Origin of the sequence: Daejeonella sp. H1SJ63 (genome assembly GCF_029360775.1) — a bacterium.
Lineage (GTDB): Bacteria > Bacteroidota > Bacteroidia > Sphingobacteriales > Sphingobacteriaceae > Daejeonella.
In genome coordinates, this window is sequence record NZ_JARKMZ010000002.1 from 1 (window position 1) to 208,627 (window position 208,627).

The 208,627-nt window shown below is 39.9% G+C and carries 179 protein-coding genes and 2 tRNA genes; 118 read left to right on the plus strand and 63 right to left on the minus strand.

Going from position 1 to position 208,627, the window contains the following annotated elements:
• Positions 1–105 precede the first annotated feature (105 nt).
• Positions 106–1,656, plus strand: coding sequence for a family 10 glycosylhydrolase (locus P2W72_RS00880; protein WP_276358967.1), 1,551 nt, complete (start codon positions 106–108; stop codon positions 1,654–1,656).
• Between the two features lie 74 nt (positions 1,657–1,730).
• Here the strand turns inward: P2W72_RS00880 and P2W72_RS00885 are convergent, their stop codons facing one another.
• Both P2W72_RS00885 and P2W72_RS00890 read right to left on the minus strand, forming a co-directional pair.
• Positions 1,731–2,474, minus strand: a complete 744-nt coding sequence (locus P2W72_RS00885; RefSeq protein ID WP_276359151.1) for a DeoR/GlpR family DNA-binding transcription regulator — start codon at positions 2,472–2,474, stop codon at positions 1,731–1,733.
• Positions 2,475–2,639: 165 nt separating this feature from the next.
• Entirely contained in the window at positions 2,640–3,245 is a 606-nt protein-coding gene (locus P2W72_RS00890) for a porin family protein (protein ID WP_276358968.1), read from the minus strand.
• A 129-nt stretch (positions 3,246–3,374) separates the two neighbouring features.
• On the opposite strand from P2W72_RS00890, the gene P2W72_RS00895 reads away from it, so the two are divergent.
• On the plus strand, positions 3,375–3,590 hold the full coding sequence (locus P2W72_RS00895) for a hypothetical protein (RefSeq protein ID WP_276358969.1): 216 nt from the start codon (positions 3,375–3,377) through the stop codon (positions 3,588–3,590).
• Between the two features lie 94 nt (positions 3,591–3,684).
• The gene (locus tag P2W72_RS00900; RefSeq protein ID WP_276358970.1) at positions 3,685–5,418 is read left to right on the plus strand and encodes a S41 family peptidase; all 1,734 of its coding nucleotides are present in this window, start codon (positions 3,685–3,687) and stop codon (positions 5,416–5,418) included.
• Positions 5,419–5,465: 47 nt separating this feature from the next.
• Here P2W72_RS00900 and P2W72_RS00905 read toward each other — a convergent pair whose 3' ends face one another.
• Entirely contained in the window at positions 5,466–7,511 is a 2,046-nt protein-coding gene (locus tag P2W72_RS00905) for a prolyl oligopeptidase family serine peptidase (RefSeq protein ID WP_276358971.1), read from the minus strand.
• A 226-nt stretch (positions 7,512–7,737) separates the two neighbouring features.
• Here P2W72_RS00905 and P2W72_RS00910 point away from each other — a divergent pair, with 226 nt between their 5' ends.
• From P2W72_RS00910 to P2W72_RS00925, 4 genes are all read left to right on the plus strand, one after another.
• Positions 7,738–8,490, plus strand: coding sequence for a UDP-2,3-diacylglucosamine diphosphatase (locus tag P2W72_RS00910; protein WP_276358972.1), 753 nt, complete (start codon positions 7,738–7,740; stop codon positions 8,488–8,490).
• 130 nt (positions 8,491–8,620) lie between these two features.
• Complete coding sequence (prfA, locus tag P2W72_RS00915; RefSeq protein WP_276358973.1) at positions 8,621–9,694, plus strand: peptide chain release factor 1; 1,074 nt, start codon at positions 8,621–8,623, stop codon at positions 9,692–9,694.
• A gap of 176 nt (positions 9,695–9,870) precedes the next feature.
• A tRNA-Lys gene (locus P2W72_RS00920) sits at positions 9,871–9,943 on the plus strand.
• A 154-nt stretch (positions 9,944–10,097) separates the two neighbouring features.
• Positions 10,098–10,171 (plus strand) — tRNA-Asp (locus P2W72_RS00925).
• A 488-nt stretch (positions 10,172–10,659) separates the two neighbouring features.
• Here the strand turns inward: P2W72_RS00925 and P2W72_RS00930 are convergent.
• Positions 10,660–13,368, minus strand: a complete 2,709-nt coding sequence (locus P2W72_RS00930) for a bifunctional YncE family protein/alkaline phosphatase family protein (RefSeq protein WP_276358974.1) — start codon at positions 13,366–13,368, stop codon at positions 10,660–10,662.
• Between the two features lie 277 nt (positions 13,369–13,645).
• Here P2W72_RS00930 and P2W72_RS00935 point away from each other — a divergent pair, with 277 nt between their 5' ends.
• The 10 genes from P2W72_RS00935 (at position 13,646) to P2W72_RS00980 (ending at position 26,965) form a co-directional block, all read left to right on the plus strand.
• On the plus strand, positions 13,646–16,858 hold the full coding sequence (locus tag P2W72_RS00935; RefSeq protein ID WP_276358975.1) for a SusC/RagA family TonB-linked outer membrane protein: 3,213 nt from the start codon (positions 13,646–13,648) through the stop codon (positions 16,856–16,858).
• 20 nt (positions 16,859–16,878) lie between these two features.
• Entirely contained in the window at positions 16,879–18,465 is a 1,587-nt protein-coding gene (locus P2W72_RS00940) for a SusD/RagB family nutrient-binding outer membrane lipoprotein (RefSeq protein WP_276358976.1), read from the plus strand.
• A 206-nt stretch (positions 18,466–18,671) separates the two neighbouring features.
• Positions 18,672–19,727, plus strand: a complete 1,056-nt coding sequence (locus tag P2W72_RS00945; RefSeq protein WP_276358977.1) for an alcohol dehydrogenase catalytic domain-containing protein — start codon at positions 18,672–18,674, stop codon at positions 19,725–19,727.
• A 45-nt stretch (positions 19,728–19,772) separates the two neighbouring features.
• Positions 19,773–21,053: a DUF5690 family protein gene (locus P2W72_RS00950; RefSeq protein WP_276358978.1), complete on the plus strand. Its 1,281-nt coding sequence runs from the start codon at positions 19,773–19,775 to the stop codon at positions 21,051–21,053.
• A complete protein-coding gene (locus P2W72_RS00955; protein WP_276358979.1) occupies positions 21,050–22,177 on the plus strand; it encodes a TIGR03364 family FAD-dependent oxidoreductase in 1,128 nt (375 codons plus the stop codon). The genes P2W72_RS00950 and P2W72_RS00955 overlap by 4 nt, the downstream gene beginning before the upstream one ends.
• A gap of 4 nt (positions 22,178–22,181) precedes the next feature.
• On the plus strand, positions 22,182–22,733 hold the full coding sequence (locus P2W72_RS00960) for a phosphonate degradation HD-domain oxygenase (protein WP_276358980.1): 552 nt from the start codon (positions 22,182–22,184) through the stop codon (positions 22,731–22,733).
• A 1-nt stretch (position 22,734) separates the two neighbouring features.
• Positions 22,735–23,427 carry a phosphonatase-like hydrolase gene (locus P2W72_RS00965; RefSeq protein ID WP_276358981.1) on the plus strand — a complete coding sequence of 231 codons (693 nt, stop codon included), beginning with the start codon at positions 22,735–22,737 and terminating at the stop codon, positions 23,425–23,427.
• Between the two features lie 252 nt (positions 23,428–23,679).
• On the plus strand, positions 23,680–24,537 hold the full coding sequence (locus P2W72_RS00970) for a UDP-2,3-diacylglucosamine diphosphatase (protein ID WP_276358982.1): 858 nt from the start codon (positions 23,680–23,682) through the stop codon (positions 24,535–24,537).
• On the plus strand, positions 24,534–25,628 hold the full coding sequence (locus P2W72_RS00975; protein WP_276358983.1) for a glycosyltransferase family protein: 1,095 nt from the start codon (positions 24,534–24,536) through the stop codon (positions 25,626–25,628). The genes P2W72_RS00970 and P2W72_RS00975 overlap by 4 nt, the downstream gene beginning before the upstream one ends.
• Positions 25,628–26,965 carry a GH1 family beta-glucosidase gene (locus P2W72_RS00980; protein WP_276358984.1) on the plus strand — a complete coding sequence of 446 codons (1,338 nt, stop codon included), beginning with the start codon at positions 25,628–25,630 and terminating at the stop codon, positions 26,963–26,965. The genes P2W72_RS00975 and P2W72_RS00980 overlap by 1 nt, the downstream gene beginning before the upstream one ends.
• Positions 26,966–27,264: 299 nt before the next feature.
• Here the strand turns inward: P2W72_RS00980 and P2W72_RS00985 are convergent, their stop codons facing one another.
• On the minus strand, positions 27,265–27,774 hold the full coding sequence (locus tag P2W72_RS00985; protein ID WP_276358985.1) for a thermonuclease family protein: 510 nt from the start codon (positions 27,772–27,774) through the stop codon (positions 27,265–27,267).
• A gap of 165 nt (positions 27,775–27,939) precedes the next feature.
• Here P2W72_RS00985 and P2W72_RS00990 point away from each other — a divergent pair, with 165 nt between their 5' ends.
• Positions 27,940–28,827, plus strand: a complete 888-nt coding sequence (locus tag P2W72_RS00990; protein WP_276358986.1) for an alkaline phosphatase — start codon at positions 27,940–27,942, stop codon at positions 28,825–28,827.
• A gap of 7 nt (positions 28,828–28,834) precedes the next feature.
• On the opposite strand, the gene P2W72_RS00995 is transcribed toward P2W72_RS00990, so the two are convergent.
• Entirely contained in the window at positions 28,835–29,233 is a 399-nt protein-coding gene (locus tag P2W72_RS00995) for a Dabb family protein (RefSeq protein WP_276358987.1), read from the minus strand.
• Positions 29,234–29,366: 133 nt separating this feature from the next.
• Here P2W72_RS00995 and P2W72_RS01000 point away from each other — a divergent pair, with 133 nt between their 5' ends.
• From P2W72_RS01000 to P2W72_RS01135, 28 genes are all read left to right on the plus strand, one after another.
• Positions 29,367–31,703, plus strand: a complete 2,337-nt coding sequence (locus tag P2W72_RS01000) for a glycoside hydrolase family 95 protein (protein WP_276358988.1) — start codon at positions 29,367–29,369, stop codon at positions 31,701–31,703.
• 44 nt (positions 31,704–31,747) lie between these two features.
• Positions 31,748–32,725, plus strand: a complete 978-nt coding sequence (locus P2W72_RS01005) for an acetamidase/formamidase family protein (RefSeq protein WP_276358989.1) — start codon at positions 31,748–31,750, stop codon at positions 32,723–32,725.
• Positions 32,722–33,822, plus strand: a complete 1,101-nt coding sequence (locus tag P2W72_RS01010) for a VIT1/CCC1 transporter family protein (protein ID WP_276358990.1) — start codon at positions 32,722–32,724, stop codon at positions 33,820–33,822. The genes P2W72_RS01005 and P2W72_RS01010 overlap by 4 nt, the downstream gene beginning before the upstream one ends.
• A 121-nt stretch (positions 33,823–33,943) precedes the next feature.
• The gene (locus P2W72_RS01015; RefSeq protein WP_276358991.1) at positions 33,944–34,765 is read left to right on the plus strand and encodes a sulfite exporter TauE/SafE family protein; all 822 of its coding nucleotides are present in this window, start codon (positions 33,944–33,946) and stop codon (positions 34,763–34,765) included.
• 1 nt (position 34,766) lies between these two features.
• Entirely contained in the window at positions 34,767–35,393 is a 627-nt protein-coding gene (locus tag P2W72_RS01020; RefSeq protein ID WP_276358992.1) for a methyltransferase domain-containing protein, read from the plus strand.
• A gap of 136 nt (positions 35,394–35,529) precedes the next feature.
• Positions 35,530–36,927: an MBL fold metallo-hydrolase gene (locus P2W72_RS01025; RefSeq protein WP_276358993.1), complete on the plus strand. Its 1,398-nt coding sequence runs from the start codon at positions 35,530–35,532 to the stop codon at positions 36,925–36,927.
• A gap of 118 nt (positions 36,928–37,045) precedes the next feature.
• Positions 37,046–38,461, plus strand: a complete 1,416-nt coding sequence (locus P2W72_RS01030; RefSeq protein WP_276358994.1) for an MBL fold metallo-hydrolase — start codon at positions 37,046–37,048, stop codon at positions 38,459–38,461.
• Between the two features lie 36 nt (positions 38,462–38,497).
• On the plus strand, positions 38,498–39,730 hold the full coding sequence (locus P2W72_RS01035; RefSeq protein ID WP_276358995.1) for an MFS transporter: 1,233 nt from the start codon (positions 38,498–38,500) through the stop codon (positions 39,728–39,730).
• A gap of 11 nt (positions 39,731–39,741) precedes the next feature.
• A complete protein-coding gene (locus P2W72_RS01040) occupies positions 39,742–40,050 on the plus strand; it encodes a DUF202 domain-containing protein (RefSeq protein WP_276358996.1) in 309 nt (102 codons plus the stop codon).
• 121 nt (positions 40,051–40,171) lie between these two features.
• Positions 40,172–40,405, plus strand: coding sequence for a hypothetical protein (locus tag P2W72_RS01045; protein ID WP_276358997.1), 234 nt, complete (start codon positions 40,172–40,174; stop codon positions 40,403–40,405).
• 29 nt (positions 40,406–40,434) lie between these two features.
• Positions 40,435–40,731 carry a thioredoxin gene (trxA, locus tag P2W72_RS01050; protein ID WP_276358999.1) on the plus strand — a complete coding sequence of 99 codons (297 nt, stop codon included), beginning with the start codon at positions 40,435–40,437 and terminating at the stop codon, positions 40,729–40,731.
• Positions 40,732–40,733: 2 nt separating this feature from the next.
• Positions 40,734–41,048: a rhodanese-like domain-containing protein gene (locus P2W72_RS01055; protein ID WP_276359000.1), complete on the plus strand. Its 315-nt coding sequence runs from the start codon at positions 40,734–40,736 to the stop codon at positions 41,046–41,048.
• 80 nt (positions 41,049–41,128) lie between these two features.
• Positions 41,129–41,374, plus strand: coding sequence for a rhodanese-like domain-containing protein (locus P2W72_RS01060; RefSeq protein WP_276359001.1), 246 nt, complete (start codon positions 41,129–41,131; stop codon positions 41,372–41,374).
• Between the two features lie 16 nt (positions 41,375–41,390).
• Positions 41,391–42,230 carry a universal stress protein gene (locus P2W72_RS01065; RefSeq protein ID WP_276359002.1) on the plus strand — a complete coding sequence of 280 codons (840 nt, stop codon included), beginning with the start codon at positions 41,391–41,393 and terminating at the stop codon, positions 42,228–42,230.
• 8 nt (positions 42,231–42,238) lie between these two features.
• Complete coding sequence (locus P2W72_RS01070) at positions 42,239–42,793, plus strand: YeeE/YedE thiosulfate transporter family protein (RefSeq protein ID WP_276359003.1); 555 nt, start codon at positions 42,239–42,241, stop codon at positions 42,791–42,793.
• Between the two features lie 3 nt (positions 42,794–42,796).
• Complete coding sequence (locus P2W72_RS01075; protein WP_276359004.1) at positions 42,797–43,210, plus strand: DUF6691 family protein; 414 nt, start codon at positions 42,797–42,799, stop codon at positions 43,208–43,210.
• A gap of 11 nt (positions 43,211–43,221) precedes the next feature.
• A complete protein-coding gene (locus P2W72_RS01080; protein WP_276359005.1) occupies positions 43,222–44,292 on the plus strand; it encodes a c-type cytochrome in 1,071 nt (356 codons plus the stop codon).
• A gap of 28 nt (positions 44,293–44,320) precedes the next feature.
• A complete protein-coding gene (locus P2W72_RS01085; protein WP_276359006.1) occupies positions 44,321–46,009 on the plus strand; it encodes a bifunctional metallophosphatase/5'-nucleotidase in 1,689 nt (562 codons plus the stop codon).
• A 14-nt stretch (positions 46,010–46,023) separates the two neighbouring features.
• The gene (locus P2W72_RS01090) at positions 46,024–46,470 is read left to right on the plus strand and encodes a DsrE family protein (RefSeq protein ID WP_276359007.1); all 447 of its coding nucleotides are present in this window, start codon (positions 46,024–46,026) and stop codon (positions 46,468–46,470) included.
• A gap of 35 nt (positions 46,471–46,505) precedes the next feature.
• The gene (locus tag P2W72_RS01095; protein WP_276359008.1) at positions 46,506–47,936 is read left to right on the plus strand and encodes an OprD family outer membrane porin; all 1,431 of its coding nucleotides are present in this window, start codon (positions 46,506–46,508) and stop codon (positions 47,934–47,936) included.
• Positions 47,936–48,571 (plus strand): Crp/Fnr family transcriptional regulator, encoded by a 636-nt coding sequence (locus P2W72_RS01100; protein WP_276359009.1) that lies wholly within the window; start codon positions 47,936–47,938, stop codon positions 48,569–48,571. The genes P2W72_RS01095 and P2W72_RS01100 overlap by 1 nt, the downstream gene beginning before the upstream one ends.
• 153 nt (positions 48,572–48,724) lie before the next feature.
• A complete protein-coding gene (gene uxaC / locus P2W72_RS01105) occupies positions 48,725–50,128 on the plus strand; it encodes a glucuronate isomerase (protein ID WP_276359010.1) in 1,404 nt (467 codons plus the stop codon).
• A 138-nt stretch (positions 50,129–50,266) separates the two neighbouring features.
• On the plus strand, positions 50,267–50,434 hold the full coding sequence (locus P2W72_RS01110) for a hypothetical protein (RefSeq protein ID WP_276359011.1): 168 nt from the start codon (positions 50,267–50,269) through the stop codon (positions 50,432–50,434).
• Between the two features lie 288 nt (positions 50,435–50,722).
• Complete coding sequence (locus P2W72_RS01115) at positions 50,723–51,754, plus strand: Gfo/Idh/MocA family oxidoreductase (protein ID WP_276359012.1); 1,032 nt, start codon at positions 50,723–50,725, stop codon at positions 51,752–51,754.
• 145 nt (positions 51,755–51,899) lie between these two features.
• Positions 51,900–53,108: a Gfo/Idh/MocA family oxidoreductase gene (locus tag P2W72_RS01120; protein WP_276359013.1), complete on the plus strand. Its 1,209-nt coding sequence runs from the start codon at positions 51,900–51,902 to the stop codon at positions 53,106–53,108.
• Positions 53,109–53,161: 53 nt separating this feature from the next.
• On the plus strand, positions 53,162–54,511 hold the full coding sequence (locus P2W72_RS01125) for a Gfo/Idh/MocA family oxidoreductase (RefSeq protein ID WP_276359014.1): 1,350 nt from the start codon (positions 53,162–53,164) through the stop codon (positions 54,509–54,511).
• A gap of 164 nt (positions 54,512–54,675) precedes the next feature.
• On the plus strand, positions 54,676–55,950 hold the full coding sequence (locus P2W72_RS01130) for an MFS transporter (protein WP_276359015.1): 1,275 nt from the start codon (positions 54,676–54,678) through the stop codon (positions 55,948–55,950).
• An 85-nt stretch (positions 55,951–56,035) separates the two neighbouring features.
• Positions 56,036–57,385 (plus strand): putative oxidoreductase C-terminal domain-containing protein, encoded by a 1,350-nt coding sequence (locus tag P2W72_RS01135; RefSeq protein WP_276359016.1) that lies wholly within the window; start codon positions 56,036–56,038, stop codon positions 57,383–57,385.
• A gap of 4 nt (positions 57,386–57,389) precedes the next feature.
• On the opposite strand, the gene P2W72_RS01140 is transcribed toward P2W72_RS01135, so the two are convergent.
• Positions 57,390–58,496: a DUF3810 domain-containing protein gene (locus tag P2W72_RS01140; protein WP_276359017.1), complete on the minus strand. Its 1,107-nt coding sequence runs from the start codon at positions 58,494–58,496 to the stop codon at positions 57,390–57,392.
• Positions 58,497–58,613: 117 nt separating this feature from the next.
• Between P2W72_RS01140 and P2W72_RS01145 the strand changes: the two genes are divergently transcribed.
• Together P2W72_RS01145 and P2W72_RS01150 are read left to right on the plus strand one after the other, a co-directional pair.
• Positions 58,614–59,075 (plus strand): MaoC family dehydratase, encoded by a 462-nt coding sequence (locus P2W72_RS01145; protein ID WP_276359018.1) that lies wholly within the window; start codon positions 58,614–58,616, stop codon positions 59,073–59,075.
• Positions 59,076–59,121: 46 nt separating this feature from the next.
• The gene (locus P2W72_RS01150; protein ID WP_276359019.1) at positions 59,122–60,399 is read left to right on the plus strand and encodes a TCR/Tet family MFS transporter; all 1,278 of its coding nucleotides are present in this window, start codon (positions 59,122–59,124) and stop codon (positions 60,397–60,399) included.
• Here P2W72_RS01150 and P2W72_RS01155 read toward each other — a convergent pair.
• Together P2W72_RS01155 and P2W72_RS01160 are read right to left on the minus strand one after the other, a co-directional pair.
• The gene (locus P2W72_RS01155) at positions 60,396–60,989 is read right to left on the minus strand and encodes a hypothetical protein (RefSeq protein ID WP_276359020.1); all 594 of its coding nucleotides are present in this window, start codon (positions 60,987–60,989) and stop codon (positions 60,396–60,398) included. The two genes, P2W72_RS01150 and P2W72_RS01155, sit on opposite strands and share 4 nt — an antisense overlap.
• A gap of 77 nt (positions 60,990–61,066) precedes the next feature.
• Positions 61,067–61,909, minus strand: coding sequence for a S1-like domain-containing RNA-binding protein (locus P2W72_RS01160; RefSeq protein WP_276359021.1), 843 nt, complete (start codon positions 61,907–61,909; stop codon positions 61,067–61,069).
• 150 nt (positions 61,910–62,059) lie between these two features.
• Here P2W72_RS01160 and P2W72_RS01165 point away from each other — a divergent pair, with 150 nt between their 5' ends.
• Positions 62,060–62,821 carry a DUF2490 domain-containing protein gene (locus tag P2W72_RS01165; RefSeq protein WP_276359022.1) on the plus strand — a complete coding sequence of 254 codons (762 nt, stop codon included), beginning with the start codon at positions 62,060–62,062 and terminating at the stop codon, positions 62,819–62,821.
• A gap of 37 nt (positions 62,822–62,858) precedes the next feature.
• Positions 62,859–65,054, plus strand: a complete 2,196-nt coding sequence (locus P2W72_RS01170) for a radical SAM protein (RefSeq protein ID WP_276359023.1) — start codon at positions 62,859–62,861, stop codon at positions 65,052–65,054.
• A gap of 123 nt (positions 65,055–65,177) precedes the next feature.
• On the opposite strand, the gene P2W72_RS01175 is transcribed toward P2W72_RS01170, so the two are convergent.
• The gene (locus tag P2W72_RS01175; RefSeq protein WP_276359024.1) at positions 65,178–66,731 is read right to left on the minus strand and encodes a M20/M25/M40 family metallo-hydrolase; all 1,554 of its coding nucleotides are present in this window, start codon (positions 66,729–66,731) and stop codon (positions 65,178–65,180) included.
• 170 nt (positions 66,732–66,901) lie between these two features.
• Between P2W72_RS01175 and P2W72_RS01180 the strand changes: the two genes are divergently transcribed.
• The gene (locus tag P2W72_RS01180; protein ID WP_276359025.1) at positions 66,902–68,026 is read left to right on the plus strand and encodes a carbohydrate-binding family 9-like protein; all 1,125 of its coding nucleotides are present in this window, start codon (positions 66,902–66,904) and stop codon (positions 68,024–68,026) included.
• Between the two features lie 9 nt (positions 68,027–68,035).
• Here P2W72_RS01180 and P2W72_RS01185 read toward each other — a convergent pair whose 3' ends face one another.
• Positions 68,036–68,791 carry an ElyC/SanA/YdcF family protein gene (locus P2W72_RS01185; RefSeq protein WP_276359026.1) on the minus strand — a complete coding sequence of 252 codons (756 nt, stop codon included), beginning with the start codon at positions 68,789–68,791 and terminating at the stop codon, positions 68,036–68,038.
• Between the two features lie 227 nt (positions 68,792–69,018).
• Between P2W72_RS01185 and P2W72_RS01190 the strand changes: the two genes are divergently transcribed.
• Positions 69,019–69,957, plus strand: a complete 939-nt coding sequence (locus tag P2W72_RS01190; RefSeq protein ID WP_276359027.1) for a type IX secretion system membrane protein PorP/SprF — start codon at positions 69,019–69,021, stop codon at positions 69,955–69,957.
• Between the two features lie 6 nt (positions 69,958–69,963).
• On the opposite strand, the gene P2W72_RS01195 is transcribed toward P2W72_RS01190, so the two are convergent.
• From P2W72_RS01195 to dcd, 6 genes are all read right to left on the minus strand, one after another.
• Positions 69,964–70,245, minus strand: a complete 282-nt coding sequence (locus tag P2W72_RS01195) for an ATP-dependent Clp protease adaptor ClpS (RefSeq protein ID WP_276359028.1) — start codon at positions 70,243–70,245, stop codon at positions 69,964–69,966.
• A 42-nt stretch (positions 70,246–70,287) separates the two neighbouring features.
• The gene (locus P2W72_RS01200; protein WP_276359029.1) at positions 70,288–70,686 is read right to left on the minus strand and encodes a RidA family protein; all 399 of its coding nucleotides are present in this window, start codon (positions 70,684–70,686) and stop codon (positions 70,288–70,290) included.
• Positions 70,687–70,702: 16 nt separating this feature from the next.
• Complete coding sequence (locus tag P2W72_RS01205; RefSeq protein ID WP_276359030.1) at positions 70,703–71,599, minus strand: SDR family oxidoreductase; 897 nt, start codon at positions 71,597–71,599, stop codon at positions 70,703–70,705.
• A 1-nt stretch (position 71,600) separates the two neighbouring features.
• Positions 71,601–72,374: an enoyl-CoA hydratase/isomerase family protein gene (locus tag P2W72_RS01210; RefSeq protein WP_276359031.1), complete on the minus strand. Its 774-nt coding sequence runs from the start codon at positions 72,372–72,374 to the stop codon at positions 71,601–71,603.
• Between the two features lie 3 nt (positions 72,375–72,377).
• Positions 72,378–75,086, minus strand: a complete 2,709-nt coding sequence (locus tag P2W72_RS01215; RefSeq protein ID WP_276359032.1) for a TonB-dependent receptor plug domain-containing protein — start codon at positions 75,084–75,086, stop codon at positions 72,378–72,380.
• A gap of 145 nt (positions 75,087–75,231) precedes the next feature.
• Positions 75,232–75,768, minus strand: a complete 537-nt coding sequence (gene dcd, locus P2W72_RS01220) for a dCTP deaminase (protein WP_276359033.1) — start codon at positions 75,766–75,768, stop codon at positions 75,232–75,234.
• A 70-nt stretch (positions 75,769–75,838) separates the two neighbouring features.
• Between dcd and P2W72_RS01225 the strand changes: the two genes are divergently transcribed.
• On the plus strand, positions 75,839–76,492 hold the full coding sequence (locus P2W72_RS01225) for a 4'-phosphopantetheinyl transferase superfamily protein (RefSeq protein WP_276359034.1): 654 nt from the start codon (positions 75,839–75,841) through the stop codon (positions 76,490–76,492).
• Complete coding sequence (gene lipB / locus P2W72_RS01230) at positions 76,482–77,180, plus strand: lipoyl(octanoyl) transferase LipB (RefSeq protein WP_276359035.1); 699 nt, start codon at positions 76,482–76,484, stop codon at positions 77,178–77,180. Before P2W72_RS01225 ends, lipB begins: the two co-directional genes overlap by 11 nt.
• A 101-nt stretch (positions 77,181–77,281) precedes the next feature.
• Here the strand turns inward: lipB and groL are convergent, their stop codons facing one another.
• The 7 genes from groL to miaB form a co-directional block, all read right to left on the minus strand.
• The gene (gene groL, locus P2W72_RS01235; protein WP_276359036.1) at positions 77,282–78,919 is read right to left on the minus strand and encodes a chaperonin GroEL; all 1,638 of its coding nucleotides are present in this window, start codon (positions 78,917–78,919) and stop codon (positions 77,282–77,284) included.
• Positions 78,920–79,028: 109 nt separating this feature from the next.
• Positions 79,029–79,322 carry a co-chaperone GroES gene (locus P2W72_RS01240; protein WP_276359038.1) on the minus strand — a complete coding sequence of 98 codons (294 nt, stop codon included), beginning with the start codon at positions 79,320–79,322 and terminating at the stop codon, positions 79,029–79,031.
• A 218-nt stretch (positions 79,323–79,540) separates the two neighbouring features.
• Positions 79,541–79,882: a preprotein translocase subunit SecG gene (gene secG, locus P2W72_RS01245; RefSeq protein WP_276359039.1), complete on the minus strand. Its 342-nt coding sequence runs from the start codon at positions 79,880–79,882 to the stop codon at positions 79,541–79,543.
• Positions 79,883–79,887: 5 nt separating this feature from the next.
• Positions 79,888–81,213 carry a hypothetical protein gene (locus P2W72_RS01250; protein ID WP_276359040.1) on the minus strand — a complete coding sequence of 442 codons (1,326 nt, stop codon included), beginning with the start codon at positions 81,211–81,213 and terminating at the stop codon, positions 79,888–79,890.
• A gap of 33 nt (positions 81,214–81,246) precedes the next feature.
• A complete protein-coding gene (locus tag P2W72_RS01255; protein ID WP_346429760.1) occupies positions 81,247–81,657 on the minus strand; it encodes an LptE family protein in 411 nt (136 codons plus the stop codon).
• 121 nt (positions 81,658–81,778) lie between these two features.
• Positions 81,779–83,017, minus strand: coding sequence for a sigma 54-interacting transcriptional regulator (locus P2W72_RS01260; protein WP_276359152.1), 1,239 nt, complete (start codon positions 83,015–83,017; stop codon positions 81,779–81,781).
• A 51-nt stretch (positions 83,018–83,068) separates the two neighbouring features.
• Complete coding sequence (miaB, locus tag P2W72_RS01265) at positions 83,069–84,514, minus strand: tRNA (N6-isopentenyl adenosine(37)-C2)-methylthiotransferase MiaB (RefSeq protein WP_276359042.1); 1,446 nt, start codon at positions 84,512–84,514, stop codon at positions 83,069–83,071.
• A 168-nt stretch (positions 84,515–84,682) separates the two neighbouring features.
• Between miaB and P2W72_RS01270 the strand changes: the two genes are divergently transcribed.
• Entirely contained in the window at positions 84,683–86,491 is a 1,809-nt protein-coding gene (locus P2W72_RS01270; protein ID WP_276359043.1) for a hypothetical protein, read from the plus strand.
• A 69-nt stretch (positions 86,492–86,560) separates the two neighbouring features.
• On the opposite strand, the gene P2W72_RS01275 is transcribed toward P2W72_RS01270, so the two are convergent.
• The 3 genes from P2W72_RS01275 to P2W72_RS01285 all read right to left on the minus strand — a co-directional run bounded on the left by P2W72_RS01275 (position 86,561) and on the right by P2W72_RS01285 (position 90,035).
• Complete coding sequence (locus P2W72_RS01275; RefSeq protein WP_276359044.1) at positions 86,561–87,631, minus strand: branched-chain amino acid aminotransferase; 1,071 nt, start codon at positions 87,629–87,631, stop codon at positions 86,561–86,563.
• 129 nt (positions 87,632–87,760) lie between these two features.
• The gene (locus P2W72_RS01280; RefSeq protein WP_276359045.1) at positions 87,761–89,053 is read right to left on the minus strand and encodes an HAD-IB family phosphatase; all 1,293 of its coding nucleotides are present in this window, start codon (positions 89,051–89,053) and stop codon (positions 87,761–87,763) included.
• A 10-nt stretch (positions 89,054–89,063) separates the two neighbouring features.
• On the minus strand, positions 89,064–90,035 hold the full coding sequence (locus tag P2W72_RS01285; RefSeq protein WP_276359046.1) for an NAD-dependent epimerase/dehydratase family protein: 972 nt from the start codon (positions 90,033–90,035) through the stop codon (positions 89,064–89,066).
• Positions 90,036–90,193: 158 nt separating this feature from the next.
• Between P2W72_RS01285 and P2W72_RS01290 the strand changes: the two genes are divergently transcribed.
• Together P2W72_RS01290 and P2W72_RS01295 are read left to right on the plus strand one after the other, a co-directional pair.
• Positions 90,194–91,375, plus strand: coding sequence for a formimidoylglutamase (locus tag P2W72_RS01290; RefSeq protein ID WP_276359047.1), 1,182 nt, complete (start codon positions 90,194–90,196; stop codon positions 91,373–91,375).
• 148 nt (positions 91,376–91,523) lie between these two features.
• Complete coding sequence (locus tag P2W72_RS01295; RefSeq protein ID WP_276359048.1) at positions 91,524–92,996, plus strand: FGGY family carbohydrate kinase; 1,473 nt, start codon at positions 91,524–91,526, stop codon at positions 92,994–92,996.
• A gap of 10 nt (positions 92,997–93,006) precedes the next feature.
• Here the strand turns inward: P2W72_RS01295 and P2W72_RS01300 are convergent, their stop codons facing one another.
• Positions 93,007–94,203 carry a prolyl oligopeptidase family serine peptidase gene (locus P2W72_RS01300; protein ID WP_276359050.1) on the minus strand — a complete coding sequence of 399 codons (1,197 nt, stop codon included), beginning with the start codon at positions 94,201–94,203 and terminating at the stop codon, positions 93,007–93,009.
• Positions 94,204–94,289: 86 nt separating this feature from the next.
• Between P2W72_RS01300 and xylA the strand changes: the two genes are divergently transcribed.
• From xylA to P2W72_RS01320, 4 genes are all read left to right on the plus strand, one after another.
• Complete coding sequence (gene xylA / locus P2W72_RS01305; protein ID WP_276359051.1) at positions 94,290–95,621, plus strand: xylose isomerase; 1,332 nt, start codon at positions 94,290–94,292, stop codon at positions 95,619–95,621.
• A gap of 62 nt (positions 95,622–95,683) precedes the next feature.
• A complete protein-coding gene (locus P2W72_RS01310; protein WP_276359052.1) occupies positions 95,684–95,992 on the plus strand; it encodes a helix-turn-helix transcriptional regulator in 309 nt (102 codons plus the stop codon).
• Between the two features lie 10 nt (positions 95,993–96,002).
• Complete coding sequence (locus P2W72_RS01315) at positions 96,003–96,185, plus strand: hypothetical protein (protein ID WP_276359053.1); 183 nt, start codon at positions 96,003–96,005, stop codon at positions 96,183–96,185.
• The gene (locus P2W72_RS01320; protein ID WP_276359054.1) at positions 96,182–97,099 is read left to right on the plus strand and encodes a cysteine synthase family protein; all 918 of its coding nucleotides are present in this window, start codon (positions 96,182–96,184) and stop codon (positions 97,097–97,099) included. The genes P2W72_RS01315 and P2W72_RS01320 overlap by 4 nt, the downstream gene beginning before the upstream one ends.
• Before the next feature lie 204 nt (positions 97,100–97,303).
• Here the strand turns inward: P2W72_RS01320 and galK are convergent, their stop codons facing one another.
• Positions 97,304–98,500: a galactokinase gene (gene galK / locus P2W72_RS01325; protein ID WP_276359055.1), complete on the minus strand. Its 1,197-nt coding sequence runs from the start codon at positions 98,498–98,500 to the stop codon at positions 97,304–97,306.
• 132 nt (positions 98,501–98,632) lie between these two features.
• On the opposite strand from galK, the gene P2W72_RS01330 reads away from it, so the two are divergent.
• Complete coding sequence (locus tag P2W72_RS01330; protein ID WP_276359056.1) at positions 98,633–99,769, plus strand: AhpC/TSA family protein; 1,137 nt, start codon at positions 98,633–98,635, stop codon at positions 99,767–99,769.
• Between the two features lie 7 nt (positions 99,770–99,776).
• On the opposite strand, the gene purD is transcribed toward P2W72_RS01330, so the two are convergent.
• Positions 99,777–101,069 carry a phosphoribosylamine--glycine ligase gene (purD, locus tag P2W72_RS01335; protein WP_276359057.1) on the minus strand — a complete coding sequence of 431 codons (1,293 nt, stop codon included), beginning with the start codon at positions 101,067–101,069 and terminating at the stop codon, positions 99,777–99,779.
• 303 nt (positions 101,070–101,372) lie between these two features.
• Here purD and secA point away from each other — a divergent pair, with 303 nt between their 5' ends.
• The 7 genes from secA (at position 101,373) to P2W72_RS01370 (ending at position 110,708) form a co-directional block, all read left to right on the plus strand.
• Positions 101,373–104,675 (plus strand): preprotein translocase subunit SecA, encoded by a 3,303-nt coding sequence (gene secA / locus P2W72_RS01340; protein WP_276359058.1) that lies wholly within the window; start codon positions 101,373–101,375, stop codon positions 104,673–104,675.
• 2 nt (positions 104,676–104,677) lie between these two features.
• Positions 104,678–105,085 (plus strand): SPOR domain-containing protein, encoded by a 408-nt coding sequence (locus P2W72_RS01345; protein ID WP_276359059.1) that lies wholly within the window; start codon positions 104,678–104,680, stop codon positions 105,083–105,085.
• Positions 105,085–106,269, plus strand: a complete 1,185-nt coding sequence (locus P2W72_RS01350) for a M20 family metallopeptidase (RefSeq protein ID WP_276359060.1) — start codon at positions 105,085–105,087, stop codon at positions 106,267–106,269. The genes P2W72_RS01345 and P2W72_RS01350 overlap by 1 nt, the downstream gene beginning before the upstream one ends.
• Positions 106,270–106,297: 28 nt before the next feature.
• A complete protein-coding gene (locus P2W72_RS01355) occupies positions 106,298–107,233 on the plus strand; it encodes a hypothetical protein (RefSeq protein ID WP_276359153.1) in 936 nt (311 codons plus the stop codon).
• A 113-nt stretch (positions 107,234–107,346) separates the two neighbouring features.
• Positions 107,347–109,269, plus strand: coding sequence for a DNA primase (gene dnaG / locus P2W72_RS01360; RefSeq protein ID WP_276359061.1), 1,923 nt, complete (start codon positions 107,347–107,349; stop codon positions 109,267–109,269).
• Positions 109,269–109,628 (plus strand): YraN family protein, encoded by a 360-nt coding sequence (locus P2W72_RS01365; protein ID WP_276359062.1) that lies wholly within the window; start codon positions 109,269–109,271, stop codon positions 109,626–109,628. The genes dnaG and P2W72_RS01365 overlap by 1 nt, the downstream gene beginning before the upstream one ends.
• Positions 109,629–109,643: 15 nt before the next feature.
• Complete coding sequence (locus P2W72_RS01370; protein WP_276359064.1) at positions 109,644–110,708, plus strand: glutaminyl-peptide cyclotransferase; 1,065 nt, start codon at positions 109,644–109,646, stop codon at positions 110,706–110,708.
• A gap of 73 nt (positions 110,709–110,781) precedes the next feature.
• Here P2W72_RS01370 and pgi read toward each other — a convergent pair whose 3' ends face one another.
• Positions 110,782–112,437, minus strand: a complete 1,656-nt coding sequence (pgi, locus tag P2W72_RS01375; protein WP_276359065.1) for a glucose-6-phosphate isomerase — start codon at positions 112,435–112,437, stop codon at positions 110,782–110,784.
• Between the two features lie 525 nt (positions 112,438–112,962).
• Between pgi and prfB the strand changes: the two genes are divergently transcribed.
• Positions 112,963–114,040 (plus strand): peptide chain release factor 2 gene (gene prfB / locus P2W72_RS01380; RefSeq protein ID WP_276359066.1). Its coding sequence is split into 2 segments (ribosomal slippage): positions 112,963–113,022 and positions 113,024–114,040, totalling 1,077 coding nucleotides; the frame shifts between segments, so codons are not numbered across the junction.
• A gap of 114 nt (positions 114,041–114,154) precedes the next feature.
• Here the strand turns inward: prfB and P2W72_RS01385 are convergent.
• Positions 114,155–115,030 carry a transglutaminase-like domain-containing protein gene (locus tag P2W72_RS01385; protein WP_276359067.1) on the minus strand — a complete coding sequence of 292 codons (876 nt, stop codon included), beginning with the start codon at positions 115,028–115,030 and terminating at the stop codon, positions 114,155–114,157.
• Between the two features lie 117 nt (positions 115,031–115,147).
• Here P2W72_RS01385 and P2W72_RS01390 point away from each other — a divergent pair, with 117 nt between their 5' ends.
• Complete coding sequence (locus tag P2W72_RS01390; protein ID WP_276359068.1) at positions 115,148–115,930, plus strand: class I SAM-dependent methyltransferase; 783 nt, start codon at positions 115,148–115,150, stop codon at positions 115,928–115,930.
• A 51-nt stretch (positions 115,931–115,981) separates the two neighbouring features.
• Here P2W72_RS01390 and P2W72_RS01395 read toward each other — a convergent pair whose 3' ends face one another.
• From P2W72_RS01395 to P2W72_RS01415, 5 genes are all read right to left on the minus strand, one after another.
• Positions 115,982–117,565, minus strand: coding sequence for a D-aminoacylase (locus tag P2W72_RS01395; RefSeq protein WP_276359069.1), 1,584 nt, complete (start codon positions 117,563–117,565; stop codon positions 115,982–115,984).
• A 29-nt stretch (positions 117,566–117,594) separates the two neighbouring features.
• Positions 117,595–118,866 carry a serine hydrolase gene (locus P2W72_RS01400; protein WP_276359070.1) on the minus strand — a complete coding sequence of 424 codons (1,272 nt, stop codon included), beginning with the start codon at positions 118,864–118,866 and terminating at the stop codon, positions 117,595–117,597.
• A gap of 133 nt (positions 118,867–118,999) precedes the next feature.
• Positions 119,000–120,499 (minus strand): serine hydrolase, encoded by a 1,500-nt coding sequence (locus P2W72_RS01405; RefSeq protein ID WP_276359071.1) that lies wholly within the window; start codon positions 120,497–120,499, stop codon positions 119,000–119,002.
• A gap of 96 nt (positions 120,500–120,595) precedes the next feature.
• Positions 120,596–121,741, minus strand: a complete 1,146-nt coding sequence (locus P2W72_RS01410; RefSeq protein WP_276359072.1) for a BamA/TamA family outer membrane protein — start codon at positions 121,739–121,741, stop codon at positions 120,596–120,598.
• Between the two features lie 234 nt (positions 121,742–121,975).
• A complete protein-coding gene (locus P2W72_RS01415) occupies positions 121,976–123,631 on the minus strand; it encodes a M28 family metallopeptidase (protein WP_276359073.1) in 1,656 nt (551 codons plus the stop codon).
• A gap of 302 nt (positions 123,632–123,933) precedes the next feature.
• Between P2W72_RS01415 and P2W72_RS01420 the strand changes: the two genes are divergently transcribed.
• The 23 genes from P2W72_RS01420 (at position 123,934) to P2W72_RS01530 (ending at position 150,382) form a co-directional block, all read left to right on the plus strand.
• Positions 123,934–126,213: an AAA family ATPase gene (locus tag P2W72_RS01420; RefSeq protein ID WP_276359075.1), complete on the plus strand. Its 2,280-nt coding sequence runs from the start codon at positions 123,934–123,936 to the stop codon at positions 126,211–126,213.
• A gap of 214 nt (positions 126,214–126,427) precedes the next feature.
• Entirely contained in the window at positions 126,428–126,919 is a 492-nt protein-coding gene (locus P2W72_RS01425) for a hypothetical protein (RefSeq protein WP_276359076.1), read from the plus strand.
• Positions 126,920–127,251: 332 nt separating this feature from the next.
• Complete coding sequence (locus P2W72_RS01430; protein ID WP_276359078.1) at positions 127,252–128,019, plus strand: creatininase family protein; 768 nt, start codon at positions 127,252–127,254, stop codon at positions 128,017–128,019.
• Between the two features lie 423 nt (positions 128,020–128,442).
• Complete coding sequence (locus P2W72_RS01435; protein ID WP_276359079.1) at positions 128,443–130,806, plus strand: acetylxylan esterase; 2,364 nt, start codon at positions 128,443–128,445, stop codon at positions 130,804–130,806.
• 311 nt (positions 130,807–131,117) lie between these two features.
• Positions 131,118–132,098: a deoxyhypusine synthase family protein gene (locus P2W72_RS01440; protein WP_276359080.1), complete on the plus strand. Its 981-nt coding sequence runs from the start codon at positions 131,118–131,120 to the stop codon at positions 132,096–132,098.
• Between the two features lie 247 nt (positions 132,099–132,345).
• Positions 132,346–133,623 carry a cytochrome c3 family protein gene (locus P2W72_RS01445; protein ID WP_276359081.1) on the plus strand — a complete coding sequence of 426 codons (1,278 nt, stop codon included), beginning with the start codon at positions 132,346–132,348 and terminating at the stop codon, positions 133,621–133,623.
• Between the two features lie 46 nt (positions 133,624–133,669).
• Positions 133,670–136,690, plus strand: coding sequence for a TAT-variant-translocated molybdopterin oxidoreductase (locus tag P2W72_RS01450; RefSeq protein WP_276359082.1), 3,021 nt, complete (start codon positions 133,670–133,672; stop codon positions 136,688–136,690).
• 21 nt (positions 136,691–136,711) lie between these two features.
• Entirely contained in the window at positions 136,712–138,190 is a 1,479-nt protein-coding gene (nrfD, locus tag P2W72_RS01455; RefSeq protein WP_276359083.1) for an NrfD/PsrC family molybdoenzyme membrane anchor subunit, read from the plus strand.
• 2 nt (positions 138,191–138,192) lie between these two features.
• Positions 138,193–138,729, plus strand: coding sequence for a DUF3341 domain-containing protein (locus P2W72_RS01460; protein WP_276359084.1), 537 nt, complete (start codon positions 138,193–138,195; stop codon positions 138,727–138,729).
• On the plus strand, positions 138,713–139,306 hold the full coding sequence (locus tag P2W72_RS01465; protein WP_276359085.1) for a cytochrome c: 594 nt from the start codon (positions 138,713–138,715) through the stop codon (positions 139,304–139,306). Before P2W72_RS01460 ends, P2W72_RS01465 begins: the two co-directional genes overlap by 17 nt.
• Positions 139,307–139,323: 17 nt before the next feature.
• Positions 139,324–140,544, plus strand: a complete 1,221-nt coding sequence (locus tag P2W72_RS01470; RefSeq protein ID WP_276359086.1) for a quinol:cytochrome C oxidoreductase — start codon at positions 139,324–139,326, stop codon at positions 140,542–140,544.
• Between the two features lie 40 nt (positions 140,545–140,584).
• The gene (locus tag P2W72_RS01475; protein WP_276359087.1) at positions 140,585–141,913 is read left to right on the plus strand and encodes a cytochrome c oxidase subunit II; all 1,329 of its coding nucleotides are present in this window, start codon (positions 140,585–140,587) and stop codon (positions 141,911–141,913) included.
• A gap of 2 nt (positions 141,914–141,915) precedes the next feature.
• The gene (locus P2W72_RS01480) at positions 141,916–143,820 is read left to right on the plus strand and encodes a cbb3-type cytochrome c oxidase subunit I (protein WP_276359088.1); all 1,905 of its coding nucleotides are present in this window, start codon (positions 141,916–141,918) and stop codon (positions 143,818–143,820) included.
• A gap of 423 nt (positions 143,821–144,243) precedes the next feature.
• Positions 144,244–145,128 carry a heme o synthase gene (cyoE, locus tag P2W72_RS01485; protein WP_276359089.1) on the plus strand — a complete coding sequence of 295 codons (885 nt, stop codon included), beginning with the start codon at positions 144,244–144,246 and terminating at the stop codon, positions 145,126–145,128.
• Between the two features lie 9 nt (positions 145,129–145,137).
• On the plus strand, positions 145,138–145,719 hold the full coding sequence (locus tag P2W72_RS01490; protein ID WP_276359090.1) for a cytochrome c oxidase subunit 3: 582 nt from the start codon (positions 145,138–145,140) through the stop codon (positions 145,717–145,719).
• Positions 145,720–145,742: 23 nt separating this feature from the next.
• On the plus strand, positions 145,743–146,432 hold the full coding sequence (locus P2W72_RS01495) for a cytochrome c oxidase subunit 3 (RefSeq protein WP_276359091.1): 690 nt from the start codon (positions 145,743–145,745) through the stop codon (positions 146,430–146,432).
• A 20-nt stretch (positions 146,433–146,452) separates the two neighbouring features.
• Positions 146,453–146,794 carry a cytochrome C oxidase subunit IV family protein gene (locus P2W72_RS01500; RefSeq protein ID WP_276359092.1) on the plus strand — a complete coding sequence of 114 codons (342 nt, stop codon included), beginning with the start codon at positions 146,453–146,455 and terminating at the stop codon, positions 146,792–146,794.
• Complete coding sequence (locus P2W72_RS01505; RefSeq protein ID WP_276359093.1) at positions 146,794–147,501, plus strand: SCO family protein; 708 nt, start codon at positions 146,794–146,796, stop codon at positions 147,499–147,501. The genes P2W72_RS01500 and P2W72_RS01505 overlap by 1 nt, the downstream gene beginning before the upstream one ends.
• 34 nt (positions 147,502–147,535) lie before the next feature.
• Positions 147,536–148,075 carry a DUF420 domain-containing protein gene (locus P2W72_RS01510; protein WP_276359094.1) on the plus strand — a complete coding sequence of 180 codons (540 nt, stop codon included), beginning with the start codon at positions 147,536–147,538 and terminating at the stop codon, positions 148,073–148,075.
• Positions 148,076–148,163: 88 nt separating this feature from the next.
• Positions 148,164–148,439, plus strand: coding sequence for a hypothetical protein (locus tag P2W72_RS01515; RefSeq protein ID WP_276359095.1), 276 nt, complete (start codon positions 148,164–148,166; stop codon positions 148,437–148,439).
• A 48-nt stretch (positions 148,440–148,487) separates the two neighbouring features.
• Positions 148,488–148,895 carry a DUF983 domain-containing protein gene (locus P2W72_RS01520; protein WP_276359096.1) on the plus strand — a complete coding sequence of 136 codons (408 nt, stop codon included), beginning with the start codon at positions 148,488–148,490 and terminating at the stop codon, positions 148,893–148,895.
• Positions 148,873–149,535 (plus strand): DUF2461 domain-containing protein, encoded by a 663-nt coding sequence (locus tag P2W72_RS01525; RefSeq protein ID WP_276359097.1) that lies wholly within the window; start codon positions 148,873–148,875, stop codon positions 149,533–149,535. The genes P2W72_RS01520 and P2W72_RS01525 overlap by 23 nt, the downstream gene beginning before the upstream one ends.
• A 10-nt stretch (positions 149,536–149,545) precedes the next feature.
• Positions 149,546–150,382 (plus strand): OmpA family protein, encoded by an 837-nt coding sequence (locus P2W72_RS01530; protein ID WP_276359098.1) that lies wholly within the window; start codon positions 149,546–149,548, stop codon positions 150,380–150,382.
• An 8-nt stretch (positions 150,383–150,390) separates the two neighbouring features.
• Here the strand turns inward: P2W72_RS01530 and rfbC are convergent, their stop codons facing one another.
• The 3 genes from rfbC to P2W72_RS01545 are packed head-to-tail and all read right to left on the minus strand — an operon-like array spanning position 150,391 to position 153,089.
• Complete coding sequence (gene rfbC / locus P2W72_RS01535; protein ID WP_276359099.1) at positions 150,391–150,942, minus strand: dTDP-4-dehydrorhamnose 3,5-epimerase; 552 nt, start codon at positions 150,940–150,942, stop codon at positions 150,391–150,393.
• Complete coding sequence (locus tag P2W72_RS01540; RefSeq protein WP_276359100.1) at positions 150,939–151,247, minus strand: DUF4286 family protein; 309 nt, start codon at positions 151,245–151,247, stop codon at positions 150,939–150,941. The genes rfbC and P2W72_RS01540 overlap by 4 nt, the downstream gene beginning before the upstream one ends.
• A gap of 36 nt (positions 151,248–151,283) precedes the next feature.
• Positions 151,284–153,089: a tetratricopeptide repeat protein gene (locus tag P2W72_RS01545; RefSeq protein WP_276359101.1), complete on the minus strand. Its 1,806-nt coding sequence runs from the start codon at positions 153,087–153,089 to the stop codon at positions 151,284–151,286.
• 295 nt (positions 153,090–153,384) lie between these two features.
• Between P2W72_RS01545 and P2W72_RS01550 the strand changes: the two genes are divergently transcribed.
• From P2W72_RS01550 to P2W72_RS01560, 3 genes are read left to right on the plus strand one after another with little or no spacing between them, the layout of a single operon-like run.
• Positions 153,385–155,268: a S9 family peptidase gene (locus P2W72_RS01550; RefSeq protein ID WP_276359102.1), complete on the plus strand. Its 1,884-nt coding sequence runs from the start codon at positions 153,385–153,387 to the stop codon at positions 155,266–155,268.
• A gap of 6 nt (positions 155,269–155,274) precedes the next feature.
• Positions 155,275–156,948 (plus strand): HAMP domain-containing sensor histidine kinase, encoded by a 1,674-nt coding sequence (locus tag P2W72_RS01555; protein ID WP_276359103.1) that lies wholly within the window; start codon positions 155,275–155,277, stop codon positions 156,946–156,948.
• A gap of 2 nt (positions 156,949–156,950) precedes the next feature.
• Complete coding sequence (locus P2W72_RS01560) at positions 156,951–157,637, plus strand: response regulator transcription factor (RefSeq protein ID WP_276359104.1); 687 nt, start codon at positions 156,951–156,953, stop codon at positions 157,635–157,637.
• Between the two features lie 32 nt (positions 157,638–157,669).
• Here P2W72_RS01560 and P2W72_RS01565 read toward each other — a convergent pair whose 3' ends face one another.
• The 8 genes from P2W72_RS01565 to P2W72_RS01600 form a co-directional block, all read right to left on the minus strand.
• Positions 157,670–158,329, minus strand: a complete 660-nt coding sequence (locus P2W72_RS01565; RefSeq protein ID WP_276359105.1) for an MOSC domain-containing protein — start codon at positions 158,327–158,329, stop codon at positions 157,670–157,672.
• Positions 158,326–159,204: a hypothetical protein gene (locus P2W72_RS01570; RefSeq protein WP_276359106.1), complete on the minus strand. Its 879-nt coding sequence runs from the start codon at positions 159,202–159,204 to the stop codon at positions 158,326–158,328. Before P2W72_RS01570 ends, P2W72_RS01565 begins: the two co-directional genes overlap by 4 nt.
• A gap of 18 nt (positions 159,205–159,222) precedes the next feature.
• Entirely contained in the window at positions 159,223–160,488 is a 1,266-nt protein-coding gene (locus tag P2W72_RS01575; protein WP_276359107.1) for a metallophosphoesterase, read from the minus strand.
• A 32-nt stretch (positions 160,489–160,520) separates the two neighbouring features.
• The gene (locus P2W72_RS01580; RefSeq protein ID WP_276359108.1) at positions 160,521–162,029 is read right to left on the minus strand and encodes a sigma 54-interacting transcriptional regulator; all 1,509 of its coding nucleotides are present in this window, start codon (positions 162,027–162,029) and stop codon (positions 160,521–160,523) included.
• A gap of 11 nt (positions 162,030–162,040) precedes the next feature.
• Positions 162,041–163,141 carry a VWA domain-containing protein gene (locus tag P2W72_RS01585; RefSeq protein ID WP_276359154.1) on the minus strand — a complete coding sequence of 367 codons (1,101 nt, stop codon included), beginning with the start codon at positions 163,139–163,141 and terminating at the stop codon, positions 162,041–162,043.
• Between the two features lie 420 nt (positions 163,142–163,561).
• Positions 163,562–164,695: a radical SAM family heme chaperone HemW gene (hemW, locus tag P2W72_RS01590; protein WP_276359109.1), complete on the minus strand. Its 1,134-nt coding sequence runs from the start codon at positions 164,693–164,695 to the stop codon at positions 163,562–163,564.
• A gap of 51 nt (positions 164,696–164,746) precedes the next feature.
• On the minus strand, positions 164,747–165,703 hold the full coding sequence (locus P2W72_RS01595) for an EamA family transporter (RefSeq protein WP_276359110.1): 957 nt from the start codon (positions 165,701–165,703) through the stop codon (positions 164,747–164,749).
• Position 165,704: 1 nt separating this feature from the next.
• A complete protein-coding gene (locus P2W72_RS01600; RefSeq protein ID WP_276359111.1) occupies positions 165,705–166,181 on the minus strand; it encodes an Lrp/AsnC family transcriptional regulator in 477 nt (158 codons plus the stop codon).
• A gap of 242 nt (positions 166,182–166,423) precedes the next feature.
• Between P2W72_RS01600 and P2W72_RS01605 the strand changes: the two genes are divergently transcribed.
• From P2W72_RS01605 to gldN, 6 genes are all read left to right on the plus strand, one after another.
• Positions 166,424–167,410 (plus strand): DUF4271 domain-containing protein, encoded by a 987-nt coding sequence (locus P2W72_RS01605; RefSeq protein WP_276359112.1) that lies wholly within the window; start codon positions 166,424–166,426, stop codon positions 167,408–167,410.
• 15 nt (positions 167,411–167,425) lie between these two features.
• On the plus strand, positions 167,426–168,196 hold the full coding sequence (locus P2W72_RS01610; RefSeq protein ID WP_276359113.1) for a uroporphyrinogen-III synthase: 771 nt from the start codon (positions 167,426–167,428) through the stop codon (positions 168,194–168,196).
• Positions 168,197–168,475: 279 nt separating this feature from the next.
• Positions 168,476–169,795, plus strand: a complete 1,320-nt coding sequence (locus tag P2W72_RS01615) for an SUMF1/EgtB/PvdO family nonheme iron enzyme (protein ID WP_276359114.1) — start codon at positions 168,476–168,478, stop codon at positions 169,793–169,795.
• 44 nt (positions 169,796–169,839) lie between these two features.
• Positions 169,840–170,634: a gliding motility protein GldL gene (gldL, locus tag P2W72_RS01620; protein ID WP_276359115.1), complete on the plus strand. Its 795-nt coding sequence runs from the start codon at positions 169,840–169,842 to the stop codon at positions 170,632–170,634.
• Between the two features lie 45 nt (positions 170,635–170,679).
• Entirely contained in the window at positions 170,680–172,212 is a 1,533-nt protein-coding gene (gene gldM, locus P2W72_RS01625) for a gliding motility protein GldM (RefSeq protein WP_276359116.1), read from the plus strand.
• Positions 172,213–172,217: 5 nt separating this feature from the next.
• The gene (gene gldN / locus P2W72_RS01630) at positions 172,218–173,084 is read left to right on the plus strand and encodes a gliding motility protein GldN (RefSeq protein WP_276359117.1); all 867 of its coding nucleotides are present in this window, start codon (positions 172,218–172,220) and stop codon (positions 173,082–173,084) included.
• 60 nt (positions 173,085–173,144) lie between these two features.
• On the opposite strand, the gene uvrC is transcribed toward gldN, so the two are convergent.
• From uvrC to P2W72_RS01645, 3 genes are read right to left on the minus strand one after another with little or no spacing between them, the layout of a single operon-like run.
• Positions 173,145–174,944, minus strand: a complete 1,800-nt coding sequence (uvrC, locus tag P2W72_RS01635) for an excinuclease ABC subunit UvrC (protein ID WP_276359118.1) — start codon at positions 174,942–174,944, stop codon at positions 173,145–173,147.
• 48 nt (positions 174,945–174,992) lie between these two features.
• A complete protein-coding gene (locus P2W72_RS01640; protein ID WP_276359119.1) occupies positions 174,993–177,230 on the minus strand; it encodes a transglycosylase domain-containing protein in 2,238 nt (745 codons plus the stop codon).
• Between the two features lie 12 nt (positions 177,231–177,242).
• Positions 177,243–179,933 carry a tetratricopeptide repeat protein gene (locus P2W72_RS01645; RefSeq protein WP_276359120.1) on the minus strand — a complete coding sequence of 897 codons (2,691 nt, stop codon included), beginning with the start codon at positions 179,931–179,933 and terminating at the stop codon, positions 177,243–177,245.
• A gap of 261 nt (positions 179,934–180,194) precedes the next feature.
• Between P2W72_RS01645 and P2W72_RS01650 the strand changes: the two genes are divergently transcribed.
• The 10 genes from P2W72_RS01650 (at position 180,195) to P2W72_RS01695 (ending at position 188,745) form a co-directional block, all read left to right on the plus strand.
• Entirely contained in the window at positions 180,195–180,440 is a 246-nt protein-coding gene (locus tag P2W72_RS01650; RefSeq protein ID WP_276359121.1) for an AtpZ/AtpI family protein, read from the plus strand.
• Positions 180,441–180,912: 472 nt separating this feature from the next.
• The gene (atpB, locus tag P2W72_RS01655; protein WP_346429761.1) at positions 180,913–181,986 is read left to right on the plus strand and encodes a F0F1 ATP synthase subunit A; all 1,074 of its coding nucleotides are present in this window, start codon (positions 180,913–180,915) and stop codon (positions 181,984–181,986) included.
• A 43-nt stretch (positions 181,987–182,029) separates the two neighbouring features.
• Entirely contained in the window at positions 182,030–182,251 is a 222-nt protein-coding gene (gene atpE, locus P2W72_RS01660) for an ATP synthase F0 subunit C (protein ID WP_276359124.1), read from the plus strand.
• Between the two features lie 79 nt (positions 182,252–182,330).
• Positions 182,331–182,843: a F0F1 ATP synthase subunit B gene (locus P2W72_RS01665; RefSeq protein ID WP_276359125.1), complete on the plus strand. Its 513-nt coding sequence runs from the start codon at positions 182,331–182,333 to the stop codon at positions 182,841–182,843.
• A 79-nt stretch (positions 182,844–182,922) separates the two neighbouring features.
• Positions 182,923–183,462, plus strand: a complete 540-nt coding sequence (atpH, locus tag P2W72_RS01670; RefSeq protein WP_276359127.1) for an ATP synthase F1 subunit delta — start codon at positions 182,923–182,925, stop codon at positions 183,460–183,462.
• A gap of 90 nt (positions 183,463–183,552) precedes the next feature.
• Entirely contained in the window at positions 183,553–185,127 is a 1,575-nt protein-coding gene (gene atpA, locus P2W72_RS01675; protein ID WP_276359128.1) for a F0F1 ATP synthase subunit alpha, read from the plus strand.
• A gap of 81 nt (positions 185,128–185,208) precedes the next feature.
• The gene (gene atpG, locus P2W72_RS01680) at positions 185,209–186,090 is read left to right on the plus strand and encodes an ATP synthase F1 subunit gamma (RefSeq protein WP_276359129.1); all 882 of its coding nucleotides are present in this window, start codon (positions 185,209–185,211) and stop codon (positions 186,088–186,090) included.
• Positions 186,091–186,157: 67 nt separating this feature from the next.
• The gene (locus tag P2W72_RS01685) at positions 186,158–186,364 is read left to right on the plus strand and encodes a hypothetical protein (RefSeq protein ID WP_276359130.1); all 207 of its coding nucleotides are present in this window, start codon (positions 186,158–186,160) and stop codon (positions 186,362–186,364) included.
• 483 nt (positions 186,365–186,847) lie between these two features.
• Positions 186,848–188,308: a T6SS effector amidase Tae4 family protein gene (locus P2W72_RS01690; protein WP_276359131.1), complete on the plus strand. Its 1,461-nt coding sequence runs from the start codon at positions 186,848–186,850 to the stop codon at positions 188,306–188,308.
• A gap of 5 nt (positions 188,309–188,313) precedes the next feature.
• Entirely contained in the window at positions 188,314–188,745 is a 432-nt protein-coding gene (locus P2W72_RS01695) for a hypothetical protein (protein WP_276359132.1), read from the plus strand.
• Positions 188,746–188,946: 201 nt separating this feature from the next.
• Here P2W72_RS01695 and P2W72_RS01700 read toward each other — a convergent pair whose 3' ends face one another.
• Positions 188,947–189,489 carry a patatin-like phospholipase family protein gene (locus tag P2W72_RS01700; RefSeq protein WP_276359133.1) on the minus strand — a complete coding sequence of 181 codons (543 nt, stop codon included), beginning with the start codon at positions 189,487–189,489 and terminating at the stop codon, positions 188,947–188,949.
• A 13-nt stretch (positions 189,490–189,502) separates the two neighbouring features.
• On the minus strand, positions 189,503–190,531 hold the full coding sequence (gene gldB, locus P2W72_RS01705; RefSeq protein WP_276359134.1) for a gliding motility lipoprotein GldB: 1,029 nt from the start codon (positions 190,529–190,531) through the stop codon (positions 189,503–189,505).
• Positions 190,532–190,605: 74 nt separating this feature from the next.
• On the opposite strand from gldB, the gene P2W72_RS01710 reads away from it, so the two are divergent.
• Entirely contained in the window at positions 190,606–192,246 is a 1,641-nt protein-coding gene (locus tag P2W72_RS01710; protein ID WP_276359135.1) for an NAD+ synthase, read from the plus strand.
• Between the two features lie 94 nt (positions 192,247–192,340).
• Here the strand turns inward: P2W72_RS01710 and P2W72_RS01715 are convergent, their stop codons facing one another.
• The 4 genes from P2W72_RS01715 to rsmI all read right to left on the minus strand — a co-directional run bounded on the left by P2W72_RS01715 (position 192,341) and on the right by rsmI (position 196,538).
• Positions 192,341–193,306, minus strand: coding sequence for a sugar phosphate isomerase/epimerase family protein (locus P2W72_RS01715; RefSeq protein ID WP_276359136.1), 966 nt, complete (start codon positions 193,304–193,306; stop codon positions 192,341–192,343).
• Positions 193,307–193,608: 302 nt separating this feature from the next.
• Positions 193,609–195,228, minus strand: coding sequence for an apolipoprotein N-acyltransferase (gene lnt / locus P2W72_RS01720; protein WP_276359137.1), 1,620 nt, complete (start codon positions 195,226–195,228; stop codon positions 193,609–193,611).
• On the minus strand, positions 195,229–195,846 hold the full coding sequence (locus P2W72_RS01725) for a PH domain-containing protein (RefSeq protein ID WP_276359138.1): 618 nt from the start codon (positions 195,844–195,846) through the stop codon (positions 195,229–195,231). It lies immediately after the preceding gene.
• A 20-nt stretch (positions 195,847–195,866) separates the two neighbouring features.
• A complete protein-coding gene (gene rsmI / locus P2W72_RS01730) occupies positions 195,867–196,538 on the minus strand; it encodes a 16S rRNA (cytidine(1402)-2'-O)-methyltransferase (protein ID WP_276359139.1) in 672 nt (223 codons plus the stop codon).
• Between the two features lie 102 nt (positions 196,539–196,640).
• On the opposite strand from rsmI, the gene serS reads away from it, so the two are divergent.
• Positions 196,641–197,912, plus strand: a complete 1,272-nt coding sequence (serS, locus tag P2W72_RS01735) for a serine--tRNA ligase (protein ID WP_276359141.1) — start codon at positions 196,641–196,643, stop codon at positions 197,910–197,912.
• A 13-nt stretch (positions 197,913–197,925) separates the two neighbouring features.
• On the opposite strand, the gene P2W72_RS01740 is transcribed toward serS, so the two are convergent.
• The 5 genes from P2W72_RS01740 to ileS all read right to left on the minus strand — a co-directional run bounded on the left by P2W72_RS01740 (position 197,926) and on the right by ileS (position 204,508).
• Positions 197,926–198,987, minus strand: coding sequence for a hypothetical protein (locus P2W72_RS01740; protein ID WP_276359142.1), 1,062 nt, complete (start codon positions 198,985–198,987; stop codon positions 197,926–197,928).
• 61 nt (positions 198,988–199,048) lie between these two features.
• Positions 199,049–199,759 carry an SIMPL domain-containing protein gene (locus tag P2W72_RS01745; protein ID WP_276359143.1) on the minus strand — a complete coding sequence of 237 codons (711 nt, stop codon included), beginning with the start codon at positions 199,757–199,759 and terminating at the stop codon, positions 199,049–199,051.
• 304 nt (positions 199,760–200,063) lie between these two features.
• Positions 200,064–200,714, minus strand: coding sequence for a lipoprotein signal peptidase (locus P2W72_RS01750; RefSeq protein WP_276359144.1), 651 nt, complete (start codon positions 200,712–200,714; stop codon positions 200,064–200,066).
• Positions 200,715–201,098, minus strand: coding sequence for a TraR/DksA C4-type zinc finger protein (locus P2W72_RS01755; protein ID WP_276359145.1), 384 nt, complete (start codon positions 201,096–201,098; stop codon positions 200,715–200,717).
• Between the two features lie 2 nt (positions 201,099–201,100).
• On the minus strand, positions 201,101–204,508 hold the full coding sequence (gene ileS, locus P2W72_RS01760) for an isoleucine--tRNA ligase (protein ID WP_276359146.1): 3,408 nt from the start codon (positions 204,506–204,508) through the stop codon (positions 201,101–201,103).
• Between the two features lie 144 nt (positions 204,509–204,652).
• Here ileS and P2W72_RS01765 point away from each other — a divergent pair, with 144 nt between their 5' ends.
• Positions 204,653–204,883, plus strand: coding sequence for a signal peptidase (locus tag P2W72_RS01765; RefSeq protein WP_276359147.1), 231 nt, complete (start codon positions 204,653–204,655; stop codon positions 204,881–204,883).
• A 121-nt stretch (positions 204,884–205,004) separates the two neighbouring features.
• On the opposite strand, the gene P2W72_RS01770 is transcribed toward P2W72_RS01765, so the two are convergent.
• Positions 205,005–207,341: an MMPL family transporter gene (locus P2W72_RS01770; RefSeq protein WP_276359148.1), complete on the minus strand. Its 2,337-nt coding sequence runs from the start codon at positions 207,339–207,341 to the stop codon at positions 205,005–205,007.
• Positions 207,342–207,464: 123 nt separating this feature from the next.
• Here P2W72_RS01770 and P2W72_RS01775 point away from each other — a divergent pair, with 123 nt between their 5' ends.
• Positions 207,465–207,821, plus strand: coding sequence for a diacylglycerol kinase family protein (locus tag P2W72_RS01775; protein WP_276359149.1), 357 nt, complete (start codon positions 207,465–207,467; stop codon positions 207,819–207,821).
• Entirely contained in the window at positions 207,811–208,533 is a 723-nt protein-coding gene (gene recO / locus P2W72_RS01780; RefSeq protein ID WP_276359150.1) for a DNA repair protein RecO, read from the plus strand. The genes P2W72_RS01775 and recO overlap by 11 nt, the downstream gene beginning before the upstream one ends.
• Positions 208,534–208,627: the final 94 nt, after the last annotated feature.

Sequence of the window (208,627 nt, forward strand, 5' to 3'; positions counted from 1 at the left end):
TCCCTAAACATCGTTTTTGAAAAAGATGATAAACAACTACTTTTAGCTGCTTAAACCGAACTCACGTTATATTAATAATTTTTAACCTTAATTAATCAGACATTTATGTTTAGGCAATCACAAACATTTCTCGCAGGTCTTAGTCTCCTTCTGATATTTAATGCCTGCATTTCACAAAAGCCGCGTAGTTCTGTATCAGATTCCGGCCCTAAGGCACCTGCAGAATTTCGTGCAGCATGGGTAGCAACGGTCGCTAATATTGATTGGCCCAGTAAACCCGGACTCAGCACAGAGAAACAGAAAGAAGAAGCAATTGCATTGCTGGATTTTTTGAAATTAAATAATTTCAATGCGGTGGTTTTCCAGGTGCGCCCGCAGGCAGATGCTATGTATAAAAGTGATCTTGAACCGTGGTCTTATTATTTGAATGCAGAGGTTGGAAAAGCGCCATCTCCATATTATGACCCCCTCGAATTTTGGGTAGAGGCTGCTCATGAACGGGGTTTAGAGTTGCATGTATGGCTTAACCCATATAGATCACATCACAAAAGTGCCGGGCCGGTCAGCGAAAAGTCATTAGTCAAAACCAATCCGGGACTATCAGTTTATCTGAAAGAGGGATACTGGTGGATGGATCCTGCGAAAAAGGAAACTCAGGATCATACTACTGCTGTGGTAATGGATATTGTCAAGCGTTATGATATTGATGGAGTTCATTTTGACGATTACTTTTATCCTTATCCGTCTTATAATCACAATGAAGATTTTCCTGATGATGAAAGCTGGAAAGCTTATCAGGTAAAGGGAGGTAAACTTTCACGCAGTGACTGGAGAAGAGAGAGTGTTAATAATTTGATTCAAAGACTGTACAAAGAGATTAAGGCAGAGAAGAAATATGTTAAGTTCGGACTTAGTCCCTTTGGGATCTGGCGACCAGGGTTTCCTGAATCTATTGCGGGCTTTGATCAGCATGAACAGCTTTACGCAGATGCACGTCTTTGGCTGAATAAAGGTTGGATAGATTATTTTGCACCTCAACTGTACTGGGAAATCAATAAAATTCCGCAGAGCTTTCCGGTATTACTGGGATGGTGGGCTGGTGAAAATCTGAAAGAACGTCATCTATGGCCGGGTATTAGTGTTAATAAAGGCGGGGGTGATAAAAATAATGATGAGATCGTAAATGAAATAATGATCTCACGTGGAATACTTCCGAAGAGCAAGGGTATTATTCACTGGAACATTTCACAGTTAGTTAAGAATCCGGGGCTTACAGGTGCAATTCTGAATGGTCCATACAAAAAACCTGCTCTTGTTCCTGCCAGTCCATGGCTTGATAATGTAGCACCTGAATCTCCGTTGGTCAGCATTCAGAATGATGCAGACAGGATAAAGCTGCTCCGGAATCCTGCTTCTGAGAGAGATATATTTCGCTGGGTAGTATATTACCAGTATGCAGACAGATGGGATTACCAGATTTTGAACAGCAAGGATAGTTCATTCGAATTGGCTCTTCATTTGGAAGAGCCAATAACTACCGGTCAGCAGCCGGCTGGAACTGTACAGAAAACAGTACAATTAAAGCGGGTTCTGGTTTCAGGGGTAGATCGTACCGGGAATGAAAGTGCGAAAAAAGAGGTATACCCGATGAAATAAAAGCCGGAATTTGCTGATAAAAAAAATCCGCAGAGCAGTCTGTGGATTTTTTTTATGGAATTTTCAGATATGTTTTAAATTACTTTAGTGCGTTTTTGATAGGCCTGCACTCTTGTATCATTGGGTTTAATATCAGTAATTAAATAATCAATGGAGTTGAGTCCGCAGACTTTCATTTTTTGAACAGAATTAAGTTTTTCACTGATGCACATAATTGCAGATATTGAGGAGCATTTGATCATTGCTTTTTTAACCTGAACAACTTCCCAGTCAGAATCGCTGATACCTTCTTTTACATTTATACCATTTGCACCTAGGAAGCAAATATCTACACGTAATTCAGACAGTTCGCTTATTGCTTTAGAACCCATGCTGACCTGAGAACCCTTATTTAATTCACCTCCGATAAGAATTACAGTTAATAATTTCTTTTCAGCTAATTCAAGGGCTACCAGTGGGCTTATTGTAAAAAATGTTGCTTCCAGTGTATCAGGAATTAATCGTGCCATTTCAAGCATCGTGGTTCCGCCTCCTGTAAGAACTATCATGCCCTCTGATATCAGGCTTATAGCTTTTTTGGCTATTTCTCTTTTTGATTCCTGAGCATAAATCTCAATTTCTTTAAATGGAGAATGGAATGATTTTGATAAAGCCCCGCCATGTACCTTCAGGATTTTTCCATTTTCAGCTAATTCATTCAGGTCCCGTCTTATGGTATCTTCAGAAACTTTCAACTGGAAACTGAGATCGGAAGATAGAACCTTGTTGTGTAAATTCAGTTGCTTTATTATGTATGCATGACGTTCTTTTTTTAACATCCCGCCAACAATTACATCCTTCATTCTAATTTATTACTTATGCCTGTTTTAAAGCATTAATATAGGTTTTAAATCTTAATTTAATGAAATATGAATTCATTTAAAGTAAAAAATCTTTGCGTTCTGCAAAGATTTTTTACTTTAAACAGATTATTGTGCCGGATATTAAAACAGCTTAAATCCTACACTTAAGTGAAACAGGTTTTGTTTCTGGTTGTATTTCTCACTTTCGCTGATATTACTCATGCCTGCTTCATAGCGAAGATCCACGGTTAAATTGCCCAGATCTACTCCTCCACCGGCCTGAATACCCAGAGCCTGATTTTTATAATTGCCAAAATCAGATACCTGGCTGTATGCAGAAGGAAAGGTTGTTTTATCATCTATCTTAAATGAAATAACAGGTCCGGCCATAAAGCGAAGGTTTAATTTATCTACACCGATCTTTGTTCCAAGAAGCAGAGGAAGATCAAGCGTGGTAAATTTTACCTTGGCTTTTTGTTCAACAGTTTCAGCGGTAGTTTGAATCATTGTGTATTCAGTGCCCTTGGTTCCAAGATACAATTCGGGTTGAAAATAGATGCCGGTAGCGCCTGCACGTGCAAAAATTCCGGCCTGATAGCCCATAATATTGTTTTCATCAGTGAGGTTGTCTTTGGTTTTCAAAGAAGAATAGTTAACGCCTCCCTTAATTCCTAATGAAAATTTTTGTGCATATGCCGACAAACCTGTGATTAGCAGCAGGCATCCGGCCATTAATAATTTTTTCATGATCTTATGGTTTTGTGTAAATCTCAGTTTTATTAAGCAATTTTTATTCCAAAATCCTTGAATTATTCATTAATACGAAATAGCTTGAAATTTGTCGGGATAAAATTTAATTTTGTGCAAATTTGAACCATGGCAGAGATCAGCATTAGCAATTCAGAGTGGGATCGTTTGAAGGTAAAAGTAAAACGTAAGTATAATCATCTTAATGATGAAGATCTTGCTTATCAGCAGGGTCAGGAGGAGGAGTTGATTACCCGTTTGATGGCAAGATTGAAGCGTAAAAGAGAGTATGTGGTTTTTACCCTGAAAAAGGGGATGCTTCATCTCGAAACTAACCGTCTCTGATTTAGCTGTTGTCTTTCATTAGACAGGCAGATTTTCATTTCTTCTTCATTAAAGCATAGCTTTTTCGTACTTTTAATTATCATAATTTTAAAGTATGAATAATCCTTCCGGTTTAAAGCCCGTCAAGACTAAAATCAGAAAGGGAATTATAGTCGGGGCGGTACTGATTTCGATATTCTCTTTTTCATTTGTTGAAGACCTTTTTCAGGTTTCAAAGAACCTTGCAATATTCTCTGCAGTTTATAAGCAGCTTAGTATCAATTATGTAGATGAGGTGAACCCCTCTGAGGTGATGAAGACAGGTATAGATGCGATGCTGGAAGAACTCGATCCCTATACCGAATACATTCCCGAATCTGATATTGAAGATTATAAGCTAAAGTATGTAAGCACTCAATACGGAGGGATTGGAGCCACAATTTCAAACAGAGGTGGTAAAGTTATTGTAGCTGAGCCTTATGAAGGCTTTTCTGCTCAAAAGGCAGATCTTCGCGCGGGAGATGAATTGCTCGCAATAAATGGCATTGAACTTAAAGGCAAAAATAATGAACAGGTAAGCTCAATGCTTAAAGGCTCGAAGGGCACTGCCGTTAAACTGCTGATTCAAAGACCCGGGATTGCCAAACCAAAAGAAATCAATATTATCCGTGAAGAGATAAGGCAGGCTAATGTGCCATATTATGGTATGCTCGACAATAATGTAGGGTATATCAAGCTGGATAAGTTTCTGGAAAATTCTGCAAAAGAAGTTAAGGATGCACTTTTTGAACTTAGAAAAAATAATCTTAACGGACTGGTCCTCGACCTTCGTTTTAATGGCGGGGGCATTTTGCAGGAAGCTGTAAAGATTGTAAATCTTTTTGTCGACAAAGACGTTACTGTGGTGATTCAAAAAGGCAGAAATAATGAAAAGACCCTTAGCTATAAAACCTTTAATAGTCCTGAAGAGCCTGATCTTCCCCTTGTAGTATTGGTTAATAATCGTTCAGCTTCAGCTTCTGAGATTGTTGCCGGTTCACTTCAGGATCTGGACAGAGCCGTAGTAATCGGACAACGAAGCTTCGGTAAGGGTTTGGTTCAGCAAACATTTAATTTGCCTTATAACAGTCTGGTAAAGGTTACTGTTGCAAAGTATTACACGCCATCAGGCCGCTGTATTCAGGCATTGGATTATACACATCGTGATTCAGACGGAATTGTTTTGAAAGTAGCTGATTCATTGATCACCGAATACAAAACCAAAACAGGAAGATCTGTATATGATGGTAGCGGAATTTACCCGGATATTTTTGTCAAACCCTTAAAATACAGTCTCATTACTCAGACGCTGGCATCCCAATATCACATATTTGATTTTGCTACTCAATACCGTATTGAACATGCAAGCATTCCTGATCCTAAAAACTTTAAGCTTTCTGATGCCGATTACGATAAGTTTATTGCCTTTCTTTCTAAACGCGATTATAATTACAATACCCGGACTGAACGCCTGTTGAATGATTTACGTGATGAGGCCGATAAGGAAAATAAGTATACAGATATTAAGCAGGAGTTTGATGCCCTGAAGGCAAAAGTAACTTACAGTAAAAAGAATGATCTTATTTTGTTTAAAGAAGAAATCAGTAAGGTTCTTGAAGGTGAGATCGTTTCACGTTATTATTTCGGGAAAGGGAGGCTAAAGCAAAATTTCAAATATGATAATGAGCTGAGTGAATCACTGAAAGTTATTTCCAATAAATCTGTTCTCGCATCTATCCTTAGCGGAGAAGGAACTTATAAATCTATAGGTAAACCTGGTGAGGATTATTCAGCCAGTGTCGGAAAATAATATCTGCTACCGGTTGCCAGTTAACAGATAACAGACAACAGATACCGCTACTGCCTGGAAGTCAGTCCCATATTATAAAGCATAAATGCCCATTTATCTGCCTGTTCCTCAATGATTTTAGCTGTAGGTTTTCCTGCACCATGGCCCGCATTAGTTTCAATTCTGATCAATGCCGGACTACTGCCCGTATGATATTCCTGTAATCTTGCTGCAAATTTGAAAGAATGTGCGGGAACCACACGATCATCATGGTCTGCAGTAGTGATCATTGTTGCAGGATAAGATACTCCGGGTTTTAATGCGTGATAAGGGGAGTATTTAAGCAGGTATTCGAACATCTCTTTCGACTCTTCTGCCGTTCCGTAATCAAAGGCCCATCCTGCTCCGGCTGTAAATTTATTGTATCTGAGCATGTCCAGAACACCAACTGCCGGAAGTGCCACTTTAAAAAGTTCCGGTCTCTGGCTCATTACCGCAGCAACCAGTAGCCCTCCGTTTGATCCTCCTGAAATGGCCAGATAGTCTTTGGAGGTATATTTATTGCTGATCAGATATTCGGCAGCAGCAATGAAATCGTCAAATACATTTTGCTTATTCATTTTTGTCCCTGCAATATGCCATTTCTCACCGTATTCTCCTCCGCCACGCAGGTTGGGTACAGCATAAATTCCGCCCTGCTCCAGTAATACTATGTTTGATGTGCTGAATACAGGACTAAGGCTGACACTGAATCCGCCATAGCCATATAAAAGCGTCGGATTTTTGCCGTTCAGCTCTATACCTTTTTTATAAGTGATGATCATAGGTACTTTGGTTCCGTCTTTTGAGGTATAGAAAATCTGCTTTGACTCAAACCGTGACGGATCAAATTCAACACCTGCTTTTTTGTACTCTACAGACTGACCACTTGCAATAATGTATCTGTAAATTGTTGGAGGGTAGATATATGAAGTAAAAGTATAGTATAATTCTTTTTCAGTCTTTTTTGCATTAAATCCACTTGCCGAGCCAATACCCGGCAGAGTAACAGTTCGCTCAAGATTCCCTTCCATATCATATTGCATCACCATGGAAGTTGCATCTTTCAGATAATCAGCAAATATTCTGCCCCCTCCGGTGCCTGCAGTAAGTACGTTTTCAGTTTCCGGAATCAGATCTTTCCAGTTTTCGGGTGCCGGGTTTGAGGCATCAACCGTAACTATCTTATAATTTGGGGCATTCAGATTGGTATGGATATAAAGTTTATTGTCTTCACTGGCAATTACGGTGTGATCAGCCTTAAAATTGTTTACTACTTTTACAATTGGGCTTCCAGTTTTGGAAAGATCCTGAATATAAAGTTCATTTCCGGTGGTTGATTCTGCCGCAGTAATAACCAGAAATCGCTGATCTTCTGTTAAATCTGCACCAATGTATCTTCGTTTGTTTTCCTCGCCGCCAAAGATCAGTTTATCGTCTTTTTGTTGGGTTCCGATCTTGTGGAAGTATAATTTATGATGCTGGGTAAGACCGGAAAGCTGACTGCCCTCTTTTGGTTTATCATAACTGCTGTAATAAAAGCCTTCATTTCCTTTCCAGGCTAATCCCGAAAATTTAACATCAATAAGTGTATCGCCTACGATTGAACGATCGGCGGTTTTAATTACGAGCACTTTTCTCCAATCAGAACCACCCTCAGATATCTGATAGGCAGCCATACTTCCATCTTTCGTAAATTCAATCCCTGCAAGAGAGGTGGTGCCATCCTTCGAAAAGGTATTCGGGTTAAGAAACATCTCCGTTTTGCCTTTATCTTTTTGCCTGTAGAGTACATACTGATTTTGCAATCCGTCATTTTTATAGAAATAGGTATAGGCTCCCTCTTTAAAAGGCGCAGTATATTTCTCGTAGTTCCATAATTTTTCCAGCCGGGTTTTTATTGCTGTTCTGAATGGTATTCCAGACAGAAAATTCTGAGTGACTTTATTTTCAGCTTCTACCCATGCTTTTGTTTCAGATGAACGATCGTCTTCAAGCCAGCGATAAGGATCTTTAACAGTAGTTCCAAAATAGATGTCGGCAACTTCAATTTTATTGGTTTTGGGGTATCTCATCGAATTTGTGTTTGGGCTTGTATGTTGGGCTATTCCGAAAAAAGGACATGCCAACAGGCTTGCTGCAATGATAAGTTTTTGAATCGGATACATAATATTGGGGGTAGCTTGGGTGCAAAAATAAAAGAAGAAGATTTATTTTCTATCAGATACAAGTCAATTGTTTTTTAGTTTACAGGCTGAATGACCGCCGGCCTGAATCTAAAATTTATGTACTTTTGAGACCATGTCAGCAGGTAAAATATTTTTTGCTTCCGATTTTCATTTCGGAGTTCCAGATTATCAATCCAGCCGTGAGCGTGAAGACCGGGTAGTGAGATGGTTGGATCAGATTAAATCTGAAGCTGCTGAGATCTACTTTTTAGGTGATGTGTTTGATTTCTGGTTTGAGTATGGGGCGGTAATCCCCAAAGGGTTTATCCGCTTTCAGGGAAAACTTGCAGAGCTGGTGGATTCAGGAATTAAGATCACTTTTTTCAAGGGCAACCATGATATGTGGATGTTCGATTATTTCAAAAAGGAATTGGGCATTGAAATAATTTCTGATGAACTGATTCTGGAGAGGGGAGGCAAGAAATTTTATCTGCATCATGGCGATGGATTAGGTCCGGGAGATTCTAAATATAAACTACTGAAGAAAATATTTCGCAGCGACTTTTGTCAATGGCTTTTTGCACGTATTCATCCCAATCTGGGTATAGGTATCGCTAGTAAATGGTCAATGAGCAGCAGGCTTCAGAATAATAAAAAGGAAGAGTTTAGGGATATCTCTGATGAGTGGCTGGTCAGTTATTCAGAAGATTTGCTGCAAAGGGAGTATTATGATTATTTAATATTCGGTCACAGACATCTTCCGCTTGATATTCAGCTGGGACGAAGCCGCTACATTAATCTTGGAGAGTGGATCAATTTCAATTCTTATGCGGTGTTTGATGGCGTGAATATGGAGTTGAAGTATTTTGAAAACTCTCAGCATTAATAACTGGCTAATGTTATTCTCTTAGGCATTAGCTCATTCCATAATTATTATCCAAAAAAGGCGTATTTTTGCATCCTTGATTTTAAAATCCTTTTTCAGAGGCTTTTAATCGAGGTTTTGAAAGAAAATTATGTTAGACAAATTAGAATTAATAAAAGAGCGCTGGCAGGAAGTTGAGCGGGAGCTGAGTAATCCGGCTACCATGAGTGATATGAAGCGTTTTGCCCAGTTAAACAAAGAATACAAAGACCTTACAAAGATTGTAGATGAATACAAGATCTACAGCAATGTAATCAGTAATATTGAAGCGAATAAGGAAATTCTTGCCAATGAGAAGGATGATGAGCTGCGTGAAATGGCGAAGATGGACCTGGATGAATTGCTTCCACGTCAGCAGGAGCTTGAAGAAAAGATCAGAATAATGCTGATTCCGCAGGATCCGGATGACAGTAAGAACGCAATTGTTGAGATCCGTGGTGGAACCGGTGGAGACGAGGCTGCACTTTTTGCCGGAGATTTATACCGTATGTATACCCGTTTCTGTGAGCGTAAAGGCTGGAAGATGGAGGTTGTAGATGTAACTGAAGGTACTGCGGGTGGATATAAAGAAGTTATTTTCAATGTAAATGGTGAAGATGCTTATGGTCAGTTGAAATATGAATCGGGTGTTCACCGTGTACAGCGTGTTCCTGATACCGAAACTGCCGGCAGGGTACATACTTCTGCGGCTTCTGTGGTGGTTTTGCCGGAGGCGGATGAGTTTGATGTACAGGTCAATATGAATGATGTAAGAAAGGATCTGTTTTGTTCTTCAGGGCCGGGCGGGCAGTCGGTAAATACAACGTATTCAGCAGTTCGTTTAACGCATATACCTACCGGAATTGTAGCGCAATGCCAGGATCAGAAGTCACAGTTAAAGAACTTTGATAAGGCTTTTGCGGTTTTGCGTAGCAGGATTTATGAGATGGAGCATGCTAAAATGCTGGAGGAGACTTCTAAAAAGCGTAAAACAATGGTTGCAACCGGCGACCGATCGGCTAAGATCCGGACCTATAATTATCCGCAGGGAAGGGTAACTGAGCACCGTATCGGACTGACAATTTACAATCTTCCGAATGTTATGAATGGAGATATTCAGGAAATTATTGATCAGTTACAGCTTGCAGAGAACGCTGAAAAGATGAAAGAGGGTTCATTTGCCTGATAGATTCTGGTGTAATCGGGTCTTAATTTCAATCAGATTTGAATGTTTTTTATTGAAAATAAGCAACTTACACTAATATTGAAAATTAAGAATTTTATTATTTGCACTATATAGGTTATTGCCGTATATTTGCCTCACTTTTAAGAAAAACGGTTAGCCGTTGATTAAAAAAGGATGATTCCGTAGCTCAGCTGGTAGAGCATTACACTTTTAATGTAGTGGTCCTGGGTTCGAATCCCAGCGGGATCACATAGTAACGTGCGTAGCACGAGTAAAATAATTTCTCTGGGATGAGAAGTTTATCCTGATGAAAATCAGGGAATCCCAGCGGGATCACAAAAAAATTGTATCTTTCCTGAGAAATCAGGAAATAGCCCTGAAAGCAGATATGATAAAGAAAAACGGACCGGTAGTTCAGCTGGTTAGAATGCCGCCCTGTCACGGCGGAGGTCGCGGGTTCGAGTCCCGTCCGGTCCGCTCAATAAATGCCTTAAAACCGTCAGAAATGGCGGTTTTTTGCGTTTTAGAAAAACCGGACAAAAACCGGACAAAACGGATCTGACGCAAAAAGTGTGGACTAAGCATATATTTTAGTTAGTCTGAAGAGAGAGAAAAACCCGACTCGTTGCGGAATCGGATTAGTTCTGGTTTTTGTGATCATTTACCAAACCCATTTCAAAAATTGGCACTTTCGATTAGCCCCAATTTTTTCTTGTGTAGGGTTTTTAGTAATATAATTAATCACAAAAAAATTATCCTGATTTACAATCCTTCCAACATGTCCAATTATTTAAATATTATGGACATGTTGGAATAATGTGTTCATATTTATTTGTTGAGTAGCCGGCGCAAAACTTCACGACTTTCGTTCCTTGTCCGGTACTAAAATACGCCCCCCAAAACCTTATAGGTTTTTAATTAATGTGGATTAGATATTCCGGGCAGAATGTCCTTTTAAACTGCGATTAATTTCCTTTATAATGTTTTTCCCTTAGGTCATTTTCATTATCCATCGCCGGACCCTGAATTATTTTTCTCCAATCTATCTTATAATTATATTTTTTCATTGCTTTATCCCAGTCAAAAATTAGCTTGTCAGGGAATTCAAATTCATAGGGGCTTAAATCTGGTTTTGAGGTAAAAAAATCGTCTAATAAGCTTGCGGTTACATCATATTGATTGACATACGGAACCCCTAAAACATTATAAATCACTTTCAGGATGGATCCGAAATTGGCATGCGTTTTTGAAACAAAATTTCTCTTTACATACGGACCGGCCATCATTAAAATACTTCTATGTGCATCCAGATGATCAACACCGCCCTGTGGGTCATCTTCAGTAACAATTACAAGCATATTTTTCCAATAAGGTGTTTTGCTTAAAAAATTTAAAGTCCTGCCGAGGGCTAAATCATTATCGGCCATAAATGATTGAGGGTATGGATATCCATCTTCCGGCCTGATGCCTGCACCATGATCATTGGGTAACATCATAGTAATGAGTTGAGGTAAGGTATCTTTCCCATTTAGCCACAGTTTAGCGAATTCTTCCTCAAATTGCTTAACCCTGTATTGATCCGGAATATTGGTATTATATCCGGCAAAATTATGAGATGTCTTTCTCCATAATGCTTTTTGCATAGGAACCATTACAATATGTGCCGCTCCTGTTAAAGTATCCGTCCACGCTTCCCGAACGTGGGCAGTTTCATTTGCCTGTCCGAAGTTATAATAGGATATATTTTTTCTTTCCAGGGCCTCCCATAAACCACCTGTTTCTGCATAATCTTCGGGATCCATACTTCCTGTAGATCCGGGAAATCTTCTTCCTGGTGCGGAAGAAAATAGTTTTGCTGTTTTGCTTACGCTTGAGTTACTTTCTACCCATTCATTCGGAATAACCCCCAACATCCAATGATGGCCATGGATTGATGCATCACTGTCGCAATAAAAATTATCACTTACGGCAAACTGAGTTGCAATTTTAATGTGATTTGGACTGATGCTAACACGTTTGGTATTTGCACTATCGAGCTTAACCAAAACATTATTCCCGTATCTGGCCAGACTAGTGTCTCCTCTCACATTTTTAACCTGACTTAAAACTTCATCAAAAGTTCTGTTTTCTTTGGTGATATATACAATATGCTTAATGGGTGATGTTGAACTTCCGGGTGTTGTTGGTAACACGCCTGTACTTGTGTTTTTTAGCTTGATATAGGTATTGCCGATAACCTCTCTGGTGTAAATTTCCAGTTCTTTTTCGTTCGGATTCTTTACTTTTTGAAAGGTCCCTAATTGAATGTCTCCGATATAAGTACCCTGTGGAGGCTTAATAAAATTCTTTCCTCCATTCGGACCGGCACCATAACCTCTGCAGGAAATGATATATATATCTGATTCTGTGGCAGAAAGTTCCACTCTTGTTGGTCCCCAGCCTGTTGGAATTAGTCCTCTGGTAGCCCCAGAGTGGGTATCGATAACAGCCACTGCATTGAACCCCAATAATGAAACATACAGTGTTCTCTGATCCTTGCTTAGCGTTAAGCCAAAGGGTACCAAACCGCGGTATTTATTAAGGTTTGTATCAACTTTTATGGCTATATGTTTTATTATTTCACCACTTTTATAATCAATAACTGAGATATTATCATTGCTTGCATTACTTACATAGGCATATTTATTTCCAACTGCAATAGAGTTTGGACTTGATCCTCCCACAACCTCCGCATCCTCAATCCATTCTCCTAACAAATAACCCGTTTTAAGCTTTTTGATAGTTTTGTTCTTTATTAAATCAATAACGAATACACTCATTGCTTCTTCCGAATTCGGATCTCCCAAACCGGGAATTTTCTTTCCGTCAATTACTGTTCCTTCGATTGATTCTTTGGTATTATTAGGGAAAGGATGCCAATTGATCATTTGCCGATTAATATTTTCCGGAGTTGTTCCATCAACTAAAGGATAGGAATACATACCCACATTGGCTACCAATGCCGTTTTAAAATCAGGCGAAAGTGCTAATCCAAATGGCTGTCTCCCGGTTGGAATAGACGCTGTAATTGCTTTCTTTTTTAAATTAATTCTGACTAATCTGAAATTGCCTCTGTCTAATACTAATAATTCTTCCTTTCCGGGATTGTAAACTAAATCGCTGGTAAAACTATCCTCATAAGAAGTATTTCCAAATGTTCCATTCAAATTAATTTTATCCAGAACTTTGAAATTTTTATAATCATAAACTATAACAGTTCCTTCATCACCTCCGCTCAGATATACGATGTTTGAGTTGGGATGAAAAGCTAAACCCAAAAAGGAGCCCTTTTTTAAAGCGGGGTCATATTTATTTTCATAATCAGGAATACGTGTTGAATGCATGTCTGATAATGAAATAATACTTATTACCCCATTGTGTAAAGCGATTGCAGTTTTCCCATCCGGAGAAATTCGAAGGCCAAAAGGATCATGAGTAATTTGGATTGTTTGGCCAGCCGGACTTACATACCTGCCACTGGGTAGTACTGATTTTCCATCAGGTTTAATTGATGCATACTCTTTAAGACCCGGAACCGAAAGGTAATAATTTTCTTGTTCCTGCGATTTTAACCCTGAAATACTACAGAAATAAAACAATAAAGTAAATACAAGGCCAGATTGATATGTTTTCATTTGTTAAGTTTTAGCATAGGTAGTAAACAAAATCAAAGTGGATATTTCCGACCTGTTAAGTAATTATGAACATTTCGGGTACAATTTTTTTCACTGTTTTATTAATGAATTCATGATTAGGAAACTATTATGATTTTATTAAAATAGAGTGTAAAAGAAGTGTAAAAAAAAATTAATGAGGCCTTTTAGTCATAAAAATAAAATGATTAGTTAATCAAAAGGTTATACTGTCGGGCAAACTTTGTTCTTAAATAATCCAAACTAATACACGATGAAAATGAAACAGAACTCAATGATTTTTTTAAAAAAATTCATTCTTCTGGTATTAATTTTAGCTTTTTGTGCCCAATCTGATGTTTTTGCACAAAACCAGCTAAAAGGAATTGTCAGAGATTCAAATAAACTGGGTCTTCCGGGAGTAAGTGTGAAAATTAAAGGGACCTCCACTGGTGTCGTTACCGATGCTGAGGGTTCTTTTACAATCAGGTCTGAAGTAAAGCAGGGAACATTGCTTTTTTCTTACATAGGGTTTTTGACACAAGAGGTTTCAATTGACGGAAGGTCAAATTATGAAATCACGTTAATGGAAGATGCTACTGCCCTGAATGAGGTAGTAGTTACAGCATTAGGTATTAAGAAAGATATCCGGCGTTTGGGCGTTGCCATCCAAACCGTGGATGGAGCTGCCTTAGTTAAGGCAAGAGAGCCTAATGCTGTAAATGCTTTGGTAGGAAAGGTAGCAGGTTTAACAATTGGAACACAGCCTGAATTACTAAGAAGACCCAATATCTCTCTGAGAGGTAACAGGGATGTATTGTTTGTTGTAGACGGGGTGCCAATTAATTCCGATACCTGGAATGTTAGTGCAGATGATATCGAAAGTTATTCTGTATTAAAAGGTGCTTCAGCTGTTGCACTTTATGGTTCAAGAGGAAAAAGCGGAGCGATTTTAATTACAACCAAACGTGGCTCAAAAGATAAACGAGGATTCCAGGTAGATTTTAATTCATCAAATATGATGGATAATGGATTCTATGCAATTCCGGAAACTCAGGATGAGTATGGCCCCGGTGATCATGGGAAATACGCCTTTGGTGATGGCCGTGGCGGGGGCTTAAATGACGGTGACTATGATGGTGGTTGGGGTCCAAGATTTGAAGGACAGTTAATTCCTCAATATGACTCACCGGTAGATCCTGTAACCGGAATCAGACAGGGAACACCATGGATTGCACGAGGTAAAGACAATCTTAAAAGATTTTTAGATCCGGGTATTCTTTCAACGAATAATATCTCTGTTTCTTCAAGCGGAGAGAAATATAATCTGAGATTTTCTGGTTCTCATATTTACCAGAAAGGTATTGTTCCAAATACTAAACTGAATATGACAAATTTTAACATTACATCTGATTATCAATTTTCAGATAAATTAAAATTTGAAAGTAGTTTACAATACAATCGTCAGTATACTCCGAATATTCCGGATGTCAATTATGGTCCAAACTCTATTATCTATAACATGACTTTATGGGCCGGAGCTGACTGGAATGTTGACGACATGAGAAATTACTGGCAGAAAGGTAAGGAAGGAATTCAGCAGATCTATGCTGAATATCAACGCTATAATAATCCTTACTTTATGAGCTATGAATGGTTAAGAGGGCATAATAAATCAGATGTGATTGGCCAGGCCTCAATGACCTATAAGTTTACTCCATTTTTAGATTTATTATTACGTACTCAGGTAACAACATGGGATTTAATGAGAAATGAGAAAATGCCTTATAGTGCGGGAGCCTATGGTAGGGATGAAAGAAGAGGAGATTACCGGGAGGATAGACGTAGTTTATTCGAAAACAATACAGATCTTCTGGTTCGTTTTGATAAGGATCTGGTTAAGGATTTGAATGCGAAAATATGGACCGGAGCCAATATCAGGACGTTTAATTATAACTCTCAGTTTGGAACCACTGATTATCTAAATGTTCCGGGATTGTACAATTTTTCTAACTCAGCAAATCCGGTAAAAGTCTACAATTTTAACTCAAATATGCGAGTGGTATCTGCCTATTACTCAGCAGATTTTACTTATAAGGATTGGTTAACGGTTTCCACTACAGGTAGAGTTGACAAATTGTCGACATTGCCACAAGGCAATAATACATTCTTCTATCCCTCTGTAGCGTTATCTACCGTAGTTTCTGACTATTTAAAATTGCCTTCTTTTATTTCATTTTTTAAGCTGAGAGGATCTTTGGCGAACGTTAAAGACGGGTTAACCCAATCAACAATTGGAACCACTCCGGCAGATAGTTATCCTTTGGGTTATGGCGATCAGTATTACTCGCCTTATGATGGCCCTACTTACCAAAACTCTGCTTATTATAGTACTCCGTTTACCTATAATAACCAACCTTCTGCAAGATATACCAATGTGTTAAATAATCCGGAGTTGCAACCAAGCAGTACTTCGCAGTTTGAATTTGGGGGTGATTTAAGAGTTCTGAAAAACAGGATCGGTTTAGATTTTAGTTATTTCAAATCGGATGAAGGGCCTAGAATTTTCAATCTCCCAATTTCTACAACAACTGGTTATTCATCTGCACTTGTAAATGGTATTAAAACTCAGAAAAATGGATTTGAAATTGCATTAAATGCATCTCCGTTCAAAAATCCAAATGGCTTGTCGTGGGATGTAACTGCTAACTATTCTACTTTCAAAGAAACCCTGAAAGAAATCTATCCGGGTGTAAGCAACTTAAATACCTTCTTTAAGGTGGGCGATCGATTAGATAAATTTTATGGAAGAGCATTTGTAAGGAATCCGGATGGAGAAATTGTTAATGACGCATCCGGACGTCCTATTTATAATCCTGTAAACCAATTTTTAGGATATATCAACCCTGATTTTGTTTTAGGGGTAAATAACAGGTTTTCCTACAAAAATGTCTCAATGAGCTTTCAGTTTGATGGAAGATTCGGAGGTGTTATATCCAATTATATCCAGAGACAAACTTACAGGGGCGGTCGTCATATAGGTACTGTAACAGGTGAAATGGGTGCGGCCAGATATCAGGATTATCTTGGTGTAAAAGCATGGGTTGGAGAAGGAGTTCAAATTGCTAATGGCGCAGCTATTAAGTATGATGCTGATGGCCGGGTGACTAATTTTTCTGAACTGACCTATAAGAAAAATGATACCAAACAGTTTGTACAGGATTATGTAAGCCGTTATTATAATTCTGATGAAGGCAACCTCATGAACAGAACATTTGGAATGTTAAGAGAAGTGGTAGTTGGATATAACTTCCCGGCAAAATGGTTCAATCATAAAGTTCAGGCTTTTAGTGTATCTCTTGTTGGAAGAAATCTTCTGTATTTCGCTGAGAAGAAAGATATCGATTTGAACCAATACATAGGTGATGGGGGTTCAGGTTTACAGACACCATCAACAAGAAGATATGGCGTGAATCTTAACATCACATTCTAATTTTTTTTAAAAAATATATCATGAAAAGTTTAAAATATAGCTTAATCCTAATGCTAATGATCACCTTCATGGGTTGTGAAAAATCTTTTGAAGAATTAGAAGTGGATTCTAACCGACCGGTAAGCGTTCCGGCTTCACTGGTGCTTCAGTCGGTTCAGTACGACATGTATAATAATACCGGACGTGCCTTTAGTGCAGAAATGCGTTGGAATCAATTTTATTGTTCCAATTACAATTATTATGCAACAAATGAATATCAGTGGTCAGAAATGCCTAATCATTTCTTTAGCCTGAAGAATGTGATTAAAATGGAAGAGGAGGCGAGAAAAGCAGGTTTGGAGGCTGTTAATCCATATTCTGCAGTAGCTAAATTTTATAAAGCTTTCCTTTATGATCAGATGACCAAACGTGTTGGAGATCTGCCTTTATCTGAAGGTTTGCAGGGTATAACTGTGCTTAACCCTAAATATGATACCCAGAAACAGGTTTATATTCAGATTTTGAAATGGCTAGAAGAGTCTAATGCAGATTTAAGTTCATTAATAACAAAGGGCAACCAAACACTAACAGGCGATATTTATTACGGAGGCGATTTGAAAAAATGGCAAAAGGCTGTAAATGTTTTTCATTTACGAATGCTTATTCAGTTGAGTAAAAAAGAAGCTGATGCAGATTTAGCTGTTAAATCGAAGTTTGCCGCAATTATTTCAAATCCCGTAAAATATCCATTAATTTCAAGCTTAGGGGAGAGTCTTCAGTTCATTTCAAATCAATATAATAAGTTTCCATCTAACCCTGATAATTTCGGGTTTGATGCAACCAGACAAAATATGTCGAGGGCTTATATAGAAAGATTAACAGAGCGTAATGACCCCAGAGTAATGGTAACCTGCGAACCGGCAGGATCTCAACTTAAAGCAGGGAAACTACCTTCAGATTTTTCAAGTTATGTTGGTGCAAGTTCGGGAGAAGATTTAGCAGATATGTCTTCTAAGGCAGGAACATCAAATGGTGCTGATTTTGCTCCGGGACAATATTCATTTCAAAACAGAAAAAGATATTATACAAATTATGTTGGAGAACCTACTTTTTTAGTTGGTTATCCTGAAATGTGCTTCAATATTGCAGAAGGCCTTCATAGAAACTGGGCAAGTGGTAGTGCCTCTCAATGGTATGAAAATGGTATAAAAGCATCTATGGATTTTTATGGCATTAAGAATGGCTCCAATACAATGACCTATTCAAGAAACGGTAGTAAAGAAGCTTCAGATGCAAGAACGTTTAACATTGATTTTAATCTGAATGATTATTTAGCTCAGGCAAATGTTAAATACGAGGCCGGGAATGCAGGTCTGGAGAAAATCTTAACTCAGAAATACCTTGCTTTCTTTATGAATTCAGGTATGGAGGCTTATTTTAACTGGAGAAGAACCGGTTATCCTACATTCTATACAGGTGTAGGTACAGGAAATTCAGGCAGAATCGCCTTAAGGTGGATATACCCGCTTTCAGAACGTACCACTAACTCAGCAAATTATAAAACTGCAATAGATGCTCAATTCGCTGGTAAGGATGACATCAATGATCTGATTTGGCTGCTGAAATAGTAAGCCTTTGCTAAGATAAAAAAGACGGGATATCATATTCCGTCTTTTTTGTTTATATGACCCTAATAATGGCTTAATATGCCTTTTGTTTCTTCGCTCTGTAAACAGGTTTATTTTGAGTTCTGTCTTGAGTTATACAGCCTGATAAATTAAAGTTTCATTTGATCTTAAAGTCATTTAGTATTTAATGCTAAACATATCTCTGAATGAATAAATCTACTTATGCCAGGTTTGAAGGTTCCGGAAATAAATTGGAATTAATGCAGGATGAATTACCTGAATTAAAAGAGGGCGAGATTTTAGTAAAAAATACTTTTACAACACTTTGCAGAAGTGATCTGTATACCTATCAGGGGATCAGAAAAGAAAAGACTCCTACAATTCTTGGGCATGAAATAACAGGATATATTGTAGCCTTTGGCCCCGATTGTCCAAAGTTCGACAACAGAGGTGAAAAGCTGAAGCCAGGAGACCGGATCACATGGGCAATCTATGCCAGCGATCCTGAAGACCCAAATTCAAGAAAGGGCTTTCCTCAAAAGGCAAAAAATATTTTTAAATACGGACACGAACAGATAACCGGAGAAAGTAATTTTCATGGCGGCTTATCTCAGTTTACTATAATCAGGAAGCATACCCCAATTGTAATCTTAAAAAAAATAGTTTCAGATCAGGTTGCAGCCTTAATTAATTGCTCTGTTGCTACCATGGCTGCAACAGTCCGCTTAGCCGGCGATTTGAGAGATAAGCATGTTTTAATTTGTGGCGCGGGAATGTTAGGGATTATTGGTAGCGCAATGGCATCTACATCTTCAGCAAAGACTGTTTCCTCACTTGACATCGATAATAACAGGCTAAAGATTTCAAAATTATTCGGTTCAAAGTATACAGGGAATAATGTTAATGAGTTTAAAAGAAAGTTTGACATTATTATAGAAACAAGCGGTGTTCCCGAAGTGATGACTGATACGCTTCAGCAGCTTGAAATTGGAGGGGTGGCAGTTTGGGTTGGAGCAGTTTTTCCGCAAAATGATCTTAAAATAAATGCTGAGTTTATCGTCAGAAATCTGATTACCATAAAAGGTCTGCACAATTACAATGATTTTGATTTAATATCAGCAGTTGATTTTATTGAAAAAAATATTGATGTTTTTGATTTCAGAAAGCTTATAACTGCCGACTTCGATTTACAAAACGTCAATCAGGCTTTTGATTTTGCCGTCAATCAAAAGCCATATCGGGTAGGTGTTTTTATACCCTGAAATTTCTGATTTGATCACATTCCCCCCATTAGATTTAGAGAATTTATGAAAGTATTGCAGAATAAGATTAGCAGGGAGGATTTTAATTTTTTAGTAACAGCATCTTTCGCAGCATTTATTACCTATTTGAGTATGTATGCTTTCAGAAAGCCGTTCACGGCAGCCACTTTTGATCAATTGTCCCTCTGGGGAGTTAATTATAAAATTTTGTTAATTATCTCCCAGCTGGTAGGATATACCTTATCAAAATATATTGGGATTAAAATAATTGCTGAATTAAAGCAGGAAAACAGGACAAAGACATTAATTTATCTGATGTTATTTGCCTGGATTTCTTTGTTCCTGTTTGCTATAATACCATATCCATTTAATTTCCCCTTTATGTTTTTAAACGGACTGCCATTGGGGATGATCTGGGGAGTAGTCTTTAGCTATCTTGAGGGAAGAAGATTTACCGAACTGTTGGGTGCTGTAATGGCTTCGAGTTTTATTGTTGCTTCAGGATTGGTTAAAGGCGTCGGAAGATTTTTGATAGATCAATGGGCTGTGTCTGAATTGTGGATGCCATTTTTTACCGGCCTGATTTTTTTACCGGCACTTATATTCGGGGCTAAACTTTTACACAGATTGCCCCCTCCAGGTAAGGAGGATATCATATTGCGCACCGAAAGAGTACCAATGAATTATACCGACAGGAAACTGTTCTTTCAACGTTTTATGCCCGGTATCATTTTCTCAGTATTGATTTATGTGGGGCTCACTATTTTCAGAGATCTGAGGGATAATTTTGCTATTGAGTTCTGGACCGGATATGGATATTCAAATACGCCGGCTTTATTGATTTTTTCTGAAATTCCGATTGCAATTGTTGTATTGATAATAATTGCATTAATGATTTTTATCAAAGACAATAAATATGCCTTCTTCATAAACCTTACTGTCAACCTGTTCAGCGGCATATTTTTATTGGTAATTACGGTATTGTTAATGCTCAATAAATTTGATCCCGTATACTGGATGATTCTGGCAGGATTTGCAATGTATTTACCCTATATTATTTTTCATACTGTTTATTTTGAACGTTGGATAGCTTATTTTAAAATCAAAAGTAATATTGGTTTTCTGATGTATATTTCTGATGCGGCAGGCTATTTAGGAAGTACTTTGATTTTATTGTTTAAAAATTTTAATCCGTATCAGATCAGCTGGATAGATTTCTTTAAAATAAGCGGATTAATTACTTCTCTTCTGATAATCATATTGTCGTTACTAACCTTTTTCTATTTTAAAAAACAACATCTCAAATTTTATAATAATGTATTATGAACAACAGATCAGCAATTATAGTTGGAGCCGGAATTTTAGGTATGGCAACTGCAAGAGCTCTGGCTTTAAAAGGGTTTAAGGTTAAGGTAATTGAAAGGTCTCAATTCTCAATTGGAGCATCCATTAGAAATTTTGGAATGCTCTGGCCAATTGGTCAACCTGATGGCCAACTCTATGAAAGGGCAATCAGATCCAGAGAAATCTGGAAGGAATATTTAAATGCTGTTTCCATTCCATTTAATTCATGCGGAAGTTTGCACTTAGCTTACTCTAAGGAGGAATGGGATGTTTTAGAAGAGCTGTCTGATATTTTCAGGGAAAGCGGAAGACCGGTCAACCTTATCAGTCCTGAGCAGATTGGCGATAAATTTGATGGGATAAATCAGACTGATCTAAAAGGAGGTTTATTTAGTAATGATGAAGTTATTGTCGATCCCAGAGAAGGTATCCGTAATCTGCCCCTGTATTTGTCTCAGAATTATGGAGTTGAATTTATCTGGGGTACCGCAATTTCAAGAGTGGATTCAGGATCTGTTTATTCAGGATCAAAAAGATTTGATGCAGATCTGATTTTTATTTGTTCAGGAGCAGATTTTGAAGTGCTTTATCCGGAAGTTTTTAAACAACAGCAAATTACAAAATGCAAATTGCAGATGATGCGCTTTGTTTCAGATAAGCCCAATTATAAATTAGGAACTTCAATCTGCGGCGGCTTATCTCTGTTGCATTATAAAAGTTTCACAGCATCAAAAGCACTTGATAAGTTAAAGGTTAAGCTACATGACGAATTACCTGAATACATAAAATGGGGTATTCATGTAATGGTCTCGCAAAATATGCAGGGAGAGTTAACGGTAGGCGACTCTCACGAATATGGATTAGATTTTGATCCGTTCGACAAACATTATATAAATCAATTGATTATGGACTATTTAAAGAACTTAATAAAAATTGATCAGTGGAAATTAATTGAAACCTGGAATGGTATTTATCCAAAAATGACCAATGGTAAAACAGAGCTGCATCTTGAAGCAGATAAGGGCGTTCATATTGTAAATGGAATTGGAGGAAACGGAATGACTTTATCCTTTGGTTTTGCAGAAGAAATTATAAATAAAATTTAAAATTATGGTACATCCGGCAATACAGCAGATTATTCAATTGTTTGAGAGCAAAGGCGATTCTATGTATGGAGGTGAAGCTGTAACTCAATTAGAGCATGCACTTCAGGCGGCTTATCTGGCAAAATTAGAGCATGCGAATGATAGCCTTATAGCGGCCTCTTTATTACATGATATCGGGCATTTGCTGCATGATTTACCAGAAATGGCAAGTGAAGATGGAATAGATGACATTCATGAGGAATTAGCTGCAAATTTTTTGACCAGATATTTTACCGATGAGGTAGTTGAGCCCGTAAAGTTACATGTACAGGCAAAGCGATATTTATGTGCAACTGAAGAGGGTTATTATGAGCGTTTGTCACAACCCTCAAAAACCAGCCTTGAATTTCAGGGAGGCATTATGAACGCCGCAGAAGTAGAGAGGTTTACTGCTAACCCTTATTTCAGCGATGCAATAGCTTTGAGAAAATGGGACGACTTAGCAAAAGACCCTGATTTTATTACCCCTGATTTATCTGATTTTATATCCTCTTTAGAATTAACTTTAAAAAAATAGTATGAGCGTATTAATGGTTGTATTTGATATGGCTGGAACCACTGTCGACGAAGACAATGTGGTGTATAAAACATTGCAGGACGCAATCGTACATTATTCTTTCCCTGTAACCTTAGCCCAGGTATTGGAATTCGGGGCCGGTAAAGAAAAGTTACAGGCCATTATTGATATTTTGGAAAATACCGGTTATGCAGTCAATTCTGAAAATATCGATTTGATTTTTGCTTATTTCAATGAAAGACTGGCTAAAAATTATGAAACCCTGAATGTTAAACCTCTCCCTGATGTTGAACGTACATTTAAAGAGTTGAAGGAAAGAAATGTAAAAGTTGTTCTGAATACCGGGTATAATCGTAAAACTGCAGAATCGTTAATCGTAAAACTTGGCTGGAAAATGTTTGATCAATTTGATCTTTTAATTACTGCCTCCGATGTTAAGAATAACAGACCCCAGCCCGATATGATTCTTTTAGCTATGTCAAAGTTGAGCATTTCTGACCCTAAAAAAGTCATTAAAATTGGCGACTCTACGGTTGATATCCGGGAAGGGCAAAATGCAGAATGTTTATTAAGTGTAGGAATTACTACAGGTGCGCATACCCATGAGCAATTAAGTGAGGCTCATCCTGATTATATTATTGATAATATCTATGAGCTGATCGGAATTATTGATTCGCGAGGCCTGATCGGATAACTGTTCAGGAAAGCTGAGCCATTTTGCTGATCAAGTATCAGGACTTTATTCTCTGCTGATCTGAGAAGATATCATTCCATGACTGCCTGATTTATAACAATTTGCTGTTATTAAGTTAATAATCGGATAACATGTACTCTGTACTTTAGATTGTACTAATTTGATAAAAATTGAATCAACTTAATTCATTATTATCCGATCTGCTGTTCAGCATATTCTTTGTTCGTTTTTCCTCAATCTTCAGGCATTAGAATGATAAAAGAGAAGAGGCAGGTAGATTTGATCGTAATCTCAGATGTACATCTTGGCACCTATGGCTGCAGGGCAAAAGAGCTCTTACACTATTTAAAGTCGGTAAAACCCAAAACAATTGTATTGAATGGTGATATCATAGATATATGGCAGTTCAGTAAAAATTACTGGCCAAAATCTCACATGAAAGTCATCAAGTATTTAATGAACTGCCTGAGTAAGGGTGTTAAAGTTTATTACATAACCGGCAATCATGATGAAATGCTGAGAAAGTTTGAAGGGTTTAAAATGGGCTCATTTCAGATTGTAAATAAGGTTGTTTTTGAACTTGAGAATAATGAAAAAGCCTGGATCTTTCACGGAGATGTTTTTGATGTAACCATGCAGCATTCTAAGTGGCTGGCTAAAATGGGAGCAATTGGCTATGATTCACTGATTGTAATTAATAGTATTGCGAACTGGGTTTCGGAGAAAGTGTTCAATAAGGGCAAAATGTCATTTTCCAAAAAAATCAAGAACAGTGTGAAGGGTGCTGTCAAATTCATTAATAACTTTGAAGAGACAGCTGCAGATATTGGTATCAGCAATCAATATCAGTATGTTGTTTGCGGACATATCCATCATCCCGAAATGCGCAGAATTGAACAGGAACATGGTAGTATTATGTATTTAAACTCCGGCGACTGGATTGAAAATCTTTCTGCGCTCGAATATCATAAAGGTGCATGGAGTCTGTTTCGATTCAGTGATCTTGAGAGAGCTGCAATGTTGAATGTGCCTGAAGATGAAACTGATGAAATGAATATCAGGCAATTGTTTAATCAAATGCTTGCCGAGTTCAATCTAAGAAGTTCATGAAGATATTATATGCCATTCAGGGGACGGGAAATGGGCACGTAACCCGTGCAAGGGAGATAGTGCCTTTACTAAAGAAAGATCATGAGGTGGATATTCTGATCAGCGGTATTCAGGCTGATGTTGAATTACCATTTGAAGTTAATTATCGTTTTCATGGGTTAAGCTTCATTTTTGGAAAGAAGGGTAATGTTGATATCCCTGAAACCTATAAAAAATCCCGTTTAAGACAATTGGTGAGGGACATAAAATCGCTTCCTGTTAACAAGTATGATCTTGTGATCAATGATTTTGAGCCGGTATCTGCCTGGGCATGTTATTTTGCCGGAAAATCATGTGTTTCAGTAAGTCATCAGGCTGCGGTAATAAATAAGAAATCTCCAAAATCTCCTAAAATTGACCCTCTTGGGAAAGCCATTTTGCGTTCTTATGCACCGGCAATAAGTCAGTATGGATTTCATTTTCAGCAATACGATAAAAATATATTCACGCCGGTAATACGAAAAGAGGTAAGACGTAAAAAACCGGTTAATAAGGGACATTATACAGTTTATTTGCCTTCATACGATGATGGACGGATTGTTAAGGTATTGTCTATGATCCCAAATGTTGAATGGCAGGTATTTTCTAAGCATAATAAAGAACCTTTCCGGAAGGATAACATCTGGATCAGGCCAATCAATAATGATGAATTTATTGAAAGTATGGTTACTGCCGATGGTGTTTTTTGTGGTGCCGGTTTTGAGACTCCTGCAGAGGCACTATTTCTGAAGAAGAAATTAATGGTAATTCCAATGAAAGGTCAGTATGAACAGCAATGTAATGCTGCTGCATTAAAGGATCTGGGGGTGCCAGTCATAAAGAGCTTAAAGAAAAAGCATATCTCAAAAATATCAGAATGGGTATCAGATGGTAAAATTATTCCCGTAAATTACCCTGATAAAACAGCTGAAATTTTAGCTGATATTATTGAAAAGGAATCGGCAATGGAATTTCACAAAAGCCTGTTGGGCATAAAGAAAATAGACTTCCGCCCAATTCGAAACAATTATTTTTTTAAAAAAATTGAGAGGGTAACTTCGCGAATGTTCTGATGGTCAGACGTGCAGATTTTGATGAGAACTTTGTTTGGGGAGTGGCTGCATCTGCCTTTCAAACTGAAGGTTCGCCCATTGCCGATGGTAAAGGTTTGTCGATATGGGATGATTTTTCCAGGAAGAAGGGTAAAATATTTAAGGGTCATGCTGCCGATATCAGCAGCGACTTTTATAACCTGTATACCCGGGATATCGCATTGATGAAGTCAATGCATATTGATAACTTTCGATTTTCCCTGTCATGGTCAAGAATTTTCCCGCAAGGAAACGGACTTCTTAATCCCAAAGGTGCCGATTTTTATGATCGTGTAATTGATCTTTGTCTTGAGATGGGCATCCGGCCATGGGTAACCCTGTATCACTGGGATTTGCCTTTGGCTCTGGAACATAAAAAAGGCTGGGTAAACCGGGATATAGTTGATCATTTTTCTGATTATACAGCCTATTGTATAAACCGCTATGGCGACCGGGTAAAGCACTGGATGATACTTAATGAACCCATGGTTTATACCGGAGCCGGCTATTTTTTGGGTATACATGCCCCCGGAAAGCGCGGAATGGATAATTTTTTACCGGCAATTCATCATTCTGCATTATCGCAGGCAAAAGGAATTAAAATTTCCAAAGAGTTGAGGAGCGACCTGGAGGTTGGAACTACTTTTTCATGTTCTGCTATTCATCCGCATACAAGCAGTGAGAAAGACATTAAAGCTGCCGCAAGAGTAAATGCTTTGGTTAACCGCATGTTTGTTGAGCCGCTTAACGGTTTAGGTTATCCGGTTGAAAGCCTTCCTTTTTTAAAGCGTATCGAAAAGTTCATGCTTCAGCATGATGAAAATGACTTATTTGCCCAGCCTGATTTTATAGGTATTCAGAATTATACAAGGGAGGTTGTCAAACATTCTTATTTTACTCCCTATATCAATTCTACTTTGGTTCATGCAAAAAAAAGGGTGCCGGAAGTAACTGAGATGGATTGGGAAATTTACCCTCAGGCCATGCATGAAATGCTGCATGCTTTTTCGAGATATAATTTCAAGAAAATTTATGTGACTGAAAATGGCGCTGCCTTCCCTGATACTATTCATGAAGGAAAGATCTATGATGTAAAGCGGAAGAATTACCTGCAGTCGAATATCGCCGAAATCTTAAAAGCCAAAAATGAGGGGGTAAATGTTCAGGGATATTTTGTGTGGAGCCTGACTGATAATTTTGAGTGGGCAGAGGGATATCGTCCCCGGTTTGGACTTGTGCATGTAAATTACGAAACGCAGAAAAGGACCATTAAAGAATCAGGTCATTGGTACAGTGATTTTTTGAAGCACAGGGTTTAATAATTATCCTTATCTCTCCACAGATTTTTGAGAACAGGCAATTTGAGGAAGGTCAAACCTAAGGGGGCCGAAGATTAACTCAATTTTAAGACGGTAGTACTTTTATAATAAGTTTTAAGCCTGTTTGCAGTTAAGATTGACATCATCTTTGCATAAATATTAAAAATAGCTCTTAACCTCTTGGTTGGAGCCATTTTTTTCTACCCGGTTCTTTTTTTCTACAGTTTTAGTGCAGTACCTCTATGGATTTTCAAATAATGAGGAGTCTCCTGCTCATTGCTTAATTATTTATCAAATGGTTAGTTTAGAGTAAAAGCATGAGCTGCAGGTTTGCGCTGCCGGATCATTTTCCTGAACTCCCATGGTGCTATTGGGTTTTTTCCTTTCCAAAGTCCGGTTTTAATTGCTCTGGCCTGTTTTTCAAGTAAGTCAAATTCCCTCGATTTATCGTACTGTTTATAATGCCAGGCCATTCCGGCTTTCAAAAGTTCATGATTGAGATTCTTTCCATTAGGAAGCATCACAATTGCGATGGATCTTTTATAGCGATCTTGTTTGAGCACTTTAGCCTGTACGGTTTTTCCGAAAACCTGTGCCGAGGTATATTGCTTAGCAACATTTCCGAAATCCTGCTTTTTCTCTGGACAATCAATTCCGTGAAGTCTGATTTTAACCTGTGTATTGCCTCCGGTCAGCATGGTAAAAGTATCGCCATCGGCAACAGCAATAACCTTACCGCTAAGAATGTGTTGGCTGTATGCCGAAAAACTTAAAAGAAAAGATATCAGATAAATAATCACACTCTTCATAACACATCGGGGCTTTATTTTGCAGGACAGCAGAGCTGAAACTTTATACTGTTGACTCTGTTGCGGCTAAATATAGCTTAAGTTTTGCTGAGCATTGTAATTATATTAAAGAGAGTAACTAACAAATCGCTTTTTGTTTATTTTAGCTTTTGCTATCCTGATTCCATGAAAAAGATCCTGAAATTTCTCCTGCTTTTCAATTTGCTTTCATTGTTTTCTGTTGTGGTTTACCCTCAAAAAGTAAAGCATGTAATTCTGATCGGCTCAGATGGCTTTGGTGCCTATGCTTTTGAAAAGGCAAAAATTCCAAATCTGCGGGCCATGATGCAGGAAGGTTCCTGGTCATTGCAGGCAAGAACAGTTTTACCATCCTCGAGTGCTGCAAACTGGGCTTCGATGGTAATGGGTGCAGGGCCTGAGCTGCATGGCTATACCACCTGGGGCAGTAAAAAGCCGGATATGCCGGCAAGGGTTCTGGATGAATATGGAATGTTTCCGAGTGTATATGCACAGCTCCGTAAAGAAAAACCTGACAGCGAAATTGGTGTAATCTATGAATGGGAAGGCATTGGTTATCTTTTCCCGAAAGCTGCAGTCAATCATGATCAGAATGCAGATGGTGATATTGCCATTGCCAGTGCGGCTTCAAAATACATTAAAGAAAAGAAGCCGAATTTTTTGTTTGTTCATCTGCATGATGTGGATAGTGCAGGACATAAAATTGGTCATGGTACTCCTGAATATTTTGCAGCAATTGAACGTACGGATGCTCATATCGGAACAATCCTGAACAGCATCAAAGAAGCCGGTATAGAGAAAAATACGGTAGTTTTATTTACCGCAGATCATGGGGGTGTGAACAAGGGGCATGGCCTGATATCCATGAATGAAATGCAGATTCCCTGGATAATCAGAGGTCCCGGTATACATCAAAACCGGGAGATCTCTGAAAGTATTATGACTTTTGATACAGCAGCAACAATTGCAGAGCTTTTAAAGCTTAGCAGACCTCAGGTTTGGACAGGCCGGCCTGTCCAAAGCGCAATGAAATAATACAGTTTTAAATTAGTGCTGAATCAAATACCATTACCTTTGACCAAAGATGGCTGTAATTTTTTACAAAATCCTGATGCAGGGGGTGTACCTGATAAACTGCTTGTCCGGCAAGATCATCAAAATAGATCAGCTCTGATACACTCCAGGTAGCGTCTATCACACTTCGCTTTTCTGTTGCGGCAACTATACCAATATGCATTTCCCTGACGGTTTCAATCTTTTTTAAAGAGTTGATACCTTCTATCAGCTTTTTTCTGTCTTCTTCAGAATCAGGTCGTTTTAACCAGAAATAAACCTGATGTGCGATGCCTGGTTTGTTAGCGGAACCTTCCAATGGCATTCCGGATACAGCAGTTCCTGCTGTCAGGGCTGCTGCAGTACTTAAAAATTTTCTTCTGCTCATTATTCTTATTCTTTTGCTTGTATTCTGATCTAAACCTAAAGATTATTATTTGAGAAATCAATTATTCGGTCTCAATTGAACATTTAAACTCTTGCCTGATTATTCTATATTTATACATCTTAACCATTCCCTGATGAAGAGATACCTGCTAATCTGTTTGATCATACTTAACCTGAGTCATACAGCAATTGCCCAGAAATCTGTACTCTGGTACAATGCCCCTGCCGGCATTTGGGAAGATGCAATTCCTCTGGGTAATGGCCGTTTGGGTGCCATGGTGTTTGGTATTCCCGGAAAGGAAAGGATACAACTCAACGAGGATTCATTATGGCCCGGAATGGAGGATGAATGGGGCCTTGCTGAAGGCAAACCCGAAGATCTGAAACAGATCAGGGAATACCTGAAAAATGGAGATAACCATAAAGCAGATTCCCTGTACGTTTTGAAATTCTCCAGAAAGGGCATTGTTCGTTCGCATCAGACTCTTGGCGACCTATGGCTGGATTTTCAGTGGAAGGATGTGAAGAATTACAAGCGTAGCCTGGATCTGGAGACAGCCCTTGCAAGCACTGCTTTTATGACAGAAGGTCATCAGGTAATACAGGAAGTAATAGCCTCAGCGGCTGACGATGTTTTGCTGATCCGTTTAAAAACTACGCATCCGCAGGGTTTTCGTGGAAAAATCATGCTTTCGAGGCCTGAGGATGAAGGCTTTCCTACTGTAGAGGTTAAAGCCTTGAATAATCGTACCCTGGATATGTCGGGAATGGTCACTCAGCGTAAAGGGAAAATTGATTCCAAACCTTACCCTTTATTACATGGAGTAAAATTCAGAACATTACTTTCAGCTGAAAGTAATGATGATCAGATCAAAGTAAGCGGATCTGAACTACAGGTGAACGGTGCCAAAGAAATTGTGCTGAAATTGATTACCACAACATCTTATTACCATAAAGATTACCAGTTTAAAGCCGATCAGCAGCTGAATCAGATCACGGCAAAGAAATGGGATCAGTTATACGCTTCTCACTACAAAGAATATTCTTCGTGGTATGACCGTATGAAGCTGGATCTTAATACCGGAGAACCGGATAATATTCCAACAGATCAACGTATAAAAGCGGTTAAGGAAGGCAAAACCGATCTCCATCTTGAGAAACTATTATTTGATTTCGGCCGTTATTTGCTCATATCTTCCAGCAGACCGGGTGCAAATCCGGCGAATTTGCAGGGTTTATGGAATCAGCATATTACCGCTCCATGGAATGCAGATTATCATATCAATATCAATATGCAGATGAATTACTGGCCTGCCGAAGTATGTAATTTGTCTGAATTGCATCTGCCTTTTTTTGATTTTACTGATAAATTAATTGCAAAAGGGAAGGAAGCTGCGAGCAAGAATTTTGGAATGTCAGGTTCTGCATTGCCCCATTCAACGGATCTCTGGATGTCTGCTTATCTTCAGGCTGAAACCGCATACTGGGGTGGATGGATAGGATCCGGAGGCTGGATTGCACGTCATTACTGGGAACATTACCTGTTTAGCGGTGATGAGAACTTCTTAAGATCACGTGCCCTTCCCGCTATCCGCGAAATTGCAGCTTTTTATTCCGACTGGCTGATCACAGATCAAAAGGATGGTAAGCTGGTTTCATCACCATCTACTTCACCCGAAAATCAGTTTATCACTGCCAAAGGAATTAAGGCTGCCAGCACGATGGGTGCTGCCATGGATCAGCAGATCATCGGGGATGCTTTTGAAATTTTTGTTGCAGCAAGCGAGGTTCTGAAAGATAATTCGCCGCTGCTCTCCAAAGTTAAAATGCAGCTTCAGAGATTAAGACCGGGAGTAATATTGGGAGAGGATGGCCGTATTCTGGAATGGGACCGACCTTACGAAGAAACTGAAAAAGGGCACCGTCACATGTCGCATTTGTATGCGTTTCATCCCGGGGCATCAATCAGCAGAACCAAAACCCCCGAATTCTTTGAAGCAGTTAGAAAAACTCTGGATTATCGTCTTGCAAATGGCGGAGCAGGTACAGGCTGGTCAAGAGCCTGGCTGATTAATTTTTCTGCCCGTCTCCTGGATGGAGAAATGGCCCATGATCACATCCGGAAGCTTCTTTCACAATCACTGTATAGCAATCTTTTTGATGCACATCCGCCATTTCAGATCGATGGTAATTTTGGGTATACTGCCGGAGTGGCTGAAATGCTTTTACAATCGCACGAAGATGGTATCATTCGTTTGCTGCCGGCATTACCAAAAGCCTGGGCTAAGGGAAGTATTAGTGGAATTCGGGCCAGAGGAGGTCATAGCCTGAATTTTAACTGGGATAATGGAAAGATAAAGACATTAAATATCATATCCGGACAAGATGTTAATACTGTTTTGCATGTGAATGGGCGGGAATTACCACTCAAACTGAGTAAAGGAGAATCCAAAATCCTGAATTTTGAATAGATTTAACTCTACGGGATATACTGAATGCAATTGATAAATCTGCCATGAAGAAGATACTCAGAGAACAGGCGAGGAAGTTTGCCTTTAATTTTATGGATGAACCTCAGCTCTGGGTAAAGCCGGGCGAGTTATTTGAAATTGAAACCTGGGATGCTGCCAGTGGGTTCTTTAAAACAGAAGAGGATAAAGCTATTCCAGCAAATCGTCCGGGGTTTGACCGCTATCCTCCATTGGCAAATCCTATCGCCGGACCGGTCTTCATTGAAGGGCTTGAGCGGGGAGATACCCTGGTTGTAAACATTCAGGAGATAGAGGTTGCACAAACTTCCTGGATTGCAGTAGGGCCAAACCGCGGGCCGCTTGGTGATTCTTATCGCTGGTCAGACATTGCAGGCGAATACAGCACTAAAATATTTAAGCATAGTCCGGGTCCGGGAGGTACCACTATGGACGGCACCCTGCATTTCAATGATCAGATTTCCTGGCCAATCACTCCTTTTGTCGGTACCCTTGGTGTAGCTCCCGACAGGGATGTGTGTAATAGTCTGGAAGGTCAGGGTGATTGGGGCGGTAATCTGGATGTTCGTGATTTTAAGCCCGGGAATAAGATTTTTTTACCGGTATATCATGAAGGCGGATTGTTCTATCTTGGAGATGTTCATGCCAGTCAGGGAGATACTGAATATACCGGTACCGCCGCCGAGACACAGGCAAGGGTAAGAATCTCATTTGAGATTATAAAAGGTAAACGCCCCCAGGGGATTAGAATTGAAACACCAGATTCAATCATTACCCTTCATGCTTACCGTCCTTTGGAAGAAGCGGTGCATCAGGCTACTGTTTTTATGATGGACTGGCTGGTAAGTACTTATGGCTTCAGTCAGGTAGATGCGTATTGTTTTGTAAGTACCTGTCCTGATTTCAGAATCAATGTGTATCAGATGTGTAAGATAGGTAAGCTCAATTATGTTGCAGGGGCTGAAGTTCTGAAGAAGTATTTGCCAAATATCCGAACTATATGATAACCTTAAAAAATATTCAGACAGAGGTTGATACAGGGTATCTGTATAAAGTGCTGGCAGCCCATGAAGCTGATCCTCATGTAGCGAAGGTATTTAATGACATGAGCGGGATCGAGTATAGCCATGCATTGGCTTTCATGAAAAAGCACGGTCTTCCTGAATCTCAGATGCCGAAGCCATCAGGAAGGGCTAAAGCACTCGAATTCATAGGTAAAATTATTGGTTACGAGTATGTTTTAGGGGTATTACTGGATACTGAAAAGAGTATTTCAACCGCAATTGCTGGTGCCAGAAAGAAGACCGGTACAGAGTCTTCTGTTTCAGATACGGCTCATGTTCAGATTCTGCGCAATATTCTGAATAATCATAAAGAGATCTCAGGTTCTGCCCTGGCAAGGTTTGAGAAGAGGCATCGCTCTGTAGGTGGAAATGCTTTGCGTGCGGCTGTGTTGGGAGGGAATGACGGACTGGTTTCAAATTTCAGTCTGGTAATGGGTATTGCCGGAGCCAGCAGCGGGCAAAGTGAGGTACTTCTCACTGGATTAGCGGGCTTACTTGCCGGAGCACTTTCTATGGCTCTGGGTGAATGGATATCGGTTAAAAGTTCACAGGAACTTTACGAAAATCAAATGCAGCTGGAGCTGGAAGAGCTTGAAACTAATCCGGAGGGGGAAGAAAAAGAGCTGGCTTTGATCTATATTTCGAAAGGAATTCCGGAAGTTCAGGCCAGACAAATGGCTGCAGAGATTATAGGAGATAAAGAGAGGGCACATGAAATGCTGGTCAAAGAGGAGCTGGGAATAAATGCTGAAGATCTGGAAGGTTCGGCAATGGAAGCTGCAATAACCTCATTTTTGCTTTTTGCACTTGGAGCAATCATTCCGGTTATTCCGTTTTTCTTTTTAAGTGGCATCAATGCTGTATTAGTAAGCGCCGGTTTTAGTGCAGCAGGTTTATTTATTATCGGTGCTGCCATCACACTGTTTACCGGTAAAAGTGTTTGGTTTTCCGGATTAAGACAGGTATTCTTCGGTTTGGCTGCTGCCGCTGTAACTTATGGAATCGGCAGTCTGATCGGAGTTTCTCTTGGAGGATAACCCAAAGATGATCAAATTCCCAAACCTGCAGAACTTAAAGACCATTAATATTGAATTGTAACTTTTGTAACCTTATTTCCTTTTTGCTAATGAGACCTTTGTATGCAAATAAAAAGACATTATGGAAATATTAGGTTATATACTTGCTGTACTTGTAGGAGTTTCTTTGGGGTTGATTGGTAGCGGTGGCTCAATTCTAACTGTACCGATACTGGTTTATATTATGGGAGTTAATCCTATTCTGGCAACAGCCTACTCGTTATTTATAGTCGGTTCAACGGCTCTTGTCGGAGGTGTTCAAAGTGCACTTCAGAAAAAAGCTGATTTTAAAACTGTTCTGATTTTTGGAATTCCATCCATCGCAGCAGTTTATCTTACCAGAATGTGGCTGGTTCCATTGATCCCGTCTGAGTTATTTTCTATCGGATCATTAGTTATTACCAAGTCTATTGGTATTATGGTGCTTTTTGCAATCGTAATGATTCTGGCATCTATCAGTATGATCAGACCATGTAAGGATTGTGAAGACGGAAACGAAGACAAGCCCATGCAATATAACTATCCGATGATTCTTCTCGAAGGAGCCCTTGTTGGTTTATTGACGGGTCTGGTAGGTGCAGGTGGTGGATTTTTGATCATTCCTGCATTGGTTCTTCTGGCTCGCATGCCAATGAAACTGGCAGTAGGAACTTCTCTGTTTATCATTGCCGCAAAATCATTAATTGGTTTTATCGGAGATATTCAGGGTGGTCAGCTGATCGACTGGACATTACTCGGAACATTCACCGGTCTGGCAGTAGTGGGGATATTTATTGGAATTTACCTGGCTAAGAAGATCAGTGGCGAAAAGCTTAAAAAATCTTTCGGTTGGTTCGTTCTGGTTATGGGTATATACATTTTCGTAAAAGAATTATTTTTCCCATCCGCAGGAGGAGGTCATTAAGATGGAAAACAATCAGATTCATAACTCTGCTCAAATGAATCCTGACCTGAAACTTGATGAAAATTTCTGGAATGAGCGCTATAAAGCAAATGAAACCGGATGGGACCTGGGTCAGGTTTCTCCACCCCTGAAGGCATATATCGATCAGCTGGAGAATAAAGATCTGAGAATTCTGATACCCGGATGCGGTAATTCTTATGAAGCTGAATATTTGCTGGAGAAGGGTTTTAAAAACATTACAGTGATAGATATTGCTCCGGAGCCTGTAAACAGACTGAGAACTAAATTTCAATCTGATCCCAATATCAAAATCCTGTTGGGAGATTTTTTTACTCATAAAGCTGAATACGACCTGATTCTGGAACAAACTTTTTTTTGTGCCCTTGATCCTAAACTGCGTGAAAATTATGTGGAGGCCATGAAAAGCCTTCTTGTTAAAGGCGGTAAACTTGTTGGTGTCTTATTTAATAAGCAGTTCGGGCTGCAGAGACCTCCATTTGGAGGAACAGATGCAGAGTACAGGCTACTTTTTGGAGAAGGGTTTGAGTTCAAAACTTTTGAGCCATGTTATAATTCTTTTCCAAAGCGTGCAGAGTCAGAAGTATTTATAATTCTGGGAAAAAAATAAGTCTGATTATCTCTTTTTGATTGTAACCAATGTTACCAACTGTGGTAAGATTAGTGTCGACATTTGTATAAGTAATTCGGAGAAAAATAAATAAAAAATATAGATCCAATTAATTCAAATCTTAAAATTTAAAAATATGTTTTTTCAACACATTTATGATAAGAGCCTTGCACAGGCAAGTTATTTCATTGGCTGTCAAAGAGCCGGGGTAGCTGCAGTGATTGATCCGAAGCGCGATGTAGATACTTACCTCGAAATAGCTAAGGCCAATAACATGCAAATTACCCATATTTTCGAAACACATATTCATGCTGATTTCCTCTCAGGTTCACGCGAACTGGCAAAGCTAACAGGTGCTGATATGTACCTCTCAGATGAAGGTGGTGAGGGTTGGGAATATGAATTTGATCATATTGGATTAAAAGATGGCCAGATTGTAAAACTGGGTAACCTGATATTTGAAGTGATGCATACTCCGGGACACACTCCTGAAAGTATCAGCTTCCTTCTGACTGATACTCCGGCATCTAAAGAACCGGTAATGTTATTTACAGGAGATTTTGTTTTTGTAGGTGATATCGGCCGTCCTGATTTACTTGAAAAAGCGGCCGGCATGACCGGAACGATGGATGCAGGTGCAAAGCAAATGTATAAGTCGATCAATAAGTTCTCAGCACTGCCTGATTTTATTCAGGTATGGCCCGGACATGGTGCAGGCTCTGCTTGTGGTAAAGCATTGGGAGCAGTTCCAAGTACAACTGTTGGATATGAGAAAGTAAGAAACTGGGCATTGCAGTATGATAATGATGAGAAAGGATTCGTTCAGTACTTATTAGCAGATCAGCCTGAGCCACCAAAGTATTTTGCAATGATGAAGAAACTTAATAAAGTTGATCGTCCATTGTTAACTGAAGTACCCGCATTAAAGAAACTATCTTCTGCCGAATTGAAAGATGCAATGGGAAAAGGCATCAAAGTACTTGATACAAGAGATAAAGTTGAGTTTGCCGCAGGATTCATCCCGGGAACTTTAAATGTCCAGGGAAATAATTCCTTTGCTACATGGGCAGGCTGGTTCCTTAAATATGATGAGCAGTTTATCATTCTGGCTGATGAGTCAAAGCTTGATGACCTGACCAGAAAACTAATGCGTATTGGTTTGGATAATATCTACGGATATGTTCCATCAACCTCAACCTGGACTGAAGCAGGAGGCACACTTGAAAAAGCTAATGTGATCTCTCTGGAAGAGGCTAAAAAATTGATGCAGGAAGATGTACAGGTTGTGGATCTGAGAGGTGTTGCTGAATATAATTCAGGCCATATCGCTAATGCTGATAATGTATTTGTTGGAACATTGCCTCAAAATCTGGATAAGATCAGTAAAGATAAAAAGGTTCTGATTCACTGTCAGGGTGGAGACAGGGCAGCCATTGCTTACTCAATTCTTGCTAAGGATGGCTTTGATAATATTTCAAATTACTCAGGTGGTATTAATGAGTGGGTGAATAAAGGAGAACCACTGGTTTCATAATCCGGTCGGGTTTTTTTAAGGGAAACTGCCGGATAAATTCCGGCAGTTTTTTTTTGCAACAAATGTTACCATTGTGTTACAGAATATTAGCGATTTTTGTTATATCAAATTTAATATGATGAATGTAGAGCAAATTTACACCGGATGTTTAGCACAAGGTGCATATTACATCACCAGTAATGGCGAAGCTGCCATAATAGATCCTCTTCGTGAAGTGGAGCCGTATTTAAGCAGGCTTAGCAAAGATGGGGTTAAGTTGAAGTACATTTTTGAAACTCATTTTCATGCCGACTTTGTTAGCGGGCATGTGGATCTGAGTAAAAAGACCGGTGCTCCTATAGTTTACGGACCAAATGCAGCTTGCGAATTTGACTGTATCTCGGCAAAGGATGGTGAAGAGTTTAAAGTTGGCGCTGTGACCATTAAGGTATTACATACTCCGGGGCACACATTGGAGAGTACAACCTTTCTAATGAAGGATGAAAGTGGTAAGGACTATTGTATTTTCAGCGGTGATACACTTTTCCTTGGCGATGTTGGTCGCCCGGACCTTGCTCAGAAAGCAGCACATATGACTCAGGAAGAGCTGGCCGGCTTATTATATGAGAGTTTGAACAATAAAATAATGCCGTTGGCAGACGATGTGATTGTATACCCTGCTCACGGCGCCGGCAGTGCTTGTGGTAAAAATATGATGAAGGAAACCGTAGATACTCTTGGTAATCAGAAAAGAGTAAATTATGCCCTGAATCAACCTGATAAAGAGTCGTTTATCAAGGCAGTTACTGACGGGCTGCTTCCTCCTCCTGCATATTTCGGATATAATGTAGCAATGAATAAGAAAGGATATGAAGACTTTGATACTGTTTTAAATAATGGAATGAAAGCATTAAGTCCAGATGAATTCGAAGCTGTTGCAGAATCTACAGATGCACTGATACTTGATACAAGAGATAATACGATATTCTACAAAGGATTTATTCCCCAATCAGTGAACATTGGTCTTGGAGGCGATTTTGCACCATGGGTAGGAGCCTTGATAGTAGATGTTAAACAGACGATATTACTGGTAACTGAAGAAGGAAAAGAGGAAGAAGCCGTTACCAGATTAAGCCGTGTGGGTTTTGATAATATTCTCGGACATCTGAAGGGTGGTTTTAAAGCCTGGTTAATTTCCGGTAAACAGGCTGATGTTGTAGACAGAATTACAGCAGAGCAGTTTGCCAGGGAATTCAGACCGGGACAGGATAAGGTTGTTGATGTAAGGAGAGAAAGTGAATATGCTGCAGAGCATGTTGAAGATGCATATAACAGACCTTTGGCATATATCAACGATTGGATTAAGGATGTTGATCCTAAACAGCATTTTTTCCTGCATTGTGCCGGTGGTTACCGTAGTATGATGGCTGCTTCAATATTGCAGGCAAGAGGATACAGAAATTTTACTGAAATAGCCGGCGGTTTCGGATCGATAAGTGGTACGAATGTGCCAAAGACAGACTTCGTTTGCCAGAGTAAGGTAATGCCTGCCTGATTTTAATTAGCAGCTCACCAATTTAATTAACAAATTATGCAGGGTTTAAATAAAAACAGGTATCAATTTGCCTTACTGGTTCTGGTCAACGCTTTTGTAGGAGCGATGGTGGGTCTGGAGCGTTCCATTATGCCAAATTTTGGTAAAGTTGAATTTGGGATCAATGCCAATACTGCTTTAATGTCTTTCATTATTGCGTTTGGCCTGAGTAAATCTTTAAGCAATTATGCCGTTGCTGAGCTTTCTAAAAAATTTAGCCGTAAAACAATATTAATTACTGGCTGGATAGCAGCGCTTCCGGTACCTTTTTTATTAATGTATGCACCAAACTGGAACTGGGTAATTGCAGCAAATATTTTGCTGGGAATAAACCAGGGTCTTGCATGGAGTTCTACCGTGATCATGAAAATTGATCTGGTTGGCTCAAAAGATCGCGGGCTTGCTATGGGTATTAATGAGTTTGCCGGATACCTGTCTGTTGGACTTGCTGCCTGGCTTGCCAGTTCAATTGCAATGGATTATGGTTATGCTTATTTTCCCTTCATTCCGGGAATTATCTTTTCTGTAATCGGTTTATTAACGACCATCTTTCTTGTAAAAGATACCTCCCATTTTGTTCATGCAGAAAGCCTTACAAGTAAAGTCCCAATGCTGAGTAATATCTGGAAAGAAACTACATGGAAGCATAGGAACCTGGGTTCGGTATCATTAAACGGATTAGTAAATAACCTGAACGACGGAGTAGTATGGGGTCTTATGCCTGTATTACTTATGCAGAAGGGCTTCGGTATCGCACAGATTGGAATAATTGCCGGTATTTACCCTGCCGTTTGGGGTATTTCACAATTGATTACCGGTAAGCTGGGGGATAGTTATTGTAAGAAACAGATTATTACTTCCGGCATGCTGCTGCAGGCTTTGGCAATTATTGTAATGGCTATTGCCGGGTCAATGTCTTTACTCATTCTGGCATCGGTTTTACTTGGCTTGGGTACTGCATTGGTTTATCCAAATTTCCTGTCGGTTATTGCCGAATGGACCCATCCGGCACAAAGGGCTGAAAGTCTGAGTATCTTCAGGTTATGGAGAGATAGCGGCTATGTTTTCGGAGCTGTACTCAGTGGGATTCTTGCTGATCTGTTTGGTATTACAAACGCCCTGTTCATTGTGGCATTGATAACAGCAGTTGCTGGTATGATTGCAAACAAGAGGATGTGCTGTTCAAATAAAATATTCTGGAAGAGCGAGTCTTGTGTACCCGCATACTAATAAATTGTATCGTGAAAACAGATTCATTAATAAACAGAGATCTGATTCTGCGCGAGAATCTGGCTATTGAAAGAACTGACATGGCAATTGACAGAACATTACTGTCTTTTGTCAGAACAGCCTTGTATTTCGCAATTGCCGGTATGACGATTAACAGCTTACTAAAGTTAAGGTATGGCTTGTATATCGAGCTTGCATTCTGGATAACTGCTTTGTTTATTTTATCAATCGGATTCTATAAATATTATCATCAAAAGAGAAAACTTCGGAATAGCAGAAGGCATATCGGCAGCTATAAAATGACTCCGGAACAGAAATAAGTTTCAGAGAATTCATCTTACAGAACTTCAGAGGTAATAATTTTCAATTGTAACCTTTGTTACTCAGGTAGCCTGGTACTTACTTTACATTTGTTTTATAAAATTGCCTTAATTGTATAGTATGAAAGATATAATTTTTAAGAACTGGAACATTATCAGATTTCTTCGTTTGGGAATAGGAATGGCAATTGTTGTTCAGGCGATAATGGCTTCAGATGTTATGATAGCACTTGCCGGGTTGTTGTTTACCGGAATGGCCGTGTTTAATGCAGGTTGTTGCGGAACCTCGGGATGTGCCACCCCGGTAAGTAAAGTAAATACTGCCAAAGACATTACCTATGAGGAGGTTAAATAATTAATCTTTTAACATTAAAACCTACAGAAATGACATTTAATGAATTAATACAATCTGAAAAACCGGTTCTGGTCGATTTTTTCGCAGAATGGTGCGGCCCATGTAAAGTAATGGCGCCAATATTAAAGGATGTTAAGCAGGAGATTGGTGATTCAGCCAGTATTCTGAAAGTAGATGTGGATAAAAATCCTCAGGCTGCAGCAGCTTATCAGGTTCAGGGTGTTCCTACCTTGATTCTGTTTAAAGAAGGCAAAGTACTTTGGAGGCAAAGTGGTGTTGTTCCAAAGAGTGGATTGGTTGGAGTTATAAAGAAATTTACGGTATAAATATGTTTAACTTGTTAAAGAAGATATTTGGTTCTGCGCCTAAGCAGGATCTTAGCTTACTGATCAAAGAGGGAGCTTTTTTGGTGGATGTAAGATCTGCGATGGAATTTGCAGGTGGCCATGCTAAAGGCTCAGTAAATATTCCTTTGGATACGATACCCTCACAACTGGCAAAGTTTAAAGGTAAAAAGAATATTATCGTTTTTTGCCGTAGCGGTAACCGCAGCTCACAAGCTAAAATGTACCTTGATCAACAGGGATTTACTAATGTTGTGAATGGTGGTACATGGCAGGATGTGAAGAGTTTTGTGGGTTAATTAAAATATCTAACATAAATCAGGATCTGTATATCAATTTTACAGATCTGTATATTGAAAGATCAATAAAAAACTAAAAAATGAAAACAATAATTGTTGATGTCAGAACTGAAGATGAATTTAATTTTGACGGACATGCAGAATGTAGTGTAAATTATCCTTTAGATAAGATTGAAAGCTACGTGGATAACTTACGTCAATTTGAAAAGATCGTGTTGGTTTGCAGAAGTGGCAACAGAGCTAATATTGCCAGAAGCATTCTTCTGCAATCAGGTATTTCAAATATTGAGAATCTGGGTGCCTGGCAGAATGTTTCATGTAATTAATTCCTAAAATATTGATATGGAAAATTTGAAAATTTTAATTCCTACTGATTTTTCTGTTCAGGCAGAATATGCTTATCTGATGGTGAAGCGTTTGCAGGAGAAAACTGCAATTGACATTCACTTTTTGCATGTTCTGAATGTTCCGGATACAGTTACCATGGCTTCGGATGGTACTATTCAAACCTGTGGTGAGATCGATGTGAATTTCGTTAATCAGCAAAAAGATATAGCTGACCGAAAACTTGCAAACCTTAAGGTATTATATGGCGACCATATTCAGACACATCTGGTGCTTGGTAAAACCACAGATGCTATTCTTTCTTTCACAGGATCAAATCATTTTGATTTGATAGTGATGGGTACCAAAGGTGCAAGTGGTTTGAAGGAGAAACTTTCGGGTTCAGAAACTCAGATCATTGCCCGCAAATCAAAAACTCCTTTACTATCCCTGATGTGCGACCGTTCAGATCTTCAGATTCAGAACATTCTACTTGTGCATAATTTCAGTAATCCTCTTCAGGAGAATCTTGTATTGATGAAAAAATTGATTAATGCATTTGATCCAAAGATTCATATGCTTCAGATCACTTCCGGAAAAGTGGAGTTTGAGAAAGCAAAAGTTGAAGCTGATATGACCCGCTTTGCTGAATTAAACGGGATAAGCAATTTCGATTGTCATTTGATTAATGATAAGGATGTAGAGAATGGGGTAGTGCATTTTAATCAAATGATTAATATGGATATTGTGTGCATTGGTACACATGGTAAAAAGGGTGGATTTTTCCATCAAAGTGCAACAGAGAAATTGATTAATCATCTCTTCAAGCCGATTATTTCTTTTCACTTAAACAACTAAAAAAGATAATGGAATTTATATTACAACCATGGTCCTGGTGGTTCTCTGGGACAATGATAGCGGCTATCATGTTTTTCCTTTTGTTTTTCGGGCAATCATTTGGATTCTCTTCGAACTTAAGAACTATATGTGCAGCTGCCGGTCTTGGTAAATCGGCTAAATTTTTCGATTTCAACTGGAAAGCACAGACCTGGAATCTGGTATTTCTTGTAGGAGCAATTTTAGGTGGTTTTATTGCCAGAGAATTTCTGTCTACAGATGCTCCGGTGCTGATCTCTGAGGCAACCATAGAGGATTTATCCAAATTAGGTTTCTCAGCACCCGAATCTTTACAGCCTGCTGAACTTTTTGGCCTTGATGCGGTCTTGTCCTTAAAAGGATTTTTAGTGCTTGCATTTGGTGGTTTAATGGTTGGCTTTGGTTCACGCTATGCCGGTGGATGTACTTCCGGTCATGCTATCAGTGGTTTGTCAGATTTGCAAATTCCATCTTTGATTGCCGTAATGGGCTTTTTTATAGGCGGTTTAGTGATGACCTATTTAATTCTTCCTCTAATATTTTAAGATATGAAGTTTATAAAGTTTTTATTACTGGGTATTTTCTTCGGCATTGTGATGACGAAATCTGAGGCCGTTTCGTGGTTTAGAATTCAGGAGATGTTTCGTTTTCAGGCATTTCATATGTACGGCATTATTGGTACAGCAGTTACCCTTGGTGTAACAGGAGTAGCTTTGATCAAAAAATTTAATATCAGAGATTATCATGGGAATCCGATTGTATTTAACCCTAAAGACAAGTCAGTAGCGCGCTATCTTATTGGTGGGTCAATTTTTGGATTGGGCTGGGCATTAAGCGGTGCATGCCCGGGTCCGATGGTAGTGAATATCGGTTATGGTTACTGGGCAATGGCTATCGTATTTTTCTTTGCCATAGTTGGAACATATTTCTACGGGTTGATTAAGGATAAATTACCTCATTAAAATTAATTCAAATGTCTGAGAAGCAAGATGTATTGAAGGAGCTTTTTTCAGTTATTAATAAACTGATTCTGGCGATGGCTTTGTTGATTTTAATCATAATTGCCATTCCTGTAGGCTATTATATTGGTAAAATGCCTAAAAGGCCTGTTGTGAAACTGGAGGATGCTCCGGTAATTGTTTCCGAACTTAAGAAAGCTGTTGTTGAATATTGGATTGCTCCGGATGTGAGTACAATTGCTGATGCAGTGCAAAAGGAAGAGGTTGAGTATGGCAAGGAACTGATTGCCCATACTTCCAGATATCTTGGTCCGCAGGGTTCAGTTATGCAGATCAGTAATGGTATGAATTGCCAGAATTGTCATCTTCAGGCAGGAACTGCAGTATTTGGCAACAACTATGGATCCGTAGCTTCTCAGTATCCTAAGTTCAGAGCCAGAAGCGGAACAAAAGAAAGCATTGAAAAACGAGTTAACGATTGCTTTGAAAGAAGTTTGAATGGGAAAGCACTGGCTCCTGAAAGCAAAGAGATGAAAGCAATTGTTGCTTATATCAATTTCCTTGGGACAAATGTGCCTAAAGGGGAAAAGGCTGCGGGGTCCGGATTTAAGGATCTGGCTTATCTCGACAGGGCAGCAGACCCGGTTCTTGGAAAAGCAGTTTATACCGGTAAATGTCAGAGCTGTCATCAGCCTGATGGATCCGGAGTACTGAATCCTGATAAATCAGAATATACCTTTCCTCCTTTATGGGGAAAGAACAGCTATAATGATGGAGCGGGTTTATACCGTGTTTCAAACTTTGCCAAATATGTGAAAAACAATATGCCAATGGGGGTAACTCATGAAAGTACGGTTCTCACTGACGAGGAAGCATGGGATGTAGCTGCCTATATCAATTCTCAGCCGCGCCCGCATATTAATGTTCCGAAAGACTGGCCTGATAAATCAAAAAAGCCTGTCGATCATCCTTTTGGGCCTTATTCAGATAAGTTTACTGAAAAGCAGCATAAGTTTGGGCCGTTCAAACCAATTGTAGAAGAGCAGAAGAAAAAATCTGAGGCTGCCGGCAATTCAAAAGTATAAGATCAAAGAGATTTAACGACAATAATAAATGGAAAACAACCGGAGAGATTTTATAAAGAAGGTAAGCACTATGGGTGCAGGGGCTGCTCTGGTTTCTGCCAGTCCATTGATTTCATTTGCAGAAGAAGCAGAGTCAGACCAATCAAATTTGTCTGAAAATAAAGAGTTTACCATATCAATTCTGCAAACTACTGATGTACATTGTCAGGTTCATCCCCATGATGAACTGTTCTGGGAAAACGAAAAGGCTGTTTTTCGCAAAACCGGTGGTTATGCACACCTTGCTTCTTATTTGAAGAAGGAAAAAAAGAAGAACCCCAATACTTTTATAGTAGATACCGGTGATATGTTTCAGGGAAGCGAGCTATCGGTTAAAACTACCGGCAAAGCGATGGTTCCTGTTTTGAATAAGTTGGGCTATGATCTTTATCTTCCCGGCAACTGGGAGGTAATCTATTATAAAAAAGCGATGCAGACTCTTCTGGGATCTTTAACTGCTCCAAAGGTTTGTGCTAATATGTATCATGATCTTGGTAATGGTAAAAAGGGGGAGTTAATTTTTCAGCCCTACCATATCTGGACAGTTGGAGGTGTAAAGATTGGATTTTTGGGCTATACCGATCCTTTAGTTCCTTTAAGACAATCGCCAAATTATAGTAAGGGGATCATTTATACCAGGCCTGAGGATAATCTGGCTCACTATGTGGATGTTTTGCGTAATCAGGAGCAGTGTGCATACGTATTATTGCTTTCGCATCTGGGACTTTCGCAGCAGATTCATCTGGCAAACCTTCCTGAATGTGAGGGAGTTGATTATATACTTGGCGGAGACACTCATGAGCGTGTAAGAAAGCCTGTTCAGTGCAAATATTCGAAGGTTGTAGAGCCCGGGGCATTTGGTTCATTTGTTGGTAAACTTGATCTGACCATTAAAGGTGGTCAGGTGATAAAGGATACTTATTCACTCGTGGAAATAGGTGTTGATCAGCATAAAGCAGATAAAGAAGTTTCTGAACTGATCAAAAACTCCGAACTGCCTTTTGAAGAAGATATCAACAAGATTGCAGGATACAGCACCCTGCCGCTCTACAGATACTTCGTTATCGAAAATACCATTGATACCATGATTCTTGATGCTCTGAAATGGAAAGTTTCTGAAGCGGATATTGTGCTTTCAAATGGTTTCAGATTTTGCCCTCCCAAGGCTACTCCTGATTCAACCGGTAACATTCCGATCACAAATGGCTATATTTTCGACATGCTTCCTGTAGATAGTACGGTCAGAACAGGTTCTGTTACCGGAAAACAAATTTTCGAATGGCTTGAAAAAGAGTTGAATAATGTTTTTGCAAAAGATGCATCTCAAAGATTTGGTGGATGGGTGATTAAGTTCAAGGGGATGAACATCAGTTTTAACGCTTATGGTGAAAATGGCAAAAGGGTACAAAGTGCCGAAGTGAATGGAAAGGCGCTTGATCCTGAAAAAATGTACAGGATATGTGCCTGTGAACGCGATGGAGACCCTGCAGATATGTTATGCCGTATGCGTGGAGTAAAAGATGCCCGTAACACGCCATTTACGCTACACTCTGTTTTAAAAGAATATTTAAGTGTATATTCACCTGTAACTCCAACACCACCGGTGTCAGCAAAAGTATTGGATGCTCCGCAGTCATTACTGACTCAGGTTACAGGGGTGGATTATCAGTTTACCTAAAACTTGCTTTAATTATGAAAAGAATTATCTTTTTTGTGATATTATCAGTATTCGCAGTTAATATCCAGGCGCAAAGTGTACAAAGTCAGAACACTCCTGATCCCCGTGCCGCAGCATATAAATCATTAAAAATAGTTTTTCAGCTTACATCTGCAGATACGGTGATTCACCAAACATTAATGTCTCAGCTAAAAAATTACTTCAGTGTTACCCCTGATCTTAAGGTAGAAGTAGTTTGTCATGGTGGTGGACTGAATATGCTGTTGAAAAATAGTTCAGTAGTTCAAAAAGAGATCAAAGCTTATGCAGACAAAGGTGTAGATTTCGTGGCCTGTGAATTTGCAATGAAAAAGCGTAATGTAGGTAAAGATCAACTCATTGATGGTGCCGGAACGGTAATTTCAGGAGTACTTGAAATTGCTAAAAAACAGCAGGATGGCTGGAGCTACATCAAGCTCTAAAACCCTAAAACCAAATCTTAATATCGATTTTGAATATGAAAAACTTCATATATGGGATTCTATTATCCTTAATTTTTGCACTTCCAGGGATGGTAATGGCCCAACATCAGGACATATCTGAACGCCCGGAAATGTATAAGGGCAAGGAACCGGTTGATGCAGATAGTACTACTGTCCTTGGGGCTTTCAAAGGTGGAACAGTACAGGGACACTTCAGATATTTCAATATGTATACAGATAATCAGAAAGATTTGACTGATTATTATGCCAATGCTGCAGGCGGTGGTTTACGCTTTGAAACAGCACAGTTTCATAATTTTCAGTTTGCGATCAGTGGTTTTTACATATTTAATATCGGATCATCAGATTTGACTAAGCCCGATCCTCAAAGCGGACAGCTCAACAGGTATGAGATCGGATTATTTGATATTGAAAACGCTTCCAATAAAAAGGATATTGACCGGCTTGAGGAGTTTTACCTGAAATATAATTATAAAAAATCTTCAATCAAACTCGGACGCCAGTTACTGAATACCCCCTTTATTAACCTTCAGGATGGCCGTATGCGTCCAACAGGAGTTGGGGGCCTGTGGACTGAGATCCGCGAAGTTAAGAATGTCAGGATTGAAGGAGGATGGTTGTATTACATTTCTCCGAGAAGTACTACCAAATGGTTTAATATCGGAGAGACTATGGGCATTTATCCTTCCGGCCTTAATCCGGATGGAACTCCGTCAGATTATGCAGAGCATATTGACAGCAAGGGTATTGCACTGGCTGGTGTTCATTATAATCTGAGCAGGGATTTTAAGCTTCAGGTCTGGAATATGTATACCGAAAATGTTTTCAACTCGGCAATGCTTCAGGCCGATCTGAGTCTGCCACTAAAAAATAATTCTAAACTATTGTTTGCAGCTCAGCTTATCAGGCAGGATGCAATAAATCAGGGAGGTAATCATGATCAGCAGCATACCTATTTCCAGGAAGGAACAGGTTCACTAAGTTTTGGGGCGAAGCTGGCCTTGAAAAAAAAGGACTGGGAAACTTCACTGAATTATACCCGGATCACAGCCGGGGGGCGTTATCTGATCCCACGGGAATGGGGCAGAGATCCCTTCTTTACATTCCTCCCACGGGAAAGGAATGAGGGATTTGGGGATGTGCATGCCATTATGGCGAAGATTGATTATAAAATTCCGGCATCAAGACTGAAGACATCTCTGGCTGCCGGATATTATGATTTGCCGGATGTAAAAAATTACAAATTGAATAAATATGGTATGCCTGCATACACACAGATAAATACAGATTTTAGATATACCTTTGCTAAAGGGCTTAAGGGACTTGAAGCTCAGTTATTGCTGATTGCCAAACTGAAAAATGGCGAAACCTATGGTAATAACAGGATGCTGATCAACAAAGTAAACATGTGGCAATCTAATCTTGTATTAAATTTTCATTTCTGATGACAACAAATCTTGACAGGCTAAAAACGATTTTTGAACCTCAATTAATTCAGGAAATTCAACAGTTTGGGATCTTTCAGACCTTTAATGATGGTGATCTGATTATGGATTACGGTAAATATGTCCGTATGATGCCTATTGTGCTGAAAGGTACAGTAAAAGTTTACCGTTTGGATGAGAAGCAGAATGAGATCCTGCTATATTACCTGTCAGATAGTGAAAGTTGCTCAATGGCTTACAGTTGTTGTCTCGAAGCAAAAAAGAGTGAAGTGAAAGCGGTTGCAGAAGATCAGGTTGAACTTATTGCAATCCCTCATGTTAAGCTTGATGATTGGCTCTGTACCTATCCTAGCTGGAAGAATTATATTATGCGCAGTTTCAATGAGCGTTTTATTGAATTGCTTAAATCAATAGAAAGTATTGCTTTCCATAAACTTGATGAGCGCCTGATCTCTTATTTGAAAGAGAAACAACGTCATACCGGCTCAAGTGTAATCAAGGCATCCCATGGGCTTATAGCGGATGAATTGGCCACTTCGAGAGTGGTTATATCCCGTTTACTGAAACAGCTGGAGAATGATAAGAAGATTATTCTTTACAGAAACGAGATAAAATTACTGGCCTCCTTCTCTTAATAATTATTGTTTTCAGATCATAAACAATAATCTCACCTTACTGAAGACAGACTGAATTATAACTATTCTAATTGTGGAGCTAAATAGTTCTATTTAAAAAATTTGCGATATTGCTTTTCGAACCTGTAATAATCCGGGAATCGATTTACAGCAATGAAGAAATTTTTAGACGAGAACTTTTTACTTGAGACTGTTACAGCTCAGACCCTTTATCATGAATATGCCGCAGGCTTACCGATTGTAGATTATCACTGTCATTTGCCTCCTGATCAGATTGCTATGGATTCTAATTTTCAGAATCTAACTCAAATCTGGCTGTATGGTGATCATTATAAATGGCGTGCCATGCGTGCAAATGGCATATCCGAAAAGTATATTACGGGAGATGCCAGTGATTGGGAAAAGTTTGAAAAATGGGCTGAAACTGTTCCTTATACCTTCAGAAATCCACTCTACCACTGGACTCATCTTGAACTTCAGCGTTATTTTGATATTCATGAGATTCTTTCTCCGGCAACAGCCAGAAAGATTTATGATGAATGTTCTGAAAAACTGAGAACCCCTGAGTATTCAGTAAGGAATCTGATAAAAAAGATGAATGTACACAGTATAGGAACTACTGACGATCCCCTGGATGATCTTTCTCATCATCATAAAATCAGTTCAGATGGCTTTTCAGTAAAAGTTTTGCCTTCTTTCCGTCCGGATAAGGCTATGAATGCGGATAATATTGCTGAATTAAACAAATATATCCTTCAGCTGGCAGGCATTAGTGGTCAGCAGATTTCAACATTCAGAGAATACCTTTCAGCCTTAAAAAGCAGGCACGATCATTTTGCTGCAAGAGGTTGTATCGTTTCAGATCATGGTTTAGAGCAGATTTATTGTGAGGAATATACAAATGCTGAAATTGATCAGATCTTCTCCAAAATACTCGCTCAACAGGATTTGACTTATGCAGAACGACTGAAGTTCAAGTCATGTATGTTGTTTACCCTGGCACTTTGGGATCATGAGAAAGGCTGGGTACAGCAGTATCACCTTGGTGCTTTAAGAAATAATAATTCAAGACTGCTTTCTGAGCTTGGCCCTGATACGGGTTTCGATTCGATCGGAGATTTTTCGCAGGCTGCAAGCCTTTCCCGCTTCCTTAATAAGCTGGACTCAGGAAATCAGCTGGCAAAGACAATTATCTATAATCTGAACCCCGCAGATAATGAAATGATTGCAGCCATGTGCGGCAATTTTCAGGATGGAACAGTTGCCGGAAAGGTACAGTTTGGGTCTGCATGGTGGTTTCTTGATCAGAAACAGGGAATGATCGATCAGATGAATGCTTTATCAAGTATGGGTTTATTAAGTCAGTTTGTAGGCATGCTTACTGATTCGAGAAGTTTTATGTCTTATCCGCGACATGAATATTTCAGGAGAATTCTATGCAACCTGATCGGAAATGATGTTGAGAAGGGTGAATTACCAAATGATATCGAATGGTTAGGTAATATGGTTGCAAATATTTCTTACCATAACGCTAAAAAGTATTTCAATCTTGGCTGAGAAGATTGTTTTTGGCTATGCAGTTTCGCTTATTTTGGAGTATAGCGACAATTTTACACGCATTTGTTAAGACCACTTTGGGATAGTCGGGGCATTCCCTTGCATTACTGATCTTCACCTTGATGCGGATCTTTTTCAATGGGCCGGATCATTACAGGAATTGGAAGGTCTGCTTATCAGGTATGGCAGGCAAACATTTTGACTGCGGTTTCTGATATGTTCCCTGAAATTTCAACCTGGGAGGTGATCTGTACCGGAGGAATGTGCGGTGGTTTGGGTAACATTACAGTTGCAAAAACTGTCTGAACATTGCTTGTTATAATAAGGTATCAGGCCATGTTTAAACAGGCTATTATTTGTTTTTCATGTTCTGCGACGCAGCATACCTGATTGCCTGGTTCTAAATGTTCAGGATTTTGGTCCCAAAAATGACACTGATTCAGGCTGAAATTAAATAGGCTGTTTAGTCGGGCTCAATTACTGTTGCGTAATATTTGCATAATTGACAGCTTTATCCTACTTTTCAATATGCAGATTCTAAGGCATGATTTAGTCCGAAGAGTTTGATAAAGTCATGTATAAATTATCTAAAATATGAAATCAGAACAAAATCGCAGATCATTCATTAAGGCTACAGCACTTACAGCTGCTGGAATAGGAATAGGAGCGGAAAGCTTTGCGAAAATCTTTAATTCACCGGCTAATCTCGCCGGAAACAGAATAGGTATCATCGGATTGGATACCTCACATAGTATTGCATTTACAAAGGCATTAAACGGCCCGAACCCAAACCCTGAGTTTGGAGGATATAAAGTAGTTGCAGCCTATCCTTATGGTACTAAAACCATAAAAAGCAGTACAGACCGTATTCCGGGATACATTGAAGATGTAAAGAAACTGGGAGTTGAGATTACTGACTCAATTGCTGATCTTTTAAGTAAAGTAGATTTTGTTCTTCTTGAAACAAATGACGGCCGCCTTCATCGCGAGCAGGCTATGCAGGTAATTAAGGCAGGTAAGAGATTCTTTATTGATAAACCAATCGCTGCTTCGCTGGCAGATGCTTCTGCGATTTTTGATGCTGCTAAAAAGGCCAATGTTGGTGTTTTCTCTGCTTCATCCCTGAGGTATTCAGTAGGTGCGCAGGAGATTGCAGGAGGTAAACACGGGAAGGTTCTTGGAGCAGAAACATATAGCCCATGCCACCTTGAGAGTTCACATCCAGATCTGTTCTGGTATGGCATCCATGGTGTGGAGTCGCTTTTTACAGTAATGGGTCCCGGTTGTAAACAGGTTGTCAGAATCAGCACTCCTGATGCAGATGTTGTTGTGGGTACCTGGAATGATGGCAGGATAGGAACGTTCCGGGGTGTGCGTTCAGGTAAGCTGGGGTATGGGGGTACAGTATTCGCTGAAAAGGGAACTGTTCAGATTGGTGAATACGGAGGGTACAATCCTTTATTAAAGCAAATCACTGATTTCTTTACAAGCGGAGTTGTTCCGGTTAATTCAGTAGATACTCTTGATATCTGTGCATTTATGGAAGCTGCTGATGAAAGTAAACGCAAAGGAGGAACTCCGGTAACCCTTGCTTCTGTGTATGCTAAAGTGCCTAAAAGTAAATAACAGATTTTTTTAAAAGATGAAACCATCATGATTTTGCCAAAACCCGCCGGCAGGCCTGCCTACCGGCAGGTAGGCCTGCTTGCCGCAGGCAGGCCTGTCTACCGACAGGTAGATTCATCACCTTTAAAAAACAAAAAATAAACGGATGAAAAATACAGATCAATCAAGGAGAAAGTTCTTAAGCACAGGAGCGATGGTTCTAAGCGGGCTTACAGCTTTTGGATATCAGGGTCTTGGCATAGATAATTTATCTTTTAATCAGGATAAGATTCGGATTGGCCTGATCGGCTCGGGAAGTCGTGGTCAGGGTTTAGCAAGTCTGATATCAAAGATTCCCGGATTGGAACTTGTTGCCTGTTGCGATATTATTCCTGAAAATCTTCAGGGTGGATTAAAGCTGGCAGTGAAAGGGGCAAGGGGATATACTGATTATAAAAAACTATTGAGTGACAAAGAGGTGCAGGCGGTAGTTATCGCTACTCCGCTTTATCTGCATCATCCAATGGCTGTTGATTCGTTAGCCGCCGGTAAGCATATCTACATGGAAAAAACCATGGCTTACAATATCCCGCAGGCACTTGATCTGGTAAAGAAGGTTGAAAAGTCCAATCTGGTGTTTCAGGTAGGTCATCAATACCGGTATTATTCCATGTATATGAAAGTAAAAGAGATACTTTCTAAAGGATGGATAGGTCAGGTTACTCATTACGAATGTCAGTATAACCGTAATTCCAACTGGCGTAAGCCGGTGAGCGATCCTAAAATGGAACGGGCAATTAACTGGAGAATGTATAAAGAGTATTGCGGGGGTGTATTGTCTGAATTAAGTGCTCATGAAATTGATATTGTGAACTGGATGACAGACAGCCATCCACTAAAGGTTGCCGGGTTCGGCGGGATAGATTACTGGAAAGATGGCAGGGAGACATTTGATAATATCCGTTTGGTTTATGAGTATCCGAATGGTGTAAAAGCAAGTGTTACCTCAATATTATCCAATGAGTATAAAGGATATTCCATGCGTATCCTCGGATCTAAAGGAACAATTGAGATACTCAGGGATCAGGCATATATTTATCCTGAAGCAGCTAAGAAAACTTTGGGAACTGTTGACGGTGTGACCGGTGCAACAGTTGAGGTTCTTCCGGGTGGAAAAGGTAAACCTATTGAATTTGAGAAGCAGCAGGAACCTACAACTTTTGCTCTTATTGATTTTGCTGAATGTATCCGTACCGGGAAAAAACCCGCCTCCAGCGTAAAAACCGGAAGAGATGTGGCAATTGCTGTGCATATGGGAAATGCTGCAGCTGAAACAGAAAAAACCCAATACTGGAAAGAAGAGTACTCCATTTAATCATTAAACCATAAAAGAAATAATTAGGACTATTTGTCCGCAAATTCAGACGTATGAAAAAATCAGATTCCCGCAGGGATTTTATTAAAAAGACAGTTACCGGTGCCGCTGCACTTTCTATTGGAGGTGTTTTACCGGGGTTCAGCGCAAAAAGCTATGGACGTATTCTGGGAGCCAATGAGCGTGTTCAGGTTGCAATGATGGGCGTAAACAGCCGCGGATTTGCACTCGCATCTAATTTTGCAGCTCAGAAGAATTGCGAAGTTCGTTTTATCTGCGATGTAGATAAAAGAGCTGCAGATAAATGTATCAGTGAGGTAAGCAAAATTCAGAATAAGGAACCAATGGCTCAGCCTGACTTCAGGAAGGCTTTGGAAGTAAAAGATCTCGATGCCCTTGTGATTGCTGCTCCTGACCATTGGCATGCTCCTGCAGCTTTACTTGCTTCAGCCGCCGGCAAGCATGTTTATCTTGAAAAGCCATGCAGTCATAACCCGAACGAAGGTGAATTGCTTCTTGCAGCAGCTAAAAAGTATAAAAATGTAATTCAGATGGGTAATCAGCGTCGTTCATGGCCAAATGTTGCTGCTGGTATTGCTGAATTGCATGGAGGGATTATTGGCCGTCCGTATTTTGCAAAAACATGGTATACCAATAATCGCGCTGCGATTGGCGTTGGGAAGAAAATTGCTGTTCCTGAATGGCTTGATTATGACCTTTGGCAGGGACCAGCTCCGCGCCGTGATTTGAAAGATAACCTGATTCATTATAACTGGCACTGGTTCTGGCACTGGGGTACCGGAGAAGCTTTAAATAATGGTACGCACATGATCGATCTTGCCCGTTGGGGACTACAGGTAGACTACCCAACAAAAGTAACTTCAGCAGGTGGCAGATACAGATATCAGGACGATTGGGAAACTCCTGATACTCAGAATATCAGTATCGAATTTGCCAATAAATCAACTATATCCTGGGAAGGCAGAAGCTGTAATCCATTCCCTATTGAAGGAAGTACTGTAGGAGTTATTTTCTATGGCGAGAATGGTACCCTGGTAATCGGTGGTGGAAATGCTTATAAAGCTTTTGATTTAAAAAACAATCTTATCAAAGAAGCTAAGAATGAGGTTAAAGTTGATACAGGTAGTTTGACCAGTCCTTCACAGGCTTTGGATGCTTTCCATTTGCAGAACTTCTTTAGTGCAATAAAGAACGGAACAGCTTTGGCTTCAGACATTGATGGAGGACATAAGAGTACTCTTCTTTGTCAGCTTGGAAATATTGCTCAGCGTACCGGAAGAACATTGAATATTGACCCTGCGAATGGTCATATCAAAAATGATCCGGGTGCTATGAAACTTTGGTCCAGAGAATATCAAAAAGGTTGGGAACCTAAAGTTTAAGTGATAAATAAGAACCTTGCCGATTTGGTAAGGTTCTTATTTTTTAACATCTGTCTGAAATTGCAGGTCTTATTTCCTCATTTTAATTGACGAAGCATGATTTTTTTAGAATATCTGCCTCTATTAAGGCAATTATAATGATCTATGAATTAAACTGAGGATAAATGATCAAAACTCCAACCGGATCACCCGGCTTTTATCGCTGGAAAATTTGTGCAATGCTTTTTATGGCAACGACAATTAACTTCGTCGATCGCCAGGTACTGGGAATTCTTGCCCCGCAGCTTCAAAAAGAATTTAGCTGGACCGATTCAGAATACGGATTTATCGTTTCATCCTTCCAGGCAGCTTATGCCATCGGTTTCCTTTTTATGGGACATCTGCTTGATAAGATAGGTACCCGTATGGGTTCAATGATTGCTATAGGCTTCTGGAGTATTGCTACCATGCTGCATGCAATTGTGGGCTCTTTGTTTGGTTTTGCAGCTGTACGCTTCCTTTTGGGATTGGGTGAGGCAGGGAATTTTCCTTCCGCTTTGAAAGCCGTATCAGAATGGTTTCCAAGAAAGGAAAGAGCTTTGGCAACAGGCATTTTTGTGTCGGGAGCAAGTGTAGGAGCAATTGTTGCACCTCTGACTGTTCCATTTATTGCTATTCATTATGGATGGCAGGTGACTTTTGTTATAACCGGAGCAATTGGTTTTGTCTGGATTGCATTCTGGATGTGGATGTACAGATCTCCGCAGGAACATCCCCGCCTGTCAGCCACAGAATTGGAATACATTAGCAGTGATCCTCCTGAGCCTAAGATTAAAATTCCATGGATTCAGCTCCTGAAGTACCGCCAAACCTGGGCATTTGCTTTCGGTGCATTTATGACCCATCCCATATTTTCGTTCTTCCTGTTTTTTCTTCCTAAATTTTTTTACTCCAATTATGGTGTGGGTATAGATAAAATTGGTCCGATCCTTATTGTTGTATACCTGATGTCTGATTTTGGAAGTATTATTGGAGGATGGGCCTCATCAGCACTGATCAAACGCGGCTGGACAATCAACAAGAGTCGTAAAACGACGATGCTGGCATCAGCTTTATGCGTAGTTCCTGTTTATTTTGCTGCACAAACAACAGAATTATGGGTTTCTGTCGGATTAATCGGTCTGGCCTTAGCTGCGCATTCTGCATGGTCTGCTAATTTGTTCACGCTTACAACTGATATGTTTCCAAGGCAGGTGGTAGCTTCAGTGGTAGGTATTGGCAGTATGCTGGGGGCCATTGGAGGAATGTTCGGTGCCACCATTGGGGGATTTTTGCTTCAAACAACCGGTAGTTATGTTTCATTGTTCATATTTGCCGGCTGTGCCTATCTTATTGCCTTCACGGGTGTTCAGTTGTTGGCTCCAAAATTAAAGTCAATAACTTTAGAGAAAATAATATAATTTGTACTTCCATTTAAATTAAAGCAGAATCGGGTTGAACATTATGATAATCAAAAATTTCAAACAATTATTATTAGCAAACTGCATGGTCATTATTGCGGCAACGTCCTGTAACAGTAGTAAGGAAAAAGTTCAGGAAAAGGATAACAGAATAAAGTTAATCACCCTGGATCCGGGCCATTTTCATTCAGCCCTGATTCAGAAATCCATGTATGATGAGATTGATCCGGTAGTACATGTTTATGCACCCGAAGGTCAGGAGTTGACTTCTCATCTGAATCTGGTTGAGAGTTATAATACACGTGCAGAAAATCCTACTTCATGGAAGGAGAATGTTTATACCGGTACCGACTATCTGGATAAAATGATCCAGGATAAAGCCGGAAATGTAGTTGTCATTGCCGGAAACAATAAACTGAAAACTGATTATATCAGCCGTTCGGTTGAAGCCGGCCTGAATGTTCTGGCAGATAAACCTATGGCAATAGATACAGAGGGATTTCAGAAACTGGTGAAAGCTTTTGAAACTGCAGAAAAGAATAAGGTGCTTTTATATGATGTAATGACTGAGCGCTTTGAGATTAATAGCATTCTTCAAAAAGAGTTTGCACATCTTCCGGCATTTGGTGAGCTTGAAAAGGGTACACCTGAAAACCCTTCTGTAACCAAGGTAAGTGTACACCACTTCTTTAAGAATGTTTCTGGTAAACCTCTGGTCAGACCGGCATGGTTTTTTGATGTGAAGCAGCAGGGTGAAGGTATTACAGATATTACAACCCATCTTGTTGATCTGGTTCAGTGGGAAGTATTTCCGGATCAGATTCTGGACTATAAAAAAGATGTTGAGATTGTTTCAGCAAAGCGCTGGCCAACAACTATAACTGCAGAGCAATTCGGGAAGGTTACTCTTAAAAAGGAATATCCTGATTATTTAAAGGCTGATGTAAAAGATGGAATTCTCAGTACTTATTCGAATGGGGAAATCAACTATCGTTTAAAAGGTATACATGCAAAGATCTCGGTTACATGGGATTTTCAGGCACCTGAAGGAACCGGTGACACTCATTTTTCTGTGATGCGTGGTACCCGATCAAGCGTAGTTATTAAGCAGGGTAAGGAGCAAAGTTTTAAACCGGTATTGTATATTGAACCTGTCAAAGGCACAGATCTTGCTGCTTATGAAAAAGATCTTCTGGCAGATTTGAAACAGATTAATGCGAAATATCCGGGAGTTGAGCTAAAGAAAAATGAAACAGGCTGGGAAGTGATTATTCCCGAAAAGTATAAAGTAGGCCACGAGGATCATTTCGCGCAGGTAACTCAAAAATATCTTCAGTGTCTGAAAGATGGGAAGCTTCCGGATTGGGAGGTTCCGAATATGATTGCTAAATATTATACTACAACCAAAGCCCGGGAAGTGGCCTTAGGAAAATAATTGATCAGGGGGTCTTTAAAAGCCCCCTTTTTTTGTAATAAGCCATCGTCAGAATAATCATACGGTTATAGCTTTGAAGTCCCTCAGGCTGCTTGTTTGCTTTGAGATAATTGTCATAGAATATATTGCTGAAATTTCTTAAAGTACCCCGGTATTGTTCCCAAAAAGCCTGTTCATGTTTAAGGTCAGCCATAAATGGTGCAGAAATTTTGCTTTTGAGCTTTTTAAACATGATGGTATCCAGTCTTGCGGTCTCTTGCATAAACTCCTGAGCAGCAAGATAATAAGCAGAATATCTTACAAATTGGTTTTGTGATTTACTGGCACTGATAAATCCGATAAAGTTGGCTTCATCCTCTCTGCCATAACCTATGGCATGAGCCATTTCATGACAGGCTACGAAAGGCTTAAGATAAACGGGGATTTCTGAATTCACCTGTGCCTCACCGGTGAAAGGGTTGAAATATCCTGCAGTTCCAAAATAATTTATCAGCCAGCTGAAAGCTGATGATTTAATCTCAGGTACAGATTGATTATCCGGATTGTAAATCTCAGGAAGTGCTCTGATTGATCTGGCAGATTCCGCATAAATTTTATCACGGCCTTGCTCCCATTGTGCCGGTTTAATTTCTGCACGTAAAGTATTGGCAGAATCGATGAAGGCTGAGGTAAGCTGAAATAATTCTGTATTTGAGTAATTAAAACGTGATAACCCCAGCCTTTCTGAAGCAGGTATTCTGAAATAGTTTAAAGCCCAGAATAGATAGAAAAGCACTAAAGCTATTTCAAAGCTCAGTATCATATTTATGATAATTTTTCTTCGTATGCCTTTGCGGGCCACTTTAAGGAAACTGGGCTTTAAAAGCTCATAAATCAGGACCATTATAGCCAGAATTGCAAGGATATAGAATATATCGCCGGCACTGAATGGTATTTTGTTAAATATGAATTGAAGTCCATTGCGTATAGTGGGATAAATGCTTCCCGAATAATATAATTCAACAAGATCAGGGTGGTTTTTAGCTCTGAAAATCAGCAGGATCAGACAGCATAGTGCAAAGATTAATACCAACTTTAACTTTGAACTATTATCCCGGATTTTCCGTATCATGTGAAATATTTAGGTTTAGTTTTCGGATGTAATAGCAGGTATCATTTATGAATTAAACCCCTAAATTCGCTGAATTAAATTACTAATTACTGAATTTACCTAATTACAAAAGAAATTATGCTTGTTATTAATAATTACCCTGAGTTTGAATCTTTTTTGGGGAAAGATCTTGGTGTTTCGGCCTGGCATAAAATAACTCAGGAACAGATCTCAAAATTTGCTGATGCCACATTGGATCATCAGTGGATTCATATTGATGCTGAACGTGCTGCTAAAGAAGGACCTTTTCAGGCAACTATTGCACATGGATATTTAACTTTATCACTGATTCCTTATCTCTGGAAGCAGATTGTTGATATCAGAAATTTGAAAATGGAGATCAACTATGGTATTGAAAGTCTCAAATTTGGCCAGGCGGTTGTGGTTGACAGCGAGGTAAGATTGAAAGTAAAATTAGTTTCAATTGCTAATCTTAGGGGTGTAACTAAAGCTACTCTTGGGGTTGAACTGGAGATTTCAGATCAAAGTAAACCTGCATTTAAGGGTGAAACAATATTCTTATATCATTTTAATGAGTAAGCCTTTACTTATGATTTTAGCCGCCTGAATATCTGAACAGACAAATATGGCCGGGTCGCGCAAAGCTGCAATCAGTTTTATTTTCATTACCTTATTGCTGGATGTTATCGGTATAGGATTGATTATTCCTGTATTTCCGCAATTGATTGAGGAATTAATTCATGGAAATATAAGTGAGGCATCTCAATGGAGTGGTTTGCTCACTTTTGCATATGCCATTACACAGTTTATTTGTGCGCCCATAATAGGGAATCTGAGCGATCAGTATGGCAGAAGGCCTGTTTTGCTCCTGTCCTTACTGGGTTTTGGGATAGATTATATTTTTCTTTCACTTGCTCCAACAATCTGGTGGCTTTTTGCGGGGAGGGTAATTGCAGGACTATTCGGTGCAAGTTTTACTACTGCGGCTGCTTATATTGGTGATATAAGTACCTCCGAAGACCGCTCCAAAAATTTTGGAATGATAGGTGCTGCTTTCGGTCTTGGGTTTGTTATTGGTCCGGGGCTGGGCGGTTTATTGGGTGAACTTGGTCCAAGAGTGCCCTTTGTTTTCGCGGCAGTTCTGACCTTCATTAATGTACTTTATGGTTATTTTGTTCTTCCCGAATCACTTGCAAAAGAACACCGCCGTCCATTCGAATGGAAGAGAGCAAATCCACTTGGTTCTTTAATTCAGCTAAAAAAGTATAAAGGAGTTGGTGGTCTTATCGTTTCTCTGACCTTTGTTTATATCGCAAGTCACGCGGTACACAGTACATGGACCTTCTTTAATATAGAAAAGTTTCACTGGAGTAATTCCTTAATGGGCCTGTCTTTAACAGTTATAGGCTTGCTTGTAGCTATAGTGCAGGGCGGACTGATCCGTTATACAAATCCGAAATTGGGAGATGAGAAGAGTATTTATTTTGGTCTTTCATTATATGCCATCGGCCTTATTTTATTTTCATTTGCTACCGAAAGCTGGATGATGTTTGCTTTTCTGGTTCCATATTGTCTTGGGGGGATTGCCGGTCCGGCCTTGCAGTCAATTATATCAGGAAATGTCCCAAAGAACGAACAGGGCGAACTTCAGGGTGCATTAACCAGTCTGATGAGTGCAACCTCTATTGTTGGTCCGCTTCTTATGACTAATTTATTTGCATGGTTCACCAGGCCTGAATCTGAAATAAAATTTGCCGGTGCCCCATTCTTTGCCGGAGCAATTTTAATGGGAATCAGCGCAGTTCTTGCTGCAAGAACAATGAAAAAGGAAACATTCCTGAACAGAAAGACAAACCCTCCTGATGAGTCTCCGTTACAATCTCCGGATTTAATCCGGGATTAGTTTTTCTGCGGAGGACTAATCATAATATGGGCTCTGTGCGTTCCGGGATCCATAAGCCATGGCATTCCGGGAGCATCGGGTTTGAGCGGTAATCCTGTACTCTCAGCAGTAGCATAAGGAATGTATACCACATATCTCAGATAACCATCTTTTACCGAGCCTGTCATAGGATCAAAATTCTCAGGCTTGGCCGTATAAACAAAAAGTGAAGAAGGATTTTTAGGCAGCATGAGTTTGCCACTTTTAGCTTCCTGATCACGTATTTCCATGACTTCTTTAGGAGTTTTTCCAATAGATTTCAAGTCTCTTCCTCTTTTCATGAAAGGTTCCAGATCCTTGTGATAACAAGCTACATTAAGTCCCGGAACTTTAGGATCATCGGCAAGACAAATCATTTCATTGCTTCCTTTTCTCAACTCTATCAATTCTCCTTTTTCGTTATAGCCCAGAATATGTGCTCCTTCACGCTTATCAGCGGGGGCAGAGAGTAATGCAGTTTTGATCTGGATATCAGCAGATGGAATTTTGATCTGTGCGGAAACTCCTAAACCCATACTAATGAGTAATAGGGATAAAATGCCTGTTTTCATGATATTTGCCTTTAAAGTACCTGAATTTTGTTTTATGAATATAGTTAATTCAGTTTAAAATTCAAAAAAATCGAAGATCATGATTTTGCTTTTGGCGCCAGCTTGATTTCATGGTCAGAAACTTCAATCAACCGCTCTTTATAAAGGCTTCCTGCAGCCTTTTTGAAAGCTTTTTTGCTGATTTTAAGTTGATTATAGATGTCTTCGGGAGAACTTTTATCTCCAAGTAAAATGGACCCCTTATTTTCTTCCAGCTTTGCCAGAAGAACATCTTTAAGATCCAGAATATGTCTGAATCCGATAACCTGTAAACTCAGATCTATCTTGTTGCCTTCCCTTATCTTTTTGACGAAACCTCTCCTTTTGTCGCCCGGTTTCAGGTCTTCAAACACCTCATTCCGGTAGAGCAAGCCCATGAACTGCTGATTGATGATTGCGCTGTATCCCAGATCGCTTTCCTCAGTTATCAGAAGTCTCACCTCATCCCCCTCTTCCAGATCATGAGCATCCTGATCTACAAAATCACTTAAAAGTGAGGAAGCGGTTATGCGTTCAGTTTTTTCATCATTATAAAGGTAAACTACATATTTCTGACCAATCTTCATCGGACGCTTCTGCTCGCGGCTTGGAACAAATACATCTTTGCCGATCCCCATATCCATAAAAACCCCGTTTTCATTCTCGTCAACAACTTCCAGATAGGCAAATTCATCAACCTGAGCAAGAGGTGTTTCTGTGGTAGCCATTAAACGACCATCACTGTGTATATAGACAAAAACATGTAGGTTGTCGCCAATTTCTGCACCCTCAGGAGCATATACATATGGAAGCTGAACTTCCCTCTCCCCATCAGTAAGAATGAGACCGTTTTCAGTCTTTTTAATAAACCTTAATTCATTGAATTTTCCGATCTCTATCATGTTTATGTACTCTATGTCATGCAAAGATACTAAACAGGATTCTATTGGTACCTGATCAATTTCGGGTATCCTGTTGGTAAATATTTTGTTATTATTTGAGATCCTGCTCATTTTCAATACTCTTTATTTATTTTCGTCCAATTTTTATATATGTCCCTGAGATTCGGAAGATTACTGCTTGTTTTTTTGTTTATGGGTCTGTATTCCTTCCACGCTGAGGGTCAGGATCTGACTAAAACTGTTATTAAACAGAAAATGGCTGTTGTGGGTTATTCATCAGACTTTGAATTCTCTCCCAAATTGTCATTAAGTGCCGAGATTCAGGAGCGTATCAGTTTTGATCCATACAGGCAGTCTCAAATGTTCGTAAAATCTCAGATCAGTTTTGAGGCCTTTAAGGATTTTACTTTTGCAAACGGATTTGCCTATTATCTGAATACTCCCATCGATCAGGGCTTGTCAAAATCATTTAAAGTGCCCGAAATCAGGCTTAATCATGATTTTAAATACAGCCATGATTTAAGATCTCTTGAGCTGGGGCATCGCATCAGAATGGAGGAGCGATTTATCAAAAAACGCTTGGGCGATTCACTGCTAAGCGGCACCAGGTTTGTAGAACGTATATCTTATTTGCTTTCGCTTAATTATAAATTGAGGGAGTCAAAGCATCATGATCTTTATTTTAAACTGAGTGATGGGATCTTTGTTAATGCAGGGAAGGGAATGGCACATAATACTTTTGACCAGAATCGTTTTTATGCCGGACTTAATTATCAGCTGCTAAAAAATCTGACTGTTGAAGTGGGGTATATCAATCTCTATCAGCAACGTATTTCTATTTCCCGGTTAGAATATTTAAATCGTAATATTGCAAGTTTAGCGATCAGTCATAGTGTAAAATTATATCACTAGTGCTCCCGCAATTTATTACCGGTTTAACATTCATGATTTGGCAAAGAAGGTATTTTTAATAACCCCTCCATTTACTCAGTTAAATACGCCATACCCTGCTACGGCATATTTAAAGGGCTTTCTGAATACCAGAAACATTTCAGCCTGTCAGGCAGATCTTGGTATAGAGGTCATTCTTGAGCTTTTTTCTGCAAGCGGGCTTAACAACTTGTTCGGGCAGATAGGCTGTTCCGATACTTTTTCTGAAAATGCAAAGCGGATAATTGCTTTAAAAGAGCACTATATCAATACCATAGATGCGGTAATATCTTTTTTACAAGGGCATAATCCAACTTTGTCCCACCTTATCTGTCAGGATGATTTTTTACCTGAAGCATCGCGCTTCGCGCAGCTTGAAGAGCTGGACTGGGCATTTGGAACTATGGGTACCCAGGATAAAGCGAAGCATCTGGCAACACTTTATCTGGAAGATATTTCTGACCTTATTGTGGAATGCATCGACCCTAATTTTGGCTTTAGCAGATATGCAGAGAGACTGGGACGTTCAGCATCAAGCTTTGATGAAATATATGAGGCACTGAAGCTTGATCTGACCTTTACCGACAAGCTTTTGATCAGAATACTGAAAAGTAAAATTGAGAAGATTAAGCCCGAATTGCTTTCTTTATCTGTGCCATTTCCGGGAAATTTGTACGCCGGATTTCGTATTGCTCAATGGCTGAAGAAACATTATCCGGAAATTAAAATTGTAATGGGAGGGGGCTTCCCCAATACAGAGCTGCGTTCTGTTTCAGATGCACGTGTATTTGAGTTCCTTGACTTTATATGTTTGGATGACGGGGAAGCTCCGATTGAACATCTATGCGAGTATCTGGACGGAAAGCGGAATCTGAAGGAGCTGAAACGAACATTTGCCCTGATTGAAGGGGCTGTGACTTACTGCAATGGAAGTACTTCAGCTGATTATAAACAATTCGAAACCGGAACTCCCGATTACAGCGATCTTCCGCTCGAACGGTATATCTCAGTTATTGAGGTAGCCAATCCTATGCATCGAATGTGGAGCGATGGCAGATGGAACAAACTAACCATGGCACATGGCTGCTACTGGGGGAAATGTACATTTTGCGATATTTCACTTGACTATATAAAGGTTTATGAACCTATTGCGGCCGGATTACTTTGCGACCGGATGGAGCAACTGATCGAACAAACCGGACAGCGGGGGTTCCATTTTGTTGATGAGGCGGCACCACCTGCCTTGATGCGATCTCTGGCACTCGAGATCATCAGACGAAAAATGACAGTTACCTGGTGGACCAATATCAGGTTTGAGAAGAGCTTTACGAAAGATCTCTGTATGCTGCTTAAGGCATCAGGATGTATCGCTATTTCCGGCGGACTTGAGGTTGCATCAGACCGCTTACTTGAACTGATTCAGAAAGGTGTTACTGTTGAGCAGGTTGCAAGAGTATGTCATCATTTTACAGAGGCCGGTATCATGGTTCATGCTTATCTGATGTATGGCTTCCCAACACAGACTGCTCAGGAGACTATTGATTCATTGGAGATGGTCAGGCAGATGTTTGAAGCGGGTGTACTGCAGTCGGCATTCTGGCATCAGTTTGCGATGACTGCACATAGTCCGGTTGGGATGTACCCTGAAAAGTTTAATGTCCAAAGAGCTTGCAGTACCATTGGAACTTTCGCTAATAACGATCTGGTTCATCTTGATAAAAGCGGCGCTGATCATGAATTATTCAGCTATGGACTGAAGAAATCCCTGTTTAATTACATGCATGGCATCTGTTTTGATTACCCTCTTCAGGAATGGTTTGAGCATAAAGTACCGAAGACGAAGGTTGATCCGCAATTTATTGAACGCTCACTGATGAAAGATGATTCATTCATAATCAAACCGGATGCGAAAATAGTTTGGTTAGGTACCCAGCCTGAACTCAGCAGCTTTACAAAAAACAAAAAAGGCAGACAATGGCAGGTATCGGAACTGAAGTTTTATGATAAGAAAGGAAATTTCAGTGTGCAGATGAGCGAAGAACAAGCCAATTGGCTGATAAAGGTTTTGCAGAATGCAAGTCCGGAAAATAAGGAGCTGATGACCTATCGCAGGGTCAGGGAAGATTTTGAAAACTCTTTGGGAGAGGATTTTGAGCCTTTCTGGTATGCTAAGGCTATAAATACTTTAAGGCAGAATAATTTGCTGGTACTTTAATATATACCCCGGGGGCTAAGTCTTCCTCCAAGCCATTAAACACGTTTTTCTTAAATAGTATCAAAAAAAACAGGCCGGCAGAGTGAAAATTATGCCAGCCTGTTTTCAGGGTTTGATCTGTTTTTAATTTACACCCCCTTTACGGTTTGGGCCGCGTTTTACAGGCCATGATATTGGCGATCCGGTATCCGGATTGATTGGCAAAATACTTTTTTCGCGTGATGCAGGAGTTGGATCTTCACTTGCCATATATGCCATAATTGCGGTCAGGATGGCATTTTTCTGTACATCATCAAATACGATCTTATCATAAGTATCGCGGTTGGTATGCCAGGTATACGTTCCGTAAGCCCAGTTTAATGAACTCAATGAAAATGCAGGTACTCCGGCTGCAACAAAGGATGCATAATCAGAACCTCCGTTTCCGGGAGTGCCGGGAAAATTATGTTTTATCTCTGATCTTATTTCTGCCGGCACCGGCTGTAACCATCTGTTAATATAGCTGTAGGCATGTAAAAACCCTTGTCCTGAAATGTCGATCACTCTGCCGGTTCCGTTATCCTGATTGAAAAGGGCCTGAATATTTCTTACAATTTCAGGATGATCTTCAACAAATGCTCTTGAGCCGTTTAGTCCCTGCTCTTCGTTACCCCAGTGACCAACCAGAATAGTTCTTTTTGGACTTGGGTAAACTTTTTTCAGGATCCTCATGGCTTCAAGCATAGTGATTGTTCCGGTAGCATTATCAGTAGCACCGGTTCCTCCATCCCATGAATCAAAATGTGCAGATAGCATGACATATTCTTCAGGCTTTTCAGCTCCCTTAATTTCTGCAATGGTATTGAAAGTTGGTACCATTCCCAGTTGTTTGGAATCTGCGCGAAGGCTGATCTGAGGGTTAATGCCTGATTCAGTTAGACGGTAAAGCATTCCGTAATCTTCCAGAGCAATATCAATAGTTGGAATCTTTGTAGTTTGGGCACCGAAAATTTTATTTACACCAAATCCTGCCGACCAGTTGGAAGCTATAATGCCGGCCGCTCCTGCTTCTTCAATAGCGATTGCCAGTGTTTTTGGAGTTAGTCCGGTTTTGCTGATACGCTTACGCCATGCATTTGTAGCTGCAGTACGCTCGGCCTTCATTTTCTCAAGAGATTCTTTGGTGGCAAACTCTTCCCAGTTTCTGTCATCTCTTCCTGTTGGCTGCTGCATAGAGATCATAACGAACTTACCCTTTACATTTGGTAACCAGTTCTGAAAGGCGATTGAATCGGCTGCATCAGCCAGAATGATTGTTTCAGCAGTAATTGTTTTTCCATGGGTTGATGGACTCCAGGCTAGCTGCATTCCTTCCAGCGACTCTGTACGTGGGTGCACCATATCAATATGAGTGATACCCCTTTCCCATCCGCGCCATTCTCCCCATTTTTCATTTTTAGCCGGTATACCCCAGCTTTCGTATTTTTCAACTGCCCAGTCATGAGCCTTTTTCATTTGTGGGGTACCTACAAGCCTCGGACCGATACCATCGGTAAGCTCATGTGCCAGTTTTTTTAATTGTGAGTTTTCGGTAGCCTCTTTGATGATTTTTTCAACTACAGCCTCTTTGTTTTGGCCAAATGTTAAACTTCCTGAAAACAATATGGAAGCCGATAACAGAAGTATAGATTTTCTCATTAAATTGAAATATTTGATGTATAAAAGATTTCGGGTTACGAAGATATTAAATTGATTGAAAATGAACAGTCTGAAGCTTAGTGGTTTGTCAGGAATTTTCACGTTATCTTTCAGGCTTATCATGCACCCGGATATTCTTCTTAATTTTCAAACCTGTTAAACATGATCTGATGAAAACACCCAAAAGGCTTTATTCAATATTATTTTGCAGTATAGTTTCTTTATGCGTATTGAATAATTCAAATGCTCAATCCCGATTTGCCGGTAAAGAAGAATTATTGTCAACTCCCCGGAAATATACCGCCTTTTATACCAAAGATGCCCCGCTTGTTGATGGAAAGCTGGACGATACTGTCTGGAAGAATGTTGGCTGGACAGAACATTTTAAGGATATAGAAGGGAATAAAAGGCCTGTTCCAACCTGGAATACCCGGGCAAAGATGACATGGAATGACCAGGGACTTTATATTGCTGCCGAGCTTCTTGAACCTCATATATGGGGAACATTGAAGAATTATGATGATATCGTTTTTCATGATAATGATTTCGAAGTCTTCATAGATCCGGATAATGATACGCATCGATATTATGAGTATGAAGTAAATGCATTGAATACCATGTTTGACCTTTTTATGTCAAAGCCATACCGTAATGGCAGCGGTGCAATGATTCCTTATAATGCTCCGGGCATGAAATGGGCAGTAGATATTCAGGGGACATTAAATAATCCTTCAGATACCGATAAAGGCTGGACTGTTGAAATATTCATTCCGTTCTGGGCTGTAAGCATAGCTAATTCACCGAAAGTTCCGGCTGATGGTGATTTCTGGAGAATTAATTTTTCGCGTGTGGAATGGGATACGGAAATTAAAGACGATAAGTATGTAAAAAAGAAAGGTCCCGATGGCAGGAATTTGCCTGAGCATAACTGGGTTTGGTCGCCACAGGGGGTGATAAATATGCATTTTCCTGAAAGATGGGCCTATCTTCATTTTAGCAAACAAAGCTCAGGTGATCATTTAAATTCATTTATCATTCCATACAGTGAGGAACAAAAGAAATACATTTGGCATATCTATTACCTGCAGAAGGATTATTTACAGAAGCATCAGACCTACGCATCTGATCTGAGTAAATTAGGGGTTAAAGATTTAAGCTTTAACATAAATGGTAAACAAAATAAACTATGGATGGAAGCCACCAGCAGACAGTTTATGGTTTATATCAGCAGTGATGAGCATGTTTACAGTGTGAATGACGAGGGACTTGTTCAGCATATACTGAATGGAAAGTAGTGCGTGTATTTAGTTATATCCCTTTAATTTATAGACCAATATACCGGCTATTTCATGCAATAATACTTCCCAGCGGTTGATATTTTCAGTATCAGGAATTATCGTGTTTGCCGGGTTATAGCTTTGTTCCCTGTACATCCCATCGATAGGATGTACTGCAACATTCAATCCCACTTTTTTAAAGCAGGCTTGCGCTCTTCTCATATGCCATGCAGAAGTGATCATGACCGAGCTCTTTATTCCTTCAGATTCTACAATTTTTTTACTTTCAACAGCGTTTTCGTAAGTATTTCTGGATATGCTGTCAATTAGTACTGCTGAATCCGGCACGGCACAATATCTCACCAGAAAATCCTTTGCCAGAGCAGATTCTCTGGTATCATCGATCAGACTGCCGCTTCCACCGCTAATGATAATCTTCTTGATCCGACCCTTTTTATAGAGCATCAGTCCCTCAGTCAATCTGTCTGCTCCCGTTCCAAAGCTAAGAGTGTTATAGATATCATCTTTTCCCATAAACCCGCTGAGGATGATTCCTGCATCATAGGTCTTTTGAGCCTCCGTTCGGTTTCTAATCTCCCAAATTCCATATAACTGATTGATAATAAGTGGATTGGTAAAGAATAGCAGCAGTCCCGCAAAAGCGGCAATAATTTTTTTTCGGGTTGCCTGCTTTTTTACCAGAAGAGCAGTAATTGATAATAAAAGTAGTAAAACTGTTGGCGATATCAGGAAATCCAGAAGCTTTGAAAGGATGAAAAACATATAATCTGTGTTGATCTAAAGGCATATAGTTATCCAAATTAAGTCAATTAAATTATAATAATCAGGAAGAAACCAAATTCACTATCGATGCGTAGGTATTTGAAATGAAACAAATTGAGATTAGAAGCGTAGACAGTACTTGAGTGAAGTTCTGGTCAGTTTAAATCAAAGAAAAAAGCTGCCAGGATATTTAGCCATTTCTAAATAAATGGACTGATAAGCATATCATGAAAAGCATCCTTCAGAGTTATATTTTTCTCGTTCTAGCAGGACTGCAGATAATTCTGGGATCAAACCGGTCTTTTGCCCAGCAAAAGGCAATGTTTAGTCAGTATATGTTTAACGGACTTGTGATCAACCCCGCATATTCTTCTGTTGACGATGCACTGAATATTACCGCATTAGCCAGAAAGCAATGGGTTGGATTTGAAGGAGCACCCAATACCCAAACCTTTTCTGTCCATAGTCCGATTAAGGAGTCTAATACATCTGCAGGCTTTATTTTTATGAGAGATCAGATCGGTGAGGTAATTACCGAGAACGGTGCTTCAGGTACCCTGGCTCACCGGGTTGAGGTTGGTGATAATACTTATTTCGCACTGGGCTTAAGCGGAGGTTTAAGTAAATATGTGGGGATGTATAGCCAGTCCGGAAGTGCCTCTGCCGCTCAGGATCCTGTATTTGCGGATCAGAATTCTATGAGAATGAACCTTGGTTTCGGTATGATGTTTTTTTCCAAGCAGTTTTATGCAGGGTTTTCATCTCCCTATTTTTATTACCGCGACTTAGAAAATGCGTCTTCCACTTCCGCTTCCTATAAGCCACATTATATTTTGCAGGGAGGATATCTGACAGATCTGTCTGATGATATCAAATTTAAGCCTAATGTGTTGATTAAATATGTGAACGGCTCTCCGATGCAGATTGATTTGAATGCTAATTTCCTATTTAAGGAAACTATCTGGATCGGTGCTTCTTTGCGTTCAATGGATTCGCTTGATCTGCTTGCAGAAATGCAGGTTACTCCGAACATTCAGCTGGGATATTCCTACGACTTTACTACATCAAGACTTGCTGCAGTAGAAAAAGGCTCGCACGAGATTGTATTGAACTTTCGTTTAAGTAACAGAGGAAAGTCAAGCACCCTGCCTAAATGTTATTTTTAAGTAGTTTTATTCAACGCTGACAGTCAAACCTTCCTGCTGTAGAATTTTTCGGTATACTTCAACTTCGGTGTAAGAACCTTCAAGAATAATACATTTCCCGTCGTTGTGTACAGTCCATGCAATACGTTCTGCCTGCTTCTCTGTATAATCCAGATATTTGATAAGGCAATGGATAACATGTTCGAAGGTATTGGTGTCATCATTCCATAAGATCAGACGATGATTTACTTTCAAAGCGGATAAGACTTCTTCGAGAGTGAGTGTCTCTTCCTGTACCTGTGTTCCCATCCTGCAAAAATACAGAATGGATACAGATTATGTAATGAATTATTAAATATGATTATTGCTGATGATTGCGGTGGCTTCTATTTCAATCAGTAAATCGGGATGGATCAGTTTGCTCACCTCCACCATGCTTGTTGCCGGCTTAATATCTCTGAAAAACTCAGCATGTGCTTTGCCTGCCTCTTCCCACTGACTGATATCAGTTACATACATTCTGGTTCTGACCACATCTTTGATAGATGCCCCGGCCTGATGCAGTGATCGCTCTATTTTCTGTAAGATGAACATGGTCTGTTCATAAAGATCGTTTTTGCCGATCAGGGTATCACCTTCAACGGATGTTGTTCCTGAAACTTCGACCTGTTTCCCAACCCTTACTGCACGGCTATAGCCAACCCGATCCTCCCAGACAGATCCCGAAGCGATATTAATACGTTTTTCCATGGTATTTAGAATTTAATCAGCTTCCTTTAGCTGATCTGGTCATCATTTCGAGCATGTCCCACATTTCAGGGCTGATAGCTTCCAATCCATTGAACTGTCCGGCACCCTGAAGCCACTCCCCACCATCAATAGTAATCACTTCTCCATTGATATAGGATGAGAAATCAGACATCAGAAATGCCGCAAGATTTGCCAGTTCCTGATGCTCGCCAACACGTTTTAGCGGTACGCGATTTTTGAAATCAAATTTCTTTGCCATTTCCCCCGGAAGCAATCTGTCCCATGCCCCTTTTGTAGGAAAAGGACCGGGTGCAATAGCATTATTTCTGATTCCATATTTGCCCCATTCCGCGGCGAGTGAGCGGGTCATGGCAAGTACTCCGCCTTTTGCACATGCAGATGGAACAACATATCCCGAACCTGTAAATGCGTAGGTGGTTATAATATTTAAGACTGTTCCGGCTTGTTTTTCCTTTATCCAGTGTTTCCCAACTGCCATAGTACAATTGGCACTGCCTTTCAATACAATATCAATGATGGTTGAAAATGCGTTGGCAGACAAACGTTCAGTAGGTGAGATGAAATTTCCAGCGGCATTATTCAGGAGGCCATTAACCTGACCAAATGTTTCCAGAGTTTGTTTCAGAACTTCATCTACTTCCTCAGGTTTGCGTACATCGCACTGCACAGCCAGAACTTTTGCATGATTATTTTTATCCGCAGAAAGCGCTTCAGATTCCATTTCCTGAGCCGTTTGTGTGAGCACATTGATTTTCCGGCTTGTAATTACCACATTGGCACCCAGTTTAAGAAAATAGGTACTCATGGCTCTTCCCAGTCCGGTTCCGCCACCAGTTACAATGATGGTTTTGCCCTGCAGGGCATGATCTCTTAACATGGGTTGATTATACATATCAGGCAGATTTAGATTTTTGCTGAAGGTTTTGAATAATCGTTTTTAGTATGGAGCGTGTTGAAGGCGACCACCATTGTTCAAGCATATGGTTCAGCATTTCAGTTGGGTCGGCGCTGACTTTTTTCAAAAGTTCATGCCGGATATTCATTTTACTCTGCTGCCAGGTGTTTTTTTCGAGTTGTATGTATGTCAGCATCTTTCGTTCTGCAGCATGTAATATGCTTTCAGGATTAACCACTTCATCTACTAATCCGAATTGAAGGGCCTCGGTTGTGCTCATTAATTTGCCTTCCAGTAAAAATCGGGAGGCATTGGCTGTTCCCAGCCAGAAAGCATATAAATGGAAAATATTTGCAGGTACGATGATGCCCACAGGAACCTCATTCAAACCAATTATGAATTTGCCTTCAGTCATGATCCGGTAATCGCAGCAAATCGCTAAAACGCACCCTCCCGCCGGGCTGTGGCCGCTGATTGCTGCAATTAACGGCTTTTTAAAGGAGGCCAGTTCGGTCACTAAAGTCAGAAAATCCAGCCAGAAAGTTCTGATCTGATCTTCATCATAATCGTATAGCTCAATCAGGTCAAGCCCGGCAGAAAAAAAACCATCCTTTCCTGTCAGGATAAGTCCGGCAATAGAATCATCATTTTCAACATTTCTGATTGTACGTGAAAGCTCTGAAATCATTTCTGAGTTTATAGCATTCGATCGGCCACGGTCTAACGAGAGCACTGCTATTTTATCCTTAATTCTGACTTTGATTGTATTCATTTCTTATTTAACACTATATCTGTAAATCTGTCTGCCTATATTTCCCTGAATATTGATGCCTTCTACCACAACTTTATAATTTCCTGTTCCATCAGCATTATAGAATTCAACATTCGCCCTGCCTGTAGAATCGCTGAGCACATTCGGATTCCAGTAAATGGTTGTGCGTAAATCCGGTATGGCAGGGTTAATCGCCTGATCTGCATAGTTCGGAGCATAGAACTCACGCCCTTTAAAAAATCCCTGCGGATTAAAGCTGACTATCCCGGGTGCAAAGCTCCTGTAATCTTTGTTTACTTCCCCGCGTTTGGTATTAATGACCAGAACACCGCCAGATCCTCTCATCCCGTAAATGCCGGTCATTGATCCGCTTTTCAGTACTTCAATGCTTTCCACATCCCTTGGATTTATAGCTGAGAGGAAAGTAGGATCCATGTATGATCCATCAATAACCAACTGCATAGGTACCGGACCCGTCAGTGAGTTCATACTGCGCATTGAATAAACCATGCCGTTCATTACGATAATACCGGGTACTCTGCCCTGTATGCAAATGGCAATGTCATAACAGTTCTCGAGCTGCGCAGAAGTAATCACGGCATCGGCTCTGCCGGCACCATTCAGGTTAGATGAATTTTTAACTTCCTGTTTTTTCTCTACTATTTTAACCTCATCCAGCATGATATTACGGCTGATCAGACCATATTTTCTGAGTTCGTCATATTGTGTACGGCTGTTTTTGAGATAGGGCAGGATAGATTTATTGACATTTACCTCCAGCATTGCTTCATTTTTGTTTTTTGTAACCAGCTGCGGGGGAATCCTGTCAAGCCGGATCTCTACATTTTTCTTGTCGCGCTCATTTCTTGCCTGTACAATGAACTTGGTACTGTCATTAAAGTAAAGGTTGTCAAATACGAATTCTCCATTTGCATTGGTAAGGGTATCGATCAGGAAAACATTACCCGACGATGAGAACAGGGTTACTTTACCGCCTGCAACCGGTTTGCCGCTTAATGCAATTACCTTACCACTGATCTGCATATTGGTTTCAGGACGATAAATCAGGGCAGGGTAAGAATCTGCCATCATATTTTTCCATTCAAAGCGCCTCCAGCCCTGTGTAAGCATCAGATGGTCGAGCTGCCTGACTTTGTTCTGATCAATATCTGTAAAATAGTAATTTGGTCTTTCAATAAAGCCTTTCAGATCAGAACTGAGCAAAAGATTTGAAATGATCGTAGTTTCCGATTCTTCATCTGAAGGAACTTTACTTTCATCAATAACAGCTACTGATAAGCTTCCTGTTGTTGCTATTCCTTCAGGGCTGCCGACATTAAATTCAAGCTTTGTTTTTTCACGTTTTTTATACTCTGCTTTATCACTTGCAATACCGATCTGCAGAAAATCTGAGTGGTTTATAAAAACCAGGCGTTCAGCAACAGGCTCATTTTGAGGAGAAAATAAGGTAAGCTGAAGAATGCCGGTTGGGAATCGGGATTTTGGGATACTTGCATTGAAGGTTTTGGATACAAGTTTATTTCTGGAAACAAAATGCACCTGTCCGTTGGTTTGAGCTACCAGTGTAAGTTCATCCTCTTCTCTGGCAGATACAGAAGTGGAAACTCTGATCTTAAGTTCAGCAGGGTTGGAGTTATCGGCACTTAAAACATAACCCTGTGATTTAATTCGCGGTAATTTAAAAGTTTTTTCAGATCCATCTTCAAAGCGAACGGTTGCAGTGTAGATGTCATTCCCGTTCGGACGCAGATTGAAAGCCCCCATACCCGCGTGCTCTGACTTGAATTCAGCCAGGCGTTCATTATTCTGATTGCTGATGTATCCGCTAATGGCAATACCCAGACCATCTGATCTTACAGCTTTGAAGGCAACTTGCGTACTAATTCCGTTGACAAGATCACCGCTTTCAGGAAAAAACTGAATATCTGATTCGCTGGAGGTCGATTTTACAGGGAAGTTTTTGCTGAGGACTTTTTTCTCATCCAGACGGATAGTGGTCATGATCCTGCCAGATTTCAAAACAAATGGCTGATTATTTACGAAAGTGATCTGCAGATTTCCTTTTGCATCGGTAAGCCCTTTTCCCTTCAGGATGCTTCTGAAATCAAGTTCAATCTGATAGTTTACCTCTTTTCCGGCCAATGGTTCTCCGGCCATATCGGTATAATTTATCACCGCAGTAACCTTCTGGCCCCTTGGTTCTTTACTGTAGGAATAATCAACCTGTGTGAGTACTGTGTTAGATATGGAATTGCCAATGCTGATTGTCTTGTCGAAGAAATATTCTTCACCAAAATTTCTCATCCAGGTAGTATAGGCTCTGATTCGGTAATTGCCTTCACGAAGGGAATCTGTCAGGTTAAAATCGCCAGAGCACAAACCCATATTGAGCGGTATTTTAAGCGATTTTTTGACGGAGTCTTTATCATTGATCAGCTCAACGTAAAGAACTTTACTCAGGTTGGATAATTCATTTTTCTCAGCATTAACTACATAAGCTTTAAACCAGATATTATCTCCGATTGCATAGTAGGGCTTGTCGAGATGAAGATGAACTTTTTCCTGAGGATATCCCAGTCTGTATTTTTCAATCTGCCGAAGGATCTTTTTCAGGGGTTCATCATCTCTGATGAATCCGGTTACCAGCATCGAAGCAAAGACAAACAATATAAATAAAAAACTCTTTTTCATGGTTAGTTAATAAGAGCAGTGCTTGAGAGGGATCTATAGCTTTACCCCTGATCTTCTCACTCAGCCAGTACAAAATACTAAGCCTCAATTTAAAGAAATTGAGGCTTAGTTATGTATAATATACGATTTATTTAGTGCTTTAGTCTCAGAAGGAATTCTTCCACATCATACTTTCCACAGGCCGGGTTGTTTTATTATTGTATTTAGCATTGCTTTTGGTGTTGTACATGGTATTTACTTCACCATCAACCACAAAATAGATCAATTGTCCGATTGGCATTCCTGCATAAATTTTTACAGGCTGTGCACATGAAATTTCAAGTGTCCATGTATTGCAGAACCCTACATCTCCTTTTCCTGCCGTCGCATGGATGTCGATACCCAGACGACCGGTGCTTGATTTTCCTTCAAGAAAGGGAACATGCCTGTGAGTTTCTGTATACTCGAGGGTTACTCCCAGATACAGGGTATTGGGTTGCAGAACAAAACCATCTTTAGGGATCTCGAAATGATCAATCTCATTATGAGCTTTTGCATCAAGCACTCTGTTTCTGTATGTTGCCAGATATTTTCCCAGATGTACATCATAGGAATTGGTACCCAAACACTCCTTTTTGAAGGGCTCAATAATAATATTCCCTTTTTCTATTTCTTCCAGTATGAGTTTATCAGAAAGTATCATAAATAAGCATAAGATTTGGTCTAAAATATGATTAATTTGAGATAGTTTTGCAGGTATTTTATTTTTAAAAATGGCTCTGGCTTATCACAAGGAAATTGACCAATATACCTCTTTTGCAATCTGGAAGATAGAAGAAACAGCTGAGGATTTAATCAAACAGTTACAGTTAAAGGAACACGAACGTGCTTACCTTGAAACCCTGAGTAATGGTAAAAGAAATATTCACTGGCTGAGTACAAGAGTTCTTCTGAGAAGAATGATGGATACAGATGATTATATTGATTGCAGAGTTGATTCCAATGGTAAACCATATCTGAGCAATTTTCCCCATTTTATCTCCCTGAGTCATTCTTATGACTATGCCGCGGTAATGGTGAGTAAGAATAAGGCAGTTGGAATCGATATAGAACTGATTAAGGATAAAATTGAGCGGATTGCCGGGAAGTTCATGAGCCGGGAAGAGCTTGATTTTATAGGCAGCAAAGATCGTATTGAACATTTATATGCATGCTGGTGTGCCAAGGAGGCTATCTATAAGCTTCATGGAAAGAAGAATGTCAGTTTTCTGGATAATATTAAACTAAAGCCATTTCAATATGAAGGCAGAGGTTTATTTGATGGAATACTTGATCTTGGTGCCAGGCAAAAGGAGTTCAGGGTGCACTATGAGAAATTTGATGGTTATATGATTGGATATGTAGCGGATTTTGGAAATGAAAAATAAGAAAGTAATTTTTCAGGACTGGGGTTTGCTTGATTATCAGCAGGCCTGGGACAGGCAGGAAGCGGTCTTTGCGGAAACTCTGGCTGAAAAATCACTCAACCGGACAAATGGGACAGATAATCCTGTTACAAATTATCTGATTTTTGTGGAACATCCTCATGTGTATACTTTGGGTAAGAGCGGAAAGCCTGAAAATCTGCTCCTTGATGAGGAGGGTTTGAAAGCGAAGGAGGCAGCTTATTATAAGATTAATCGTGGAGGGGATATTACTTACCATGGCCCGGGACAAATTGTTGGCTACCCTATCCTTGATCTGGATAATTTCTTCACTGACATACACCTGTATTTGCGTACTCTTGAAGAGGCTGTTATTCTTACGCTGGCCGATTATGGTATAAAAAGCGGCCGTTATGAAGGTTATACAGGGGTATGGCTGGATGCAGATAATGATAAAGCCAGAAAGATATGCGCAATGGGAGTGAGATGCAGTCGCTGGGTAACCATGCATGGGTTTGCCTTTAATGTGAACACCGATCTGAACTATTTTAAAAATATTGTTCCCTGCGGAATTGACGACAAAGACGTTACATCATTGGAGCGTGAACTTGGGTATAAACCTGACATTGAAGAAGTTAGACAGAAACTTAAGAAGCATATTTCAAATCTGTTTGAGATGGAACTTTGCTGAGATCCGGGCAACCGGGGTATTCAGCGCTTCCTCTATGAGGGCAATAAAAAAGGCTTCTCTGATAATCAGAGAAGCCTTTTTTATGTAAGGAGAGAATGTTATTACATCATTCCGCCCATGCCACCGCCACCCATCGGAGGCATAGCAGCACCTTTTTCATCTTCAGGATCATCAGCTAATACTACCTCAGTAGTTAAAAGCATAGCTGCGATAGAAGCCGCATTTTCCAATGCTATACGGCTAACTTTAGTAGGATCAATAACCCCAGCACCAATCATGTTTTCAAACACATCAGTACGTGCATTATATCCGAAATCAGCTTTACCTTCTTTCACCTTCTGAACAATGATCGAACCTTCGATACCTGCATTCTGGCAGATCTGACGAAGAGGCTCTTCGATAGCACGTCTGATGATCTGGATACCTGTATTTTCGTCTTCGTTTGATCCTTTAAGGTTAGCTAAAGCTTCAATAGAGCGAATGAAAGCAACACCACCACCGGCAACGATACCTTCTTCAACAGCCGCACGGGTTGCATGTAAAGCATCATCAACGCGGTCTTTCTTTTCTTTCATCTCAACTTCAGTAGCTGCACCAACATAAAGTACTGCAACACCACCTGAAAGCTTAGCTAAACGTTCCTGTAATTTTTCTTTATCATAATCAGATGTAGTAGTCTCGATTTGAGATTTGATCTGGTTTACACGTGCTTTGATATCGTCTGATTTACCAGCGCCATTGATTACGATAGTATTATCTTTATCAACAACAACTTTCTCTGCCTGACCTAAGTAAGTAAGGTCTGCATTTTCCAGTTTGTAACCTCTTTCTTCAGAGATAACAGTACCACCTGTCAGGATCGCAATATCTTCAAGCATTGCTTTACGGCGATCGCCGAATCCGGGAGCCTTAACTGCTGCAACTTTCAGAGAACCGCGAATCTTGTTAACTACCAAAGTAGCTAATGCTTCACCGTCAAGATCTTCGGCAATGATCAATAATGGCTTTCCGGTTTGAACCTGCTTCTCAAGAACCGGAAGTAATTCTTTCATTGAAGAAATCTTCTTGTCATAGATCAGGATGTAAGGATTATCCAGCTCAACTTCCATTTTATCAGCATTGGTTACGAAGTATGGAGATAAATATCCACGATCAAACTGCATACCTTCCACTGTTTTCATTTCAGTTTCAGTACCTTTTGCTTCTTCAACAGTGATTACCCCATCTTTTCCAACTTTAGCCATAGCATCAGCGATCAATGTACCGATCACTTCATCATTGTTGGCAGAGATAGAAGCTACCTGTTTGATTTTATTATTGTCTTCGCCAACAGACTGCGACTGAGTTTTTAAGTTAGCAACAACAGCAGAAACTGCCTTGTCGATACCACGCTTAAGATCCATTGGGTTTGCACCCGCTGCCACATTCTTAATACCTGCAGTAACGATAGCCTGCGCTAAAACCGTTGCAGTTGTAGTACCGTCTCCGGCCTGATCAGCTGTTTTTGATGCAACTTCCTTAACCATTTGAGCACCCATGTTCTCAAGGGCGTCTTTTAATTCAATTTCTTTGGCAACCGTAACACCGTCTTTAGTGATTGCAGGTGAACCAAATTTCTTATCAATAATTACGTTACGTCCTTTTGGTCCAAGAGTTACTTTTACTGCATTGGCAAGAATATCCACGCCTCTTTTCAGAGCATCACGTGCTTCAACATTGTATTTAACTTGTTTTGACATTTTTTAAGATTTTAGATGCTGGAGTTAATTCAAACTGATGTTTGTGTCAAACTCCCGGGTTTAAATTTAATTTCGGAATTTGATGTCTGAGATCTGACATCCGTCTTCATTATAATGTTGCAAAAATATCTGACTCACGCATGATCAGATACTCTTTACCTTCATGAGTGATTTCAGTACCGGCATACTTGCCGTATAATACTACATCTCCTACCTTATAGGCCATAGGGATTAAAGTTCCGGTTTGCTCTGCATATTTGCCCGGCCCTACAGCTACAACAGTGCCTTTTTGAGGTTTTTCTTTTGCCGTATCAGGAATATAAAGTCCTGAAGCTGTTTTTTCTTCAGCCGGAGCAGCTTCTATAACTACCCGGTCTGCGCTAGGTTTGATATTTAATGCCATATTATTATGTATTTAATTAATTGAATTTTTCGTGTATTTATCGTCATGAATTATGCCAAATGTCTTTTGCTATCTTTTCTTGTCAAATTTTCATTTACATGAACTTGTGTACTGCAATTTTATACATAATCCGGTGTCAAGCTGTCAGTTAAATGTCAGCAGGTATTCAAAAAAAAAGGCCACCTCTCAGAGGTAGCCTGTACTCATTTTATCTTTAATTACTTTTTAGTTGTATCTGCAACAGGTGTTGAAAGTCCTGAAGGTGCAGCAACAGGAGCTGCAGCAGGCTTATTAATCTGGTTCTGGATATCATTTTGTTCCTGATTAACTACTCCGCCTCTCGGGATAACAACATTTATCATCAGGGCTAAAACCATCAGGGAAACAGCAAGAACCCATGTGCCCTTTTCAAGAAAATCCCCTGTTCTCTGAACACCCATAATATTGTTGGATCCGGCAAAACCTGAAGATAAACCACCACCCTTAGGATTTTGGATCAAAATGATCAGTACTAACAATACACAAACAAGGATTGCCAGAATAACAACTGTATATAACATATCTTTTAATTTACTTTCTTTTCTAATTCACGAATTTGGACGGCAAAGTAAGTGCTTTTTTCCGGAAATTTCAAACTTAATTTTTTGTATGTATCAATTGCTTTTTGAAAGAGCATCTGATCGGTATATATCTGAGCCAGAGTTTCAGAGACCAGATCGTTCGGATCCTCGGCACTCTTCCGGGCTTTGTTTTCTGTGTCTAATTTATGCGAATCGGGCGGTTTGATCTGCGGCTCTTCTTTGATGAATTTTTCCAGAATGGAGTCTTCCTTGTGTCTGACCTGAAATGGTACTGTCCTTGGTGCATTCTCCAAATCATCCAATGGGGATTGAAGATGGAAAATATTTTCAATGATCTGGCTGCTTAACTGATCAACTGACGCTTTCTTTATCTTCTGACTGGTGTCAAGTTTGAATTCAACATATGGCTGGTAAGTATCAGAATGCTCTTTACGGGTTTTGTTTAACCACCACAGGAATGAATAAGGCATTTTATCGTCGTCATATTTTGATACTTTTTGATCAGTTCCTGCAGGTTGAATCGCCTCTTCGGCAGCAGGTTTGAGCTGTTCGGTGGCAGCAGCTGCCGGCCCTGCTTTTTGTACAGAAATTTCAATTGCAGGTGCATTCTCAATCCCTGCTTCCGGTGCTTTTGGCCTTTCGTCTTTCTGAACTTTTTCTGCCGCTTTGTTTTCTTCTGCTTTTGGTACCTCAGCTGTCCTGACTACAGGTTCAGGATCTTCAGGCGGAGGTATTGCTCCGATAATCTGATTGAAAATATTTTCGATGAGATCTTCACGGCTTTCAGCAGGTTTCTTCTGAACAGTTTCTTCTTTTTTCTCTTCCCTGATCTCTTCAACAGGCTCCTCAGCTTTTTGGGCATCCCAGCTATGCTCAGAATCCTGTTCCTGTATTTGTTCCTCCGGCTCTTCTTCATCTGAGGTTTCAACCTCTATAAGCTCCGGTTCTTCTTCAACAGTATATTCTTCTATATTGCTTTCAGGGTCAGTGCTTTCTGACTCTGCATATATTTCCTGATTTACAGTTTCTGTAATGGCTGTTTCAGGTAATTCACCGGTCTTTTCGGAAATTTTGAGAATGGCAGCAAGTTTTGATCTTTCCGGAATGAAGAGGGCAGCTTTTTCTAACTGCTTTTTGTAGCCGGCATCTCCTGCTGCCCATAAATTATGAGTATAGAAAAGATGTAAAAGCTGGCAATAGGGAAATTGATCAAGGAGCATTTTTAGTTCTGCCGGATCGCAGGAACCTGCCTGCGCCGGATCTGCAACATAATTAGAGAACAACTGAACCCCTGAATTTACCTCTTTCACTATAAACTCCTTTTTTGAAAACTAAAAAAAATTTTACCAATTGGCAAAAGCCTTATTGAAAATTAGCTCAGTGAGCTGTTTGTTAATTAATTCGATTAATTTCTGTTCCTGTGATTGTATCGAGCTCTGGCTCAAACTAAATTCCTGAAATGCCTGAAATGCTTGTTCAAAATTTAATTCGGGATTCAGGGTATTAGAATATTTAACATTTACAGTAATTGTGAGCCTGTTTAAGCCTGCCCGTTCGTTCCCCTGGATGGCAACCGGCCTTATGCTGTAATCAGTGATCCTCCCTTCAAAATTAGCATCTGCATCACTTCTTACAATACTTAAACGCGACTGATTTCGAACCCGTTCTTTTAAAGCTTCGGTAAACTGCTGACTTAAATAAGGCACTACCAGTTGTGAATTATTTTCGAAGAACTGTATCGATACGGTTTTCATCTCCGGTGGAATGGATGCACCTGAAAAAGAATAAGTCCCGCACGATTGCAATAGCAACATCATAGCAGGGATTACCAAAATTTTAATCTTTGAAAGAGGCTTAAACATAGCAGGTCATATCTTATAATTCAAGTTCTTTGATTTTGCGGTAAAGTGTACGTTCAGAAATCCCCAATTCCTGAGCGGCAAGCTTTCGTTTACCCTTATGTTTTTTAAGCGCTTTTTTGATCAGGTCTGACTCCTTATCTACCAGCGAAAGGGATTCTTCAACCTCCTCAGCTTCATCCATCATGGAAAAGGATTTATCCGAACCCGGCTGATGAATAATAATCTGATGCGGATCGGCCTGTGTAATGGTATTCCCTCCCGGAATCTCAATATCGCGGTAAAGCTGATTAATTATATTGGGATTTGCCTGAATATTTGCGGTATTGCCTCCATTCTGAATGATCTCGGCAACCAGTTTCTTCAGATCTGTCATATCCTTCTTCATGTCGAAGAGCACTTTGTAAAGGATATCCCTTTCAGAAAAATCTTCTTTACTCTGATTCTGAACCCTCATTGGCAGAGTGCTTCCGGCTTCGGCAGGAATATAGTTCAAAAGATGTTCGGCGGATAAATTCCTGTCTTTTTCCAGAACCGCAATCTGCTCGGCAATATTTTTAAGCTGGCGTACATTACCCGGCCAGCTGTAGTTCATCAGTACCTGCTGTGCACTCTGGTCAAGCTGTACAGACGGGCTTCTGTATTTATCTGTAAAGTCGGCAATGAATTTTCTGAAGAGGAGATTGATATCTTCTTTACGCTCTCTTAATGCCGGTATCTTCAAAGGCACTGTATTCAAACGATAGTATAAATCCTCTCTGAATTTTCCGGCACTTACTGCATCAAAAACATCCTTATTGGTTGCAGCCACTACACGGACATTGGTTTTCTGTACCTTGGATGAGCCAACACGGATGTACTCTCCGGTTTCAAGAACCCTGAGCAGGCGTGCCTGGGTGCCAAGAGGTAATTCGGCAACTTCATCAAGGAAGATCGTTCCACCATCAACTACCTCAAAATAGCCTTTTCTGGCATCGTGGGCCCCGGTAAATGAACCTTTTTCGTGACCGAATAGTTCTGAATCTATAGTTCCCTCAGGTATTGCACCGCAATTCACGGCAATGAATGGTCCATGTTTGCGTGCACTCAGGGAATGAATAATATGTGAAAAAACCTCCTTGCCGCTCCCGCTCTCACCGGTAATCAATACTGATATATCAGTTGGAGCAACCTGACGGGCAATATCAATTGCACGGTTTAGTAACGGCGAATTGCCAATTATCCCAAAACGGTTTTTTATATCCTGAACATCCATAATCTTTTCATTCAATATACTGTCCAATACATTGACAGTATATAATTAATACTAATTAACAATCTGACCTATCAGGGTAGCAGGTGTACAGCGTTCAACTTTTACATTGACATAATCTCCGGCCTGGTATTTTTCAGAAGCAGGGAAAACAATGGTAATATTCTGTTCGCTTTTGCCTGAAAAGTCTTTGTCTGATTTTTTTGAAAATCCATCAATCAGCACTCTGTGAGTTTTACCGATATGCTGCTGAAGTCTGTTAAATGAACATTCCTGCTGTTTGGCAAGGATCTCATTAAAACGGCGGGTTTTAACTTCTTCCGGAACATCATCTTCAAAGCGTTTTGCCGCCAGTGTGCCGGGGCGCTCTGAATAGGTATACATATATGCGAAATCATACTGCACATAATCCATCATGCTTAGCGTATCCTGATGTTCTTCATCAGTTTCGGTACAGAAACCACTGATCACATCGGTTGAAATGGCACAATCGGGTAGTATTCTTCTGATCGAATCTACCCGTTCAATATACCACTCACGGGTATAAGTACGGTTCATCAGCTCGAGTACCCTGCTGTTTCCTGATTGCACAGGGAGGTGTATATGATTGCAGATATTGTCATACCTCTTCATGATATACAATACCTCGTCGGTAATATCTTTAGGATGCGAAGTTGAGAACCGAACCCTTAGTTGCGGGTTGATTAATGCAACCAGCTCAAGAAGGCGCGCAAAATTCACATTGTTTTCTGCATGATCATCACCTTCTGCATTCCATTTATAAGAATCTACGTTCTGACCAAGTAGAGTTACTTCGCGATAGCCCTGCTCAAAAAGCTCTTTCGATTCCTGAATGATGGACTGGGGGTCACGGCTTCTCTCACGGCCACGCGTAAATGGCACAACACAGAAAGAACACATGTTGTCGCAGCCACGCATGATGGAAACAAAGGCTGAAATGCCATTGCTGTTGAGGCGTACCGGACTGATATCTGCATAGGTTTCTTCGCGCGAAAGCAATACATTAACTGCGCGCATACCCTCGTCTGCTTTTGAAAGTAAATTTGGAAGATCGCGGTAAGAATCAGGCCCTACAACCAGGTCGACCAGTTTTTCTTCTTCCAGAAATTTGGATTTAAGACGTTCGGCCATACAGCCGAGTACGCCGATTGTCATTCCCGGGCGTTTATTTTTTGCTGCACTGAACTCACGCAGTCTGTTTCTTACTCTTTGTTCAGCATTATCGCGAATGGAACAGGTATTGATAAAAATCACGTCAGCCTGCTTGTACTGATCGGTTGTTTCAAAGCCCATATCGAGCATTAGTGATGCAACGATCTCACTGTCGGCAAAATTCATTGCACAGCCGTAACTCTCGATATAAAGTTTACGTCCTGTATATTGTTTTGGCCTTTCAAGTAATAAGGCTTCACCCTGACGTGATTCGTCGTGCATTTCGGTCCCTGTCGAATCCTTTGAATTAATTGGGCGCTCAAACATTTGTTAAAATAATTAGCTTACAAAAGTACGTAATTTTCTATGCAATGACAATTTGGCAGACATACTTTTTCATGTATCAGCAGAATATTTTTATTTTGTTGATTATATCCGGTAATTATTAAATACGTTTAGAACAGGTAACTTACCTGTAAAAATCTGAGACTTTATATGCCTGAACACAGGAGTAAAAACCATCGCTGGAAATTAATTGCTTCGGTAATTCTGGTTCTGTTTGTTCTGATATCGGCGGCGGCTGTATATCTGAACTATTATTGGAGGCCTATTCTTAATCAAAGAATAAAGATTGCTATTTATAATTCTACAGATAAACTATATCGTGTTGACTTTGATAATATCCGTGTAAATTTTCTTTCCGGAAAGGTTACGATCAGTAACATTCATTTTAAACCGGATACTGCAGTATATGAACTTATGAAGAGGGAAGGTACTGCACCAGGGCATATTTACAAGGTTGAGGTAGCTGAATTGATACTGAGAAGGATCCAACCGTGGAAAGTTTACTTTGATAATAAGCTTGAAATTAATTCTGTTGAAATTTCAAGACCTGTTCTGCAGGTTACTTTTTCCGATATCAAGAAAAGAGAGGCGACAAAACAGTATAAGCGTCGGACAGCTTATCAGCATCTGGTACCATATCTGAAATCTGTTAAGATAGGCAGTGTGGTTTTTAGAGATGCAGATTTTAAATATATGGATAATAGTCTTGAAGGTAACAGGACAACCTCTCTGAAGGATCTCTACATTAAAGTTTCCGATATTTTAATTGATTCTGCGTCTCAGTTTGATCATTCGAGATTGTATTATACCAGGGATATTTATGCAGAGCTGCTGGGATATAATACGATCACTTTAGACAGTAATTATGTGGTTAAACTGAACGAGTTCAGGGCATCTACTGCAGGAGGCTATGCGCGTATCAGGGGACTAAGTATTAAACCCAGATTCAGGGAGATGGAATTTTCCCGGAGGTTTAAATATCAAAAAGACCGCTATTCTATAGATTTTGAAGAAGTACAGCTGAATAAAGTTAATTATGAATTGTTAAACAGCGACAGACGTTTGGTGGCGTCTGCATTGCTCCTGAAAAAGGGGAATTTTGCGATCTTTTTAAACCGACAGAAGCCTGATTCGATTCGTAACAAGGGAAAGAATTTCCCGCAGCTGGCTCTGCAGCGTTTTAAACTGAATACCAGCATTGATACCATCCTTCTTCAGGATTCCAGGGTAGATTATTCAGAGTTTAATCCAAATTCCCTGAAAAAAGGGACGGTAACTTTCAGTAAGGTCAATGGAACAATCTCGAATGTGACCAATGATTCACTTGCTTTGAGCAATAATAAATTCTGCAATGTGAAGTTAACCAGTTTGCTGATGGACAGGGGCAGGATGGATGTGAATATGAAATTTAACCTTTCAGATCCCCGGGGAGCATTTAGCTTCAAAGGAGCTTTGGGGAAAATAGATGCAGATGTTCTCAATTCTGCAATCAGACCGCTCTCACTCATCGAAATCAAATCAGGATTTATTGAAATGATGCTTTTTGATGGTTCAGGAAGCATCAGCGGGATTAGGGGCAATATGACCTGTTACTACAATAATCTTAAAATTATGTTGCTTGAAAGAAGCGAGGAAAGCTCCTGGTTTAAGCGAAAAGGTCTTGCTTCAATTTTTGCAAATACATTGATCATAAAAGATGATAACCCATTAAACGGACAGCCGGTAAGGACTGTAGATTTTCAGTTTTTAAGACCACAGCATTCTTCTTTTTTCAATATGATATGGAAAGGATTTGCCCAGGCACTGCTTGAAACAATTGGTTTTGATTCAGAAACACAAAATGTAATTAAGGCTCGTTTAAGAAGAATGGAAGCTGAAAGGATTCAAAAAGATGATCGTCGTGATGACCGTTTGAAAAAGAGGGATCTCAGGAGAGGTAACAGGGAAGCTAACCGATAAAATAGAGTTCACAAACAAAAAAAGACTGCTCATATACAGTCTTTTTTTGTTTCGTATTTAAATTACGGATTATTTTCCTACCGGATAATTCCATCCGAATTCATCAGCAGAACGCCCGTATCTCATCTCGTTTAGCGTATATAACAGCTTATTTGAGAATTCACGCTGCGCAGGATCAGGAAGAGTATAAAGCTCTCCGTCATGTCCGATTTCTGCAATGTGTGCAATTGTAGCAGCAGTTCCTACACCAAAAGCATCAGAAACTCTGCCTTCTTTGATAGCGGTAATTACTTCTTCAACAGAAACTCTGCGTTCTTCAATCTCCACACCCCATTTTCTGGCAAGAGTAAGCACTGTATCGCGGGTTACACCCTTTAAAATGGTATCTCTGGTAGATGGTGTCAGTAGTTTTCCGCCGATCATAAACATAACATTGGCCGCACCCAGTTCCTCGATATACGCATGTTCCTTTGAATCAGTCCAGATCAGCTGATCATATCCTTCCTGAGTAGCCTTCAATGCCGGAAGCATAGAGCCGCCATAATTTCCTGCAGCTTTAGCAAAACCGAAACCACCATCACATGCTCTGGAATAGTGAGTCTCAACTTTAACTTTCAGGTTTTTTGAGAAATATGGCCCTACCGGTCCGGTAAGTACCATGTATCTGTAAGAAGATGATGGTGTTACACCCAGGTAGGGGTCGGTTGCAAACATGAATGGCCTGATGTAAAGGGTATGATTCTCTTTGGCAGGTACCCAGTCTCTGTCAATATCCACAAGCTCAGCCAGACTCTGTAAAAAGATCTCTACAGGTAGTTCCGGCATACATAAACGCTGAGCCGAAAGGTTAAAACGCTCTGCATTTTTCTCAGGACGGAAGATCGTAACCTTACCATCAGCATGCTTATAAGCTTTAATTCCTTCAAAGAATGCCTGTCCGTAATGAAGGGCAGAAATTGCCGGGCTGAATTCAATATTTCCGTAAGGGACGATCTGGAAGTTTTTCCACTCGCCTTCGCTGTAGTCGGCAATGAACATATGATCGGAAAAAGTCTTTCCGAATGGCAAATTATCGAAATCAGTTTCCGGTAAACGGGATTTAGCCGTTTTGATAATAGCAATATTTACTTTTTGAGACACCTTGGTATTTTTTAGTGAAGAGCGCAATTTAATGATTTTGTTCGAAAATCCGAAGATTACCTGCCCGTCAAATCAGTTTTTATCTGTTGTAATTATTAAGTATTAGGCTTTTAGCTTTCTGTTTTCATCTTAATAGAGTATCCTGAACTTGATGGTATGGTCGATCTGCTTCAGGGCTTTCAATACCTTTTTATCGTATTCATCACTCACATCGGTAATCACATAACCTATGCTTGGATTGGTCATCAGGTATTGCCCTACAATATTGATATGATGATCAGCGAATACTTTGTTGATCTGAGCCATAATGCCCGGCATGTTTTTATGAATATGGATCAGACGGTGAGCATCCGGTATCCGTGGCAGCTGAAGGTTAGGGAAATTAGTACTTCTGAAGGTATGACCTTTATTAATAAAATCAGCCATTCTTTTAGCTATGAGTTCCGGACCGCGAACTCCCATTTTGGGATCATCAAATAACACAATACCCATATCTGTACATAAACCTTCAGAAAGTCTGGTTTTACTGTTACCCAGATAGCCAACGGTTTTCAGTTTTACAGCTCTTTCCAGCTTTTCTCTTTCCAGTATCTCGCCGTTAGCAAGAAGCATCATGCCCACATCCGCAACATATTTCTCTTCAAAGCTTGTTTTGTGGCGTATTGAGAATCCGTCCTTTTTAAGGGCTTGAATAGCAATGGGAGGTACATCTCCTATAACCAGGCAAAGTATTCTGTTTTTAGGATATGAAATTGCCCGCGGGAGTTTGTTTACATATAAAAACTCATCGAAACTTGGAGTAACATGATCTGCTTTGGCAGCTACTGTCTTACGTTCGATATTTTCGGTAAAGGCAAAGAATTTTTTGATCATTCCGTATTCCTTTAACTGAAAATCCGAATGCCCATCGCCTATACCATAAATATCTCCCTTTAGATCGAGCTCTTTCAGTAAGGTAACTTTTCCACCCTCATTTGATAAAGGATTGCTTTCATCATAACCGATAATCTTATCATTTTTATCAAAAATGAAAGTATTGGCATAAATATTCTCCTTCGGGATATGGTAAGGAGTTACAACCGGAGTGATAAATTCTTTAAATCCACCTGAAACAATCAGTACTGAATCAGCATGTTTTTTGAAAAATGTTTTATTGCGCGAGAAGGAAGCTGATACTTTCGTCTTCAGCACACTGATCAGCTCTTTCAGATGATCGCGGTTAGCTTCAAGTAATTGTACCCTTCCGGTCAGACTTTCCCGGAATGACATTTTTCCCTCCATGGCTGCATTTGTCAGGTCTTCAATTTTCTGATAAATAGCTTCACGCTTAGGGTGATTTTTTAAAGAAATACGTGCCAGTTCGTCCAGTGCCTCGACCTGAGTAAAGGTGCTGTCGAAATCGATGATAAAAAACTGCTTCAATGCCTGAGATTTATTTAGTGTTGAGTTCGATACAAATTTCGCGGATAGAATCCGATATAGGTTTAAAGTCCAAATTTAAGGTCTTTTTAATTTTCTCGTTTGAATACTTTCGTTTTTTGAAAGCACTTATTGCTGTTTCCCGGGTAAGGTTGAATTTTTTACCGCTGAGCATCGATATCAGGCGTGTTCCCAATAAAGCGAAATGCATCATCCAGGGTTTTAATGCTACAGAAGGAGGTGTTTTCCCCAGATTTATGGCCGCTTCCGTGAAAATCTCTTTGTAAGTGCGATTTTCAGAATTAATAATGAAACGTTCATCAGTAATATCTGAATTCATTAACAGAATCATTGCCCTGGCCACATCTTCAACATCCACATATCCTGAACTTCCTCCCGGATAGTAATTAAGGCCGGTACGGATCTTCTCGAAAAGCTGTCCGCTGCCTTTCTTGCCCGCATTTTTCCCTATAATGATTGATGGGTTTACAATTACAGCATTCAGGCCTTCAGCTGCTGCCCTGAAAACTTCCATTTCACTTTCGTATTTGCTGATGGAATAATTACTGTGCTCCGGACTGAACTCCCATTGATCATTTTCTGTGATCAGTTCGCTTTTTTTACTGTTTCCCAGCGCCGCTATTGAACTTACATGCAAAAACCGGCTGATATTGTTTTCCATGGAAATGTTAAGAAGGTTAACCGTTCCCTCAACATTTATTTTATGCATTTTTTTCTTGCCGGCAGAGTCGAAAGATATCATCGCAGCGCAGTGGTATACCCGGCTTACTTTTTCCATGGCTTCTTTCAAAGAGAAATAATCAAGGATATCGGCATTGACCCATTCGATATTTTTTTCATTCTCAAGGAGAGCCGGTATCCGGGATTCTGCGCGTTTAATTGCCCTCACTTTTTCTTCGCTGAGCAATAACTGTCTGATGAGTTCAGACCCTAAAAAACCGGTTCCGCCGGTAACTAAAATCATCCGGATGAATTTTTTTAAATGCTTTCAAAAGTAACTGAATAAACTGATATTTGCTTTGTTCTGTTCCTTAATTCACATAATTTCAATTTTGTTTTAGACATAATCAGGCAGGAAGCCAACAGATGCCTATCTTACACAATTACCTGAAAAATTAAACTATGTCATTATCCGATTTCCTTAGTCCTGTTGATTTCAATGAACTGACTCCCGAAAATGGGTTTTATACCAGCCATTTAGGATCTAAAATTGAAGTCTATCATTCTGATTTTCCGGATTTGGATGAAAACAAATTTGACATTGCAATCATAGGAGTTCAGGAAGGCCGGAATTCTGAAGGCAATGAGGGTACAGCAGAAGCCGCAGATATTTTCAGGAAGCATTTTTATGCGCTGAATGAGGGGAATTATACCACCCGCATTGTGGATATGGGTAATATCAAGACCGGACACAAGGTCTCTGATACCTATGTGGCATTGAAACTTCTTACTGCCGAACTAATGAAGAAGAATATTCTTCCTGTCATTATCGGAGGAAGTCAGGATCTGACCTATCCTCAGTTCATGGCTTACGAAGAACTGGAACAGAAGGTAGATTTGCTGGTTGTGGATTCTCGTTTTGATCTGGAAGAAAATGCCGAAGGGACTATTGAAACAACATCTTCATCCTATCTGAATAAGATTTTTTTACACGAACCGAACTTTCTTTTCAATTTCAGCAATATAGGCTATCAAACCTTTTTTGTGAATCAGGAAAGTTTGAAAGTGATGGAAAAATTATATTTTGATGCTCACAGACTGGGAGATTTTGCAGAAAGTATGAATGTTTCCGAGCCGATTATCCGGAATGCGAACATGGTCAGCTTTGATATTTCAGCCATTCGCTCTTCGGATGCATGCGGAAATGCGCATGCCACTCCAAATGGATTTTATGGGGAGCAGGCTTGTCAGATTTCGCGTTATGCCGGTATGAATGATAAACTTTCATCCATCGGGTTTTATGAGTTTAATCCTGAGTTTGACAGGAACGGGCAAACTGCAATGCTTCTTTCGCAAATGGTCTGGTACTTTGTTGATGGTTTTTACAACCGCAAAAAGGAATTCCCGATGCTGCCGAAATCTCAGTACTTAACTTACCGTACAAGTTTGAAAGATGGTTCGCACGAACTGGTATTTATCAAAAGCAAGAAGTCTGACAGATGGTGGATGCAGGTTCCTTACCCTTCCGGAGGGTCTAAAAATGAAAGACACCATCTGGTTCCATGTACTTATGAGGATTATCTGTCTGCCAATAACGGAGAAATGCCTGATTTGTGGTGGAGGACTTATCAGAAACTGATTTGATGTGTTGCCTGTTACAGGTTATCTGTTTTCAGACAAAGCGAAAATGTAAATACTGATAATTTATATTTTCCATGTGTGCAAGCCTCATAACAGGTAACAGACGACTGATAATATTTTTATATCTTCACTCTAATTCAGAACTTTCCAAATGCTACTTCTCGGTATCGACCTCGGCACTTCATCTATTAAAGTTTCAGTTGCAGATTCTCAGACACAAAAGAGTCTTTGTACCGTTCAGTATCCCGAAACGGAAACAGGGATCATTGCTGAGCAGGCCGGATGGGCCGAGCAATCGCCGGAAATATGGTGGGAGCATGTTCAGAAAGCTATTTTGAAAGCAAATGCATCAGGGTTTTATGATCCTTCTGATATTGCTGCAATTGGTATTGCTTACCAGATGCACGGACTGGTACTGGTTGATAAGGATCAGAAAGTACTCAGAAATTCAATTATCTGGTGCGACAGTCGTGCTGTAGGCATTGGAAACGAGGCTTTAAATGCAATAGGAGAACAGAAATGTCTTTCACATCTGCTGAATTCTCCGGGAAATTTTACCGCTTCCAAACTGGCCTGGGTTAAGCAGAATGAGCCCGGAATTTTTGAGAGAATTGATAAAGTGACGCTTCCCGGCGATTTTATTGCTATGAAACTGACCGGTAATATTACCACCACTATATCAGCCCTGTCTGAGGGAGTGTTTTGGGATTTTCAAAAGAACGACCTTTCGGAGGATGTACTCGCTTATTTCGGGTTTAGCAGGGATATAATTCCGGAGATTAAACCGGTATTTGCAGAGCATGGTAGTTTGGGGGTAAAGCAAGCGGATAGTTTAAATTTGCGAAGTGGTATTCCGGTTACATATAAAGCCGGAGACCAGCCCAATAATGCACTTTCGCTGAATGTACTTAAGCCGGGAGAGGTTGCTGCCAATGGAGGTACTTCGGGAGTGATTTATGGAATTTCAGACCAGCTGACCTATGATCAGCAGTCCAGAATCAATAGTTTTGCTCATGTAAATTACAGCAATGAACAAAAGCGGATAGGCGTACTTTTATGTATCAACGGTACAGGAATAATGAACCGCTGGGCTAAAGATGTAATCGGCGCCGGGATCAGCTATGATACAATGAATGCTAAGGCTAAAGAGGTCAGCATCGGTAGTGCCGGGCTCAGGATCATTCCTTTTGGAAATGGTGCCGAGCGTATGCTGAATAACAGGAATGTTGGTGCTCATTTTCATCATATCGATTTGAATAAACATAGCTCCGCCCATATTTTCAGGGCAGTACAGGAGGGAATTGCCTTTGCTTTTCGCTACGGATTAGATATTATGCGTGAAAATGGGATGCATCCCGCCATTATACGTGCCGGGAAAACCAATCTGTTTTCCAGCGAGCTTTTTATGGAAACCTTTGTGAATGCCTGCGGAGTTCCGCTCGAATTATACAGTAATGAAGGAAGTATCGGTGCAGCTATCGGTGCAGGCATTGGCCTTGGAGAGCTGAGTACTGAAAATGCATACTCAAATCTGAAACCACTGAGTAAGATCGAACCTCAAAAATCAGCAGAATACGAGGCGATTTATCAGGAATGGAAAGGGATTTTGGAGGAGCACTTATAATCAAGCCACATTACTTTTTCCTGTAATAATTATCTGCAAAGCGTATAAATTGCTTCCAGTCATAAACCCTCAGGTCATGCTTCCCTTCCCGGTTATGATAAGCCAGGGGTGGTTCTGTGATGGGTGTGTTTAATCCCGGAGCTACTTCGGGCAATTTTGATTTTTTACCATACAGGCCATAAACATTTTCAGCGTTTTTCAGGGATAAGAAAGTGCCTTTGGGATCAGCCCAAAGATCTTCGGAAGCATTGGTTGCATAAACCGGCCTTGGTGCGATCAATGAAATCAGCATGTGCTGATCAACAGGAAGAAGCTCTTCATGATCATTGTATTTCTTATAATTCGTATTAAACCAATGCGGGAAAGTGGTATTGATCACTTTCACACGCTCTCCGAATTGCCTGCGGGCCAATGCTGCTCCGGTATTTCCTGAGCAATTGCTGATACACAGTGCAAAACGCTGATCATTGGCAGCAGCCCATAAGGAGGCCTTGCCACCACGTGAATGGCCGGTAATGGCAACTCTCTTTGCATCGATTTGTGGATCTGTTTCAAAATAATCCATTACCCGGCTGGCGCCCCATCCCCAGGCAGCAATCGCCCGCATGCCATTATTGGCATTCAGTTGCTCAGGGTACAACTGAAGCACCCCGTTCATAAACTCATTTTTATCATCGGGAGCCATATCGCTTACATGTATGGCTGCAATAGCATAACCACTTTCAATGAGCACCTCTGCAGGCCAGAATTCACTTTTAACTAAGCGGGTTGGATCAGTATTTTCCTTGCCCCGGTTATTGATCAGAAGAAATGCAGGAGAAGGTGATTTTGCATTATTCGGGATAAACAGGGTGAGGTTTATGGCGATGCGTTTATGATTACGGAATACCTCAATCAGCACTTCTTTGAGATGTGCCTTGCCATTCATGCTGTTCCGGTCTTCATTTTTCAGCGAAAATTTGATCTCGTCAAAATCCTTTGGTATTGGTCCGTAAATGTTTTCGGCAAAGAGCTCAAGCACTTCCGGTCTTCTTAGTTTTTCCCAGGCTTTTGCTGACTTTATTGCTTTCCCGGAACCTGTTTTAAGCACTTCCGGCAGGGTATAAACCGGAACTTTAGCTTCATCGTAATTTGTTGTGGCCGGACGCTGGGCTTTAATACTGAGGGCCGAAATAACGATGAAGAAAATGCTAAGCAATGATTTCATAGGATTTGAATATTTGATTAATAAATATAATTATGAATTAGCCATTCTCATTAAAATCTCTAAATTAGAAAATATAAAATTTCATTATGGCAAACATTATAACCGGAGAGAAAGAGTTTTTTAAGGGCATAGGACAGATCAAATTTGAGGGCCCTGAATCAGATAATCCACTGGCATTTCGCTGGTACGATGAGAACAGGCTTATTGGAGGCAAAACGATGAAAGAAATTTTGCGTTTCGCCTGTGCCTACTGGCATTCATTTGTAGGAAACGGATCTGACCCTTTCGGTGAACCAACCCATATTTTTCCGTGGGATGCGAAAAGCGATGCGGTTGACCGTGCAAAAGATAAAATGGATGCGGCCTTTGAATTCATTACTAAAATGAACCTCCCGTATTACTGTTTCCACGATGTGGATGTGGTAGATTATGGAAACGATATCACCGTGAACGAAAGAAGATTGCAGGCAATCACAGCCTATGCAAAACAAAAGCAGCAGGCCAGCGGAGTGAAATTATTATGGGGTACAGCCAACCTCTTTTCGCATCGCCGTTATATGAACGGAGCATCAACCAATCCTGATTTTCATGTGCTGACACATGCCGGAGCACAGGTAAAAGCAGCCCTGGATGCTACCATTGCCCTGAACGGTGAAAACTATGTATTCTGGGGTGGTCGTGAAGGATACATGAGTCTGCTGAATACCGATATGAAACGTGAGCAGGAGCATCTTGCAAAATTCCTGCACATGGCGAGGGATTATGCCCGTAAAAATGGATTTAAGGGTACTTTCTTTATTGAACCCAAACCCTGTGAACCAAGCAAGCATCAGTATGATTATGATGCCGCTACTGTGATCAGTTTCCTGCGTCAGTATGATTTGATGGGCGATTTTAAACTGAATATTGAAGTAAATCATGCCACGCTTGCCGGACATACTTTCCAGCATGAACTTCAGGTAAGTGCCGATGCTGGCTTACTTGGATCAATTGATGCCAACCGTGGCGATTACCAGAACGGATGGGATACTGACCAGTTTCCAAATAATATCAATGAGCTTGCAGAAGCGATGCTTGTAATTCTCGAAGCCGGAGGTTTTGACGGCGGAGGTATTAATTTTGATGCCAAGATTCGCAGAAATTCAACTGATCCCGCCGATTTATTTTATGCTCATATTGGTGGTATGGACACCTTTGCCCGTGCCCTGATTGTTGCTGATAATATTTTGAATAAATCTGATTACCGTAAGGTCAGGGAAGATCGTTATGCTTCATTTGATTCAGGGAAAGGCAAAGATTTTGAAGCGGGAAAGCTGAGCCTGGAAGATCTTAGAAACCTTGCAGTTGAAATGGGCGAGCCTGATGTTAGAAGTGGAAAGCAGGAGTACCTGGAGAATTTGGTGAACAGGTATATTTAAGAGGGGGCGGAGGTGCTAAAATGTGTCACATTCCTTTCCAAACCATCGACTGACACCCAAAAATGAGTAAGCAAAGCTTGAAAATTTTTACTCTCGAAGAAATCACTGATAAACATATCGGTCAGACCGGAACACCCAGGCGTGAAGCTTTTGAAAATGAATTGTGTCTCGACCTGCTGGGAGAAGCGATCAAACAGGCACGTTTAGACCGTAAATTAACACAGGAAGAATTGGGTAAGCTGGTTGGGGTTCAAAAGGCTAAAATCTCCAAACTTGAAAACAGCCTGACCGATGCCCGGGTAGAGACAATCCTGAAAGGTTTCAAAGCACTAAATGCGAAAATTAGCTTTAGCGTGGAAATGAACAATTAATATTGTCAAAATGAAAGATTCGCAGCCGGATAAGTTTAAAATAGGCCCAAAACCCAGGGCCGATTGGGAGAAATCATTTAAGGTTATGCATGATCGTGGTGATGACGAATTGCTGATTCAGGATGTATTTGAGGATGAAGTTTTTGAAATATGGACTGATGATAATCGGTCCAATGAGTCAAATAAACCTTGAGTACCTTAAACCTAATCCATAACACCCCATTAATCTTTCTCGATAAGATCAGCGCCGGCCTGTCCGGAAAGATCTATGCCAAGGCAGAACATATGCAGCCGGGAGGAAGTGTCAAAGACCGGGCAGCCTATCAGATTATTCTGGATGCCTATGAGAATGGGAGTTTGAAAAGAGGGCAAACGGTTGTGGAAATGACCAGCGGGAATATGGGTGCCGGCCTGGCTTTGGTATGCCGGCAGTTTGGTAATCCTTTTGTTGCCGTGATGTCGGAAGGGAACAGTCCTGAACGGTTAAAAATTCTTCAGGCATTCGGGGCAGAAGTTATACTTACTAAGCAGGTGGATGGTTTGCCGGGCATGGTTACCGGTGCAGACATTGCCTTTGCCATAGCATTTGCAAAAGATATTGCTCAGAACAGGAATGCATTCTATGCAGATCAGTTCAATAATCCATCATGTATCCGTGCACATTTTAACCATACCGGGCCTGAAATTTTGCAGGAGCTGCCGGATATTGATGTGTTTATGGCATCTGTAGGTAGTGGCGGAGCATTCCTCGGGACTTCTAAGTACCTGAAATCGATTAATCCAGGCATTAAATGCATTGCCGTAGAACCCGAAAAGGCAGCTATCCTGAAAACAGGGAAGGTGGATGAGCCAAAACATATTATTCAGGGTACGGCCTATGGCTTAATCCCTCCGCATTGGGATGAAAAACTTGCTGATGATTTTATTACAGTTAGTGATCAGGAAGTAATGGATATGAAAAAATGTTTATCAGCTGATCAGGGGCTTTACGTGGGATATTCAGCGGGAGCGAACGTTCTGGCAGCAAAGAAATTTTTGATAGAACAGGGAAAGCCATTGAACATTGTCACTGTACTTTGTGATTCGGGCTATAAATACGGTGATTAAATCACTTAATTGGCTTGTAAATTCAGATTATCTGAGTATTTGACATGCCTTTTGGAACACGTCAAACGGCTGGTATTTTCAGTGTCATTGCAAGGAGGTACGACGAAGCAATCTTAGGATAACTAGTATTAAAAGTATGGAGATTGCTTCTCCGCCCAAAGCGGATCGCAATGACATCTCCACAACTCACGACAGACGCCAGAATCACACAATCCCTGTCCCATCTTCAATCGCTACCTCATAAACAAACATTTCTGTTCCCGTTTTGGATAGGTAAGCATCCGAAACCTTTTTTATAAGGTCCTCAGCTGCTTCTGTCTTTACCAGATTGATCGTGCAGCCTCCAAAACCTCCGCCCATCATACGGGCACCGATTACCGCAGGATTATCCTTTACAAGATCAACCAGCAGATCCAGCTCATCACAGCTTACTTCATAGAGATCTTTCAAACCGGCATGCGTTTCAAACATTCGCTTGCCGAAGCTGATCAGATCATCTTTTTCCAGGTCAGCACAGCCTTTTAAGAGTCTTTGAATTTCCTGAACTACATAGGTGCATCTCCGGTAAACTATTTCGTCAACCGGCTTAACAAAAGTGTCGAGCATTTCCTGATTTGCATCGCGCAAACTTCTTACTTCGGGATAGAATTCCTGTATCAGATCTACACCCTTTTCGCATTGTTCCCGGCGTTCATTATAGGCAGAGTCGGCAAGTGAATGTTTTACCCTGGTATCAAACAGAATGACCCTAATTCCATTGGCATGAAAAGGGACATGGACATAGTTTAAATTACGGCAATCCAGACGGATCAGATGTTCCCTTTTTCCGAAAACACTGGCAAACTGATCCATAATTCCGCATTTTACCCCAACAAATTCATTTTCTGCAGCCTGTCCTATTGCAACAAGATCCATTTTTTCATAACCAAGTCTGAAGAGCTCATTCAAAGCAAAAGCTGCGGCACATTCCAGAGCTGCTGATGATGAAAGTCCGGCACCGGGAGGTATATCGCCTCCAAAAACGATATTGAATCCATTTTTTAGCTTGTGTTTCTTCTGAATCTGTTCAACTACCCCCAGAATATAATCAGGCCATAGTTTTCCGGAAGGAAAGATGTTATGCATGCCCGTCTGATAATGTGCATCATAATCCAGTGAGTAAATGCTGATTGCCTGATCGTCACGTTTCTGTATACCCAGCCAGATGGCTTTATTGATCGCTGCAGGCAGTACATAACCCATATTATAATCCAGATGTTCACCAATCAGATTAATCCTTCCCGGTGAACGGATGATCAGTGCTTCCTGACCGAAAAGTTCTTTGAATTTAGTTTTGATAGTGTTAGGGTAGTCTGCCGGTGGTATAATCATCATAGTCCAAACTTCCTGATTTATCTTCATTTTTAATAGTTTAAAGAATTATTTATGATTCATTTCTAAGTGCGGTAGAAGGAAATTTCAATATCAATCAAATAATTTTTAACAAGAAAGCATTAAATAGTAGTTTTATTCGTTTTCTACTTATTTAAACATATGCGATACTTAAGATTTTACTTTTTTACTTTCCTGGCTTTGTCTTTTTTCACAGGCTTTGCTCAGCAAAATAATTATACAATTAGCGGTACGATTGGAAATAAGAGTGTCAAAGCTCTTTATTTAACGCAAATGGCCTTTTTAGGCAATGCAAAGCCAAAAGTAGAACGCCTTTTGGTGGAAAACGGAAAATTTAGTGCAAGTGGGAGTATTGATGATCCGATGCTGGCGTTCATCTCCGATAAAGAAGATTTCAGAAATGAAACGGCAGAAAAAAAGCAATTTTTTATTGATAAAGGTAATCTTAGTATAGATATTAAAGATGCATTTGAAAGTGCAGAAGTCAGGGGTTCAAAAGCTTTCGACCAGTTTATTGATTATTCTGAGGCTCAGGCTCCGTTTATAGCTAAATTAGCTGCAATTGAAGAGGAGGCAGGGAAAAAAGTTAATAATGGACTATCTCAGGATTCAGTCTTTGCACTTTATCGCATCCCTTTCAAAAATGCATCAAAGGAAATGCAGGATTTTAGAAGAAGATATATCAATGAGCACAGGGGTATGTTTTTTTCTATGCTTCTGATTCCTTCACTTGCTGAAAGTACCGGAGATTATCTTGAGTCGGAAAGTTTGTTCAGAAATATGAGTCCTTCATTGCAGGCAAGTTCAACCGGCAAGCTGATCGAGGAGCATATAAAAAGTCAGAAGAAAACATCTTTAGGAGCTTTAGCTCCTGATTTTGCATTGGCAGATACATCAGGGAAGGCTGTTCCTCTTTCATCATTAAAAGGGAAATATGTATTGCTGGATTTCTGGGCAGCATGGTGCGGACCCTGCCGTCAGGAAAATCCTAATGTTGTTAAAGCCTTTGAAACCTTTCAGGATAAAGGATTTACTGTATTCGGTGTTTCGCTCGACAGGGATAGAAAAAGCTGGCTCAATGCAATCAGACAGGACAAACTCAACTGGCAGCATGTGTCTGATTTAAAATACTGGAACAGTGAGGCAGCCGCTCTGTATGGAATAAGCAGTATTCCCCGTAATTTCCTGCTTGATCCCGGTGGAAAAATAATTGGCAGGGATCTTCGCGGAGAGGATCTGATCGATAAACTGAATGAGCTTTTTCCGAAAAAGAACTGATCTGCTATTATAAATTCATCAGATCTGTTCCGATATCGGTACGGAAATACCTGGCATCAAAATAGATTCTGCCCGCATCTGCTGTAGCACACTGAACGGCATCAAACAGGTTATCCTGTAGTGAGGTGATGGCAATTACCCGTCCCCCGTTGCTTTTCACTACCCCATTGTCTAATTCTGTACCTGCATGAAATGCAGTTGAATGCTTCAGATTTTCGATACCTGTAATTGGTTTTCCTTTCAGATATTCTCCCGGATAACCACCCGCAACAATCATTACTGTTGCAGCAGTTTTGCCTGAGATCTTCAATTTCTTTTCAGACAAAGTCTGGTTTGCAACTCCCTCAAAAAGATCAATCAGGTCGCTTTCAATTCTCGGTATTACACTCTCGGTCTCCGGGTCGCCCATGCGTACATTATACTCGATTACATGCGGTTCTTTACCCTGCGGACTTTCAGAAGCCATCAAACCGATAAAAATAAAGCCTTTGTAGGGGATGTTATCCTTTTTTAAGCCCTCAATGGTAGGGATGATGATGCGGTCTTCCACTTTTTTCATAAATGTTGCATCAGCAAATGGAACAGGCGAGATAGAACCCATACCTCCGGTGTTTAAGCCGGTATCACCTTCACCTATACGCTTATAATCTTTCGCTTCAGGAAGGATCTTGTATGATTTTCCATCGGTTAGCACAAATACAGAAAGTTCAATTCCGGTAAGGAATTCTTCGATAACGACTGTGCTGCTCGCTTCGCCGAATTTTGCATCGGCAAGCATAGCCTTTAGTTCTTTCCTTGCATCCTCCAGTGTCTCACAGATCAGCACGCCTTTTCCGGCAGCTAAGCCATCGGCTTTAAGAACGATAGGCAGCTTTTGGGTTTCCAGGTATTTTAGCCCTTCCTCCAGTTCTGATTTGGTAAAGGAGCGGAAGGCAGCAGTTGGAATTTTGTGCCTGATCATGAACTGTTTTGAGAAATCCTTGCTTCCTTCGAGCTGGGCACCCTCTTTTTGCGGACCGATCACCGGAATATCTTTCAGATCCGGATGATTCAGAAAAAAATCATGAATTCCCTTTACCAATGGTTCCTCCGGCCCGACGATAAGCATGTTGATATCATTCTTCAGGACGAAATCAGCAATTCCCTCAAAGTCTGTTACTCTGAGGTTCACATTTTTACCGTATGCTGGAGTGCCGGCATTCCCCGGAGCAACGTATAACTGGGTTAATTTCGGACTTTGAGCCAATTTTGAGGCGAAAGCGCTTTCGCGTCCGCCTGAACCAAGTAATAGGATATTCATGCTGTAAAGATAGGGCGAATTAGCTAATCATCAAATTTGTGGCTTAGTCAATTGTTGATTTATAGGCCTATCCTGCCCGGACCTTACAGCCTGAGTCGTATGAGCTGCATAAATTAAGCATACAATCTGTCTTTACCTGTGAGATACAACGCACACCGATTTGATTATAAATACTGTTACATAGATCACTTATCTCCTGATTTCTAATAATAATCGTAATTTTGCGCCCTGATTTATGCCATTATGACTATTATTGGGCAATGGCGTAATTCTTGTTAATTTGATTCAAAATATTTCATATACATGTTAGGACTTTTAAGCAAACTTTTCGGCAGTAAATCAAATCGTGATATAAAGCAGATTCAGCCCCTGGTTGAAAAAATAAAAGAAGAGTATTCTAAATTATCTTCTATCAGTAATGACGATCTAAGACAGAAAACTCTTGATTTCAAGGCTCGTATTCAGGAATATCTGGCCGATATTGATAAAGAAACTGCAGTAGTAAGAGCAAAGGCAGAGTCAGAGGATCTTCCGATGAATGAGAAGACTGAGCTTTATGACCAGCTTGACAAACTCCTGAAAGACCGCGACAGTGAACTTGAGAAAGTATTGATGGATATTCTTCCGGAAGCTTTTGCGGTTATGAAAGAAACGGCTCGTCGTTTCACTGAGCATAAAACCATTGAAGTTACTGCTACCCAGGCCGACAGAGAGCTGGCAGCACGTAAGAAGAACGTATTGATACAGGGTGATAAAGCTATTCACCATAATACCTGGATCGCTGCCGGTACGGAAGTTACCTGGAATATGATCCATTACGATGTACAGCTGATTGGTGGTATCGTATTGCATCAGGGTAAAATTGCCGAAATGGCTACCGGAGAGGGTAAAACACTTGTTGGAACCCTGCCTGCATATCTTAATGCGTTATCCGGACAAGGAGTTCATATCGTAACTGTGAACGATTATCTTGCCCGTCGTGACTCTGAATGGAATGGCCCAATATTCGAATTCCACGGATTAACAGTTGATTGCATCGACAAGCACATGCCGAATTCTGAGGAGCGTCGTAAGGCTTATCTGGCAGACATCACTTTTGGTACCAATAATGAATTTGGTTTCGACTATCTGCGTGACAATATGACATTGAATCCGGAGAGTCTGGTTCAGCGTAAATTGCATTTCGCAATGGTTGATGAGGTTGACTCGGTACTGATTGATGATGCCAGAACCCCCCTAATTATTTCAGGGCCTATTCCCCGCGGTGATGAGCATGAATTCTATGAGTTAAAACCACGTATTGAGCGTTTGGTTACGGCTCAGAAGAATTTCATTAACGGAGTATTGAATGAGGCTAAAAAGCTGATTGCCGAGGGTCATACCGGTCCGCAGGAAGGTGGATTGGCTTTATTACGGGCATACCGAGGATTGCCAAAGAGTAAAGCGCTGATCAAATTTCTGAGTGAGCCGGGCATGAAACAGGTGCTGACCAAATCTGAGCATCACTACATGGAAAATCAGAATAAGGAAATGCCTAAGGTCGATGCCGAGCTTTTCTTTGTGATTGATGAAAAAAATAACCAGGTTGAATTAACTGAAAAGGGTATCGAACTGATCACCTCAGCTGGCGAAGATCCGCATTTCTTCGTGATGCCTGATGTGGGTACTGAGATCGCTGAACTGGAGAAATCGAGTCTCTCTACCGAAGAGAAAATAGATAAAAAGGATCAGCTCATGCGCGATTTTTCAATAAAATCGGAGCGTATCCACTCGGTTAACCAATTATTAAAAGCTTATACACTCTTCGAGATTGATGTGGAATATATCGTTGATGAGGGTAAAATTAAACTGGTAGATGAGCAAACCGGCCGTATTATGGACGGACGCCGTTATTCTGACGGATTACATCAGGCGATAGAGGCTAAAGAAAATGTGAAGGTTGAAGATGCAACTCAGACCTATGCTACCATTACTTTACAGAATTTCTTCAGAATGTACCACAAACTATGTGGTATGACCGGTACAGCGGTTACAGAAGCAGGCGAATTATGGCAGATCTATAAGCTGGATGTAGTTGAAATTCCGACAAATATCACTGCAAAGCGTAAAGATCATGAGGATATGGTTTACCGTACCGTTCGTGAAAAATATAATGCGGTAGCAGATGAAATAACAAAATTAACACAGGCGGGCCGTCCGGTACTTGTGGGTACAACATCAGTTGAGATCTCTGAATTGCTTAGCCGAATGCTGAAGTTGAGAGGTATTAAGCATAACGTACTGAATGCGAAACTGCACCAGAAAGAGGCAGATATCGTTGCTGAAGCAGGTCAGGCAGGAACGGTAACCATTGCAACCAACATGGCGGGTCGTGGTACAGATATAAAGCTTGGCCCAGGTGTTAAAGAGGCCGGAGGTTTGGCCATTGTGGGTACCGAGCGCCATGAATCACGTCGTGTCGACAGACAGCTGCGCGGTCGTGCGGGTCGTCAGGGTGATCCGGGATCAAGTCAGTTCTTTGTTTCCCTTGAGGATAACCTGATGCGTTTATTCGGATCTGAGCGGATTTCTAATATCATGCTCAGAATGGGTATTGAAGAGGGTGAGGTTATTCAGCATTCAATGATTACAAAATCCATTGAGCGTGCACAGCGTAAAGTGGAAGAAAACAACTTTGGAGTTCGTAAGCGTTTGCTTGAATATGATGACGTGATGAACTCTCAGCGCTCAGTAGTTTATGCAAAGCGTAAAAATGCATTGTTTGGTGAGCGTCTGGATGTGGATCTGAATAATACCATATTTGATGTTGTTGAAGATATCGTTTCTGAATACAAGGATCAGAGTAATTATGAAGGTTTCCAGATGGAGATCATCCGCATATTCTCTGTAGATCCGGAAATGACAGAAAAGCAATTTGCTGAAACGAATATTTATAACCTGACCGACAAGATCTTTGAAAAGATCAATGATTTTTATCACCGTAAACTTGAGGCTATTGCTCACCAGACCTTCCCGGTTCTGGAGGGTGTTTTGAGAGAGCGTGGAGATATGATCGAAAACATTGTTGTTCCCTTCTCAGATGGTATCCGTTCGGTACAGGTAGCTGCAAATCTTAAAAAAGCGGTTGAAACTAAAGGGTACGAAGTGTTTAAAGCTTTTGAAAAGACTGTGGTACTTGCCCTTATTGATGATGCCTGGAAAGAACATCTTCGTGAAATGGATGAGCTGAAACAGTCGGTACAGAATGCTGTTTACGAGCAGAAAGATCCATTGATTGTGTATAAAATGGAAGCTTTCAGCATGTTTAAGCAGATGCTGGCTACCGTAAATAAAGATATTGTAAGCTTCCTGTTCAAGGGGAATATTCCAAGTCAGGAGCCTGATGAAGTGCGTGAGGCCCGCCCTCAGCCCCGTCAGGATATGAGCAAACTCAAGATTTCAAAACCTGAACTTGCCCAGACTGCAAATGGTATGCCGGTAGATGACACGCGCGAGATTCAGAAAACACAGCCTATTCGTGCTGAGGTTAGAGTTGGCAGAAATGATCCATGTCCTTGCGGAAGTGGTAAGAAGTACAAAAACTGTCATGGTGTAGGTCTTGATTGATCATGTTCCGGAAAATTATCATAGGTCTTTTGCTTTTTGCTGCCTCATTTTTAAATGCTGCAGCTCAGGAAAAGGGCAGGGTTGTGGTAGTTAAGGATCCTAAGATCGATAGTCTGATAGCCAAAAGACTCGAATTGAATAAGAGTACCGTCCCCGGTAAAAGTATTATGGTATCCGGTTTCCGTGTTCAGGTATTTTCGGGCTTGGACCGCCAGCAGGTTTATGCTGAGCAAACTAAATTTAAATCACGGTTCCCCGGAACCGGTACTTATATCACTTATACCCAGCCCAACTACAGGTTAAGGGTTGGTGATTTTCGTACCAGACTGGAAGCCGAAAAATTTATGAATGAACTGAAAAAATACTATTCTTCGATGTTTATTTTTTCTGAACTGATAATTCTACGCTAATGTTAAAAGATAAGATCACCCAACTTGCAGAACAGATTCATGGTAATGTGGTAGAGAACCGCCGGCATTTACATGCTAACCCCGAACTTTCATTTCATGAGTATGAAACTTCGGCCTTTGTAGCTAAAAAACTGGATGAACTGGGAATCGGCTATGAAAAAATGGCAAATACGGGATTGGTCGCTTTGATTAAAGGGGCAAAGCCTTCTGATGCAGTAGTTGCTCTGCGTGCAGATATGGATGCTCTTCCGATTGTGGAAGCAAATGATGTGATTTACAAGTCTAAAAATCCGGGTGTGATGCATGCCTGCGGACATGATGTACATACTTCGTCGCTTTTAGGTACTGCAAAGATTCTTACTGAGCTAAAGGATGAGTTTGCCGGTACTGTAAAACTGATTTTCCAGCCTGCGGAAGAGAAACTCCCTGGTGGTGCCAATCTGATGATTCAGGAAGGGGTGCTTGAAAATCCCAAACCCGATGCAGTAGTTGGTCAGCATGTGATGCCATTGATTGAATCGGGCAAGGTTGGTTTCCGTGCAGGTAAGTACATGGCTTCAACAGACGAAATTTATGTAACAGTGCATGGTAAAGGAGGTCATGGTGCGCAGCCTCAGCAGAATATTGATCCGGTCCTGATTACATCGCATATTATCGTTGCCCTGCAGCAGATTGTAAGCCGTATTGCTGATCCGAAAACACCTTCAGTACTTTCATTCGGAAAAGTTATTGCCAACGGTGCCACTAATGTAATTCCTAATGAAGTATACCTTGAAGGTACCTTCAGAACAATGGATGAAGAGTGGAGGGCTAAGGCTCACGAAAAAATGAAGAAAATGGCCGAAGGTATTGCAGAAGCAATGGGCGGAAGCTGTGAGTTTAAAATCATGCGCGGATATCCTTTCCTGATCAATGAAGAAAAATTAACTGCAGATGTTCGTGCCTATGCCGAAGACTATCTGGGCAAAGAAAACGTTCTTGATCTGGATATCTGGATGGCTGCAGAAGATTTTGCCTATTATTCACAGGTGTCTGATGCCTGCTTCTACAGACTTGGAACAGGAAATGTGGCCAGAGGCATTACATCATCTGTACACACTCCTACCTTTGATGTGGATGAGGATTCACTCAGATTAAGTACCGGTTTGATGACTTATATTGCTTTAAAGCAATTGGGTAACTAAAGATTCCCTCTGGGAGTTAAAAAATATGATGAAGAGAATATACCTGCTCCTGAGCCTGATGAGTATTTGCGGATTAGGCTTTGCTCAGCAAATACCAAGATTTAATCCCGACACAGTTCTTACAGTAACTATTGACTCGGCCATCACGGTTTCATCAACGCGTTTAACGGTAGAGTCGTTTATCAATGAGATCATAAACGACACCAGTTTCTATGCTGCCTTCCGCAATATGAAGAAATACAGCTTCAATGCTGAGAACCGTATTTTCACTTATGATAAGAAGAACTCTGTAGAGGGTAAGGTTTATCGTAAGATCTATCATAATAATGAAGGTCCGTATAAAATGCAGTTCCTCGAAAAGAAGGATGAAGGCAATGTTTATAAGCGGAATGGAAAGTATTCTTTGTACACTGTAGAGATGTTTGATTACATCTTTATGAATGCCTATAATTCTGATTTTGTCCCCTCTGCACCTATAACCGGAGCCAAAGGCGAGAGCAACGAATCGTACAAGGATAAATTAAAAACCCTGATTTTTAGCCCCGGAAGGCCTATAAAAGGTGTCCCCTTTATCGGAAAGAAAACTGAAATATTTACTGCCAACATGCGGCAGTATTATGACTACTCATTCTTTCGTGGCACTTATCTTGATTCTATTCCGGTATATCGTTTTAAAGTAGTTATGAAGCCCGAGCTTTCGAACTGGACTAAAGACGGGCTGATGATCAAGGAGCTGACTACCATTTTTGATATGCGAAACTTTCAGATACTTGGCCGCTATGTAGATATGAAGTACGATAATTTCGCCTTTGATTTCGATGTGCAGATGAATATTGAGCTGGGTTACTTTGGGAATGATCAGACTCTGCTTCCAACCAAGATCACTTATCAGGGTAATTGGGATATCCCCTTTAAGCGACAGGAGAGGGCAAGTTTTCTGATTCTGCATAAAGGATATAAGTAATCTGCAGATGTACTGATAAAGGCCCGGTGGGCTTTAGAATTTCCGGGGAATTAATCTGAATTCGATTTTTCAGAACGAAAAATTCCTTATTTTTAAATCCCAGCTAAAAAAATTTGATTCCTAAAGATACCGTAGACAAGATCATTGAAACTTCCCGTATTGAGGAGGTGGTTGGAGATTTTGTATCCCTGAAAAGGCGCGGTACGAGCATGATCGGACTTTGTCCTTTCCATAATGAAAAAACCCCTTCATTTCATGTTTCTGTTGGCAAAGGCATTTATAAATGCTTTGGTTGCGGGAAGGGTGGCGACTCAGTTCGTTTTATCATGGATCATGAGAAAGCAACCTATCCTGAGGCCCTGCGGTATCTTGCAAACAAGTACGGAATTGAAATTGCGGAAGTTGAAAATACGCCTGAAGAGCAGGCTATAAATGATCGCCGTGAAAGTTTATACATTGTATCGGCCTGGGCAGCTAAATTCTTTCAGGGGCAGATGCTTGAAACCGATGAGGGGAAAAGTATTGGTCTGAGTTATTTCAAAGAGCGCGGTTTCAGGGATGACATTATCAAAAAGTTTGAACTGGGATACTCTCCGGATGTTTGGGATGCTTTGACACAGCAGGGAATAAAGGAAGGATATAATATCCAGTTTCTGGAAGAGACCGGACTAACGATCAGGAAAGACAATGAGAAATTCTATGACCGCTTCCGGGGCAGGGTTATGTTCCCAATTCATAGTTTTACAGGCCGGGTTATTGGTTTTGGTGGTCGTACCTTAAAAACAGATAAAGCGGTTCCGAAATATGTCAACTCTCCCGAAAGTGATATCTACCATAAATCGAATGTACTCTACGGCTTGTTTTTCGCGAAGAAATCCATGCGCGACGAGGATAATTGTTATCTGGTAGAAGGTTATGCAGATGTGCTCTCAGTACATCAGGCAGGTGTTGAGAATGTGGTTGCATCATCGGGAACTTCATTAACTATCGAACAGATCCGCCTGATCGGGCGGTTTACCAAAAATATAACCATTCTGTATGATGGAGATGAAGCCGGTATTAAAGCTTCGCTCAGAGGTCTGGATATGATTCTGGAAGAGGGATTGAATGTAAAAGTTGTTCTTTTTCCGGATGGTCACGACCCGGATTCCTATGTTCAGAAATTCGGTAGTTCGGCCTTTAAGACTCATATTGAGCAGAATAAAAAGGATTTTATACTTTATAAAACCAGCATACTTTTAAAGGATGCAGGTACTGATCCGATTAAACGTGCGGGAATTATCCGTGAAGTAGTAGAGAGTATTGCGAAGATTCCTGATGGTATCAAGGCTTCGGTTTTTGTACGCGAATGTAGTTCACTTCTTCAGATTGAGGAGCGGGTTCTTATTTCCGAACTGAATAAAATCAGGCTTGGCAGAGTCAAAAAGGAGTCGAACAGCTTTACTCCGCAGCCCGAACCTGAGTTTATTCCGCAGCCCGATTCTTCAGAGCTGAATGCTGTCACAGACAGTGATGATGCTCAGGAGAAAGAGATTGTCAGATTGCTGCTGAATTATGGTCATGAACTTGTTCACTGGGATGATATCACTGATACTTATATTGCGCCTTATATTATTGGAAATCTGAGCGATGTTACTTTTGATAACCCACTTTGCGTGAGAGTAATTGACGAGTATAAGAGTTTGCTGGAAGATGGAAAACTCCCGTCTGAACAGGATTTTATCAAACATTCTGATCATGAAATTGCCGATCTGGCTATTTCCATGGTTTCTTCTCCATATATTTTGAGCGAAAACTGGTATGCTAAGCGCAAAATCTATGTGAAAAATGAAAGCGAGAATCTCAAGTCGACGATTTTGGGTGGAATTTTTCATCTGAAGAAACGTAAGGTCGACGGTATTCTGAAAAAGATCAGAGAAGAAATTCAATCAGAACCTGATGCAGTTAATCAGGAAATTCTGATGCGCAGATATATGCAGGTAAAAGAAGTTGAGAAGGGGATCTCTATTTTTCTGGGTTCTGTAATTGTAAAATAATGGCCAGGCACAATGATTTCGGAGCGAATGGTGAACAAATTGCGCGAAGATATCTGGAAGAATCTGGCTATGAAATACTGGATCAAAACTGGACTTTCGGAAAGGCAGAAATTGATTTGATTGCCTACAAAGATTCGACCATAGTTTTTGCAGAGGTTAAAACCAGAAGAAATAATACTTTTGCTGAGCCTGAGGATTTTGTCAGCGATGAAAAACAAAGACTTCTGGCTTTTGCAGCTGATGAGTACATACATTTAATGGATCATCAGCATGAAGTTAGGTTTGATATTATTACAGTCCTGATCGATAGGTGCAATGAACCCGAGATCAGACATATAGAAGATGCCTTTTGGCCCTGATTTGAAATGAAAAATATGCGGTTTAAATTATTGTTCTTCTCCCTGGGAATGCTGTTCTTATTCTCAAAGTGTTCTAATGAATCTAAAGAAAGTGCTGATACTTCTGCTGCCTGGCTGAAACCCGAGGCCGGAATGTCAGTTAATCTTGGAGATACAATCAGTCTGGAACTGAATTTAAAGGATAAAGCAGATTCTGTTGTTTACTATGCCGATGGAGTTAAACTTCAAAAGTCAACAGATTTAAAGCCGGTAGGGCTTGCTACCAAAGATCTTTCTCTGGGTATGAAAGCGATCACCGCAAAGATCTATCGTGCCGGTACCGATCCGGAAGAGCTGACAACTAATATTGTTGTGAAATCCACTTTGATCCCGCAGAAGTATACTTTTACGGTACAGAATGTATTCCCGCATGATACCAGTTCTTACACTCAGGGGCTCGAATTTCATAAAGGCTTTTTGTATGAGAGTGATGGTCTGTTAGCCGAGTCGAGTATCCGAAAAACTGATTTAGCAAGCGGTAGGGTTCTTCAGGCAACAAAGATCAGGGATGATATTTTTGCTGAGGGAATTACAATAGTGGGAGATAAGATATTCATGCTTACCTATCAGAATTTTGTGAATATGGAATTTGAACTTAATTCATTGAAAATGATTCGTGAATTTCCAAGCCAGTACCGCAGAGAGGGCTGGGGCCTTTGTAATGATGGGAAGGTAATTTATAATACCGATGGTTCAAATATGATTTATATCCTGAATAAGGATACTTACATGCAGGAAAACTCCATAGAGGTTTATGACCAGAACGGACCTGTGGATTCATTAAATGAGCTGGAGTTTGTTGATGGACAGATCTATGCAAATATCTATAACTCAAACAGAATTGTTGTAATCAATCCCGCTAATGGTCAGGTTACCGCTGAAGTTGATCTTACCCGGCTTTATCCCGATGAGTCAAGATCCATGAAAGATTTTGACGGTTTTGTGTTGAATGGAATTGCCTGGGATAGTAAAGGCAAACGTTTATTTGTTACCGGAAAGAAATGGGATAAATTGTTTCAGATTAAACTGAGTCCTCAGTAATAATTCTTAAAGAGTCTCAATCTGTACAAACATGATGGTCTTTCAAAAAGATACACAGCCGCGGAATCTGTTATCATGATTTGTCTTGTCTCCAGATTTTATACTGATTAATCAGCCCATTGGTTGAAGAATCGTGCCCTTTCACTTCCTGCTCATTTTCCAGCTCCGGCAGTATTCGTCCGGCAAGTTGCTTACCTAATTCAACTCCCCATTGATCGAAACTGAAGATATTCCAGATCACACCCTGTACAAATATTTTATGCTCATAAAACGCGATGAGTGATCCCAATGTTTTGGGATCAATTTTTTTAACCAATATGGAATTGCTTGGTTTGTTGCCTTCGAAAACCTTGAAAGGGGCTAATTTTGATATTTCTTCAGCAGTTTTCCCCGCTGATTTCAGTTCATTTTCAACTTCCTCTTTGCTCTTTCCGTTCATCAATGCCTCTGTTTGGGCAAAGAAATTGGAGAGCAAAAGCTGATGATGATTCCCAATTGGATTATGACTCTGAGCCGGTGCAATGAAGTCGCAGGGAATTAATCGGGTTCCCTGATGAATTAATTGATAAAATGCGTGCTGTCCGTTAGTTCCCGGCTCTCCCCATATCACCGGGCCGGTCTGATAGTCAACCGCTTTTCCATTTCTGTCTGTCGATTTACCATTGCTTTCCATATCTCCCTGTTGAAAATATGCAGCAAAACGGTGCATGTACTGATCGTAGGGGAGTATTGCATGACTTTCAGCATCAAAGAAATTGGTATACCAGATACCCAGCAGAGCCAGAATTACCGGAATGTTTTCTCCAAATGGTGTGTTTTTAAAATGCTCATCCGCTTCATGTGCCCCCTCAAGTAATGCCCTGAAGTTTTTAAAACCAATTCCGCATGCAATGCTCAGCCCGATGCCACTCCATAAGGAATAACGTCCTCCAACCCAATCCCAGAATTCAAACATATTTGCGGTGTCAATCCCGAATTTGGATACACCCTGCCCATTGGTTGAGATGGCCACAAAATGTTTTGCAACATCTGCTTCATGAGCATCACTTTTAAGAAACCAGCTTCTTGCCGAAAATGCATTTGCCATGGTTTCCTGCGTGGTAAAAGTTTTAGAGGCAATCATGAATAGTGTAGTCTCCGGATCAAGCTTTTTCAGGGTTTCTGCAATATGAGTGCCGTCAACATTCGAAACAAAATGCAGTTTTAAATGATTGCTGTATGCTTTTAAAGCCTCAGTTACCATTACCGGACCCAAATCTGAACCACCAATTCCGATATTCACTATATCAGTGATCGCTTTTCCGGTATATCCCTTCCAGTTTCCTGAAATAAGCTGATCAGAGAATTTTCCCATTTTATCCAATACCCTGTGGATGTCAGGCAAAATATCCCTTCCCTCAAGAATGAATCCGCTTTTTGCAGGATTGCGTAAAGCGGTATGGAGTACAGCTCTGTCTTCAGTTTGGTTAATCTTCTCTCCGCTGAACATAGCATCAATAGCGTCCCTTAGCCCGCATTCCTCTGCAAGCTGAATCAATAAGCCTTTGGTTTCTGCATTAATTCTGTTTTTTGAATAATCGAGCAGAATATCCCCAAAGCGAATGGAAAATCGTTCAAATCTTTCGGAATCGCTAAAAAACTCACGGATATGCTCATTTTTAATTTCTTCAAAATGAAGATTCAGTGATTTAAATGCATTTGTAGACTTGAAGTGGCTTGCTGACAGCATATGTGCTTATTTATTAAGGATAATATCTCTGATATTGTAAAAATAGATTTAATTTGAATGTATTTCTATACTAACCAGACTAAAATTATGAAGAATTTGCTGGGCGTAAAAGAAAGCGGGTACTTTCAAATCCTGATCAAATGAAGCTGATCCCGGGCAATGTTATGAGTTCTTACCGGGACAAGCTTATTTTCCGAAATCATGTTGATGCTAATTCATTGAGCGGGAGTCTGAAAACAGTTTCGTTGATGATTAAACTCCGTAGGGCTCATGACCACAAAAGCAAAAACTAAAAACCGGGACATTGCCCTGTGTGCTTAATGATTATTTTAATCATGTTGGGTTCATTAATAATTTTCAGGCTAATGTTGATGGATTGACAATTGAAGATATCAGAAGCATTGCCGCGAAATACGGTAAAGTAACTGAGAAAGAAATAAAAGCCGACGGTTTTTAGACTTTAAGGCTGACAGGGTTTTACAACTCTGTCAACCTTATAATCTATATTTTTCCTATTTTTGTATTATGACCAAAGAAAATCTTACAGATTTAAGAGATAGAATAACGTCTCTGAGGAGGCATCTTTGACATCGACAGGAAGTTAGATGACCTCAAAAATGAACAGGATATTGCCCTGAGGCCTGATTTCTGGGATGACCCGAAGGAAGCCGAAAAAGCATTACAATCAATCAATAATAAGAAAAAATGGACAGATGAGTTTCAGGCTGCTGAAGCTTCTGTTGAAGATGCGGCAGTAATGCTTGATTTCTTTCAGTCGGGCGATGCTACTGAAGCTGAATTGAAAGAACAATACGGAATTGCTGTTAAGAAGGTTGAGGAACTCGAGTTTAAGAATATGCTCAGCTCTGAAGAAGATCAGCTTAATGCAGTTATGCAGATCACTGCCGGAGCAGGGGGTACTGAAAGTTGCGACTGGGCTTCAATGCTGCTCAGGATGTATGTGATGTGGGGCGAGAAGCATGGTTTCAAGGTTACTGAACAGGATATACAGGAAGGTGATGTGGCCGGTATTAAGACAGTTACCATTCAGTTTGAGGGTAATTTTGCGTACGGCTATCTGAAAGGCGAAAACGGGGTTCACCGTTTGGTAAGAATTTCACCTTTTGATTCAAATGCCAAGCGTCATACTTCATTCGCATCGGTATACGTATATCCATTGGTAGATGATACCATTGAGATTTATGTTAACCCTGCGGATATTGAATTTGAAACCTTCCGTTCAGGTGGTGCAGGAGGGCAGAATGTAAACAAGGTTGAAACAGCAGTACGTTTATATCACAAGCCATCCGGAATTATCATTAAGAATCAGGAATCGCGCTCTCAGCTGCAGAATAAGGATAATGCAATCCGTTTACTGAAGTCTCAGCTTTACGAAATAGAGATGCGTAAACGTCAGGAATTAACTGCCTCTATTGAAGGCAATAAGAAGAAAATAGAATGGGGATCGCAGATACGAAATTACGTTCTGCACCCTTATAAGCTGGTTAAGGATCTTCGTACTAATCACGAAACTTCAAATGCTCAGGCAGTCCTTGATGGTGATCTGGATGATTTTCTGAAAGCTTATTTGATGGAATTTTAATCAGAACAGGGAACAAAGAATATATACTCCTCCGGATTTTGTACTCCGGAGGTTTTTAATTTTAGAGCCTTTTTAATTTACCTGTAAACACTTTCAATTCTGATTTTTTGCATCTTATTTTGGTTCGGGGAAAATAGCCAGCAGCTCTTCAAGTTCTGCCACTTTGTCAAGGGCAGAGAGTTTATCATACGAGCTGATCAGATTTCTTATGACCCGCTGCACAATTTCAACGTTAGAACATGGTTCATAGAAATGATTGGCAGGCTTAAGGTTAAGCTGCTTCAGGAATGAATCAACATCTTTCCTGCCGAACAAAAATCCCTTATTAAAGGCATTGATATAAAATAAAATACCACTTCCAAAATCTGAATATCCATCTTCTGAACTTTCTTCAACATACGCCAGAATAAAATGCTGAGGTAAGTTTACTCCATAAATAGGTATGTCAAGTTTTTGTGCAATGATTGAGTAAATTACTGCCAGCAGGATCTGATTGCCCTTTCTGCTTTCCAGTACCTGACTCAGATAGGAGTTCTGCGGATCCTGGTGATTTGTTGTATTGCCGCTAAAACCATGAGTTTCGTATAAAATATGATTAATGAGTTTTACCTTTTCAACCGGGCTCATTTCATAGAGCATCTGCATCCAGATATCTCTTTTAATATCTTCCAATTGGTTGATAATCTTTTGTTCATCCAGGTCCGGATACTGATATTTGTTGATGATCAGCATGCCCTGAAGCAGATCAAATGCCCCGCTGATATACCATAGTTCCAGATCACGCTTTACATTACTGAACTGTATTTTATGAACAAGGTTTTCTATACGCTCCTGTAAGATCACATCCAGTGATTGCGACCACGCATCTTCCAGATAGCTGATCACATCATTACCGTATGACAAAAGCTTCTCCTCCACATGTTTTGAAATTTCTGCGTCAGGGTCATCCAGTAATTTTATCAGGGATTCTACTTCTTTTTCGTTCATCATCTTGTCAAATTTAATGAAAAGCTCATATTTAAAAGTACAAAGCTATTAGCAGGAAATTCTATTTTTGCTTCGACCTTTCAGCTTTCTAATGAGCCTTTCTAAGATTATCTTTACGGCATGATAAACCCGCAACTGGCGATAGATTACCTTAAACATCGCTTTAAAGCGAAGACCCGCCATGGGATCCATTCTCCCTTTGTCTATCGTTTGCTTGATAAAGTTATTTACGATTTTCGTGCCAAAAGCGTTTACCATGACATTGAAAAATTAAGGGCAGAACTTTTGTGTGATGAACGGACAATCCGTATTACAGATCCGGGAGCCGGATCACTTGTAAATAATATATCGAAGCAGGTTAAATCGCTTGCCAGAAATGCATTGAGATCCGCATCCCTGGCTCAGCTCATTTATCGTCTTGCCGAAGATCAGAAACCGGAGAATATTATTGAACTGGGAACCTGCCCCGGAATCACAACTGCCTATCTTGCAAAAGCAGTCCCGGGTGCAAAGGTAATCAGTATAGCAGGCTGCCCGGAAACAGCTGCTATAGCAGCCGAAAACCTGAAGAAGCTGAATATCCAAAACGTTGAACTGCTGGTTGGTAATTTCGATGAATTACTTCCTGAGCTCATTCGGGATATTCCCAGGCTCGATTTTGTATTTATTGGGGGTAATCACAGAAAGGAAGCCATGCTGAATTACTTTAAGTGGTGTTTGCCTAAACTTGGTGAAAATTCAGTGATGATATTTGATGATATTTATAGGAGCAAGGGTATTAAAGAAGCCTGGAACGAGATAAAGGCACACCCTGAAGTAACTGTTACCCTTGACCTTTTCTGGATCGGGTTGGTTTATGTCAGAAAAGCCCAGACAAAAGAAGATTTTAAAATCAGATTTTAATAATAGAAGAAATGGAGAGTTGATAACTTCTTTCAACTCTCCATTTTATGATCAATTGCCTTCGAATGCCGGTCCGTAAAGAGCCTTTCCGCTTCTTGTTCCCAGATGTTTTTCATTTTCCACCACGAGTTCTCCATTGACCAGAACATATTTGAATCCTTTTGAATAAGCGTGTGGTTTCTGAAAAGTTGCCATATCATTTACTTCAGCTTCACTGAAAATAACAATATCTGCAGCATAATTCGGAAGTAAAAGCCCACGGTCATTCAATCCGAATTTCTGAGCTGCCAGAGAGGTCATTCTTCGTATTGCATCTTCCATTGAAATCACCTTTTCATCGCGCACATATTTTCCCAGTACGCGGGCGTTAGTACCATAGCCCCTTGGGTGAGGCATTCCTCTGCCGGGTACCGGCACGCCGGCATCTGCTCCAAACATACTGAACGGATATTTCATGATGTTCTTTACATCTGCTTCGTTCATGCTGTTATAAACCATCTGGGCCCCGCCTTTTTCAACCATGTCCATGATCGTTTCAGCTTCGTATTTCGTTTTAGCTTTTCTGCCCATCAACTTATTGATTTCAGAAATGTTCTTTCCATTCAGTGTAGTATCTGATGGGTAGTTCGCAACTACCGCATAACTGTAATTCGGAAATTTATATCCTGCCAGCTGAGCAAGCATTTCTTTTTTAATCCTTGCTCGGGTAGCCGGATCATTCAGCCTGACTTTCATAGAATCATTTCCCCCGGCAAATGTCCAGTCGGGTAACCGAATGCCAAGATTGGTACTGCTCGCAGTGTATGGGTACTGGTCAATTGTTACATCCCAGCCCTGTTCGCGGGCTTCTTTAACCAATCCAAGCGTAATATCTGATTTGCCCCAATTCGCTTTTCCACCGATCTTAAAATGTGAAATCTGAACAGGTATATGAGCCTCTTTACCGATATTAATTGCCTCATTAACTGCATTAACAGCCTTGCTTTCTTCATTCCGGATATGGGAGGCATAAACTCCGTTATTTTTGGCTGCAGCTTTGGCAAGCCCTATAACTTCCTCTGTTTTGGCAAAGGTTCCGGGAATATAAATAAGTCCGGTTGACAGACCCACAGCACCATCTTTCATTGCCTGCTCTACAAGTCCTTCCATTTTCTGTTGCTCCTGACTGGTAGGAGTACGATTATCCCTGTTCATTACCTGCGCACGCACAGTATTATGCCCGATCAGACTCGCCACATTTATTGAGGGACGAACTTTATTGATTTCCTGAAGGAAGGACCCGATATTCTCGGCTGATCCTCCGCAATTGCCTGTAATTACGGTGGTTACACCATCAAAAATGTAGTTATTGGCAGTTGGTGTAGTTATGATCCCTCCCTCGATATGCCCGTGCACATCAATAAATCCGGGAGCAACTATAAATCCTTTTGCATCAATAACTTTCGTTGCTTTCATGTCACCGATGCGACCGGTTTTAATGATCTTACCGTCTTTAACGGCCAGATCTCCATAGTACCATGAATTTCCGGTACCGTCAATGATCTTTCCGTTCCTGATAAGCAGATCAGCATTGTTTTGCGCTTTTACTACAATTGAGCAAAGCAATATTGAAGCAAAGGATAAAATAGTTTTCATATAATTTATATTGGGTGCAATTTGCCCGTTTAATCGTTTATAGCCTGATAGGTTAATGCCCTGAATTTTTCTACAACCTCATTATGTGTTCTTACCTGTAATTGGCGATAGAATAAATAGACCATTTTTTCTTTGGGATCAACCCAGTATGAAGTGCCATACGCACCACCCCAGCCAAATGTTCCAATCTGTGCAGGAGCGCTTCCGCTATTCTTTTCTGTGGCAACCTGAAATCCCAGACCGAATGTTCCGGCTGCATAAGGCACATCCTCAATCTGATTATCAACCATCATTCTTACGGTGTTTCTGCCCAATATCCTTTTGCCATTGTAAACGCCGTCATTCAGCAGCATTTGCAGAAAAATTGCATAATCGTACAGGGTAGAACTAAGGCCTGCACCACCTGAATAATAAGTATGAGGTACTAAAGGATAGTTTGCATTGGCAATACTATTCAGCATACCGGCATTTGCCTTTATTAATTTACCATCAGGTGTTTCCTTGTAGATATTTACCAAACGGTTTGCCTTGCCTGCAGGAATGTTGAAATAAGTATCTTTCATTCCAAGTGGTTCAAATATTCTTGTTCTGAAAAACTGATCCAGACTCATTCCTGAGATCACTTCAACAAGACATCCCAAAAGATCTGTATTCATGCCATAAGTAAATTTTTCTCCCGGCTGATGCATTAAAGGTAATTTGCCCATTTCAGTCATTGCAGACAGTAAAGTTCTGTCTTTAACACCTAAGCCTGAAGTGATATTATGTTTTGCATAGATTGCATTTGCTTCTTTTGATCCGATTTGTGCATAACCAAGTCCGGAGGTATGTGTCAGCAGGTCTTTAATGGTAATTTCTCTTTTTGCCGGAACCGTAGTGTAAGTTGTATCTGCCGGATTGAAGTTAGTCATTACACTCTGGTTCCTGTAAGATGGAATGTATAATGAAACAGGATCAGTCAGCAATAATTTCCCTTCATCAAAGAGGATCATGATCGCAACACTGGTTATTGCTTTAGTTTGAGATGCAATCCTGAAAATGCCATCTTTTTGTAATGGTTCTTTCGTATCGAGGTCATTGAACCCGAAGGCTTTATGATAGGCTATTTTCCCATTTCGGATGATGAGTGCAGCGCCTCCGTTCATATATCCATTTTCCACCCATTCATTCATGGAATTGTCTAACTTCTTTAACCTTTCTGAAGAAAAACCTGCAGATTCCGGGCTGGCGTTTATGACAGTTTGTGCAAAACTCTGCAAACTTGCTGCGAAGATCAGAAGCAGGATAAGATTTTTTTTCATAATGCTGTATTGCTTATAAGTTTTTAAGTACTAAATATAATTTTTATTGACAGATTTCAGATTTGTAAATTATGAATTACAGCACATTAAACAAAGCCGGCATTTAAATCTCAAATTTTAGTGTTTAATAATTTTATTTCGCTCTGATAAATTCTGTCTGAGGATCACCAAACGGACGGGTAACGATTTTGTCAATTTCTCCCTTGTCGTTCGTTAAAAAACTGATCCGCATATCAGGGAAGCCTTTTCCATCATCCATAGTAATGAACTGATCATAATGCCAGTGATGAAGGGTTGCATTCAAACTTCTGTATTGCAGTTGCAGATTATTATTTTTAAAATCAATAAGAATATCTCCGTAAACCGGATGAGTGAATTTTCCGGTATATGCCAATGCCGGGTGCGATGGATAGGTGTTTTTTACTTGTGATGCATTAATTTCATCCACACTCTTTTTATTCCTTTCCTGAGCATCCAGATAATCTTTTCTGTACCTCGAACTCCAATCTGTTATTTCCCTGCTCTGTAATATATCTATTATGGGCAGGTTCATTACAGATCTCAGAGAACCTGCAGATACTGCATTATGAACGATAAACAAAGCAAGGCTGTCTTTTGGCAGATAGCTCAGATTGGAATAAAATCCATCGATTGAACCGGTATGACTTATGAATTTTGTCCCTTTATAGGTTTGAAGGATACGGCCCATAGCGTAAAGCGAATTCGAAAGTTCGTCATATCTCCCTCTTTTGTCGGATATGGCATTCGGAATTTTGGTCTCCTCAATAGCTGCTGCCGAAATAACCTGTTTCCCTTTGTATTTTCCTCCATTTACCTGTAGTATCAGCCATTTACTCATATCAGCCATGTTTGAATAGATATTACCGGCTGGTGCAAGTGATTCTGACTGAGCAAGGAAAGTGCGGGCCTTTAGTTTTTTGTTGTCTTCTGACTCAAAGTAGGAAAGTGAGTGGTTATCCGGCTTTGCACCTATTCCGGTAAATCCGCTGGAATTCATTTCCAAAGGATCGAAAATACGCTCCTGAATATTTTGCTCCCAGCTTTTTTGACTTACTTCTTCTATTGCAATTCCTGCGGTAGTATACATGTTATTATTATAAATGTATCCTTCCCTGAACCCGAGAGCAGGTTTCATATAGTATATTTTACTGATCAGTTCTTTCCTTTTAAAAGGTGCATTGAGCCAGATGCCATCATAAGCCGGAAGCCCGGTGCGGTGACTTAGCATATCCCGGAGGGTAACTTTAAAATTTAATTCCGGATTGCTGAAATTAATCCCGGGTAAATATTGTTTTACCGGCACATCCAGACTTAATTTGCCTTCTGCAGCAAGTTCTGCAGCTAATGTTGCCGTAAACAGTTTGGTATTGGAGGCAATCGGGAATAAAGTGCTTTCAGTAACCGGCAACTTATTTTCGAGATCTCTGTAGCCATAACCCTTTGAATAAATTACCCTGTCTTTATGAACAATAACCAGAGCAAGACCAGGAATATTCCAATCAGCAAGCAGTTGATCGACATAAAGATCTATTTTTGACGATTTATCCGCGAATTCCTTGTCTTGTGCCGATACAAAAAGAGGGAAAAGCAGCAGTAAGAGTATTTTTTTCATTTTAATGCAGATATAACTTCTGAAGCAGCGGGAATTTTCAAACTTCTTGTGGCTTAGTTATTGAGAACAACATGCAAAATAGAAAAAATTACGACCTTAAAATGCTTCACCCAAACTTAAATAAAAGCCGCTTTGTCTTTTTTCGCCCGGATTTTGCTCAGCAATGGCATAATCCATTCTTACGCTGAGCCCGCGCTCAATATCATAGAAATACCTGAATCCGCCGCCTACACTTGGTTTGAAATGAGCCAGCTTCAGGTTCCCGTTTGAATAAACATTGCCTGCAGCTGCAAAAGCAGCCATTCCGATACGGGGATGGAGTCTTAAACGGATCTCACTTTGCAGAGCCATTAAATTATAATCTCTGTACCGGCCAGAGTAATAGCCGCGCATCATTTCGTCGTTGCCCATTTGTGGCAGAAGATAGAAAGGAGTATTATTCCCTCCTATGGATTGGAAGTGTGCATTAATTCCAAAAACTGTTTTTTTGCTCAGACTGTTAAAATTACGTAAATCCAGTTTGATCAGACTTCCGCTGTAATTGCTGCCTCCCCAAAAATCAGGAGCATAGGAGTAATTCAGTTTCAGATAAGTTCCTTTGGTGGTATAGGTATTGGAATTCCGGTTATCAATAATCTGGGTAATCCCGAAGTATAAAACTTTTCCTCCATCCTTGTCATAGATACCTGGATCTGTGCTATAAATTCCTCCGGGATCTTTATCATTGAAACGATAGGATTCATAGGCCAGACTAAAGCCGCTAAAACTTATTTTTCCCAGTTTTTTTTCAATACCGGCATTGAGCTTGAATAATTTTTGTGTAATAGGGTCTTCATTCAATTCCAGTGTAGAGTTTCCGATTCCGTAAAAGTTGAAAGGGAAATTTTTATAACGTATTTCACTGGTAATGTGATATTTGTTCTGAGGTGTCCAGATATCTGATTTTAGCTGCAGATTACTTTGTCGTTTGGTTGTAAGTGTTGCTATACCAATTAGTCTTGAAGTTCTGGTTAAGGTGTCTTTGCGGTCTGTGTAAAACGAATAAAGACTTACAGCTCCCAGCTCTGCACCGGTTTCCTGTGCATATCCGATGGCCGGAAGAGGTAAAAAGCTGCTCGACCGGGTTGTATCGGCTTCATCAGAAAATAGTTTTTTGATCAGCTTCATCTGACTGAAGCCATTAGTATTGATCAGCAGGATTATGCTGAAGGTGAGAAGTCTTCTCAGCAGGTATTTATTCATACAGACTGCTAAGTTAATTATTGTTTGACAGATACTGTTTTTATTATTCGCATTATCGCAATTGCAATTGTCCGGTTAAATTCCGGACAAGACCATCTTTATAGCTATTTCAGGATGTGACACTTTAATCAGGAAGAAAAATAATTGATGCAGCCTGCAGGCGTTTGTATTCCGGGATTTATTACAAATCCCGGAATACGTTTATTCTTTATCCTGATATGCGTGATTCCGTAATTATTTCTTTTCGCGGATAGACTTAAATTCTGAACCATCTTTCCATTGAGCCATCTTTTCTTCAAAGGCTAAGCGTTTTCCAACCTGAAAAAACAGCTTCAGATCTTCTAAACCTCCTTCAAATGTCCATGTAGCGGGGTCATATTCGTCCGAAGGACGGTGGTAATGCTTTTCAGTGTATTCTGCTTCTCTTTTTTCGCCATAGGCAGGCCCCTTGCCAATCACATCAATGCCGTTTGAAGTATATAGCGCAGGTATGCCAACCTTTGCAAAATTAAAATGATCTGAACGATAATAGTATCCGGCTTCGGGATGGTTTTCAAATGCAATTACACGTCCTGCTTTTTCTGCGGCTTCTTTCAGATACTCTTCAAGTTCTGATTGTCCTTGTCCTACAATGATGATGTCTTTGGTTTTTTCAAACTGATTTAATCCATCGATATTAATGTTTGCTACGGTTTTTGCAGCGGGGTAAATGGGGTTTTGTGCGTAATATGCCGATCCCCACAGGCCTTGTTCTTCAGCCGTTACGGCTAATATGACTATGGTTCTTTCCGGCTGAACTTTCAAGCTTTTAAATGCCCTGGCCAGTTCAATCAGTCCGGCAGTGCCGCTCGCATTATCAAATGCACCATTATAAATCGAATCTGCAGTTTCATCAGGTTTGCCAATTCCAAGGTGATCCCAGTGTGAAGTGTAGATAATCACTTCATCAGGACGTTTGGTACCCGTTATTTTACCGATAACATTATGTGATTTGTTGAATATGGTCTTAACGGCGACGCTGGTACTCAGTTTCAGATCTAAAGCCAGGGGTTTGAATCCTTTTTTGTCGGCCTGTGCGAAGAAATTAGTCGAATCTTGTCCGGCAGCAGCTACTAATCTCTTGGCAGCCGGTAGCGAAAGCCATCCATTGATATCGGTATAAACATTGCTTTTTCCGCGGTCGTCAAGTCTTAGCTTGGATGCGTTCCAGTTATTCTGAACTACAGTAAAGGGGTAACTTGCCCCCTCGGTTGTATGTACAATCAGACAACCTTTTGCCCCCTGGCGTGCAGCTTCTTCAAATTTATAGGTCCAGCGACCGTAATAGGTCATGGTCTTGCCTTTAAATAAGCTGGAATCTCCGGCAGCAAAGCCCGGGTCGTTCACCATCACCATGACGATCTTTCCTTTGACATCTAATCCGGCATAATCGTTCCAGTTATACTCGGGCGCAACCACTCCGTATCCTGCAAAGATTACTTCATTGTTATCGAAGCTAACTTTATCGGCAATTTTATCCGTCCAGATTACATAATCATCAAAACCTTTGAGTTTAAAGCTTCCTTTTGATGTGCTTACCTGCATATCCGGAGCCGCTGAAGTCTGAATATTGACCATCGGGACTTCCTGAATATAACTTTCGCCATTTCCAGGCTCCAATCCGGCAGCTTTGAATTGTTTTTGCAGGTAGGCAATGGTTTTTGTTTCTCCTTCGGTAAATGGTTTACGGCCCTGAAGTGAGTCGTGTGAAAGCTCAGCTACATGCAGTTTTAAACTATCTGCATTGAAAGCAGCAAGTCCGTCTTCATCCGAAATTTTTGGTCTATTCTGATTGCAGGCAGCAAGGCAGATCAATGCAGAAAATGCGAGGAATTTAATTTTTAAGTTCATATGGTTAGTATGGTTAGGTTTTGCTAAAATACTGATAAAATTATAGGGTGTTTAAAAAATTTGATTCTTGCTTTGAAATGGGGCGCTATTTTTCTGCGGTCTATCAGAAGCATCTTTGAATAGCTTAATGCCAAAATCAATTTATAATTATTTTATTTTTTAGATTAGGGTAAATATCTGGGAATAAGCATTTTTATAAAGGGTGACAGAATACCCAAGCTACGGGGATTTGGTGAGCTTGTGGAACTTTTGTAATCCTTATATATGAGTTACCTGCAAGCGTAAAACGACACAACTGAAACATGATTGAATCACTTACCATAAAAAATATTGCTACTTACGACCCAGTAGATGGAGTTCAAGTTCCAGATTTAAAGAAGGTGAATTTTTTCTTTGGATATAATGGTTCAGGTAAATCAACAATTGTTAAATATCTATATAATCTAAGCCTTGAAGAAAATCTTAAAGCCCAGCAATACAATGACTGCTCACAAATTGGTTATGATGAGACTACTCATCAAATAATAGTTTTTGATGAGAACTTTACTGAAGTTAATTTCAATAGAAACCCTGTATTAAAGGGAGTATTCTCATTAAACCAAACGAATGCTATTATTGATGGACAAATTGCAACCGAGGAAACTTCAATAAATGAATACAATGAATTAATCCGAAAGAAATCCATCATTATTGAAAATGTAGCCACTGATAAACGGCAAAACCAAAATGCATTATTAGAACACTGCTGGAGACAAAGAAACTTATTTGCAACGTTTACAAAAATCAATCTGATTCATTCAGGAAGCAAACCAAACAACTTACAGGAAATAAAAAACAAACTGACTAATCCTCCTGCTACAGTTCCAACAATTACACAACTATCTGAACGCTATCAATTACTTTACGAAACAGAATTAAAACAAATTAATCAAAGTGTCAATTCTAATCTTTACAAAGAGTTAAGACTAATTGAAATAAAGTTACAGAAGTTACTGCAAGAAGTTATTGTCGGTAATGAAGATGTAGATATTGCCGCTTTGATTGTGAAAATAAATGCAAGAAGTTGGGTTGAAACAGGTGTTCAGTATGTAGACAAAACCGATGGTATTTGTCCATTTTGCCAACAGGATACAATAGATGATAATTTGAAGGAGCAATTCAATAAGTATTTTGATTTGACCTACAAAGAAAAAATTGGTGAATTGGTCGCATTACAAACAGATTACAAACAAAAATCAGAAGCATTTTTATCAAATATTATTAGCGTCCAGAATGAATTCAACCCTAATAATTTGGTGTCAAATATTTATCTCAATCTGCAAAGTCATTTTAATAATAACTTTATAACAGTTGCAAATAAAATTGAAAAACCTAACGAGAGGAAAAGCCTAGTTCCCCTTAATTCTTTCCAAAATGACCTTTCAAGTATTGTAAAGGAGATTAAAGAAAACAATAAAACATTTTCAGAACTAAATACTAATAGAACAAATTTGACTTCTGATATATGGCATTTTATGGCTTCAAAGTGCAAATCAGAAATTGATGAACTGGCATCAAAGGAATTAAAGTATCAGAGCATAACCAACTTGGCAAATGTTTTAATTGCAGACTACAAAGTAAAAATTAATGCATCAAAACAATCCATTGAAATACTCAGAAGCCAAACTGTAAATACGAAAGAAGCTGTAGACAACATCAACCTTATTTTAAGAAACGCTGGTTTTGACGGTTTTGAAATTGGCGAAAAAGATACAGTAAATAATATTTCACAGTATTATCTGAAACGACAAAACACTGCGGACGGCAATCCGATTTTTAAAAGTTTGAGCGAAGGAGAAAAGAATTTTATTTCGTTCTTGTATTTTTTTCAACTCTGTATTGGAACAGATGACATTCAGAACAATGGCAACAAGAAAAAAATAATAGTTATTGACGACCCTGTTTCAAGTTTAGATAGTCAGGCTTTGTTTGTTGTTTCAACTTTGATTCACAATTTGATTTTAAGAAAAGGAGATAATCCGAAAGCAGACAAAAAGCTTCTGAAAAATGATAAAATTTCGCAGGTCTTTATTTTCACTCATAACCTTTATTTCTATAAAGAGGTATCATTTGATAAAAGACCCATTTGTGCGGACTATTGGCATCTTAGAATAATTAAGATAAACAACAAAACATCAATAAAGGGCGAATACAACAAAACTATTTATGACGACTATTCATTGCTTTGGAACACGATTAAAGAATTGAAGGCAAACATTCCAACCACTACTTCTTTGAACATTGTAATTGCAAATTCAATGAGACGAGTTATTGAGAGCTATGTTAACTTTATAGGTTATGGTAAAGACTCTTGGGCTTCTCTTTTTAATTATAATCAAAATGATCCTTCCTATTATATTAAGTGTGCTTTCATTTCTACTATAAATGATGAAAGTCACAAAATTACAGCATTGGACAGTGTCTATTATCAAAAAATAATTAATGAACAGCCCCAAATTTTATTTGACGTGTTTGTAGAAATATTTAAGTCAATTGGCAAGGAACATTATGAATTAATGATGGACGAACAAATTCAGCCATAAGTGAAAAGGAAAAAGCATATAATGATTCAGAAGTCAATAACGCCAGCAGGTAACAGCAGCTACAAGAAATTGGCGGTTCAGTGGTTAAATGAAGCTTTGTGCTTCGTATCAAGTTCAGTTGTGGCAGACAGTTTTCGTCTTCGAAATCGCCAACTTCTTGTAGCTGCAAAACGTTAGTGTTTATGCTAAAAGACAAAAAACAAATGATCTACAAATGGAAAACTATTTACAAATAACTGATCATTGGGTGACAATAGTTTCCGGGACATTTACTATCATCTTGACATTAATTGCGACTTGGCTCGCGTGGAAAACATTTTATTTATCCCAAAAAGACCAACAAAAGACAATAGCCATTAATGAGCTTAGGACACAGACCAAGCATCTAGAAGATCTATTGTTATATCAAATCCAACCTCGATTTACAACAGAAATGAGATCGAGTGACTATATGGACATAGTTAATATTGGAGGGGACTGTTACAATTTACAAATTACCTCAGAAGAAGAAACATTTGGTAAACATGGAAATCCATTTGAAAAAATGGACAATTTTTTTTCTTCATCAACAAAAAGGGCAATAAATTATTCAATACATGGAGACAGAAATTTCATATTTACATTCGAGGACAAGTTTGGGAATAAAATGAGACAAACTCTCCATACATCCAAAAGAAAGTTCTCGAATCTTGAAATTTTAAAATGAAAGCACAAAACGCTAACAAGGGGTTTGCAATAACCGACACCTGAACATGGCAAAGCTAGGATCCTGGCGAAAATATCTCAAGCCCTTGGACTAAATTTGATTTGGTTGAAGCCTGTTTTTTTATCAATACGCTAACAACTAATCGGCCAATTACGAGATTGTTTATTTTAGATTACCGGAACTTTTATTTTCATGAAAACAATTATCTTGGGTGAGAGAAATTTGTCCAATTTGAGCAACAACTGATTATAGTCGCCAACAGTTACTTGCTCTACTAACTCAACCTAAATCAAAAACCTCTTAACCCCCTTCTCTCATAAATCCCAAACAAAATGATCAGACCCTACATTTTAGCAGAAACAAACTGGAAATCTGTAAAAGATTCAAATTATGACCTGGCAATCCTTCCCTGGGGGGCTACAGAAGCGCATAATTATCATTTACCCTATTCGACGGATGTGATTGAGGCAGACCATATCGCTGCTGAATCTGCCAGGATTGCCTGGGAAAGTGGTGCGAAGATCATTGTTTTGCCTACCATCCCTTTTGGAGTTAATACTGGTCAGGCGGATATAAAATTGGATTTAAATATTTATCCAAGTACCCAGCTGGCAATTTTATGTGACCTCATTGAGGTGCTTCAAAGGTCGAATATTTTTAAGCTTTTGATTTTGAATGGTCATGGGGGAAATGATTTTAGAACAATGATCAGAGAGTTGGGACTAAAATACCCAAAGATGTTTCTTAGCACCTGCAATTGGTTTCAGGCCGTAGACAAAATGGAATTCTTTGAACATGATGGAGACCATGCAGACGAAATGGAAACAAGCCTGATTTTACACCTGGCTCCGGATTTAATGCGTCCTTTAGATGAGGCAGGAGATGGGAAAGAAAAAAAGCATAAAATTAAAGAGTTTTCAGAAGGTTGGGCATGGGCAGAACGCAAATGGTCGCAGATTACGAAAGATACAGGAGTAGGAAACCCCGAATTAGCCACGAAGGAAAAAGGAGAGAAGTATTTTAAGGCGGTAACTGCAAAAATTTCGAAGTTCCTTGTCGAATTGTCGAAGGCGGATGTGAATGATCTGTATGAAGATTAGCTTGAAAAGCCGAATAAATTCTATTTAGAGGATACTATCCTCCCCCTAACCCCCTCTGAGAGGGGGACGGTATGTCGCCTATTTTCCTGCTTAATACAGATTTCATTTTTACTTCAGGTTCCTAGGCGTTATGCTGTCTCCCGCCGGCGGGAGAATCAAAGAGGGTGGATGGCGCATAATTTAGTTTTCTTACTCAACATATCTACCAGCACGTTGATTCAATTGGATCCAGCGGATTTTGGAACCTCCTTTACCTATTCTTACACCCTACCGCAAGCAACATAATCCTGCAAAGAGAACAATCCTGCCTTCAACATCATATGGATTTTATATCTTCATAACTCTAATGAACTACCGGATCTGATAATGAAAAGTCAAAAACCTATTTTTTTGAGGATATATTCATTCAAAATCATTTGTCTGATGCTACTTTTAGGTAGTACGGCAATAGCCTTTGCCGAAAGGAAAGTAAATCATAGAATCCTCAATACAACTATACAATCAGACACTGCAAAACGAAAGGCTGATCTGAACAGGATTTTGAAGGTCTTGCCGGAAGATCGTATCTCTAATGGCAGACTTTCTTTTCAGGATGAAACATTTAAAGACTGGTTAAAAAGAACCGGAGAGCTGCCACCTGATTTTGATCGGATGCCATCCATACCTTTTCTTCCGGATCCTCTTATGGAAGACGAGGGTGGCAAAAATATTCCGATTAGCTCGGCTGGACAGTGGAATAAGAAACGTCAGTGGATGAAGGAGCAGTTGGAATATTACATTACCGGAACCTATCCGAAATCTCCGGGTCCTTTTAAGGTAAAGGTTCTCAGCGAAAAAATTGAAGGATCAACAACTCTGCGTACAGTCGAGCTTTCATTCGGTCCGCAGGAACAGGCTAAACTGACTATTGAATTAATGATTCCACAGGGCAAAGGCCCTTTTCCGGTGTTTATGGCTCAGTGGAATCACAGAGGCTGGGCACAAATTGCAGTAAGAAGGGGTTATATGGCCTGTGTTTATGCAGCATCGGATGCGAAGGACGATACTGAGAAATATGCTGAAATATGGTCTGAGAAGTATGATTTCACCCGTCTGATGCGGAGGGCTTTTGGAACTTTCAGAGCTGTCGATTATTTGTACAGCCTTCCGATGGTGGACAAAGAAAAAATTGCTTTGACCGGTCATTCCAGAAACGGCAAGCTGGCGCTGATGGCTGCTGCATTTGATGAGCGTATTAAGGCGGTTATTCCCAGTAGTGGGGGTTCGGGAGCAGAAGTTCCCTGGCGATATGCCACTCAGCAATACGATGTGGAGGATATCGCCCTCTTATCTGCTGCACAACCGGCCTGGCTGCATCCACGTTTACGGTTTTTTATTGGAAGGGAAAATAAGCTTCCGGTGGATCAGAACCATTTTATGGCACTGATAGCACCCAGGGCACTGATGCTGAGTACTGCAAAGAATGAGGGAGCAAGCAATCCATGGGGCATTGAGCAGGCATACAGTTCTGCACAAAAGGTTTATAAGTTCCTTAATGCACCAAATAATCTGGCCATACGAATCCGGGAAGGAGAACATGGTACACATGCAGAAGACATTGAAGCCTATATCGATTTCTTTGATTATGTGTTTAAGCGCAGCAAGCATAAGCCGGAAAACAAACTGTTGTACAATTATTCCTTTGAACGCTGGAAGGAGCAGGTTAAGGAGCATATCAATCCATTGGATTATCCTTCTAAATTGGCGAATGTAGGGGCCTTGTTCAGTGGGAAAGATCCTTCAAAGCAAAATTTGGAGTCAGGGAAGTTGGCATTAAGAAAGCAATTGAAATGGATACTGGGTGATGAGCCTCCCGGCTTAACTAACCCCGGTCCGCAAAGTCTGGAGAACGGCGGTGCAGGGGAGGATTATTTTGGGACTGTTCTGAAACGACCGACGGTAACTCCAAGAATGGGGCGCATGGCGATTACCCCTTATAAAGAGTTTGGCGATTACCTGTATGGCTATGTGTACTATCCTAAGGATAAATCAGGAAATATAAAGTCCGGTAAACTGCCGGCTTTGATTTATCTGCATGAATATGATTATTCAAAGGGTCTTTCATCCTACCATAATCTGCAATCCTTCTTTGAGGGAATGACGGATCTGGGCTATGTCGTTTTTTCCTATGATATGATCGGTTTCGGCAATCGTATTGAAGAAGGAACACACTTTTATGAACGCTATCCGCATTGGTCGAAAATGGGAAAAATGGTGGCAGATGTCAGGGGAGCAGTGGATGCACTCACCCGAATGGATTTTGTGGATCAGACAAAGATCTTTGCGGGAGGTTATGCCTTAGGAGCCACGGTCAGTCTGTATACTGCTGCATTGGATGAAAGAATTGCCGGAGTGATTTCTGTGAACGGGTTTAGTCCACTGCGCTCCGCAAGCTTTGACAAGGGCCTGGAAGGTATAAAAGCATTTTCTCATTTGCATGGTTTGATCCCGCGACTTGGTTTCTTTGTTGGTCATGAGGACCGTATTCCTTATGATTATGATGAAATTATAGGAGCTATCGCTCCGCGACCGGTATTGCTGATTGCTCCCCAACTGGATCATACTGCTAATCTTCAGGATATCAGAACATCTGTTGCTGAAGCCGGAAAAACGTACAAATTGTCAGGAGCTTCTGATCAGCTTATACTGAATACCCCCGATGATTTTAACAGGTTCAGCACAGAGATGCAGAAAACTATTTATGATTGGGTTGCCCGTCAACATGAAATACAGCTCCGGGTAAAATAAACCTTGCCGGAGGAGGTAGCTTCCGGCTATAATTAATTTGAATCTGAACGATATTTTTTGCCGGAACTACTCCGGAGGAAAGGGCTGAACCATCCTATAGAACACAGGTATTGCTTTTCAAAAGCAAATGATTATGATTTCTGAGTATTATCTGACTATTTATAACCCTGTTAAATCAACCATAATTTAGAAATAGAGGAATACTGCATCATGCTTCAACACTCCGTTTTCTAAATAAATTTCCCTTCCCAATTCAAAGCAATTTGCTTCATACCCTAAAGAAGGGTAGTTTTGCGGCTTAATATAGAATTATGAGTATTGAAAGAGGACCGATTTCTCAATTTATTGAAAAAAATTACCTGCATTTTAATTCTGCCGCTCTGGTAGATGCAGCAAAAGGATACGAAACCCATCTGGATGAAGGGGGTAAAATGATGATCACCCTTGCAGGCGCTATGAGTACTGCTGAACTGGGCATTTCCCTGGCAGAAATGATCAGACAGGATAAAGTTTCTATCATTTCCTGTACAGGTGCAAACCTTGAGGAGGACATCATGAACCTTGTAGCTCATTCGCATTATAAGCGCGTCCCTCATTACCGCGATCTTAGTCCGCAGGATGAGTGGGATCTGCTCGAGAATCATTATAACCGTGTTACTGATACCTGCATTCCCGAAGAGGAAGCTTTCAGGAGATTGCAGAAACATATCCATAAGCTCTGGAAGGATGCCGATAATGTAGGAGAGCGTTATTTTCCTCATGAGTTTATGTATAAGATGCTTCTAAGTGGTGTACTTGAGCAGTATTATGAAATTGATCCGAAAAATTCCTGGATGCTGGCAGCTGCAGAGAAAAACCTGCCTATTGTTGTTCCGGGATGGGAAGACTCAACCATGGGTAATATTTTTGCTTCTTATGTGATGAAGCAGGAGCTGAAAGCAACTACTATGAAGAGTGGAATTGAATATATGGGCTGGCTCGCTGATTGGTATATTGCGAATTCAGGCGGTAAAGGAGTTGGCTTTTTCCAGATTGGCGGAGGTATTGCCGGAGATTTCCCTATTTGTGTTGTGCCAATGCTTTACCAGGATATGGAAATGGAAAATATTCCTTTCTGGAGCTATTTCTGTCAGATTTCAGATTCTACAACTTCCTATGGTTCTTATTCAGGAGCTGTTCCGAATGAGAAAATTACCTGGGGCAAACTGGATATTCATACACCGAAGTTTATTGTCGAATCAGATGCTACAATTGTTGCACCGCTCATCTTTGCATGGGTGTTGAAGCAATAGTAAATCTTTTGACTGATGGAAATGTCTGAATTGCCGAAAAATCAATACAAAGTGTCAAAAAGCTGAAAAGAATTCAGATACAGAGGGTTACGGCTTAATTTAGAATGATTATAAATTGATAAAATAGGTCATGTTAATGTCATGTATAATTTTATAAAGCATACTTTTGTCAACTGAAAATATTGATGGGCAGATTCTGTCAAGTTTTTAATTATACGTTTCAAATTTTAAGAATTAAATACTCAATATGAGAAGCATCTCATTGTTTTTTAGAAATGTTGCAAAATCACTGATACTGGTTTCTTTCCTGAGTTCGGCAGCTGTTTCATCGGCCAGTGCTCAGGATGCTAAAGCCGGTGCGGCGATTTTTAAGCAAAAATGTACCGCTTGCCATGCCATTGATAAAGCGGTAGTTGGTCCGGCCCTTAAAGGCGTAGACACAAAGTATGATGAAGCCTGGTTGGTCAAATGGGTCAAAAATGCTCCGTCTTTAATTGCTTCAGGCGATGCTCAGGCAGTTAAAGCAGCCGGGTTTTCTCCTGCGATGATGTCAGCTTTCCCTGAGCTTTCAGACGATGATGTAAAAAACATTATTGCTTATGTAAAGGTTGGTGATGTGAAGCCTGCGGCAGCAGCAGGTGCAGCCGGAGCTGCAGCAGAAGGAGCGGCCGCTTCAGAGCAGGGGGTTAGTAACTTCATGCTTTTTGGCTTGCTTGCTGTTATCATTATTGCTTTCATTGTAATTCTTGTTTTAAACCGTGTGATCTCAACTCTGGAGCGTGTAATGCTGCAGAAAAAAGGAATCGCTGTTGAAGATGAGGAGGCTGAAAGCGCAGATCGTTTTGCAGGATTAAAGAAGTTATCCAAGAACAAAAAGTTCATTCTGTTTATTGTACTTCTATGTATCATTTTCCTTGGCTCTGCCGGATGGAAAGGTATGTGGGAAACAGGCGTTCACACTGGCTATCAGCCGGTTCAGCCAATCAAGTTTTCGCACCAGTTACACGCAGGGGTTAACAAAATTGACTGTCAGTACTGCCATTCAGGTGCAGCTACCTCTAAGAATGCTTCAATTCCATCTTTAAATGTTTGTATGAACTGCCATAACTATGTTACGGCTTCTGAAAAATATGATGGAAAGACCTCTCCTGAGATCATGAAAATTTATTCTGCTCTTGATTACAATGAAGAAACCAAGCAGTATGGAAACAATACTAAGCCGGTAGAATGGATCAGAATCCATAATCTTCCTGATCTGGCTTATTTCAACCACTCACAGCACGTTTCAGTTGCAGGTATCGAATGTCAGAAATGTCACGGTCCGATTCAGACCATGGAAGAGGTATACCAATATTCACCACTTACCATGAAATGGTGTATTAATTGCCATAAACAAACTGAAGTTAATCATAAGGATAACCCTTACTATGACAAACTTATCGCAGCACATGATAAGCTGAAAAAGGGTGAGAAAGTTACAGCTGCCGTTTTAGGTGGTTTGGAGTGTGCGAAGTGCCACTATTAATTAGAATAATTTTAAGATAACATACGTATACAGTTATATAGCTTAAATGGAAAGCAATAAAAAATACTGGAAAGGTTTAGAAGAGCTGCAGAACACCAAAGATTTTGTTGAAAAGAACAAAAACGAGTTCGCTGAACCAATTCCAATGGAAGAAGTTCTGAATGAGGCAGGTTTAAGTACCGTAGCCCCTCGCCGCGACTTTTTAAAAGCGCTTGGTTTTGGTTTAGGTGCAGTAACTCTCGCTGCTTGTCAGAAAACCCCTGTTCACAAATCAATTCCTTACCTGATTAAACCTGAAGAAATAGTTCCGGGTATTCCTAACTATTATACTTCAACTTATAACGGTAACAGCATATTAGTTAAAACCCGCGAAGGTCGTCCGATTAAGATTGAAGGAAATCCAAACTGTATTATCAGTAAAGGAAGTATGGATGCAAAGGGTCAGGCTTCAGTCCTTGATCTTTATGATGTTTCCAAACTGAAATCACCTGTGCTGAATGATTCAGAAGTTAGCTGGGATAAGGTTGATGAATTTGTAAAAGGAGAACTACAGAAAGTTAAAGCAGGGGGAAAGGGTATCCGTATCGTATCTTCTACTATTAACAGTCCTTCTGCAAAAGCAGCTATTGCTGATTTTACTGCTCAGTATCCGTCTGCCAGACTTGTTCAGGTAGATGCTGTTTCCTATACAGGTATAATTAAAGCTAATGAAAACAGTTTCGGGAAGGCAGTACTTCCAAGATATCGTTTTGACAGAGCTGATCTGATTGTAAGTTTTGGTGCAGATTTTCTGGGTACCTGGATTTCACCACTTGAATTCAGTCGCGCTTATGTTTCGAAAAGAAATAATGCTGCTCTGGAAAGCAAGAAGATGTCGCGCCATATTCAGTTTGAGGCCGGAATGAGTGTTACCGGTACCAACGCTGATACCCGTCTTCCTTTGAAACCATCTGAAGAGGGTATTGCATTATTAAACTTATATGCGGCATTGGGTGGTGTTGTAACTGGTAATAAACCTCTTGCAAATAATCCGAATGCTGATAAAGCTATCGCAATTGCTGCAAAAGAGCTTCTTGCTGCAAAAGGACGTTCTTTAGTTGTTAGTGGTTCTAACGATGTTTCAGTTCAGATCCTTGTAAATGCCATCAACTCACTTATCGGAAGTTATGGTACTACAATTGATCTTGATAATCCTTCTTACCAATACCAGGGAAATGATGCTGACTTTGTTTCATTAATTAATGAAATGAATCGTGGCGAAGTTGATGCGGTATTCTTCCTGAATACAAATCCGGCTTACGAGTATGCTGATTCAAAAGCATTTACAGATGCGCTGGCAAAAGTGAAACTGCGTGTTTCCTTTGCTGACCGTAAGGATGAAACTTCATCATTATGTCAGGTTATTGCTCCAAATCTTCATTTTCTGGAGTCATGGGGTGATTCAAATCCTGTAGAAGGTTATTATACCATTGCACAGCCAACCATTAATCCTGTTTATAATTCACGAAGTGCAGAACAGGGATTATTAATCTGGTCTGAGAATCCGGTTACCGATTATTATCAGTATGTTCAGAATACTTGGGCAAAATCAATTTTGCCTCAGGCCGGTATCAGCTGGAAAGAATTACTTCAGAAAGGTTCAGTTACATTACCTGAGCGTTCTGCCGGAGCATATACTTTTTCCCGTGAATTAAATTCGGTAGTACAGACTATTATCGCTGAGAGCAATAATCTTGCAAAAGCTGGTGATAATGCTGTGGAACTTCATGTTTATCAGAATGTAGCTATTGGTGATGGTAAATCAGCCAATAACCCATGGTTGCAGGAGCTACCTGATCCGGTATCAAAGGTAACCTGGGATAACTTCGCTGCTATCAGTCCGAAATATGCCGAAAAACTTGGAATTTCTGAAAGAGATATGGTAGAAATTAAGGCTGATAAATACAGTGTTATTTTACCGGTATTACTTCAGCCTGGTCAGGCATTCGGAACTGTTTCTGTTGCTCTTGGATATGGCAGGACCAAGGCAGGTAAAGCAGGTTCTGAAGTAGGTAAGAATGCTTATCCATTCCTTCGTCTGGTAAATGCTACATTACAAAATACTTCTGCTGCAAGCATCAGTAAGGCCTCAGGTACTTATGAGCTTGCCCAAACTCAAACTCACCACTCAATTGAAGGCAGAAATATTGTTCGCGAAACAACTCTTAAGAACTATCTGAAGGATCCTAATTCAGGAACAGGCCATGCTCATGTTAACAAATATGATTTGTGGAATGAATATGAAAGGCCTGGTCACAATTGGGTTATGGCTATTGATCTGAATGCATGTACCGGATGTGGTGCTTGTGTGGTAGCTTGTAATGCAGAAAATAATATTCCGGTAGTAGGACGCGATGAGGTTCGCCGTCGTCGTGAAATGCACTGGATCAGAATTGACCGTTATTATTCAATCAATGATAAAGGGAACTCTGTAACCAAAGAGAAAGAAATCGAGAAGCTTGAGAATATGGATAATGTGTCTGTAATACATCAGCCAATGATGTGTCAGCACTGCGACCATGCTCCTTGTGAAACTGTTTGTCCTGTTCTGGCAACTGTTCACTCATCCGAAGGTTTAAACCAAATGGCATACAACCGTTGTATAGGAACACGTTATTGTGCAAATAACTGTCCGTATAAAGTGCGTCGCTTCAATTGGTTTAACTACTGGAATGATTCTCGTTTTGATAATTACCTGAACAACGAGTTTACTCAGCTGGTTCTAAACCCTGATGTTACAACCCGTTCAAGAGGGGTAATGGAAAAATGTTCAATGTGTGTTCAGCGGATTCAGGCTGGAAAACTCCAGGCTAAATTAGAGAAACGTACATTGAAAGACGGTGATGTTAAAGTTGCCTGTCAGCAAACATGTCCAACAAATGCTATCATCTTTGGTGATGCAAATGATCCGGAATCAGCAGTGTCTAAAGCACTGAAGAGTGAGCGTACATTCTATGTACTGGAAGAGATCAATGTAAAACCAGGTGTTGGATATCAAACAAAAGTTAGAAATACTGTAGAGGTTTAATACAAGAAATTTAATAAAGATATGTCATCTCATCACGAGTCTATACTTAGAGAACCCTTAGTAACCGGTGAAAATATTACCTACTCCAGGGTCACCGAAGAAATATTGGTTCCTGTAGAAAATAAACCAAATAAAGCCTGGTGGATAGGCTTCATTGTATCTGTACTTGGTGCGGGACTTTGGGTATTTGCTGTTAGCTGGACCTTCTGGTTCGGTATCGGTGAATGGGGATTAAATAAAACTGTTGGCTGGGCATGGGATATTACCGGTTTCGTATGGTGGGTAGGTATCGGTCATGCCGGAACTCTTATCTCAGCGGTATTATTACTGTTCAGACAAAACTGGCGGAATTCCATTAACCGTTCGGCAGAAGCAATGACCATTTTTGCCGTTATCTGTGCTGCCACTTATATTATTTCTCACATGGGTCGTCCATGGTTATTTACCTGGGCGCTTCCCCTGCCAAATCAGTTCGGGTCATTATGGGTGAACTTTAACTCACCATTGGTATGGGACGTATTCGCGATCTCAACTTATTTCTCGGTTTCTTTAGTATTCTGGTATACAGGTTTACTTCCTGATATCGCAACTATCCGCGACCGTGCAAAAGGTACCCGCCGCCGTGTTTATTCTATTTTATCTTTCGGATGGAATGGATCTGTTAAAACCTGGCAGCGTTTTGAATTGGTTTCGTTAATCCTTGCAGGTGTTTCTACCCCTCTGGTACTTTCTGTACACACGATCGTATCTATGGACTTTGCAACTTCAGTTATTCCGGGATGGCATACAACCATTTTCCCTCCATACTTTGTTGCAGGTGCGATCTTCTCAGGATTTGCAATGGTTCAGACTTTATTGCTGGTAACACGTAAAGTAATGAATTTCGAAAACTACATTACGATGTTCCATATTGAGTCGATGAATAAGATTATCATCGTTACCGGTTCTATCGTGGGTGTGGCTTACCTTACTGAGTTATTCATTGCCTGGTATTCTGGTGTTGAATACGAGCAATATGCATTCTTAAACAGGGTGAGTGGTCCGTATGCCTGGGCTTACTGGATCATGATGACCTGTAACGTGATCTCTCCCCAGTTATTCTGGTTCAAGAAGATCCGTACAAGCATTGCTATTTCATGGATATTATCTATTGTAGTAAACATCGGTATGTGGTTTGAGCGTTTCGTAATTATCGTTACCTCACTTCACCGTGATTATCTTACTTCAAGCTGGGTTATGTTCTACCCAACCTGGGTTGATGTGGCTATATTCATTGGATCAATAGGTGTATTCTTTACCTTATTCCTTCTGTTCCTGCGATTCTTACCTGCTATTGCAATGGCTGAGGTTAAATTATTGCTGAAGAGCTCAAGTGATCAGGCTAAGCAAAAACTGATCCGCGAAAAAGCAGTAGATCAAGTTCATGCTGAATATTATCTGGAATCTCTGGAAAAATATGATAGTGTTTCACCTAAAGTTGCTGAATTCCAAAAAGTTTAAAGATGAGTAATATAAAATATATTTTAGGCCATTTTGAAGATCCGGACGATCTGATGCATGGAATAGATAAGCTTCAGGAGAATAATGTAGATATTTATGATGTCTATACTCCTATGCCTATTCACGGTATTGAAGATAAATTAGGTATCAAACGTTCGCGTTTGGGTAAAGTAGCTTTTGGCTTCGGTATGACCGGTACAATAACAGCCATCTCGATGATTACCTATATGCTGGTTATAGACTGGCCTATGAATATCGGAGGAAAGCCTCATTTTGCATTCCCTGATTTTATTCCGATCATGTTCGAGTTAACTGTCCTTTTCGCTGCCTTTGGAATGGTAGGGACCTATTTCTTTGCTAACCATTTAGCTCCGGGGCGTGCTCCCAGAGTGATGGACCTGAGAGCTACAAATGACAGGTTTGTTATTGCAATTGATGCAAAGACCAATACAGCACATGACCAAATTGACAACATTTTAAAAGAAGCCGGTGCTGTTGAAGTAAAGCACAACGAAAGGAAATATGTTAGTTATGAATAAGCTCCTAATAATTTGTACCGTTTTCTTAACTGTTGCAGCTGCTTCAGTTATTTCATCCTGTTCAGATAACAGAAGTACCGGGTTAGAGTTTGCCCGTAATATGTATGATCCGATTGCTTATAACCCGGATCAGGCCAATAAAAACTTTAAAGACGGTAAAACAGCTCAAACTCCTCCTGCCGGAACTATGCCTGTAGGATTTGATAAAATTGATGCTTATCCGAATACTCCTGAAGGTTATCAGTCTGCAGGAGCATCTTTAAGCAATCCGCTTCCTGTAAGTGTTAAAACATTGGAAGAAGGTAAGTCTCTTTATTTAACAATGTGTTCTCATTGCCACGGACTTGAAGGAAAGGGTGATGGTTCTATAGTAAAACTTGGTAAGTTCCCGGCTCCTCCATCTTATGGAACAGGTAACTCTTCAAGAGGTGGATTAATGAAGGATCTTACAGATGGTAAGATTTACCATACAATCACTTATGGTGTTAACTTAATGGGTTCGCATAAATCTCAATTATCTCCTGCTCAAAGGTGGAAAATTGTTATGTACGTTCACGAATTACAAAAATTACAATAGTCAATTGCTAAAACCAGATGGGAAATCATAATCATACTCATAATTTCACTGAACAATTCGAATTTTCGGGAAAATTAAAAACCTGGACTTTAATAGCAATGGTGGTTGGAATTCTTGCTATAGCCTTCGGTTTACTTACAGGTCAGCAGGAGCGTACTTACGCCAATCTGCTTTTAATGGCTTATTATTTTACTTGTGTATGTGCAGCGGCTTTGTTCTTTATAGCACTGCAGTATGTTGCACAGGCTGGTTGGGCCATAGGTCTGATTAGAATACCTCAAGCTATGTCAAGAGTTTTGCCAATTGCAGCGCTGGTTCTTGTAATCGTTAGTGCTTCAGGTTTATTAACTCATAACTTATATCATCACTGGAATGCTGAAGGTTTGTCAGATCCCGCAAGCCCGCACTATGATAAAATCATTGCAGGCAAGTCAGGTTTTCTGAATGTTCCTTTCTTTTTAGCCAGATTGGTAATATTCCTTGGAGTTTACTCTTACTTTGCCTCCTTATTTGCAAAATACGCAGAGCGTGAAGAGATGGAAGGCGGATTGGTATTCTACGATAAGAGTTTTAAATGGTCATCTCTATTTCTGGTGATTTTTGGATTCACTACTCCAATCTGGGCTTTTGATACAATCATGTCGCTTGAGGCGCATTGGTTCTCTACCATGTTTGGATGGTATAACTTTGCTGCAATGTGGGTGAGCGGAATTTGTACAATCACACTGATCGTTATCCTTATGAAAAAAGCAGGATACCTTTCATGGGTTAATGAAAACCACCTTCACGATTTGGGAAAATTCATTTTCGCTTTCTCAATATTCTGGACTTATGTTTGGTTCTCTCAGTTTCTGTTAATTTATTATGCAAACATGCCTGAAGAAACAGTTTATTTCTACAAGCGCTGGGAGCCTGAATATCTTCCATGGTTTTGGTTGAATATCATCATCAACTTTGTTGCACCATTGCTTATTCTGATGGCAAGAGATTCAAAACGCCAGATGAACAGATTAATGGTAGTTTGTATCATTCTTCTATGTGGACACTGGCTTGATTACTATATGATGATCATGCCGGGTACAGTTGAGTCACACAGAGGTTTTGGAATAATTGAAATAGGAGTAGCGGTAGGTTTTGTAGGATTGTTTACCTACTTAACACTTAACCAGCTAAGTAAAAGATCTTTGGTGTCTAAAAATCATCCGTTCCTGGAAGAGAGTATTAACCACCAGATTTAATCACAGTTCTTAATAGCAAAAAGAAAATACTACGAATAAAATGAGGTTAAGAGAAATTTTTAATATCAGAACTGTAGCTGCACTGCTTACTATATGCACGCTGACTGCACAGGCAGGTAAATTGTTTGCCCAGACGCAGGATTCTACAGTTAGCTCTACAACAGCTGTAATTGATACAGCTATTAAAGCTTCCGAAGCCCTTGCTCCATCGTCTTCACCACTGATCAGCACTGCAGTTGATACTGTAGAGTACTATAAGAACAGACAGCCGCTTGAAGCAGTAACAACAGACTTTGCCGCTGCTTACAAATCAGGTACTTATTACCTGCTTATGTTCATTCTTATTTGCATATTCATTGCAGTTATCGGCAAGATACTGAAGGTGTATGAGTTAAGTAAGGAAATGCAGGGTAAAAAGACCGGCTCAGATGGAAGAAGAATCCATGGTGTTCTGTTTGGAATATTCCTTCTTTTTGGTCTTTACGGAGTTTACTGGTCTTACTCTGTTCAGGGCCCGATGAGTATGCACGAATCAGCATCAGTTCACGGACTTGATATTGACTTTATGTTTAAAGTTACCCTGATTCTGACAACAATTGTTTTTGTTCTAACACACATTGCCTTGTTCGGATTTACTTTCAAGTACAGAGGTTCTGAAAACAGAAAGGCATACTTCTATCCGCACAACAATGCTTTGGAAAGAATCTGGACTATTATTCCTGCTATAGCTTTAACAATTCTGGTATTGTTAGGATTCTTTACCTGGAGAGGTATTACCAATGTTTCTCCTGAGGATCAGAAGAAAGCAATCAGTGTTGAAGTAACTGCAGAGCAGTTTAAATGGACTCTGCGTTATGCCGGTGCTGATAATCAGGTTGGTAAGCGTAATTATAAATTAACTACTCCAACTAATGGTCTTGGTATTGATTTCAAAGATCAAAAAAGCTGGGATGATAAATTGGTGAGTGAGATAGTACTTCCGGTTAACAGACCGGTAAGGTTTACCATTAACTCAAAAGATGTATTGCACAGTTTCTATCTTCCTGATTTCAGGGCTCAGATGAACGCTGTTCCTGGTATGCCAACTCATTTCCAGTTTACTCCTCGTTTAACTACTGCACAGGCAAGGGAAGAACGTAATAATCCTGAATATGATTATGTACTTCTTTGTGCTAAAATTTGTGGAGCCGGACACTACAACATGCAGGTTAAAGTTACTGTAGTTTCAGAAGCTGAATATACCGCATGGTTGGCTAAACAGCCACTTTACTACAACGACGATGTAAAGAAAGAGCTTCAGCTTGCAGATAACAGCAAGACCGGAGAGAATAATACTATTGCTTTAAATTCTAATACTATCATAAAATAATTATGGCAAGCACTGCATTACACGATACAGCCGTACTTCACCACGACGATCACGGTCATGATCACGGACATCATAAAGAAACATTTTTAACTAAATATATCTTTAGCCAGGATCATAAAATGATCGCAAAGCAATTCCTGATTACAGGGATTATTATGGCTGTTGTTGCTATGATATTATCTATCCTGTTCAGGTTACAATTAGCCTGGCCGGATAAAAGTTTCCCGCTTTTAGAGACTTTTTTAGGCCCTAAATGGGCAGAAGGTGGCCGGATTAAACCTGATTTTTATCTTGCTATCGTAACAATACACGGTACAATGATGGTATTCTTTGTATTGACTGCCGGACTTAGCGGTACTTTTAGTAACCTGCTGATTCCTTTGCAGTTAGGCGCAAGGGATATGGCTTCACCATTTCTGAACATGATTTCATACTGGTTGTTCCTTACTTCCTGTGTAATTATGATGTGCTCTTTCTTTGTTGAGAGCGGACCTGCAAGTTCAGGCTGGACGGTTTATCCTCCGTTATCTGCCTTACCTAAAGCAATCAGCGGTTCAGGAACAGGTATGACATTATGGTTAATCAGTATGGTATTATTCGTTGCATCTTCTCTGATTGGTGCCCTGAACTATATTTCTACCATTCTTAATATGCGTACCAATGGAATGGACATGTGGAAAATGCCTTTAACAATCTGGGCATTCTTCTTAACAGCTATCGTGGGTGTGTTGTCATTCCCTGTACTGGTTTCTGCAGTAGTACTTCTGATCTTCGATCGTAGCTTTGGAACCAGTTTCTACTTATCAGATATTGTTGTTGCCGGACAGATTCTTCCAAATCAGGGAGGTAGCCCGGTATTATGGCAGCACTTATTCTGGTTCCTTGGTCACCCTGAGGTTTACATTGTAATTATGCCTGCTTTGGGTATTACTTCTGAAGTTATTGCTACTAATTCAAGGAAACCAATTTTCGGTTACCATGCAATGGTTTACTCGCTGATTGGTATTACAGTATTGTCATTTATCGTATGGGGACACCATATGTTTGTGACAGGAATGAATCCTTTCCTTGGTGGTGTATTTATGATCACTACCTTGATTATTGCAGTACCTTCTGCCGTAAAGACATTCAACTATCTGGCAACTATCTGGCGTGGTAATCTTCGCTTTACTCCTGCTATGTTGTTTGCAATAGGTTTAGTTTCTTTCTTCATCTCTGGAGGTCTAACAGGTTTATTCCTTGGAAATGCTGCTTTGGACATTAACCTGCATGATACATACTTTGTTGTTGCTCACTTCCACCTTGTAATGGGTTGTGCAGCTATTTTTGGGATGTTATGTGGTGTTTATCACTGGTATCCTAAGATGTTTGGACGTATGTTGGATGAGCGTTTAGGTTATCTTCACTTCTGGTTAACATTTATCGGAGCTTATCTGGTATTCTTCCCAATGCACTTTATGGGTATTGATGGTGTGCCACGTCGTTACTATGCATTCACTGAATTTGCATTTATGCAAGAGTGGTTAACAGTTAACGTATTTGTAACCTGGGCAGCTATTATTTCTGCACTTGCTCAGGTAGCATTCCTTTGGAACTTCTTTTATTCTATTTTCTACGGGAAAAAGGCTACTCAGAATCCTTGGCATTCGAACACTCTGGAATGGACAGCGCCTGTTGAGCATATTCATGGTAACTGGCCGGGAGAGATTCCTTCGGTTTATCGTTGGCCATATGATTACAGTAAGCCTGGTCATCATACAGACTTTATTCCTCAGACAACTCCGTTCTCTGAGACAATGAGTTCAAATCTCCATCATGATTTTGAAGACAATCCTGAAGCTGTTAGAATTCAGGAGGAATGGGAGAAAGCAAATCCATCCCAGACCAGAGCTTCAGAGCATGTTTAATTAAAATATAAATAACAGGCAGGCAGTATTAAAAGTACTGCCTGCTTGATTAATAGAGGTACCTGATCTCTGTAGCCGGATATAATGTTCGGAAGAACTCTTTAAATATTCTTACAGTGATCCATTCTTTTCTCTTTTGATGTTCTGGGAGTTTTGAATTGAATGGTACAATTTTAGGATTGGGAATTTTTTAGCTTAAACATTTTAATTGTTATCCTTAATATGTTTAAGGAATTGTTTATAGAATATCATTTGTGACTCAATCGCTGAGATATAAGACATTAGATACTGCTTAAAACATTTTTCATTGTAATTTTGCACCTTCTTGTGCATTTCAACTTAAGATGTTTTGCCTGAGCTAAAGAAATAAACAAAATGCTTTTGCTAAACAAGTAATCAGGCATTTATTGATATAGAATAAAGGTGAGGAATTTCATATCCGACTTCAATAAATTAATCAAGTTAAGACTAACCCTTACAGTAGTTTTTTCGGCTTCTATCTGTTTTTTAATGGGAAGCAGGATACAGGGGGATATTAACTGGATTAACTGGATTATACTTACAGTTGGAGGCTTCCTCGTAACCGGTGCTGCAAATGGTTTTAATGAGATCATTGAAAAGGATCTCGACAGATTAATGAAACGCACAATGGACAGGCCAATACCTTCAGGTAAGATGACAACCGGACAAGCCCTTGTTCTTAGTCTGATTATGGGTATTTCGGGTACAATGCTTTTAGTAAGGCTTAATTTCCCTACCGGTGTTCTGGCTGTATTCTCGATATTCTTATATGCTTTTGTATATACACCAATGAAGCGTAAATCACCTATAGCTGTCTTTATAGGGGCTTTTCCAGGTGCTTTGCCACCACTAATTGGTTATTTTGCGGCATTCAATGAGCCAAGGATTTCATGGATTCCTGTCATATTGTTTTTGATTCAGTTTGTCTGGCAGTTTCCGCATTTCTGGGCAATTGCCTGGGTATTGGATGAGGATTATAAGCGCGCAGGTTTTCGCTTGCTCCCAACAACCTTTCAGGACAAAACAAGTGCAGTTCTTACCTTTGTCTCAACCATAATTTTAATACCGGTAAGTTTGATGCCTACTTATCTGTTTAATCCTTCAGGACAAGCTTTTGGAGGAACTATTTATATGATTGTAGTATCAGGAATGGGTTTATATTTTGCTTTGCAAGCCTATAAATTATTGAAATCGCGGGATGTGCCATCAGCAAAGCGCTTAATGTATGCATCATTTTTCTACCTTCCGGTATTACAGCTAACCCTATTGTTTGATTTTATTGCATAATAAACAGCTATGGAAACTGAAAATATTCTTACTGAAGACAAACAGAATTTAAAAGCTAAAAAGTTTTTAATGTGGCTTTTTATCATTTCATCATTTATGATGTTTGCAGCATTAACCAGTGGTTTTATTGTTTATACTGAGGGGAATGTTGAACGTGGGATCAAGGTATTACTGCCCAAAGCATTTATGTACAGTACAATGCTTATTATATTAAGCAGTATCACTGTTCATCTGGCTCAGGATTCTGCCAGAAAGTTGCAATTCGATAAGCAAAAGCTGTACATACTTGTAACAATATTGTTGGCTGCGGGTTTCTTCTACAGCCAGATTACTGCATGGAAAGTTCTTTATGAGTCGGGGGCATATTTTGTAAACTATAATGCCTCACAGTCATTTATTTATGTATTTACTGGAGCCCATTTGCTACATATTTTAATGGGGGTATTTTTCCTGATTTATGCATTTTTAGGTAAACTGAGGAATATTTCTCAGGCGCGTAATCTGTTCAGGATGGAAGTTGCTTCCATTTTTTGGCATTTTATAGATATCCTATGGATTTATCTATATGTTTTCTTACTTTTGAATCAATAACAAATCATAATACTGTCATTTAAATGAGTACTACTGTATCAAAACTTGATGAAATAAAAACTGACGCCTGGAGTGGCGGAAAGTCACCTTTTGCTGTAGAATATGGAAAAATCATGATGTGGTTTTTCTTATTATCTGATGCATTCACATTCTCTGCATTTCTGATTTATTACGGAGCTCAGCGTTTCAGTAAAATCAGCTGGCCTGATCCGGATGTAGTATTCCAGTCAATCCCCGGGATTGCTGATCATGGATTCCCTCTTGTTTTTGTGGGTATCATGACCTTTATTCTGATCATGAGTTCTGTAACTATGGTACTTGCTGTTGAGGCTGGTCACCGTAATTCTAAAAAAGAAGTTGTATGGTGGATGATCGCTACGATTGTCGGAGGATTTATGTTCCTTGGTTGCCAGGCTCTTGAGTGGTCTCACCTTCATCATGAAGGATACTGGTGGGGAAGTTTCCCGGCTTCATATACCGGTGTTGATACCGTTGGTGCCTTACAGTTTTCCAACCTTTTCTTTACAATTACAGGATTTCACGGATTCCACGTATTTACGGGAGTACTGATCAATATAATCATCTTATTAATGGTTATTAGTAATGTTTTCCAGAAAAGCGGATCTTACCTGATGGTTGAAAAAGTTGGCCTTTACTGGCACTTCGTTGACCTTGTTTGGGTATTCGTTTTCACATTTTTCTATTTAGTTTAATATTCTGATTATCTCATAAAATGTCAGCAGAACACACACACGAAGAACATGCTCATGAGCATGAAGGAATGACCAAATCAAAGATCTGGCAGGTTTTCTTTTACCTTTTAGGAATTACCACTGTAGAATTTTTCATAGCTCTTTATATGATTCCGAAAGGATTGATTGGGCATGGAATTGGTAATTTTGCGTACATCATTTTAACACTTGTTAAAGCTTATTATATTGTTGCATATTTTATGCACCTGAAATTTGAAAAATATGCGTTTAAAACAGGTATAGTTTTATCTCTGATTTTCATCGTTTATTTTATCATCTTAATGTTAACTGAAGGATCTTATCAGTTCCTTCATGTAAATTAATGAGTTCAACCTCATTCAAGATAAAAAAGATCCTGGTACTGTTGATATTACTTGCAGTACCGGGAACTTTATATTACCTCCTCAAAGAAAAAGGTCAGAATCGCTACAGACCTCTCCCTATTTATGGGAATAAGCAAGTTGCTAATACTTTTCATACCCGATTTGGTAAAAAGATTCCTGATACTATTTATCATGTAATAAGGGATTTTAAATCTCTTAATCAAAATGCCGATTCGGTAAAGTTTCCTGCTGATAGTAATCAGATCACTGTTTTTAATTTCTTTTACACACGTTGTCCTTCGGCATGTACAGCAATGAACAGGGAAATGGAAAAGGTAGCGGGACAATATGCCAATAACAGGTTAATGAGATTTATTTCCATTAGTGTTGATCCTGAATACGACAATCCTGAAGTGCTGTCTAAATACAGTAAACAGTTTACTGCAATCAACAAAAAGTGGGATTTTGTTAGTGCTGATAAGGACTTAGTGTTTTCAATGGCAAGAGAAGACTTCCTGGTTGATGCTATAGCTGATACGTCTCAAAAGCTTAATATTATTCATAGCCCTATGCTTATCCTCGTTGACCCTCAAAAAAGGATAAGAGGGTATTATGATTCCAGCAGAGGGAATGAGCAAACTGCACTTCTGATTGATGAAATAAAGGTTCTTATAACAGAGGAGCTTAGGAACGTAAAAGACCGTTAAAATAAATTCTGATTTCTCTGCGTTATTATTTTTTATGAACGATAAACTTACTTCACGCATTATCACAATAATTTCAATAGTAGTATTAATTGTTGTAGTAGTATTACAATCTAAAATTCTGAATGTTTTTCCTGATAAAGGATCCATTCCATCCTGGGTATTTTCGCTTCCAAAATTGAATGCAATTCTTAATGGAACTTGCAGCGTTTTGCTTTTGCTCTCTCTCTATTTTATAAAGAAGAAGAATATTCAGGCACATAAAAAGGTAAATATTTTAACATTTATACTCTCTTCACTTTTTCTTGTATCCTATATCATTTTTCACGCTACCGGTATAAAAACTACTTATGGTGGTGAGGGTAGCATTCGTATAGTCTATTATTTCATCCTGATCACTCACATCATACTTGCAGCTATAGTGCTTCCATTAGTATTGTTCAGTTTTCAAAAAGGAATTCAGATGCAGGTTGAGAGTCATAAGAAGCTTGTACGCTGGACTTATCCGATATGGTTGTATGTTACCATTACCGGTGTGATTGTCTATGTGATGATCTCGCCCTATTATAGTTTTTGATCAGAGTTTTAAGCCGGAAGAGCAGAATGAAATTCCGATTGCCCGTTATTGATATGTTTAATTATCGTAAATAGCGTATCTTTGTGCCATGAGATCTCTTAAAGTCTTTTTTGTAAGTTTATTATTGATCTTTTTCTCTCTGAGCTACCCGGAAGTAGCTGCTCAATGTTCAATGTGTACATTAAATGCTGAAAATTCTGTTCAGAATGGCAATACTGAAGGGAATGGATTAAATAATGGTATACTTTATCTTTTGGCAGCTCCTTATCTGGCAATAGCAGGTGTTGGCTTTCTTTGGTATAAGAAGTACAGACGTAAGAATGTCAATATGAATGTCAGAGGTGGTAAGATTAATCTGAATTAGAATTTCTATTTCAGAAGTTTTTCGTTCCTGTTATTAAAAAAATTATCAATGGCTAAGACTTCCGTGCTATCCGCTGTTCTGCAATCCAAATGCCCAAGATGCAGAAGGGGCAAAATTTTTTCTGGCTCACTTTACGGGTTTAATTTCCAGAATACTAATGATAACTGCTCACATTGTAATATGAAATTTGAGATTGAGCCGGGCTATTTTTACGGAGCAATGTATGTTAGTTATGCCTTTGTAGTTGGCGAAATGCTTACTATAGGTCTTTTAACATATCTCATAACAGGTAATGATACCTCGCCATGGCTCTATATTGGAGTAATTTTGTCAGCAGTATTAATACTCAGCCCTATTAATTATCGTTATTCCAGAGTGTTGCTTCTTCATTTTCTGACACCTAAAGTGAAATATAATCCGGAATACGATACAGATGATAAAGGTAGAAACATTTGATTTTTTAAATGACCTTGCTTGTAATAATGAGCGTAACTGGTTTCATCTGAATAAAGCAAGACATGATGCTGCACGTAAAGATGTACTGAATTTTACTGCTGAGCTGATACAGCATCTTTCCCAAATAGATCCCTTAATTCCAGAGAGTCTTGATCCCGGAAACTGTGTCATGAGAATTTATCGTGATATACGCTTCAGTAAGGATAAAACGCCCTATAAAGAGAATTTTGGCGCCGGTATCAGTCCCAATGGTAAAAATTTTATTGGCCCGGGATATTACCTGCACATTCAGCCGGATAAATGTTTTATAGCCGGAGGTTGCTGGATGCCTGAGCCTGAATTACTTCGTTCAATCAGGCAGGAGATCGACTATAATGGAGCAGATCTTCATACAATTATTGATAATTCAGCTTTTAAAGGATATTATGGTGTACCCGAAAGCGATTATAAACTCAAAACAGCTCCAAAAGGATATGACGCTGATCATCCTGATGTTGAATTACTGAAACTGAAAAGTTTTACGTTCAGCCATAAGTTAAGTGATAAGATTTTGATGAGTCCGGATGCCATTAAAGAAGTTGTAAATGGCTTTCAGATATTACATCCGTTTATTGCATTTTTGAGAAATGCTGTTTCCTAAACTGATTTCTATGAAGAGCCTTTTTGCGCCTGTATTTATTGTTTTAATTACCAGTTTCAGTTCATGTGTAATTACTTCACCTAAGAAGTATAATGCCCTGCTGGCACAAAAAGATTCACTTTCACTTGGCTGGGAAGCTGCCAGAGTGAAGATAGAATCTCTGGAACAGGAAATTGCAAAACTGAAGACTGATACTTCAGTACTAAGCGCCCGAATTTCTGATCTCAGTTCCATGATAAAGAAACTGGATGACAGCTATACTTCACTGCGTTCAAACACATCATCAGAAATCACTAAATTATCTGCAGACCTGCAAAGAAGAGAAGCGCGCTTGAAAGAGGTAGAGGATATTTTGAAAAAGAGAGATGAAGCAACCAATGCACTTAAGAATAAATTGCAAAAGGCACTGCTTGGCTTTCAGCAAAGCGGACTTAGTGTGGATATCAGAAACGGGAAAGTATATGTTTCTCTGACTGATAAATTATTGTTCAGCAGTGGCAGCATTATAATTGATGATAAAGGGAAACTCGCGCTACAGGAACTTGCCAAAGTGCTTAAGACACAACCTGAAATTAATATTTCTGTTGAAGGACATACTGATAATCAGAAAGTGGTAAACCTTGGACAGATAAAGGATAACTGGGACCTGAGTGTTTTACGTGCAACCTCGGTTGTAAGATATCTTACTGAAACTGAGAAAATAGAGAACAGTCGTCTTACGGCAACGGGAAAAGGGGAGTTCCAGCCTGTTGAAGAAGGGACAAGCCCCGAAGTCAGAAGCCGTAACCGGAGGATTGAGATCGTTCTTTCTCCTAAACTTGATGAGCTTTACAATCTGATCAAATAAGAGGCCGGTCAGAAAGGACTTTTAACCTCGCTGAATAAAGGTAAAACTTTGTCTTTTTCTGATAGGATAACCTCATCAGGACTGATACCCCAGTTAATATTCAGCTCAGGATCGTTCCACATTACTCCTATCTCGGATGTTTTGTTATATAGTCCTCCGGATACCTTGTAGGTAAATATCGTATTGTCTTCAAGAGTAACGAAGCCATGTAAGAAGCCGGGAGGGACCCAAAGCATTCGATGATTTTCGCCACTTAATTCGATGGCAACATGCTCGCCGTATGTGTCAGAATCTTTTCGGAAATCAACAGCAACGTCAATAACTTTTCCGTTAATAACCCTTACAAGCTTTCCCTGCGCAAATGGTGGGGTTTGGGCATGCAATCCTCTTAAGGTTCCTTTCTGTGACAGGGATTGATTGTCCTGAACGAAGCTGGCCTGAATGCCTGCTTCGTCAAATGATCGCTTGCTGTAACTTTCATAGAAGTATCCGCGCTCATCCTTCCAGATCTTTGGTTCAACAATGTAAAGATCTTTTATTTTGGTTTCTATAAAGTTCATGGCTTGTCTATAAATTCCATGCTGGTAGCAAACAGAACAAACTTATTCAGAAATTGTTCCGGAAAATCTGATTGTATAGCATCAGCGTGTTTTTGCTGATATTCATTTATCTGTTCTAAGGTATCTGCAATGTACTGAACACAATAGGTCACTCCTTCATTTGGAGAATCAAGAACCTTAAGCAAACGGTTTGAGATAAAGTATCCGGTGTTCATCACATTGGGGATATGCTCAGATCTCATCCAGTTCAACCATTCATTATGAATACTTTCGTCCAGAATTATGGTGACATTATATAAAATCATGCTGCGAATATAGGAATAGCTTTTAATATCTGCGGTTTAGCCTAATTTGTCGCCGCGCAGTTGCCGGAATCTTTTTCTGGCCTCAATCACAAAAATGCTGCCGGGATAATCACTTATAATTTTCTGAAAAAGTTCGCGGGCCTTTTCAGGCTGCTCCAGCCGGGTCTCATAAATATCCGCAAGCATGAATATTGCATCATCTCCCCAAAGTTCAGTGCTGTAATTATCAAGAATCTCCTGAAGTTCAGCAACTGCCTTTTGCAGTTCATTATTTTTAATGAATATTCTTGCTTTGGCCATTAATACATCGTCTGCAAGAGAGTTATTAGGGAATATTATATGCAGACTATCCAGTGATTTTATTGCGGCCTCGGATTCATTTTTTAAGATGAACAGATCAGCCTTTGCATATTTTATAAGTGCTGCAGTGTCTGTTTCATTTTGCAGGTTATCAGAAATAAGCAGACTGAGATCGAGTGCATCATTTGCAATCAGTTGCGATGTTGAGCTTTTTAAGACATCCAGCTGAGCCTTCGACCATGTAAAGTCGCCCTGGAAGTAAGCAAGTTTCGCATTTTTAAAGCGAGCTTCCTGACCAAGTATGTCATTTGTAAAAGCTTTTTCAACCTGACTATACAATAAAGCGGCCTCCCACATTTCTTCGCTAATCAGGTAGATATCAGCAAGTTCTGTTTTGGCTTCGCCAATAACGAGTGGAGGGATGCCATTCAGTTCAATTAGTTTTTGGAGCTGTTCTGCTGCTTCTTTGGGCTTATTCAGATAATAAGCCTGCAGCTTTGCAAGCTGTCTGATTGCGAAGGTAGTTCCTGCATTTCGTCCAAATTCATTTAATAATGACAGATAATCGCCCTCAAGTTTTTCCAGATCGGGTTTACTTAATTTTACTGATTTAAGCTGCTGAGCTCTGACATTTAGGAGGTCAACTCTTGCAGGGATGTAGTATCTGCCCTGTTGCCCTTTAGCCTTTAGATAGTTCAGAACCTCAATGGCCTGCTCATAAGCCTGATTTGCAATCAGAAGTCTGGATAATTCATAGATTCTCCCCCCGTCTTCTTTTAATCTGCGATCAAGAGCCAGGCTTTGCCGTACAGCCATATCAAAATCTTTTTGCTGTACATATTGCCAGGTTAAAAACTCAGTCATAACCACATTCTGCGGATCTTTCTGAAGCTTTCTTAAAATAGCAGATTTCAGGATGTCATAATCATTTCTGTCTTCAAGGATGCCGCCAAGCACATTTTGAGCCTGTTGTAGCGTCTGAGGATTGATACCTAAAAGCAGAATGTACTCCTGAATCAGCATGGTTTTATCTTTCCTGAACCTGTACAGGCTCAGAAGATCGTAGATAAAGGCATTTTCATTATTAACCAGTTTTCTGCCGGTAATCAGGGTCTTTATTGAAAAATCATAGGCTTCAGCACGGTAAAAAGTAATTGCCAGATCTTTGACAGCGAATTCATTTGCAGGCAGGTTTCGAATCAAATTGTTAAACCATTCTGAAGATTTAGATTCTTCACCCTTTTCCAGATAAACCCGTCCTATATCAACACTATAGGTAAACACTTCAGGATGGCTTTTCATCTGAGTCCGGGCCAGCTTTTCGGCCTCATTGTATTGCCTTGTTTTTAGCAGGCTATTGAAGTATGGATCGTAAAAACTTAAATTTTTAGTACTGTTGAATAATTTCTCATAAATGACAGCAGCTTTTTCGAAATCACCGGTCTGATAGTACTGAACGGCCAGAGCTTCTTCTGTACTTAACTGAGCTTTTGTGCTTAGTGATGTCATAACTATGAAAAGAAATAAAAGAGTTTTTTTCATAAGTATGCGTTTATTAAAGTTGCCATATCCATAAAGTTAATGCTAATACATTGAAAACTATACAGCTGATGGATATATTGTCTGGTTTCAAAATTGTTGTTGATTTTGCCGAATGAACGTGTAGTTTAAATGTTACGATAAGATCGGTATGATTTTAAATGAATTTATTACCTTGAGTTCTTAGTATTAACCAAGGTCTCATTTTACTTCTTTTTAGGTAAGTATATGTAGTTGCAGCATCAATTAATGATGTTGATTGTAAAATTTTGGGCTTGATTTTATATAGAACCGGAGAATGTCATTTAATAAAAATTATTTTTTCTTTTTATTTATTCTGATACTGATTTCCTGCTCAGGTGAAAAGGCTGCGAAAAGAATACCAATAGAGAATTTCTTTAGCGTGCCCATTAAGAATAATTATCTGGTATCACCGGATGGAAAATTTATTTCTTATCTCAAACCTGACAATAATCGTATTCATATTTATGTAGAGACCTGGGATGGGAAAAATACAACACAGCTTACCTGCGATACCAACAGGAGTATCTCTGGTTATTTCTGGGCAAATAATCAGGAGATTGTTTATTTGAAGGATGGTTCAGAAGAAAAGGATCCCAGCCTGTTTGCAGTAAGATTTGATGGCACGAATAAAAGGGAGCTTGTTACTTTTAAAAATACTAAGATCAAGTTAATAACTACAGGTCAGGTTCACGATGATCATGTTCTGCTAGCCCTGAATAAACGTGATTCTACAGTTTTTGATGCCTACCGATTAAATATCCAAACCGGGCAACTTTCATTACTATTGAAGAATCCTGGAAATATAACCAAATGGTTCTCGGATCCGGCTGGTAAGCTGAGAATGGCAGTAGCCAGCGATGGTGTAAATGAAACGATATTATACCGGGATTCAGAGAATCAGAAATTCCGGGCGGTATTAACCAACAATTTTAAAACCAGTGTATTACCGGTTGCATTTAGCGCTGACAATAGCTGTATTTATGCATTGTCTAATCAAAACAGAGACAGAATGGCTTTGGTTGAGCTTGACTGCATTACCGGTAGTGAACACCGTATTATTTACAGTAATCCTGAGGTAGATGTTACTGATGCAACTTATTCTGTGAAAAAAGGCAAGCTTGTTTTTGCCGATTTTGAGACATGGAAAAAAGACAGACATTACCTGGATGATACTGTGAAGAACATATTTAAACAGCTCGACAAATTGCTTCCAAATACAGAAATCAGAGTCGGCAGTTCTGATTTTGATGAAAAGAAATTCATAATCCGTAGCTATACCGACCGTAATCCGGGTTCTTTCTATCTGTACACTCCGGATGATAATAAGCTGGTAAAGTTGAGTGATGTAAATGCTACTCTGGATGTGGATGAACTTGCAGAAATGAAGCCTGTAAGTTTTATTGCCAGAGATGGATTGCTGGTAAATGGATATCTGACCCTGCCTAAGGGGAGTAAAAAGAAGAAACTTCCGGTGGTAGTGATACCTCATGGCGGCCCTGATTCAAGAAACAGCTGGGGTTATAATTCGGAAGTTCAGTTTTTGGCTAACAGAGGTTATGCTGTATTTCAAGTCAACTTCAGAGGATCAAAAGGTTATGGGAAAAAATTCTGGATCGCAGGATTTAAAGAATGGGGTGGAAAAATGCAGGACGATATTACGGATGGAGTAAGATGGCTGATTTCGGAGGGGCTTGCTGATCCAAAGCGTATTGCTATTTACGGATCAGGATTTGGTGGATTTTCTGCACTGCATGGGTTATTTACAAGGCCGGATCTCTATAAATGCGGTGCTTCTTATTCAGGATTTACAAATTTGTTTGCTTACCTGAAGGATATTCCACCATATTTCAGACCATATCTTCAGATGTATTATGAAACGGTAGGTAATCCTGAAACTGATGCCGATTATTTCAGGGCCATTTCACCGGTGTTTCAAACTGACAAAATAAAGTCACCGGTACTAATTGCACAGGGTACCAGAGATCCAAGGGTGAATATGAATGAGACTAATCAGTTTGTTAAAGAATTGAGAAAGCGAAATGTACCTGTTACATATTTATTAAAGGACGGTGAGGGGCAGATCTTCAGGAATAGCGGGAATAGGCTGGAACTTTATAAGGAACTTGAAATATTTCTTGCAAAGAACCTTGGACGATAGTTTGAAATGAAAGAGTATCAGCAAAATTATCGCAAGAATTTTTCTCTGGTTATTCTTTTTTTGATCCTGATTACTACCTCAATGGGAGGTGCTTTTTTTCTTGCTTTCAATCTTACCTCAAAGTATGTTGAAAATGAATTTGTTTCACAGAAAATTGAAGTCCTCGAAGAAACAGTAAAACCTTACAATGATTTTTTTCAGAATACCATCCCTGAAATTTCTTTTTATCAGGGATATCTGGATTCTGCACAGGCAACTAAGTTCATTGATACAATATTTAACAAATTCCGGTTTGTGGATCGTGTGTTATTTTATGATGCCGGAATCAGTAATCATAATCTCCCTGATGGAATCAGAGTTGGGAACTTTACAATGGCTCCAAAATCAGTTTACCAGTTTTCCAGAAATATTCATCCTGATTCAATAGTACTTTATAAAGAGAATCAATACAATAATGCTTTCTCGACAAAAGCCGGAGATGAATTCAATAAAATGGCCTTGAAGTTCAGTGGTTTTATTACTTCAGCAGATACAACCAAAGTACTGAGCGATGCTGACCGTTTTAATGTATTTTACAGTATTAATTCGGGAAGGATCACTTTTATGAACATTCCCAGAAACGAAGAAATCAGAATATATAAAGACCTGATGGATAAAAATTCTTCATATTCTCCTGTTTATCAGTCTGATATGATGACATTTTATCTCAACCCCCTGCATTTGCACATCATTAATACAAATCCTGAGCTTTATGAGTATATCAGTATTAAGCCATTGGTATACGAATATCTGGAGAATAACCCTGATCTGATCAGTAATGATTTGCCTTTATCCGGACCATTTTCAGGCTATAAACTGTATTTCAGTTCAAGTAAGGATTATTTAAGAAAAGAGATAAATTCCAGATTCAGGCCGATTGCAGGAGGGCTGTTTCTTACTTACACCATACTGGTATTTATTGCTTATCTGATATACCGGAATTTAAATATCAACAGCAAACTGTTTAAACTTCAATATGACTTTATCAATAACCTGACCCATGAATTCAAAACCCCTGTCAGTGTAATAAAGATTGCCGGAAATAACATCAGAAGTGCAACAAAACTTACAGATCATGAACGACTTCATTACGGCAAGATTCTGGATGAAGAGGCAGAAAAACTCAATGATCTTTTGAATAAACTTTTGTCTTTTACTCAGATTGAGAACAAGGCTATTAAAATCAAACCTGAGAATATTAATCTGGAAGTGTTTTGTCAGAATCTGATAGACAGTTATCAGCTAAAATATCCGTTATTTGACATTAGTTGTAATATCAGGGATATAGATTATCTTAAATCAGATCCAGTGCTTTTAGGCAGTATCTTTCAAAATCTGATTGACAATGCTTATAAATATTCCAGACCGGATAAGAAAATATTGGTAATTGATATTTCAAAAGTAAAGAAGCAGGTCATTTTCAGATTTATTGATCAGGGAATCGGGATTCCGGAAGATGATATTGAAAATATATTTAAAAAGTTCTTCAGAGTTCAGAATGAATACAATCAGCAGGGGAGTGTTGGTCTCGGTTTGGCATTCTGTAAAGAACTGGTTAAATTTATGAACGGAACTATTACAGTTGAGAGTATTGAAGGTAAGGGATCTGAATTTAAAATTGAATTGCCACTCGAAATATAAATATGCAAAAGGAGATAAAAATAGCAGTAGTTGAGGATGATGAAAACCTGAGGTTTTTAGTTGTTCATCGTCTTAAGACAGAAGGGTATAATGTTGTTGAGGCTTCTGATGGAATAGTTGCAGAAGAACTGATTATGACAGAACAGCCCGATATAGTGTTGCTTGACTGGATGCTTCCCGGAAAGCAGGGTTCAGAAGTATGTCAGAATGCAAGGAAGCTTGGTTTCGATAATATCATCATTATGATGACAGCCAAAGCTCAGGATGTAGATAAGATTGATGCCTACAACTTTGGTGTGTCTGACTATGTTGCAAAGCCATTTAATATGGATGTTCTTGTTGCCCTTATCGAAAACAAGGTAAAATATGTAATTAATAGCGAAAAATCTGAAGTTTACAGGTTTGGTAATATGGAGCATCATCCTAATACCCATTCATTAATGCGCGACGGAAAGAAGATAGAACTTACTATTCTGGAGAACCGGATTCTGCTTTATTTTCTTAAAAATGCCAATACTGTTATAAACCGCGACGAATTAATGATGGTAGTTTGGGGATATAACTCAGATGTGAACACAAGAACCCTGGATATGCATATTGTCAGACTTCGTAAGAAAATTGAAAGTAATCCTGACAGGCCACACTTTATGCAGACTGTACGGGGAGTTGGCTATAAGTTTATTATTTAGCAGATTTCTTTGACAGAAGCAGTTCCTTAATGCTATTGCTTAATCAGCTTTTTTTCAAAGAGGGCACGCCATTCGGCAGTAAGTTCCTGCAGGTTTGCCAGACGATGCAGCCATTCTTTATTATCCGAATCATGATATCTGATATGATTAACATCCATAACAGAGATCTTTTCCGGATGGGAACAGATATGAATAAGTTTATCTGTTTTCCTGACAATACCTGGTTTTATAGTTCTCAGGTAGTAACCGGTTAAGCCGCTTTCCTGTAAATGAACAGGAAATTTTTTATAATTATATCTTATTCCAATCATATAGCAGGGACCTCTGGGCTCTGATACTTCCACAATTGCCTCGCCTAATTGATAACGATCACCTATATAAACATTACGTTCATCAGCATTTATTCCAGATAAAGTAAGATTTTCGCCAAAGGCTGCAAACTCAAGGTCAAAGCCCAGTTCATTTTTCCATTTTGGGAAATGATCTGCATTATAACAACATATTGCCTTATCGTTACCTCCGTGATGTTTGGTATCTGCTATAATATCTCCGGCGAAGCCTGTCATCCCCAGATCAATTAAATCTGTCTTAATTGGTCGTTTACAGAATGCTGTCATTCCTTTCTGATGGTCAGCTACCAATAGTTCAGGCTCACCAAGGATATTCAAAGAAAGAATGGTGATATCTTTCATAGATGTATTGTACTGAAAATGAATAAAATAAAGAACTGCAGAATCATGGTTCCGTCAAGGAACAGGAAATAATAGTATTCGTCTTTCTCCCATTCTGATTTGAAGATAAGCCAGCCTGTTATAATCGTGGATAAAGTTAAAGCGAAATAATTGGCGTCTGGTTTATCGGTAAACATGAACAGAAGAATCAGATAAGCTGCCAGCAATGACTGACAGAACATGAGCGCTTTTTTTTCTCCAAGCACTACAGGAATTGTTCTTAAATCATTGCTTTTATCCTGAAAAAGATCTCTGATATCAAATGGTACTGTTATAGCAGCGATGAACAGGAAGCGCTTTGCAATCAGTATGATGGTGTCATTCAGGGTGATTGCCGTTTCATTATTACTCTCCATTTCGAGAATTGGCAATAATACACAGCTTAATGACCAGATTGAGGCTATCAGAAATAACTTTACTCCGGGAATGTTTCGCAAACTATATCTTTTTTCCTGAAATGAGAATAATGGGAGGCTATAGCTTACAGACACCAATGCAAGTCCGGCGAGTAAGATTATAGATGAGCTACTCAGAAAAAAACTCAGAGGGATAATGGAAAGGATCGAAATTATCGTTAGTGTAATCGTCAGACGGTAATGTGAAAAGATCCATCTGACTCTCCTGAATGGTGAATTTTCAGGTTTCTGAGGCTTTGACAGGAGTATGCTGAAATTGTAAAGTGCTAAAGTTGAACAAAACAGCAAGGCCAGAATATATTTATCAGGTTTTACTTGCAGAAGCTGGTATGTAACCATACCCTGCGCAACAGCACAAAGAGCAATAAAAATATTGCTGAATAACAGAAGGTCAAGAGATTGCCTTATGTATCTATTCATAAATTATGCAATGGTTATTTATGCCATCCCACTGCGCAATTCAAATATCGTAATTTCAGGTAAAACTCCAACCCTGCCCGGATAACCCAGAAAACCATAACCAACATTAACATACAATTGTTGCTGTCCTTCCTTATAATGGCCTGCCCACTCTTTATAAACATACTGAGATGGGCTCCACTGGAATTTCTCTGTCACAATGCCAAATTGCATGCCATGGGTATGTCCGCTGAACATGGCATCTATCTGTGGGTATTCAGGAATAACCTGAGCCCTCCAGTGTGAGGGATCATGAGAAAGCAATAGTTTTACCGGAACATCATCTGTATTAATTATGGCTTTTTCCATTTGTCCGTATTTGGCAAAGCGGCCTGCTCCCCAGTTCTCAATACCAAGAACCGCAATCTCCTCTCCATCAACACTGATTCTTCTGTTCTCATTTAATAAAAGATCCCAGCCCATATTCTTGTGGGTAAGCTTTACGTCTGCAAGATTCTTTGTTTTGGCCGGTGATGAGCCTTTGCCATAAAAATAATCGCCATAGTCGTGATTACCCAGTACGGAATAAACACCAAGAGGGGCATTCAGTTTTGTAAAGATATCCTGATAATCTCTCATTTCTGATGCCACATTGTTTACAAGGTCGCCCGTAAAGAATATTATTTCCGGTTTTTCCTTTAACAACATTTCCACGCCACCGAGTACTGCTTTTCTATCGTAAAAGCTGCCTGAATGTATATCTGATATTTGCCCGATTGTTATGCCGTCAAATACTTTTGGAAGGTTCGGAAGATATAATGTTCTTCTCTTTACACGGTAATCATAAGCGCTTGATACTACACCATAAGTTAGAGAGGCCAGTGGAAGAGCTGCAACCAGTGTCCCTGCTTTAATAAGAAATTCTGATCTGGGGATAGGATTTTCAGCCCCCGAAATTTCGCCGGAAACAACAGGTTTGTTGCCTTTCAGTTTTCTTTTTATCCAGATTATCCCTCTTCGGATATCGTCTGCAAACAAGAATGGTAAAATAAATATTTTGGATACAAAGGTCAGGAAGAAGACTACCAGAATGACCGAGCGAAGCATAAATTTAATATTGAAAAATATGCTGATGAATACACCCAGAATCAGGAGGAAGGAGTAACCCCACCAGATATAGGCGAACGAAAGGTATTTGTTATCTTTCCATTTCCAACTTACAGACCGTACAGCCTTATAAATGTATATGTCAACAATTAAAAGCAGAATGCTGATAACTATCAAGCCGATTATTCTGTCAGTCATTAATTCTTTTGAGTTTATTTTTTTCTTTGTGTTTAGTAGCGGCTGTTATCATCATAATCCTCGTCTTCATCATCTTCAAATTCTGCATTAAACAAACTGTTGAACATATCTGCAAAACTGAATCCATTATCCAGAAAGGATTTGCTGATCAGCGAAAATTCAGCAAGTCCGTGAAGTAAAAACTCCATTAGTAAGAGCTGCTGGTTATTACTAAGACTCGGGTGGAACTGTTTTATTACACTTTTCAATCCCGGAATTGATTCAAGTGCACTTTTGTACTCCTCAAGAGAAAGGCTATCTTCTAAATTAATGGTATGTCCTGCACCAAACCAATTGATAATTTCAGCATAAGGATTAACGGCTTTTGCCTTTTTTAATTTTTCGGGATCAGGGAAATAGGTGATCATCAGACTTTTTATAGCTTTTCCCAATAAGATGTTTGCCACTTTTGCCGGACCTTCGAGTTCGCCTTCATAGACCAATTCGATTTTACCTGTTATTGCAGGGATCAGACCCAGAAAGTCTGAGATTCTGACAAACGTATTTTCTTCATCATTCAGAAGCATTCTTCTCTCGGCATTACTGATCAGATTTTCATATGCTGATATGGTAAGTCTGGCCGATACTCCTGATTTTTTATCAATATATTCAGACTCCCTGGCTTCAAATGCGATTTGTTCAACCAGATCCTTTACAAGTCCATCTGCTTCGATCTGTTCTCTTTGCGACTTTGTTAACCTTGCTTCCTGCTGAGTGATCTTTCTTGAAATTTCGATGCTGCGCGGGTAATGGGTCAGGATCTGACTTTCAATCCTGTCTTTCAGTGGGGTTACAATCGATCCGCGGTTCGTATAATCTTCCGGATTCGCAGTAAACACAAACTGGATATCCAGAGGTAAACGTAATTTAAATCCTCTGATCTGAATGTCTTTTTCCTGAAGTATATTGAAAAGTGCTACCTGAATTCTCGCCTGAAGGTCAGGTAATTCATTGATTACAAAAATACCTCTGTGCGCGCGGGGGATTAATCCGAAATGGATTACTCTTTCATCTGAGTACGTTAACTTCATGGTTGCAGCTTTGATCGGATCAACATCTCCGATCAGGTCGGCTACGGTAACATCAGGGGTAGCCAGTTTTTCGGTATAGCGGTCTGAACGGTGCAGCCAGGCAATGGGCGTATCTTCTCCTTTAATTTCAAGGATATGATGTCCGAACCATGAAATTGGATTCAGCGGATCTTCAAATAATTCAGATCCTTCAATATAGGGCACATACTCATCCAGTAAATTAATCATCAATCGTGCAATACGTGTTTTTGCCTGTCCGCGTAAACCAAGCAACAAAATATTATGCTGCGATAAGATAGCAGTCTGCAGATCCGGAATGACTGTATCTTCATAACCAATAATCCCTTCCATGACTGTGTTTTTGCCTTTCAATTCACGTATCAGGTTTTCGCGTAGCTCTTCTTTCACCGTACGGGATTTGTAACCGGATTCTTTTAACTCTTTCAGAGTCTTTATGTGCAGCATATCCATATATCGAATGTCTAACGTATCGTCCTTCTTCTGTTTTTAATATAATCTTCAAAAATATATTCACCCAGACCTTTGAGAGAGCTGTAGAAGGCCCTTCCTCCATTAATCTCGGTAAATTGCCTGACAAACTGCTGTAAGTATGGGTCCCGGGCAATCATAAATGTGGTGATTGGAATTCCAAGTCGTTTACATTGCGCAGCCATGTTCAGTGTTTTGTTAACCACCTTCCGGTCTAAGCCAATACTGTTCTTATAGTATTTATTACCTTCTTTAAGACAGGTGGGTTTACCGTCGGTAATCATGAAGATCTGCTTGTTGTGTGTTTTTCTTCTCCTCAGGAGGTCTACGGCGAGCTCCAGTCCGGCGTAAGTATTGGTATGATACGGGCCCACCTGCAGGTATGGGAGATCTTTCACAGAGATTGGCCAGGCATCATTTCCAAAAACTACAATATCGAGAGTGTCTTTAGGGTATTTTGTTTTTATAAGTTCTGCCAGTGCCATAGCAACTTTTTTAGCAGGCGTAATTCTGTCTTCACCATAAAGGATCATGGAATGCGATATATCAATCATCAGTACGGTGGAAGTAAGCGTTTTATAATCTTTTTCTTCTACCTCCAGATCTCGTTCGGTCATTGAAAAATCGCCAATACCATGACTGACCTGAGCATTATGAATAGATGCTGTCATGTCAATCTGATCAAGACTGTCGCCAAACTGATATTCCCTGCGGTCAGCATTTTTCTCTTCACCCAGTCCGGAAATATTCGTGTTATGGCTGCCTTTTCCTGACTTCTTTAGCTTCCCAAATATTTCATCGAGTGCCGATTTTCTGATACTTTGTTCAGTCTTGGATGTAATATTGAAACTTCCGGGTTCCCGGTCATCATCTTTCAGATACCCCTTTTTCTTAAGGTCTTCAATAAAATCACCCATCCCATACTCATCGCTGGTAAGTTTGTACTGCTTATCCAGTTCATTCATCCAGGCAATGGCTTCATCAGCATCGCCGGAGGTGTAGTTAAGTAGTTCCAGGAACAGCTTCAATAATTCTTCAAAACCACCTTTCGGGAGTTCATTGGGAATATATTTGGAAAAAGAATGTCCCCGCATACAAGCTTTTGCAGATAATTGTGTGAAACGCAAAGTTAAGGTATTAAAGAGCCAATAATGTTATTGATATGTCAAATAAGGAGAGGTCAAAATGAATAAATTGAGTGTATTCAGGTTATTATTTGAATGAATTCTGCAATTAAGGCTAATTTTAAATAATCATGTTAATCCAGCCATAGATTTTCAGTGCTGCTTCTGCAATTTCCTGAAGTGTAGCGGTCTTTTCCAGATCAAGCGAAGAACATGTACATCCAGTTGATTCTTAATGCATTTGCGCTTTACCTGATAAAGCAATTCAGTATTTCTTGAAGAAATAATCAGTCTGGCACCCATTTTATTGAGTTCATAGCATAAAGCTTCCCCAATTCCGCCCGATGCGCCGGTAAGCCATACGATCTTGTTTTTAATATCTATGGCTTTTTATTCTTCAATGATGAATAGTTCTGATGCAATATGATCTGCGAAAAGTTTTCCCTCAAGACTAAGATTAACTTTTGGGTCATTAATCTTCAGCCAGTTCTTATCTAAAAATACTTCTATTTCCTTTCGGATTGAATCGCTGTAATCAGAGCCGAATTTTTTTGCTATGAAATCAAGGTCTATGCCCTTGCTGGTACGCAGCGAAGTCATGATATACTCATTAATGCGGTTTACTTTGGTCAAAAACTCAGTTTCAGCAGGGATTTTATTTTGTTGGATTTCCTGTATGTAACGATGATTGTTTGCAATATTCCATTGCCGGCTTTCTCCATTAAAAGAGTGAGCAGAGGGGCCAATACCCAGATAGTTTATACCTTCCCAATAGTTTGAGTTATGCCTCGAATACATACCGGGCTTTGCAAAATTTGAGATTTCATAATGTTCAAACCCGGCTTCAGTTAAACGACTAATCAGGGTTAAAAACTGACCGGAGCTCTGGCTGTCATTCATTGGGAGCTCTTTCCCTTTCTTAATAAATGATGCCAGTGCTGTTTTCGGCTCTATCGTCATTGAATATGAAGAAATATGCGGGATCTGAAAATCAATCAGCTTTTGAATATTTTGCTCCCATTTTATATCGCTCAGCAGCGGAAATCCATAGATCAGATCGGCAGTAATATTTTCAAATCCTGCATCCTGAACTCTTTTAACAGAGCTTTCTGCTTCTTTTGAGCTGTGTGCCCGGTTCATCCACTTAAGATCCTCTTCAAAAAAAGACTGTATTCCGATGCTGAACCGGTTAACCGGAGTCTGGCGAAGTTCTTTCACTTTTTGTGCGTTCAAATCATCCGGATTGGCTTCCAGAGTGATTTCGGCATCGCCGGAAACTTCAAATTCTGAAGTGATATCACCAATCAGGCTGTGTATTTCATCAGCACTTAAAACAGAGGGCGTTCCACCACCAAAATAAATGGTTTCTATCTTCTCAGTGCTCAGGTATTGCTTTCTCAGTCTGATTTCATTTCGCAGCGCGTTCAGCATTTCGTTTTTGTACTGAGGCGAGGTGCTGAAGTGAAAATCGCAATAGTGGCAAGCTTTTTTACAGAAAGGGATATGCAGATATATTCCGGCCATTTTGCAAATCTACGATAAATACAGGCATGGCTGAGTGAAATCAGAAAGTGCTCAGGAATTGGTTCTCTCAGCCAGCTTCTCCCTTCGGTATTTAGCCAGGTTGATCAGCAAAACACTGCCCAGAATAATTACCAGTCCGGCAATCTGAATGGCCGAGATCTTTTCTCCTGCAAAAAATACAGCCAATAATACCGCTACCACCGGGTTTACATAAGCATAGGTGCTGACCTGCATTGCAGGGCGCACCTGCAGCAGCCAAACGTATGCACTGAATCCTGCAATCGACCCGAAAATGACCAGATATGCTACCGCTAACCATGCATCCGCAGGAACATCAGACCAGTTAAATCCGCCGAGTTCATTGCGGTAGACAATTCCGGGTATAAAAGCTATTCCGGCAGCCATCATTTGCCAGGCGCTTGTTACAGTGATGGATCCCTCGGTTGATCTGTATTTTGAATAGAGAGAGCCTCCCGACCATGAAATGGAAGCTAAAAGCAGAAGGGCCATACTTCCCATACTGACATGTGCACTTTCATTTGCTGCCAGCGCTTCTGAGAGCTGGTCACTGAATAAAAGGATTACTCCAGCCAGTCCGATCAGCATTCCTGCAATAATTGATTTACTTCTGAAATTTTCTGACCATTTTGGTTTATCCAGAAGGACGAACCATAAAGGAGCGGAAGAAACCATTATGGCAACCATTCCACTTGGTAAACTTTGTTCTACCCATATAATAATTCCATTCCCGAAAAACAGTAATAATATTCCACTGATTGCAGCGTGCTGAACACCCTTTACCCCGAAAAGTCTTTCTCCTCTTACGATGCACCATGCCATCATTATCGCACCGGCAAGAACGAATCTCAGGGCTCCTAGAATAAAGGGAGGGAATCCCTTTACAGCGATCTGAATAAAGAAATATGTGGATCCCCAGACAATATAAACTATCGCAAAGGCAAGGATAACCATAAGTGGTGAGGCAGAATTCGTTTTGCTGGCAGTCATATTACAGGGCTGGTATAACCAATTGTTGTTGTTCTTTTACGGTTTCAGGTACAATTGTTGTTTTGGTAGAAAGAACATTAGATATTTTACTGAGCTTGTTGCGCATCAGTTCCATAAACGATGCTGAGTCTGCTTTGCTGATCCTGACAAGATAACAGTTATCTCCGGCAAAACGATGGACTTCCTGAACCTCAGGAACTTTTGAAAGCTCTGAAGCCTTGCTGCTGCAGCCAGATCCGTCAGCTGATTTAATAAATACATAAGCCGGCTGATTTTGTTGCAGCGCAATTGGATTTAAGCGTGCAATATACTGCAGAATGACATTCTTTTGTTCAAGCTTTTTAATCCTTTCCAGTACCGCCGAAGGAGCCATATTAAGTTTTCTGGCTATACCGGCATTTGCGATTCTGGCATTATTCTGCATCAGACCAAGTATTTCACGGTTTATTTGGTCAGTATTGTACTCTTTTTGATGCATCGTTCTGCAAATTTATCTACAAATAGAATGAAATTTAAAAAATTAACATTTTTTAGTTTAAAATTCTGTCTTTTTAGATTTTTAATTTAACATTTCTAATGATTTAAGCATTTGTATTTCCTCAGAAAGGGCTTTAATGCAGAGGTATTTTCCAATTCCGAAAGATATTTTTAAAACAATCATAAAAAATACGGAAATTTGAGTTGCCGGAGCTTTTTCCGGATATTTGATTACTGAAAAGGATGATTGAGCGGGTATTAGGTGTAATACTGATATTATTTCTGATTAATCCACAGGCTTTCGGGCAGGTTGACTCATCACTTACAGATGCAGGAAAGCCTGGCTTTAAGCAAGCTTACTCTTATACTGACTCTGCATCATTTGTGAGATGGAAAGCTTATAAAGACTCTGTTCAGGCAGTAAGAGATTCCCTTTCGACGGCATGGATCAAAGCACCCGATCCGCAACGTCCCAATCGTTTTCTGGATAGTTTGATCAACCTTTATAAAGTTGAAAAATTAGATTTTGTTTCCTGGGCAGCCAAATTTAAAAAGAAAGATACCAGGTACGATGAGGGCAAGCCGAGGCCATATCGTGAAACCTGGGTAATGATTGTTATTCTGTTACTTGTTCTGTTTTTTGCACTTATACGTTACTTTTTTCCTGCAGAACTCTCAACTATAGTTCATGCATTTTACAGCAATCAAACCCTTAGCCGTATCAATAAGGAGGATACCCTTTTCAGCTCCTGGCCTTTTGTATTTCTGTATCTTTTGTTCGGACTGGTTATCGGTCTCTACCTTTATTTATCGGGGAAATATCTTGAACTTTCTTATAGTAATGAGGGGTTTGAGTTATTTATTTTCCTGTCTGCAACTGTAATCGGATTGTTTACAGCTAAGATTATTGTTCTTCGGGTTCTGGGATTCTTTTTTGATGTGAACCGAATGGTCAGAGAGTACGTTTCTGTGCTTTATCTGAGCTATTTTAATGCGGCAATTTTGTTTCTGCCGGTGGTGCTTGCTTTTAGCCTTACTTCCTATCGGTTTGCGGGAATTTACAGTTATATCGGTATAGCAGGATTAATTATAATCTTTATTATTCAGTTTTTGCGGGCAGGAGCAAATATTTTATCGAATTACAAGTTTCCTAAAGTTTATTTAATTATTTACCTTTGTGCCCTCGAATTTTGCCCTTTAATAATCCTTTTTAAAGCACTTGGGTATTAAACCCTTAAAAGAAATATGCAAGTACCTTCAACAGAGAAACCCAGGAAAGTAAAAAGTATTCTGGTAACCTTACCAAAGCCAGATTCGGACAAGTCACCATATTTTGATCTGGCCAAGAAGTATAACCTGAAAATTGATTTCAGATCGTTTATTCATGTGGAAGGGGTACCTGCTAAAGAGTTTAGAAAAGAGAAGGTTAACATTGCAGATTTTTCGGCGGTAATATTTACCAGTCGTAATGCTGTTGATCACTACTTCAGGATTTGTGAGGAGATGCGGTTTGACGTTCCTGCTGAAATGAAATATTTCTGTATTTCTGAAACTATTGCCCTTTATCTTCAGAAATATATCCAGTACAGAAAGAGAAAGATATTTTTTGGCAAGCAAACCGCTGCGGATCTTGCAGATATTTTGAAGAAACATGCCACTGAGAAATTCCTTTATCCCTGCTCAGATGTGGCAGCAGAAGAAACCCAGAGATTTCTGCATGAGAACGGGTATGATTTTAAGCCCGCTGTATTGTTCCACACAGTATGCAGCGATTTATCAGACCTTGCAGAAGTTTATTATGATGTGATTGCCTTCTTCAGTCCGAGCAGTATTAACTCTCTGTTTATTAATTTTCCTGACTTTAAGCAGAATTACACAAGAATTGCTGCTTTTGGAGCAAGTACCCACAAGGCGGTTCTTGAACATGATTTAGTGCTTAATATTCCAGCTCCAACACCTGCTGCACCAAGCATGACGATGGCGCTTGAACAATATATTAAGCAGGTCAATAAGTAATTTTAGCCTTAAATTGGGCTTATTTCAAATCTTTTTTTTATTTCAGCAACTTTTCTTCGTCGGGCTACGTACTAATGAAATATTTTGTGCTAAGTAAAATAGATGCGTTATTTCAGCGTTCTATTAGATGGCAAAAATTTCATTTTACAGGAGAATAGGCTTGTCGTGAAATATTGTGTTTAAACACAGGAGGAATAGTTTTGTCGTATATAATATATGTTTTTTACTATATTCGAAATTAATTTAATTGAGGTTTTTGCAAAACTCGAATCATATAAAATGAGAAAAATATACTTTATCGCTCTTGCAGCTCTTGCCATTTTGGGATCCAGCTGTGGTAAAGGTGGTACCAATGGTGAGTTGGTAGGGGTAACAACGAAGAAGTTTAAGAATACTGAAGTTCCTTACGGCATGGTTTATATTCCGGCCGGAACTTTTGTGATGGGACAGACTGATCAGGATATAACCTTTGCTCAGATCTCTCAGAATAAGCAGGTAACAGTTCAGGCATTTTATATGGATGAAACTGAGATCACCAATAGCGAGTACCGTCAGTTCGTAAACTGGGTTCGTGATTCAATAGCAATTACTACTTATTTGCAGGATGAACAATATTACCTGAAACCTAAAGGTCAGGCTGATCCAAACGATGCAGGTAAAAAATATATTAACTGGAAGAAGGTAGGTAACGGCAGTGCTATCTGGAGCAGTAAAAAAGGAGCAGCAGCGAATGCTGCTAAACTTCAGGGAATGTACTATCAGGGTGAAGACAGAGTGTTTGACCGAAATGAAATTGATGTCCGCCTGCTCAAGTACAACTTCGCGATCATGAAATTAAGGGAAGCAGCCAATAACAGAATGAATAAGAATGCAAAGCGTTCAGATTTTATTCTGAGGGATACGGTTGGGATTTATCCCGATACCCTGGTTTGGTTAGCTGACTTTGCATACGCTCAGAACGAGCCAATGGTGAAGGGGTATTTTTCACATCCTGCCTTTGCTAATTATCCGGTAGTAGGTGTTACATGGAGACAGGCCCGTGCATTTACTGTTTGGAGAACCAGGTTTAATGAGGCATACAAAGACAGCCGTCGTTTGCCGAAAAGAGCAGATTATGATTTACCCACAGAAGCCGAATTTGAATATGCAGCACGCGGCGGAAGGGTTGGAACAAGCTATCCATGGGGTGGCCCTTATATCAGAAATGCCAAAGGATGTCTGATGGCTAACTTCAAGCCGGGCAGAGGTAACTATATTGATGATGGCGGACCATTTACTGTAAATGTCAGAGCCTATTATCCTAACGATTACGGTTTGTATAATATGGCTGGAAATGTTTCAGAGTGGACTTCTTCAGCATTTGATGAGTCAGCTTCTACTTTTACACATGATATGAACCCTACTTTCAGCTATGAAGCCCGTCCTGATGATCCTGAAGTTTTGAAGCGTAAAGTTATTCGCGGGGGTTCATGGAAAGATATTGGTTTCTTCCTTCAGAACTCTGCAAGCAGTTTTGAATATCAGGATACTGCAAAGTCTTATATCGGATTCCGTTGCATCACTAAGTATCAGGGACGCGATATTAAAGACAAAATATAACTCAGCAATTTACCCCTACTTAATAATTTGTATATCACAATACTATGGCTCAAAAGAAAAAATTCAAACTTGGTCTGAATACCCTGATTTCATGGGGTGCATCTGTTGTAATTGTTGGTCTGATGTTTAAAATCCTTCACTGGAAAGGAGGTGAACTCATGATCGCTGCCGGTTTGATTACCGAAGCTCTTTTATTTTTTGTTATGGGCTTTCAGGCAGATCATAAAGATCCTGACTGGACAAGAGTGTATCCTGAACTGGATGATGATTTTAGTGGTGAACGTCCAAAGTCTTCTGCAGTTAATACCGGACAATCATCTACCCAAGCTCTTGATAAGATGTTGTCAGATGCAAAAATCGGTCCGGAGCTGATTGAAAGTCTGGGATCAGGTTTAAGAACTTTCGGTGATAAGGTTTCTGCAATTTCAGGAATTGCTGATACAGCAAGTGCAACAACTGAACTTACTGCAAAAGTGAAATCAGCTTCCGGAAGTTTTGATGCGCTTAGCTCTGCCTTTGAAAAGGCAACCGTTAATTTGAAGGAGATGGCTGATTCAAATATTGACTCCAAGTCTTACCATGATCAGGTTAATTCGCTGACCAAAAATATTGCAGCGCTTAATGCTGTTTATGATCTTGAGTTAAAGGAGTCCAGTGATCATCTGAAGTCAATGAATAAGTTTTATCAGAACCTGTCTCAAACTATGCAAAACTTTAATGAATCGATGGAGGATTCAAAACAATTCAAAGATGAGGTAGGTAAGCTTGCGAAGAATCTTTCTTCTCTGAATGCTATTTATGGCAACATGCTTTCTGCTATGAATCAGCCACGCGGCTAAGTGTTTTTATTGGTATAGATTTAAAATTTTAAACAGAAGAATTGCATGGCTGGAGGTAAAGAAACCCCAAGGCAGAAAATGATTGGAATACTGTATCTGGTTCTACTGGGTTTGGTAGCGCTTAATGTAAGTGATTCAATCCTTGAAGCCTTCAAAAATTTAACAGATAGCTTGAACGCTTCTACCCAAAATGTTCAGAGTGGGGTAGATGCAACATATGCTTCATTTGAGGCTACAAAGTTAAAGGATGAACCTGAACGGGCTCGTCCAATCTATGAAAAAGCAAAAAAAGCCAGCTCATATACTGCTGAGCTTGAAACTTACGTTGCCAGTCTGAAAAAGCTGATGGAGCAGGAAGGCGGTGGATACAATGAGTCTACCGGAGATATAAGTGCAAGAGATAATTTAGATATTTCTTCCCGTTTAATGATCAATCAGAAGCGCGCTGTAGAATTAAAGAAAAAGATCAATGAAACACGTGAAAAGCTGATTTCACTTCTTGATGAAAAGGAACGTGGCAATATTAATTTTTCACTTATTGCTGTTGATCCGCCAAACAGAGGTGGGGTAAAAAGGTCATGGGAACAATCTAATTTTGGGGATGGTATTCCTCTGACAGCTGCGATCACGGCCCTTGCAAAGATTCAGGCTGATGCAAAAAATGCAGAATCTGAGGTTGTTAAAAAAATTCTCGGAACGATGGATAGAGCGGTAGTAAACCTGGATCAGTTTTCAGCAGTGGCCGTGGCTCCAACATCTTATTTGATTGCTGGCCAGCCTTATTCTGCCGAAGTATTTCTTACTGCATCCGATTCAAAATCAAGTCCGGATATTACAGTAGGCGGGGCCAGACTGCAGATTAAAGATGGAAAAGGAACTTATACGGTGAATACAAGTAAGGAAGGAATCTTTAGCTGGACAGGAACGGTTCGGGTAAAGCAGACAGATGGTTCTGTTAAAACATATATCACTCCTGAACAGAAATATCAGGTTGCACGCCCTTCGGTTGTGGTTTCTCCTGATAAAATGAATGTATTTTATGTAGGTGTTCCTAATCCGGTTTCTGTTTCGGCTCCGGGTATTCCGAAAGAAAATTTGTCTGTTACTATCAGTGGAGGCACTATTTCCGGTTCAAATGGAAAGTATACTGTTAATGTTAGTGCTCCCGGAAGTGTAGCCAAGGTGAATGTATCAGCTAATATCAATGGGAAGGTCCAGAATATTGGTTCAAGCGATTTTCGTGTAAAACGTATTCCTGACCCTAAGGCTAAATTTGCCGGTAAGACCGGTGGAAACCTTAGTGCTGTAGTAATCAAATCACAGAGTTCTATATTTGCAATTCTGGATCAGTTTGATTTTGACGCAAAATTTGAAGTGACCAGATTCAGTCTTGTTATTGCCAGACCACGTGCTGATGTGGTTGTATTACAGGGAACGGGCAACTCATTCAGTCAGCAGATGCGTGCTGCCGTTGCAGCTGTTACTCCGGGATCCCGTGTAATTTTTGATGATATTGTTGCGGTTGGCCCTGACGGAACACAAAGACAGTTAGATCCAATGGCCTTTAAAGCAAATTAATTGGTATGAAAAAGATAGTTTTTGCCTTGATCCTTATTGCCGCCACACTTCGTTTGAGTGCTCAGGCCCCTAATTTAAATAATGGTACAAAACCGAAACCGGCTGAAAGACCATTGGATGGGTATTATCAGAAGACCAATATCCTGAGTGCTAAAGTAAGTCCTTATGCAAGTCTCAGAGAATCTGATGTCATGTTCAGAAAGCGCGTTTGGCGCGAAATTGACCTTCGCGAAAAGGTAAACATGATTTTTGCTTCTCCCAAGGCAAGATTAATTACGATTCTTACTGATGCAATTCAGGCAGGTGAATTAACTGCTTATGATGCAAGCAGTACTAAAGATGATGTTAACGGAGATGAGTTTTCGGTTGTTTTAAAACCCGAAGAGGCGATGGCTAAATTTGCAGACAGTGTACTTGTACCTATCTTTGATAAAGATGGTAACCAGACCGGAACTGTGGTTAAAGCCGGAGAGTTCAATCCCGATAGTATTGTTAAATTTCGTATTAAAGAAGACTGGATTTTTGATAAGCAGCGTTCAGTTTTTGAACCTCGTATTGTGGGCATTGCTCCAATGATTCGTATTTCAGCTGCAGGCCAGGCATTTGATGAGCAGCCTGCATTCTGGATTTATTTTCCTGAAGTACGCCATTTGCTGGTTACCAAGGCTGTTGTAAACAGAAATAACGACGCGACAGGATTGAGTTATGACGATATCTTCATGAAGCGTGTTTTTGCAAGCTATATTGTTAAGGAATCAAATCCGGAGGATTTGCGGATTAAAGATTATGCAGTTGGCATAGACAAGTTGTATGAATCCGAGAGAGTGAAGAAAGACCTGATGGACTTTGAACATGATCTCTGGTCGTTCTGACCATTCAGGATAAGCTCATATATAAAGATGCCGGCAGAATGTGATATTCTTCCGGCATTTTTATTTGAAATAACTTAGCAGGGCAGCTGCCTGACTTTTGTTTAGTACCTCCAGCAGTTCATTTTCAGTAGCTTCTTTTATTTTTTTCACTGACTTAAAATGGCGCAGCAGATTTTCTGCCGATATTCTTCCCACTCCGGGAATGTTTTCCAGTTCTGTGGCAAGAGTAGCCTTATTCCTTCTTTTTCTGTGGAAGGTAATCCCGAACCGGTGTGCTTCATCCCTTAGCTGCTGAATGACTTTCAGACTTTCAGATTTTTTATCAAGATATAATGGATACTGATCGCCCGGATAATACAGCTCTTCGAGCCTCTTTGCTATTCCTATAACAGTTACCTGTTTGTCAATTCCCAAAGTTTTCAGACTTTTTATTGCTGATGATAACTGTCCTTTACCACCGTCAATAACAATAAGCTGGGGTAAACTTTGGCCCTCATCAAGCATCCTTCTGTATCTTCTGTAAACGGCCTCTTCCATGGTAGCAAAGTCGTTGGGGCCTTCAACGGTCTTAACATTGAAATGTCTGTAATCTTTTTTGGATGGCTTTGCATCTTTAAATACAACTATTGCTGATACCGGAAACTTTCCGTGAAAGTTTGAGTTATCAAAGCATTCAATATGCCTTGGCAGCTGATTCAGGCGGAGATCTTTCATGATCTGGTTTAGCAGACGGTCAGTTTTTAGTCCGGGGTTAAGCTTTTCATATTGTTCCAGTTTTTCCCGTTTGAAAAAGAGAACATTCTTTTGAGACAGTTCCAGTAATTTTTTCTTTTCCCCGAGCTTGGGAATAGTGAATTTTATGCCCGAATCATCCGGTAGTTCGACCTCAAATGGAACAATGATTTCTTTAGCATGACTTTTAAATCTTGTTCTGAATTCTGCGATTGCTATGCTTAATAACTCTTCATCGGTTTCGTCAAGGCGCTTTTTCATTTCCAGTGTCTGGGTCTGAATTACTGTGCCGTTCATTACTTTCAGGAAATTAACAAAAGCATGTTTTTCATCAGTCGCAATACTGAAAACGTCTACATCGCTTATTGATGAGTTAACTATGGTTGATTTACTCTGGTAGCGCTCAAGAAGATCATATTTTGATTTTAAATGATGGGAAAGTTCGAAATTCAGCTCCTCTACCGATTCGTCAAGCTGTTTCTTCAGCCTCCTGATTACACCACCGGTTTTTCCATTCAGGATGTCTTTTATCTCTGCAATGCTCTGATCGTAATCTTCTTCTGATTGAAAGGCCTGGCACGGACCTTTGCAGTTCCCTATCTGATATTCGAGGCAGATTCTGAACTTCCCGGCATCGATATTTTCCTTTGTCAAAGGCAGGCTGCATGTTCTGAGCGGATAAATCTCTTTGATCATACCCAGAATGGTATGCATCATACTTACCGATGCATATGGACCAAAATAGGTTGAGCCATCGCGGATAATCTTTCTGGTCCAGAAGATGCGTGGAAATTTTTCATGCTTAATGATGATCCATGGATAAGTCTTATCATCTTTAAGCATGACATTATACCTTGGCTGATGCTTTTTGATCAGACTGTTTTCGAGCAGCCAGGCATCAATTTCAGTATCAACAATCGTAAAGGTGATTTTGCGGATCTTACTGACCAGTACCCTGGTTTTGGCATTTACCCTGTAATTGTCCTTATTGAAATAAGAGGAAACTCTGTTTTTAAGATTTTTGGCTTTGCCTATATAGATCAGTTCATCAGTGTCTGACCAGAACTGATAAACACCTGGTTTTTGCGGGAGTTTCCTTAACTCGGAGCGATAATCAAAGTCTTTCATAATATATGATATGCCCGACCCCGGGATTGTTCCTGAAGATGATCTTTTCTAGAATCCAAGTTTTTTGTCCTGTTCTGTCTGACCCGGTTGCTGCCGGGAATATGCTCCGCAATCCAGGATCGTGGTAATTCCACCTTTAGGTAAAGGGAAATCACCTTTACTGTATTTCAATGTTGGATCTGCATATACTTTTTGCATGTAAAGGCCAAATATTGGCAGGGCAGTGTTGGCCCCCTCTCCGAATGAGGTTGTACTGAAATGAATGGCTCTGTCTTCTGCTCCGGTCCATACTCCGGTTACCAGCTCAGGGGTAATACCCATGAACCAGCCGTCGGAGTTATTCTGTGTTGTGCCGGTTTTTCCTCCAATTGGATTGGTCAGATTGTATTTCCAGCCTAATCGCACTCCGGTGCCTTCTTTTACAACCGCTTTAAGCATATCGGTCATAACGTAGGCTGTTTGTTCATCCAGAACTACTTTTACTTTAGGCCGGCGTTCATAGATCACATTGCCGTTCTTATCCTCTATACGCAACAGATAAATCGGCTCTGTCCATACCCCATGATTAACAAACACAGAATATGCTCCAACCATATCATAAACTGATGCATCAAATGAACCCAGACAGATAGATGGAACGGCAGGAACATCGCTGGTAATTCCCATGTTTTTGGTAAGAGTTGCTACGGCAGTCGGACCAACCTGTTTCATCATGTAGGCAGTCACATAATTTTGCGAGTTGGCCAATGCCTTCTTAAGCGTAAGAGTTCCCGGTAACGGATTGTATGCTTTTGGCGTCCAGACCGTTCCATCTCCTGCATCTATTCCTACAGGCTCATTGGCAACAGTATAACATGGAGAGTAACCACCGTTTCCGATTGCTACAGCATAAGTAAATGGTTTGGCCGTAGAACCAACCTGCCGGGTACCCATTTTTACCTGATCGTATTTAAAATGGGTATAATTAGTGCCACCAACCCATGCACGTATGTATCCGGTTTGTGGTTCCATTGACATAACTGCATTTCTGAGCATTAATTTATAATACTTAATAGAGTCCAATGGGCGCATCAATGTGTCAATCTCACCTCTCCAGCTGAATATGCTCATACGGGCAGGTGTTTTAAAGTTTTGCAGAATCTCTTCTTCACTCTTGCCTTCAGATTTAAGCTGCTGATAACGGTCTGAACGGCGCATGCCCTGATCAATAAGTGTCTTGGCTTCCTGAAAGTTAAACGGATCTCTGCCTTTCCATGAATTATTGAACTGAACCTGCAGTATTTTAAGGTATTCCTGCTGAGATTGTTCAGCATATTTCTGCATGCGCGAATTTATAGTGGTATAGATCTTCAATCCATCTCTGTCAAGGTCGTATGGGGTTCCGTCAGCTTTGTAAATAGAATTTTCTTCCAGTGTTTGCTGGATATCTTTCTTTAAAACGGTTCTGAAATAGGGGGCAGATCCTTCATTATGATCTGATGGATTAAAGTCGAGTTTAAGCGGAATTTCTTTAAGGCGTTCCTTTTCTTCATCACTGATGTAGTTGGCCTTGTTCATATTCTCTATAACCGTATTCCGTCGCAATAATGCCCGTTCAGGGTTTCTGTATGGATTATATAATGATGGCCCTTTCAGCATGCCGATAAGGATGGCAGCCTGTTCAGGTTTGAGCTTATCGGGTGTAGTGCTGAAATAGGTTCTTGCAGCCGATTTGATTCCATAAGTATTATAGGAGCCAAAGTCTACGGTATTCAGATACATGGTAATAATCTCTTCCTTGGTATACTGGCGCTCCAGTTTGACCGCAACAATGAGTTCCTGCGATTTCTGGATCAATCGTTTCATGAAATTTCTGGAACGTCCTTCTTTCGAGAACAGGTTAAGTGCAAGCTGCTGGGTAATCGTACTTGCTCCCTGCCTGTTCCCGGCAAGGTTATAAAAAATAACAGTAAACGTACGTTTGAAGTCAATGCCCGAATGGTTATAAAAGCGAATATCTTCTGTGGCGATCAGGGCATTAATTACGTTTGGCGATATTTCATCATAACGAACATTGGAACGGTTCTGTACATAATAGGTTCCTAAAACCACATTGTCATCAGAAATAACTTCAGATGCCTGATTACTTTTTGGATTTTCTAGAGTCCGCAGATCAGGAAGTCTTCCAAATAGTCCGAGTCCGATGCTGAAAATCAGTATAGCGCCAAAAGCAATAATTCCGATGATCCATTTCCAGAAAAGGATGGTATATCGATTTAATTCTTGCTTTGTTAAAGGGGAATTCATAGCTGTTTTGTATTAGTAATGCTTCTTATAAAACTCAACATAGCGGTCAAGTGTTTCTTTATCACTTATCTTTTCCAGATTTTGCTGGCTTATATAGAACGTATCATATTTTGTTGCAGGTATTTTCATGATCTCTCCCATCATCGGACTGATCTTGTTATAATAATCATCAGCAGCTGCTTTACCGGCAACAGGACCCACAAATATCAGCTGATTTTGATCAGAGATTTGTTTTAACTGATGCTTGATCACAATTCCCGGCAAATTTACGCGGTTAAACTGTCCGATTCCAAAACGTGAGGAGCTTAAATTTACTGAAGGGTCAGAGACGTTTACGACGAAATAGAAATCACCGGATTCCGATGCTGAAAAGAATTCATTTATTGCAGGAGTCTCCATCCCTGACTGAGCGATTACAGGTCCGGTCTTTACAATAGGATCTTTCAATTCAGGTACAGGGGCGATTGCTGTTTTCTCTGCAATTGCAGATACTTCTTTAGTAGCTATAGTCTGCTCTGTCTGTGGCTCTATGATGAAACGATCTTTGTTGGGATCATGATCGATCAAAGCTGTTGTCCTTCCTGCCATTTCTGGTCTGTTAGTGTCTATAAATACCAGATGGCCTTTTACTAAAGGTACAATTAGTTTTTCATCAGGATAAGCTTTTACGATTTCTTTGAATGCGGTTTCAAGCATGTTAAGTTTTTGAGTATGTCCCAGAGCCAGAGCTCTTAAATAATCTAATTGTGCAGACGAACGCTTATCTGTACCTCCTGAAATAAATTTGTCGATTGAGTTGATTACTTCAACATATTTTCTTTCCGTATACCTGTCGTAGGTTTCATTGTAAAGCCGGTTAAATGCCAGTTGCTTCTCATCATTTTTTTGACTGTATTCCGGGTCAAGAATAGTTCTTGCAAACGGTGAAGCAGAGTATTGATTCAGCAATATGTTTTTATACTCATCTGATCTTGTTTGGTTTACATTAAGATACAGACGATAAAGGTTGTAATAAACTGCCGGTTTATTCGAATTGCCGGGGAAGCGTTTCAGGAGCTGCTCGTAGGTCTTTACTGCTTCTGCGGTATCCAGTGCCACTTCTCTGTAATAGCTGGCAACATCATACATGGCAGCAGCAATCTTTTGATCAGATATACTCTTTTTCAGGGCAGTCAGAGGAACAGACTCCATGAATGACTTTCTGAGACTGTCTGTATTGATACTTACAGGGATGCTGTTTAATTGGAGGAAAGGGTCTGCGCCTCCATTTTGTTCGGGTACAGGGATATTTGCAATATCTGCAGCCGATTTCTGACTTCTCCTCCAGTTATCCTCAAGCTTCCGGCTCCCCCAGCGTTTTTTGAAGTCGAGCATCCCTTGCTTTATTGCCATTTCATTGTTGAAATAGAATTTACTGTCGCCGGTAATTCCGCTTATCTGGTTTTGGGAAGCAGGGCTGTTGTTTCCCTGTGTAAGCTTTAGCCTTGCTTTTAATTCTTCCTGTTTTAGCAGAGATTCTATTTTTAATTCTCTTTCTGATTCTGAGAGTCCGGCAATCATCTGAAGAGTGTCCTCCCTGGCAATAATTGAAAGCCTGTCGGCAAGCAGTTCCAGGTTATCAGCCTTTTTTTTGATTAATGCGTAATCCGGATGTACTTTCGGTAATGTTGTAAGGGTACTGTCGTAATATGCCTTTGCATTCAGAAAATCTGATTGCTTTAAATAGATCTCTGCCAGCTGAAGGTAAGACAAAGCCTTCTGATTCAGGTTTTTTGTACTTTTTACGACTGATATTTTATAGTTTTCAATTGCTTTTTCAGTCTGTTGTGCATTTTTAAAGCTGTTTGCAATCTGATAATAGATCTGGTCAGCAAAGTCCTTATTCTTTTCATCTTTCAATAAGGCACTGATTAATTTTGTTCTGCCGCTTGTATCTCCGCTAAGTTCAGTCTTTAAATTGATGCGGCTCAGATATGCATTAAATGCCATTTCAAATGGGGCATTGCTCTTCAGTACTTTTGAATAATTCTGTATTGCCTCATCGTGCTGCTCACTGATTTCCTGTAATTGAGCAGTCAGATAAGTCCAGCGTATTTTGTTTTGTTTTACTTTGGTATGCTGAACAGCAAGCTTAAGTAATCTTATTGCTTCAATATCCTGTTTGGCGTAAATATGGAGTTGCGCACTAACTGCATAGATGTCGGATACTGATTTCTTTTCTGTGCGGATATATTTTAAGGCTGAATCTATTGTTGCTTCAGCTTCCTCCAATCTGTCGGATGCGATAAGTGACCGGGCCTTCCATGCCAGAGATGCCTGACGGATTTCTTTCTGAGCCGGATAATTGCTGTATACATAGTTAAAGAACTCTACAGCATTGTAGAAGTTTGATTTAAAATGATTGGCTTTGCCGATCAGGAAATAAGCATCGTCCACATATTTGCTGTGTGACTTCTCATTGGCTATGGTATTTGCTTTGAGAATCGCATCATCGAGTTTTTTTAATTCCGGCTGTGAAAGTATTTCCGATGGCTCCCTATAAACAGATATTACTCTGTCATAATTATCTATGTATGCCTGTTTAATATTCCTTTCGCTCTCATTAAGCAGCTCGCCTGCATTATACAGTATATTATAATGGGCTGTAAGATTCTGCATTCCCCGACTGGCAACATTTTCCTTTTGAGTACTGCAGGAAAACATGCAGAAGCTGATAAGCAGAAAATGGAGAGTGTAAAGACTTTTAGATCTCAAATTATTCAGAGCTTGAAATTATTATAACAGAATCTTTGCAAAGATATTTTATCATAATGTATTTGTACCGATAAATATAAACTCTTTCTGCCATAATATACTTTTTGGGTCTGGCCATTCTGATCTCATTCATGCTTCAAAGAGATGCAGGGATAATTAATTCAATAAAAGCCTTATTATTTTGATAGTTTTGCAACGAAATTTTAGTCTATGCATCAGTCAGATGAAAATTCAGACAGGAAGGACGAAGCCCGGAATGAAAATCAGCCTTTAAAGAGCTATGCCAGATATACCGGTATGGCTTTTCAAATGATGGGAATTATTGCAGTATTTGCCTTTGCCGGGTATAAGATAGACGAATGGTACGGGCATAAGGTGCAATGGGTTACTGCCCTTGCTTGTGTACTGGGCGTATGTCTTTCTATATATCAGATTATCAGACAGTTAAAAGAATGAGTTTATTGCGTTTCCTGACGTATTTTATTATATTTATGCTGGTGCTTGCCATAGGGCCTTATGTTATCTATGCGTATTACGCTGATAGTGAGCTTCTTATTCCTAAATTCTGGTCATTGTTTGCTATATTCGGAATAGTTACATTCAGCATATACATTATTGCTTACTGGAGGATGGGGATTAGTAACAAGGCTTCGGGTCAGGCACTATTGGGAAGTGTGTCTGTGAAGCTGTTAATCTGCATGGTTATTGCCTTTATTTACCTCAATGGAAACAGTGTTGAGCCTCTTAAATTTATGCTCAATTTTTTTTATCTATATTTCTTTCATACAGTGTTTGAAATATATTGTTTGTTATGTAACTTGCGCAACCAAAAATTTAAGTAAATTCCTTATAATAAATGGATTTGAGCCATATTTTCAATTCAAAAAAAATCTTCCGCATATCTTTTTATGCAGTTTTATTTTCGTTTTTGAGTTTTGCTGCTTTCTCTGAAGAGCATGCAGCAGCAGATACTTCGCATGCAGCAGCTACTGAAGTTCATGCTGAGCCGAAAGAAAAAGATGAAGATATTTCGAAGGTTATTCTTCATCACATTGCTGATTCTCATGAGTGGCATTTTTTTGGTCATGTAGCTTTGCCTTTACCGGTAATCTTGTGGACAGATAATGGTCTGGTTACTTTTATGTCAGATAAGTTTGGCCATAATGATCATGGTACTGAGCTTATCGATGCTGATGGAACCGGTTTGGTTAACTATCACGGTAAGTTTTATTATCCTGCTGAATCGAAGAGTGCAGACGGGACTTATATTTCTCATGATTCGAAGGGTGAGATTACAAATGGTAAGCCACTTGACATTTCAATCACCAAGAATGTGGTTTCTTTACTGATATCAGTTGTAATACTTCTTGTGGTATTTATTGGTATTGCCAATGCTTATAAAAAGCGCGAAGGCAAAGCACCAAAAGGAATGCAGTCAATTCTTGAGCCGATTATTCTGTTTGTTCGCGATGATATTGCCAAACCGCAGTTAGGTCATAAATACAGAGGTTTCATGCCGTATTTGTTAACTGTATTTTTCTTTGTTTGGTTAAACAACCTGATGGGATTAGTTCCATTCTTTCCGGGTGGTGCAAACTTAACCGGAAACATTGCAGTAACCATGATGCTTGCTCTTTGTACTTTTGTTTTAACTACAGTTAATGGTAATAAAAACTACTGGGGTCACGTATTTACACCTCATGTTCCATGGTGGTTATATCCATTAATGATCCCGGTTGAGATCGTTGGATTATTTGTTAAGCCTGTTGCATTAATGATTCGTTTGTTTGCGAACATTACTGCAGGACACATTCTGATTCTGAGTTTGATCTCTCTGATCTTTATTCTGAAATCTGTTTTTGTTGCAGGTATTGCCATTCCGTTTGTGCTGTTTATCAGTGTGATCGAGCTGGTAGTAGGTTTTATTCAGGCATTCATCTTTACAATTCTGTCAGCTCTGTTTATCGGAATGGCTGTTGAAGAGTCGCATGCTGAGCATTAATATGAATTTATTTTTTGTTTAATATATATTTAAAAATCAGATTATGATCGTTGGAAGTATCGCTGGTATTGGTGCAGGATTAGCTGCTATCGGAGCAGGCATTGGTATCGGAAACATTGGTGGAAAAGCTATGGAAGGTATGGCTCGTCAGCCTGAAGCAGCATCTAAAATTCAAACAGCTATGTTGATCGCAGCAGCATTCGTTGAGGCGGTAGCATTATTTGCTGTGGTTGTTGCGTTCTTGGGAACAGGACAAACAAACTAAAAAAAAATAAATAAGGCTTGTGCGATTGGCACCGGCCTTATTTTATTGTTTTGATTGATTTATTAAATAATATAACAAAATGACATTACTGGCATTAAATCCATTAGTTTCTCCGGATCCGGGTTTGTTTATCTGGTCGACAGTAACTTTTCTTATACTGTTCTTCCTTTTAAGCAAATTTGCATGGAAGCCTATTGTTAAGGCCCTTGATGAGCGTGAACGTTCGATTGAGGATGCTTTAGCTAAAGCTGAAATGGCAAAAGCTGAGATGGCGAAACTGATCAGCGAGAACGAAGATCTTTTGAAAGAAGCCCGTTTGGAGCGTGATAATATTTTAAAGGAAGCAAAGGAGATCAAAGATCAGATGATCAATGATGCGAAAGATCAGGCTAAGGCTGAAGGAGCAAAGTTGATCGATAAAGCTAAGATCGAGATCACTAATCAGAAGCTTGCTGCTATGGCAGAAATCAAGAATCAGGTTTCCAGTTTATCAATAGAAATTGCTGAGAAGGTATTGCGTAAGCAATTTGAAGATCAGGGTAAACAACAGGCTCTTGTAAATGACCTGTTAAAGGAAGTTAAACTTAATTAAGTTGACAATTGATAGTTGAGAATTGACAGTTTGAAAAACTCTGTAACTAACAACTAACAACCAACAACTAACAACCACTATGTCAGAAATACAAGTTGCATCGCGTTACGCTAAATCAATAATCGATCTTGCCTCTGAACAGAAAGTTCTGGAGGAAGTAAAGAACGATATTGTGGTGTTTGTCGAAACCTGCAGAGCTAATCATGAGTTGCAGGCTGTTCTTAAGAATCCGATCATCAGCCTCGACAAAAAAGCCAGCATTCTTGATGGCTTATTTTCCGGTAAGCTGCATAAAATGATTCTTTCATTTTTTCAGATTGTAATCAGGAAAGGCCGGTCTGAGATTTTGTATGCTACAGGAAAGGAATTTATCAGCCAGTATAATATTCTTAAGAATGTGGTTAAGGCTACTGTAACATCAGCTTCTCCATTAAGTCAGGACAATATCAGTCAGATTGAGGAGGTGGTTAAGCAGGCAACAAAAGGTGAAGTTATATTAACTGCCCAGGTTGATCCTGATCTGATCGGAGGTTTTATTCTGAAGGTTGGAGATAAGCAGTTTGATACCAGTTTATCCGGCAAGCTGAGTAAACTGAAAAAGGAATTTGAACAAAATTAATTACCCCAAACCCTTATAAGGGCTTTTTATTGCTTCCCTATAGGGGTGGGAGGCGTAAGATTTACAATATAAAACTCAAAAAATACTACTATGGTAGAGGTAAGACCAGATGAAGTTTCGGCGATTTTAAGACAACAACTGTCAGGCTTTAAGTCGGAGGCTGAACTCGAAGAGGTTGGTACCGTATTACAGGTGGGTGACGGTATTGCCCGCGTATACGGTTTAACTAAGGTTCAATCAGGAGAGCTGGTTGAATTTGATAACGGATTACAGGGTATCGTATTGAACCTTGAAGAAGACAATGTGGGTGTTGTATTACTTGGTGCTTTTGATGAGATCAAAGAGGGTGCTACAGTAAAACGTACCAACAAGATTGCTTCCATTAAGGTTGGAGAAGGAATGCTTGGCCGTGTGGTTAACACATTAGGTCAGCCACTTGACGGTAAGGGACCAATCTTAGGTGAAACTTACGAGATGCCGCTTGAGCGTAAAGCTCCGGGTGTAATTTATCGTCAGCCGGTAACTGAGCCATTACAGACAGGTATCAAAGCTATTGATGCAATGATTCCAATTGGTCGTGGTCAGCGTGAGCTTGTAATTGGTGACCGTCAAACCGGAAAGACTGCTGTTTGTATCGATACCATTATTAATCAGAAAGAATTTTACGAAGCAGGAAAGCCTGTATATTGTATTTATGTAGCTATCGGTCAGAAAAACTCAACTGTAGCGCAGATTCTTAAAGTATTGGAAGAGAATGGGGCATTGCCATATACGGTGATCGTTGCTGCATCAGCATCTGACCCTGCTCCGATGCAGTTCTATGCTCCTTTTGCAGGTGCTGCTATTGGTGAGTTCTTCCGTGATACAGGTCGTCCGGCATTGATCGTTTATGATGATCTTTCAAAGCAGGCGGTTTCTTACCGTGAGGTTTCTCTGTTGTTACGTCGTCCTCCGGGCCGTGAGGCTTATCCTGGTGACGTATTCTACCTGCACAGCCGTTTACTGGAGCGTGCAGCGAAGATTAACCAGAACGATGCAATTGCACAGTCAATGAATGACCTTCCTGAGTCTATCAGGCATATCGTTAAAGGTGGAGGTTCATTAACCGCACTTCCAATCATTGAAACTCAGGCTGGTGACGTATCTGCATACATCCCAACTAACGTAATTTCAATTACTGACGGTCAGATTTTCCTTGAGTCTAACTTATTCAATGCAGGTGTTCGTCCGGCTATTAACGTAGGTATTTCGGTATCTCGTGTGGGTGGTAACGCTCAGATCAAGTCGATGAAGAAAGTTGCAGGTACCCTTAAACTTGACCAGGCACAGTATCGTGAGCTTGAAGCGTTCTCTAAGTTCGGTTCTGACCTTGATGCTGCTACCAAATCAGTTCTTGATAAAGGTGCACGTAACGTGGAATTGCTGAAGCAGGCACAGTTCTCTCCTGAAACTGTTGAGAAGCAGGTTGCAATTCTATATGTAGGTACTAAAAACCTGATGAGAAATGTTCCGGTTGATAAAGTGAAAGCTTTTGAAGCAGAATTTATTCAGCAGCTTGAGCAGCGTCATCCTGAAGTTTTACAGGGGCTGAAAGCCGGTAAACTTGATGATACCATTACAACGGCTCTGGAAACAGTAGCTAAGGAGCTGGGGAATAAATATTAAAAGATATTAGTATTTAGTACATAGTATTTAGATCGTTTAAATCTAAATACTATGTACTAAGTACTTTGTACTTAGTAAAAAATGGCGAATTTAAAAGAAGTAAGAAATCGTATAGCATCAGTCACTTCGACTCAGCAAATCACCAAGGCCATGAAAATGGTTTCGGCAGCTAAATTGAAGAGGGCTACCAGTGCAATTGTTCAGTTGCGTCCTTATGCTAATAAGATGAGAGATATTCTGGCTAATCTTTCAGCCAGTATGGATGGATCAAACTCACCTTATACTCAGGAGCGTGAACCAAACAAGGTATTGATTATTGCTATCTCTTCTAACCGTGGTCTTGCAGGTGCTTTCAACATGAACGTAATCAAGACAACCAATAATCTGATATCTGAGAAATATTCTGAGCAATACCGTAAGGGTAATGTTCATATCGTGGCTATCGGTAAAAAGGTTCAGGATTTTTATGAGAAACGTAAATTCACTGTTATCGGGAATAACAATGAATTATTCAGCGATTTAACTTTTGAGAATACTTCGAAGATTACAGAGGAAGTGATGGCTGGTTTCGCTAAAGGGGATTACGACAGAGTAGAGCTTGTTTACAACCAGTTCAGAAATGCCGCAGTACAGATTCTTACTACTGAACAATTGCTTCCGGTTCCAAAAGCTGATAATCTTGCTCAAAGCAGTTCTCAGATTGATTATGTTCTTGAACCTTCACAGGAAGAAATTGTAGAACAGTTAATTCCTAAATCTGTCAAAACTCAGGTTTATAAAGCAGTTCTCGACTCGCATGCATCTGAGCATGGTGCACGTATGACTGCTATGGATAAAGCAACTGAGAATGCAGGGGATCTTTTGAAAGCATTAAAGCTTTCTTACAACCAGGCAAGACAGGCTGCAATTACAACTGAGTTAACTGAGATCGTGAGTGGTGCAGCAGCATTATCTAACGGATAATTAAGATTAAAATCAGTTTTATACTGTTAAATAGATTTGTAAATTTATACTTTCACAATCAAAGGAAATGGAAGACTCATTAAATAATAATTCAACTGCAGAAGCGAATAATCCTTCTCATTATACTACAATTACTTTAGGTATTATAATCGGTTTAACCGGTATATTTTTACGCTTTACCGGTGAGAGTAGTATGATTAGCATTATCTCTAACGTTCTTTGGGTCGTTGGAAGTGTAATCTGTCTGAGAGCAGTATTGAAAATCTTAAAATAAGAATATTTCCTTAACAGGAAGGGGCTCATATCCGTAAGGTTATGGGCTTTTTTATTTTCCGGGCTTTATTTTCAGTTTCAGATTTATCTGCTGATTGCCATGCATATTATCATTTTACCACCCAATGCATTTAACGCTTTAAATACACAAATGGATAATTTGTTTTTCTTATTTGTAACATGTAAATTACAATACCTGAACCAATGAAAACATGTCTAAACCTTATCAGCCATTGAGCTTTTTGCTCTGTCTTTTTCTGCTCATTTCTTTTAATTCCTGTAAAAAAGATCTTCTGACTGAAGCTAAAGATGATTCCTTATTGCCCCCCCCCCTGGTCTGACATCTATTTCTTTTGATGAATTGCAAAAAAGGATCAGGCTCTCAAAATATGGTTCATACAATTCGGTACTCGCAAACAATGAATCAAAAGAAGGTAAATTTCGGTTGAGAGAAGACCTTAATTTGTTTACGGATAAAATTACAATGATTTCCAACAAGGGCGTTACAAGCTATACCATGGCAGTAGAGCAAAATTCAAAACAAAAGGCAACCTTTCAGAATGTAACTTTTGTTGAACGGAATGGGAATATTGAAACTTACTTGTTAACCTATAGAGCATCAAAAGCCTGGGCATCCCGACTTAAGATTGATAAGAAAGCGCCATTTGAGGGTTATTTTAGCTATTCTAAATTGGAAAGCAAGAAATCAAAAACGAGTGAAAATAAGGTATCTGCAGATGGTTGTGAAACCTTTACCTATTATTATACTGTTGCACATCAATGTGAAGGCTATAATGGTGGACAGTATCATTGGCCATGGGAATCATGCCCCTGGGCGGGACAAAGTAATGGACCCGGATACTATACTTATGGGAGAAGTATCACAGTCTGCAGCGCAAGTGGGAACACCTGGGTTACCGGATTAACAGGTGACGGGTCCGGCGGCGGAAGTGGTGGTGGGACACCAACTTATCCCACATTGCCCCTTAATTATAACCCGGATTGCAATTATGGTTACTCGGGGGTCAGTTCATTAAAAAGTTCTGGCATGATTACATCGGCTGTGGGTGATGATTGTCCGTATGATGATCCCAACCCTGCAGGTTTGATTGCCAATATTAATAAGCTGACCGGTATTCTGGGATTGGATTGGGCAAAGCAGGAATTTCTGCATAATATGGATGCTTTACAAGGCAAAACGTTGACTTTGGATTTGTTAGCCTATTTGAATGTTAATGGGGTAACGGCGCAAAATATTGATTTTGGGAATTGGGCAGTAGATTATCTGATTTCAAATCCTTCGTATAATTATGAAGTTTTCAAAAATCAGTTTCTGGGCAAGTCTGAAGGTGTTGATGCACTCTCATACAATAGTGCATATTGGGATGATCCCGGTTTAACATTTCCAATCCAAAACTTACCAACATGGGCGGATTTCTCTGCTGCATTTCCAAAGGATAGCAATCCACTTTATGATACGCCACAGAAAATGTATAGTTCACTAGGAGGAGATATCGCAACTTATTATGTTGATGAAAGAACTAATACCTGTGCAATTAGACTATCAAAGGCTTTAAACTATTCAGGAGTCATTATACCACATTTACCCGGTCAAACTTTTATTGGCGCAGACAATAAATATTATTTTAAAGCTGCATATGAGTTGAATAAATGGATGAGAAAAACTTTTGGCACTAATGATGGGGACCAAACAACACCATATAATCCCAATCACATTCTCTACACAGCTACCGATGCTGGAATAAATGGAAGGAACTTACCTGGCTTACTTGTTGGTAAAAAAGGAATTTACTCTATATATTCAAACAATTTTGCGTGGGCTTCCGGCCATGCTGATATGTTAAACCCAAATTCAACTTGCGGCAATAACTGTCATTTTGCTGATGCGCCAATAGGCCGCCTTGATATATGGATTTTAAACTAAATTTTATGAAATTACTTTTTGTATTTATTTCGGTAATGATTTTCGCGTCATGTGCAAACCGTCATTATCCACGATTTGATTACAACACATCTAAAAATCCGTGGATTGTTGCGTTTAAAGACAGAACATTTTTTTTAATCTTAAAGGAAAGTTATACAAATGACAGTATTATTAAATTGATTGGAAAAGAAGATGCATTTAATCCGTACGATGCACTAAGCCCTGAAGCTTTTGCAAAGGCCAAAATTTTAAGCACAGCTTTTGTTAAAAATATGCCTCCTCCTTTAATGTGTGAAGGATGCAAGGGAAATCAAAACTACTATATGGCAAATGCCTTGCATTATTATACCAGCCGGGATCTGGATTCTATCGCCCATGCGCTCTATAAAAAATATCGGAGATCAAATAAGAAGATCTGGGGAAGGAAGTACCCATAGCTCTCATCGATACGCAGCACTAAATAGAGAGGAAAGGCATTTGAAGATATACTCATCCCGGCTGGGAAAAAAGGGATATATTCAATTGTGTCAAGTGACATAAGATGGGCTTCGGGTCATGCTGATTTATTAAAAAGTAACGTTACCTGTGGTACAAATTGTCATTTTTCAGATGCACCCATTTTACGTTTGGATATATGGTTACATATCAGGAAGATGGTTACAGGATGATCCGATAATAAATTCGCAATCTGATCTTAGCGGTTCAGCCTGAAAGTTATTTTTAATGCCTCCGTCTATATAAATTCCCCCTTCTATTTTAATCGGTTTAAAAAAGACGGGTATAGAGCTTGAGGCTAAAATGGGATTGATTAATTCACCGGAACTGAAATATTCCACTTTACATTCATTAAAATTGGTAGTAGTAATCACCATAGAAGTTTTCAGGCCTTCAAATGAATCATGGGGAATATAGTCCAGAAGAAGAGTCCTGATTTTATCCAATAACATGAGCCCCTTAGCTTTGAAAGCCGGTCTGATGTACTTATAAAGGTGGGTCTTCATGAAGGTTTTAAGAATCTCTGCAGGTTCAATACCCTGTGCGAAAAGTGAACCAACAATTGAGCCTGCACTGGTTCCGCTGATTTTATCAAATTTAATACCAGCTTCAGTCATGGCCTGAAGTACCCCCAAATGTGCTATGCCACGTATTCCTCCTCCGGATAATACCAATCCGATTTTCATCTTCCCGAGTTATTTAACCCCGTGGTTTATATTTGGAGTTGCTAAGTATTTTTTGTGCGTCCCTCTCCTGCATCAGCTGCTGCAAACTAATCTCCGGATTTTTTTCCATGTACTTTCTTACGATCTGCCAGCCTGTCCAGATTCCAAGTTTCGGTGCTGAAGATGAGTTTTCTCCGATACCAGGCGTAAAGGGAGCTTCAGCAAGAAATTTCTGTATTTTTAAATAGTCGGAATTGAAAAGTAATTCATTTTCCATGAAATAGGCCCATATACCGGCCTCATTAACCCTGCACCACTCCATTTGCTCATTGGTATATCCGATTTTCAGAGTATCATTCAACTCAGGAAGTACGGAGTCCATTAAGTACAGAATCTTTCCGTTATAGATCATCTTTGCAAGCAGGGTTTGATCACTGTCCTGTTCAGGGAACATTTCCTCGCGGATAAATGCTTCGATTACTCTTGGAGTAATGTTTTCCGGATTGAATCTCCCTGAAATATATGCAGGAATACTTTGCCGGATTGCCGGGTAGAATTTAGCACCATTGTTGCCCAGAAACATATCGAGCCCTATACCTATATAATCATTACCTATAGGTGTCTGTACAGCAAAGCCTGAGATAAAGCTGATCAGCCTGGGGAATTTTTGTTTAGGGTAATAATATTTGATGTACCTGAATGCAAGGTTTAGCTCTTTCTCTTGTTTAGTCAGATCCGGAAAGGTCTTATCTGTTGTTGATTTTAACTCCAGATAATCCTGATTTTGTAACACGGTACGTAGATTTCCATAGTAAAATGTATCTCTTGCAGAACCTGCACTAAGCATTTTTTCCATATAGTCGTCATAAAACCAGGTATACTTTTTTCTGAGTTCAGGGACTTTGCTTGCTAGTTCATAAGGATTAAGTTTGCCCATTTCCTGGTCGAACCGCTCAATGGGTATATGCAGTTTGATATTACTTATATCCGGTGTCTTTTTATTATTACAAGCCAGGGTAATGAGGCATATGAAAAAAAACAGGTAAATTTGGAACTGTCTCATGAATACGGATTATCCGCTAAATTAGAAAAATGCTCATGAAATTCTTAGTTCCTTCAGTTTAAATAAAACATAAAATGAAAATTGCTCTTGCTCAGCTTAATTATATCATTGGCGACTTTGATCTGAATACTCAAAAAATAATTGATGCCATTCGAAGTGCAAGGAAACAGGGTGCTGATCTTGTAGTTTTTGCCGAGCTTTCGGTTTGCGGATATGCCCCACGTGATTTTCTGGAATTTTCAGAGTTCATCGATCTTTGCGAAAGTGCAGTTCAGAAAATCATGAATGAATGTAAGGATATTGCCTGCATTGTTGGATTACCAACAAGAAATCCTGAGCTCAAAGGAAAGGATCTGTACAATTCGGCATATTTTATAGAAAATCAGAAGGTAAAGGCAATTGTGCATAAAGCATTGCTGCCAACCTATGATGTATTTGATGAATACCGGTATTTTGAACCTGCAGTTAATTTTAGATGTATTGATTTTAAAGGACAAAAGATAGCACTTACTATTTGTGAGGACCTGTGGAATATCAATGATAATCCAATGTACGTAATCTGTCCGATGGATGAGCTGATCAAAGAAAAGCCTGATCTGATGATCAATATTGCCGCTTCTCCATTTGCTTATAATCATGATGAAGAAAGGGTATCTGTACTTGGAGATAACGCAAGGAAATATAAACTGCCTTTGCTTTATGTAAATCAGGTAGGGGCACAGACAGAAATTATTTTTGATGGAGGATCGCTGGTTTTTGATCAGGCTGGAGGCTTGCTGGATGAACTGTCTTATTTTACTGAAAGTATCAAAATATATGAGTTTGCTGAAGGGGAAATCCAGGGCCTTAAGCCCTTTGTTCATGATGCACAGAACGATATTGAGCAAATTCATGATGCATTGATCCTTGGAATCAGGGATTATTTTTCAAAACTTGGATTTAAGAAGGCAGTACTAGGGCTTTCAGGCGGGATTGATTCTGCTGTGGTATGCGCTCTGGCCGCTGAAGCGTTGGGTGCTGAAAATGTGATGGCGGTGCTGATGCCGTCTGAATACTCGAGCGACCATTCAATTCAGGATGCACTTGATCTGGTGAAAAACCTGGGATGCAGGCATGAGATTATTCCAATAAAGGAAGCAGCAGCTGCATTTGAGAATATGATGAAACCCGCATTCAGGGATCTGCCTTTCAATGTGGCAGAAGAAAATATTCAGGCAAGGAGCAGGGCAGTTGTGGTGATGGCGATGTCAAATAAGTTTGGGTATGTTTTATTGAACACGTCCAATAAAAGTGAGTGTGCAGTAGGTTATGGTACCCTTTACGGAGATATGGCCGGAGCGATTGCAGTGATTGGGGATGTTTATAAAACCCAGGTCTATAAGCTTGCAGAGCATATCAACAGAGATCATGAGATCATTCCGCAGAACAGTATTATTAAGCCACCTTCTGCAGAGCTTAGACCCGGTCAGAAAGACTCAGATTCATTGCCTGAATACGATATTCTGGATGGTGTTTTATTTCAGTATATAGAGCTTAAAAAGAGCTCTTCAGAAATTATTGCCCTGGGTTATGAAGAGAATCTGGTAAAGAGAGTGTTACGAATGGTCAATATTGCAGAGTTTAAAAGGTTTCAGGCAGCACCAATACTGAGGGTTTCTCCCAAAGCCTTTGGAATGGGCAGGAGATTACCAATTGTTGCAAAATATTTAGGTTAAATTATACCATTGAATGTAAATCAAAAGGCTGCAATTTTGCAGCCTTTTGATTTACAGGCGAAGAATTTTCTTTAGCCCGGAAGTAAAGGAATAACTATCCGATAGTTTCTCTAACCCGTTCGAGTAAAGCTTTGGTCTTTTTAATTCCTTCATATTCGCCGAGCTTCTCTCCTTCATATTCTATACCAACATAGCCCTTGAAGCCTGAATCCTTCACTATTTTAAGCATCCGTAAATAATCTGTTTCCACACAGTTGCCGCTATCATCAAAATCTATGGATTTGGCGCTAACTGCTTTCGCATATGCAAGCATCTCATAAGTGCCCTTGTATCTATCATACTCTTCAATGCATTGATTTTTACTGTCGCGTTTCAGGCAGAAGTTGTTAAAATCAGGCAGTGTGCCCACATTCTTGTGATCAACATTTTTCATCACAGTTGTCAGCCAGCTTCCATCTGAACTGTAACCGCCATGATTTTCGACGACTACATTAATTTTTTCCTGGGCCGCATATTCACCCAGCAGACTCAGCCCTTCAACTGCCGCTTTTTGAACTTCATCGGCGGTTCCTACTCCATGGGCATTAACCCTTATGGTAGCGCATCCCAGATATTTTGCTGCTTCTACCCATTTCTTGTGATTGTCTACAGCTTTTAGTCTTTTATTACTGTCGAGATCGCCAAGATATCCTTCACCATCGCACATAATCAGATGATTTTTCACTCCATTGTCATTGCAGCGCTTCAGGAGTTCATTCAGGTAAGCAGTGTCTTTAGCTTTATCCTTAAAGAAAGCGTTAACATATTCGACAGCATTAATTCCGAATTCTTTTTTTGTGATCACAGGAAAATCCAGATTGTCTATTTTTTTGCTGAAAAGAGCCTTGTGCAAAGACCATTGGGCTAATGAAATCTCAAAAAAAGAGTTTTTCAGGTCTGCTCCGTTCGGGCCTTTATGGAACTGCATTCCACCGGCACATGAATAAAGAGATGAAGGAATTAATGCAACCCCGGCTAAGCCTGTGAGTTGATGGATGAATTTACGACGATGATTTGACATAGTATTGTTTTTAATCTGAATACTGAAATTACATGAATTAATCCTTATTCAAAAATATAACATCATTATCCGGGATAGTTTTTTAAGCAGCAGTAAACATGCTTTTAAGCAACTTTATCATGGTATCGTCAGATGCATGTAACAAAGCTATCCGAAACGAAACTTTCGGGCCTAAATTCCGTTATTTTATGTGATTGAAATGGAAAGCAGAGGCCAGGTAGAGATGGTACTTATGCAGGATTTTTCCGTTTTTAGTTTGGTTTTAGTTTTGAGATCCGCTCCAGTAAGAGCGGATCTTTTTGTTATGCTTTTTTTCTTTTGAAAAATGCGCTCAGTAAGAATACTGCAAAAATACCAGCGGCCGCCGAGCCTGCTTTTGCGATATAGTCGCCATGTTTTACGTAAAATGTAAGATCTGTATTCAGGTTAATATCCTGTTTTAGGGCAGTACTTTCCCACCATACACTTCGTTTAACAATATCGCCTTTCTGGTTTATGAATGCTGATATTCCGGTATTTGCAGAACGTGCTACCCACCTTCTGGTTTCAACAGCTCTAAGTTTGGCATATTGAAGGTGCTGATCTTTTCCTGATGTATTACCCCACCAGCCATCGTTGGTGATAATGGCAATAAACTGGGCATCCTGTTGGATGTATCTGGCAACATATTCTCCCCAGATCGACTCATAGCAAATAACAGGTGCCGATCCGATACCGCTTTGGGAATAAAAGACAGAAGGCTCATCCTGTTTGCCATAACTGCCCGATGCCCCTCCAAATGCTGCGAAAGCAGGTTTAAGAAAAGATAAAGAGTTTGAGAAGGGTGTCTGCTCTACCCCGGGAACCAGCTTTGATTTATGATAAAACTGTAATGTTCCTGAATTTTCAATTAATACCGCGGCATTAAAAACGTCAAAATAAAGACCTGTACTTTTGTCGAATCTTGCAGTTTCTGTTTGAGCGGTATCATAAAGGGCAAAACTTTCAATCCCGGTGATCAGGTTTCCGTTTTTATACCTGTTCATAAAGTCTTGTATCCTGATGAAGTTTTCATCGGCCCGGAAGCTTTTTTCTTCAGTTCCTCTTGATATTGCAGTCTCAGGCCAGATAATATATTCTGTATTGCTCTGAGCCACTGAATCCGAAAGATCAATCATCTTTTCGATCTGATCTGCGGGGGGTAATTTTCCAAATTTTTCGTAGGGGTCAATGTTGGGCTGTACAACAACTACGTTGGCCGGATTAGACTTTTCTGTATATCCGAAATAGATAATAAGTGAAATTATAACCGGAATAAGAACAAGAGTTGCTTCCGAAATATAGAGAATTGAAATTTTTCGCTTATCTGCTCCCAAATGTATGGCTCTCCAAATCTCAAACGCCAGAATATTAGACAGAAGAATCCAGAGAGTTCCTCCGTAAACACCGGTATATTCATACCACTGTATCAGATAATGCGCTTCTGCAAAGCCATTTCCCAGGTTCATCCAGGGGAAGGCAAGGTCCCAGTTCTGATGTAAATATTCGTAAGCTATCCAAAAACAAATGAGGCCTGTGTAGCTTAATAAGCGACTGCTCATTAAGCGTAGTCTGTAATACAGCCAGAAGGAAAGGGTCATAAGTAATGCTCCCAATCCGAATGGGATTAATGAGATGATTACTGCTATCCAGGATGGCATAACTGCATTTAATGAATTAAATACCCAGTAAATACTTGCTGTATTCCAGATGAAGAAACACAGAAATGCAGTTCGCCAGATCTGTTTGCCCTTCTTTGGCTCATCAGAATTAATGATGTTATCACCCGCCTGCAGGAGTGGAACGAATGCAAACAGGAGTATCCATGCCGTGAATGGAACCGGCGGCCAGGCGAACCATAATAAAAATGCACTGAGTAATGCCAGACGGTAATTTGCTTTCACTTATAATTGAGATAAAATATCTGCTTTTTTGCTTTCATATTCTTCCTGGCTAATCAGCTGTTTTTCATACAGTGTTTTCAGCTTTTGCAGTTTCAGGGTCAGCTCATCTTCATGACTTGTATCGATTGTCTGCACAGGGTTCTGCACATCACTGACTTCGATATAAGATGCATAATCATCAATCAGATTTTCATTTTGCATACTGGCGTTTGACTGGCTTCCTGTTGCTGCTCTGTATTTTTCAAGCTGCTCATTACAAAACTGGTATAATTTACGGGCCTGAACTTTAGGGATATAATCGATAACCATATTCTCTCCCTTCAGTGGCACGGTCATAAACTTTGAACCAAAAAACTCCTCTTTGAAGGATACCTCTTTCACCTCAGCCCAGGTGAAAGTAATGTAGTTCGTAGTTAAACCCAGGTTTCCCGGAATGCAGAAAACGATGCGCTTATTTGTTACAGCAATACAGTCGGGTATCAGTGTAACTGCCGGTTTTTTCTGAATAGCTAAATAAGTTACAGCTTCACCGGAGGTAAGCATATCTCTCAATTTCCCAAGAACCTTTTCTGCGGTTCTCGGATCCTGATCATCTGTTAAATATTGTTCGATCAACATGGTGTTTAATTTAATTGGTCTTATTTGCCTGCTACACAAATAACGATTTCACCCTTCAGGGTATTATTTTCAAAATATGTTTTAATCTCTTCCAGTGTTCCCCGCTTTGTTTCCTCAAACATTTTACTGAGTTCGCGCGAGACGGAGGCCTGACGGTCTGAGCCAAAGTACTGCATAAATTCTTCCAGAGTTTTCAGAAGCCGGTGAGGTGATTCATAAAAAATCATCGTTCGGGCTTCATCCGCAAGTTCTTTCATTCGTGTTTGGCGGCCTTTTTTTACCGGAAGGAAGCCTTCAAATGTAAATCTGTCAGCTGCAAGGCCTGAATTAACCAAAGCCGGTACAAAAGCAGTTGCACCCGGCAGACATTCCAATGCAATATCATTCCTGATCGCTTCACGGACCAGTAAAAAGCCGGGATCAGATATAGCAGGAGTACCTGCATCTGAGATCAGAGCTACCTGTTTCCCTTCTTTCAGGAAACGGATAACCTCAGTAACTGATTTATGTTCATTGTGCTGATGATGAGAATACAGTTTTTTGTCTATCCCGAAATGTTTAAGTAAGGGAGCGCTGGTGCGGGTATCTTCAGCAAGAATAATATCCATCTCTTTAAGAATACGGACAGCTCTGAAGCTCATGTCTTCAAGATTCCCGATAGGGGTAGGTACGAGATAGAGTTTACCGCTCATTTTTTATATCTGATATTTAATAAAGGCAATAATCCAGGAAAAACTCCAAAACCAAAGCCCAAACTCCAAACAGTTTATATCTTTGTGTATAATTTATTAAAGATGCTGCAAGTTAGTTATATCCGCGAAAATAGGGAGGAAGTTTTAAATCGTTTATCTGTCAGGAATTTTAAGCAGCCTGAGCTGGTTGATCAGATCATAAAACTGGATGATGACCGTCGTCAGACTCAAACTCAATTTGATTCTGTGTCTGCTGAAGCGAATGCTGCTGCAAAGCAGATTGGAGACCTGATGCGTCAGGGTAAGAAGGAAGAGGCTGAAGCTATCAAAGCGAAGACAGGCACGTTCAAGGAACAAATAAAATCTCTTGGAGAAAAACTTTCAGCTATTGAGATACTGCTGCAGAATGAACTTGTGCTCCTGCCTAATTTGCCGCACAGTTCAGTGCCGAAAGGCATTGGCGCTGATGATAATGTGGTGGTTCTTGAAAACGGACAGATTCCGGTGTTGATTCAGAATGCTCTGCCTCATTGGGAGCTGGCAGCAAAGTACGATATTATAGATTTTGAACTTGGGAATAAAATAGCCGGAGCAGGCTTTCCTGTATACAAAGGCAAGGGCGCCAAACTGCAGCGGGCATTGATTAATTTCTTTCTGGATCATGCCGATGCTGCCGGTTACCGGGAAATGCAGCCGCCAATTGTGGTGAATGAAGCTTCAGGCTTTGGAACCGGTCAGCTCCCTGATAAAGAAGGTCAGATGTACCATATTACTGTTGATAACCTTTATCTTATTCCGACAGCAGAAGTTCCGGTAACAAATCTTTACCGTGATGTGATCGTTAAAGAAGAAGAACTTCCAATTAAGAATTGTGCTTATACCCCATGTTTCCGCAGAGAAGCAGGATCGTACGGAGCACATGTGCGTGGATTGAACCGTTTGCATCAGTTTGATAAAGTCGAGATCGTTCAGGTTGTTCATCCCGATCATTCATATCAGGTTCTGGAGCAGATGAGCAGCTATGTTCAGTCATTGCTGCAGGCGCTGGAGCTTCCTTACCGTGTTTTGAGTTTATGCGGTGGTGATATGGGCTTCACATCTGCAAAAACCTATGATATGGAGGTGTGGTGTGCGGCACAGGCAAGATGGCTCGAAGTATCTTCAGTATCCAATTTCGAAACTTACCAGAGTAATCGTTTAAAGCTTCGTTTCAAAGGGAAAGATGGTAAAGCTCAGCTGGCACATACCCTGAATGGCAGTGCATTAGCTTTGCCACGTATCGTAGCATCTTTGCTTGAAAATAATCAGACAGAAAGCGGCATCAGAATCCCGGCAAAACTTGTTCCTTATACCGGTTTTGAATGGATCAACTGATTTTGAATCAGATTCAGACAGGCCTTTTCTCCACTACCTGGTGAAGGCATTCATAAACGAGCTGCCCCATGGTTGAGCAGTTTTTGAATGCCGGGTTCTTATGATATGATGCAAGTTCTTTAGCCAGTTGTCTGACTTTTTTATCGGGTGCAATGATATCCTTGTTCATCACTTTAAACAGATCCTGCAGACGATAATAACCGGATCTGAATCGGTTAGCGATCAGACTTCGTTCCTCCTCCTGGTATTGACGCATGGTGGTTACATCCATGTGCTGCATCCCAAGCTGTACCAGCGGTAGATTTTCTTTGAAGTAATGAGGCAAATACATTTTTAACCTTCCTTCATAAGATTGCTGATCGAAATCAATTGCCCTGAAACGATATTGATTCCCTTCAATGTCAGGAGTGATATCAACCACAAAATTATAGGAACGCATATCGCCCAGGAGTCTTACAAAACAGCGTTCATTGAATTTGACGAACTCCTTACAGATTCTGATCTGATTGAATTTTGATCCGCTGATACGACGAGCGATAAACTCATCTCCGGGTAATCCCGGAATATGCTCTTCGATCAGCGTATTGCCATCTGTCAGGTATTTGATACGGTTGGGCGAAAGGATATGCTCCAGCTCAAGTCCGTAAACACGTGAAGCATCGGCTATCTTGATATAAAAATGATCGTAATTATCATTTAATTTATTGATTATACGAACACGGAAAGGCTTTGTATTGGCAAATGTGCAGTAATCAATCCGGGCAACAGACAAATGTTCCATAACTGCCATATCCCCGTCAGTATTCATCAGGGCATAAATATAAGTGAGGTTCGGGAACAGTTCCTTCATCTCGCTTTCATCATAATAAACCGTATGCCAGAGTGTATCTTTCCCTTCTTTATCACGCAGAGGGGTGTTCAGATTAAATCGTAACAGGTCTGAATATTGTACCGGAAGTTTTACTTCGCGATCCCATTTCAAAAGGTAATCACGCAGATCATTCTTTATCGTATAAAGTATCTTCTTTTTGGAAGGTACAATGTCTGTTCTGGGTTCTTTTTGCTGAGAATGCATTCCTTTATTTGAATTTAAGCTTTGAGAATGAATCCTTCTTAAATATAACCTATCGTTTATATTATTTTATCTCAAATACCGCCTTCATCTGATAATTCAGCTTGATTTTTTTGAAATCAATATCAGGCATCGCAGCCTCCTCTGCAACACCTGAAACAGTTCCTTTCAGCATTGCGCTGCTACGGTACATGGGCTGTGGATAGTATTCATTATTAATTTCCTGAATATCCAGAGCTCCTCCCAGATTTTCGCCTATTGAGTTAACCAGGTAAGCAGCTTTTTCTTTGGCAGATATTAATGCTTTTATTTTAAGCTCCTTTCTTAACGCTTCCTTTTTAGAATAATCATAGCTTTCAATATTACTGAACTGTATTCCTTTTGGATCAACCGCACTCATAATTTCATTAAATTTGCTCAGGTCGGAAACCTTGATACGGTACTGTTTGCTGGCTAAAAAATCAGGGGTTCTTTTCTTTTCCCACCAGTTATTATATCCTGAAATATTATTGATAGTAAAGTCTTCCTGAGGGATGCCTGCCTTTAATACAGCAGCCTGCAACTGTTTTTCGAGCTCTTCTATCTCTACTTTTTTGCGGTTAGCCCCATCTCTGAAGTATTCCTTTAATGACATTCCGATATAGATAATATCCGGTGTAACTTCTGCTTCTGCAGATCCCTGAACTTCTATTTTTCTTCGGGTATCGATATTCTGAGAAAAGGAATTGAAACCTAAGAAACTTAAAATTGCCAGTACTATAATGCTCTTTTTCATCCGTTTATTTTTTGTTTTTTAAAGGGCGATCATGATTTAATAGTCATACCCCTGTGGGTTTTGGTAAAATCATGATGGTTTCATGTTAAATTCTATTTATGATTTTAGATGAAGATGAAAAAACCATCCCAAATCCATAATTGATTTGTCAGTAAACAACCGGATAGTAAATATATGGGTAAAAAATAATAAAATACCTGAATTTATAATGAATGAAGGCTCAGGGATTTGTATGATGATTATTTTAGTTCATACAGAATAAGCAGCTGGGTCTTAATACAAAAAAAAGGGCTATCGGCCCTTTTTATTCTTCTATTGTTTCGCTGTGAGGAAAATTTTCCTCTTCTTCCTCCTCCTTGAAATATCTTTTCTGATAAATCAGTATTAAAACTACTCCGATCGAGATAGCGGAGTCTGCTAAATTGAACACCGGACGGAAGAAAATAAAATCTTCACCTCCCCAAACCGGAAACCATTGCGGAAATACTCCCTCAATGACAGGCATATAGAACATATCTACTACTTTACCATGAAACAGGCTGGAATATCCTCCTTCTGCCGGAAATAGTTTGGCAGGTTCATAATAGCTGCTTTCACTGAATATCATTCCGTAGAATGTTGAATCAATAATATTACCCATGGCTCCGGCGAAAATAAGTGCCAGATTCATGATAAGGCCTCTGTGATATTTCTTTTTGATCATATAGACCAAACCATAACCAATGCCGAAAACAGCAGCAATACGGAATAAGGTCAGGGCAAGCTTGCCTGCTTCGCCGCCAAACTCCATACCGAATGCCATTCCATTATTTTCAGTGAAATGAATGATTGCCCAATTGCCGAAAATTTTATATTCCTGTCCAAGAGACATATTCAGCTTGATCCAGAATTTTAAAACCTGATCAGCAAGGAGTATTAAGAAAATTGCAAAAAATGGCTTAGTATAAGCTTTCATTTATGCCTGCTTCAGTTTAGCTTCCATACTTAGGGTAGCGTGAGGAACCGCACGTAAACGTTCTTTCTGAATCAGTTTACCTGTTTCCCTGCATATTCCATAAGTCTTATTTTCAATACGAACCAGAGCACTCTCCAGATTGTCAATAAATTTTTTCTGACGGGCCGCCAGTTGATTGATTGATTCTTTCTCCAAAGTAGCTGAACCATCCTCAAGAGTCTTATACGTTCCTGCGGTATCATCAGTGCCATTCATATTTGGATTGCTTAACGATTGGGTTAAGGCAGCTAATTCTTCTCTTGAACTACGTAGTTTTTCTAAAATGAGTTCTTTAAATTCCTGCAATTCTGTATCAGAATATCTGGTTTTCTCGTTCTTATCCATTTCTATCCTTTATAAATTAGTATCGTTAAATTATTGTCGTCAATACTCACTGTTTCTCCCTCACTTAGTTCATTTACAAGCTCTAATGAGTCGGCCAGGATTTCGGCGCAAATATATAATAAATTATTTTTCAGGGCTTCCGAAATATACGGGTGCTCTTTGATCTGCACTTTGATCTTGTCAGTAACTTCAAAACCCTGATCTTTTCTCATATTTTGTATACGATTGATCAATTCTCTTGATATTCCTTCCTGTTTTAACTCTTCAGTTATTGTAATATCAAGAGCTACTGTAAGCCTTCCAAGGCTTGCAACCTGCCAGCCCGGAACATCTTCGGCAAGAATCTCTACATCTTCAACAGGGACGATGTAAGAAGTTCCGGGAATTTCAATCCGGCCTTCTGACTCCAAACGACTGATATCTTGTTGAGACAATGAAACGAGCACTTCAGCAACCAGTTTCATATCCTTGCCAACCTTTGGCCCGAGTGCTTTAAAATTCGGCTTGATCTTTTTGCTGATGATTCCGGAAGTGTCGGTAATGTACTCAATATGTTTAACATTCGTCTCAGAAAGAATCAGATCTTTTACCTTTTCTACCTTCGCTTTGAAATTCTTGTCGAGAACAGGTATCAGCACTTTATTCAGCGGCTGCCGCACATTGATGCTCACTTTCTTTCTCAGCGAAAGGATCAGTGATGAAATATCCTGTGCAAGTGCCATGCGCTCTTCCAGATCTTTATCAACCAATGCTTTATTATATTCCGGGAAATCGGCAAGGTGTACTGAAACTAATTGCTCTTTCCCTGTAGTTTTATTCAGATCAATGAATAAACGATCGCTGAAAAATGGGGCCACCGGCGACATTAATTTAGCTATTGTGCTCAGACAGGTATAAAGCGTCTGATATGCAGAGATCTTGTCCTCAGTATATTCACCTTTCCAGAAACGGCGGCGGCATAAACGTACGTACCAGTTACTCAGATGTTCATCTACGAAAGTCTGAATGGCTCTTGTAGCACGGGTTGGCTCAAAATCAGCATAATATTTATCCACTTCCAGACTCAGTGAGTTGAGCAGGGAAATGATCCAGCGGTCGATCTCAGGGCGGTCCTTCACATCTTCTTCCTTGTAGCTGAAGCCATCGATATTGGCATAAAGAGCAAAGAAAGCATAGGTGTTGTGAAGCGTACCGAAGAACTTACGGCGTACTTCATCAATACCCTCGATGTTAAATTTGAGATTATCCCATGGTGAAGCATTGCTGATCATGTACCAGCGTGTTGGGTCGGCACCGTATTGCTCAATAGTTTCAAAAGGATCAACGGCATTACCCAGACGTTTCGACATTTTATTGCCGTTCTTGTCGAGCACCAGTCCGTTGGATACCACATTCTTAAATGCAACACTGTCATTCAGCATCACACCGATTGCATGCAGGGTAAAGAACCAGCCACGGGTTTGATCCACCCCTTCGGCAATAAAATCAGCCGGATAAATCGATCCCTCTTCGCCGTTTGCACCGGTTTTCTTGTTCCAGTAATCCAGAAAGGATTTCGGACTGATATTGCCACTTTTACCTTCTTCTGTTGGAGGTAAACCCCATTGTGCATAAGGCATTGCTCCTGAGTCGAACCATACATCAATCAGGTCGCTTTCGCGGAACATCTTTTTGCCTGAATCAGTAACAAGGATTACATCATCTACATAAGGCCGGTGCATATCATTGATCTCGAAAGCTGCATCCATGAATCCGGCAGCGACTGATTTTCTGATCTCCGATCTTAATTCTTCAATTGATCCGATACATTTTTCTTCTGAACCGTCTTCTGTACGCCAGATAGGCAGGGGAGTACCCCAATATCTTGATCTGGACAGGTTCCAGTCGACCAGGTTTTCCAGCCAGTTACCAAAACGGCCGGTTCCGGTCGATTCCGGTTTCCAGTTAATCGTTTTATTCAGTTCAACAAGGCGTTCCTTAACAGCAGTGGTTTTTACAAACCAGCTGTCGAGTGGATAGTACAATACAGGCTTGTCGGTACGCCAGCAATGCGGGTAACTGTGCTCGTATTTTTTAACATCAAAGGCCTTGTTTTCTTCTTTTAATTTGATTGCAATCAGAACGTCAGTTGGCCTGAACTCAGGATCCTTACGCTCCTCATCGGTATAGTACTCCTCTTTAACAAATTTTAAAGCGAAATCAGTAACCTCTTTAACAAAGCGGCCCTGCTTGTCAACCAGCGGAAATTCATTGCCTTTTTCATCCGTGATCATCACCGATGGAACATTATTTTCGCGGCAGGCTCTGAAGTCATCAGCTCCAAATACAGAGGCTGTATGAACGATACCTGTTCCGTCTTCCGTGGTTACGAAATCGGCAGGAATTACGCGGAAAGCATTTTTCTCCAGATTTTCATTAGTCACATAAGGCATCAGCTGATGGTAGCGCAGATCCAGAAGGTCTGAACCTTTGAACTCAGTAACAATCTGCCATGGAATCAGCTTATCGCCGGCTTTGTAATCCGCGAAAGCGATGCTTTTTGCATCCTCCTTAAAATATTTTGAAACCAGATCTTTTGCCAGCACCACACTAACAGGTGCATAGGTATAAGGATTAAATGTTTTGATTTTTACATAGGAGATCGCAGTACCAACAGCCAGGGCACAGTTAGATGGGAGTGTCCATGGGGTAGTGGTCCAGGCAAGTATTACAGTATCTTCATCGGCATTTTCAAAAAGAACATTCATCAGCGGGTGCGACTGATCTTTTTTGATGCGGAATTGCGCTACGATGGAGGTGTCTTTCAGCATTTTGTAGGTTCCGGGCTGGTTCAATTCATGCGAACTTAATCCGGTTCCTGCAGCAGGCGAGTAAGGCTGAACGGTATAACCTTTGTATAAAAGGCCTTTTTCATGAAACTGCTTCAGTATCCACCAAAGTGTTTCAATGTATTCATTTTCATAGGTGATGTACGGATTTTCAAGATCAACCCAATAACCCATTTTTTCGGTCAGGTCATTCCATACATCGGTATATTTCATTACCTCTGTACGGCAGGCTGCATTATAATCTTCAACTGTGATGCTCTTGCCGATATCATCTTTGGTGATGCCAAGCTTCTTCTCAACAGCAAGCTCAATCGGAAGCCCGTGGGTATCCCATCCGCCTTTACGTTCAACACGGTAACCTTTAAGGGTTTTATAACGGCAGAAAATATCTTTGATGGAGCGGGCCATTACGTGATGTATTCCCGGCATTCCGTTCGCAGATGGCGGACCCTCATAAAAGATATAAGGTTTAGAAGCAGGCCTGTTGGAAATACTTTTTTCAAACACCTGGTTTTTTTTCCAGTAATCTAAAATCTCTTTTCCGGTTTTTGATAGATCAAGTTGCTTATATTCTTTGTACATCAGTGCTTTAACTCCCAAAATTTAAGGATGCAAAGTTAAGAATTTTAAGGCTTATAATTCAGTTTTTTATAATGATTCATGTGGTTTGGAGGCAGGAAAAATCAAAGCCTGAATTTTGCGTATCTTTATCTGTATAATCAATTGATGAGCGGCAAATATTTATTTCGCGGAATAGGACTTTTACTTTTCGGAATTGCTCTGAATTTATTGGGCTATTACCTGATGGAAGGCGATGGTTTTGAATATGGATGGGCTATGCTGATTGGAACGATAGCATTTGGTATTGGTTTTATTCTGATTGTGTATGGTCTGATTCGTAAAATTGACAGAAAGTCTATTCTGGAAGGACGGGCGGCTGGGAATAAGAAGAGATAACCCGTCATTCGTACCTTCCGCTTGAACAACACACAACACTACGTCATTCCTGCCGGCCGGCAGGAATGACGGGGATAAGCTTGCCTGCGGCAGGCAGCAATGGCGCCAACATCTCCCCCGGTTAAATATCCCAGGTTTCGCCCTTCGCTTTAGCAATCTTCTTTCTCTTCCTCTTATCAAGCAATACAAGCAATGCCGGCAGCAGGGTCAAATTTGAAATCAGGGCAATAATCAGTGTAATGGAGAGTAACATCCCCAGAATCATCGTTCCACCGAAGGTAGATGCCGTAAATATTCCAAATCCAAAGAAAAGTACCAGAGCAATATGGGTCATACTGATACCTGTTTCACGGATGGTATCAGAAATTACTTTAGATGTGGTAAAGTTCGTTGTTGCCAGTTCCTGCTGATATCTGGTCAGGAAGTAAATGGTTTGGTCCGAAGCCAGTCCGAATGCAATAGTAAAGATCAGAATCGTAGAAGGCTTCAGCGGAATACCAAAAAATCCCATCAGTCCGGCAGTAATGATTAGTGGAATAACGTTCGGCAACAGCGATATGAACATAATTCTGAGATCCCTGAATTGTCCGAGTCTTAAAAGCGAAATCAGAACAATGGCAATAATGATACTTTCCATCAGGTTTCTGAGCATGTAATCTGTACCTTTTGAAAAGATAATACTGGAGCCTGTCAGCAATACATCGTAACGTTCAGGGTTCAGTATAGAATCTATTCTTGGCTGCAATTCTTCCAGTAATTCATTCATTCTGCCCGAACCTACATCGGCCATCTGGAAGCTTACACGGGCAACCTGTTTATTGCTGTCGACAAATCCTTTCAGCATATTATTGTTCCCGCCCGAGTTTCCCAAATAGCTCAGCACGAAGTTTTTCTCCATATCATTTGGAATACGGTAGAACTGCGGATCTCCATTATAAAAAGCCTGTGAAGCGTATTTTAAGGCCTTATTCAGAGAAACTGAACGCGAGAATTCAGGGTATCCGGAAATCATTTCTTCCATTCTGTCGACCTTTTTAATGGTTGACAAATTCAGAATGCCATTTTTCTTTTTGGTATCAATACTTACTTCCAGGGGCAGAATACCTTCAAAATTCTTTTCAAAGAATTTCAGATCCCGGTTGATGGGTGAGTTCTGCGGCAGGTCATCAACCACGTATCCGTTCACATTAATTTTTGCAACTCCTATCAATGAAATCAGAGAAATTACAATACATGCAGTATAAATCAGTTTGCTGCGATGATGAACCAGATGATCAGTTTTAACCAGTAGTTTTTGTAAAAAGCCATTGTCATGATCTTCCTGTTTTTCCAGCTTCGGCACCGGAAGATAGCTGAAAATGATAGGGATCAAACACAGACAAATGAACCAGGTAGCCATGACATTGATGGCAGCAACCACGCCAAACTCTACCAGAAGAGCACTTCCGGTAAAATAAAGTACACCAAACCCAATGGCAGCCGTCACATTGGCAATGAGGGTGGTTTCTGAAATACGAAGAATTGTAACGTGTAAAGCCTTGTCTTTATCGCCATGTTTTCTGAGCTCATTATGATATTTGTTGAGCAGCAGAATACTGTTCGGAATACCGATAATCACAATCAGCGGCGGGATCAATCCGGTAAGCATGGTGATCTCATAGCCAAACATGACCAGAGTAGCCAGACTCCAGATCACCCCCACAACAACCAGAATGATTGGAAATAATACCGGATAAATTCTGCGGAAGAAAATGAATAGTATGACGGCTGCAACCAGGATCGATAGGCCAAGGAAAAGGACAAACTCTCTGGAAACCAGCTGACTGACAGCAGTCCTGATATAAGGAAGGCCGGAAATATGAACCTTTATATTGTGTTTCTTCTCAAAAGCATCTGCCTTCTCTAAAATACTTTTAATTACCGGTCCTCTTTTGGGTGTATTGAGAATTTTATGATCAAAGTTGACTGCCATCAGGGTGGCATGTGTTTCTTTATTGTAGATCAGTCCCTCGTAAAATGGCAGCCTGTAAATGTGTTGCCTGATGCTGTCCATTTCAGCATCGCTTGTTACCGCATTGGCGCTGATCTGTTTGATCACAAATTTTTGATTCGTGGTATCTTTTTGCAGGTCGTACAGGTTCCCGATGGATAAAACCTGCTTAATTCCCTGGAGTTTATGAATCTCTTCGGCCAGCGCTTTCCAGTCGTTAAACTGTTCTTTTTTCAGGAGATCGGGCGAACTGACACCTAAAACCATCATATTCCCGTCTTCGCCAAAGCGGCTTTTAAATTCATTGTATTTGATAAAAGCAGAATCTGTGAGAGGGAGAATCTTGCTTCCGGTAAATGATAACCTGACAAAACTGGCTTTCCAGGCCATGAACAGGGTTAAAACAAAAAATACGACAAGGATTATTATACGGTTGGAAAGTATAAATTTGGAAAAGTTATTCCACATGCTGCAGGATTTAGATACAGGCAAAAGCCAGGGCGCAAAACTACAAAAATTCTTAAATTGGACTTTGAATTATCTGCGATTATATCCGGGTGATTTTCAGGAAGTTCTTTCGTTAATCAAAGTATGAAGAAATTTATCAGGGGATTCTATTTTGCCTTCAGCGGACTCGGCTATGCCTTTAAAACTCAGCGTAACTTCAGGGTACACTGTGCTGCAGCAGTTATAGTAAGCGTTTTGTCTTATTATCTTAATCTGAACACATCAGAATGGCTGTGGATTATCGCGGCTATGGCTATTGTTCTGATTGCCGAGCTGATGAATACTTCTATTGAGACCCTTGTGGATCTGATTTCACCCGAATATCATGTGAAGGCAGGGATAGCTAAGGATGTGGCAGCGGCAATGGTTTTGCTTTCGGCGATTACTGCTTTAATTATCGGGGCCATTATACTTCTTCCAAAGATTATCGATGCTGCATAAAACCAGAGGGATTGTATTTAAAACCACCAATTATTCTGAAAGCAGTGTGGTGGTTCAGATCTTTACAGAGAAGTTCGGACTGCAATCTTACCTCATTAACGGAATTAAGCGACCGAAATCCAAAATCAGGCTGAACAGTCTGCAGTCGCTTCATTTACTGGATATGGTGGTTTATCATAAACCCTCCGGAAATATTCAAAGAGTATCAGAACTCAGGCATCAGCCCGTGTTTCAGCAAATCCCGTATGATATTGTAAAAAGTTCGATCACCATGTTTCTGAATGAGGTGCTTTATAAGTCGCTGAAGCAGCATGAGGCCGATGAGATCTTATTCGAATTTCTTTTCCATGCTATTGAAATTCTGGATAGTATGAGTCAGGGACTGGCGAATTTTCATTTGTATTTTTTACTCAGATTAACGCGGTTTCTGGGTTTTTATCCCGACAATACCAATTCATCAGCGGCTTATTTTGATTTGAAAAGCGGAGGCTATTCCAATTTACATCCTCCTCATGCTTTTATACTTGAGCCTCCTTACACTGCGCTGTGGACGCAGGTACTGAATGCCAATTTCGATACTTTATATGAGCTGAAGATATCACCCGCTGAAAGAAAGGTCCTCCTTGAAAAGGTTCTTGATTATTATGCGCTGCATTCAGAAGGTTTTGGGAAAGTGAAATCACTGGAAGTGCTGGAGGAAGTATTATCCTGATTGATTTAAGGAGGTCGTGGCTTTCGCCCAATGTCATTAAGTTAAGGATTTAAGTTACTGTTTATCAGCTATTTAGGTTGATATTGCAAATTAT

What these genes read in the sequence shown, in the direction of transcription:
- P2W72_RS00880 (WP_276358967.1), top strand. Translation starts at nt 106, where the DNA reads ATGTTTAGGCAATCACAAACATTTCTCGCAGGTCTTAGTCTCCTTCTG.
- P2W72_RS00885 (WP_276359151.1), bottom strand. Translation starts at nt 2,474, where the DNA reads ATGTTAAAAAAAGAACGTCATGCATACATAATAAAGCAACTGAATTTA.
- P2W72_RS00890 (WP_276358968.1), bottom strand. Translation starts at nt 3,245, where the DNA reads ATGAAAAAATTATTAATGGCCGGATGCCTGCTGCTAATCACAGGTTTG.
- P2W72_RS00895 (WP_276358969.1), top strand. Translation starts at nt 3,375, where the DNA reads ATGGCAGAGATCAGCATTAGCAATTCAGAGTGGGATCGTTTGAAGGTA.
- P2W72_RS00900 (WP_276358970.1), top strand. Translation starts at nt 3,685, where the DNA reads ATGAATAATCCTTCCGGTTTAAAGCCCGTCAAGACTAAAATCAGAAAG.
- P2W72_RS00905 (WP_276358971.1), bottom strand. Translation starts at nt 7,511, where the DNA reads ATGAGATACCCCAAAACCAATAAAATTGAAGTTGCCGACATCTATTTT.
- P2W72_RS00910 (WP_276358972.1), top strand. Translation starts at nt 7,738, where the DNA reads ATGTCAGCAGGTAAAATATTTTTTGCTTCCGATTTTCATTTCGGAGTT.
- prfA (WP_276358973.1), top strand. Translation starts at nt 8,621, where the DNA reads ATGTTAGACAAATTAGAATTAATAAAAGAGCGCTGGCAGGAAGTTGAG.
- P2W72_RS00930 (WP_276358974.1), bottom strand. Translation starts at nt 13,368, where the DNA reads ATGAAAACATATCAATCTGGCCTTGTATTTACTTTATTGTTTTATTTC.
- P2W72_RS00935 (WP_276358975.1), top strand. Translation starts at nt 13,646, where the DNA reads ATGAAACAGAACTCAATGATTTTTTTAAAAAAATTCATTCTTCTGGTA.
- P2W72_RS00940 (WP_276358976.1), top strand. Translation starts at nt 16,879, where the DNA reads ATGAAAAGTTTAAAATATAGCTTAATCCTAATGCTAATGATCACCTTC.
- P2W72_RS00945 (WP_276358977.1), top strand. Translation starts at nt 18,672, where the DNA reads ATGAATAAATCTACTTATGCCAGGTTTGAAGGTTCCGGAAATAAATTG.
- P2W72_RS00950 (WP_276358978.1), top strand. Translation starts at nt 19,773, where the DNA reads ATGAAAGTATTGCAGAATAAGATTAGCAGGGAGGATTTTAATTTTTTA.
- P2W72_RS00955 (WP_276358979.1), top strand. Translation starts at nt 21,050, where the DNA reads ATGAACAACAGATCAGCAATTATAGTTGGAGCCGGAATTTTAGGTATG.
- P2W72_RS00960 (WP_276358980.1), top strand. Translation starts at nt 22,182, where the DNA reads ATGGTACATCCGGCAATACAGCAGATTATTCAATTGTTTGAGAGCAAA.
- P2W72_RS00965 (WP_276358981.1), top strand. Translation starts at nt 22,735, where the DNA reads ATGAGCGTATTAATGGTTGTATTTGATATGGCTGGAACCACTGTCGAC.
- P2W72_RS00970 (WP_276358982.1), top strand. Translation starts at nt 23,680, where the DNA reads ATGATAAAAGAGAAGAGGCAGGTAGATTTGATCGTAATCTCAGATGTA.
- P2W72_RS00975 (WP_276358983.1), top strand. Translation starts at nt 24,534, where the DNA reads ATGAAGATATTATATGCCATTCAGGGGACGGGAAATGGGCACGTAACC.
- P2W72_RS00980 (WP_276358984.1), top strand. Translation starts at nt 25,628, where the DNA reads ATGGTCAGACGTGCAGATTTTGATGAGAACTTTGTTTGGGGAGTGGCT.
- P2W72_RS00985 (WP_276358985.1), bottom strand. Translation starts at nt 27,774, where the DNA reads ATGAAGAGTGTGATTATTTATCTGATATCTTTTCTTTTAAGTTTTTCG.
- P2W72_RS00990 (WP_276358986.1), top strand. Translation starts at nt 27,940, where the DNA reads ATGAAAAAGATCCTGAAATTTCTCCTGCTTTTCAATTTGCTTTCATTG.
- P2W72_RS00995 (WP_276358987.1), bottom strand. Translation starts at nt 29,233, where the DNA reads ATGAGCAGAAGAAAATTTTTAAGTACTGCAGCAGCCCTGACAGCAGGA.
- P2W72_RS01000 (WP_276358988.1), top strand. Translation starts at nt 29,367, where the DNA reads ATGAAGAGATACCTGCTAATCTGTTTGATCATACTTAACCTGAGTCAT.
- P2W72_RS01005 (WP_276358989.1), top strand. Translation starts at nt 31,748, where the DNA reads ATGAAGAAGATACTCAGAGAACAGGCGAGGAAGTTTGCCTTTAATTTT.
- P2W72_RS01010 (WP_276358990.1), top strand. Translation starts at nt 32,722, where the DNA reads ATGATAACCTTAAAAAATATTCAGACAGAGGTTGATACAGGGTATCTG.
- P2W72_RS01015 (WP_276358991.1), top strand. Translation starts at nt 33,944, where the DNA reads ATGGAAATATTAGGTTATATACTTGCTGTACTTGTAGGAGTTTCTTTG.
- P2W72_RS01020 (WP_276358992.1), top strand. Translation starts at nt 34,767, where the DNA reads ATGGAAAACAATCAGATTCATAACTCTGCTCAAATGAATCCTGACCTG.
- P2W72_RS01025 (WP_276358993.1), top strand. Translation starts at nt 35,530, where the DNA reads ATGTTTTTTCAACACATTTATGATAAGAGCCTTGCACAGGCAAGTTAT.
- P2W72_RS01030 (WP_276358994.1), top strand. Translation starts at nt 37,046, where the DNA reads ATGAATGTAGAGCAAATTTACACCGGATGTTTAGCACAAGGTGCATAT.
- P2W72_RS01035 (WP_276358995.1), top strand. Translation starts at nt 38,498, where the DNA reads ATGCAGGGTTTAAATAAAAACAGGTATCAATTTGCCTTACTGGTTCTG.
- P2W72_RS01045 (WP_276358997.1), top strand. Translation starts at nt 40,172, where the DNA reads ATGAAAGATATAATTTTTAAGAACTGGAACATTATCAGATTTCTTCGT.
- trxA (WP_276358999.1), top strand. Translation starts at nt 40,435, where the DNA reads ATGACATTTAATGAATTAATACAATCTGAAAAACCGGTTCTGGTCGAT.
- P2W72_RS01055 (WP_276359000.1), top strand. Translation starts at nt 40,734, where the DNA reads ATGTTTAACTTGTTAAAGAAGATATTTGGTTCTGCGCCTAAGCAGGAT.
- P2W72_RS01060 (WP_276359001.1), top strand. Translation starts at nt 41,129, where the DNA reads ATGAAAACAATAATTGTTGATGTCAGAACTGAAGATGAATTTAATTTT.
- P2W72_RS01065 (WP_276359002.1), top strand. Translation starts at nt 41,391, where the DNA reads ATGGAAAATTTGAAAATTTTAATTCCTACTGATTTTTCTGTTCAGGCA.
- P2W72_RS01070 (WP_276359003.1), top strand. Translation starts at nt 42,239, where the DNA reads ATGGAATTTATATTACAACCATGGTCCTGGTGGTTCTCTGGGACAATG.
- P2W72_RS01075 (WP_276359004.1), top strand. Translation starts at nt 42,797, where the DNA reads ATGAAGTTTATAAAGTTTTTATTACTGGGTATTTTCTTCGGCATTGTG.
- P2W72_RS01080 (WP_276359005.1), top strand. Translation starts at nt 43,222, where the DNA reads ATGTCTGAGAAGCAAGATGTATTGAAGGAGCTTTTTTCAGTTATTAAT.
- P2W72_RS01085 (WP_276359006.1), top strand. Translation starts at nt 44,321, where the DNA reads ATGGAAAACAACCGGAGAGATTTTATAAAGAAGGTAAGCACTATGGGT.
- P2W72_RS01090 (WP_276359007.1), top strand. Translation starts at nt 46,024, where the DNA reads ATGAAAAGAATTATCTTTTTTGTGATATTATCAGTATTCGCAGTTAAT.
- P2W72_RS01095 (WP_276359008.1), top strand. Translation starts at nt 46,506, where the DNA reads ATGAAAAACTTCATATATGGGATTCTATTATCCTTAATTTTTGCACTT.
- P2W72_RS01100 (WP_276359009.1), top strand. Translation starts at nt 47,936, where the DNA reads ATGACAACAAATCTTGACAGGCTAAAAACGATTTTTGAACCTCAATTA.
- uxaC (WP_276359010.1), top strand. Translation starts at nt 48,725, where the DNA reads ATGAAGAAATTTTTAGACGAGAACTTTTTACTTGAGACTGTTACAGCT.
- P2W72_RS01110 (WP_276359011.1), top strand. Translation starts at nt 50,267, where the DNA reads ATGGGCCGGATCATTACAGGAATTGGAAGGTCTGCTTATCAGGTATGG.
- P2W72_RS01115 (WP_276359012.1), top strand. Translation starts at nt 50,723, where the DNA reads ATGAAATCAGAACAAAATCGCAGATCATTCATTAAGGCTACAGCACTT.
- P2W72_RS01120 (WP_276359013.1), top strand. Translation starts at nt 51,900, where the DNA reads ATGAAAAATACAGATCAATCAAGGAGAAAGTTCTTAAGCACAGGAGCG.
- P2W72_RS01125 (WP_276359014.1), top strand. Translation starts at nt 53,162, where the DNA reads ATGAAAAAATCAGATTCCCGCAGGGATTTTATTAAAAAGACAGTTACC.
- P2W72_RS01130 (WP_276359015.1), top strand. Translation starts at nt 54,676, where the DNA reads ATGATCAAAACTCCAACCGGATCACCCGGCTTTTATCGCTGGAAAATT.
- P2W72_RS01135 (WP_276359016.1), top strand. Translation starts at nt 56,036, where the DNA reads ATGGTCATTATTGCGGCAACGTCCTGTAACAGTAGTAAGGAAAAAGTT.
- P2W72_RS01140 (WP_276359017.1), bottom strand. Translation starts at nt 58,496, where the DNA reads ATGATACGGAAAATCCGGGATAATAGTTCAAAGTTAAAGTTGGTATTA.
- P2W72_RS01145 (WP_276359018.1), top strand. Translation starts at nt 58,614, where the DNA reads ATGCTTGTTATTAATAATTACCCTGAGTTTGAATCTTTTTTGGGGAAA.
- P2W72_RS01150 (WP_276359019.1), top strand. Translation starts at nt 59,122, where the DNA reads ATGGCCGGGTCGCGCAAAGCTGCAATCAGTTTTATTTTCATTACCTTA.
- P2W72_RS01155 (WP_276359020.1), bottom strand. Translation starts at nt 60,989, where the DNA reads ATGAAAACAGGCATTTTATCCCTATTACTCATTAGTATGGGTTTAGGA.
- P2W72_RS01160 (WP_276359021.1), bottom strand. Translation starts at nt 61,909, where the DNA reads ATGATAGAGATCGGAAAATTCAATGAATTAAGGTTTATTAAAAAGACT.
- P2W72_RS01165 (WP_276359022.1), top strand. Translation starts at nt 62,060, where the DNA reads ATGTCCCTGAGATTCGGAAGATTACTGCTTGTTTTTTTGTTTATGGGT.
- P2W72_RS01175 (WP_276359024.1), bottom strand. Translation starts at nt 66,731, where the DNA reads ATGAGAAAATCTATACTTCTGTTATCGGCTTCCATATTGTTTTCAGGA.
- P2W72_RS01180 (WP_276359025.1), top strand. Translation starts at nt 66,902, where the DNA reads ATGAAAACACCCAAAAGGCTTTATTCAATATTATTTTGCAGTATAGTT.
- P2W72_RS01185 (WP_276359026.1), bottom strand. Translation starts at nt 68,791, where the DNA reads ATGTTTTTCATCCTTTCAAAGCTTCTGGATTTCCTGATATCGCCAACA.
- P2W72_RS01190 (WP_276359027.1), top strand. Translation starts at nt 69,019, where the DNA reads ATGAAAAGCATCCTTCAGAGTTATATTTTTCTCGTTCTAGCAGGACTG.
- P2W72_RS01195 (WP_276359028.1), bottom strand. Translation starts at nt 70,245, where the DNA reads ATGGGAACACAGGTACAGGAAGAGACACTCACTCTCGAAGAAGTCTTA.
- P2W72_RS01200 (WP_276359029.1), bottom strand. Translation starts at nt 70,686, where the DNA reads ATGGAAAAACGTATTAATATCGCTTCGGGATCTGTCTGGGAGGATCGG.
- P2W72_RS01205 (WP_276359030.1), bottom strand. Translation starts at nt 71,599, where the DNA reads ATGTATAATCAACCCATGTTAAGAGATCATGCCCTGCAGGGCAAAACC.
- P2W72_RS01210 (WP_276359031.1), bottom strand. Translation starts at nt 72,374, where the DNA reads ATGAATACAATCAAAGTCAGAATTAAGGATAAAATAGCAGTGCTCTCG.
- P2W72_RS01215 (WP_276359032.1), bottom strand. Translation starts at nt 75,086, where the DNA reads ATGAAAAAGAGTTTTTTATTTATATTGTTTGTCTTTGCTTCGATGCTG.
- dcd (WP_276359033.1), bottom strand. Translation starts at nt 75,768, where the DNA reads ATGATACTTTCTGATAAACTCATACTGGAAGAAATAGAAAAAGGGAAT.
- P2W72_RS01225 (WP_276359034.1), top strand. Translation starts at nt 75,839, where the DNA reads ATGGCTCTGGCTTATCACAAGGAAATTGACCAATATACCTCTTTTGCA.
- lipB (WP_276359035.1), top strand. Translation starts at nt 76,482, where the DNA reads ATGAAAAATAAGAAAGTAATTTTTCAGGACTGGGGTTTGCTTGATTAT.
- groL (WP_276359036.1), bottom strand. Translation starts at nt 78,919, where the DNA reads ATGTCAAAACAAGTTAAATACAATGTTGAAGCACGTGATGCTCTGAAA.
- P2W72_RS01240 (WP_276359038.1), bottom strand. Translation starts at nt 79,322, where the DNA reads ATGGCATTAAATATCAAACCTAGCGCAGACCGGGTAGTTATAGAAGCT.
- secG (WP_276359039.1), bottom strand. Translation starts at nt 79,882, where the DNA reads ATGTTATATACAGTTGTTATTCTGGCAATCCTTGTTTGTGTATTGTTA.
- P2W72_RS01255 (WP_346429760.1), bottom strand. Translation starts at nt 81,657, where the DNA reads ATGAAAACCGTATCGATACAGTTCTTCGAAAATAATTCACAACTGGTA.
- P2W72_RS01260 (WP_276359152.1), bottom strand. Translation starts at nt 83,017, where the DNA reads ATGGATGTTCAGGATATAAAAAACCGTTTTGGGATAATTGGCAATTCG.
- miaB (WP_276359042.1), bottom strand. Translation starts at nt 84,514, where the DNA reads ATGTTTGAGCGCCCAATTAATTCAAAGGATTCGACAGGGACCGAAATG.
- P2W72_RS01270 (WP_276359043.1), top strand. Translation starts at nt 84,683, where the DNA reads ATGCCTGAACACAGGAGTAAAAACCATCGCTGGAAATTAATTGCTTCG.
- P2W72_RS01285 (WP_276359046.1), bottom strand. Translation starts at nt 90,035, where the DNA reads ATGATTTTAGTTACCGGCGGAACCGGTTTTTTAGGGTCTGAACTCATC.
- P2W72_RS01290 (WP_276359047.1), top strand. Translation starts at nt 90,194, where the DNA reads ATGTCATTATCCGATTTCCTTAGTCCTGTTGATTTCAATGAACTGACT.
- P2W72_RS01295 (WP_276359048.1), top strand. Translation starts at nt 91,524, where the DNA reads ATGCTACTTCTCGGTATCGACCTCGGCACTTCATCTATTAAAGTTTCA.
- P2W72_RS01300 (WP_276359050.1), bottom strand. Translation starts at nt 94,203, where the DNA reads ATGAAATCATTGCTTAGCATTTTCTTCATCGTTATTTCGGCCCTCAGT.
- xylA (WP_276359051.1), top strand. Translation starts at nt 94,290, where the DNA reads ATGGCAAACATTATAACCGGAGAGAAAGAGTTTTTTAAGGGCATAGGA.
- P2W72_RS01310 (WP_276359052.1), top strand. Translation starts at nt 95,684, where the DNA reads ATGAGTAAGCAAAGCTTGAAAATTTTTACTCTCGAAGAAATCACTGAT.
- P2W72_RS01315 (WP_276359053.1), top strand. Translation starts at nt 96,003, where the DNA reads ATGAAAGATTCGCAGCCGGATAAGTTTAAAATAGGCCCAAAACCCAGG.
- galK (WP_276359055.1), bottom strand. Translation starts at nt 98,500, where the DNA reads ATGAAGATAAATCAGGAAGTTTGGACTATGATGATTATACCACCGGCA.
- P2W72_RS01330 (WP_276359056.1), top strand. Translation starts at nt 98,633, where the DNA reads ATGCGATACTTAAGATTTTACTTTTTTACTTTCCTGGCTTTGTCTTTT.
- purD (WP_276359057.1), bottom strand. Translation starts at nt 101,069, where the DNA reads ATGAATATCCTATTACTTGGTTCAGGCGGACGCGAAAGCGCTTTCGCC.
- secA (WP_276359058.1), top strand. Translation starts at nt 101,373, where the DNA reads ATGTTAGGACTTTTAAGCAAACTTTTCGGCAGTAAATCAAATCGTGAT.
- P2W72_RS01345 (WP_276359059.1), top strand. Translation starts at nt 104,678, where the DNA reads ATGTTCCGGAAAATTATCATAGGTCTTTTGCTTTTTGCTGCCTCATTT.
- P2W72_RS01350 (WP_276359060.1), top strand. Translation starts at nt 105,085, where the DNA reads ATGTTAAAAGATAAGATCACCCAACTTGCAGAACAGATTCATGGTAAT.
- P2W72_RS01355 (WP_276359153.1), top strand. Translation starts at nt 106,298, where the DNA reads ATGAAGAGAATATACCTGCTCCTGAGCCTGATGAGTATTTGCGGATTA.
- P2W72_RS01365 (WP_276359062.1), top strand. Translation starts at nt 109,269, where the DNA reads ATGGCCAGGCACAATGATTTCGGAGCGAATGGTGAACAAATTGCGCGA.
- P2W72_RS01370 (WP_276359064.1), top strand. Translation starts at nt 109,644, where the DNA reads ATGCGGTTTAAATTATTGTTCTTCTCCCTGGGAATGCTGTTCTTATTC.
- pgi (WP_276359065.1), bottom strand. Translation starts at nt 112,437, where the DNA reads ATGCTGTCAGCAAGCCACTTCAAGTCTACAAATGCATTTAAATCACTG.
- P2W72_RS01385 (WP_276359067.1), bottom strand. Translation starts at nt 115,030, where the DNA reads ATGATGAACGAAAAAGAAGTAGAATCCCTGATAAAATTACTGGATGAC.
- P2W72_RS01390 (WP_276359068.1), top strand. Translation starts at nt 115,148, where the DNA reads ATGATAAACCCGCAACTGGCGATAGATTACCTTAAACATCGCTTTAAA.
- P2W72_RS01395 (WP_276359069.1), bottom strand. Translation starts at nt 117,565, where the DNA reads ATGAAAACTATTTTATCCTTTGCTTCAATATTGCTTTGCTCAATTGTA.
- P2W72_RS01400 (WP_276359070.1), bottom strand. Translation starts at nt 118,866, where the DNA reads ATGAAAAAAAATCTTATCCTGCTTCTGATCTTCGCAGCAAGTTTGCAG.
- P2W72_RS01405 (WP_276359071.1), bottom strand. Translation starts at nt 120,499, where the DNA reads ATGAAAAAAATACTCTTACTGCTGCTTTTCCCTCTTTTTGTATCGGCA.
- P2W72_RS01410 (WP_276359072.1), bottom strand. Translation starts at nt 121,741, where the DNA reads ATGAATAAATACCTGCTGAGAAGACTTCTCACCTTCAGCATAATCCTG.
- P2W72_RS01415 (WP_276359073.1), bottom strand. Translation starts at nt 123,631, where the DNA reads ATGAACTTAAAAATTAAATTCCTCGCATTTTCTGCATTGATCTGCCTT.
- P2W72_RS01420 (WP_276359075.1), top strand. Translation starts at nt 123,934, where the DNA reads ATGATTGAATCACTTACCATAAAAAATATTGCTACTTACGACCCAGTA.
- P2W72_RS01425 (WP_276359076.1), top strand. Translation starts at nt 126,428, where the DNA reads ATGGAAAACTATTTACAAATAACTGATCATTGGGTGACAATAGTTTCC.
- P2W72_RS01430 (WP_276359078.1), top strand. Translation starts at nt 127,252, where the DNA reads ATGATCAGACCCTACATTTTAGCAGAAACAAACTGGAAATCTGTAAAA.
- P2W72_RS01435 (WP_276359079.1), top strand. Translation starts at nt 128,443, where the DNA reads ATGCTACTTTTAGGTAGTACGGCAATAGCCTTTGCCGAAAGGAAAGTA.
- P2W72_RS01440 (WP_276359080.1), top strand. Translation starts at nt 131,118, where the DNA reads ATGAGTATTGAAAGAGGACCGATTTCTCAATTTATTGAAAAAAATTAC.
- P2W72_RS01445 (WP_276359081.1), top strand. Translation starts at nt 132,346, where the DNA reads ATGAGAAGCATCTCATTGTTTTTTAGAAATGTTGCAAAATCACTGATA.
- P2W72_RS01450 (WP_276359082.1), top strand. Translation starts at nt 133,670, where the DNA reads ATGGAAAGCAATAAAAAATACTGGAAAGGTTTAGAAGAGCTGCAGAAC.
- nrfD (WP_276359083.1), top strand. Translation starts at nt 136,712, where the DNA reads ATGTCATCTCATCACGAGTCTATACTTAGAGAACCCTTAGTAACCGGT.
- P2W72_RS01460 (WP_276359084.1), top strand. Translation starts at nt 138,193, where the DNA reads ATGAGTAATATAAAATATATTTTAGGCCATTTTGAAGATCCGGACGAT.
- P2W72_RS01465 (WP_276359085.1), top strand. Translation starts at nt 138,713, where the DNA reads ATGTTAGTTATGAATAAGCTCCTAATAATTTGTACCGTTTTCTTAACT.
- P2W72_RS01470 (WP_276359086.1), top strand. Translation starts at nt 139,324, where the DNA reads ATGGGAAATCATAATCATACTCATAATTTCACTGAACAATTCGAATTT.
- P2W72_RS01475 (WP_276359087.1), top strand. Translation starts at nt 140,585, where the DNA reads ATGAGGTTAAGAGAAATTTTTAATATCAGAACTGTAGCTGCACTGCTT.
- P2W72_RS01480 (WP_276359088.1), top strand. Translation starts at nt 141,916, where the DNA reads ATGGCAAGCACTGCATTACACGATACAGCCGTACTTCACCACGACGAT.
- P2W72_RS01490 (WP_276359090.1), top strand. Translation starts at nt 145,138, where the DNA reads ATGGAAACTGAAAATATTCTTACTGAAGACAAACAGAATTTAAAAGCT.
- P2W72_RS01495 (WP_276359091.1), top strand. Translation starts at nt 145,743, where the DNA reads ATGAGTACTACTGTATCAAAACTTGATGAAATAAAAACTGACGCCTGG.
- P2W72_RS01500 (WP_276359092.1), top strand. Translation starts at nt 146,453, where the DNA reads ATGTCAGCAGAACACACACACGAAGAACATGCTCATGAGCATGAAGGA.
- P2W72_RS01505 (WP_276359093.1), top strand. Translation starts at nt 146,794, where the DNA reads ATGAGTTCAACCTCATTCAAGATAAAAAAGATCCTGGTACTGTTGATA.
- P2W72_RS01510 (WP_276359094.1), top strand. Translation starts at nt 147,536, where the DNA reads ATGAACGATAAACTTACTTCACGCATTATCACAATAATTTCAATAGTA.
- P2W72_RS01515 (WP_276359095.1), top strand. Translation starts at nt 148,164, where the DNA reads ATGAGATCTCTTAAAGTCTTTTTTGTAAGTTTATTATTGATCTTTTTC.
- P2W72_RS01520 (WP_276359096.1), top strand. Translation starts at nt 148,488, where the DNA reads ATGGCTAAGACTTCCGTGCTATCCGCTGTTCTGCAATCCAAATGCCCA.
- P2W72_RS01525 (WP_276359097.1), top strand. Translation starts at nt 148,873, where the DNA reads ATGATAAAGGTAGAAACATTTGATTTTTTAAATGACCTTGCTTGTAAT.
- P2W72_RS01530 (WP_276359098.1), top strand. Translation starts at nt 149,546, where the DNA reads ATGAAGAGCCTTTTTGCGCCTGTATTTATTGTTTTAATTACCAGTTTC.
- rfbC (WP_276359099.1), bottom strand. Translation starts at nt 150,942, where the DNA reads ATGAACTTTATAGAAACCAAAATAAAAGATCTTTACATTGTTGAACCA.
- P2W72_RS01540 (WP_276359100.1), bottom strand. Translation starts at nt 151,247, where the DNA reads ATGATTTTATATAATGTCACCATAATTCTGGACGAAAGTATTCATAAT.
- P2W72_RS01545 (WP_276359101.1), bottom strand. Translation starts at nt 153,089, where the DNA reads ATGAAAAAAACTCTTTTATTTCTTTTCATAGTTATGACATCACTAAGC.
- P2W72_RS01550 (WP_276359102.1), top strand. Translation starts at nt 153,385, where the DNA reads ATGTCATTTAATAAAAATTATTTTTTCTTTTTATTTATTCTGATACTG.
- P2W72_RS01555 (WP_276359103.1), top strand. Translation starts at nt 155,275, where the DNA reads ATGAAAGAGTATCAGCAAAATTATCGCAAGAATTTTTCTCTGGTTATT.
- P2W72_RS01560 (WP_276359104.1), top strand. Translation starts at nt 156,951, where the DNA reads ATGCAAAAGGAGATAAAAATAGCAGTAGTTGAGGATGATGAAAACCTG.
- P2W72_RS01565 (WP_276359105.1), bottom strand. Translation starts at nt 158,329, where the DNA reads ATGAAAGATATCACCATTCTTTCTTTGAATATCCTTGGTGAGCCTGAA.
- P2W72_RS01570 (WP_276359106.1), bottom strand. Translation starts at nt 159,204, where the DNA reads ATGAATAGATACATAAGGCAATCTCTTGACCTTCTGTTATTCAGCAAT.
- P2W72_RS01575 (WP_276359107.1), bottom strand. Translation starts at nt 160,488, where the DNA reads ATGACTGACAGAATAATCGGCTTGATAGTTATCAGCATTCTGCTTTTA.
- P2W72_RS01580 (WP_276359108.1), bottom strand. Translation starts at nt 162,029, where the DNA reads ATGGATATGCTGCACATAAAGACTCTGAAAGAGTTAAAAGAATCCGGT.
- P2W72_RS01585 (WP_276359154.1), bottom strand. Translation starts at nt 163,141, where the DNA reads ATGCGGGGACATTCTTTTTCCAAATATATTCCCAATGAACTCCCGAAA.
- hemW (WP_276359109.1), bottom strand. Translation starts at nt 164,695, where the DNA reads ATGGCCGGAATATATCTGCATATCCCTTTCTGTAAAAAAGCTTGCCAC.
- P2W72_RS01595 (WP_276359110.1), bottom strand. Translation starts at nt 165,703, where the DNA reads ATGACTGCCAGCAAAACGAATTCTGCCTCACCACTTATGGTTATCCTT.
- P2W72_RS01600 (WP_276359111.1), bottom strand. Translation starts at nt 166,181, where the DNA reads ATGCATCAAAAAGAGTACAATACTGACCAAATAAACCGTGAAATACTT.
- P2W72_RS01605 (WP_276359112.1), top strand. Translation starts at nt 166,424, where the DNA reads ATGATTGAGCGGGTATTAGGTGTAATACTGATATTATTTCTGATTAAT.
- P2W72_RS01610 (WP_276359113.1), top strand. Translation starts at nt 167,426, where the DNA reads ATGCAAGTACCTTCAACAGAGAAACCCAGGAAAGTAAAAAGTATTCTG.
- P2W72_RS01615 (WP_276359114.1), top strand. Translation starts at nt 168,476, where the DNA reads ATGAGAAAAATATACTTTATCGCTCTTGCAGCTCTTGCCATTTTGGGA.
- gldL (WP_276359115.1), top strand. Translation starts at nt 169,840, where the DNA reads ATGGCTCAAAAGAAAAAATTCAAACTTGGTCTGAATACCCTGATTTCA.
- gldM (WP_276359116.1), top strand. Translation starts at nt 170,680, where the DNA reads ATGGCTGGAGGTAAAGAAACCCCAAGGCAGAAAATGATTGGAATACTG.
- gldN (WP_276359117.1), top strand. Translation starts at nt 172,218, where the DNA reads ATGAAAAAGATAGTTTTTGCCTTGATCCTTATTGCCGCCACACTTCGT.
- uvrC (WP_276359118.1), bottom strand. Translation starts at nt 174,944, where the DNA reads ATGAAAGACTTTGATTATCGCTCCGAGTTAAGGAAACTCCCGCAAAAA.
- P2W72_RS01640 (WP_276359119.1), bottom strand. Translation starts at nt 177,230, where the DNA reads ATGAATTCCCCTTTAACAAAGCAAGAATTAAATCGATATACCATCCTT.
- P2W72_RS01645 (WP_276359120.1), bottom strand. Translation starts at nt 179,933, where the DNA reads ATGTTTTCCTGCAGTACTCAAAAGGAAAATGTTGCCAGTCGGGGAATG.
- P2W72_RS01650 (WP_276359121.1), top strand. Translation starts at nt 180,195, where the DNA reads ATGCATCAGTCAGATGAAAATTCAGACAGGAAGGACGAAGCCCGGAAT.
- atpE (WP_276359124.1), top strand. Translation starts at nt 182,030, where the DNA reads ATGATCGTTGGAAGTATCGCTGGTATTGGTGCAGGATTAGCTGCTATC.
- P2W72_RS01665 (WP_276359125.1), top strand. Translation starts at nt 182,331, where the DNA reads ATGACATTACTGGCATTAAATCCATTAGTTTCTCCGGATCCGGGTTTG.
- atpH (WP_276359127.1), top strand. Translation starts at nt 182,923, where the DNA reads ATGTCAGAAATACAAGTTGCATCGCGTTACGCTAAATCAATAATCGAT.
- atpA (WP_276359128.1), top strand. Translation starts at nt 183,553, where the DNA reads ATGGTAGAGGTAAGACCAGATGAAGTTTCGGCGATTTTAAGACAACAA.
- atpG (WP_276359129.1), top strand. Translation starts at nt 185,209, where the DNA reads ATGGCGAATTTAAAAGAAGTAAGAAATCGTATAGCATCAGTCACTTCG.
- P2W72_RS01685 (WP_276359130.1), top strand. Translation starts at nt 186,158, where the DNA reads ATGGAAGACTCATTAAATAATAATTCAACTGCAGAAGCGAATAATCCT.
- P2W72_RS01690 (WP_276359131.1), top strand. Translation starts at nt 186,848, where the DNA reads ATGATTTCCAACAAGGGCGTTACAAGCTATACCATGGCAGTAGAGCAA.
- P2W72_RS01695 (WP_276359132.1), top strand. Translation starts at nt 188,314, where the DNA reads ATGAAATTACTTTTTGTATTTATTTCGGTAATGATTTTCGCGTCATGT.
- P2W72_RS01700 (WP_276359133.1), bottom strand. Translation starts at nt 189,489, where the DNA reads ATGAAAATCGGATTGGTATTATCCGGAGGAGGAATACGTGGCATAGCA.
- gldB (WP_276359134.1), bottom strand. Translation starts at nt 190,531, where the DNA reads ATGAGACAGTTCCAAATTTACCTGTTTTTTTTCATATGCCTCATTACC.
- P2W72_RS01710 (WP_276359135.1), top strand. Translation starts at nt 190,606, where the DNA reads ATGAAAATTGCTCTTGCTCAGCTTAATTATATCATTGGCGACTTTGAT.
- P2W72_RS01715 (WP_276359136.1), bottom strand. Translation starts at nt 193,306, where the DNA reads ATGTCAAATCATCGTCGTAAATTCATCCATCAACTCACAGGCTTAGCC.
- P2W72_RS01725 (WP_276359138.1), bottom strand. Translation starts at nt 195,846, where the DNA reads ATGTTGATCGAACAATATTTAACAGATGATCAGGATCCGAGAACCGCA.
- rsmI (WP_276359139.1), bottom strand. Translation starts at nt 196,538, where the DNA reads ATGAGCGGTAAACTCTATCTCGTACCTACCCCTATCGGGAATCTTGAA.
- serS (WP_276359141.1), top strand. Translation starts at nt 196,641, where the DNA reads ATGCTGCAAGTTAGTTATATCCGCGAAAATAGGGAGGAAGTTTTAAAT.
- P2W72_RS01740 (WP_276359142.1), bottom strand. Translation starts at nt 198,987, where the DNA reads ATGCATTCTCAGCAAAAAGAACCCAGAACAGACATTGTACCTTCCAAA.
- P2W72_RS01745 (WP_276359143.1), bottom strand. Translation starts at nt 199,759, where the DNA reads ATGAAAAAGAGCATTATAGTACTGGCAATTTTAAGTTTCTTAGGTTTC.
- P2W72_RS01750 (WP_276359144.1), bottom strand. Translation starts at nt 200,714, where the DNA reads ATGAAAGCTTATACTAAGCCATTTTTTGCAATTTTCTTAATACTCCTT.
- P2W72_RS01755 (WP_276359145.1), bottom strand. Translation starts at nt 201,098, where the DNA reads ATGGATAAGAACGAGAAAACCAGATATTCTGATACAGAATTGCAGGAA.
- ileS (WP_276359146.1), bottom strand. Translation starts at nt 204,508, where the DNA reads ATGTACAAAGAATATAAGCAACTTGATCTATCAAAAACCGGAAAAGAG.
- P2W72_RS01765 (WP_276359147.1), top strand. Translation starts at nt 204,653, where the DNA reads ATGAGCGGCAAATATTTATTTCGCGGAATAGGACTTTTACTTTTCGGA.
- P2W72_RS01770 (WP_276359148.1), bottom strand. Translation starts at nt 207,341, where the DNA reads ATGTGGAATAACTTTTCCAAATTTATACTTTCCAACCGTATAATAATC.
- P2W72_RS01775 (WP_276359149.1), top strand. Translation starts at nt 207,465, where the DNA reads ATGAAGAAATTTATCAGGGGATTCTATTTTGCCTTCAGCGGACTCGGC.
- recO (WP_276359150.1), top strand. Translation starts at nt 207,811, where the DNA reads ATGCTGCATAAAACCAGAGGGATTGTATTTAAAACCACCAATTATTCT.